This window comes from Wolbachia endosymbiont (group A) of Barypeithes pellucidus, from assembly GCF_964030885.1.
In the GTDB taxonomy this organism is placed as follows: Bacteria; Pseudomonadota; Alphaproteobacteria; order Rickettsiales; family Anaplasmataceae; genus Wolbachia.
Genome location: NZ_OZ034985.1, coordinates 576716 through 807401, shown reverse-complemented (window position 1 = coordinate 807401; position 230686 = coordinate 576716). Strand labels below are relative to the sequence as shown.

Below are 230686 nucleotides of genomic sequence, written 5' to 3'. Positions count from 1 at the left end.
TTAAATTACATCTTCCACTTTGCTTATCTTATAAGCTTTACCCATAGTTGAATTCAAAAAAACACCCTTAAAGTAAATTCCTTTCGCAGAAATAGGTTTATTATCTTTAATTACTTTAAGAAAGGCTTTTAAATTTTCTAGCAAGTCATCAATATCAAATTTAATATTTCCTAATTTACCATGAATAACACCATTTTTATCTGTTCTAAATTTTACCTGACCAGACTTAATGGTTTTAATAGCTTCTGCAATGTTAGAAGTCACAGTACCAAATTTAGGGTTAGGCATCAGCCCTTTAGCACCCAATACTTTTGCAATAGGAGTGATTTTTGCCATAAAATCAGGAGTAGTAATGCACCAATCAACATCTAATTTTCTACCTTTTTTTATTTCTTCAACTAAATCCTCTCCTCCTGCAATATCAGCACCAGCTTTTTCAGCTTCTAATAAATGTTTATCTTGAGCGAAAACAGCTACTTTAATATTTTTCCCGATACCTTTAGGCAAAACTACTGTACCACGCACCTGCTCTTCAGATTTACGTGAATCTACGCCTAAATTGACTGCAATATCAACTGATTCATTAAATTTTGCTGAAGCAGACTCAACAATCTTCTTCAAACACTGCTTAGGATTATCATTATATGTATTCATTTACCTAACCTTCCACAACTTCTATACCCATAGATTTTGCAGTGCCTACAACCATTTTCACTGCTGAATCTTCATTATCCACCTTCATATCAACCATCTTGCACTTTGCCACTTTAATTATAGCAGACACAGGTAATTTAGCCACTAATTCTTTACCAGGATTACCAGAACTTTTACTTAATTTAGCCTCCTGCTTAAGTAAATAAGCCACAGGCGGACCGCTGACAGTAAAATCATGAGAGCGATCATCCTTTATGGAAATTCGCACTGTTACTAAATCGCCTACTTTATAATTAGCGTTAGCAGTGCTAGTAACTTTATTAAAAGCTTCACAAAACTTAGGAACAGGTATACCACGTGGACCAAGTACTGAAGCAATTTTCGGTCCTGGAACTGCTTTCCCAGCTTCCATAAGTAAGTTAATCTTAGCAACTATAACACTCATAATTAATCCTCTATTTTCTCTACTTGAGCCAGATCAAGCTCTATTATTGTCGGCTTACCTAAAATTGATACTTCCACATTAATAATTTTTTTCTCATCGTTTACCATATTTACCTTACCAGTAAAATTTTGAAAAAGACCATCATTAATTTTCACTTTTTCACCTTTTTCATAACCATAACCTAACTTCTTTGTCTCTTGAGCATTATAAAGTGCATTACACATTGAGTGAATCTCATCGTCCAAAATCACCTTTGGAATATTACCATTTTTCAAAAACCCATAAACCTTAAGAGATTTTGGTATATTATTGATAAAATTCAATACTTCATCGCATAAATTCACGTATAAAAAGACATAACCAGGAAAGCATTTCCTTCGTGTAGCAATTTTCTTAGATTTCAACTCTACTTCACTTAGCTCTTCATATGGAATAAAAACTTCCTTAAAGTAATCATTAACACCCAATCTCATAGAATTTTCCAATATATGTTGGCGCACTTTCTCTTCATAATTGGAAGCAACTCTCAAGATATACCATTTATATCTATTAAATTCTTTACATTTTAAACTTATTTCATCATCTGAAATCATCTCAAAATCACCAGATTCGCCACTGCAGAATCCAGGCGTTTGATTCAAAATATTTTTGCTTTCATCACATAGATGCATATATACATACACTTCACATAACTCTTTTATATCAGACTTTGAATTACATACCGTTTGATAAGGAATAAACACTTCCTTAAAATAAACAGCATTACTTACCAATTCGCGTATATTTTGCTCATATCCATAATCAACTTTAATGATATACCATTTATATTCACATTCCATAAATAATTCCAAATAAAGCCTTAATTACGTAAAGAGACATAAAATCCACAAAACAGAAGAAAATCGAAAAGCATAATATAACAATCATTACAACAAATAGAGATGACAACACCTCCTGTTTCTTTACCCAAGCAATTCTTCGTATTTCTTGCTTTATATCACAGAAAAAAACACACAAACTTTTTAACATTTTCACCACAACATTAATGCAGGAGCGATAGGAATTGAACCTACAACCTCTGGTTTTGGAGACCAGCGCTCTACCAATTGAGCTACACTCCTATAACTCAAACTCTCACTCCAAAATTTCAGAAACAACACCAGAACCAACAGTTCTACCGCCTTCTCTTATCGCAAAACGCAATCCCTTATCCATTGCTATCGGTACTTGCAATCCTACTTCTACACTCACATTATCTCCTGGCATTACCATCTCCTTCCCATCTAGCAATTTTATGCTCCCAGTTACATCCGTTGTCCTTAAATAAAACTGTGGCTGGTAATTCGCAAAAAATGGTGTATGCCTTCCTCCTTCCTCTTTCTTTAATATATAAACCTCCGCCTTAAACTTTCTATGCGGCGTTATCGTCCCCGGTTTTGCTAATACTTGCCCTCTCTCCACTTCTTCTCTTTTTGTTCCTCTTAACAATATTCCTACATTGAGTCCTGCACTTCCCTTATCCAGCAACTTCTTAAACATTTCTACACCTGTGCATATCGTCTTTTGCGTCTCCTTCAGACCTATTATCTCTATCTCTTCTCCCGTCTTTATCTCTCCCTTCTCTATCCTTCCTGTTACCACCGTTCCTCGCCCCGATATCGAAAACACATCTTCGATTGGCAATAAAAATGGTAAATCCACAGGCCTTGGTGGAACCGCCACATATTCATCTAACTTTTCCATCAATTTGTCTATTGATTTCTTTCCATATTCGCCGCTGTCATCCTCCAGCGCCTTGAGTGCTGACCCAACTACCACAGGCACTTCATCCCCTGGAAATCCGTATTTACTCAGCAATTCCCTCACTTCCATTTCTACTAAATCTATCATATCAGCATCAGCAACATCAGCTTTATTTATATACACCACGATATATCCAACACCCACCTGCTTCGCCAGCAATATATGCTCTCTCGTTTGTGGCATTGGCCCATCAACCCCTGACACTACTAATATCGCTGCATCCATCTGCGCTGCACCTACTATCATGTTCTTTACATAGTCAGCATGTCCAGGACAATCAACGTGTGCATAATGCCTTTTTTCCGTCTGATACTCAACATGCGCTGTTGCTATCGTTATCCCCCTCTTCCTTTCTTCTGGCGCTTTATCTATCTGATCGTACGCTACAAAATTTCCATAATGCTTCGTTATCGCCGCTGTTAACGTTGTCTTCCCATGATCCACATGCCCTATTGTTCCCACATTTACATGCGGCTTGCCAAATGCTTCTACTACTGCTGTCATAATTATTACCCTTAATTATACTTTAACTTTAACTCATCAACCACATATTGTGGTACTTGTTCATAACAAGAAAAATGCATACTATACTGCGCTCTTCCCTGAGACATAGAACGCAAAACGTTGATATAACCAAACATATTTGCAAGAGGTACCGAAGCAGTAATTATTTTACTATTATTACCTAAATCCAGCATATCAGCAACATTCCCTCTTCTGCTATTTATATCACCCATAACATCACCCATATATTCTTCAGGAGTGATAATTTCAACTTTCATTATAGGTTCTAACATTTTGGGACCAGCTTTATTTGCCATTTCCTTAAAAGCACCCTTAGCAGCAAGTTCAAAAGCTAAAGGACTAGAATCAACCTCATGAAAAGCGCCATCAAGAAGAGTAGCCTTAAAATCAATCAACGGAAATCCCAAAATTATACCACCTTCTTTTATCAACTCCAAGCCATTTTCTACCCCAGGAATATACTCTTTTGGAATGGCACCACCTACAATCTTACTTTCAAATTGAAACCCAGAGCCAGGCTCAAGAGGTTCAAATTTTATTTTAACCTTAGCAAACTGACCAGCACCACCTGATTGTTTTTTATGAGTATAATCAATTTCAACAGATTTAGTGATGGTTTCACGATATGCAACCTGAGGAGCACCAACATTAGCTTCAACGTTAAACTCGCGTTTCATTCTATCAACAATAATTTCAAGGTGCAACTCACCCATACCTTTCAATATAGTCTGTCCACTCTCCGCATTTACTGACATTCTCAAAGAAGGATCTTCTGCAACCAACCTATTTAGAGCAACACCTAATTTTTCCTGATCTGAAGTGGTTTTAGGCTCTACAGCAATTTCAATAACGGGCTCAGGAAATTCCATACGCTCCAATAATATAGGAGAATCAACAGAACATAAAGTATCCCCAGTGGTTGTTTTCTTTAGCCCAACTAAAGCAACTATATCCCCAGCCCTAGCTTCAGTGATATCTTCACGGTTATTTGCATGCATAAGTAGCATTCTGCCAATCCCTTCAGTTTCGTTTTTTAATGCATTTAAAATAGTAGATTTAGATTTTAATTTGCCAGAATAAATACGAATAAACGTCAAGCTACCAACGAATTTATCTGTCATCACTTTAAATGCAAGAGCAACAAATTTCTCTTTTTCTGAAGGTTTGACCTCAATTTTCTTTTCTGAATCTTTAGGGTCAGTTCCAACAATTACATCAACATCAATAGGAGAAGGTAAAAAATCAACCACACCATCTAAAAGTGGTTGTACGCCTTTATTTTTAAAAGCTGATCCACATAATACAGGAACAAATTTTCCTTTAATGGTCCCATTTCTCACGCATTTTTTCAGTAAATCCACTGGCAGATCATTAGACTCAAAGTAAGTATTCATCGCTTCATCATCCATCTCAGCTGCAGCATCTAATAAAAGATTTCGACATTCTTGAGCCTTATCAAGCAAATCAGAAGGAATATCTTCATAAGAAAATTTAGCGCCCAACGTTTCTTCTTGCCATATAATGGCTTTCATAGAAATAAGGTCAATTATACCTTTGAAATCTTTCTCACTTCCTATTGGCAACTGAATGACTAAAGGTGCTGCACCAAGCTTCGTCTTTATCATATCAACACATCGATAAAAATTTGCCCCTATTCTATCCATCTTATTAACAAAGCAGATACGAGGAACGCTATATTTATCAGCTTGACGCCAAACTGTCTCAGATTGAGGCTCAACTCCAGCAACTCCATCAAATACAGCAACTGCGCCATCCAAAACCCTCAAAGATCTCTCAACTTCAATAGTAAAATCAACGTGACCAGGAGTGTCTATTATATTAATCCTATGATCATTCCAAAAACATGTTGTTGCAGCAGATGTGATTGTAATACCACGCTCTTTTTCCTGCTCCATCCAATCCATAGAAGCCGCACCATCATGCACTTCACCAATTCTATTCTGCTTGCCAGTATAAAATAAAATACGCTCTGTTGTGGTAGTCTTACCAGCATCTATGTGAGCCATTATCCCTATATTTCTGTATTTAGATATCCCAATTTCCATATCACAATTAATTAGCTAACATTAAAAACGAAGATGAGAAAATGCCTTATTAGCTTCAGCCATTTTATATTTTTCTTCGCACATCTTAAATGCACCACCGCGTTTATTATAAGCATCCAGTATTTCAGATTGCAGACAATCAACGGTGGTTTTTCCACTCTTTTTTCGAGCAGCAGAAGTTGCTTTAGCAATCCACCTTAACGCTAAAGCAACCGCTCTATCTTGTCGAACTTCAACAGGCACTTGATAAGTTGCACCACCAATGCGTCGAGAACGCACTTCTATAGAAGGAGTAACATTTCCTACCGCTGCTTCAAAAATTGATAACCCACCTTCACCTATTTTCTTTTCAGCTAAAGACAAAGCGTCATAGATAATCTTTTCTGCAGTAGATTTTTTACCACATTTCATGATTGTATTAATGAAACGCATCAGCAAAACACTGCCATAACGCGAATCAGGACTTATTTCTCTTTTTTTTGCTTTATTCCGACGAGCCATAAACTTTAACCAGATTTCTTTACACCATATTTTGAACGAGCTTTCTTTCGATTTTGTACACCACGCAGATCAAGGGCACCTCTTATTATGTGATAACGCACACCTGGCAAATCTTTAACCCGCCCACCACGTATCAAAACAACAGAGTGCTCTTGTAAATTATGACCTTCACCAGGTATATAAGCTGTCACTTCACCATACCCACTAATTTTTACTCTGGCTACCTTACGGAGCGCTGAATTAGGCTTTCTAGGGGTTGTAGTATACACTTTAGTGCAAACACCTCTCCTTTGAGGGTTGCTTTCTCCCAAAGCTGGTACCTTTTTCTTATGGATCAATCCTAATCTACCCTTACGTATTAATTGATTTATCGTAGGCATACGTTATAAACTCAAGCTCATTAAAATAACTAAGTTTTTAGTTATAAAATAATAAACCTCAATAGTCAATATAAAAATAAACATTACTACTCTAATAATTAAGCTCAACTGCTTCGAAAGCCATCAGTAGACTTCTTGCACTACCTCCCAAGCCACAATTGTCATTCAATAGAAACGAAAAAACTTACTTGACACCCTTCGCCAGTCCCCTTATCATTGTACTGAAGGTATTCAGTTATCTTCATCTGTGCAGATTAAACAGCAAAAAAACAACGTAGTTGGCGTCTTATTTTTAATTTTTTGCACTATGTGCACCTTATGTCTTCACAACATTTCTGGGTTTTTACCTACACAAGCTGAAACGCGCTTATAAGTCGTTTAAGACAGTATAGTACGCCAATTTGCAGGATTAGAGAGTGACAACTAGCTAACGCGGGGTTTCTTTTGCCTTTTTTTCTGCTTAGTAAATTTCTTAAACATTTGTAGCTAAGGTTAGTTGCATTTAAAAGCAGCTAAATTGCAGTATTTAAGACTTAAAAAACGCCAATACTGAAAATAGACAATGACCAGGGTTTCTTTTGCCTTTTTTTTCATTTGGTAAATTTCTTAAATATTTATGGCTAAACGACAATCGTCATCCCAGTGCCCAGACACTGGGATCCAGGAATTTTATTAAGTTGGTAAGCATAAAAGTAGCCGTTTTATGCTAAAGTACAACGTTTTGATGATTATGAAAAAGCTGGATTCCAGTGTCAAGTACTGGAATGACACCCTCTTGGATGGAAATCAGCGTCAGCTACTGGGATGACAGGGTAGCCTGACAACCGTCATCCCGCTGCTTGTTAGCGGGATCTAGAGATACCGCGGCGGTATGACGTAGAGCTCGCGTTAGCTACTTTCATGACACCATTTGCTGTCTTCAAAAATGAATGTTCTTACAATTGTGCGTCACGCGCTTTATTAAATATTTTACTTAAAAATCTAATTTCTTATTATACAAGAGATAGGCAATTCATTAATGATGAAAAATTACAAAAAGGGGCATAGAAAGCGCTTAAGAGAGAAAATTATTTTAGATAATGGACAATCATTACTTGATTATGAAGTTTTAGAGCACATTTTATATTCAGCATACAGTAGAATTGATGTAAAACCGATAGCAAAGAGTTTGATAGAAAATTTTGGCAGTTTGAATAAAGTTTTTAATGCTGACCTGGAAGCACTGCAAAACGTTGATGGTGTCAGCAATGCAGCGATATCTGCCATCTTTTGTGTAAAACAAGCCTTTGTTCGTTCTGCAAGAGAAGAAATAAAAGACCTGCCTATAATCGATAACTGGGAAAAATTGCTTGATTATTTAAGAATAAGTATAGGAAGCCTCAACAAGGAAAATTTTCGCGTCATCTATATGAATAAAAAGTATCGTCTAATAGCGGAAGACCTGCAAAACATTGGTACAGTAGATCAAACTCCTCTTTATGTCAGAGAGATCATCAAGCGCGCACTTTTGATTGGTTCAACGTCCATTGTAATATCTCACAATCATCCAAGCGGAGATACACAACCTTCAAATAGCGATATATCTCTCACTAGACAACTAGCAGAAGCTTGCCAAAGTTGTAAGTTAAAAACATGTTATAAAAGAAACAAGAGGGAAGATAACCCTACTCACTATAGGAATAGGGCTATCACGGGCGTGTGCGACCGAACAAAGATTGGTATTACAACCGTTCCTATCAAGGTACACTAGCCCATCTCTCGATACGTTTGAATAGTTGTATGGGACATATATATGCACCCGTTTACAATCTTAAATTAATAAAACTATCGAGGTTATCATGGTTACATCTTATCAAAATTTTATTGGCATTGACATCGGAAAATTCAAGAATGTTGTTGCGGTTCACAAACAGAAAAATGCTGTCGAATTTGACAATAATACTTCTGGTTGGCAACAATTGTTTCAAAAATTCTCAGATATCTTACCTAATTCTTTAGTGACTTTAGAAAACACAGGAAAATATGAGCTTGGTTTGTCGCATTTTCTTATTGACAAGAATATCACCGTACATCGAGCTAATACCCGCAAAGTAAAAAGTTTTATTTTATCTCACGGAACTTTAGCAAAATCCGATAAATCAGATGCAAGGGCTCTTGCTCAATATGGATTTGAACGCCATAGAACTCTCTCTCTATTTGTACCTACTTCTGAAAAACAATCAACCTTGGTTGCACTTTGTCAACGTCGTGATGGCATCACGCAAATGAGAACTCAGGAAAAATGTAGACTGGAAGCACCTGAAAACGACCATATAAGGGAAAGTTGTCAAAAAACTATTGAATTCTTTAATAGCCAAATAGATGAACTCAGTAATACTATACAAAAAATCATTGATGAAAGCCATGAGTTACAAGAACATCAAAAAATCCTTAAAACAGTTCCTGGAATAGGTAAAAAGTTATCACAAGATTTTCTGTGTTTAATACCAGAGCTTGGTTACTTAAACAGAAGAGAAGTAGCAAGTCTTGCCGGAGTTGCACCTCATCCTAGGGAAAGTGGTAAAGCTGTTGGTTATCGAAGGATTATAGGTGGTAGAAGTAATGTCCGTAAAAAGCTTTTTATAGCTGCCATGTCTGCTGCAAGGTCCAAATCTGTACTTGGTGCCTTTTATTCCAAGCTTGTTGAAAGTGGTAAGAAGAAAATGGTAGCTATAACAGCTCTAATGCGAAAAATTATAGTAATTGCTAATGCAAAACTTAAAGAAGCAATTAATTTGCATACTTAAAAATCCTCACAACGGTAACTGAAATTGGCTAATGAATATGTGCGTCCACACAGACTTAAAGCACATATTCATTAGCTAAGCAGAAATTGTTGTGGCAGTGTTTGATATAAAATTTTATTTCTATGACACACGGGTTTTTATTGCCTACATGATTGAACAAAGTTACAGAATTACACAAATAAAAAATTTTAAAAAAAACATAGTTGATAGGACACAGAAAAGATATTTATAAGTAAGTACATCATATAAACATTAAATATATTTTTACTCCTTCCTGATTCATTTTCTACCTTAGGTGGCTTCGCTCAGCTCAAAAAAAAAGCTCATTCTTTTTGCTACCCCTTATTGTGCCTGCCATTTAACTACTGTGTAGAGATTGCTCTCAAACATAATGTTCGTACGTTAGTATATCCTTCCTGTGACACCAATTGATATAATTCTACCACAAATTCAATTTTTTAGGAGGCACATATGAATTTCAACATCTTTCAAAGAAAAAAAAGCGCAGTATTTACTAAATATTCTGCTTTGCAACTAATGATGGAGCCAAGTTGGAGTAAGCGTGATTATGTAAGTTTTGCTGAGGAAGGGTACATAAAAAATGTTATTGCATTTCGAGCAATCAATATGATTGCAAGTGCTGCATCTTCGGTACCTTTTACTCTCTGCCAGCTTACTGACCAGGGGAAATCACAATTAAAAGTTCATCCATTACTGAAATTACTTTATTCTCCTAACCCAATGACATCAAAATCGGAATTTATTGAGGGGATTGTAACTTATCGGTTAGTTAACGGCAATTCTTATATATTGATGGTCGAGTCGCAGAACAATAGAAAACCACCAACGGAGCTTTATCTTCTGCGCCCCGATAGGGTTGAAATTGTTCCAGGGAGAAATAACGTTCCTTATAACTATCGTTATGCCATAAATAACAATAGTTATGACTTTAAAGTTGATAAACTAACTGGATGTTCAGCAGTGTTGCACCTAAAGACCTTTAACCCTTTGAATGATTGGTATGGGTTATCACCAATTGAAGCAGCCGCGTACAGTATAGATCAGCATAATCAGGCGGGTGCTTGGAATCAAGCGATGTTGCAAAATGGGGCAAGACCAAGTGGTGCAATAGTTGTGAAATCAGCGAAAGATGGAAGTGGTGGAAGTTTAAGTCAAGAGCAGTACCAACGCTTAAAAGAGCAAATAAATGATCATTATTCAGGTCCTGTCAATGCTGGAAGACCGATATTGCTTGAAGGAGGCTTGGAGTGGAAAGAAATGAGCTTATCGCCAAGGGATATGGATTTTATTGAGTCCAAACACAGTTCAGCCCGCGATATTGCCCTGGCTTTTGGTGTCCCGCCGCAGTTGCTTGGCATACCAGGTGATAACACTTATAGCAATTTAGTCGAAGCACGCTTATCCCTCTGGGAACAGACGGTTTTACCAACGCTAGAAAATATTATCTGTCACCTGAATTCTTGGCTGACACCAAGATTTGGCGAGGATCTGTGCTTGTCGTACGACAAAGATGCAATAGAAATTCTCATGGAAAAGAGGCAAAAGTTGTGGAAATACGTAGAAAACGCAAGCTTTATGACACTCAATGAAAAAAGGGAAGCATTTGGCTTGCCACCACTGCCAGGTGGTGATGAGTTAGGTTAAGTTTGATCCGTTCAGTTGTGCGGCTAAAAGACAACTTAAAAGAGTTTAAGTTTTTGCTTTGTACTTTGTAAAATATTAAAAAAATCAGCCAAATTACACCATATTTAGTCTATTTTATCCTATAGTTTTGGGTTTACCGAGGGTTCATCATTCTGCTACATGTTAGCGCCGCGGCGGTGTGACGTAGGGTTGCACTAGCTATAGCAACTTTGTCTGCGCAACCATTTTCTACCGCACCATTGAACAGATATGCTTGAAGATATCCGTTCAGATGAGTTTATTGTCTCCTAAACCGTACACGCCTAACAAGCTACCGCTAGAGCTTGTGAAAAATTCTCTATTTTTATTCCCTTTAATTTACTGGATAAGTTGTCTACAAACAAATCTGATTTAGTGCAGATCTGCTCTATTTTTTCAGGAGATAAAGAGGAATCTAATTGATTCGCTATACCAGACACTCCATTTAAAACTACTCCAGCACCATATGGTACATATGACACAGTATATATAGCACCTGACGTAAAATCTAGTAAGTTCTGAGAAGAAGTGGTAATTTTATACCCTACTGTGTTTTTATCTTCTCCTTTGCATTTTTTAAGCACTTTTGATGCACCATGAGGAATATAAGATATACCAGCTATACCATATGAAGCCCCATTTAAGGCGTATGATACAACTACCGTTGTTGCTGATAGCGCTTTAGCTCCATATTTTGCAGTATAAAGCAATGGCTTAAGGGCATAAGAGATAGTTTTACCTTGTGATTCAGATTCAAGCAACGAATTTAGTTCTTCTTGTGTTGCTGCACATTCAAAAAATTCTTCCTCATCAATTTCTGCAAGATCGATCTCTTCAAAACCCTCATCAATATCTACAGGAGCCACTGTTTCTTTTATAGGGCTAACTTCTACATCACTTCCAACAATACTTGGATTATTAGAACTTCTGCCAAAAAGATTCGAAAGCATGCTAAACATTTTTTTTACCTACAACTTAACGCTCATATCAATATATTAACCTAATATTAACCAGGTGTCAAGCACATATGACTCTTATAAACAGATGTTAGTAAATTAACTATTTTTCTTGCCAACCAGAGCGATGAAGATTTGGTCTACATCAAAACTCATCTTAGGACGCCAAATAGGGCCATCCAAATGCATATCGATATAGATTGGATTACTATAATTTGGTGGTATGAAAAAGAACCTGAATATAGAATTTAAAGTGAAGTTAGATAAGGTTAAATTAGAAGAGATCGACCCTGATGCTTGATCAATCCCGAATTGTAAACTAGTTGAACATATGCCACTCTTAATACTTGCTTTTCCGCTAATATTTTCAAAAAATGTTTTACCGTTATATATATCAATATAAGCAAGTGTGGAGATTTCAGACTTATTCTTACTGCTTAACAAATTAGTGATAAATGAATTAAAATCCACATTAGTAAATTCTATTCCCTGTGCTTGTAAATTTATATCTCCTGATAAGTTACTAGCCCAATCATGAAAACTTTTTCCTTGAGTTTTGATTTCACCATTTAAGCTTACCTGACCATTTACATTGTCAATTCCTATAACCTTACCAATCTTTTTAGTGTCCAAATTTACAATAGAAAATCTTGTATTCATTGAGTCTGATCTTAAATAACCCTGAAAAAACACTTGCCCGTGTTCTAATACGTAACTTACCTGCCTGATAGTGATAACGTTGTTTCTCATTACCACATCCAAATTAAAATCTTTCAAAACATTCTGCTTGGTTTTAAATTCTGCAGTATTGATTTGCACATTTGCATCAAAGCCTTCTTTGTCATCCAAAAAATCAAGCTGCTTTGTTGACCATTGAATTTGATCTATCTCATTTCTTGAATTTCTTTTTACCTCTACTAAATTTGGTGATTTAAAGATATTTCCATTAAATTTATTGCCCGTAAGGTTCACATCTAATAAAGGTTTGGCGTATTTTTGATTTACTAATATTTTTGCATTACCGGTAATATCGAAATCTTCTCCAGATAGTTTTATTTTATCTGCAACTAGCTTACCTTTTTCCATTTTCAGCAAAAAATCCAAATTTTTAATTTTCGTATCATTCAATGTAAGGTTATTAACACTGGCCTTTATATTTGCATCATACTGAAAATTTTTCAGCCGTTGCATTTTAGATAAACTACTAAATAATGAATGATCATATTTATCTGCATCAAGATTATGCATGCTAAATTCACCATTAATCACATTGTGTTTTTTTGTGTGGCTTACTCTAATTGATCCTTGCAAGGATTCCTTATTATTTAGCAGTCTAATGTCTGAGATAGATAATATTCTTGGTGCAAGGTGCAGTTTAGAACTTAGTGTAAATTGATTTTTCTGGTTTTCTTTCATCTTTATAGAAGGGAAAAAACATGAAATGAATGACCCAAAATCATTTCCTTCGACTAATAAATCGCCGTTGAATTCAGATAGGACATTATTGTTTGAGATCTCTCCTGATAAGTAAGATATATTATTGATTCCAGGAAATTTAAGAAGCGTATTAACTTTTACTTTGCCATCAGTGGATTTTAGTACAGCACGGAAATTGTCCAATATTTTGTTTTGATATTGAATGTTAGAAGCTTCCATATTAAAATTTAAGCTCAAGTTCTTTGGCACAACTGCTCTAAAACATTCCAGAAGATCCTTCATATTCATTGTTCTTTGTGAATCATTTTGTATGGAATCTAAATCAACTTTACTGAAGCTAATATTGAAATTAGTGTGATTGCCTTTTCTATCATTTTGTATTGTACCGCTGGCTTGCATGCTTTTGGAATCAATTTTTAAGTCAGTTGCCGTAAACTCACTTTCATTAAGACTTATATTGGATGATATCTTGATATTTTTGCTAGGAATAACACAAGAGAGAAAGCTAAGATTAATGATTTTTGCTAAATCACTCACAGAACCGGAACTGTTATTAATTGTTAATGTTAAATTACCCTGGAGTTCTTCTTGATTTCTATTACCTGTAAATAGCAAATTTACAAAATTTGATTCAACACTAATGTGTACATTCTTTTTTGTGATATCAACCTTTCCTGAAAAATCGTAATTATTATCACCTACCTTTACTTTACCGGAGAATTGCCTATTTTTTTTTACAGCAACCTCCTTTATGTTAACAATATCAGCGAAATCACTCTTAAAACTTACTTGGCTGTCTTTTATTACTATATCGACTGTGTTACCACTGGCTTTTGTATTTATAATATTAAGTAAATTTTCTTTGTTGCTTTTCATACCAAACAATGTGATTGACTTTGGTTGCAACGAAAATAAAAACAACGATAGGAGTGACGGTTTTACCTCAATTTTTCTTACACTAATTAAATCTGACAACTTTTGCTCTTTATTTTCGTTGTATTGTACGTATACATTATAAATAGTGAGCTTTGGGGTAATCAACGAAACTTTAATTTTTCCTCCAATATGCACTTTAGCATCATACGTCTTCTCCAACTCTTTTATAACATATCCCTTGTAGCCACTCCAATCCTTAAAAGTTGCAGCAACATGCATGAGAATTAATAGCAGCGAGATTGATAATATAGCATATAAAGAAAGTCTCATAATTTACACATGCTTAAAGTTTCCCTTAAATATTAAATAGAGAATACCAAAATAAACAATAACACTCAAAGCTATTAAAGTCGTTAAATAAACAATACGAGCCAACATTTTATCAAAAAATAATCCTGCCAACAAAGAATTAAAAATATAAAGGGCTATTGACATGACTACCGTTGCTACAAAAATTTTCATGACATTTAACAATAACGCTTGGCTAACCTTATACATTTTATTTATTGTTAAATAACTAATTAATAGAATAGAGTTTATCCAAGTGGAAACGGAAGTAGCAATAGCAATCCCCGTATGCTGATACTCGTTCATTAACAAAAGGTTTAGCACTACATTAATTCCAAGACACATTAGCGAAAATATGGTTGGTATTTTCAGATTGCCTTTAGCAAAAAATGTAGGTAGCAATACTTTATTTATAATAAATGCAGGTAAAGAAAGAGAAAATGCTATTAAAGTGGGAACAGTTTGCTGCACTGCATAATGATCAAACCGGCCGTAAGAAAAAAGCGTAAGTAAAATTATGTCGGGAATAATGATAAAGGCAGCAGTTGTTGGCATAATTAACATTAATCCTATGTTGAGAGCCTTGTTCTGTATTTTGACTATATTTTCAGTATTATCCACCTGTTTTGAAATTAAAGGAAGAAGCACTGTACCAATTGCAGTACCGATTATTCCCTGCGGTAGTTGATTTAGTCTATCGGCATAATATATATAGGACACCGCATTTGGTATAAAACTCGCCATGATTGTATCAATCCATAAGCTTATTTGAGTTACACAATTATTGATAATTGCAGGTACCACACGCTTAAAAAACAACCTTACTTCATTGCTTAATTCAAGGCTAAAAGAAAAAGCTGCCTTTAACTTGTATGCACTAAATAGTATCAAAAGTAGCTGGAAAATTCCTCCTATAAGGACAGCTATAGAAAGGTTATGAGCCGGTGTTTCAATGTAAGGTAAAAACAAACTGATGATTAAACAGAGATTCAAAACAATTGGTGCAATAGCTGTTGAAGCAAAATGCTGCTTTACTTGCAGCATTCCACCAATAAGTGATGCAATTGAAACAAAGATTATGTAGGGCATCGTAATTCTTGATAAAGTAACAGTAAGGGTAAACTTACTTTGGTCAAATCCAGGAGCAAAAATTTGAATCATATAAGGGGAGAAAGTTTGCATGATAAGGCAAAAAATTACTAAGATAATAAACGTAATGGATATTACACTACTTGCAAAATTAAATGCCTTTTTATTATCATATGATTCTGTCGAGTATAACGGTATGAATGAGGTAGTGAACGCTCCTTCTGCAAAAAATGCTCGAAATAGATTGGCAAAGCGAAACGAAGAAAAAAATATGTCTGCAAGAGAGTTTGCACCAATAACCGTAGCAATCAATACATCTCTTATTAACCCTGAGATCCTTGAAATAGCCGTAAAAAAACTAAATGTGAAAATACTTTTAAACATACCACTACTTCATTAGTGTCAATACGATTAACTATAATGGTAAAAGTATCAATGAAAATATTTATTGGCTAAACTTAAAACCCTCTGCAAAAGGAGAGTTAAATAATCAATTGACTATTTGCGCTCTTATGTTAGAAATTTTATATCTTGGCGGGCGTAGCTCAGTTGGTAGAGCGTCAGTTTGTGGTACTGAATGTCGCCAGTTCGATCCTGGTCGCTCGCCCCACTAAAATTTTCTGCTTTACAGAAATATGAACAAATGGTAATATTATTATTTAATTAAGGAGGTTGTATGGATGACGACACTAAAGGTTTTTTAATATTTTGTGGTGCAGCATCAGTAATAGGAGCACTCGCAGGTTTAGGATTAAGTTTTACAGCTTTGTCACCTTTGGTAGTAGGTGGAATTATTGCCGCTATTCCTGCAATATTACTCACTGCATATTTTATATGCGATAGTGTAAAAGAAGGAAAATTCTCCAAAGAAGCTCTTTTCTCCTTTGCTTGTATATGCGTTGCAAGCGTTGCAATTGGAGTTGGCCTTGCTGCAGCCGCAACTGCTATTTTTCCTGGTGCAATGCTTGGAATGGGCTCTGCAGCTTTAGCAGGTGCAACAATAGGAGTGATAGCACCGATAGCAGGGTTATTTGCAACCATGGCTATAATATTTGCTGCTGAAAAAGTGAATGAATATATTATATCACCTATAGTTGAGTGTTTTTCTTCAAAAGAGAAGGGGTACGAATCACTTTAAACCAATTAAGTAAGGTTTCTGCTTTCTGTTATTCTAGTGTGCAGCATATAGCTGTACGAACATTTGTTTGCAAAGGCAGTGTGTTAAGTGTTATAGCCGGTTTTGCCTCAAACACAAAGGGGTGTCATCCCAGTGCCCAGACACTGGGATCCAGAAATTTTATTAAGTTGGTAAGCATAAAAGTAGCCTTTTTATGTTAAAATGCAACGTTTTGATGATTATGAAAAGGCTGGATTCCAGTGGGCTTTGTTGCATAGCAACCGAAAAAATCTGGTAGCTACTGACAAAATTCATTATAAATAACCATTTAACTGTTGAAGAAAAAATATGCCACAGAAAATGAAAGTCAGTAACCAAAACGAATATAACAAATTCCTTGAAAAAAGGGGAAATATTTTTCATTACATCGATGAAGCTATCGAAAATTGGTATGAAAATAGTCCAAAAATGCAGGGCGGCAACTATATTTACAGTGATAAAGTCGTAATTTTGGTGCATATAATTGTCAATCTTTTTAGAATTGGTTTAAGACAAACGGTGGGGTTTATAAAAGGATATCTGCAACAAATAGGAAAAAATTTGGCAGTTATCAGCTATTCACAAGCATCAAGAAGGTTTAAAAAACTTAATATTAAGATAAATGATTGCAGGGTTGATAAAAGCAACATGGAAAATATTGAAATTATCATAGATAGCACAAGTATCAGCATTTACAGTAACACTCCTGGCCACAGTAAGGAAAACAGTGCAGATAGAAAGTACCGAAGCTACGAGCAAGTAAGAAAGTTACATGTTATGTTAAGTGTGAATAGTAAAAAAGCTATAGCTGCAAGATACAGTAATGGCGTCTACTCTGACCACTATGGAGCTTGCGATTTGCTTGAAGAAGTTAATTTTCAGCACAAAATAAAAGCATTATATGCAGATAGGGCATACGATAGGCACAAACTTTATAAATTGTGTAAGAAATACGATATAAAGACAAAAGTTCTACCAAAAAAGGATGCAGCAGAACATTCAAAAATAGATTATATGTCTGACAGAAATGCTGCTATTAGGTTAATAAAATTATATGGACAAGATGGTGTAAAAGAGTGGAAAAAGGAAGCGATTTATGGAAAGAGATCTTACATAGAAGGATTTTTCTCAAGGTTGAAGCAAGTATTTGGATTTAGCTTTAGGAATAAATCTGAAGTAAATCGTGAAAAAGAATTACTAATTAAGTGCTATTTGCTCAACAAATTCACTGATATTGGTATGGCTAAATTTGAAATCATTACATAAATTTGTCGTAAACCATCATTGCTTAAGGTGCTATGCAACAAAGCCCACTGGAATCCAGAAGACTTAATTTCAACCAAGTGACTGCATAATAAAGGCTAGATCCCAGTGTCAAGCACTGGGATGACAAAAAAAGGAGCACTGGAATGACACCTCTCTTGGGCTCTTTTAGCCACAAACATTAAGAAATTTACCAAATAAAAAAAAAGGCAAAAGAAACCCCGATTACTATCTATTTTCAGTATTGGCGTTTTTTAAGTCTTAAACACTGCAATTTAGCTGCTTTTAAATGCAACTCACCTTAGCTTAAATGTTTAAGAAATTTACTAAGCAGAAAAAAAGGCAAAGAAATCCCGTGGTAATTAGTGTTCACTCTCTAATCCTTCAAATTGGCGTACTATACTGTCTTAAACGCTTTATAAGCGCGTTTCGGCTTGTATAGGTAGGAACCTAAAAGTTTTATAAAGACATAAGGTGCACATAGTGCAAAAAATTAAAAATAAGACGCCAAGTACGTTGTTTTTTTTGCTGTTTAATCTGCACAGATGAAGATAACTGAATACCTCCAGTATCATGATAAGGGCGCTGGCGGAGTTTGTCAAGGAATCTTTTGCATTTAACCCGTTTCTATGGGTAAAACAATCTGAATCGTTCAACTAACATGAGTTTTGTTTTGACTTTTTGTGTTAATTTTGCAGAATATTAAGATTATCATTTAAATAAAATACATGATGAAAGAGGATTGGGAAGCGGTAATTGGGCTTGAGGTGCACGCTCAAGTTTCTTCTAATACGAAGCTATTTTCTAGCTCATCAACGGAATTTGGTGCTGAGCATAACACTCAAGTTTCTCTAGTTGATGCAGCAATGCCAGGTACACTGCCAATACTAAATTATTACTGCATAGAGCAAGCAATACGCACCGGTCTTGCACTTTCTGCAGAAATTAATAAGTGTTCTTACTTTGATCGGAAAAATTATTTTTATCCCGATTTACCGCAAGGTTACCAGATAACCCAGTTTTTTGAGCCAATAGTTAAAAATGGTAGAGTATTTATCAACGACAATGAAAAGGAAATAAGAATTGCGAGAATTCATTTAGAGCAAGACGCAGGAAAGAGCGTTCATGAGGAAAGCAAAACTTATGTGGATTTAAATCGTGCAGGAGTTGCTTTAATGGAAATTGTTTCAGAACCAGATCTCCGTTCATCTGCGGAAGCTGCAGAATGCATGAAAAAATTGAGGCAGATTTTGCGTTACATTGGTTCATGTGATGGTGATATGGAAAAGGGGTCACTTCGTTGTGATGCAAATGTTTCTGTCCGCCTAAAAGGCAGTAACACATTTGGCACTCGTTGTGAGATAAAAAATCTGAACTCGATACGTTATATTGTGCAAGCTATAGACTATGAAATACAAAGACAAATTGAAATTTTAGAAAGTGGGGAAGAAATAAGTCAAGATACCTTATTGTTTGACGTTGCTTCGGGAAAAACAAAAGTGATGCGAAACAAAGAGGATGCAAGCGACTATAGATACTTCCCTGAGCCTGATTTATTACCTGTTGAGGTAAGCCAGGAGAAGATTGATTTAATTCAATCATCTTTGCCCGAGTTGCCAGATCAAAAAAAGCTGCGATACATTGAAGAATTGGGTATCAACGAATACGATGCAAACGTCATTACTTCCGATAAGGCAATTGCTGATTACTTTGAGGAATTGATAAAAAAACATGATTCAAAGCTCGCGGTTACTTGGTTAACTGTAGAGCTTTTCGGTCGTTTGAATAAAGCAGGTATTGATATTGTGAGCTCTCCAATCAAAGCAAATGCCTTGTTGGAACTCTTAGATTTTATCGTTGATGGAACAATCTCTGCTAAACTTGGCAAACAAATTTTTGATATTATGTTTGAAACTGGCAAACCTGCATCTCTAATTATAGAAGAGCAAGACCTAAAGCAAATAACTGATAAAGGTCAAATAGCAGAAGTTATCGACAAAATCATCAATAACAACCAAGATAAAGTTCAAGAATACAAAAGCGGTAAAACAAGATTATACGGATTCTTTGTCGGCGAAGTCATGAAACTTACCAAGGGAAAAGCCAGCCCTGATATTGTGAATTCAATTTTAAATGAAAAATTAAGTAATTAGTCACATTTTTTTATTTACATAACAGCACATCTCGTAGATATTCTCAGATTTACGCTACGATATCTGTACATCAGAACATATAGGTTTATCACTTTTTTACCATTTATGGGTACTATTTATAAAATTATGTGAGGTTGAGGATGCCTGAAACTTATCCTAGGCTCTGTGGACAAAATTTTAGAGAAGCCATACAAGAGCCCCGACAAAATTTAGAAAACCCATAAAAACCTCAGCCGTTTTATCGAATCTGGAAAAAATACGCCTAAAGTTCTTAATTTTACCGAAAAAACACTCAATTAAATGACGCTCTTTATAAATGTGTTTATCGTAACCCCTCTGCACTTTTCGATTACGCTTCGGAGGAATAACTGCTGTACATCCCTTGCTTTCAAGACTCGTAACAAAAGCATTGCTGTCATAGCCTTTATCAGCCACTACAGTGGTATTATAGACACTTTCAGTTAATGTTGCTGCTTGTGTAATCTCATTTCTTTGACCAGGGGTCAGAGTAAATTTAAGTGGATTTCCAAGTGCATCGACAAGCGCATGTATTTTAGTTGTAAAGCCACCTTTGCTCCTCCCTAAAGCTTCTTGATCCTTGGAGTTTTTTGTATATCCAGATGAACATGGATGGGCTCGGATGATCGTACCGTCGATTATAGCAACTTCTAAATCAGGCTCTTGTTTAGTATATTCAAGCAATTTTTCCCAGACATCTCTTTCACACCATCTTTTAAATCGCTTATGTATACTCCTGTAATTACCATAAGTTTTTGGTAAAAGTCTCCATTGGCAACCACTTCGGACTATGTACCACACTGCCTCTATGAATATTCTTAAACGTTTTTCATCTTTGCTATGCATTCCTTTTACGCTTTTTATGAACTCTAAAATTTGTTTCCAATTTTCCTCTTTGATGTAATATTGCATATGGTAGTTTCTCCATTTTTTACCTATTAAGCTAAACTACCATCTTTTTCTCTCTTTTCATATTTTTTGTCCACAGAGCCTAAGTTATATTGTGAAATCAAAAAATACTGCCAATTCCCGTCCTGTGTAGCGGTATACAGATTGTAGTTGTATTAAACAAGAGCCTGATATTAGTTTTGACTACCTCAATTCTTCTGTCAGTTAATTCTTGTCTGTCAGATTAAATCTTGTCTTTTACACTTATCAACATATACACTAACCAACTACATTCAATAAATTTGTGTAAGATACCATTTTACATAAGATAGAATGGAAGCATTTTTCGATTTTAAATTACTAAAGCTTCAGTCAATCTCCTAGTCCTGTAGCTTTTGATATGGTCAGGATTAAAAGCCTTTTTTGATTTTAAAATACCAAAAACAATATGAAGCAACTTACGCATTGCAGCACCAACAATGGCCATATTATGCTTGCCTTTTTCTTTTAATCTCTTGCAAAAAGTCATAATAATAGGATTGTGATTTTTAGCTACTATAGCAGGAAAATACATGGCCTTACGTAGTGTTCGTGAACCTGATTTACTTAATCTGGGCTTGGCATATACAGATGAACCTGATGTTATATTTCGTGGTATAGTTCCAGCGTATGCTGCCAATTGTCTGGCATTTATAAAAGCCTTTGTGTCAGGAATTTCAGCTAAAATAGCTATTGCTGATTCCTCTCCTATTCCTGGAATAGTCAATAAGAGTTGAAAGTTTTCCAACAACTCTTTGTGCTGTTTTAATAGTTCACGTATGGAGTTTTTTATTGTTTCTATTGATTGTTCTATGTTCACTGCAAGGTTTTCCCAAGCATTTGCAACTTCTTCAGGCAGTCTCTCCTTCTTTTCTAAATGATTATTTACGAATGTTAATCCATCTTTTAACGCAACCGAGCAACGATAAAGATGTTTTAATTTTTTCATTTCAGGAGAAGGTGGTGTCCAACGAGTAGGTTCCTGTCTTTGGCAATAATCAGCAATAATTTCTGCATCGGTCTGATCATTCTTTTGTCTTACAAGCTTACTCCTCGCATAAGATTTAATACAATAAGGATTTACAACACTTACAAAATGTCCAGCATTGTGTAGAAATTCAGCCAAAGCTTCACTATAACAACCGGTAGCTTCCATACAAGCTTTCACTTGCTCTACGTTATGTTTTTGTAGAAAGCTCTGCAGACCTTGAAACCCATTATCATCGTTCTTAAAGCTTCTTTTCCTAGGCTCTGTGGACAAAAAATATGAAAAGAGAGAAAAAGATGGTAGTTTAGCTTAATAGGTAAAAAATGGAGAAACTACCATATGCAATATTACATCAAAGAGGAAAATTGGAAACAAATTTTAGAGTTCATAAAAAGCGTAAAAGGAATGCATAGCAAAGATGAAAAACGTTTAAGAATATTCATAGAGGCAGTGTGGTACATAGTCCGAAGTGGTTGCCAATGGAGACTTTTACCAAAAACTTATGGTAATTACAGGAGTATACATAAGCGATTTAAAAGATGGTGTGAAAGAGATGTCTGGGAAAAATTGCTTGAATATACTAAACAAGAGCCTGATTTAGAAGTTGCTATAATCGACGGTACGATCATCCGAGCCCATCCATGTTCATCTGGATATACAAAAAACTCCAAGGATCAAGAAGCTTTAGGGAGGAGCAAAGGTGGCTTTACAACTAAAATACATGCGCTTGTCGATGCACTTGGAAATCCACTTAAATTTACTCTGACCCCTGGTCAAAGAAATGAGATTACACAAGCAGCAACATTAACTGAAAGTGTCTATAATACCACTGTAGTGGCTGATAAAGGCTATGACAGCAATGCTTTTGTTACGAGTCTTGAAAGCAAGGGATGTACAGCAGTTATTCCTCCGAAGCGTAATCGAAAAGTGCAGAGGGGTTACGATAAACACATTTATAAAGAGCGTCATTTAATTGAGTGTTTTTTCGGTAAAATTAAGAACTTTAGGCGTATTTTTTCCAGATTCGATAAAACGGCTGAGGTTTTTATGGGTTTTCTAAATTTTGTCGGGGCTCTTGTATGGCTTCTCTAAAATTTTGTCCACAGAGCCTACGTAACTCATGATCGTTAATCTTTTTATATTCTCTTATTAGATTTAGTTCTTCATTTTTAAAGCAGGCTTTCTCATTTGATACAGGAATTAGGTCTATAATATCAACCGATAACACTTTTGCTATAGCATATAACTTTTCAATCGAAATTTTACGTATTCCTTTTTCATATTGCAGTATTACCTGATATGTTGTATCGATTTTTTTTGCTAAATCTTTTTGAGTATACCCCTTTGCTAATCTACGATTTTTTACTTCCTGTCCTATTACTTTGTAATCTAAAAAATTAGAGCATTTATTCTCTTTTTTCAAATTTTATACTCCATAACCAGAAGAGCTGTTATGTATACTTAATTGGGAGCCTTTTTGATAAACTGAACTCATCTCCTTTCAAACAATTTTTCTATATCACTTAGTTTCATTTCTATGTAAGTTGGTCTTCCGTGATCAGCATACGGTGTTTCCTCCATTTGTCTCATCAACTCATTCATCTCCTCCAACTTCATTTTCCTTCCAGCCATAATTGACCCATGACACGCAATGGTAGCTAACACTTTTTCTTCTATAGGTAGAGCATCTCCTATCTCCATTAATCTATCAACTATATTCATCACCATCTCTTTCACATTTATTGTTCCTAAAATTGCAGGTATTTCTTTCACCCTTACTTTATCTTCTGATTCTATTTCAATACCAAAACCCATTTCAAAGAGCCTATCTTTATACATTCCAACCATCTCCATTCCTGCTTGGTTTTTAATCTCAACTGTTTCAGGAAGAAGAAGTTTTTGTCTTTTTATGCTTGATTTTCGCTTTAAGCACTCGTATATCAATCTCTCATGAGCTGCGTGCTGATCTACTATAACTAATTTGCCTTTAGCCTCAGCAATAATGTAAGTATTGTAGAATTGACAGCGTGCATATCCTAGAGCTCTACCAAATCAATTTGCTCCCTTTCTAGAACCATCTTTCCCTTTTGGGGTGAAGATTCTCCATACTTAAAAGTTTCTGATAAGCTTTGCCTTCTTTCATCTGGTGCATTGAATTCTTTCATTAGACGATTTTCTAAAAGACTTGGCCTCTTTTCATAAAACTCTTTTTGATTTTTTTTCTCTTTACTATTAACCTGCTCTTGGCTATCAAACTCTTCAATACTTTGAGACTCAACATCACTTGCTGCGAACCTAGTCGATAATGCTTTTATTATCCCTCTTCTCACTATTTCATATATTAACCTTTTATTCTGAAATCTTACTTCTGATTTATTTGGATACATCTACTTGATCGCATGGTATCTCTAAGTGCAGCGCTGCAAAAGGATACCTCCCACTTAGTTGATACGCGTATCTAATTGCACCAATAAGTAGATTGTCTTTTATTGGCCTGTCATTAACAAACGTATAGATCTGAGTTGAATTGCCACGACTAGTAGTTGGTTTACAGATGTGTCCCGTAAGTTTGATGCCTTCTTCTTCCTCTTTAACTTCCAGCGAATTGCTCTGAAATTCTTCTTCTATTTTACATAACCTGTTAAAGAATGAAGTTTGTTTAGCATATTTTAAGAGCTTTTTATTACCGGAAGTGAGAGTAAACCCAATACTACAGTTAATCATTGCTAAGTTATTTACAATGTCAACAATGCTTTGTGTTTCTGCCCTTTCGGTTTTTAGAAACTTTAGTCTATTTGGTGTGGCAAAAAATAAGTCACGAACTTCAACCTTGCAACAAAGAACAAGCTCTCTTATTTTTTCCCCTCCCTCATATCTTATAGACCACGCTTCCTTTGCTCCACTTGCCTTAGATATTCTGCTTACTGCTGCAATTGAAGGCAAAGCTTCTCCCCTAAAACCAAGGTGCTTGATTTCTATTATCGCTTAATTTTGAAGTAGCGTGGCGCATAAACGCAAGTTCCAAATCTTCCTTTTCTATTCCATTTCCATCATCTGTCACAGTAATAAGATTACGCCACCACTTTCTATTTTGATCTCTATCTCTAGCATCTATTGCATTTTCTACTAATTCCTTTTGCTGGCCTCTCTATCACCTCTCCCGCTGCTATACGGTTTATGGTTTTTGTGTTTAAAAGAATTATTGCCATAATACCCCACCCAATCCATGAAACTTAGAGTTCCCTCTATTTTTTGGTGATTTCTTGACCTCACAATCTCTATATTTTAGCTTTTTAGATTCCTTTCTAGCAAGTCTATCTGCCTCCTCATTGTACATATTACCGTTGTGAGCTCTAACCCACTTCCAATTAATATCATGCTGCAAAGCAACTTCATCTAGTTCCTGCCATAATTCCCTTTTCTTCACTGGCTTTTTATCGGCTGTCTTCCAACCATTTACCTTCCATTTATTGATCCACTCTGTTATACCTTGCTTAATATACCGACTATCAGTGTGTAAAATAACTTTGCAAGAAACTTTCAACATCTTTAGCCCGTTAATCACAGTCTTTAACTCCATTTTGTTATTCGTTGTGTTTTCTTCACCTCCAGAGATACGTTTTTTGATAAAGACACTTTTATTTTCATACATCACCACGGCTGCCCATCCACCAGGCCCCGGATTTCCAGAACATGCTCCATCTGTATATATTGTAACCTTCTTTTTTTCGCCCATACTTACAGGATATAGATTCAACGTAAATTTGCTACCGAAATATGTTGATATTATTTTTTGAATATTTTAAAATGTAAGGTGTGAGAGATTGACAAACCTGTCCTCACGATGTTAGGTAAATCGTAATTGAGCTTTTAGGCTCGTATTTTTATTAGGAGGTTAATCTCTCACACTAAAAATAAATATTTTTAAGCTCTTCATAGCTCATCAATTCGTTTGCTGGGGTTTTAAGGTGTTTTATAAGGCAATTATAAAAAGATGATCAGAAAACTACATCTAAAGCCTAAAATGCTATTCTAAGATGATCTCTGACAGCCGTTTTTAACGCATTCAAAACTTAAAAAAATTGTAAGTCAAAAATATGATATAAAGAAAACAAGAGGGAAAGATAACCCTACTCACTATAGGAATAGGGCTATCACGGGCGTGTGCGACCGAAAAAAAATTGGTATTACAACCGCTTTTATCAAGGTACACTAGCCCTATCTCTCGATACGTTTGAATAGTTGTTTGGGACGTATATATGCACCCGTTTACAATCTAAAATTAACTGAAACTATCGAGGTTTATTATGGTTACATCTTATCAAAATTTTATTGGTATTGACATTGGAAAATTTAAAAATGTCGTTGCAATTCACAAACAGAAGAACACTGTCAAATTGGATAATGATCCTGCTGGTTGGCAACAATTATTTCAAGAGTTTTCAGATATTCTGCCTAATTCTTTAGTAACTTTAGAAAACACAGGAAAATATGAGCTTGGTTTATTACATTTTCTTGTTGACAAGAATATTGCAGTACATCGAGCTAATACTCGAAAAGTAAAAAGTTTTATCTTGTCCCACGGAACTTTAGCAAAGTCTGATAAATCAGATGCAATGGCTCTTGCTCAATATGGATGTGAACGCCATAGAACTCTCTCTCTATTTGCACCTGCGTCAAAAGAACAATCAACTCTAGCTGCGCTTTGTCAACGTCGTGACGACATTACGCAAATGAGAACTCAGGAAAAGTGTAGACTGGAAGCTCCTAAAAATGACCATATAAAGGAAAGTTGCCAGAAGACCATTGAATTTTTCAATAGTCAAATAAACGAACTCAATGACACTATACAAAAAATTATCGATGACAGCCATGAGCTACAACAACGTCAAAAAATCCTTAAAACAGTTCCTGGAATAGGCAAAAAGTTATCACAAGATTTTTTGTGTCTAATGCCAGAGCTTGGCTACTTAAGTAGAAAAGAAGTAGCAAGTCTTGCTGGAGTAGCACCTCATCCTAAGGAAAGTGGTAAGGCTGTTGGTTACCGAAGGATTATAGGTGGTAGGAGTAATGTTCGTTCAAAGCTCTTTACAGCAGCTATGTCTGTTACAAGATCCAAATCTGTACTTGGTGGCTTTTATTCTAAGCTTATTGAAAGTGGTAAGAAGAAGATGGTAGCTATAACAGCTCTAATGCGAAAAATTATAGTAATTGCTAATGCAAGACTTAAAGAAGCAATTAATTTGCATACTCTTACAACAGTAGCTGAAATTGGCTAATGAATATTGTGAATAAGTACGTTCACACAGACTTAAAGTACTTATTCACATATTCATTGAGGCAGTAGCTGTTTGATATAAAATTCTATTTCTATAACAAACGGGTTTTTATTGCCCACATGATTGAACAAAGTTAAAAAATTGCACAAATAAAAAATTTTAAAAAAAACATAGTTGATAAAAGACTTGAACATTTCTTCACAATTGTGTATAACTATTAATGCTTTTTAGGTACTCTTGCTATGGCTCTTTCGAAGTTTCTAGATCCTAAATTTGACCTGCCCTTCAAACGAGTGTTCGGCACTGAAAAAAATAAGAATATTCTTATCCACTTTTTAAATGACATCTTAGGGTTTACTGGTGTTAACACAATTCAAGATGTTAAGTTTCTTAGCACTATTATGGACCCTGAAATTGCTTCTGATAAACAGAGTATTGTTGATGTCCTCTGTAAGGATTCTTTCGGGAATAGATATATTGCGGAGATGCAGCTCGCTAGGGACAAGGGCTTTGAAAAACGCGCCCAACTCTATGCTGCTAAAGCTTACTCAAGACAATCTGGCAATTACATTGATTTTAAGAAAGTATTCTTTATTGCTATTTCTAATAGTACGCTATTTCCTCCAGAGGTTGAATACATTTCCACTCATAATATACGAGAGATAAAAACTAATGGCCATTATCTAAAGGATTTTCAATTCATCTTTATTGAGTTGCCGAAATTTACAAAAAACAAAGTAGAGCAACTAGAGAGCACAGTAGAAAGGTGGTGCTTCTTTTTCCGGTATGCAGAAAATACTACAGATGAAGACCTAAAAGATATTGCAGAGAAAGACCCAATAATAAAGCTAGCATATGATGAATTAGACAAATTTAGTTGGAATGAAAAGGATCTAGCAGCATACGAAGAGAGAGTTTTGAATGTACAGAAAGAAGAGGCTATTTTGGCTCAACGTCTTGATGATGCTTCTGCTAGAGGTAGACAAGAAGGCATCCAAATCGGCCATGAAAAAGGCAGGAAAGAAAGAGAAATCGAAGTTGCAAAGAACCTACTTAAAGCTGGTATCCCCATTGATGTTATTTCCCAGACAACTGGCCTCTCTCATTCTGAAATTTCACAACTCAAAGAAAAAACATAATTATTCACTTTAACATTTATGAAAACCTTCTCTAAGTTAGACATATCCCCTAATTAAGAATCTGGTGAACTGTCTAAAATGGCTATGAAGATTGCACATAGAATTATATAAATTACTATCATAACGTTACCCAAACTTCTATATCAAAGCTACGTGCTGTAAGTTCAATATGGAAAACACATTAATCACTTAGCATTTAATGTCTACTTCATCCATTTTAGTATTAAGACTATCAAACTTGCTACTGGTATACCTAATTATTTTGGCTACCCTCACTTTAAATTTTCCACTACTTGGCATATTATAGCTCCACCTCTTATATTATAACCTACCTATTGAGATTACCTCCAAGCTTGGTTACTCCTATCTCAGAAAGACAAGTTGATACTTTGTCCTTTGAATGGCTTTGAATAGAAGCATTACTTAAATAACTTTGAGGCTCTAAACTCATTTGCTGTTTTTTTGTACCATCAACTTCTAATCTACCATCTCTGTTGTGTAATATCTGCTCTATTGATTGATTTAGCAGATCCTTATTAAATTGAGCTATAAACTTTCCAAATTTCTTCGGACTTAATTTACCAGCTTCTTCACCAGGACATGCTTTCTCTACATACGATTTTAAAATCCCTGAAATTTCATTAAATTTACCACTCATGACTTTTTTAGTAATCTCTTTCTGCATTCCCATATAATCAATATTTAATCGATGCATTGATACACCACTTTTTAATCCAGCTTGCTCTACTACTTTCTCAAATCCCTTTGTAATATTCAATGCATAGCCCTGTGCTTCTAGTAGAGATATAGACTGATCTACTGTAGAAATATACTTTTGACCTGTAACCCTTCTAATCAATAAGTCAAATAAAGTTATTGTACCATTAAAGTCAACCTGTGATAGATAGTGATCTCCCATTTCTAATATTGTATTTCTACCCTTAGGCTTAAATTTAACAGGTGCTTGCCTTTCACACATTCGTTTTAGATTTGCATTTACATAATCAACGTTGTCTCGAAAGAAACCTACATTTTCTTGTCTTTCATCTGTACCGTCAGATGGTAGTGTTGTACCTGTGAAACTACTATTACTTATCGACGCTTTGGCAAATTGCCCATCAACTTGTGATACTGAACTTGCAGTCCCCTCAGATTTAGAACTCAATAATCTACCTACAGAGCTTTTCACCCAAGAAATACAATTATTTATCCATGAAGATGGTCTTGCCGCATTGCTTGTTGCTATTTCAGGTTGATTACTTAAATCTATAGCAAGAAGATTACGTGACAAGTGGCCATGATGATTATGATCTCCATGGTGATGACGGCGTCTGCGTTGCACAGGTTTTTCTCTTTCTTCCTTAACTTTTTTCAAATATTCTACAACATCAGAATGTTTCATATAATTAGCAATATCTAATGGTGTTCTATCATCATTAGTTTTAGCTTCGATACTAGCACCTCTCTCGAGAAGAAGTTTGCATATATCCAAATTATCTTTGTAAGCAGCATAGTGCAATGGTACCCAACCATCCTTGTTTTTAGCATTGATATTAGCACCTGTATCCAAAAGAAGTTCTACAGTGACTTTAGATTTATTACTGTTCTCAGCAGCTACATGTAAAGGTGTTTCATCATATGTATTTTTAGCCTCAACATCAGCGTTTCTCTCAAGAAGAAGTTTACATGCATCCAAATTATCCTTGTAAGCAGCATAGTGCAAAGGTGTCCAACCGCCCTTGTTTTTGGCTTCAATTCTAGCACCGTTATCTAGAAGGAGTCTAATTACTTCAGGTTTATTATTGTCCTTAACAGCTATGTGTAAAGGTGTTTCATCATTAATATCTTTAGCTTCAATATCTGCACCATTATCTATGAGAAATTTCAATATATCGAAATTATTCTTATAAATAGCATAGTATATAGATGTCCAACCACCCAGGTCTTTAGCCTCAATATCAGCACCTTCATCAAGAAGAAACTTAACTATGCCCAATCTATCTTCCTGAATAGCCCCGTGCAAAGGAGTATGATGATAAGCATCTCTACCTTTAACACTAACATATTTTCTATCAAAAAGAAGTTTAACCACATCTAACCTATTTTCTCTAATAGCTACATATAAAAGTGTCAATTCATAATTATCCCTAGTGTCAATATTTTCAATTTTCTTGACTAAGTCTTTTGCTATATCAATTTTAGACTGCACTATAGCATCAAACACCTGTTTTGTTAATAGAACTGCTTTTTCTTTATTAAATTTCACTATAACATCTTCTGAGTTACAAATAGAAACTATACATCTTGAATTAGACACTATTGTATCATTAAAAGCGAACATCATTTCTCTTGCAGGTTGATAATTACTCCAATTCTCCACTTTTGAAATGGTACTATTTCCATATGATATCACTAAACTATCATCAGCAACCTCCATATCAAAACCCAATATAGACTTATCTCTAAAATCAACCAAACCAATATCATTATTATTAATAGGCTGATTATGATAAATCTGTAACCCTTGTTCATCTGGTTTGTAATACCTGAAAGAACTAAAGTCATCAGCTCTTTCTCCAAATTCCTCTGGTTCCACAATCCTATTGTTCAGTTCTACAGATAAATCCCAGTTTTTATGAATAGAAGAATAGTAATCTGATATTGATAATGCCCCTCTATCTGATAACAATAGCAAATCATTATTTAGTTTCAAAAAGAGTACTTTATCTGAATCAAACGTGAAACAATTATGATGATTTAAAAGGTCAGTACCATTAACGCTAAATCTTCCATCTATTTCCAAACTATGAGAACAATAATCACGCTCTAGTTCCCCATCCTGAAGTTTGTAATATTCTTCTCCGTCAAATGTAACTGTAACATCTTTATAATCTGGTAGCAGAGTTACATTTAGGCCATTTTTGTTAATCTTTATTTCTCCTTTATCATTTTCTATAAATGGCATATCATTTAATGTACTATTTAATTGGCTAAAATCTAATATACCATTTGCTTGAGCAATCGTAATATTAGCGTTTCTGTTATCGAAAAGATAAAGATGACTTATATTACTTGGAGCTTCCCAGTAAAAATTATGGTGCTCCTTATCAGGGTAAAAAATATGATTACTAGAACTACCTATAGTACTATGATAATTAGTACTTGATAATTGTTTTGTAATATTAAAGTTTGAATTACCTATCTTTCGTAAATTATCTAATTCATCATCTAACACAATATCACTACTCAAGCTTTTTGTCACATGCAAGTTTGTTACTACGCTAGTCTTACTATCTACTTTTGTTGGAGTTACAAAAAAACCATCTACTGTTTTTATCGATGTTTGTTTATCTACACTTATAAAAGCTCCACTTTTATTATAGATGTTTGTTATATTATTAGCATGAGTTATATTACCTATGTCATTAAGCTTTATTGGCAATAACACTAAACCTTTTCCATGAATAGAATCACCAAAATAACTCTTTATTGTAGTAAAGTTCTTTGCCGTTATTACATCATTGCCACCTTTACCATCTACATAACCTGCATGAGAAACTTCTATATGATTAGCTTTATCACTGCCAATAATAGAATGTATATTTTCTGAATCTATAAAATTACCTTGTGTTACAACTATATTACTTTGTCCAATAGAAGATCCACCTAAATTACATACAAAATCATCCTTTGCTATGTAGAAGAAATTTATTCCTTCTCTATGAACATCACAATTACTTAATTGATTTGTAAAATAATACCTATTTTGTATATCACGCCCTTGGTTACTGGCTCCATAACTATCAAGTACTATATTCTTGCCATTAAAAATAACATCAATGGTATAATTAGAAGTCACATTTATAAAAGCATTGTTATTAGACATATAAAATAACATCTTTACAAGTCCAGAAGAATTATTTCTGTTGTATAAAACTACGTTATAGCAATTAGCCATATATTCTTGTAAAAACAATCTTTCTACTACTCTACTTACTACCATATTATCATACTTCGATCCGTAATTGCATAGTGGGAACCCTTTTATTTCTGCTAAGATTTCTCTGCTTATAGTTACATTAACATCATCTCCTTGAGGGCCACAAATAGTACCATAATTTCCAACTGTATTTGAAAGTATCCTGCTAACATGGTTGTAACCTCTCTTTACACTGAAAGGCGAGTATGAAACATTTGTTGTTAATCCAAAATCAAATTTATTATCAACTACTCTCGTTTTGGAAACACAAGTATATAGTGAACGATACATAGCATTATACATCTGTTCAGTATTTCTTTTTCTTCCTAATGTACCACCTTTAGCAAGATATTCTTCCTTTGTAACACGTATGGAAGGTAATGATATAGCTATTTTATCATAATTATTCTTAAATTGGTCCAAGATCTTTGATATATACTGTTTATATATCTCTTCTGCTTCTATATCGTTCTCTATATAATTAGGTATTTTCTTACCCAAGAAAAAATCCCAATAAAAGTCATGCTTTTCCTGATCTGTAAGCTTTATATGCTCTTCTAGTTTCTCTACCTCAAGCCCTGCTTCTACAAACTGTGATATGACAATAACAGCAACCGAAACAGCAGCACCAACCGGACCAGCAAATTCTCCTACTACTCCAGTTTCTAAACCTGCTACTGACATTGTTTCAGTAACAACCGCAGGTACATCTGCAGCTATAAAGATAGAGTTAGTCGCAATATTTAAGTCAGCAATCTTTATATCTGCAGGATCTGTCGCACTCTGACGAGCCTTTATCGACTCTGCTAACCCTAAAAACGCTGCAAAATTACCTATAGCACGCCCCATAACTGGAGCAAATCCCTTTAGCATCTGAGAATCAAGCTTCGTTCCTAACTCCAATATTTTTCCAGAGATTTTTTCACCAATCTTTGGCATTACCCAAAGGTTTAATGCATCGTAGCCTAATCCTTCTATATCTCCATTTGCTATATGCTTACCAACTAAGAATGCTGTAAAGGCAAGACCTGCACCTTCTGCTACTTTTCCTATTTTTTCTGCTACTCCGGATCTTCTCAAAATATTTTTCACTTCTTCTTTGTCCTCTATATTATCCTTCATTTCTTTCACAATATCCCTAATCTCTGGGTCTATTGAATCCAGATCTATGTCTTTAATCTTTGCTACAAATGCTTCTTCAACATTTTTGTCTATAATTTCACCTTCAGATATCTTCTGAGAAACCTTAAAAAGCTGGTCATAAAACTCAATATTCTTTACTCTTTCTGCTACCTTGTCAGCATTAAATAACTCTTTGATACGTTGTTCTTTTTCTTCCTCTGTAATCTTTTCTTCATCACGCGAGTCCACACATAGAATATTGCCAATTTCTCTTATCACTCTTTGAGGACAACCAGCATTGGTAGGATTGAATCTGAGTTCTACTTCTATTAAGACCTTTGAAGACGCACGTTCAAATCTTTCTACTTGATTTTTACTTAACTGACCTTGACTTATATGCAAAACTTGCAAATCCTTATTTACTTTTAAATATTCAATTATTTTATCTGCAACCTTGTCAGTTATTGAAACATCCCTAATATCCAGGACCTGAAGACTACTCTTCTTTAATGCCTCAAATAAAACATTTAGCGCTTGTTCTCGATCTACAGCAAATTCACTACCAGCAAGGCTAAGATACTGAATGCCAATATTGGAACCAAGGTATTCAGCAACAATATTAACAGATTCATCACTAAAGGCATAACCTCCAATATTTAAATGAGTTAGAACTTTGTTACGATCTTTTAAGGTTAAAAACAACTCTCCTATTCCCTCTAGTAACAGTACCTTTTCACGATCATAATTGGCAATATTTAAAAATCTTAGCACCGAATTATCTTGCAAAAACTCTGACAACTCTTGCATAGCACTTCCAGACATGTCATTACCGGAAATATCTAAATTTACAATAGTTTCTTTTCTCAGTGCTCCAAGAATTTCTTCAATAACAGCAGTACTCAAATCTATACTAGCTAAATTTAATGACTCCAAAACATCATTATCCTTTAAACTACTAGATATTGCCTCTAATGTTTTATAATCTATCTCATCTCCTATACTATTACCTGCTAAATCCAGCTCCTTAAGCACTTGTTCTTCTCTATTTTTCATACTAGAAAAGATCTCTCCTATCGCTTTCGCGTTAAGTTGATTACCTGCAAGGCTAAGCTCTCTAATGTTTAATTCACCAATTAAACTTTTCATTATATCTGCTATACTTTCGGCATTATCCTGATTGCACTCTAAAGAAATCCCTGAAATATCTAAAGTTTCAATATCTGTATTTCTTATTTTTAATACACTCACTAACTCTTTTAAACCTTCTACCTCTATAGGATTACCAGATAACCTCAAACTCTTAAGTTTATTAACTTGCTTCAAGAGTTTTGCTAATGATTTTATCCCTTCTTTAGTTATCCCCTTTCCTTCCGCATTGTAATTTCCAATGTCTAATTCCTCTATAAATAAGGTTTTTCCTTGATAGTCCTTTTGTGCTTTCTCCTCAATATCCTTTATTATGCAATCATTCATACCTGTGTTGGCTAAATTTAATGTAGTAAGTTTCTGTTGACTATACAAAAGGTCAACTATTGTCTTAACATCATCTTTATTAAAACCTGCGACAACTTTATTGGATGAACAATCTAAGCTTTTTATACTAGTATTCTTTTTTAAAGCTTGAAATATCTTACTAAGATCGTTAGATGTCATTTCAATGCCACTAATAACTAAGTTATCAATATTATTTGTTTCAATGAACCTAGCAAGTGACTCAATAGCTTCTGGTCCACCACCATTTGATCCTATGTTGTTTTCAGACAAATCTAGAAAAGAAATTTTATGGTTATTTTCTATTAAAGAATTTATTAAGCCGCTTGCCTGCACTGAGTTAAACTCATTGTAAGAAAGATCTATGGAGTTAATATTTTTAAGTTTACTTAAAAAGTTGGATAAAATTTTCACTTTAGAACCATCCAGACCCATTTCAGATAAATCTAAAGCGTCAACATTTTCTGGAATCCGATCTAAATAGCTCTGAAAATCATGACCGCTTTTAGAGAAAGTATTCGGAGAATCATCAACAAAATCTTTGTTCGAATCCTGTAACCGATCTCTTTTTATATCAGCCCAATTTGTAATAGTACCTCCAGAATGGACTTTAAACGATCTAAGTGCATTTAGTCCACGGTTAAAAAGTTTATGAAGAGCGGGTCTTTTCAATTTATCAATATTACCCTTTACTTTGGAACTATGTATAACATTAACTGGAAACAATTTATTGGTTATCTTGATTAAAGAATTGGAAGATTGAGCTTTATTATCAAACATAACTCCCATAATAAATACCTTATCGCCATCTGTAAGCGTCTTATAAGTGGTACCTTCTTTATATTCTTTTTCTATCTGATTATCTGCTTCTTTTAATAACCCAACAGCATCCTTACCTTCTCTCGGACCTTTAATCTCCATTCCTATAGTAATATATTCTTCAGCATTACTAGCTACTTCTGTAGACTGAATACCATGAACGACCATATCAATACGCTTTCCCCTTCCAGTTTGAAACTCTATTAATACTAACGCCCTGTTTTCTTGTAGTTCCCCTAGCTTTATATCACTATAGTAGTTAAATGCTCCATGTAGCACTGCCTGAAAGTGTGCTTCTCTTTTAATTAAAGACTTCAAAGGAAGTATTCCTTCCCCAATTTTCTCTAATAATCCTTTATAATTACCGAATGCTTTATTTAATTTATCAGAATCAGGTGCTGTTGATGAAGATTGAGGAATATGTTGAGACTCTAGCGTCTTATCGAATGTCTCCTTTAACTCGGCAGGATAAGGAATGTTTTCCCACTCTCCACCAAAAAAACTTTTTCCCTGCTTATACTCATTCAAGGAATTATATCTATTAACCTTCTCTACATCGAAAAAATCTGATTCTCTTTCCTTTTGTAAACTTATACATACCTCTGTTATTTTACCAACTGCTGGTAGGTTAATGGGTATTTTCTTCTCACTAAACCCTCCTTTTCCTCCCTCTCTAATGTGAAAACCAAACACCTCTTTATTCTGCCCTTGATTTCCTTTAGTCAGCATGAATGTTGTCACAGGCCTTTCAGTTAATTGTGCACCAGACCTTGTAGAAGAAGCAAGTGGGTACTCATTATATAAAAATACAGATTTCTCTAAATTAATTCTCTTGAACTCATTAGCAAGAAGGAGTTGCCCCAAGAGAAATCTACTAAAGTAATTACCTCCTTTCTCTGATGTACCGGGAAATGTATGATAAATACGTTCTAGTGGCTGTTTTATCTTTTCTGTTATATCATTAATTGTACTTTTTTCACCATTCCAACTTGAAGTTACTTCTAAAAGCTTCTGTATTGTAGGTGGAGCAGGTTTCCTTTCATGAAGTGGAGATATATACATTGAAAACTTTTCACTTTCAGTTGAATCCAAATTTAACCCTACACAAAGCACATTATCTGAAATGGTTAAAACACGCATTGTATTTGGCTGGAACCCTTTCGCATAATCCTTTGCTTGCTCTAATGCACTATCTGGTGTTGTACCAGCAGCTGTTCCTGCCTTTAATTCAATAATAATAGGAACAGCATTTAATGACCTATCCCTACCACGAGGCACTAGAACAATATCAGCGTAACCTCTTCCTGCAAATTGCTCTAAGTAAACCCTGAGATTATACCTATAGCGGAAATTCACTAAAGCTCCTGCTACAAATCCATGATGTGCTGCTTCTCTTGTTCCTTGAGCATAGGTAAGTGAATTCTCATATTCAGAGTGGATTCCACTAACTTTTTTAAGAATTTTTTCGGTAAACTCTTTTACTATTTTCACGTCAGAATTAGTCAACTCTGCTATATCACTTTCTGGACTATTCCATAACCCCTTTTTTATTTCCTTAAACTCATGTGTTGTAGAAGCATCATTGTCCAATTTATTACTTTCTACATTAACAGATATTCCTGCCATTTTCCCTTTGGCATCTTTTTCTTTAGCAATTTCTACCAATCTCACACCTAGCTTACCTTGATCTCTAGCTAGCCTCACAACATCATTCCTGGCAACTTTAGTATTGCCTAATATTTTATCTAGCTCACCGTAGCTAAACTTTTTCTTTGTGCTACCAGATTCTGCAATAACAAAGAGCCTTACTTTATCAGCAGCATCTTCTGGGCTTTTGATTTCTCCTTTTCTAATAACAGCTACTTTTAGAGTCTTTGAACTGTCAAAACTAAAATATATTTTCTCAATGTTCAGCTTTGCTGCAATTTCTGTGTCTATCAAAGTAGAAAAACTTCCTAAAAAGAAATGAGGAAAAAATCCTTCTTTACCTACTGAATGTAAATACGATGGAACCTGATCAACATAAGATTGAAACCTTGCTTGGAAAGATTCAAAATCACTCCCTTTTGGGGCTGAAGTACTTGGGCCAGCTTTTACTGACTCTCGAATTAGTAGCTCTATTAATTCAAAATCTTGCACTCCTTCATTATCAACTTCTCCTTGTTTTCGTTTAGGCATATAACCCTCCTTTTAGCCCCACATAAGATTGTTTACTAATCTCTACCTCAGTTAAATCACCACTTGGGCCAGGTATGTTTTTTTGATCAAGTTCTTCATCAGCAGACTTACAATACGCTGAAAACTTATTTAATGAAACATGATCTCCTTGCTCTAATATAGAATGTATATAATTTGCTTTTTTAGAAGACACAAACTCCCTGATTTGTCTAAGATTAGCCTTATCTAGCATTCCCCATACTGGCGCTATATAACCTTTTTCAACCAAATGCACCAAAAACCTCCCTTGAAAAACAGAGTTATTCATCATTTCTTCGTTCAATGTTGAAGTACGATGATTATCAAATCCTTCTTTTGTCCACATATACATAAAAACCTCCACACCCGCACCTAGATAATGCTCTGGACATTCCTTTGTCATGCACTTTAACCAAACACAGTAATTATTTTCCCGAATATCACTTGGTTTTAAACAATCAAATAACTCCTGAAATTTACAAAAGTTATATATGTCTATCATTATATTTAAAGAACCATAATAACCATTTCTCTCTAAATCTCTTTTCAAAAGCTCTGGATATTTATCAGGACTTATCTGACTTAAACAAAACTCAAACACATCAGGATAGCCATTATCATGTGCTACATGCACTGCAATTCTCATGAAAACTTCATCTTTCTCTCGAGCACTTAATTCACTTTCAGGCAATGATTCAATCTTATTCCAAAAGAATTCTACTGCTTCTACACGTCTTCTCCTCGAACTTATTGCTGCACGATGTAAACCAAAGACATAAGGATGCTGACCTTTTAGATCTAACTCTGAAATATACCCACTAATGAAATGTGACCAAAATTGCATCATTGCATCTGTACACCAACTTCCACTTACTGATTTGACTAACTTTTTTAATGCGTCTGAATCTCCGTCTTTTATTTTATCTTCCTGTTTAAAATGATCAAATAGAGTGATTATGTCTTCTTCTAGGCAACACCAACATGCAACTTGGTAACGATCAAAGTCATCTAGCGGATTACTTGTACCCTTCCAATTCTGTGGCTCTATCATCTTTCTAGCCACTACTCTTCTATTGAGTTTGATACCATGTATTGTATCGATTTTTTCCCAACATTCTTCATTTGATAATACATCTAAAAAGAATGGAAGTTTTTTTTTACCCCAACTATCAAATATTTCCAAAAATGCACCGCACCAATTTTTCAATTGAAGTTGTTTAGATTCTTTATAAGGATCATCATCTTTAATAATAGAGAAAACCGCTTTACTTAGCTCATCAAAATCCATAATTCTCACCTCCATAAAAAAAGCGTACAGAGCTATAATAATTTATAAACTCCATATCAATTTCAGCATTATACTCCACCTTTGTAACCTGTCAATCCTTATTTAGAAAATTTTTCAGACTTAGAGTAATTTGGGGCAAAAGGCTTTTAGCAGGCTCAATACATGACCTCTTGTTTATTTTAAATTTTATTTTTGTCATAAGCTTGTCTTAATTCTTACGCAAGCAAATTAATATTAATTTAGGAAAACATATTATTAAGATCTCAAGTAAAATAACCATTTCCAGTACCCAAACCAGCAACCGTGAGAGCTTTTTGTTTTGGGATGTGTTGGTCAACCACGTAATACATACGAACTTTTTTGTATGGTAATTTTGCTATACGCTAAAATCAGCTATATTAGCCTACTTTGTCCACATTTATATATGAACTCATTTGCTTAACTTTATCGCAAAAATTTAAAGTCTTTATTTTTACAAACACGTTTTCACGCAACTCGTTCTCACAAGAATATGTACTTTTTTTGTGTTTTTTAAAAAAGTAAATGATTAAATTTTTTGCTACGCTAATTTATAGTACGTTTCTATATTAATCAAGCTAAAGTGAGCTAAAGTAACTATTAGTAACTTTATATAAGGTACAAAAAACACATAAATATAGACTTTTTTAATTAAAGCATGTAATAATTAGATTATATTGTTTTTTAATATGAGGAGATTATATGTTACAATCGAAGTGGAAAGAAGCATTAAGTGCAGTAAATGCTGATAATGATTTAAATGAGAGTAATGTAATTGACAAAATAAAAGAGAAGTTAAAAGCAGCAGATCAAAGCGAATATGAAAGGTGGAAAAAGTTTGATTTTGACCTAGCGTATCTATTACACAAGGCTGTTAGAGGTAACTTTATAGAGATAGTGAGTGCTCTAATAGAAAAGGGAGCTAATGTTAATGCTATAGATACAGTGGAAAATACTCCTTTACTTGTAGCCGTTGAACGGGGCTATATAGAGATAGTGAATACTCTAATAGAAAAAGGGGCTGACGTTAATGTTGAAGGAGGATTTCATTCATCCACTCCATTATATTGTGCTATTGAAAGAAATAATGCAGAAATAGTAAAATCTCTAGTGGAGAAAGGGGCTGATGTTAATGCTGTAGATTTATTTTCTCAATGTACTCCATTACATTATGCTGCTAGACATGGTAGTGCAGAAATAGTAAAATTTCTAGTGGAGAAAGGGGCTGATGTTACTCGTGCTGTATCTGAAAGAACTCTTTGTACATATCGTCTAAGTCTGGACGTAGGAGAAGTTCTAGTTAGGCATATTTTAATAAAAAATCCTAGAATGAAAAAGCCAAACTCTGTAATAGAAAAACTGTCAGAATATTGGGACAGGTGTCTAGATGAAGTCAAGAGACTTGAAGAAGAGGAAAATAAACCACTATATGATTTTCTGAAAGCAAGCAATACTAATACATTAATTAGTATGTGGAAAAAAGATGAAAGTGTACGCGGTAAGTTTGATAACCAAGAAAGCTTACAAGAGCAATACCCAGAATATGCTCATACCTTGATTGACCAAGCCAACAAAGTGAAAAAAGAAATTTTCCTGCACAGCCACAAACCATTGATTGATGCTTTATCAACATATTACGAGTATGATCTTTAAAAAATGACATTTGACGACATGAAGAAATTCTTTGAAATGCACAGAGATAAAATTGTAGTAGAATTTGGAGGTATAGAAAAATCTCTTATTGAGTTTGTTGATTTTAAAGATATTAAAGAGATATACGTTCCTAAACTAGAGCTACAAGCATTGGCAGCGCGAATAATCCATGTAAATAGCAACCTTAAGCATCCAGATTCCGAGCAACATCAAGGATTGTATCGATCTCGGTTCTAGTAAGTCCAGTTTGTTTGGTTATTATACTAATTTGTGTGATTTATAGAGGTTAATATAACTGACTTGTCTGGAGTATTTAACTGTACAGTCAAATTAAAGAAAAGTAGTAGGAAGAAGGGAAGACCACCTTTTTCCTTCCTTTCATGTTTTTTGTCTGTAGTTGTTGCAACAATTTTACGCTTTTGTTTATACAAAACTATTTTTACGCAGCTTGTTCTCACAAATATACGTACTATTTTTATATTTTTGAAAAAAGCAAACAATTAGATCTTTTATGACGCTAATTAACTTATGTTTTTGCTAAAATATTTTATGGTATAGGTTCAACTATTTCTTTAATATTAATTTGGGTAAGTCTGCTCTAACTGAAACTTTGGTATCTTCTTCAACTGCGTGTAAAAAATAACTGATCAATCGGAAGTGGTAGTAATATGTCAGCTATTTTCGCCATAGTAGTCGAGTCTAGAATCGTTTTGAGCTTTTTTTCTTGATTTTTGCGAGTTAATTTGTTAGACTAGCATTATGTAAATTTTTTTATTGAAGTGATGAATATACAGAAATTAACGGAGTTTTCTGAATTGCATAAAAGCTTTATGCGGAACAGAAGGCCAAGTAAATTGGAAAAGCAATTGTTCGAGATGGGTGAAGAATTTAAAGCGGAACACCCTGAAATCAGATTGAATGAACGCAGTAATGTGATTGATAGAAGAACTTTTGCTGCACACGGTACCAATGCCTGGACGCTTTTTTCAGCATTTGCTTTTACAAATGGCCAATTACTACCAAAAAATGAAGCGAAAGTAAGGGGAATACCTATTGTTGCAGGTGAGTTAATACCAGAGAAACAGACAGCCAAGCTTAGTGGATACTCCTCCTCCCCCAATACAGTGAGTCAAAATAGTATATCAACTATCCACCTAAACAGTCGAGGATCGTATTTGCTTGATGCATTAAGTTATGCAGAAGATGCAACAAATTATCACAGTTGCAGTTATAATGATTTTCGTGAAAAATGGCTAAAAAAGTACTGTAAACAAGGTGTAGATACAAGTGTTATAAAGAAAGCTGATAAGCTTTTGGCAGATCAATTTATGAAAGATGCATATTGCAAATTATCTAGTATTCCGGTAGTAGCTTTGGGCGATAGAATCGGAGGAAATAGAATAAAATCGAGTATAGATAATGAATACGGATGTGAAAGATTTAACATTAGAGTTATTATAGTAAACGAAAAACACAAAGAGTATATCAGAAATTTGATTGATCAAATCAATCCAAAAATAGCTAGAAGTATAATGTATTGTACTTGCAAAGAGATTAATGATTTTGAAGAAGCAAGGAACCATGGTGGCATTATGTACATGATAGGTAACAAAGCAATATATAACTATAAAAACACATTTGTGTGTGATTTTGAACAGGCATATAAAAAATTAACTTTCGGGGTTTCTGATAAATTTAAACCACTACAGATAATAAAGAAAAACCTAACGAAAAAAATGATAGGAGGTAAACACATAGAAAATACTAGTACTATAACTTACTATCAAAATCTAGACTCAACTTCAGAAACAACAGTTGATGATATAGATTATAGTGTAGTATTTACTAAATCATCTCAATCAGGCGATCATGTACTTGATGAGCAGCTAATAGATTCAGTTAAAAGTGGAGATATAGAAAAGGTGAAGTCCTTGTTAGATGGGGGAGCAAATCCTAATGCTACAAGTTTCAATCGTGCTTTGTCTATAGAGCTCGGAGTATTGATTACAAAAGGCAATACTTTAGCTTTGGGGTATGCTATTTACTTTGGACATACAGAAATTGCTAAGTTGCTTATCAATAGAGGAGCATGTATTAATCGTTATAGTTGTTCTTCTGGTAAAAAATCGCACCTAGCTAATGCTGCTGGACATCTTCGCGCAGAGATAATTGAGCTACTTTTAAAGCAAGGAGCAGATGTTGATGTTCAGGATTCTCAAGGTGAGACGCCAATAAGTCTAGGATTTAGAAGTAACATCATCTGTTATCACAAGATCTTCAAGACCATCGACGTTCTCTTTACTTTTTTAGTTTACGGCAAAACTTTAACTGAAGATGATAGAAGCAAAAACAGTGAAGGTTATGATTTGCAAGATTGTTTAACAGCGTTCGAAAAGATCAAAGCAATGACTCATTTTGGTAAGCTAATAGAATCAAATAAAAATGGAGATACAAGCGTCATTTTTCAATATATAGGTAATGAAAACAATGCACAGGAACTGATTGAAGAGTTCCAAAACATTAAAAAAGATTATGGTTTTCAGAAAGGACTATCATTTATACCAAAACGCTTGTTGGGTTTTTTAGAATGTGTAATCTCAAAACGTGATACAGGTGTTGCTAAAAATGGGTACGATGATTTAGAGATAGGGGAAGAAGCGGCAAATACATTACTAGGTAAGTTGAAAGAGGTTGTTAAAAAAGATAATTCACAATCAGAAACAAATTCTGTACGGCTTTTTTCTACAAGTGAGCAAGCGCAGGATGCTAAGGGTGAAAATGTAATACGGCTTCCGAAAAAGGCAAAAACTAAACCCAGTAAAGCAATAAAAACTGCTGTTATTTGTGGTGTTATAGCTGCATTGACAGTCGGTGTTGGGTTTGGTATTGCCAATGTCGGGTTATCAACGTTAGTTATAGCTGGCATAGCTGCTGCACTGGTAGTTGGAATTGTTGCTTTTGGTATTACGTATGCGGTATCAAGACCTAGTGACAAGCTAAATGAAACCTACTCAAAGGCGGCATTTGCCCAACCAACTAGATCACCTTTGATAATAGATGGATTAGGGTTATAGGTAAATTAAAGCTTTTAAAAAAGTAATACAGTGAATATAATAAAATAAATGTATAAGTTGCACGTGAGAGTTTATGACTATTGACCATTACGGAGTATTAGCAATGAGTAAGGATGTTAATAAGGAAGCTATTTTCTATGGAGCAGTGGGAGCAACTTTCTGTTTATTCTGCTGAAGTGGCTCCATGCAGCTTTGCTGTAAAAACTTCAGCAGCTTTTGCACTCCTTTAAAGCATAATCCATCATATTCTTATAATAGTGATATTAAATATAGATGGTGGTTCTCAATTTTGTTGATCTATAGTAAAATCAGTTCAAACTCGCAGTTGTAAGAAATTTTTTCACCTACAGCTAATCGACGAAAGATTTCTCTAGAAAGGATAAATGAAGTATAAAATGGCTTTAAAAAAGGTAGAAAAATGTCAAAGTCATATAGTGAAGATTTGAGAGAACGTGCTTTGAAAGTAGTAGACAAAAAATGACTATGAGCAAGATGTTCAAAATTGATAGAAAAACAATATATTGATGAAGGAAAAGAAACAAGAAACATAAAACCATCTTCAGGCTATCAAAAGGCACATAGTCTTAAAATCAAAGATTTATTCTGAAACCATACTCAATTTTACTTGATGTAATCGTTATTTAGTGATACACTAATTAAATAGGTTTGAGGTGAATAAACATTATGTTAGGAAACACAATTATTGATGGCGGTGGTCAACAAGCTAATTTTGATTTATCAAGGAATAGTCTAGCCTTTATTTCTTGCTCTAGCCAGGATGATAAATCGCTAGGACAAGTAGTACAGTCTATTATTGGCAAAGTTGACTCTAATAAAATCGCAAAAATTAGCGAGTTCTTCTCAGGAAGAGATGGCAAAGAAGGTTGGTATGATAATATAGGAATACGCTTCTCATTATTTGATTTATGTTCTGAGAATGATGATAGCGGTAACAGCAGAAATAAGCCTATAGTTAAGGTTCAAGATGAAGGTTCAGCATTTTCTAATGAATTAAAAGAAATGTTTGAATTAATAAGTAAAAAAAATAGAGATGTACTCTACATTAGAAGGCGTCCTGTAGAACAAGGGCAACATGAAAATCACTGGGTTGTTTTCTACTTTTTTGTAGATCAGAATAAAAAAAATATATTATTTGTAGATGCTCAGAATCCAGCTATAGGTGAGAAAAATAGCTTTAGAGATTGTATTAATGACTTCTTAACCCAACAAGATTGTAATCTATATGTTTCAAACACTCAATTTCAAAAGGATGACTACTCGTGCGGTCTTATAGCATCTGAAATAGCAAGAATGCTCTGGAATGATCATGAAGGAGTAAAAAAAGTTTTATCTCAATATACACCAATAAATAGAGAAAAAGTTGAACTTGCCTCTCTAATGGGTAATAAGTTTGAACAGTTAACTAATCTTTGTTCAACAAAGGGATCTATTAATTACGGTAAGATAAATAAAGAGTTTAATGCTGCTAGCATCAGAACAGCACACTTTGCAACGGCATTGTATATTAGTCTAGAAAGATTGGTCGACATAAGTATCCAAGATATAAAGGAGTCGATTGAAAAAATTAGGTCATGTTTTATTAATAATCTCGATAATGTTGCTTCGTTTAATGAGCAAATAAAAAAAATATCTCAAGGAGAACGTGAAATGCCGAAAACTCAAAAACTTAAAAGTCCTCAAGAAACTACTACGGGTAGCTCTGATGTAAAAGCAAATCTCTATCCTGTTCAGCAGAAAGTAAGTGATGATATTCACACAACTGAAAGCTCAGAGCATGAAAACAATGATAGTCAAAAACAAAACGCTTCATCTTTAAGGCAGTTAGAAAATACTCTTCAAAATCAAGATCTTGAGAGTGAATCATTTCTAAAAGAAGAATTAAGACAAGAGGTGTTTGCACTCAAAGGCACGAATTTGACACTTCAAGCTCAACTTGCAAAAAGAGGAAAGCGTATTCAAGAGCTAGAGCAAGAGGTTGAAAACCTTAATTGCCAAGAAGCTCAGCTTAAGGAAGAAATAGATTCAGCTATAGCTCAAAAATTGGAACAAGAAGAAAGCTTTGAACAAGCACAACAGGAGATTAATAACTTAAATGATAAACTCGAAAGAGAGCTAAAACTACATCACGACACAGCTTATAAGGCTCTTGATCAAATGAGTAAATACAAAGCTCAGCTTATAAAAAGAGGAGAAGAACTGAGTGATTTAAGAAAGAGTGCTCAACAAATGGAGCAAGTGATTGAAGCTCTTGAAAGAGAGCTGAATGAAGCAGAGCAAAAAAATTTGAGCCAACAAAGAACCATCAGTGATCAGAGTAGAAAACATAGTAACTATGCTTCTGCTGCTTTTGTAATAGCTGGAGTGTTTGCTGTTGGTACAAGTTTAACAATACCTTATTTAGCAATATGTTTCACACTTGCTGTAGCTGCATCGATTTCTCTCATAGTAGGAGGTTGCTATTTATATAAAGCAAATACAGCACTTAGTGATGTTGGAATTGATCAAATAAATGATTTTAATCCTCCATCTGTGGAAGTTTAAAATAGCCAAAGTTGAAAAAGGATAGAGGTCAAGTTAGAGATTTTTCTAAAGATTGACATTTATGGTGGGAAGAGGCAACTTTCTCCACTTAGATGATGTTGTTGCCACGTTAAGTTTGACTTGTGTTATTTTTTTTGCTATTGGTTAATTTGCATAGGTTAAAGGTAAGTTAGGTGGCATTAAAAGGTACATCCAGTGTAATAGTTTAGACTCAATCTGACAAACCAGTTGTAATAACCTCTATGAATCACACATTTAATTTTTATGTTAATAACGTAGATAAAGAGGATTTTTCTTTCTGTGACTAAAATGAAGCTGACATTATCTACCTCTTCCTTGTCCTGGATTTAGCTTGTGAAACGCATGTTTGAAATCTTCCTCGCTAACCACCGTAACCTGCCTTTTTAAAATAGCATGCTTTCTTGCTTCATTTACTAATTGCTCTAACTTAGCTCCAGAATAGTCTTCTGTCTTTTCTGCAATACCTTTAAGTAGCCTCTTATCAATTTTTATATTTTTGGTATAAAGCTCCAATATCTTTTGTCTCGCTTCCACATTTGGATTAGGTATATGAACTATTTGACCTAAACGTCCAGGTCTAATAAGTGCTGGATCTATCTCATCAACTAGGTTAGTTGCACCAATTACTATTATGTCTTTTCTGCTCTTAAATCCATCTATTTCAGTTAGTAACTGTGTTAAGCTCTCTCGACAGTGGTAAGCTGAGTTATTAGCGGTACTTCTTTTCTGAGCAACTGCATCTATTTCATCTATAAAAATTATACAAGGAGAATATTTTCTTGCTACTTTAAAAAGCTCACGTACAACATGTGCACCATGACCAATATATACTCCAATGAGTTCCGGACCTGAGATACTTATAAAATTCATGTTTGATTCACCTGCAATTGCACGAGCGATAAGTGTTTTGCCATTTCCAGGAGGGCCATGTAATATATAATCTTTTTGTAAGTTAATACGTTCACTTCTCAACATTCTACGCACTTCTTCTGTCATTTTATTACAGCAAGTAACCTCCAACTCTTGTCTTAAGGAATCATCAATTATAACATCTTTAAGTGTTGTTTTATTATCTGAATTAGCTAATTCTATCTCTATAGGTAGCTCTACTTCCTTCATTTTACTAAGCACTTGATCATATATAAACCAAGCGATAAAAAAGAAAACAGTGAGTAATACATAAGGCATAGTTTCACTAACATAATTTGCAGCCAGCTCACATCCTTTACTGAGCAACATTGTATGCATATAGGCAAACAAAAGAGCAATAGAGACCATGATTGCTATGCATAGTAAACAGATAGCAATTCTTTTTAGTAATTCTGAAATTTCAATTTTTTTCATCTTGGTACCTTAATATCAAGTTTAAACTAAGAATAACTTTGTCTAGCCTATTTATTTTGACTTGATCTAAAGAATTAAGTACTTTACTAAGCTCTAGAAAAAATGTACTCTCACACTGCCCTGAATTTTACCACAAATTCATAAAAAAAACAAGATTTTGTTGTTAAGTCTATTTATAGTTAGCACCTTGTATATGATCAAGATACGTCTGGAGTAGTATACAGTATTATTAAGGTAGAGCTTAGTGTTTACATCTGTTGCCATATATTCTTTAGAGAAGGTTTAATAAATCACGCTCTGCAAATTATAGCCCTTTTTACAATAACCCGATAATAACATAATGCTACCCTCATTGCTTACAACAGCTATAAAGATGTTTTTATCCTCGTTCAGACTATTATAAGAAGGGCTTATATATGTTGACTTTTTGATACTTACAGAAATTTTTCCTCCGATCTACTATTAAAGTATGCAGCTAAAATTGGATACATTTTCTACCATTGTCGTATCTAGTCTGTTAAAATCTTCAATATTTATATTGATATCTTCGCATAATTAGGTGTCAGCTTTTGTAACATTGACTTACATCAATCTCAACACCTTTTAGCATGGCCCTTTGTAGCAGCTCCTTCTTGCACATACTCTTTCTGTTGCTTTTGTAATTAAGATGCTAAGCTGAAAACCTCTTTATCTGCTCACTCCAAAGCATCGGTATTTCTCTCAAATCCACTAACTTCAAGCTCCTTGGTTGTCTCCCATTTATTACATCTTCTTTAATTTTTGGTGCTAAATAATTCAGCCTTAAAATTTGTTGTATACGTCTTGTACCTATATTAACTTTAGCACTCAGTTCTTTTATACTCGCATATTTCCCTTCCTCTAGCTGCCGTTTCCACAGATGGGCTCTCACCACTGCTTTCAGTAGCGCATTGTTTGTTTTTCCTTCTGGTTCCACTACTGTGCATTTGTTTCCTTTCTTCTTCAAATTCATTGCTATAAATGTCTCCTCTGATTCAGAACATACTTCTACTCCTTCCTCTCTTACCCACACTACCTTTACTAATTTTTTCACCACTTCTTTCTGTTCTCTGAAACTTAAATTTTCCCATTTTTCTTTTTTTGCCCCTTTTTCCCAATTCTCATATAAGCATTCCGCTCTCTTCATTACTTCTTTTTCCACTTCTCCTGCTACTACGGTTCGATTTATTGATCCACAATCTTTTCCTCTTAAATGGTTATTGCATATATAATATCGATACCTTTTATTTTCTTTTTTTGAGTATGTCAGCGTCATGTTTACTTTGCAGCATCTGCATCTTATCATCCCCTTTAGCAGCGCTTCCTCATATTTTACTCCTCGATACGGCTGATTCTTTATCAATTCTTGTGCTTTTTGCCATTTTTCTTCTTCTATTATTGCTTCATGTTTTCCCTCATATTGCTTCTCATAATGCCGTATTTTTCCCATATATATCGGATTTGTTATTATCCTCCTTACCGTGGCCTTTTTAAAGATATCTGATTTTGCTTTCGTTCGGTACCCTTGGCTATTTAACTCTCTTGCTAATCCTGCCATTGACTTCAGCTCCATATACCTCTCAAATATATGCTTTATTACTTTTGCTTCTTTTTCATTTATTATTAATTCCTTCTCTTTTACATCATACCCTAGTGGCACATTCCCTCCCATCCATAGACCCTCTTCCTTCGATGTTGCTATTTTATTTTTTACTCTCTCTACTATCATTTCTCTTTCTAGCTGTGCCGCCCCTGATAGCACTGTTTGTACAAATTTTCCCATTGGTGTGTTGTTATCAAATATTTGCGTCACTGCTACAAAACTTATCCGGTGCCTTCTAAAAAATGACGTTACTTCTATGCAGTCCTTTGTTTCTCTTGATAACCTATCTAGCGTATACACTACCACACAGTCCACTTCTCCGGCTTTTACATCTTCAAATAATTCCTTTATCGCTGGTCTATTTAAATTACTTCCTGAATAGCCTCCATCATCGTACTTTTTTGCCAATGCTACCCACCCTTCTCGACTTTTTATGTATTTTTCACATGCTACCCTCTGCGCATCTAAACTATTAAACTTCTGCTCTAGCCCGTCCTCATTTGATTTTCTCGTATATATCGCACACCTCACCTCTTTTAGCATTTTCTCCCCCTCAACTTACCTTTTTATCACGCATCCCAAATAATAAAGGACCGTTGTAGCTCATTCCCATTATTTTTCCGGCTACCGCTGATAATGACGTATAAAACTCTTCTCGGTAGATTAAACCAGTATCTGTTACCATTACCGCATGCGTTTCCTCACCTCTTTCTAGTATCAACTCCGTTCCCTCCACTGGCAGTTTATCGCTACTTATCCTTTTTCCCTTCTCTAGTCGATCTGCCAGGTATTCTAGTCTTTTTGACCCTTTTTTCGACATTTCTCCATATTCTTTCTCCTGTATCCTATACGCCAATCTTGGTATCAAATATTTCTTTGAATATCTAGGTGCCTCTTCCCCAAATACCTTTTTCCATATTTTTTTCAGTTCTACCAACTTTTTTCCCTCTAATGATAAAACTTCCCTTTTTTCCATAATTACCTCTTTCTTAGCCATAGCCCTTCTAAATTTTCACAAGCTCTTCCTTTGCCACTATCACACCTGCTGCCGTACTTTCCGATACAACCCTTATTCTTTCTATAAACTCCCTCTGTTTATTTGCCATTTTTACGTTCTCTAACACTTCTTTTATCTCTTTATAATTTCTCGCATAATCCATTGGGGTTTTGCCATATTTATCCTTTTGCTCTATATTTGCTCCCGCTTTTACTAGTTCTTCTACTATTTTTACCTCACTGACCATGCATGCCAGGTGTAACGCGGCAAATTTGCTACTTCGTTCCACTGTGTTTACATCGGCTCCTGCTTTTATCAGCTCTTTTGTATTTTCTACACGTTGCCCCATCACTGCTAGGTGTAGTGGTCTATATTTCCCGGCATCTGCTGCATCTACATCTGCTCCCTTTTTGATTAATAACCTCACTTTTTTTGGATCTGGCATTCCCACCGCGTAATGTAGTATCGTCCTCCCTTTTGTGTCTTTTTTATTAATATTTTCTATTGAGTTATCTAATACCTCTTTCCATGACTTATTAAATTCTTCTCTTTCTTTCTTACTAAATTTTACCATAACGTTCCTCAGCTATTAATGTAATATAAAGTGGCTCCAATTTGACTCACTTCAGCGCTTAGCAAATCTTGTTTGTTTACTAGCTACTTTTTCACTTAGGGCTGTTTTAGCATAAAAAGCAAGTTTTTTTTTGCAAAATATACAAATTTTTTCCACATATTATATTAAGATATAAATCTATATCTTTAATTTATTAAAAAATAGCTCTTTTATTATCTCCTCAGTCTTTGCCATATATGCTAGATCTATTGGTGTATATCCTTTTTGGTCTCTCGCATTTACATCACCTCCCGCTTCTAATATTGCTCTCACGTTCCCTATTTCCCTCATAAATACCGCACTATGCAATGGCGTTCTTCCTATGTAGTTCCCAGTATTAACATTTGACCCCGCTTTTATTAACTCCCTTACTGTCTTTTCACAACTCATTAAGCTCGCACTATGTAATGCCGTATATCCTCCATCGTCTATAGCATTTACATTTGCTCCTCCTTCTATCAGTACTTTTACATTCTCTACCTTTCCATAAAATGCTGCTAGGTGTAATGGTCTGTCTCCGCTATTATTTTCTATATTTATTTCTGCTCCTTTTTCTATTAGTAACTTTATTACTTTTTCATCTGAAAGATGTGCTGCTAGATGCAACACCGTATCTCCATTTATGTCTTTTTCATCTATTTTTTTAAATGAATTCTCCTTTAATTTCTCCAGTCTTTTGTTTAAATTGAACAGCATATATACCTCACAAAATTCGCTTATTTAACGTCAGATAAACTTTTTATATTTACCTGCTACTATTTAAGTTATGTCTGTTTTAGTATAAAAAGGCAAGTCTTTTTTTTGTTTATTTCACACACTTTTACCGAATGTTAATGTAATATATGAAGATATAAATATAAGTATTTAGCGTATTAAACATATGACCTGTTTCTCTTCCCAACTTCTGTTCAAATGTCGATGTTCGTGCCACGTTAGTACACCTGGGTAAAACACTAAAATGTAATTTTCCGGTTCATGTATTGAATCCTTTTGCTCTGAATTTAAATCGCTTTCAAAATGAACATTGTGTTCTGCTAAACCAAATCTTATAACTTTCTGGTTGGTAAAATCTTCTACCTTGTAGTGGTGAGTAACGCTAAACCTTTCTAAAATTGGCTTGTATTTTAAATTCCACAGTTGTTCAGATAGTTTGCTACTTCCTAGTAAAAATTTACTTCCTTTTTCTTCCACACTACCAACTGGAAAACACGCGTTTATTTCTCCTAAGTTCCAGCTATCTGATAATACTATCTGCGCTTTAGCAAACTTAATTGCCGGTAATAAGCTCTGTGGTAGCGGATATAACGTTTTTAAATTATTCCACTGATGACTTCTTTCATAAATACCGTTATAATTCTTTGTGTGAGGCTCGGTTTCTCCAAGTATTGCTACATCCAAGCGATATATGTCATTGCTTAAAGCTCGTTCATAATGATCGCGTAGATAGTTTTCTATAATCCTAATAACTGGACCATGAGACCTGAAAAAATTTACTCTCCCAAATGATAACACTGGTCCATCTTTTTCGATCTTTGTACCAGAATAGTCTGATAATAAGCTGCCAAAAAAACTCTCATCTAAAATGAACCTGCCAATATTGTAGTGATCATTAAAAATCCTCATTAGCCGTGATCTTGCAGGTAATGATAGTTTTGCAAGCTCTACAACTGCATCGACGAAGAAGTCGTTTGGTACGTCTCTTATCCCTATCTGTAATTCAAAGAAATGTTTTCCTGGAGGTTCCTCAATAATTGTAATATCATCTATACTTGCCCATTTTAATGCTATTTTCAGTGCTTCTGGTGTGCCACGCAGTCTTTGAAATTTTATTCCTTCTTTTATCGCCTTTCCTTTGTCTTTTACCCAACGCAGAATCTCTTCTAGACCATATTCCTCTACTATCCATGGCAATATTTCATCTTTAGGATTAAACTTAAATCCCCTTATCCTGCTTGGATCAACTTTGTAATCGATAGCCTCTACTATGGCTCTTTCTTCTTTTGTGCTATTAGGTGGAAGTAACATTAGCTTTTGCCCATTAATTCGATTTCTAGCTTGCCTAAACAAACGCACTCATTCCCCAGTACCACAACATCCTCTCTTGGCTCGATTAATTCTACGTTTTCTACTCCTTCCATAAACAAATTAGCTATAATCCACGATCTTGTCACCTTCCATCCTAATCTTTTTGTTGATTCAAATTTTTCTATAAATCTCTTCTTCACTGTTTCAACAATATCTGGTCTTTTAATGCTAATTCTGCTGTGGATATTTATTTCAATAATATTGCAACCAACTACTGTTATCGTATCTGTCAATACCCTTATATCATCCCTGGTGACTCGCTTTCTTACAATATCAAGTAGTTCTTCAGACGCTATGCCATTTGTGGATAACTTTGTTGATAAAATCGAGATCTCCACACTTCCTGGCACTTTTGATTCAACCAGCGCATCCTTTACTCTACTATCTGCTGAGAGTGCTTGAAACCGATAATGCTCTTTACTTCCTCCTGTGCTCCATCCTATTATTTTTGCTTTGATTCTTTTCCTAAAACGTTCATCTTTTTCCCCGTTCTCTCTTTCCCTTTCGACTCCATAAAACTCAGCTAAATTATCAAGTTCTTCTCCACTTGCAAACTTCAGTAAGTTGCTCCTTGCTGCTTCGTTTATTCTTTCTCTGAGCAAAAGTTCTCGCCATGCTGCTACCTCTAAAATCTTTATTGCTGGATCACTTTCTACTAATGCCGTAAAACTTTCATCACGACTTACTAATTCTTCTTTCATCCGAGAAAAAATCTCCTCAAAGTTCAGTGGTTCGATAATAGTTGGCTGCTCCATCTTTATACCACAACCCCGTCAAAGCGAATATTTTTTCCACTTGGCAAGTACAATCCTTCTAGATCAATCGTTACTTTCCCTTCTTTTACTTCTGTGATTTTTACTTTTTCTAACTTAAATCTCTTTTCCCATTTTTCCAAAGCTTCCGCTGTTGCTGCGTAAATTTCTAGTGTAAAATCACGATTTACTGGCTTATCCACTAATTCAAACAATCTCGATCCATATTTCCTACGCATGATTCTGCTGCCTATCGGAGTGGTCAGTATATCAATTATTGATTGTTTCAGATGGTCTAAACCTTCCAGTTCCTTCCCACTAGTAGCACTCATACCACGCATCTTTTTTACCCTGCAAATACATTTTTGCTATCACCCATCACATGAAAACCACACGATACCAAGTCACCTGTTCTCGTTACCCCAATACCATTCACAAATACGCTGTTTGAACCTTGTGTTAGTTTCTCACCTAGAGTTAAGATATCTCCTTTTCGACAAACAGATCTACCATTTACAAATACGTTTTCACTTCCACTCATACAAACATGTGCTGATATTCCACTGCAATAATCTCCTACACAAACGATTGCTTTACCCATATGCTAGTTTAGATCTATTCTTTTTGCTTTGAGTTTTATTCCCTTTTTTGTCATTTCTATACTTGATTCCCCAACTTTTAGCGTTATTTTATCTACTACATCTATCTCTAAATGATGTTTATCTTTATCGTATGTAAACTTTGTTCCATCTTGAAATTTTACACTATTTATTTCCTTTTTATTCTCCGGAGGGGGATATTTCTCCTGATATATTGCAGGTAACACCACCCCTAATGACAACTCTCCAAATGGCGATAATACCATTACCTGCTCATCAATATCTGGGGAAAACCAACTTCTATCTTCTCCTGCTCTTGCCGTTACCCATGGAAGCCAATCGGTTATAAATTCTCCTATTTTTACCCGCACTCTTGCTTTTTCATAGTCTACTTCTTTAACTAGACCTATACGAATAATGTTCGCTAGCCTTCTATTTAGCTCTGCAATAGCAAAATTATGGTCCAACATACACTTTTCCTATCTCGATAGTATGTGGCGTAACTCCGCCTGAAAATATTGACTTGCCTACATGGACTTCATGCACCCATTCAACCATCCACACTAGATATGCATCTAATTCTGGTCTAAAATCATCTCCTCCTGCTGATATAAATTCACCTGCTGAAACATTTTCCACGTCCCAAGTATTTTTATTCACAACTCTTGCAACTTCTGTTGCTAATTCTCTCACAACTATCGAGATGATATGAATTGTTATTGCTTGGCTGGAAGCATGAGAAGATAATAACTTCTCAGAGTGGATAGGTGGCAGGTTGAAAGGATTCATGAGGCCCTATTTTGCTTTTATATGCAATAATGGGATTAGACCTCGTTATCGAGATTAACCGCCCCTGCCACCGAAAACCATCGTGCGGCCCATAAAATTTGGTGACCGCGTATAGGAGGTTGGACCAACCGGTAATATTCTACTCTGATATTTTGTAGTATTCAATAAGAGGGAAAATTTATGCGTTACATAGGTGTTGATTTACATACTAATAGCTTTACTGTTTGCTACTTAGAAACAGGAAAGCAAGAATGTATTCGCACATTTCACTTACAGGACTTGGACAATTTCGTTGAAGGTCTTAAATCAGAAGATGAAATAGCTTTCGAAGCTACAGGTAATAGCTGTTTCTTTTATGATGCAGTGTCATCTTACGTCAAGCGCGCAGTGATAATTGCACCCTGGCAATTTGAAGTTATTCGCCGCTCTGTAAAGAAGACAGACAGGCATGATGCAAGAGCTATTGCTTTCTTTTTAAGCAAGGATATGTTGCCTGAAGCGAGATGTAAAAGCAAACAATGCCAGCAGTTAGCTTCTCTTCTTCGAACAAGAGAGCAGTTAGTGAAATCACAAGTATCTCTAATCAATAAAATGCACGGTCTTTTTAATTATCATGGGATAAAAATTAAGAAGGAAACGCTGACAACTAAAGCTGGATTTGAACGCTCTATTCAAAAACACAATTGGGATTATATAGAAAAGATAGAGATTGAAGTAATTAGCTATCAACTGGAAGCTATTCGAGAAAACCTCAAGAAGCTTAAAGAAGAAATTACCGCTTTTGCTAAACAACTTCCTGGGTTTAATAATATTATCAGTATTAAAGGTATTGGTGCAATTTCTGCAGCAGTTTTTATCACAACAATTGGCGATATTAATGATTTTAGCAATCCTGAAAAGCTCACTGCTTATTTCGGAGTTGTACCATCAGTTTCTCAATCTAATCAGCAATGTACTATTGGAAGAATCACCAAATATGGGCCAAAAATGGCACGAACTTCTTTAGTACAGTGTACCTGGGTCGCTATACGATATAGTCCTTACCTGAAAAGTTTTTACGAGCATGTGAAAAAGAAGCGTGGTTCTGCTAAGGCTATTATTGCAACTGCTAGAAAATTTCTAACAACCATTTTCTATACACTGAAAAGGAACTGGATTTTTGAAGATTTTACAAAATTTGAATTTTTTATTGAACAATAATTGTAAGGGAAAATATGATACCTTGATTTTTGTAAGCCAAATGAATATGTGCTTTAAGTGTATGTAGACGCACATATTCATTAGCTGTATTAATTTAAAAAATATTAATTAAAAACTTAGTATTTTTGTTGTCAATGAAACAACTTTTGATCGAATAAGATGGTACAGTAATAAATAAAAAATTGCATTAGAGCTGAATTTTACATCAGAAAATGTTTTGAGTAATACAAAAAATCATTATTGACTTTTATGCAATTGAGAGCTACCGATTTCTGACAGACATTTTCTACACACTTTAAAGATAACCGGGTTTTTAAAGATTTTACAAAATATGAAATTTCTTATTGACAACAATCATAGGAGGAATCCTCGACTGTTCCATCAACTACTATTCTCGCTTCAAATCTTGCTCTCAGTGCTAATTCCTCTGTTCCCGGATCTTTCCCTGGCTCTAAACTCACAAGCTCTACAAACACTGCTGGGGCTATTATTTCCCTTCTTATCGCTCTATACACTTCACATGTCTGTATCGCTGGTATCTCTTCCTTTAACTTATTACAGATTGCTGTATGTAAATTACTCCAAAACATCTATCTGCTGCTGAAAATATTTCTCAAATACTCTTTCTACTTCATTATCAACTAACTCTTTCATTGTTTCCCGAGCATGGGTGTTTATTTTAATTTCATCTATTGGCAAAGACGTGGTATACCTTCTTCTGAATATTCCTATATGACCATTTTTCATTGTTGCTATAAATGCTCCTTCATACGTACGGCTTCCTACCTTTGCTCCCATCTTTGTCTGTTTTATACTCCCAAGTTTTGCTACTCCTATCCACTGCGAACTAAGCTTTATTATAGACCACAAACGCTTTCTATTTGCTTTATCCACACTTAACTTTTTTCTCATTGCTTTTTTTGGTATTTGTTTTTCTTCGCTAACTTGTTTGACAGTTTGCGATCTTACCCATAGTGCTGTTTTGTTTAATGCCCTCACCGTCGCTTTTTCCACTTTCGCTTTCTCTGCATCTATGCTTTGCATAACTTTTTCTATGCTACCGGTCACTTCGATGTTAATACGCATCTACACCCCTGACGCTTGAATTTTCCAGATCATCCCAGAGTTATCTCTGAGTGGCGGTGTGTGTACTCTGTATCTACAACTACCTATAGAAAAAGTATCTCCCACCATTGGCTTTAATACATCAAACACACTTACTTCTAAAGTCAAAATTTCTCCTACAAATTGTCCTTCACCAATCCCGTATAATTTATCTGGTTGTTGCTTTAATATCTGCACCAGGTATGACTTATCCTTTGACTCATACAACGCTTGCTGCCCTAAATGTGTAAAACAATCTGCAAATAATCTTTTTATTTTTTCTTGCATACTTTACCTTTATGCACTAATCTCTACATGCACGCTAAGAAGGGGCATACTGGTAGAGCAGTTTCATACTTTGTAGTTGCTCTACCAGTATTGTTATGCTGCAACGACTTTGATTAATATTCCTGGACGATGGCACATTGGTAAAGGATTTGACTGAGTATGTAAATCGGTCCCTCTATCAAATCTTCTTGGCTCTTGTTTTGCATACAATGGCTGACCAAGGGTATTCACCGTCTCATTAAAGTCCGCTGGCGCAAAGTAAGTAGTAAATGTGCTTGCTGTACCAAGTGGAAAACAGTGTCCTGTGTCTTTTTCTATAAATCTTCTCACATTTCCTTCAGGATCGGTTGCTTGCCCTCTGTACTCCTCAAATGTTATTCCACAAAACGTAAATCCTGACCTCATGTCGTTCCGGAGTGCTGCTCCTTCTTGCCATCTCTCGTATGCTTCTTTTACTTTGGCATGAGAAGTTAGTGCATCAAAAAACTCAGGACTTACCAGCGCATGAATCCCGGTCATATATTCACCACTTAAGTTGTCCTCAACATGCCTCAATACTTCCAGACACTTACGCTTGACATCTGTCGTTGCTGTTCCCAATGCGAAATTTACCACTTTTGGCGTAATTTCAAATTCGTTGTAAAGATTCAATAACTCACTGCCATCAGCATCCAGAATAATCCCTTTTAACGCCCCCATCCGCAAATGTTCTAATGTTATCGCGTGTTTATTCCTCATCAACTCCAGGTGATCTGTTACCACGTTGGCCAACGCTTTCAGTTCATTCTCTGACCCAAATGCCCTTATCCCTTGCACTTCCTCAGGTAACACTACATCATCATGGGGAATATGTGGTATCGTAAATGTTCTTATTTTTCGTTTTCCACGTTTTCCCACTGTTGCAGGCGCTCCCGGAACTTGCGTTGGTAATAAACTCAATACTCCGTTTTGCTCTTCTATCGTAATATGTCGGAATCTTACTGATCTACTTGGAAATAAATTTAAATTTTCGACGCGACCATAATTTATCGGCAATATGTTTATTGCTTTAGTCAATTCCGTCATACTAAATGCTGGATTTGTAAATGGATTTTGCATGTTTTTCCCCTTGTTTTCCCTATTAATTTAAGTTGAGTTGAAGTTTAGACACCTTTGCGGATGATGATACCCCGTGCGTCAAGTTGTTTTATTGCTGCAGCTTTCTGCTCTTCGGTGATATTTGCTGGCCACACCACTGCATGATCCGCTAGCATTGCTATACGTGTAATGATTACTGCTTTGGTGGTTTCCGTTGCGTTTACATCACTTGTTATCACACCTATCGCCGTTTGTGTGCCATCTGTGGCCGTTGCATTTATAATTTTAATTAGATCATCTTTATCACGACCAACAACCGTACCAAGCTTTAGGTTTTGCCCCTTTGCTACTGTTATTTGGTCTCTTGAATATAGATTAGACACTTCATATTTTAGAAGATCGCCTAAATTATTTCCTTCTGTTATACTTGTCATGTTTTTCTCCCTGTTTTAGTTTATTCCGCTGTCTTTATAACTGTTATATTCCGCGGCTTATAATTGTGGCGCGTTTTAACTACCGCCGCGTATGTTAGCGCTATATACGGCGGTTATAAGATAATCAGCTTTATTTTACCGCGGTGTTTAAAGTTGCTATACGTCGCGGTAAAAGATATACCACCTTATAGTTGGCTATTCTGGCGTGCTTTGACCACTTCCATCATCAAGTCTTCCGGTGAACTCTGTGGTATTGTGCTCAGTATCTCTGTCTTCTTCGTTCTCTCCGCCAGTATCGACATTAATATTTCTTGGGCTTGTTTTGCATTTACATTTTGTTCGATAAATTCTCCTATTTTCTCTGGCATCTTTGATAAATTACATAATCGTATTATCTCTAAAATTTCTCCACGACAGCTCTCGTACCCTAAACATCTTCCTTGCTCAATTAGATCATCAATATCTATTGCTTGTTCTTTTATCTCAGTTTTAGTCATATTATTTCTCCTATAATTATCTATAAATTCAGAAAACGTTGTGATTCCATCAGCAAGTCCAATCTCTATTGCTTTCTCACCAAAATATAGCCCTGCTTCCGTTGATTTGATTTTTTCCGTGGACAAATTTCTGTTTCTTGCTATGAGACGGGAAAGCATTTTATATAGGCGGTCTACTTCCTCTTGTAAGCTTTCCACACTTTCTGATGTTATTGGCTCATGCGGATTTAAATCGTTCTTTCGACTTCCAGCAAAAACAGTTGTATATTTTATCCCTTGCTTTTCATCAAATCCACTTTGATCTATATGACTTGCTATTACTCCTATGCTTCCTACTCCTGATGTTCTCGTTACCAATACTTCTTCAGCACTTGACGCTATCGCATACGCTGCAGAATATGCATCATCATTTGCTATCGCTATTATCCTCTTTTTTCCTCTTGCACTGTAGATAAAATCAGCAAGGTCAAATAAACCGTTTACTTCTCCTCCAGGGCTGTCTATATCCAAAATTATTGTTTCTACTTCTTCATCTATTAAAGCTTTTTCTATCTCTTCACGTATCTTCTCATATGATGTCATTCCTAAAATATCGTCAAAAACCTCTGACTTTTTCGTCAAGATTCCATTTATCGGTATTACTGCTATTTTTTCTACGTCGTTCTTTACAGAGTGTTTTATGTTTTTAAACGTAGGGTGTTTTGCTGCATGTAATGACAGTAATTCAAAACTTCTCGCCTCTATCATCATTGGCTTGCTCAGCAAAGTCATTTGTGTTGTCATATTACTTCGGTATTAGAATTTACATCAGAATCAAAACTTAAGCCCAATTCACTCGCACGCCTTTGATCTTCAGCAATTTCCTGGTCGATTTCTTCTACATCATAACCAAGTTCCGAAACCACCTCCGACCTGCTCTTAAACCCATTCCTTACTGCCATTTGCTGTGCTTGCTGGTCTTTTAGTGGATCTACGTAAGCACACCCTTGCGGTATCCATTTTACCTCTTCTTTTCCCCCTTTTTTTTCACCTATATCCAGTTCTCCAGATAGTATTGCTAATTCTAACCACCTATCCCATACTGGCCGGCAAAGCTGAAATACTACCACGTTATGCTGTAACATCGCGCACCTCCTACGAAACTCTATTAACCCAGCTCTTATTGATGAATAATTGACACCACTTAGATCTCCTGTTAGCTGCTCGTAAGTTATCCCTGTGCCTACTGCTATTGCCCTGAGTTGCTGTTTCATGAATGCTTCATAACTTCCCCCAACGTCTGATGGTTCCGAGAACTTAATATCTTCTCCGGGATCAAGTAATTGCATAGTCCCAGGTTCTAAGCCAGACAGCGCTACTCCATGTTCATTACTCTCTCCTTCTCCCATGATGTTCGCTTCAGGATCAAGTCTCGTAATAAATCCCGCAAACATCGCTGCTGTCTTTTTTCTGACTAATTCCGCATCATCGTATTGATCAAGTTCATAGAGCTTTAACAGTACACTGGACAACCATGGTACTCCTCGAATCTGCCCGGGTCTCAGTAGCCTATAGATATGTAAAACATCATTTGCTGGCACTCTCACTGATTCGCCAAACGAGCCTTCACCTGGATGTTCTCTAAATAGGTAATACGCTTCTCTTTGCCCAAGTCGGTTAAATTCAATCCCGTTTCTTATTACATTACCATTGGCAAGGGTTTGATTGCTCTTATTGTCTAAATGCTCTGATTCAAGTACTTGTAATTGCAACGGCACACAAAGACCATCTTCTCGTTTTCTTGTTCGGAGTCTTACAAAACATTCTCCTCCTTCTATCATGCTTCTACATACAAGAGCTTGTAATCCATAAAAATCACTTACTCCGCTACTGTCTGCTTCATCTGTCCATCTTAGCCATAACTCTTGCACTTTTTTCCGAAACTCTCCATCCTTTGCTTTTGACTGCGGCTTTATTCCTGTCCCAACGCAATTACTCACTATCGTATCGATTATGTTTGTCGCATAGGAGTTCTTTCTTACCATATCACGAGAGCGGCTACGTAGGTGCTCAAGGCTCTGAGAAAGCAAATTGTTTATACTTCCTGACTCTGGTTGAAAGTGCAATAATCTCCTTCCTGAGCCTGACGCATCCCATGCTGAACCTTTAGGCTTTGGTGGTTTGCGGAATAATTGTTTAAATGATTTCAATAACATTTAGCCTCTGATTGTTTTAATTATGCAGCAGGTTGTTGCACAAATTTATAGTTTAATATTGAGAAATTTCAGCAAGCTGCTGGAGAATTTGGTCATTGACTTTTTATAGTGCATTTACCTCTTAATAAATGGTACTTCTGTGTCCTATTTCTGTGATGATTACTGTGTTCTCTAATTTATCTACTTTATAAATAATCCGATAATCGCCTACTCTTAATCTTTTACTTCCTACTAATCTACCACTTAATGGTTTACCAAGATTAATTGGATCAATTGTAAGCCGCTCGTCTATAGCTCTTCTAATTCTTGATCTTATTGTTGGTGGTAAAGTAAGGAAATCTCTCAAGAACCTTTTCTGAATAGATAATATTGTATTTCACTCATCTTTAATTGTCTTTGCAGATAATATTTTATCCCAATCGACATCCTCACTTCTGACCGTCTTTGCATCTGGCACATCACGTTCTTTTATAATTTCAGCCATCTCTTTCTCTGCTTCAAATTCTTCTTTCACAAGACACACTAAAACTTCTGGTATAGTTTTATTCCATGCTTTTGCGACCTCTGTAAGATACTGAGCAAATTCACCCTCGAAACTTACATTAATATTGAGCTTTTTTTGACTTTGAGCCATATGATTAACCAGAAAACATCAACTATAGACTATAACATTTTTACACAATTTTGTCAATCCCCTTACTCGTTGAAATAACAATCTTTCTCTTTGGCTTCACACCTGCAACTTTCAGCTCAGATTTAATGCGTTGTCTTAAGCTCAAGAGGTCATTTATCTGCACTTCTCCGTACCGAACTACATGGTCACCATATGCAATTGAGACAACCCTTTCCCCGCTCTGTAGCTTCTTTATCGCTTCTTCTACTTGTGCTAAGTATTCTTCACTATACATTTTGCTCACTCAGCCACTTACTTTTTCTCACTCTTTTTGACTTTTTAGCTTTTTCACCTACTAAACTTTCCCATTTACTCTCTGGCCATCTATCTATTCCCAGTGCTATCGATGCTGCTCTTGCATAAACTCTGCAATCTAGTACTTCATTTCGGTCTCTTATCTTTTGCCATTCTTGTTTGGTATACCCTTTTACTACCTTGGTAATTAGTTGCTCTGCGGTTAGCTGCTTAAAATATTCAGGTGGATATTCGGGAAAATGACAATACCCAGGTAGCCCTTCTTTTAAAACATTAAGTAATTGGAAAAGCTCTGACTTTAATATCGATACCCCAACTGGCCACAGCTTTATTCCTCTTTTTAGTTTTTGTCCGCCAACTGTTACATCTACTCTACTTGGGCTGTTAAGTGGCACTAGCGCTTTGTTTGCCCCTTTCACTGCCATTACTCTTCCCTGACCTTGGTGACCTCTCACCCAGTTGTATACCTCTTGTGTTGCATACCCAGCATCTACCGCCATCATGCTTATCATGTATTCAAGACCATTTTCACCGATAAAATGATGATTCAAGAGCTCTGAAAGTTTTTCCCATACTTCTTCCCCTCCCGGATCTCCCTCAAATACCTGGTAGTCTATTGACCAACTTTCTCGGTTTCTTCCCCATGCTACAATCTCTGCCTCTAAACGATCTTTTTGTACATCAACCCCTGCCGTCAATATCACTTTGCCCCTCGGCACTGTACCAATCGGAAAAGATTCTCTTCGGTTAAATAATTGCTTCCAGTCTGGTACTTCTCCTTTATCTACCCAAGTTTCTCCCAGCGTTGTATTTATCCATACTTTTAATAATTGCTCATTATCCTTGCTATGCAGATAATCTTCCACTGCTTGTTTCCAGCTATACCAACCAACTGGGCTATACAAGCTCGATAAATGAAACCCTATTTTCCCCCCTTCTTTTGCTTCTTTTGCCCCTTTTTCACCTCCTTCCACTGTTGCTCTCCATTTTCCACGGGCTAGCATCTCTGTTTTTTGATGATTTTCTATTTTGCCGTTACATTCTATACACACATAGTGCGCTGTTGCTGGGTTCTTCTCTTTCCACTTTATCTGTGGCCATTTTAACACCTGATAGTAATTACAATGCGGACATGGGAGAAAGAAATATCGTTTGTCTGAACTCTCAAATTCCTTCTCTATTCTGCTTATTCCGTGAACTGTTGGTGTCGATACCAAAAAAATCTTTCGACGAGCAAAAGTATTAGTTCGGGCTATGCTGAGTAAAACCGGATCTCCTTCTCCTCCTGAATCTCCTGGATATGCATCTACTTCATCAAGAAAAAGATATTTTACCGGCATAGAGCGCAGACCCACTGGACTGTTTGCTCCAGTTACTACTACCGTTCCTCCCGGAAATTCCTTACTTTGTACAGTGTTGCCTGAATCTCTCGACCTTGGATCTTTTATTTTACTCCTTAAACATGATGTATCTTCAATGAGCGGCGCAAATCTTCCCTTTGACCAACGCTTTCCCATTTCTACTGTTGGTTGTACTACCAGCATAGGGCCTGGTGTTTGGTCGATTATATATCCTATCCAGTTATTCCCAGCTTCTGTTCCTCCTATCTGCGCTCCTTTCATGAATACCACTTTTTCAGCCGGTGAAGACGAAGATAGTGAATCCATTATTTCTCTGAGGTATGGCGTTCTCTCTGTTCTCCATTTTCCTGGCTCTGATGACGCTATCGTTGAAAGTTGACGATTCTTATCTGCCCACTCTGATACTTTAAGTGGTGAATCTGGCTTCAGCCCTATACAAAAGCTATTGCTATAAATCATAGTGTTATTTGCTGCTGAAATTTTGCTACTTTCACATCGGTCAGAATAGAACGTTTGCAGTAGACATCAGTTGCATCTTTAGCAAAACAACTTAGAATAATGACTGCAATTATTCCTGCATACGCTGTAGAAATAGAGATGCTTATAGCTATTGAGCCTATTATTATAAGGCGTCTACTAATTTTCTTTAATAATTTTAAATTATTTGAATATAAATTAACAGCAGTCATTAAAATGTATTTTTCGATAATTCTTCGAGGGCATTGGTAATCTCTTCTGTTAACGTCTCATGGATCTTCTCTGTGTCATTCATCGATGCCAGTAATGCTGATACTCTGTCTGGGATATTCAAAAGATTATTTCTCACTACTCTTGCCACGTTAAATGCTTCAGTCTTTACTTCTTCTACTGAGATAAGTTCACCAATTTCAGCTTTTGCCTTTGCCTCGAGCAGTTTTCCCCGCTCCATCTCATTTTTTATCCGCGTTTTTAGCAACATCGTGGAAAGTTTATTATTTCCCCTTTCTTCACCTTCTGGATTTTTTCTCCTCAGTGGTTGACTTGGATCTCGTATTGCTGCCACCGCTTCATTTGCTTGTTCTCGGTCAATCAAACCATCCTCCAGCTCAACTATTCCTTTTTTTACTAAATAACAGACGTATTGCTTTGAAACTCCTAGTTCTCTTGCCCATTCTGTCTGCGTGATTTTCCCTCTTTCCACCTTTCTTTCCCCTCTTTTTTTCCTTATTTCGCCCCTTACTGTCTTGATTCTTGAATTTGCGCAAAAGTTTTACCAGAACCGAAAAGGGTGGAATCTCTTCCCGTATACACCTGCCAACGCTTTATCGTTACATCTACGAAGGCGGAATCAAGTTCTATGGTTCTACAGATTCTTCCTGTCCTCTCACATGCAATTAATGTGCTCCCAGAACCACTAAATGGATCAAGAACTATGTCTCCTGGTCTACTGCTGTTTACTATCGCTCTCTCCATTAACTCCACTGGTTTCATCGTTGGATGCAGTGAGTTGTATGTTGGCTTATCGTAAAACCAGAGATCACTTTGATTGCGTCCTCCATGCCACTCACGCTTATTGCCGTTTTTCCAACCGTAGAGTATTGTTTCGTATTGTCTTTGATAATCAGATCTTCCTAGCGTAAAATGATTCTTTGCCCAGATGATGAATGTCGACCAACGACCACCTGCTTCTTCAAATACCTTTTGCAAGGTCGAAAGCTCAGATGATGATGCACAAATGTAAATTGCCCCTTTGGTGTATGCTAAAACGTGAGAACAAATGTCATAAAGGAACAATTCGTAATTTTCACCTTGATCATCGTTTAGTATTTTTTTGTCTTCTCTTTCCTGACTGTCACCATATGCTACGTTATACGGAGGGTCACACACGGTAATATCTGCCATTTTATCGTCTAATACCGCTTTAAACGATTCAACCAGACAACTATCACCACAGTAGATTCTATGCCCACCTAAAATCCATAGATCCCCTGGTTTTGACACTACTGACTTTTTATCAACCAATTCCACCCCCTCTTTTTCCCCTCTTTCTACCTCTTCTTTTCCATCAATGTCGTCGAGAAAGCGTTGAACTTTTTCTAGCTCAAATCCGGTCATTTTGAGGTCAAACTCTAAGTCTTCTAACTCTTGAATTTCCAATTTCAAAAGATCATCGTCCCACTTTGCCCAGTTAGCTGATTGATTTGCTAGTAACCGAAAAGCTTTGGTTTGGGCATCACTTAAGTTATCACTTAACACCACTGGAATACTCTCCATGCCCAGTTTTCTTGCTGCTTTGAGGCGTAAATGACCATCAACCACAGTTCCATCGCTTTTTGCAACTATCGGAATACGAAAACCAAATTCCCGAATTGAAGCACACATTCTGTTTACTACCTTGTCATTATCACGAGGATTGCGCTCATATTCGACAAGATTTTCAATAGGATAGTAGTGTATTGCTAAGTTCATATTCTTATTAAATTACTAGTGGAGATTCTTAACGACTTGTTAAAAAGTTAATAATTAAAATACGTCTGACGCTAGAGAGGGACCGGGCTTTTCGCCACCAAAGCAGCCTGGCTGGCGGGAAGGACCCACATTCTATGGGATGTTTAGCATATTAAAATCTTTACTAAAATTATTAACATAAAACATCAATGCCAAAGCATCTGCTTCATTATCGTCTTGAGGGAAAAAACCTTTGCCTTTCACAGCTTCAATAACTTCACCCTTACTTGCATTGCCCTTGCCAGTGATAAAACGTTTTATGGTCCCCACAGGTACACCTTTGTAAGGTATGTGATGCTCCTCACACCAAGCAGCTAAAACAGCAAAGAAACCACCATAACAATGCGCAGCATCAGTTCCAAGGTGTCTTCTTACTTCTTCAAAATACACTGCAGAAATGTCTTTCAAGGAATTAAGCCAATTATGAAAACTCAAAAAATGCATGCCACCTCCGCTGAAACGGCTACCATGAAAGTTTTCACTGCCACTTTGAATTACTCCATCTGTAAGAATTGCCCAACCTGTCTGTTTGCCGAGGTCTAGTGTTAGGATTGACATATTTTATTTTTTATATACTTATAGACCTTTAGTTTTTCTACTTATAAGGAGATTTCTTAATTAGAGTTTTCTTTCTATTTTCTTCTACCAATTTATCAAAGTCTGACTTGTATGATTTATCTTGTGTTTTTCTGAATTCTTTATATTCTTCTGCAGCTAAGGCAATTGCTACCTCATGAGAAACTTTACCGCAGTTCTTTAATATCTCTTGCTCATTAAATTTTAAAAATGCATCAAGCTTTTCCTTCCAATCTTTCATATACATTACCTTACCTCGAGCAGCTTGAAACTCTGCGTGGTCTATATACATATTCACTATCTTATTCAGTTGAGCAATTTCATTTCTATCTAAGTAGTTTCTTGCTATATGTGTATCAGAAAGAAAAATTTTCCTTTTAGGTGCTTCTCGCCAATTTGTTAGGCCCATATTTGGTTTATTTCTATTTGCTCTATTTGTTATAATTTCCGCTGCTGTATTCCCGGTAATGGCAAAATGTAGTTTATTTTGCACTATAGCAAAGAAATTTTTTGTTTCAATTGCACAACTTGAATAATCTGCTGAAGTTGCATAAATATCTGTAATTTTCTGGTAAGCCATACGCTCACTAGCTCGAATTTCTCTTATTTCTTCAACTAGCTCGTCAAAAAACCTGGCATCAAATTTTGTACCATTTTTAAACCTGTTACTATCTATTGCAAAGCCTTTAAAAATGTACTTCTTTAGTTTATCGGTTGCCCATGTACGAAAAGCTATGCCACTAACACGATAGCCTACTGATATAACAGCTTCTAAATTGTAGAACACTACATTACGTTTTACCTCTCTTTCTCCCTCTTTTTGAATTATCGAAAATTCTTCGGTAGTTGAACTTTTATCTAACTCTTTACTTAGATAAATATTCTTTAGGTGCAATGAAATATTATCACTTGAACAACCAAATAGCTCAGCTATATGTTTTTGTGTAAGCCACAGATTATCATTTTCAAACCTGACCTCTATATGTACCTTTCCATCTTCTGTCTCATAAAATAAGATTTCATTGTTATCTGGTTTCATACATCTTTTTAAATTGTTATCTGCTTTAAGTAGCAATTTTATTTGAAAGAGATTTCCATATTCTGTTCTGGGATTGCTTTTATCATAAAGTTTTAAGCTTATATAATATATATTCAGGATTTGAAAAATTTTTGTCCAAAAAATCTTCTTCATAAATAAACTTTTTAGAAAAAAACTTGGTTAAAAATCAGTAAACAACCATTGTATAACTATTGGTCAAGACTTTCAGATTTCTATCTTAATAATGTAAATACCATATTATGCTGCACGGTATTATTTAATCTTTTATGCAAATTTATCCAAACCGTAAATTCTGGGAAGATGATTTAGAAGTACCAGTTAACTACTTACTTGAGCGTTTTCACAATACAGAAGTGCGTCATTCCTGGATGAATTCACTTTCTGGTAGGCAGTTAAGTGTTATCTTTCAACACTGCTTTAAAGACAAACTAAATGGTCAACTCTTTGATGATGAACACTACGATAACACATCCATACAATATAAACGTAAAGTGATTGCTAAACATTTAGACTCTCTAGTTATTTATTATCTGATTAGCTGTTTTGACCGTGCAAAGCTTGAAGCTACTGTCAGTGAAATTGCAAGATCTGCATTGACTGAGGAACTCATGAAATCCTACCTTCTAAAAGGTAACAATAAATACGACAAAAAGTCTTTGTTATTTCTATTGTTTCATGTAGATCACAACCTTTTAAAGTCTGTCTATCACTTTGAAAAAATACAAAGAAAAGGTTCTGTATCATTTGCTCTACAAGAGACACCACGACAACCAAATGTTCCATTTAAAGACTTCATCTCTCAGGAAACCATAGTGCAGATATTGAAAGAAGACGACATTAAGAGAAATGACGGTTTTGAAAATCAATTACAAGGTTTCTTCTACCATCAAAATCGTTTATATGTATTAGTGCGTAGAGCTAGTGGTATAGATTTACTACTAAACTCAAACAAGGTTATTCATGGTCATAAGCCAGATTGGATGATTTTGGATTTTCTAGTTAATGGTACTCAAGTAGATCTTACTGCCAAAAATATTGATCAAGCTACAGAGATAGCAAATAGCATTGCAAGTCGTTATTTTAGCTCTGAATGTGTTTTTGTAAATGTGCAGGATAAAAACTTTGCAGAGCAAGTGTATAAATTCATTAAAGTTTGTGTTGATGGCTCTGATTCAAATATATTCACTTTTGAGTTAAAATTTCAGTCAAATCGTTTTAAATATAGCAACACTTGCATTACTTTAACCGTTATACCACATGATCCTATTGCATCTGAGCTTTATATTTTACACCCTTCTATTGGTGATATACTAAAATCTATTGAATTGATGAAGATAATATTTCAAGGCAAAAAGATAGGATTATTTTTTAAGCGAAGTGATGAGTACATAGCAATTTACTACTCTGAACATCCATTGAATAAAAAGGAAAGAGAAGATTTTAAAGCATATATGAAACAGTCTTATGGTCTTACAATCTTGCCAAGAGCAAATTTCTGACATTTTTAGTTCTGGTAGTTCCTGGGTTAATTCAAATCAAAATTATATCAAAGCAGCAAAGTATTTGTCAGATCTTGAATTAATTAAGATGCAAGAGAGGTCCTACATTATCTGCTCTCATAGACAAGATAAATTAGATTGGCCAAACGTAGTTGATCCATACTGTAACAATGAGATTTTCATTGATGAGAACTTTAACGAAGCATGCGATAATATAATTTGTGAAAATTGCAACCGTGATATTTTACCTAATACCTACAAGAAGCAAAGATTTCACCGCTTATCTGTATATTTAAACCCAGAGAAATTTATGAATTGGTTTGAAGGTCAGCTAAGTGATATAAATTTTATGTGGCAAAAAGTAGAAAGTGGAGTTTATCATGTTGGTGGACAAGGTAAGATTGTAAGTTTAATCATACTTGATTTTTGCACCAATCCAACATTCTTAACGATAGATAAGCTTAAAGCTAATCCAACTGTATTAATAATACTGAGAAAAAATCTATCAAACATACCTCTTGATTTGTTCATAGTAGAAATGATTGACCTTTTCTCTCAGCGCAAGACTTTACTTGAAGTATTTCAAGAAGCAGCACAAAGAGGAGTACCAGAGTTCATACCAAATACTTCAATGCAAATCTTACATACTGCGTACATTCCACTTAATCTAATTGAACCTCCTAAAGAGAAGGAATTACTAAAGTTGCAATTGGTAGAAGGCTCACTTTACGTAAATAATATAGAGATTCTAAATAAGAAAGCTGTAGCATGTATGAAAGTTTTTCGCATATTATTTGAACAATTTTTGCATGATTGTAAAAAAGAATTACCTCCTGAAAAACACACATTGCTTAGCATAACTCAAATAGAAAAACACCTACGTATTGAGCCAGAAGCAGATCCAGAACATCACATCAGAAAACCACTAAACACAATCCAAAGAACAATAAAAACCACCTTAGCTAAAAAGTTAGGACTAAACATCGAACGTAATGATGTGATTCAAACAGTTGGTTGGCCTGGATCATCGCGTAAAGATTATGGTTACCGTATTAACCCTTTTACTTTGGTTATAAAAGCAACTCGTTAAGTTTTAGAGATACTAAATAACCAAAGTTTTTCACTAAAAAACCAATTAAGAGCCATAAGTTACGTAAAATATCGACTATACAAATCCGTCATACATTAAAAAAGTTTCTTTACAACTAAAATAAAACGTGATAAAATCAACACAGGGTCTTTGTTCTAAGTTAAGACATGGTGTTAATCGGCTTTTAAGGGCTGTTATAAGCGTTCTTTAGGTCAAGGTGGTATAATTGTACCCTCGGGTCATAGAATCTTTTTAAAACGCTATTATAAATTGTTTTGTCTTTTGTAAGCATTTGTCTTTCACTTTTAGGTCCTTCATCTTTTTTTCAAGTTGTTCAAAATGCAATAGTAGGTTTTTCATATTTTTGTCTCTGTGTTGTATTTTTATTAGTATTTTCGTGACTACTTTTCCAAACTTCTTTCTTTTTGCTCAAAAGTTATTATGAACCATTACTATAGTTATTGTATTTTATATTAGTTTATTATTATATCATTTATTATTATTTATATATATATAATATATAAGATTCTCGGAAAGTGGAAATCAGCCACTGTAGTGGGTTTGAGTGTTACCAAATTAGCTAAATTTTTTGGAAATGGAAACGTAATATTTCTTATATTAGATGGCTAAAAATCAACGAATTTCAATAGTTTAAGTGTGAATATACTCTAATTTCCAAATCTTGATAAATTTTCCGGAAATCATGGAAATTTGGTAGTGTGGAATTTATTTTTTGTTCTTAAAACCTTACTTTCAGAGAGACAAAATGAACCCACAAAACTTTCATAAGTGAGCTTTAAGTATTTTTTAGAAGTTACCTATTTCAAACCTTCCTGCACCTAGCTTAAACTTACCTTCTCCTCTGGCAAAAGAACCAGTTTTGATATCAAGCCATTTATCCTCTTTTGAGTTTGCAGCCATACCTTTTACTATTTTTCTTTCGTTTAATAGTTCCTGTGCTAAACGTTCAAGTCTATGCCTACTAACACCATGAAATGCAGCTGGTAATCTATGCCGTTGTTGAAACACTCCTGGTCCACCTGTATGAGTAAACGGATGACCTTCTTCTGCTGACACTGCAATAGCTTGCATCAGTACCTTTTTTAAGTATTCATCAGATAATTTTCCAAGCTTAAATTCCTCAGATATATCCTCAAGCAAGCCAGTTGAGGAACGTAAGTAAGTTCTTATATTCCTATCTGTTGCTCCATTAGACTTAACTATAGCCCCTTGGTATACTGCATTATTAACTTTATTAACCTTTAATGTATTAAACACAGTATTCTGATGCTCTGTTGAAGCAGGCCATAATGCAAAAGAACACCTCACACCATCAACAAGTGCAGTTGTACCTCTTATTGCATCTCTTGCCTGTTCCACAGTCGTAATCGGTTCACTGCACTTAGGTTTTCTCATATGATGTGCTACAATTACAGCTGCTCCTGTTTCATTTGCTAAGCTTGCAAGTAACCCCATTGCGTAATATCCCATTTCTGGATCTGAGTTTATATTAGCATGGACAAATGATACTAGTGGATCAAATACTATTAGTTTTAGATCTTTTACTTTGTCTAATTGTCCACAGATGTCTTCGAATTTATCTGAAGTTTCAGGACATTTACCACGCATGTTGCTTTTTACTATAGAAAAGGGCTCTCCTGTATTTGGAATAGGTATAATAAATAATCGGTTTTGGTATTCTGCTCTCTTGCTACCAGGATCAAGACGATCAAGACGACGGTGTATCTCACCTGCATCATCTTCTGCTGAAAAAATCACAACTGATCCATGCTCTGTAACAAGGGAACCAAAACCACATATCTGATCTGTATCACTTGCAACCTTAAGTGCCAAGTCAAGGAGTAGCATACCCTTACCTGTATCTCCCATGGCAGCTACTATTGAGGTAACACCTAAAGGAAATAATCCTTCAACAAGAAATTTTTGTATTGGTACTCGACCTAAATAACGATTCACACTCCAATCTAAAATGTTAAGTGGCTGTTTTGTAGATCTTTCTAAACTTTTCATATTTGAAGTATTTGGAATGTCAGTAGCTGGGGTATCAATAGTAAGTAACGGAGTTGAAGCTAAAAATTCTTCAATGCTTATACCTTCCTGTACACAATCAGCGGCATCCCATTTCTCAGGCTTACCTCGAGGAATTTCAAGCACAGCAAGTGATGCAATTCCAATTTCTAAAAGCTTATTTCCAACATTTTTAGCATATTTTGCACCTGCTTCATCATTATCTGGCCAAATAATAATATGCTTGCCCTTCAGTTGTGACCAATCAGTCTTTTTAACATCTGCGTTTGCTCCAGACATTATTGTTGTTGCTGTAATACCTTGTTTTATCAGTGCTTCTGCACATTTTTCCCCTTCAACTAGAATAACTTTGTCAGATTTTAAAATGCCTGGAATATTGTACAAAGGTCTGATTTCTGGTGCAGTAAAAGTAGATTTTTTCACATCGAAAGGACGATATTCTTTTCCTTCGGGAAGATCATAACGGTTGACTATGACAATAACTTGATTGTTTTCATCATAGTAGTTCCAACTGCATGTTAAAAATTGTTCTAGATATTCGATACTTTTATATTTCTTAGTATGTTTTTTTCCAAGCCATTCAGCTATAGAAGCCATTACTTCAGGAAACTCTGTTCTGACACTTCTTCCATGTACTGCTGCCCAAAGATCGATGATATCACCACCTTCATCTTTTTCGAAATCCTTCCAAAGTCCGGCTTTACTACCAGTTAATTCTACTACCATACTTTTGCCTCTATTACCTTGTACATCACCCACATAAAACTTATCACCACGAAAAGTTCCCCTTGGTAATAGGTATGAAAGACAAGATCTGATATTTAGTAAAAGTTGATCTTTTAACTGTTCTTTCTCCTCTAATTGCTTATAATGTCCATTCTTTAGTGGAGCTGCAGTATTAAAATCACAATAGATATCCATAAAATCCTCTAAATATATTTTAAATTTAATTAATTGAAACTAAGCAGTAGCTATAGTCTTCCAACATCCGTTAGCTCTGCTAATGAATTTTGCTGGTATAGGTCTTCTATTTCCAAGTTCATATACTACCTGTAGGATATTTTCACGTCTACTCGGTTGAAACATTACTATACCAGATGTATAGAGGCTCCTTAATGCATGAGCTCTAACCAAAGCTTGAAATGGGTTTTTTTCCAGCGTAGCTGTGGATACTTTTTTAGTGTGATGGGTCATGATTATTCCAATGCCGATAGAGCGTAATTTTTCAATCCCACTCCGTAAAAGAGAAAGTGGCATCAGATGCGTCGTAAGAGAGTCTATTGCAATAAGATCAATCATCTTTGTACCAAAGTCTTTCACGATGATGTCTTTGATCCTCTCCACTCCTTCATCATTCAACGTTATCTTGATTTCTGAAGTAATAACCAGGTTTTCTTTTACCAAACTCATAAGCTCTTGATTTATCTTAAGTTCCTGCACGCGCCTTCTCATGCCGTTATATCCCATTTCGTCCTGTAGATAGAGTATCCTAAGCGGTCTTGTAGGTGTCATCTTGAGAAATGATACTCCTGCTGCCATATGTGCTAATAGAGAAAGTAAAAAGCTACTTTTTCCAACCTTTGGAGTACCACCTATAACTATAGTATTTCCCAAAGTAAATGATAAAGGTATAATAAGGTATTTGGGTTATAATGGCGTATAGTGTGGATTTAAGAGAAAAGGCAATATCGATGATAGGAAAAGGGAAGAAGAAGGTTGAGGTGGCAGAGCTTCTGGAGATAGGAATAGCAACTTTGTACCGCTGGTTAAAAAAGAAAGCTGCTGGTGAAAGCCTCAAGCCATCTAAAAACGGCAGCTTTATTCGAAAAATAGACCCAAAAATACTCGAAGAATATGTTACAAAGAATCCAGATCATACTCTGGCAGAGATGAAACAAAATCTTGGATTTGGAATAAATTCAATTTGGTATAGACTAAAACAGCTAAAAATTACTTTAAAAAAAAGTCACACTATATCAAGAGCGCAATCAAGAAGATAGGCAGCAGTTTATTGATAAAATCTCAAAAATAGACCATTCCAGCATCTTATATATAGATGAAGCAGGAGTTGATAATAAATTATACCGAGAATATGGACGTGCTCCAAGAGGAAAGAAAATTTATGCAGATATTCCAGGGAGAACTCGAGAGAGAATCAGTATAGTAGCCGGGTGGATTGGAATGAGATTTATTGCACCAATGACTTTCAAAGGTGGGTGTGACAAAGAGGTATTCAATATATGGTTGGAGAAGATGTTATTACCTAAATTGCCACTTGGCACAACCATAGTTATGGATAATGCTACATTTCATAAGACCACTAAAACAAAATCATTAATAGAGTCTTTTGGCTGTCATGTGCTGTATCTTCCAACATATTCACCAGATTTGAATCCCATAGAACACTGTTGGCATACCATCAAAAGCCGCCTCAGACCTCTAATGTATAAATGTACAGACTTACAACTTTTGGTTGGTAATACCATAATGGAAATTTATCATTCATTTTAGAAAATACTATAAAAGCCCACCTGGTGTTAGAATTCTTGGTCCTATGACATCTTTCGGCATTGGTGATTTATCATTCAGGTACTGTCCTACAGAGAATGCTGTTTTTGTATTTCGCTGTTTTTGTAACTTCTCAGCACACCATTGTTTGGCATTTTGGGTAGCATCTATAGTACCCTCAACTAAAGTCCAAAGACTGAGTATGTCCCCTTTCTTTTCCATGTAAAGGTCATGCCAATTTCCTACTTTCTCTCCTTTTATTTCAATTATTATCTTATTCCCACCTAAATTCCCCATATAGAACTTGTCTTGATGAAATTCCCCATCAGGAAGTAAGTAAGATACACATTCCTTAATATTATCAATTAAAAATTCTTTTATTTCTTTTTGAGATGAAAAATCCATAAAATCTCCCTTTTTTCCAATAATTTTACTCAACATATTTTTTAAACGTTCAGAGTCCAAGTTAGCGAGCTCGCAAACAGTTCTAAAAGATTCTATGCTGTGGATCCATGAATAAGCTTCTTCTCTAAGCTCTCTATTCTTTCCTGTTACATCCAAAATAGCCTGTTCAATAACAGCAACCCACAGCTTCTCTTCATCGTACTTCAAAACGGAACCCAGTCAGATTTAACGTCGTTACTTTGTTCAGGAGTAATAGCTGTAGCAATTCTATTCCTGTCTCCATATCTACTATCGGTCTCAACGCCAACTTTTGCGGTAAATTCTAGGCCATTTAAATCAGCAATGGAGCTAAGTTTACGAGCAAGTGTTGCTTTTTCTGAAGTGTCATTTTGATGAATATTGCGAGCAGACTCCAAAATATTTCTAATCATAGCACGACCCATTTCTCCCCAGACATCTTCTCTTTCAACGTTTGCTTTGCCGCTTTTTATCCCAATTGCTTGATAAATCTTTTGCCTTGCATATGGCCCTTCAATGATGGTAAATTCTGCGTTTAAATAGATACTACCAGTAGTGGGACTTTTGGTGAACCAACATTCATAACCTCCAGGCTTAATGGCCATTTGGACTTTTATTGTTGTACCTTTAGGTATTAAATTACTTTGCGACTTTGCAGTGTTAAAATCAGTTAAATTCTGTAACATAAATACTCCCATAATAAAGTTGAAAAAGAATCAGTTGTTCCATTGATTTATAAGTTGCCAACTACCATTTATCTTATCGACAAGCTTACTTGGCACACGTTCACCATTACGTAACTCAAATACTATTTGGCGGACAGTGCTTCCTTCATCTTGACTGAACATCACCATTCCAGTAGTGTAGAATCCCCTTAAAGACCCAGCACCGCTTAAACCCTGAAATGGATCCTCTTCCAGCATTTTCTTAGGTAATTTTTTTGTATGATGGGTCAGGATTATTCCAGAGTCTGGATTAATGACATTTCGGAACCTTTCAAGTGTTTTTTGCAAGAAAAATAGCATAGCACTGTTATCGTTTTCATTACCTAAATTGAAGATGTTTCGTAGAGGATCTATGGCTATAACATCAGGCTTAAAGCATTTGTTGTCCAAAGAGTGTTTTATTTCATCTATCTCTTCACTACTGAATGATAATTGTACCCTCGGTGTGATCATGAAATTGTTTGCACCAATATCCAAAAGCTCTTTATCAAGTTTTAACTCTTGTAGACGCTCTTTCACGTATCCCTGGTCAATTTCAGTCTGCAGGCAAAGAACTTTCATAGGCTTACTTGGAGTCATGCCAAGAAACGAAACACCAGCAGCCATGTGCATTAACCACGAAATTAGAAAATCACTTTTGCCGATTTTAGGTGGACCACCAAATACCAATAAACCTCTTGGAGTTAGTATCCTTGGATATATAATATCTTCCGGTATGGGTGATTGATCATTTAGATATTCCTTTACACTGAAAAAAGGGATTTTTTGACTAACGGTGAAAAAATTTTGTTCCATATTATTCTCCAATTTTTAATTAGGCAGCAGTAGCAAAAGCCTTAGCTTTAATTTTCGCGAGTAATTTTCCCAAATGCGGTTCTTCAACCATATTCAGGCATCCACTTCGATCCTTAGCAGGGTATCCCCAAGAATTAATAGTCTGACAGACAAATGAACGTACTTCTGTACCATCATCTTTCTTGATCCCAACCATGCTGATTACTTCATCAACAATTCCAGGAATTTCACTGGCAGTTTTAGCCCCTTCACATTGAGGTAGCCAAGTTGGACGATTGAAGTCATCTAAATATTGACCTAAAGTACCAACGGTAATGATATCTTTATTTGGAATGTGCTGAAACTGATTGAGCCAGGCCATCATCTCTTGCGCAAGTATTCCGTAAGCAGCTCTCATGTCTTGCTTTCCACTTCTCTCAGAAAAAGCTTCCGGTTGCATTTTTGCCCATAAGAGACAAAGACGTGATGCTACAGTGATGCTATCAATGAAAATACATCGATATTTAGAAAACTCTTCATTGTATTTACTTGATACGTGCTCATAGTGTCTTTGGCTATACGCTTGATCAGATTTTAGTGCAGGGTTCGGACCACCAATTAGGCAGGCAATATCCCGAGCTTGACTCCAAGTGCGAACACTAATGGAATCTCCCTGCCAATCTTGAACAGCAAGCAGACCTGCTTCAAAGTCAAGACAAAGTGTTGGTTCACTTATAGTCTTTAAGAGGCTGGTTTTACCAATACCGTAAGGACCAAAGATTACTACTTTTATGCCTGTAGTTGTTTTCAGTCTTTCATTATTGTTTAAAATTTTAAAAGTCATTTATTCACCTCAATGGTATATGTTATATATTCAGGAAAGGTAAAATTTATGTTCAATTTTTCTTTTTGCCCTTGTAGTAGATGGAAGAGAGTTTTATACGTATTTTTCTTACCATAGTATTTAAAGTAGTTCTTGATATGTTGTTCATCTTAGCAACTTCATATAAGTTAAAGTGCTTGAGTTGCTCGCATATCTTTTGCATCTTTCTTGGTAGCGTTGAAATCATGTAATCTACATCAGTACGTTTCGCTACTTCATCTTCAAATAGTTCTGTTTTCTCAATATTGATGTAGTTATTAATATTGCGTTTTATACATAGTTGTTTCTCTAATAAGTTGTTGGCACGACGTTCAGTTAATCTTGCTATAAAAGTGTTAAAGCTACCTTTACTTTCGTCATATCTATCAAGATAAGTCCAAACTTCACAAAAAAGTTCTTGCTCAAGATCTTCGTGAGTTTCATGAGCAAAGCATTCAAAAAGTTTTAATCTCTTAGCTTGATACCGTATATTTTGAACAACTATAGGGTCAACACCAGGATAACGATTTTTTAGTTTCATAACTTTTCCCTAAAACAATTAATGCTTTAAGGATGAGAACTTATAGGTACACTTTGTAGGACAGGAGCAAAAATAAATAATACAGATGCGATTTTTAACCTATTGATATTCTGTTGTTTTTTTTCGAGAATAATACAGATCTGATTTAAAATAATATTACAATGAAAAATTAGGTATTTTTTTTGGACAAAAATTTTCCAAATCCTGAATATATATTATATAAGCCTTTCAAACTCATCACAGGTGTCAATTCTTACACAATCAGGAAGAGCAGCAATAGCAGCAAGTATAAAAGAGCAACCGATACATCTTGCTTGGGGGAGTGGTGATGGAAATTGGGGAAGTAGCCATAGAGTCGAAAAAATTTCTTTCACCGATGATGGCGAAATAAAGCTTAATTACCATCCCGTCAAAGATGTGAAGGTTGTTACAGGACAGATAACTTATCAGCCGAGTACAGACTATACAGTTGATAGCAATACTGGGGTTATTCAGCACACAGAAAACAGCTCTATTGTAGAGAATAGTGCAGTTACCATAGAGTATACTCAAGATACACCACCAGAACTCATTACTTCTACAACATTACTCAAGGAAGTTGGACGTCGTGTTGTTGATGAGATACTCTTCTGTGTTGGTGATGAGGATGGAGAACTTTTGACTCCGACAGGCAGGTTTAAACCCTCTAATGTACCAACCGATAACTTGTACCTTAAGTTTACTTTCGATTTCACGGACGCAGCAAATCAAGTGATAAGAGAACTCGGGGTTATGGTTGGTACAAAAGTGAAAAAAGAATTACCGCCTGGACAGAGATATTTTGAACTACAAGATATAGAAGACCCGGGGATTTTGTTAGTTTTAGAACACACGGTACCACTTATTAGATCTGCAGCAACCCGTGAAACCTTTGCCTTTGTCGTTACATTTTAAAAAGATGACCTTAAATAGCTATTATAATCGCTCTGACAAAGAATACGAAAAAAGTTTATTCCTAGCAGGAAGAGGTTTGCAGTCAGCAGAATTAAATGAGATTCAAGACTATGCTCTTTTGAGGCTCAAAGGCATAGGAGATGCGATATTTCGTGATGGTGATGTTATAACAGGAAGCAATTGTATCATAGATGGGGAAAAAGTTACACTTGAAGGAGGAAAAATCTATCTTCGTGGAGCAGTTAGAAAAGTCGAAAAAGAAGAATTTATTATTCCACTTAATACTACAGTTCGCATCGGTGTTTATTATGTAGAATCTACCATCACAGAACTTGAGGACGAAAATCTTCGTGATCCTGCAGTTGGTACGCGTAATTATCAAGAAGTAGGGGCAGCAAGGCTTAAAGTTTCCACCATTTGGGGTTATCAAGCAGAGAGTGTTACTGTTAACTCCGCAAATGGGGAATTCTATCCAATTTATAACATTGAAAACGGAGTTCTTGTTCAGTATTCACCGCCACCACAAGCAAACATAGTAACCACAGCACTTGCCCGTTATGACAAGGAGGCAAATGGTTCCTACGTTGTAAATGGCTTAGAAGTAATGTTTTTACAGAGAGACGGAGAAGGCAAACAAGTATTTGTGGTTAATGGTGGTAAAGCTCGTGTTGATGGCTACGAAATTGAATTATCCCACGGTATCCGTGTTTATTTTGATGAAGATCCAGACATAAAAACAGTTAAATCAGAATTTCACACCTTTCAGGCAAATAGCCAAAGAGTAATGGAGCTTAAAGTTCATGATTTTCCGGTTAGTGAGATAAAAAGGATAGATATAACTGTTCAGAAAACTATTACCATGACGCATGGTTCATACTCTGGAGTTGTTGATCCGATATCTGACTCTGCAGTTCAGGAGATTATTCAAGTTAAGCAAGGTGATGTAATTTATGAAAATAGTACAGATTACAAGCTTAGTGGAGGAAATGTTGATTGGTCATTGGCAGGAAAAGAACCAGCACCAGGAAGTAGTTACCTGATAACCTACCGCTTTCGCACTCATGTAAGCCCTGAAGATGTGGATGAACAAGGGTGTAAAATAAGAGGAGCAGTGGATGGCAGTTTAGTTTCAGTTGATTACACTTGGAAAATGCCCCGCTTTGATTTAATCACTCTAGATGCAAAAGGGGTGGTAAGAAGAATAAAGGGAATTGCTCATCCATGGCGACCATCAATGCCTAAAGCACCCGCTGGACAATTGCTGCTTTGCTATATTCATCAGACGTGGAAAAAAGGGGAAGAGGGGAAAATAAAGATAGTGAATAATGCTATCCACGCTGTACCGATGAACGAATTGGAAGCAATGAAAAAAGGAATAAATGATCTTTATGCATTAGTTGCCGAAGAACGTCTGCGTAATGATGCAAATTCAAGAGAGCCTACCACTAAAAAAGGAGTATTTGTTGATCCGTTCTTTGATGATGATATGCGTGATCAGGGAATAAGACAGTCTGCAGCAATTGTAAATAGGGAACTAATTTTGCCGATAGACGTGGAAATTATTGATGTTGAGAGAGGCAAAGAACCATATCTTTTGCCGTATGAACTTGAGCCGGTATTGGAACAGCTTTTACAGACTAAAAGTGAAAGGATCAATCCATATCAGGCATTTGATCCAGTACCGGCAAAAGTTACCATGAACAAAAACATCGATCACTGGACCGAGATAAAGACCAATTGGTCAAGTCCAGTGACAAGAGAATTTAATACTAGAGAAACAACAGAGCTATTGTCAAGTAATTCATATGAAGCTGAATTTATGAGAGAAGCAGTACAAAGTTTTGAAATTGAAGGTTTTGAGCCAAGTGAGAAGCTTAAAGAGATAAAATTTGACGGAATAATTATTCAACCTACAGCGTAGAAAAGATGTTAACAGCTAATAATCAAGGGCAAGTAAGTGGAAAAATAAAAATCCCAGCAAATATTCCAGCCGGTACTAAATTAGTGCAATTTTATGGGGATAAGGGAAGTTATGGAGAAGCAACGTATACTGGTAAAAAAACTATTACCATAGAAGAGCGAAGAAGAGTTTTTTCCAGCAAACGTGTTGATCCTTTAGCGCAAACATTTACCTTGGATGAGAGTAGGCATATAGGAGGTATAGACTTATGGTTTACAAATAGCGGCAAAAGACGTGTTGTTGTGCAGATTCGGGAAACAACAGTTGGAGTGCCCTCGCAAACAGTTATCGCTGAAAATTCCATCGAGCCAACCAAGATCAATACCAATGGCACAGCAACACGTATAACTTGGTCACCTGTGTTTTGTCATGGAGGGCAAGAGTATGCAATAGTTTTACTTACCGATGACGGGGAAAATGCGGTCAAAGTAGCAGAACTTGGCAAATACGATGCAGTAAACAGCCGTTGGGTAACCAGTCAACCTTATCAAGTAGGGGTATTACTCTCATCAAGCAATGCAAGTACGTGGACACCGCATCAAAATTTAGACCTAACTTTTAGGCTTTTAGCAGCAAAATTTACCGAAAGTTCTCACGTTATAGATCTTGGCAAAGTTACTGTAAATAATACATCAGACTTAATCGCTCTAACCAACGTAGAAAAAGTGGGTTTTGATACTAATGTAGAATTTATCTTAACAGATGAGAAAGGAGAAGAAAATTTTCTATCTGATAATTTGCCATTAGCACTGCGCGCAAGAATAAGTGGGGAATTAACGGTAAAAGTAGCGCTCAAAGGATCGGGGGAAAAAAGTCCAGTTCTCTACCCTGGGTTACAGCTAGTTATGGGGAATATTTCAGCGTCCGGAGATTATGTCACGAGGAGCATTACAGCAGGATCCAACACTAAGATAACAATTACCTATGATGCATTGATACCTGGTACTGCAGATGTTAAAGCATATGTGCAGAAAAGCGTGGAAGGGGAATGGCAATTAGTAGATTTAACAGCGGGAAAACCAATCGGAGAAAATTGGGTAGAGAGAGTCCACGTGCTGACGAACTTTAATGCAAATGAGACGAGGGTAAAATTAGTCTTGAGTGGAACGGTTGTCTATCGACCAAAGGTAAAAAACTTACGAGTTATTATAACATAAAAAAATGCCAGATGATGAAACTAAACGTGGATATCCTTTACCACATCCAGAGAATATTGCTGCTCAAGATGTAGTACGTATTCGCAGAGCCATAGAAAAAATAGATGAAGATATGAGTGAAAGAGATAACAATCTTAAAAAAGCATTTGAACGACTGAATTTTGAAACTTTTTTGAATTTTTGGGGATGAAAGAAGCAATCGATGCATTGCATCAAAGAATTAAAGATTTAGCAGCAAACAGCACACCAGAGCAGCTTGCATATCTTGCTAAGTCATTGGAATTGATAATAGATAAAAAAGCAATCTCCAATATTGTGCAGATGACCACAATAAAAGAAATAATCGATGCACTACAAAAAAGACTTAAGGATTTAGCAGCAAATAGTACACCAGATCAACTAGCATATCTTGCTAAAGCATTGGAATCAATAGTCGACAAAAGTGCAGTGTCTGAAATTGTATACATGACAGATGAAAAGTTGAAAGAACTTCTAAACGCTGCAAGATCACATTTGAATGACATAAATACCAATAAGGAAAATTCAATATCGGCGATAACTGGAGCAAAGACAGAGTCTGTAAATGAGATCAATACGCTAAAAACTAAAACCTTGGATACTTTAAAAGCGTCATCAGATTCATATGTATCGCTACTTGACACAAGAAAAGATGCGAATATTGCGGCAATAAACAGTATTAGCAACAATCATAAAGATGGTCTTAAAGGTTTAGTAGAAGATTTTCGTGCTATTAATAATGTACCACCTGGCTCATCAATTATAGGAGAAATAGAAACTCGAGATAATCAACTAAAAACATCCCTTATAAATGAGGTAAAAACTCGAGATGATCAATTAAAAACGTCTCTTACAAATGAGGTAAAAACTCGAGATGATCAACTAAAAGTGTCGCTTACAAACGAAATAAGAAAGCGCAATATGGTTGAACCAGGGTCATTACCTTTCTTGTTTGGTGTGCTCAGTAGAAAAAATAATTACTATGGTGACGGAGCTTTCACAACTGAATTAGGTCAATGGAGCAGCGATATAACAAAAACCGACTACATGTTACAACTACTTGCGGGTAGTCATACATACGATACAAGTTACGTTAGTTTTTATCGGCCAAGACAATTGAGTTTTATAGAGGAAAACAAAGGTACATTTATTTACGGAGAGTCATATACAAGCAGTGACTCCGTGAGTCGTGATCAGATATATTACTACCCGTATGCTGCACTTGGAGTAATGTTTGTAAAAAACACCACAAGTAGGGATATAACAAGAACATTAAACTTTGTTGGTACATCTTTTTGGAGTTCAGGATACGAAGGAGCAGGAGCATTTGTGGGAACACCTGATAATACCAATAAATCGAGGATTTCAAAAATAACATGGAAAAATGTTTACCAATACACGAGTTCGAGTAGCAGATTTGCTGCATCTGGTAATGTAGAAATTCCAGCAGGAAAAACAGTTGCAGTGTTACTGTATACATCATCTTATCTAGATAGCAGAGGAAAAGTTAGTGAAGGTATGCTTTCAGGTAATGTATATATCTATGGTCAATTTATACAGTGGGGGATTTATAACATACGTAACAATTTTCTAACCACAGGACTTGAGATCGATGTAGAGAGGACACTAAGAGCGTGGCAATGTCCAGGATTAGATGCGACGTATAAAATTTGGCAGTAAATCAAAATTAGGGGAAAAATTGTGACTATTTACATTCGCTTTGAAAATAACAAACAAGTAGAAACAACAACGCTTGAAAGCAAGCCAACTGGGAATGATTGGTATGAAGCACCAAAGAATTTCAATTGGCAAAAGAGTTATCGTTTAATAGAAGGAGGAAAAATTGTTGAAAGGAGTAAAGAGGATATTGAGTTGGAATTATTGGAAAATGCGAAATTTTCTGCACTTGATAGTGTGCGTTTTTATTTTAATGACTGTACTCACAAATACGCAGGAGCTTCTCATCAGAAGTCTAAGTCGTATGAGATACAAGCGAAAGCCGCAGAGAACATTCTAGCAGCACCAGAATCTATAGACGAAAAAGATGCAGAAATCATAGAACCTTTAGCAAAAGTCCGTGATATCCCGGTTATTGAAATGGCAAGAATAATTCAGGAAAAAGCAAAAAGAGCGAAAAAAGCAATAATCAAATGTGAAGAGCTTGAAGATTTAGCCAAGAAGAAAATCAAGGAAATCAAAGATAAAGAAGAGTTGCAGAATTGTCTCAACGATTTTAAGCAAAAAATGCAAAAGGTTTTAGAAAGCTAAAAAAGAAACCTTTTCTCTATCCACTTTCTGAAATTCAACATTACAAGGAGAAAAATGACAGAACAGTTTTTACATGGGGTAAATGTTATAGAGGTTACCTCTGGATCAAGAACAGTACGCACAGCTAAATCATCAGTGATAGGTGTAATTGGTACTGCGCCTGATGCTGACGGGCAAAAGTTTCCACTCAATAGTCCAGTATTAATAGCAGGAAGCTTAAAAGAGGCAGCAAAACTTGGAAAAAGAGGAACTCTGCCTTCTGCAGTGAATGGAATATTTTCCCAGGTTGGTGCAACAGTAGTAGTGATTAGAGTTGAGGACAGTGATGAGGAAAGCAATGTAATTGGAGGAGTTGATGAAGAAACTGGGGAATATCAAGGGATTCAAGCATTCTTAAGCAGTGAAAGTATAGTCCATGTTGCCCCAAGAATACTAATTGCCCCTCAGTTTACTCATCAATTGCCTGGAGATGCTGGAAACCCAGTGGTTAGCGCTTTAATTCCTATAGCAGAAAAGCTAAGAGCAATAATAGTAGCAGATGGGCCAAATACCAATGATGAAGAAGCAATAAGATGGAGAAAAAGTGTAGGCAGTAGCAGAGTTTACGTAGTTGATCCATGGGTTAAAGTTTTTGAAGGGGAGGAAAAACCGCCAAGTCCATTTGTTGCTGGTTTAATAGCAAAAATAGATAGTGAACAAGGATTTTGGCATTCGCCTTCAAATCAAGAGATAAATGGTATTGTTGGGACAAGCAGAGCTATTGATTTTACCTTAGGTGATACAAGTTGTAGAGCAAACCACTTAAATGAAAATGAAGTAACAACGATAATCCACCAAAATGGCTACAAGCTCTGGGGAAACAGAACGTGTTCAGATGATCCAAAATGGGCTTTTTTGTCAGTAAGGCGTACTGCAGATCTAATCAATGATAGTCTACTTCGGGCTCATCTATGGGCAGTTGATCGAAATATCACCAAAACTTATATAGATGATGTGATTGAGGGGGTGAATTCTTATCTTGCCCATTTAAAAGCACAGGGGCAATTATCAGCGGAAAATGTTATGCAACTCCAGAGCTCAATACACCGGCAAATATTGCAAACGGCAAAGTGTATTTTGACTTTGAGTTTACACCACCATATCCAGCAGAACAGATTACTTTCCGTTCGCATCTCGTGAATAGCGAAATATTGTAAATTTTACAAAGGGGAAAAGATGTTACCAAAGATTTTAAAGAATTTCAATGTATTCGTTGATGGTAGAGGTTATGCAGGAAAAATAGATGAAGTAACCTTGCCAAAACTTACCATAAAAACAGAAGAATACCGAGCAGGAGGAATGGATATTCCAATAAGCATTGACATGGGAATGGAAAAACTTGAAGCAGATTTCACTTTTTCTGAATACGATACAGAGCTCTTTAGGCTTTTTGGCCTCATAGATGGGAATTCGGTTTCTCTGACGCTAAGAGGCGGATTACAAGGCAGTGGAAGTAATGATATTGAAGGAGTAATTATCAACCTTAGGGGAATATTCAGAGAATTTGATTTTGGCAGTTGGAAACCGGCTGAAAAAGCAACGCTGAAGTGTACCGTAGCTGCGCATTATTACAAACTTACTATCGGTGCTAGAGAACTTATCGAAATCGATGCTGAGAATATGATTCGCAAGGTTAATGGTGTTGATCAAATGGCCTTGCTACAAACGATTTTAGGAATCTGATGTAGTTTACATATTTTTTTATTGAAAAATTCAGAGAAATGTTGTATAATTATCGTGGTATATTTTGGTAAAACATATGGCAGATTCAAGAATTAGTATAACTTTTGATCCAAAAATTTCACATAATCTTATTAAATTAGCTGAAATCACCAAAGAATCCGTTCAAGAACTAGCAAAAAGGTTAGTTGTAGAAGGAATCGAGTGTGAGATAGATGAGATTGCAGTTGCTGACATTGTTAAGGAATGTACTGCTCCAGGTGCAGAAACAATCGATTATGAGGACTTCAAACGGGGGTAGAGTATCTACAAAATTGAGCTTTCAAAGAGGTACATTAAAGACTTTCCAGCTTTACCGGAAGAAATAAAATCTAACATTGAAGAAGCTATAGAAAAGGAGCTTAAGATTAACCCCAACAAAGCTGGTAAACCGTTACGTGGTAAATTACTAGGGTTTAGAAGGTTAAGTTTCGATAAATATCGTCTTATCTATCATGTGAATACTTCAAAACGCAAAGTACTTATCATCACAATAGGACATAGAGATAACATTTACAAGCAGACAGGATTGTTAAATCTACGATCAAAACTTTAAATATATTTTTTATTGAAAAAACTTAGAAAAAGGGACTTCAATAAAACACAAAGCTATAGACCATAATCATAATAAAAAAATTAGTTATGTAAAAGCCACGAAGACTTTTATTTAATTAACTTTTAGGGGGAAACATGACAACAGTAAAACTTGATAATCCAATAACAGTTGATGGTATTTCTATCTCAGAGCTTACCATTAGACGTCCAAAAGTGAGAGATTATCTAGCTATTGAGAGACTTAATGGTAGTGATCTAAGTAAGGAAGTAACTTTGACTACCAATTTGACATCAGTTGCAAAAGAAGCAATTGAAGAGTTAGATATTGCTGATTATGTGAAAATTCAAGAGGTATTAAAGGATTTTTTTTCACCGATTATCCAAAAAACTTGAGATTAGAAATACTAGTGCTTGGCTCTATCATAGGTGGTGGAGTTGAGCACATTCTTGATATGGAGATTAGTGAGTTTATTTTATGGAGCAAATTAGCTAGGGAGTTCAAATGTCAGTATTATCGATAAAAATAGGTGCAGTACTTGATGGCAGTTTTAATACTGTAATAAAGGGCAGTAGTAGTCAACTCTCTAATCTTGGTGAGAATATAAGAAAGCTTGATTCATCTTTAAAATCAGTATCAAAGTTTAAGCAATTGGGTAGTGATGTTTTAACTAGCAGGAGATCATGGAAGGGCTTTGAAGATCAAGTAAAATCTTTAGCTAAACAAATGAAAGCGGTAGAGAAACCAAGCAAAACTTTAAAAGCTGAGTTTGATAAAGCTAAGTTTTCTGCAACAAAAGCAAAAGAAGCATATTTGAAAAAGAGAGATGCTTTACATTCATTTAATGAAGAAGTAAGAAAAAGTGGAAGAAATATTAAGTCATTAGTAAGTGATCAATATAAACTTGGTTCTTCTATTGAAGTGCTAAAAGGTAAGTATGGTAAGCTTGGGTCTGCAATACGTAGTCACCAAAGTTTTTTAGCAAGCAAAGCACATTTTAAGTCACAAATTATAGAGACTATTGGGCTAGGGCTAACGCTTGCAGCGCCAATTAAAGTTGCTGTTGATTTTGAATCGGCTATGGCTGATGTAAAGAAAGTAGTAAGGTTTGATAGTAAAAAAGATGAAGCTAATAAATTTGCTCAAGAGCTCAAAAAGTTGTCTCGTGAAATACCCTTGTCAGCTGCAGAATTAGCACAAATAGCTGCAAGTGGTGGTCAACTTGGTATTGAAAAAGAGGATCTTCTGGAATTTACAACAATAGTTGCTAAAATGACCACAGCGTTTGATATGTCGGCAGAAGAAGCTGGTAATGCTATTGCAAAAATATCCAATGTATATGGAATTAAAGTTGATGGTATGGAAAATGTAGGTAACATAATAAACCATCTTTCAGATAATACTGCTGCTAAAGCAAAAGAAATGGTTCTTACACTGAATAGAATTGGCGGTAATGCTAAACAATTTGGTTTAGAAATTGATCAAGCAAGTAGCTTAGCAAGTGCGTTCATAAGTTTAGGTAAACAACCTGAAAAAGCAGCAACTGCTATAAATAACTTTCTTAGTAAACTACAGACCGCAAGAGAGCAAAGTCCCGAATTTCACGATGCATTAGATGAGATGGGAACAAGTATAGAAGAGCTAGAACAAACTATTAAAAAAAATCCTCAAGAGGCAATATTGCAATTCCTTGAAACCTTAAAAAAAATAAATGATCAAGAGCGAGCTGGTATTCTTATGAATCTATTTGGTGCTGGGTTTCAAGATGACATTGCTCTTTTAGTAGGAAGCTTAGACATTTACAAGAAAGCTATTGAACATTTAGCTGATAAAGAAAAATATAACGCTTCAATGCAGGACGAATTTAACAATCGGGCAAATACTACAGCTAATAAATTACAATTACTTAAAAATGCAGTATTTGAAGCTGGTATGAATCTAGGGTCAGTAATGTTGCCTACTTTAAATTATGTAGCTGGAAGTTTGAAAGCAATAACAGAGCGTATAGCTTCTTTTGCAGAAAAATATCCAACTTTAACTACGGCAATCATGAGTACTTTAGCAGCTTTGATAAGTTTGAAAGTCTTAGTAGTGGGATTAGGCTATGGAATTACTTTATTAGGAAGTACAATTTTTGGTCTTAAAGCAACAATACTGACAACATTTTCATCTTTATCAAGTATAGTTTTTCCTGCAGTAATAACAGGGCTAAGAGCAATAACACTCGCTGTAATGACTAACCCAATTGGACTTTTAATAGCGAGTCTTGTTGCTGGTGCAGTTTATGTTCTAACTAACTGGCAAAAAGTGAAAGACTTTTTCTCTAGCTTTTGGAAATCACTCATTGAACCTATAGGAAAAGCTTTTTCATGGATGGGAAATACAGTTAGTAGCATATTTGCTGAGAATAGCCCGATTAGAAAATTTGAAAATAATGGAAATTTTGTTAATAAGCTTTCTAAAAATAGCATTTTCAGTAACGGAAACCCATTGACAAGTAATAGTGCTATTAAACAATTTTCAGAAAATAGTAAAGGCAATTTTGAGAGTTTTAAAGTTAAAGGTGTTATAGAAGAAAAAAGAGCTATAGAACAAGAAGAAGTTAAGAAAGCATTCAAGAAAAGTAGATGTGAAAATAGCGAATCGAAAGTATATAACCAAGCATTCTATCAAACGTTTAATATCAACATTAAATCTGAAGATGTGCGCAGTGTTGCTGATGCAGTAATAGAACGATTTAGAGAACAAGCACGTGGGGCACTTTTTGATATAGTTGAAGAGTTACATTGATGTTGCTTGGAAAATGTAAGCTTGAACCAATAAGCCTAAGATACAGTAAAGAAAAAAGGTGGTATACAATTGAATGTATTGAAAAAACGTTGCTACAAAACATTGGCTCAGGAATTGAATGTATTGATCTGACAGGAGTGATTTATCCACGTTATCAGAGTAATGGCTTAGAACAGCTAAAAAATATACGTGATACTCAAGTTCTAGTTGATAATTCAGGAAATGTGCTTGGAAATTTTGTCATTACTAATGTAGAAGAAAAACAGATATTATTTTTTCCTGATGGAAAACCAAGAAAAATTGAGTTTATTTTGAAGTTAAAAAGTTACAATAAATGATTTATTATTACACCAAAGAAAACGAAATGTTAGATTTGATTTGCTGGAAACATTATGGATACAGTAGTGGAGCAGTGGAGGAAATATTGCTTGAAAATCCAGGCCTTGCAAAATACGGAAGCTTTTTGCCCGCTGGATTAAAAATTAAGCTTCCTAAAATTCAGAGAATATTGAAAGAATCTGTTATAAATATTTTAGATGAATGACACCAGATTTTGATATAGTAGCAAAAAATAACCCAGTAACAGAGGTTTTAAAAAAGAGTTTAATATCACTACGTGTCACTGATGGATCAGGTACTACAAGTGACGAAGCTGAGATATGTATTAATTATAGCTCTAGCGCTTTAGAACTTAAGGGTAATTTACAGGTTTTTCTAGGATATAAAGAAACAGGTTTATTACCTATGGGGGTATATAAGGCAAATCAAATTACAATACAAAGTCCACCACAAACTTTAAGAATAAAATGTGACGCTGCAAGTTTAAGAGGATCATTAAAGGAAAGGAAATCAAAGGAATGGAAAGACATTACCTTGGGAGATTTGATTAAAGAAATAGCACAAGAACATGGGTATGAAGGTAAAGTCGCTGAAAGATTTGAAAATATATTTATACCACATACCATTCAAGCAGAAGAAAGCGACATGAGTTTTTTGGAAGGATTAGGCAAAAAATATGATGCACTAGTAAAACCAGCAGGAGGATATATAATTTTTATTCCGAAGGGAGAAGCAAGATCAGCGACTGGAAAGATGTTAGGTACAACAGTATTGACACCTAAAGATATTATAAATTGGGAGGTAAATTTTAATGTGCGTAACAAATATGGATCTGTTATTGCAAAATGGCACAGTTATGAAAAGGGAGAAACTATAGAAGAGAAAGTGGGAAATGAGGGTCCAAGTTATACCCTGCAAACGCTTTACTCTACCGCAGAATCAGCAATTAGTGCAGCAGCAGCCAAGTTAAAACAACTAAAACGTAGTACATCAAATTTAAATGTAACTGTTCCTGGTAATCCAGAATTATTTGCAGAAGCTAAGATCAGCCTTTCAGGATTTTGTCAGGAAATTGAAGGTGAATGGGTAATTAGCAAGGCAGAACATATTCTAAATAATAGAGGATATCAAACTATAGTAGAGGCAACAGTGAGCAAAGCTGTTTAAGTGAAACTTAAGCAAATGGTCATTTAATTCTAAAAAAATGTTAGACATGAACAAAATAAGTAAGAACATAAAGAATAAGATAAATTTTCTATGGCTGATGATAACAGTTATATGTGTTGTCGTTACATGTTGTTATACAAAGAGTAAAGCTGTGAGTAATTATAAAACAGTACTACAAATTGCTTCTGAAAATTGTAACTTAGAGGTTGTAAAATTTTTGGTAGAAAATCTATTAGATGTTAATGTGCAGGTTCCTAAATTAACAGCATTACATTATGCTTCAGAGGTAGATTGTTTAGAAGTCGTGAAGTTTCTAGTACAAAAAGGAGCTGATGTAAGTGCTTCTGACGGATACGAGCGATGGACACCGCTGCATTATGCTGCAGATCAAGGACGTTTGGAAATTGTTAAATTTTTATTAGACAAAGGAGCAGATCCTAGTGCTGTAGCTAAAGATGGAAGAACACCTAGAAGCATGGCTGTAATATCAGAAGAACGTAATAAAGATAAAAACAAGCAATACAGAGAAGTAATAAAACTACTTTCCAATGCAGAAGGCTCGCTCAAAAATAGCAAATAATATCAAAGATATATTGGAGTCATAAGGATCTGCAGAAGAGTAATACGAATTCAAATAGTGACTACCACAGCAAAATATAGAAACTGAACATATTTCTTTTTTACCAGTAATTTGCAGTTATTTTACAACCAGTACAAAATATGCTAAACCAAAAAATCCCAATTACAGTAATTATTACCATATTAATCCAAACCGTAGCATTGATATGGTGGTTATCCAAGTTAGACTCAAGGGTACAATTTCACGATAAACTTATTGAATATGGTTTAATGGAAAAAGTGTTAGTACTTGAGGAAAGGGTAAAAAATCTTTCTGAAGAATTAGATGAGTTTAAATTGCAGGTTTTAAGCGGAAAAATTAAATCTTAATACCTTTACCTAAACTTACAATGATTAAATACATTTTATCCGTTGATGGAGGTGGTATTAGAGGCATCATACCAGCCATTATTCTAGCAGAAATAGAGCAAAGGACAAGGAAACCGATAGCTGAAATCTTTGATCTTATGGCAGGGACCTCAACCGGTGGAATTGTTATAGCAGGATTATGTAAAAAAGATAAACAAGGAAACCCTCAATATTCAGCCAATGATTTAGTCGAGCTTTACCAAAAATACGGGTCATATATTTTTAAATCTTCATTTTTGAGAAGATCAATATTTTCTTGGCTTAATTGCGCACAATACCCACATAAAAATATTGAATTTGTACTGGATAAATATTTTGGTGATGATACTTTACAAAACACCTTAAATAATGTACTGATTGCAAGTTACGATGTTCACAATAATTGCCCTTTCTTTTTTAAGAGCTGGAGAGAAGATAGAAATTTTATCAAATTGAAAGATGCATTACGAGCTACAACTGCAGCACCTACTTACTTTGCACCTAAATATTTAAAAGTCAACCAAAAGGAAATGGTATTAGTGGATGGAGGGGTTTTTGCCAATAATCCTGCGGCTTGCGCATATGCAAGTGGTAAGAGGTTATTTCCAAATGATGATATTGTATTGTTATCGATAGGTACTGGAAGAACAGATAGAAGCATAGCTAATTCAAGGAGATTTGGAAAAATAGGATGGATCAAGCCACTACTACATGTGATGTTTGCTTCAAGTTTAGATGCAGTAAATTATCAGTTGGATCAAGTTATAGGTGATAAATATATACGAATACAATCGCAATTAAAAATAGCATCACCTGACATGGATAATATTACATCAAAAAATATCAAATCTCTTCAGCAAGAAGCAAAGGCAATGATAGAGGAAAATCAAAAAGTAGTCGATAAATTCTGTGATGTTTTATCTTGATACGTAGAAATGCCAAAAAAATTCTGCAGAGCTAAATAAGGGTTTAGAATAGATAATATATTAACTACTTTTACTTATATCTTAAACACAATTCAATTTTCACACTCATCAACAGTTAGGCCACTTGCTCGCAAAATAACATCAGTAGAAACACCCGCCTTCACTAGATTTTTTGCAACCCTGATTTTCTCTGCTTTTTTAACTTTTTCCTTGCCACTTTTCATATCTTCAGATAGAGATTTGACTAATGCATCTAATGATTCTTGTTCTCTGTACTCATCCATTAAACTCAATAGCTTTTTGCTTTCTCTTGTTTTAGGTAGCAGAACTTTAATATTCACTGATAATCCTTCTGCTATTTGATATAATTTATCAAATGATATGGCAGTGTATCCTATTTCATACTCGTGTATTTCCTTGAGTGTTACACCAACTTTATCCGCCAAATCTTTTTGAGTGTATCTCCTTATCAATCTCCATTTTCTTATTCTTTGTCCTATTCTGTAATATATAGAATCAGTGCAGATTTCTCTCTCTGTACTATCATACTCGTAAATAGATAAACCCGTTGCCTGGGAAATTATGTCAACTGACACTCCTTCTTTAACTAGATTTTTTGCTACTTCTAATCTTGCCTCCTCTTGATTGATTTTCTCGCTAATATGAACAAACCTGATTAATGAAGGTACTATTTTGCCTAACTTTTGATTCTCATATATTTTTGTTAGATAGAGTATTTCTTCGTCTTCATCTTCATACTCTCTTACTGTTATTGGTTTAGGTAATAGATCTACAACATTAACTGACAGTACTCTTGCTATTACATATAGTACTTCAATCGTAATAGGAATATACCCATTTTCATAATTGGTTACTTCTTTATATGCTAATCCGATTTTACTTGCTAACTCTGCTTGAGTACACCTTTGCATTAATCTACAATCTTCTATTTTTTGCCCTATTTTATAACTTATAGAACTAATATCTCTTACAGAAACAAACATATATACCTTACTTAGAAATAAATTTTCATGCAATTTGATCAGCGGATAAACCAACTATTTGCAAAATAATATCAATAGAAATTCCCCCTTTTACTAAATCCTTTGCAACTTTAATCCTTTCTATCTCTCTCACTTTCTCCTCACAAATACGTATTCCCTCAAACAGAGATTTTATTAGTGCATTACGTAGTTCTTGGCTCTCAATTTCTTTGTATTCTTTAATCAAATCAGGTAGCTCATTTTTCACTTTACTCCCTTCCTCTATTAGTAGATCCGTAATATTAATCGATAATGCTTCTGCCATTTCATATAATTTATCAAGTGGAACAGCAGTCCTTCCTTGCTCATAGTTACTTATTTCATCACGTGTTGTAGTCATTTTCTCTGCTAAATCCTTTTGAGTGCACTCTCTTACCAGTCTCCATTCCTTTATCTTTTTCCCTATTTTGTAGTAGATAGAACCTATTTTTTCTTCAACACATTCATCAGCAGAGAGACCAATTGCTTGTGAAACAATATCAACAGAAACTCCTGCTTTAACCAGACCCTTTGCAATTTTTATTTTCTCTGCTTTTTTACTACTTTTCTCACTAATTTGAACAAACTTGGTTAGTAAACAAAATATCTTACGTAACTCTTGATCATTAATCTTTTTATATTCTCTTACTAGATCTAATATTTCCTCTCCCTTATCTTCAAAACAGATTTTTTCATTTGATACAGGAATGAGATCCGTAATACTGATTGATAGTGCCTCAGCTATAGCATATAACCTTTCAATTGGAACTCTACGATTCCCTTTCTCATATTGCAGTATTACCCAATACTTTACACCAATTTTCTCAGCTAAATCCTTCTGAGTATACCCTCGCTCTAACCTCCAACTTTTCAATTTTTGCCCTACTTCATAGTCTAGACTTTTTTCCACGCAAAAAACCATATATATAATATTTTCTACTATAGCTCAAAGGCTCCAGTAAACTCTGGAACCTTAAAATAAATGAATTAAAGTTCCCTAAAGGTTTCTTTACTACCTCCAAATACCCTATTTACCCATGAAGACAATACTTCATCATTGCTAATCTCTTTTATAGCATACTTTTCACTCCATATGCCACATCTAGTGAAACTACCTCTCTCTACTGCTTCTTTAAGTTTTACTCCCCCAAAGAGGCAATTTTTTCCTATTTCTTCGCCTCTTTTTTGTAACTCAGCCCACATTTCCTTGTTTTCTACTCTGACTTGTACTTGATCATATTTTTTTACATCGTGGTACAATATAACATTTAGCTTACCAATGCTTGTAGGAAATTCTAATACAAAAGAGCCTCCATCTGATACATCAACGTAATTTCTTGCACCTCCCTTCTCGCTTTTAACCTCAACTGCATCATTACCAATTTTTAAAATATTACTTCCTAACTTTCTGTTTGTTTCCAGTATTTTGGCTACCTCTACCTTACTATCATCAGAAAATTCTATATACGATGTTGTATTGTCTATCTCGATATCTATTAATTCTCCTTCTTGAACAGCACTTTCGCCAGCCTTCTCTAGTTCTTCTAGCTGCCTATCTATCTGTGGCTGAACTTCTGGCTGTAGCTCATTATAGATTTCACCTATCAGTTTATTCTGTAGTAGAGTATCATGAAACTCTGCACCACTTAGCATTAGTTTACGTATTAGCTTTTTTCGATCACTTTTTTCTAATCTGTGAAAGTGTGTACCCAATACTACATACTCTGCAATACTCCATTCGCCATCATTACATGCATTTAGCCTTGCTCCAGATGCTAATACTTGGTCTATATTTTTGTGTAATTCATTTACGCTTTTTGCCTCTACTATCGCACTCTTAAACCAGCTCAACTTTTCACTTTCACCTCTACTTGGCTTTATTTTTTGCAAGGCAGAGGTAAATGGATTTTTATCTTCTTGATCACTTATAGGTTTTGTGCCATATATATAATCAAGTCCCTTTCCGTAGTTGATTTGAATGTTTCTGCTAGGGGAAGTCTCCCGGTTTATCTCCTTCTGGTTATTAGTTTTACTCACAAATTTAGACTGCTCTATATCAACGCTTTCAAGAGCACCAAATATTTTCTTGTGATTAACATTAGTCTTTTTATTCTGATCTTTACTCGTCATATAACCCCCATATTAAAAATACTTTCTAAATATACAAATCTTAATTTATACATTCTATTACTCATTATAAATTATAGTGAGTAGATTTGCAAATACTTTCTGCTATAACAATCCGTTTTCTCTAAAGCTAAAATAGCCTGCACTTGTGATAATAATGTGATCAAACAATCTAACACTTACAGTACTACACGCTGCTGCTAAGCTCTTCGTTACTGCTTGATCCTCTTCTGACGGCTCTAAGCTCCCACCTGGATGGTTGTGTGACATTATTATTGATGTTGCATTTTTTATTAATGCCTTTCTTGTAATCTCCTTTATGTATACTGGTGCTTTTTCCATTTCACCAATATAGGATTCTTCTCCAATTAGTTGGCGTCTTCTATTCAAATACAATATTTTTACACATTCCCTTTCTGAGTGACCTATACTTACATTTAAGTACTCTACTAGCCCTTGCAAGTCCATTATTGGCTCACTCTTAAGCTTTTCTCTCAGTACCCTTTCTAGTGTTTCCTTAACGCACATAATCATTGCTACTGCAGAATCAGTTACTCCTTCTATAACTTTCAGGTCGTCCATTTCTCGGCCTAAAATCCTTCCTACTCCTGTATAGGTATTCACCAGATTTTTAGCAATTTCTTGAGCTTGCGGCCTTTCATGTACTGCACTTAAAAATGTTTCCATTATTTCACGATCAAGTAGTGCTTTACCTTTGCTTTCTAATATTCTGAATTCTATTTCTTCTCTACGATCTCTACTACTTTTCTTATTATTCATAAAAATTACCCTTCACTAATAACAAAATGTTTTTATATATTTACTGCTGTTTTTTTGTCAGCATTGGCATAGAGCCATAGCTTTTGAGTGAAGTCAAATCAATTTTTAAATCTTTTTTGCTTATTTTTTCATCAAAAAGTAAAGATATTAATAGATACTGATTTTTTTATTTTAAACTTGTTGAATTTCGTCCAAAGAGATGTCTACTATTTTTAAAATAATATTGATAGAAATCCCTTCTTTAACTAAATTCTTTGCAATTTTCATCTTTTCTACTTTCTTCACCTTCTCTTTGCAAACTTGTATGCTTTCAAACAGAGATTTTATTAGTACATGACGTAGTTCTTGGCTTTCAATCTTTTTGTATTCTTTTATTAAATCAGGTACCACTTTATCATCTGCATCTTCTGTTAGCTCAAGTAGGTCCATAATATTAATCGATAATGCCTTTGCTATCTCATATACTTTATCAAGTGGAACAGCAACCCTTCCTTGCTCATAGTTACTTATTTCGTCACGTGTTGTACTCATTTTTTCTGCTAAATCCTTCTGAGTATATTCCCGCACTAGTCTCCATTCTTTTATCTTTTTTCCTATTTTGTAGTATATAGAACCTGTTTTTTCTTCAACACATTCATCAGCAGACAAACCAATTATTTTTGAAACAGTATCAACAGAAACTCCTGCTTTAACCAGACCTTTTGCAATTTTTATTCTCTCTGTTTTTTTACTACTTTTCTCACTAACTTGAACAAATTTGGTTAGTAAACAAAACATTCTACGTAACTCCTGATCATTAATCTTTTTATATTCTCTTACTAGATTTAATATCTCCTCTCCCTTATCTTCAAAACAGATTTTTTCATTTGATACAGGAATAAGATCCGTAATATTAATTGATAACACCTTTGCTATAGCACACAACTTTTCAATCGAAATTTTTCGTGTTCCTTTTTCATATTGTAGTACTATTTGATACGTTACACCGATTTTTTTTGCTAAATCTTTTTGAGTATATCCTCGCTTTAATCTCCAGCTCCTTACTTTTTGTGCTATTTTGTACCTTATTGAGATATTTGCCATAAATATTATACAGGTTAATACTACCAAATAAAGATATACAAAAGGGATACTTCTTTCTATGTTTGAATTTTAGTTGAATATTTCTTCACAATTGTGTATAATTATTAATGCTTTTTATCTTACTTTCTCATGGCTCTTTCTAAGTTTCTCGATCCAAAAAATGATATATCGTTCAAGCGCATCTTTGGCACTGAAAAAAATAAAGATATCCTTATTCACTTTCTTAATGATATTCTCGGCTTTGCTGGAAAAAACGCAATACAGGATATAGAGTTTTTAAGTACTATTCAAGACCCTGATATTGCTTCTAAAAAACAAAGCATTGTTGATGTTCTTTGTAGAGATGAAAATGGGCTGCAAGTCATAGTTGAAATGCAGGTCGCTAAAACTAAGGGCTTTGAAAAACGTGCACAATACTATGCTGCTAAAGCTTACTCAAGACAGTCTGATAAAGGTGATCAATACCATGACCTTAAGGAAATTATCTTTATTGCTATAGCAGATTGTATTTTATTCCCTGATAAGTCTGAGTACAAATCAAAGCATACTATTCGCGATGAAGATACTAATGAACATGATCTAAAAGATTTTTACTTTATATTTATTGAGTTGCCTAAATTTCCAAAAACCAAAGAAGATCAGCTTTCAAGTATAGTTGAAAAATGGGTCTACTTCTTTAGATATGCAGACGAAACTAGTGAAGAAGAGCTAGAGAGAATAATAGGAAGTGATCTAATAATTAAAAGAGCATATGAAGAACTAAATAGGTTCAACTGGTCAGAAAAAGAATTTATTGCCTATGAACAAGAAATTAAGCGTATTCTTGATGAAAAGGCTATCCTTGCTCAAAAACTCGATGATGCTACTCACAAAGGTAGACAAGAAGGTAGACAAGAAGGCATCAAAATTGGCAAAGAAAAAGGTAGAGCTGAAGGCATTAAAATTGGTGAAGAGAAGGGTGAAAAGCAAGCTAAAATAGCAGTTGCAAAGAATCTACTCAAAGCGGGGGTTTCTATCGATGTCATAGTTCAAACTACTGGTCTTACTGCTGATGAAGTTAAAGGCCTACTATCTCTAGATGCTTAGATGAATATCTTTGTATTAGACGAAAATCCTATAACTGCAGCACAAATGTTATGCGATAAGCACATAGTGAAAATGCCCTTAGAAACTGCTCAATTACTTAGTAGTGTTTTTTCAATTGCATTAAAAGCGCAAAATCCTTTGGTTAGCATTATAGACCAGAGTGTGGAAGTTCCATATAAACTTACTCACAAAAACCATCCTTGTTCTTTATGGGCTAGACAATCAAAAGGAAACTTTAACTGGTTGATAAAGCACGGAAAAGAATTGTGTATAGAGTATAGCTTGCGATACAAAAGGACTCATAAATCCGAAAAAGTCATAGATTGGTGTGATAACAACAAGGATTTGCTAATTTTTCAATCAGCTGATATACAAGCTTTTACACAAGCGTTACCTGATCGATATAAACGTAGTAATCCGATAGAAACCTATAGAGAATATTATCTAAAAGAAAAGATGAGGTTTGCTAAGTGGGAAAAAGGTAGAGAAGCACAAGATTGGTTACTAGACAGAATACTATAGTCTGATCAGTCATGAATAAAGAAGCTATCCAAATCGGCCATCAAAAAGGTAAAATTGAAGGTAAAATTGAAGTTGCAAAAAATTCACTTAAGGCTGGTGTCTCTATTGATGTTATAGCTCAAATTACCGGCCTTTCTGTAGACGAAATTAAACAACTTCGGGAGTAAATGGCATTTTGTAGTTGTTTGTCCACTGTCGTATTATTTAAATAGCTTCTAGGTTTATTATCAACAATGTCGTTAGGTTGATATCCACTATTAACTACTTGCTGCTCATCACACATCTTTTCAATATTGCCTTTTAAATTACTCAGAAACTTCTCATTTTTCGGACAAACTTCTTTTGCAACTGAATATAAAGTATTTGGTATTTGAGAGTACCTCTCGTTCCTTACGTGGCCTGCTACATCTAGATACACTTTAAAAAAGTCAAAACCTTTCACTGATACACCAGATTGTTTAGCTGTTTTTTCAAGTGTCTTTTTGAATTCTTCTACAATATTCAGTGTGTTAGCCAGAGCTTCTTCAGGGGTAATGGAACAAAACTTAGGAAGAGGATATTTTTTATCTAGGAAGCTTTGTAATAAGAAAAATCCTAAAGCAACATTGTTACTTATACAAACTTCACTGCTAAATTGGCTAGTATATTGGTCACCTGGATTTCTTACTGTATCAGAATGATCTGAGCCGTTTTCTGGAATCTCAGGTAATTCAACTTTTAAAGGAGAATATACAAACCGAGAAATATCTTTAATGGCATCTACAATAGTATTAGCAACAATATTCATCCATGAAGATGGTCTTGTACCACTACTTGCTACTACTTCGGATTGATTACTTAAATCTATAGCAAGAGGTTTTCTTGACATATGATGACGAGTATGATCTCCATGGTGATGACGGCGTTTGCGTTGAACAGTTTTGTCTCTTTCTTCTTTGATTTTCTCTAAATATTTTACAACATCATTATGTTTTTTCCAAGAAACAAGATCCAACGGTGTTTTATCATCCTTGTCTTTAACCTCAAAATCAGCACCTTCTTCTATAAGGTATTTTACTACATCTAAATGACCATTTCTAGCAGCATAGTGTAGAGGAGTCCTACTAGTGTTATCCTTAGCATTAATGTCAGCAACTTCCTTTATAAGATACTCTACTCCGGGTAAGCAACCTTCAAATGCAGCCCAGTGTAGAGAAGTCCTTCCATTACTACTCTTAGTATTAATATAAGCACCCCGTTTGATACATTCTTTAACTTTATCAAGGTCTCCGCTTTTTGCAGCATTCAATAATTCTTTATCTAGATCTAATTGTGCTTGCCTTAAAACTTCTTCTATATCTTTGTAACCACTTTGAATAGCCAATTCTAAAGGTATATCACCATCCATGTCTCTAGCCTCAATGTTAGCGTGCTTATCAAGAAGAAATTTTACTATATCCAATCTGTTCATCCTAACAGCAAGATGTAAAGGTTTGTTATTATAGTCGTCTTGAGACTCAATATTAGCACCTTTATCAATAAGAAATTTAACCGTATCCAAATTACCCTCTCGAACAGCAAAATGTAAAGGTGTTCCCTGATACGTTATTTCATTATTAAATTTAGCACCCTTACTAACGAGAAGTTCTACTGCATTCCATTTACTTTCTCGAGCAGCAAAAAGTATAGGTGTCCAACCATTCCTATCTAGAAGCTCAATCCTAGCACATCTACTAAGAAGAAGCTGAATCATACCTAAGTTACCTTCTTGAGCAGCATAGTGTAAAGGCGTAGAACCATACATATCTTGAGCATTAATATTAGCACCATAATAAAGAACAAGACTCACTACATTCAATTTTCCTGATTGAGTAGCGAAAAAAATTGGTGTATAACCAAAATTGTCTTGAGCTTCAATATTAGCATTATAATCATCACAAAGAAGGTTTATTTTGCTCAGATCACCTGCTTTGGCAGCAAGATGTAAGGGTGTTCTACCAAGTTTGTCTTGAACCTCAATGTTATTACTATTTGGGATTTCTAAAGACGTAGAATTTTCTTGTAAGTTACTTATCAAATCTGAATTATGTATTTTACCAAGGTAGTTTATTACATTAGAATAACCACCACAAGAAGCATAATATAGAGGCGCCCAGCCACCATGATCTTTAATATTAACATCAATTTTTTCTTCGTCTATAAAATATTTTACTATATCTAGTTTACCATTGTAAGCAGCATAGTGAAGGGGAATTCTACCACTATTATCTTTAATTTTTAAACTACTTTTTTCACCTACCACAAGATATTTTACTACATTTAGCTCGCCCCCATAAGCAGCACAATGCATAAGAGTTTGGCCATCGCTATACTTAGCACTTAAGCTAGCTCCTTGACTTACAAGATCTTCAACTTTGCTAAGATTTCCATATTGTGCTGCAATCAATAATTCTTTATCTAATTGCACTTGTTTTAAATACTCTACAATATTATTGTGTTTTTGATCAGTAGCAATATCCAGCAATGTTTTACCGCCTTTGTCTTGAGTGTAAACGTCAGCCCCCTTATCTACGAGGTACCTTACTAAATCCAAGTGACCATTCCGAGAGGCACAGTACAGGGGCGTCCGACCATACCTATCAGCATTATCAATGTCTACTCCCTTGCTGAGAAAAAATTCTATGATGTTCTTGTTATTGTTTTCAGCGGCAATGTGTATAGGTTTTCTGCCAAAAATGTTCTCAGCGTTAATATCAGCATCCTTTTCTATTAAAAAGTTAGCAACTTCTAAGTAGCCTCTCCATGCAGCAAAATGTAGCGGTGTCCAACCATTTTTATCAGTATCATTAATATCAACACATTTGCTAATAAGGTACTTTAGTATATCCAAATTACCACTATAAGAAGCATCACATATAGAGGGACCACAACGATGATCTTTACCCTCTAAACTAACGCCATTTTCAACAAGGTATTTAAATATACCAAAGTGACCTTTTAATACAGCATTGCGTGCAGGAGTATTACCATCTCTGTCTTCAGTATTAACATTAGCTCCTTGATTAACAAGGCCTGTTACTTCACTAATATTGCCAACTTTTGTTACATTCAACAATGCATGATCTAATTGTGCTTGCCTTGAAACCTTTACTATATCTAAACTAGAACCAGCATCTGCATTTCTCGCTTTTCTTACATTAGACCCACAATCTTCAATTATCCACATCCCTTGCAGAACCTGACCTCCTGGAATCCAAGTAAATACTCTACGCCTATCATTGTCATATTTAGCATAATTAGCAGCATATAAATACTCATTATGCTTAACATTCCTTATATTACATTTATCACCGTTAGGCTCAATCTTCCATACATCTTGCGTAACTTGTCCCCCTGGAATCCAAGTAAATACCATTCGTCTATCATTATCATAATTAAAATAATTACTAGCAGCATATAAATGTTCATTAAACTCAACATTTACTATACGAAAGCTATCATCATCAGGATGAATCTTCCACACACTTTGTTTATCATTTTTCCCAGGAACCCAAGTAAACGCTCTCCTCCTTTCTGTGTCATAATTAAAACAATCAACAGCAGCATATAAATATTCACCCTGATAAACATTCTTAATACATACTTTTGAAGCAAATATTGCATTCCTTACTGATTTTGGTAATCTATTTTCTAGCTTTTCAAGGCTAGATCTTTTTTCTAAAGGAACTTTAGGATAATCCTTCATCTCCATTGCTTCTTTAATGTAAGAAGCTAACTTAAATATTGCATTATCATTTAGATCACCACTCTTTTGCATTGCATCAAATACAGCTATGTAACCTGAAATCAACTGACCAATATCACCATGATTATGCACACAGCTTAATATTTTTTTCGTATCTACTCTTCCATATGCATCATCTACAACTTCTTTAATTATATTATCAAATAAGTTTTTATCAAAATTATAAATTCTATTAGTAAGTTCAGTGGTCAAAGCACTACAATTACTCGATATATTATCATCCAGCTTTCTCTTTGCTTTACTTTTTATTGAATATCTTAACTCTTCTATAAAAGACTTTGCCCACTTTTTTACATTAGATGAAGCATCTACTTGATTTATAATTTCCTTCCTTACACTCTCAATCTTTCCCATCATCTTATCTGGGTCATTACTTTCAGACTCGATATCAACACTCTTATTAAGGAAGAATTTGACCATATCTAGATTACCATTGCAAGCAGCTACACGTAGAGGTGTTCTACCATTATTATCTTCAGCAATAATATTAGCACCATTATCAACAAGAAACTTAGCTATATTTAGCTTACCTTCTTGAGCAGCCCAGTGTAAAGAATTACAACCATGAATATCTTTGTCTTTAACATTAACGGATCCTCTATTAAAAAGAAGTTTAACCACATCTAATCTACCTTCTTGAATAGCCACATATAAAGGTGTTAATTCGTGCTTATTTTCGGTATTAACACTTCCAATTCTTCTGATTAAGTCTTCAGCTTCACTGATGTTATTTTGTACTATAGCATTAAACATCTGATTTTTTAATACAACCACTTTTTCTTTATTAAGGTCCCCTATAATATCTTCTGAGTTACAAGTAGAAATTATACATTTCGAGTTAGAGAGTATTGTATCATTAAAAGCAAACATCATTTCTCTTGCAGGTTGATAATTACTCCAATTCTCCACTTTTGAAATGGTACTATTTCCATATGATATCACTAAACTATCATCAGCAACCTCCATATCAAAACCCAATATAGACTTATCTCTAAAATCAACCAACCCAACATCATTATTGTCAATAGGTTGATTATGATAAATCTGTAATCCTTGTTCATCTGGCTGATAGTATCTGAAAGAGTTAGGATCCATCTCTACATGTTCAAGCTTTAAATTTGTACTGTCAATTTTATAAAGCTTATTGTTCATTTGTAATACAATTTGCTGATGCTCTGGACTTTGAAAATAATCAACTAAACCAACGGATAAAGACCATTTAGTACCTTCACTACCAAGTACTGTAATATCTTTTATCTCTAAGCTATCCTCTGTAAGGTCGGAGATTGATTGGTTATAACATTCATTTATATAACTCCTTTTACCTTCTTGTATGCTTATACTATCAACATCTGTTACATTCAATTCAGCAAAATCAATAATATTGTAAGGTATGTTCTGATAAGGCACTGCTTTGCTTTTTATTTTTAAATTAAGTCTTATGGGGAATAACGAGATTTCGTGGTTTAATGTATCTGGTAGTTTGATAATATACTGATGTTGTCCTTCTCCCCCTTCTACTGTGACGTCTTGATAGTAATTACATAGTGTCATATAGTGATCATAATCATAGCTCCTTCCATTATTACGGTATTTCTGATAACTACTTGTAACGTCAGAATTATTATAGCTAAAATCAACAATTACCTGATCTGAATACATACCTGCAATTATCACTTTTTCACTAGGTATTCCCATGTAATTTTTGGTAACTTCTATTTGAGATATTGGTATGTCCAAATTACTCTTACTAGCAATATCTTTTGCAACTTGATAAGTATTAGTCAATTCTTGATCTAGAATACTTGCTTGTATAAATGCTTTTAACTTTTTTGCACTATTTTGTATTACCTCTCTACTAATATCACTTCCTGAACTTTTCAGCTTTTGATATCTAATATCTTCTATTGTATCAGACAAAGACTTATCTTGTATTGCAACAGACTCTGTTATTCCCTGGCAATTTACTTGAATTACTAGATTTTTAAAATCATCGATTGTAATACTTGAAACAATACTTTGTGTATCATTAGCTAAAAGATCTAAGCTATAGCTGTCTTTTCCTGTATCTTTACTTACTCCCCACTGTGTGATATTATTAACTTGAACCCTTATTACATCAATATTTCCTTTTATTTTTCCTGTACTGCCTAAATCACCTACTATCCTAGCATTATCACTCTCTTCATTAACGACAAATATTGTTTGCTTTAATCCCCTGTGATGTAAGTTCTCTTTGTTGACTACTCTAACTTCATAATCTTTATCTGTACAGTTAAATAAATTTTGCTGTACTTCCGCATTTTTTGCATTAATTAATCTTGTCCTACAGTGGGTAAAAATATTTTGTTTGATATCAGAGTTTGACACATAGTTATACGTATTAACTAATTTTATATTACTACTACCATAATATATTACTCCTTCATGCAAATTTATAACAACATTATTAGCTTTAACATTCATTACCAGAGTATTTTCTTTTCCTACTCCACCTTCGAGGGTACCAGACATAGAATTATTAATAATAAAAATAGTTTCATTGTTTTTAGAGCCAATATAATGTATATTACTACCCTCTGGAATATGCATTACTGCTGGATAATTTGCGGCTGCTGTTAATGTTTTAGGCCCTGAAATATACAGTACCGAGTCTTTAGGGTATGTTCCATTTTTTATAAGGGAAGAATCTTTCCTTTTTGGATTAGTAAAAATAAAAGGTTTACCTGAGAGAGTAAAGGTCTCTTGACAATTCCTATGGATTTTGTTGATATTGCATGGAAAAGATCCACCACCCTTTTCATTAATTATTTTACTGCACTGAGATTTTTGTGTCGGTTTTCTTAATGGTGCATCTATAATTCTTAAACCAAGATTTTCGTACTCATATTTTGTTAGATGAGGAATATGTTTTGCATCTGTATTAACAACATAAACCTTCTTTTTATCTATATCTTGATCACATTTAGGATTGTTTTTTATGTTACAGATAAACCTTTCCCAACCTTCATTCATAACCAAAGTATAAGATCTCATAAGTAGTGTTTTAGAGATATCGAGGGAAGATAAATCTTTCTCCGCATTAGAAGCTGTGTTAACATTACTAAAAGAGATGTTATTGTATTTTTCTTCTAACTCACACGTCTGATGACAGAACCCTGAGAACGCTGGACCCGGTTGACATATACGATCTGCATCTCTAATTATCTCACTATATTTTTCTTCAATAGAGATTACATATTGTACAATTGCAGCTATATTATAATTATCATCTAACAATTTAATAGCTACTTCTTTTACATGGTTTAAATAACCTTTTACTCTAATTATATCCCCATATTCCTTTTCTACATCTCTCCCTGTAAAAAACTTGATCACCTTTGCAAAAAAGACTTCTGCCTGCTCATTACCAGGTAGTAGAGGCACTTGTTCTGCTATTGCTTTGGTATATTCCATTCTTTCATGAATTTCCACACCAATTGTTATCAATACATCAGCAGCCATAGTAACTACTGCTACCCTTCCTAAAACTTTGCCTACAGCAGATAACCCTCTTAAAATCTTAGTAGTAGCACTTATACTTTTTATCGTAAAACTAACTCCTGCACTTATAGGCCTTATACTCATGCTTGCTAGTTTTATACCACTACTAGCTGTCCAATAATAATTTAATGGATGATTATTACCTTGAGCTATTTCATTTACACTATATCCAAATTGATAAGCGATAGTCGCAAATGTAATACTTTGAACTACAGGATTATCGATAATCTTAACAAAAGCTTGGCGTACAGGTTGTGGTATTTTGTTAATCAATCTTCCTACTTTACTATTAGGAGAAATACTTACACTCGTCCTAACATCATCCATAGCATCTAGTATACCATTGATACCAAATACTTGCTTTAAAGCATCATTATTATGTCGTCCAAATGTTGCTGTATCACCTATACTATCAAGCAAGTCATATATAGCCATTAGGGAGAAAAACTTTCCACCTTTTGCCCCTTTTATTTTTGCTGAGTCAAACTTATCATGATCAAATGCAATTCCTTTCCCATTAAGACTGCTTTCCACATTACTAATATAATCTGCAAAAACTTTTCCACCAAGATCATCAAAATGACTTTTAAACCTATCGAAAGTATCTTCTCTAACTCCTTTTGCTAATAAGCTCTGTTTAATTTCCTCTACAATATTATTGTAATCTTGATTAGTTACAACATCCTGAACATCACCTATGTCTTCAATGTATTTTTTATTCTCTAACAACTGCTTATCATTTGATAGTTGACGTAATTTATCAAAGACTACTTCTTTTCCATCTTTAAATATACTATCTAATTTTATTCTATAATCATCAATTTTTAAATAATATTCACTACCTTGCTCTTTAATTTCTTCTATTATAGCATACTCTTTATCGCTGCTTACTTTTAACTTTATCTCAAGATTTTCCTTATCCAGTATATAATTTTCTATACTCTTAATATTTGTAGCGTTATCTATTATTAATTCTTTATCATTACCGTTATTGTCTTTGAATTTTATATTTACTTTACCACTATCAATACTCACTTGAGGAGAATCTATAGTTATAATTTTTGTGTCATAAGCTTCAATACCAAACAACTCTTTAATAAGTTTTTCCTTTTCTTTCTCTGTAATCTTTTCTTCATCACGTGAATCTATACAGACCATACCTGTACTGCGCTGTTTCCTTCCTTTAGAACATTGCTGCTGACTAATACTAAAGATAGAACTATGAACTACCTTAACAGGAGTAAACGCATCTTTGCTCATTAAGATAAGGGAATCTGCATTATTCGCACCTTTATCAAATACAACACCTATAAAATCTACTTTTTTCCCATCTGTCAGCGTCTTATAAGTTACACCTTTCTTATACTCATCGGCTATTTGTTTGTTTGCTTCATCTTTTAACGCATCAGCTGTCTTGCCTTCCCTTGGTCCTTTAAGCTCTAACCCTACTGGATCGTATTCTTTAGCACTGCTAGCTTGATCTGCAAATTTGATACCATGAATCAGCATATCAATACGTTTTCCTCTGCCTGTTTGAAACTCAGTTAATACTAATGCCCTGTTTTCTTGTAGTTCTCCTAGCTTTATATCACTATAGTGGCTAAATGCTCCGTGAGATATAGCTTGAGTATGCGCTTCCTTTTCTATTAGAACCTTAAAAGGTAGCACTGTCTCACCTAATTTTCCAAATAACTCCTTATACTTGCCTATTGATTGAGATTGATCTTGTGAAGAAGCAAGCTGAGACTCTAGTACTGCATCAAATTTTTCCTTTAACTCGGCAGGATAAGGAATGTTTTTCCATTCTCCATTAAAAGATTCTTTTCCCCCTTTATACTCATTCAAAGAATTATATCTATCAATCTTTTTTATATCAAAAAAATCTGATTTTCTTTCCTCTTGTAAACTTATACATACTTCTGTTATTTTACCAACTTTTGGTAGATTAATAGGTATCTTTTTCTCACTAAACTCTCCTTTTCCTCCTTCTCTAATATGAAAAATAAACACCTCTTTATCCTGTCCTTGATTTCCTTTAGTCAGCATAAATGTTGTCACAGGCCTTTCAGTTGATTGTGTACCAGATCTTGTAGAAGAAGCAAGTGGGTACTCATTATATAAAAATACGGATTTCTCTAAATCAATATCTACAAACTTATCAGCAAGAAGAAGTTGCCCTAATAGAAATCTACTAAAGTAATTACCCCCTTTCTCTGGCGTACCAGGAAATGTGTGATAAATACGTTCTAGTGGCTGTTTTATCTTTTCTGTTATATCAGTAATTGCCTCTTCTCTTCCATTCCAATCGGAAGCTTCTTTCAAAAGTGCCTGCATTGTAGGTAGAGCAATTTCTCTGTCTTCACGAGGCGATATATGCATTGAAAACTTTTCACCTTCAGTTGAATCCAAATTTAACCCTACACATAACACATTATCTGAAACGGTTAAAACACGCATTGTGTTTGGCTGAAAACCTTTTGCATAATCCTTTGCTTGCTCTAATGCACTACCTAGTGTTGTACCAGCAGCTGTTCCTGCTTTTAATTCAATAATAATTGGGACAGCATTCAATGATCTTTCCTTACCACGAGGCACTAGAACAATATCAGCGTAACCTCTTCCTGCAAATTGCTCTAAGTAAACCCTAAGATTATGTCTATAGCGAAAATTCACTAAAGCTCCTGCTACAAATCCATGATGTGCTGCTTCTCTTGTCCCTTGAGCATAGGTAAGTGAATTCCCATATTCAGAGTGAATTCTACTGACTTTTTTAAAAATTTCTTCAACAGATTCCTTTACTTTTCCTGCATTCGAATTAGTCAGCTTTGCTATATCATTTTCTGGATTACTCCATAACCCCTTTTTTATTTCCTTAAACTCATGTGTTGTAGAAGCATCATTGTCCAATTTATTACTTTCTACATTAACAGATATTCCTGCCATTTTCCCTTTGGCATCTTTTTCTTTAGCAATTTCTACCAATCTCACACCTAGCTTACCTTGATCTCTAGCTAGCCTCACAACATCATTCCTGGCAACTTTAGTATTGCCTAATATTTTATCTAGCTCACCGTAGCTAAACTTTTTCTTTGTGCTACCAGATTCTGCAATAACAAAGAGCCTTACTTTATCAGCAGCATCTTCTGGGCTTTTGATTTCTCCTTTTCTAATAACAGCTACTTTTAGAGTCTTTGAACTGTCAAAACTAAAATATATTTTCTCAATGTTCAGCTTTGCTGCAATTTCTGTGTCTATCAAAGTAGAAAAACTTCCTAAAAAGAAATGAGGAAAAAATCCTTCTTTACCTACTGAATGTAAATACGATGGAACCTGATCAACATAAGATTGAAACCTTGCTTGGAAAGATTCAAAATCACTCCCTTTTGGGGCTGAAGTACTTGGGCCAGCTTTTACTGACTCTCGAATTAGTAGCTCTATTAATTCAAAATCTTGCACTCCTTGATTATCTACTTCTCCTTGTTTTCTTTTAGGCATATAACCCTCCTTCTAGACATATAATATTTTTAATGATCACCTAACCCCACATAAGATTGTTTACTAAGCTCTACCTCAGCTAAATCACCACTTGGACCAGGTATGTTTTTTTGATCGAGTTCTTTATCAGCAGACTTACCATACGCTAAAAACTTATTTAATGAAACATGATCTCCTCGCTCTAATACAGAACGTATATAATTTGCTTTTTCAGAAGACATGAACTCTTCGATTTGTCTAGGATTAGCCTTATCTAGCATTCCCCATACTGGCTTCATAAAACCTCCTTCGACCAAAGGCACCAAAAATCTCCCTTGAAAAACAGAGTTATTCATCATTTCTTTATTCAATGTCAAAGTACGATGATCAACAAAACCCTCTCTTGTCCATACATGTATAAAAATTCCCATAGCTGTACTTAAATAATACTCTGGACATTCCTTTACCATTAATTTTAACCAGAGATAGTAATCATCTTCTGGAACATTGCATGGCTTCAAAAAATCAAATAACTTCTGAAATTGATCAAAATTAGATATTTCTAGCATTCTGTATAAAGAGGCATATTCAGTATTTTTCTTTAAATCTCTTTTCAAAAGCTCTGGATATTTATTATGACTTATCTGACTTAAACAAAATTCAAACACATCAGGATAGCCACTATCACCTGCTGCATGCACTGCAATTCTCATGAAAACTTCATCCTTTTCCTGAGCACTTAACTCACTTTCAGGTAATGAATTAACCTTATCCCAAAAGAACTCTACCGCTTCTACACGTCTTCTCCTCGAACTTATTGCTGCACGGTGTAAACCAAAGACATAAGGATGCTGGTCTTTCAGATCTAGCTCTGAAATGTATCCACTAATGAAATGTGACCAAAATTGCATCATTGCATCTGTACACCAACTTCCACTTATTCTTTTTGCTAGCTTTTTTAATGCGTCTGGGTCACCATCTTTTACTTTATGCTTCTGTTTAAAATGTTCAAATAGAGAAATTATATCCTCTTCTAAGCAACACCAACACGCGATTTGGTAAAGATAAAAGTCCTCTAGTGGATTACTTATACCATTACAACTTTTTGGTTCTATCATCTTTTTAGCCACTACTCTTCTATTGAGTTTGATACCATGTATTGTATCGGTTTTTTCCCAACATTCTTCATTTGATAATATATCAAGAAAAAAGGGAAGATTCCCGGTATTGATAGTCTCCAAATATCCCCGCCCCCAATTTTTTATTTGAAGTTGTTTAGATTCTTTATAAGGATCGTCATCCTTAATAATAGAAAAGGCTAACTTGGTTAGGTCATCTAAGTCCATAATTCTCACCTCCATAAAAAACATACAGAGCTATAATAATTTATAAACCCTATATCAGTTTCAACATCATACTACACCTTTATAACCTGTCAATCACTATTTAAGAAAAATTTTCTAACCCAAAGTAGTTTGAGGCAAAAGGCTTTTAGCAGGCTCAATACATGACCTCTTGTTTATTTTAAATTTTGTTTCGTCATGAGCTTGTCTTAATTATTCTTCCGCAAATAAATCAATATTAATTTAACAAAATATATTATTAAGATCTCAAGCAAAATAACTATTTCTAGCACTCAAAATCAGCTAATGAGAGAAGAGTTTGTTTTGGGATGCGTTGATCTACCGCCTGTTCTGTGCGAACTTTTTTATATAGCAACTTTACTATACTCTAAAATCAGCCATATTAGCCCACTTCATCCACATCTACATACGAACTAATTTGTTTAGTTTTGTTGTAAAAATTTCACACCTTTATTTTCACAACCCTATTTTTATGCGGCTTGTTCTCACAAAGGTAGGTACTTTTTTGCGATTTTGGGAAAAGTAAATGATTAAATTTTTTGTGATGCTAAAGGAACCCATGTTTTCTACATTAATGTAAATATTTCTCATGCTCTCAACCAGCAGCAATTTTACTATTATTTAAGCACTAACATAATAACATTAGATAATGGTGTTGGGTACACACAAATGGGTGTTAGAATGAACTATGCAAAAGTTACTAAACGTATTGCAGCGTATTTAGTTGACCAAACAATATTTTTAGTCTGCTGTTCATTCTTTTTTTTATTAATTTCATTTATATTACCAGAAGAATCTCTTACTAACTTTTTTAATTATGTCTTTCCTGATACTGACATTGATACAGAACTCATATCAAAACGATATGAAATATTAGAAGACTCAGGTACATTACTAGCAAGTTTAGTATATATAGCATTAGAAGTATTAATGATAATAAGACTTGGTTGGACTCCAGGAAAATTGCTATTTGGTATATACATAAAGGATGCAAACACACTGAAAAACATTGCTTTTATGCAAGTAGTAATAAGAAGCACTTTCAAGACGTTTTTGTTTGTATTTCTCGATACTTATGAGTGGTTTTTAATTTCACCAGTATTGATCCTAATGCTTATACCTATAATATTTGATCAACGTAAACAGCTTTTCTACGATAAAATTGCAAAAACAGTAGTAATGGATTATAGATCTGAAGAATGCTACCCAAGATTAAACTGTGTATATGTGGGAATAACTAGACGCGCTGTAGCATATATTATTGATCATTTCATTATTAAGGGGACTCTTTTAGTCTTTGTTTTTTTTCTTGCAGAAATGACTTTTTTACCCTTTAAACTATTGATCATGTGTTTACGTATTTTGCTATCAATTCTTTTAGAAGTATTAATGGTAAAAAGATTTGGTGGTACTCCAGGACAATTGTTGTGCCGTATTCGTATAAAAGATGCAGATACAATTGAAAATGTCACTCTAACACAAGCAATAATCCGGTGTGTTTCGTTTAAAGTGATTTGCTCATCCATATTCATTATGAAAAGATTTTCTGTTACGTTTGCTTCTGAATGGTGGTTTGATCCTTTACCAGACTTAATCCTTATGACCGTAATACTAATTTTCATGTGTGCAATATCTGATCAACGTAAACAGTTTTTTCATGATAAAATTGCAAAGACAGTAGCTGTAAATTATTGTAAATCTTCAAGCTGATTTCTTTTTCAGTTATGGGTTTATGCTTACTTTTTCTCTACTCAATTTCTAATCTGCATAAAATTTATTAAAGAAACTATTGACACTAAAAATGTCTGTGTTACAAGTAAGCTGTGTTTAGTATTTACATAAAGTGTTTACGATCATTTTGTTTGATGGTGAGGGTAATTTTTAGTTATAATTAAGGGGGTGAAATGCACATGGATCAACAACAATCAAGTAATAGTACAATTAATAGAGTTATCCAGCTACTACAGTCTAGTGTTTTAAAGCAAAAAAATCTTAGCGATAAAGTTAGTGATGCAGAGGTAAGTAGGCTAATAGATGATACAGTAAAACTTAGTCGTTCAAAGCGAAGCAAGAAAGGTAGGAAAGGTTCAAATAAACAGCATGTGCGGAATAAGTGGAATACGAAGAAGAATAGAGAGAAAGCTCGGGAAATAGTAGGTGAGGCTGTAGACTATTTTGATGGTTATGAAGACCAACTTATTTACAACAGAACGTCACAAGGGGCTATTACTCGAGGTAGCCAAACAGCGATGTCTCTAGAACAGCTTAACTTAGAGCTAATTAACTCTGTAAAACAATCTAATCTTAACAAGGTTAAAGAGTACATTAATGAAGGAGCAGATATAAGTACTAAAGATAATCATGGTAAAACACCTTTACATATAGCTGCTAAGAGAGGTCTTTTAGATATAGCAAAGTTTTTATTGGATAAAGGAGCTGATATTGATGCTCAAGAAAATAAATTTGGTCGAGCACCTTTGCATTTAGCTGCTGCAAAAGGTCACTTAGATATAGTAAAATATCTTATAGAAAAAGGTGCTGATGTTGATGTTTATCAAGGTGGATGGAGTTATAGCACTGCGCTTCACTTGGCTGCTCGGAAAGGTCATTTAGATATAGTAAAATACCTTATAGAGAAGGGTGCTAACCCAAAAGCTACTGATGGTGGTGGCAAAACTCCTCTGCAAAGGGCTACTCAGAAAGGTCATTCAGATATAGTTGAATACCTCAAGGGGAAAGTGCCACGAATCACAGAGAGACAACAAGTTGCAACAGAAGTACCACACACTACAGAAGGGCAACATACTACGGAAGGACAGCAGGTTACAGAAGTACCACAGGTTACAGAGAGGCAGCAGGCTACAGATGGACAACGAGCTACAGAAGTACCTCAGGTCACAGAGAGACAACAGACTACGGGAAGACAGCAAGTTACAACAGAAATTTCGCAAACTACAGAGAAACAGCAAGTTACAACAGAAGCGCCACAGACTACGGAAGAACAGCAAGTTACAGAGGATTATAGCAATACATCTTTACACTTAGCTGCTGAGCAAGGTAATTTAAATGCAGTAAAATATTTTGTAGAAAAAGGGGCTGATGTTAATGTTAAAGGAGAAGATGAAAATACGCCTTTGCATTTATCTGCTAAGGAAGGTTGGATAGGCATAGTAGAATACCTTATAGGTAATGGTGCTGATGTTAAAGGAGAAGATGAAAGTACACCTCTGTACCTAGCCATTCAAGAAGATAGACTAGATGTAGTAGAGCTTCTTCTAAATAGAGGAGCTGATCCCAATATCGAGGGAAGATATCTAGGAACACCATTGCATTTAGCTACTAAATGGGGAGAGTTAGATATGGTAAAGCTTCTTCTGGACAAAGGTGCTAATGTAAACATTTATGAAAGGTATGGTGGCACACCTTTACATTCAGCTATTGACAAAGGAAGATTAGATGTAGCAGAACTTCTCTTGGATAGAGGGGCTAATATTAATGCTGAAGGTTATTATGGTGAGACACCTTTGTATACAGCTATTGAAAAAGAGAAATTAAATTTAGCAAATTTCCTGATAGATAAAGGTGCCGATGTTAATATTAAAGGAAGGTATGGTAATGCGCTTTTAAGATTAGCTTTCAACAAAAATGGATTTGATATAGCAGAATTTCTTATAGGTAAAGGTGCTGATGTCAATGTTAAAGGAGAGGATGATAATACGCTTTTGCACTTTGTTATCAAGGAAGATAAATTAGATATAGCAAGATTTTTGGTAGATAAAGGTGCTGATATCAATGCCAAAAATAAGAATGGTGAAACACCACTACATTATGCTATTGAAAAAAATAATTTAGATATAGTGAAATACCTTGTAGGAAAAGAGGCTAATGTTAATGTGAAGGCTGATTATGATTTATCACCCTTGCACTATGCTATTAAAGAGAATAATTTAGATATGGTGAAGTGCCTAGTAAGTAATGGTGCTAATGTCAATCTTCAAGATAAAGGTGGAGATACCCCTCTACACGTAGCTACTACCAGAGGTAGTGTAGATATAGTAAAATACCTCATAGATAACGGTGCTGATATTAATATAGTAAACAATAAAAACATTATGCCTTTACATATTGCTCTTAAGTATATTAGGTCTAGTACATTTCTTCGGTCACGTTATGATAGTGAACAATACGGTAGTAGAGAGAATTACTCAGATATAGCAAAATACCTAATTAACAAAGGTACTGATGTTAATGCTAAAGGTACCGATGATAAAACTCCTCTTCACTTAGCTACTGATGCAGGTGAGTTGGATATAGTAAAATTTCTAGTGGATAAAGGTGCTGATATTAATGCTAAAGATGAAGATGGTAGAATGCCTATTCATATAGCTGTTAAAGATGCTTATAGAATAGGCTTAGATATGGTAAAATTTTTCCTGGATAAAGGTATAGACGTTAATATAAAAGATAATAATAACTACACTCTTTTACGACTTGCTTCAATTGTAGAAAGTGTAGAACAACAAAATCTCATTAAATTTCTTGTAGAAAAAGGAGCTGGTGTAAATCCTGAAGAAAATAATGGTTGGTCACCATTGTACTGGGCTGCTAAAGTTGGCAGGTTAGACATTTTAGAGCTTATAATTAGTAAAGGTGCCAATGTGGATTATGTAGGTAAAGATGGCGGCAAGCTTTTATATATGGCTGCTGCAGGAGGTCACTTAGACATGGTAAAGTTTTTGTTAGATAAAGGTGCCTACATTGATGCTAAAGTAGAAAACAACGTTATTATATTTGGTGTTATAAAGACACGGGAAGACACACCTTTACATGCAGCTACTGTAGCAGCTATTGAAAAAGGAAAATTAGACGTAGTAAGGCTTCTCTTAGATAGAGGGGCTAATGTCAATGCTAAGGACAGTTTAAAAGGTCACACACCTTTGCACTTGGCTGCTTATTATGGTAATTCAGATTTGATAAAACTTTTTATAGAAAAAGAGGCTAATATTAATGCTAAAAATTATAGTAGCCAAACACCATTAGATGTTGCAAAAAGTAGAGGCAATTCGCAAATTGTTGAACTTCTTTCATCTTATCAGTACAGAAATCGTAATCGCCGCGATATAGTATCAAGCAACTCATGGACAAACAATAGTATTGTCAATTGGGTTAAAGGTCTAATATCGTCTACAGGATCTCCAGCTTTACTTACTTCTAGAGAACACAATAGTACTACTGTTACTGCTGTACCGAAAATAAACACTACTGTAGTAAATAACACATTAATATTAGGTATCCTTGCTACTAGTATGTTTAATAAAACACAATATAAGCAACCAATTCATGAAAGTCTTTTATCACCAAGAGATCAGCTTATGAGGAATATAGATGACTCAAGTAGACTTTTGGAGGAATCTCTACAAAAAGCCAAAGAAGAGGGATGGGGTAGTCCTAGTACTGATGTGGATGAAGTGAAAATTAGTGGTAATAAAACTGGAATGTGGAAATGAATGGAGGTTTCTCTAGCTTGATGTTTATTCTTTTTAAGATTGTGTTGAGCTAAAAGAAAACTACAGGCTGATCTATTTTTTCGATCTTTATACTTGGCCTTAGCGTATTATACAGCTCAGTATGCTAATACAACCCATTTTGCCGTATAAAAGGTTACAGCGTCGCTATCAAAACATGGCTAAGCGGGAGAAGGAATGTTTGGCTCTTACACAATAATTTTGGAGCTCTGGTGTCATTTCGTATATAAGTTAAGATTATCACTATTTTCATTATATAATTAAGCCTTTAGCACTGATTTCCCTCAATTTTTGAAGTATTGGTTTTCTGGCACATACTCTTTTTCATCTCCTGTTACTTTTGTAAATTAAGATGACAGTACGTAGAATTTCTCCATCTGCTCGCTCCACAACATCGGTATTTCTCTAAAATCAACTAATTTCAAATCTCTTGGCTGCCTCCCATTTACTATATCTTCTTTAATTTTTGGTGCTAAATAATTTAATCTTAAAATTTGCTGTATACGTCTTGTACCTATATTAATTTTAACGCTCAGCTCTTTTATATTTGCGTATTTTCCTTCCTCTAGTTGCCGTTTCCACAGGTGGGCTCTTACCACTGCTTTCAGTAGCGCATTATTTGTTTTTCCTTCTGGCTCAATTACTGTACATTTCTTTCCCTTCTTCTTTATTGGTATAAATTCTATCTTATCCTCTGAACTCACTTCTATTCCATCTTCCTTAACCATTACTCCCTTTATTAACTTTTTCACTACTTCTTTCTGTTTTCCAAAACTTAAATTTCTCCACTCTTCCGCTTTTTCTTCCCATTTTTCATATAGCTTCTCTGTCTTCCTCATCACTTCTTTTTCCACTTCTCCAGCAACTATTGTTCGATTTACTGATTCACAATTCTTTCCCCTTAAATGATTGTTGCATACGTAATATCGATATCTCTTATTCTCTTTTTTTGAGTATGTCAGCGTCATATTTACATCACAGCTCTTACATTTAATTATTCCCTTTAGCAGCGCTTCCTCGTATTTCGCCTTTCTATATGGCTGATTCTTTATCAATTCTTGTGCTTTTTGCCATTTTTCCTCTTTTATTATTGCTTCATGCTTTCCCTCATACTGTTTGTCATAATGTCTTATCTTTCCCACATATATTGGATTTGTTATTATTCTTCTCACCGTTGCTTTTTTAAAGATATCTGATTTTGTTCTATAACCTTCTCTATTTAACTCCCTTGCCAATTCTGCCATTGACTTCAGCTTCAAATATCTCTCAAATATATACCTTACCACCTTTGCTTCTTTTTCATTTATTATTAATTCTTTATCTTTTACATCATACCCAAACGGCACAGTTCCACCCATCCATAAACCTTGTTCTTTTGATGTTGCTATTTTATTTTTTACTCTCTCTACTATCATCTCTCTTTCTAACTGTGCTGCTCCTGATAACACTGTTTGTACAAACTTTCCCATTGGCGTATTATTATCAAATATCTGCGTTACTGCTACAAAGTTTACTCTATGCCTTCTAAAAAATGATGTTACTTCGATGCTGTCTTTTGTTTCCCTTGATAATCTATCTAGCGTATATACTACTACACAATCTACTTCTCCTTTTTTTACATCTTCAAATAATTCCTTTATTGCTGGTCTTTCTAAATTCTTTCCTGAGAAACCTCCATCGTCGTACCTTTTGGCCAATGCTACCCAGCCTTCTTTGCTCTTTATGTACTTCTCACATGCTACTCGTTGCGCATCTAAACTGTTAAACTTCTGCTCTAGACCGTCTTCATTTGACTTTCTCGTATATATTCCACATCTTATCCCTTTACACATTTTCCCTTCCCTTTTGATCACGCAAACCAAATAGGAGCGGCCCATTGTAACTCATTCCCATTATTTTTCCGGCTACTGCTGATAATGATGTGAAAAATTCTTCTCTGTAGATTAAACCCTTATCTGTTACCATTACTGCGTGAGTCTCTTCCCCTCTCTCTAATATTAGCTCTGTTCCCTCTACTGGCAGTTTATCGCTACTTATTCTTTTTCCCTTCTCTAGCCGATCTGCCAGATACTCTAGTCTTTTTGTCCCCTTTCTTGACATTTCTCCATACGCTTTTTCCTGCATTCTATAAGCTAATCTCGGTATCAGATATTTCTTTGAGTATCTAGGCGCTTCTTCTCCATATACCTTCTTCCATATTTTTCTCAGCTCACCCAAAGGTTTTCTCTCTAAATTCATTACTTTCTTTTCTATTTCTTCCTCCATATTTTTAGCCTTTCATAAATAACTTTTCAATTCTGTCTATTTCTTTCTTCAATACTTCAGTTACTTCTTTACTGGTTTTCGCATAATCCATCGCTGTCATTCCAAATTTATCCGCTTGCTCTATTTCTCCTCCAGCTTTTACCAGCTCCTCCACTATTTCTTTTTCACCTACCATGCACGCAAGGTGTAGAGGTATGCATTTATTTCCATATTCCTCAGCATTTACGTCTGCTCCTGATTTTATCAATTCCCTCACGATTTCTAGACGTTTCTCCGTTACCGCTAGGTGCAGTGCTGTGTATCCTTTCACATCTGCTGCATTCACATTCGCTCCTTTTTCGACTAACAACTCCACTGTTTTTACCTCTACTGCACAATGTAGAGCTGTTCTTCCTTTTTCGTCTCTTTCATAAATATTTTTAAACGAGTTCTCTAATAGTGACTCCTCTTTTTTACCCAGCTTTACGTTCGGTAGAAGCTGTAGCTTTACTCCTCTCGTTTGAGTTTTATTACTACAACTCCCCCTAAAGAACCGTGCTTGCAGATTTCCCGCACACGGCTCATCAATATTAGTTTTCACAGTCGTCCCTCTTATGCATATAAAGAAAAATGTATTTTTGGCTTTGGTAATGGATTTACTTCTACGTAGTGTACAAACTGTTCCCAGGTCATACTCTTTTTCTGACTACGCCGATTTATCCATTTAAATGCTAGCTTTCTTACTGATGTGTAAAATTGTTTCAAACACCAATAATTTCCGCTAATACCAAAGTAGTTATAGTGTCCTGTTAATTTAGCCTTCAGTACTTGCCACCAATCTTTAAGTCGAATACTTCCGCGGACTATTTTCAACCACTCCTTGATTTCTTTTAGTTTTCTGGCTAGATTTAACTTTGAGGTTTTATGTCCCATTATTAATCTACCACGACGACTTTTTGCACCATAGTGCGTAAACCCCAGAAAATTGAAACTTTCCGTCCTTCGTTTCTCTCTTATCGCTTGTTGCCACTCCCTCTTGCCAAACTTTACTACTCTGGTCTTGTTTTCAGATACTTCCAACCCAAATTTATTTAGCCTTTGTTTCAGTAATTCCAGAAATTCTTCCGCGTCTACCTTACTTTCGCAACAAACCACAAAATCGTCGCAAAACCTTATTAGTTGTATATATCCTCTGGATCTTGGTTTAAATTTCTTTTCTATCCATAAATCCAACACATAATGTAAGTATATATTTGCTAATACAGGACTTACTATACCACCTTGGGGTGTACCTTGTTTTGTTGCTTCATAATTTCCAGCTTCGACTATCCCTGCCTTGAGAAACCGCTTTACTAACCACAGCAAATTTGGGTCAGTTATTCGTTCCCTTAGACATCTCATTAGCCATTTATGCTGTATATTATCGTAGAACTTCTTGATATCCACTTCTACAATGTAGTTTATTGGCTTGTACATAACTGCTTTATCTAGTGCATTTACCGCTTGATGACAGTTTCTTCCAGGTCGAAATCCATATGAGCTGTCCAGAAAGTTTGCCTCGTAAATATTTTCTAATATCTTCTTCAGCATAATCTGTACTAATTTATCCTCGGTCGATGGTATTCCGAGTCCGCGTTTCTCTTTACTTCCAGCTTTCGGTATATATACCCTCTTTACTGGTTGTGGTTGATATTGCTTCCTCTTCATACTTTCTACTAGCACTTCGAGTTTCTCATTCAGATTTTCTCCGTATGATTCCACTGTTATCTGGTCTACTCCACAAGCCTTGTTACGCTTCAGTTCTTTATAACATCTCGCAAGATTCTCTGTATTTATCAGATGGACTAACGATGTGAATTTTAGTCGCTTATCTTGCTTTGCTCTTACTGCTATCTGGTTTAGTTTATTTTGCATGTTATTCCAACCTCCGTTGTATTGGCCTAGCAATCCCTATTCCAGTTACTATATTGCTGATCGCTTCCCCTTGTACGTGGCTTTCCCACATTCTGAGTACTATCAATCAGTCCGACTTCCCCTGCATCTTCCGCTAGTTCTTGCCTTTGTTGACTTGTTCCAGCGTACCTTTGTAGGAATGCATAGGATCTCCCAAGTTCACTTGAAGTCCATTTCAATACATGGCACGGTCTCAGATCCCGATAGAGTGAGTGATAACTTGCCTTTACGTTATCCTTCATGCTGTCTTCCATGGCCATGAAAATGTCGACCTCTATGTCTTCAGGTATTTCGGAACTCAATCCCTTCACTTTCGTTGTACCCTGCATTGTCCATCCCACTAGCTCTATTACACTCGTTACCTCATGCAACATAGTGGTCTGTTCCAAACTGTTGGCTAGACTTTGTTTGTGTTGGATTTTCACCAACTGTTCTCCAAGCACTTCTTGGCGCACCTTGGAATACCTCACAAAATTAGCTTTTCTAGCGCCAGACAAATTTCTTATATTTACCTGCTGCTATTCAAGTCATGTCCTTTTTAGCATGAGAAAGCAAGTCTTTTTCTTTTTATTTCATACATTTTTACCTATTATTAATATAATATATGAGTATCTAAATATAAGTATTTAACTTATTAGAGATATTATTCGACTATCTTTCCAACTTCTGTGCAAATGTCGATGTTCGTGCCACTTCAGTACTCCCGGGTAAAATACTAAAATGTAATTTTCTAATTCGTGTATTGAGTCTTTTTGCTCTGAATCATTTTTATAGTAAACATTGTGTTCTGCTATAACGTATCCTACTATTTTCTGGTCAATGAAATTCTTTGTTTGATAAAAATGAGTGACGCTAAACCTTTCTAAAATTTGCTCGTATTTTAAGTTCCATAGTTGTTCAGATAGTTTACTACTTCCCAATACAAATTTATTCCCTCTTTCCTCCACGCTACTAACTGGAAAGCACTCATTTATTTCTCCTAAGTTCCAACTGTCCGATAATACTATCTGCGCTTTAGCAAATTTAATCGATGGTAATAAGCTTTGAGTTAGAGGATACAGGGCTTTTAAGTTATACCACTGATGACTTCTTTCATAAATGCCTTTGTAATCCTTTGTGTGAGGCTCTGTTTCCCCAAGCACTGCTACATTCAACCGATATATGTCATTACTAAATGCTTGTTCATAATGCTCTCTTAAATAGTTGTCTACAATCTCTACTAACGGACCTCTAGAACTGAAAAAATTTATTCTTCCAAACGATAACACTGGCCCATCTTTTTCAACTTTTCTACCTGAATAATCCGATAACAAGCTTCCAAAAAAGCTTTCATCTAAAATAAACCTATCAATGTTGTAGTGGTCATTGAAAATCCTCATTAGCCTTGATCTTGCTGGTAATGATAGTTTTGCAAGCTCTACAACCGCATCTACAAAAAAGTTATTTGGAACATCCCTTATCCCTATCTGCAGTTCAAAAAAATGTTTACCAGGTGGTTCTTCGATAATTGTAATATCTTCTATATTCGCCCACTTTAGTGCTATTTTGAGTGAGGCAGGTGTTCCACGTAGTCTTTGAAATTTTACTCCTTCTACTATCGCTCTTCTTTTATCTTTTACCCAGCGCAGTATCTCTTCTAAACCATATTCTTCTATTATCCACGGCAATGTTTCTTCTTTCAGGTTGAACTTAAACCCTCTGATACATCTTGGATCAACCTTATAATCTGTTGCATCAACCAGTGCTTGCTCTTGCTTTGTTGCATTTGGTGGCAATAACATTACTCAACCTTTAACTTTCTTAATGCAGCGCACTCATTTCCTAGTACTACAACGTCCTCTTTTGGCTCGATTAATTCCACATTTTCTACACCATCTACAAATAAATTCGCTATTATCCAAGATCTTGTCACACTCCACCCTAATCTTTTTGCTAATTCAAACCTCTCAATAAACTGCTTCTTGATTTCCTCCTTTGATATTATAGGACTTATACTCATTCTGCTGTGAATATCTATTTCCATAATATTGCACCTATCACTGTTACTGTATCTGTTAAAACTCTTATATCATCTCTAGTAACCTGCTTTTTTACAATTTCTAGTAGCTCTTCTGACACTATGCCAGTTGTGGATAATTGTGTTGATAAGATTGAAATTTGTACTTTCCCTGGTATAGGTGATTCCACTAGTGCATCTTTTACTCTACTATCTGCTGACAGTGCATAATACCTATAATACTCCTTGCTCCCACATGTGCTCCAGCCTTTTATTTTTGCTTTTACCCTCTTTCTAAATCGTTCGTCCTCTTCTTCTTTTTCTCTCTCTACTCCATAAAATTCAGCTAAATTATCAAGATCTTCTCCCGTTGCAAATTTTAGTAAATTGCTCTTTACAGCTTCATTTATTCTTTCTCTAAGCAAAAGTTCTCGCCATGCTGCTACCTCCAGAACTTTCATTGCTGGATCCGATTCTACTAATCCTGAAAAGGTTTCATCTCTACGGACCAATTCTTCCTTCATTCTCGAAAAGATTTCTTCATAACTCAGCTTTTCAATAATATTAGGTGTCTGCATTTCTAAACAACTATTCCTCTAATATCTATGAATTTGCCTTCTGGAAGATAAATACCTTGAAGTACAAGAATCACTTTTCCTTCTTTTACTTCTGTAATTTTTACTTTTTCTAACTTAAATCTCTTCTCAAATTTCCCCAGTGCTTCTGCTGTTGCTGCATAGATTTCCATAGTTAAATCTCTACTGATTGGTTTATCCACTAATTCAAATAGCCTAGACCCATAATCTCTCCTCATTATTCTAATGTTTACTGGAGTGGTCAGTATATCAATTATCGATTGCTTTAAGTGCTCTATTCCTTCTAACGCTTTTCCTGTTTTAGCATCCATACCCTTCATTTCTATTTTGCAAAAACGCTTTCACTGCCTTTTATTACTTTAAAACCACATGAAACTATATCTCCTACTCTTCCTACACTAAGACCATTTGCAAACACTGTTTTTGATCCTTGAATCATTACTTTTCCTTCACTAAAACTGTCTCCTTGTCTACATATTGACTTACCGTTTACAAAAACATTGTTACTCCCACTAATGCAGAAATGCGGTGTTACTTCTCCACAATAGTCTCCTACTCGTACAACCGATTTATTCATTTTATTAAGGTTTATTTTATCTGCCTTCAATTTTATTCCACTTTTTGTCATTTCTATGCTCGATTCCCCAGCTTTCAGTGTTATTTTGTCTACTACTTCAATCTCTAAATGATGTTTTTCCTTATCATATAACAATCTTGTTCCATCTTGAAACTTCACACTATTTATTTCTTTTTTATTCTCTGGTGCATGGTATTTTTCCTGATATATTCCTTCTAACACCACTCCTAATGATAGTTCACCAAGAGGAGAAAATACCATAACCTGTTCATCGATATCTGGCGGAGACCAATCTCTATCTTTTCCTGCTTTACTCGTTATCCACGGTAAATAATCTGTTAAAAATTCTCCTATTTTCACTCTTACTTTTGCTTTTTCATAATCTATTTCTTTTACAACTCCTATACGAATAACGTTTGCTAGCTTCCTATTCAGCTCTGAAATCGCAAAACTATGATCCAACATTTATATTTCCTACGTTTATGGTATGTGGCTTAATTTTTCCTTCTTCCCAAATAGATCGACCTACGTGTATTGTATGCACCCATTCGACCATCCACACTAAATATGCATCGAGCTCTGGCCTAAATCCATCAGGTTCTGCAGAGAGAAATTCACCTGGTGAAATGTTCATACTAAAAGTGCTTTTATTCACAACTTTTGCAACCTCAGCAGCTAATGTTCTGACAATAATAGGGGCATTTTCTATTGTGCTATCAATCACAATTCGTGCTTCAAATCTTGCTTTCAGCGCTAATTCCTCTGTTCCAGGATCTTTTCCCGATTCTAAACTCACAAGCTCTACAAATAACGCTGGCGCTAATAATTCTTTTCTTATTGCTGGATAAATTTCACATGTCTGTATAGCCGGTATTTCTTCCTTCAGTGTGCTGCAAATTGCTTGATGTAAATCTTTCCAGAACTTTGTCATGCATATAATTTAACTCATGTAATGTATAAAATATTTTTCAAATACCTTTTCAACTTCATAATTAACAAGATTCCCTATTATCCTTGAAGCCTCTGGTTTCAGTGACAATTTAACTTCCTTTATTGGCAATGCTGCCCTTCCTTCACGTTTAAACATACCGCTATTTCCTTTTGGCATAACTGCTGCAAATCCTCCTATAAACTCATGCTTTCCTACTTTCGATCCTCTTCTTGTTTTTTGTATTTTGCCAATTGTCGATGCTCTAATGTCATAGAGATTTGCTCTAATCAACACGTCTAATCTGCTAGTTTTCGCCTTAAAAATTCTTAATCTCTTTCTTATCAAACTTAATTTTACCTTCTTTTCCTCACTGATTTCCTTAGCTGCTTGCGCTTTTAACCATAGTGCCGTTTTGTTTAACGCTTTTATAGCTGCCAGTTTTATTTTCTGCTCTTTTCTTTCAATATTGGAGATTATTTCATTAATATTGTTACTAATTTTAATATCAAACACTTTCTATTGCCTCAATTTTCCATATTTCACTCGAAGAATCTTTTAACGGTGGTTCAAAAATCTTGTAGAACCTTTTTTCAATCTTGATATAATCGCCTATGCTAAAGGAAGTAACGTCCTGATCACGTATTTCTATAGAAGCAATTTGCTGAGTTAATGCTCCATCTGCACCTAAAGAGTACGTAGTGTCAGGACGTTTAATTAGCACTTTTATTTTACGAATACCCTCCTTATTTTTATTACAGTATGTGGCTTCCACTCCTAAATGCTCAAAACAATCTTCTAATAATCTCCCTATATTCATCAACTAGAACTAATTTTTACCAAAACGGCCGGGCGGTGGCACATTGGCAGAGGATTTGACTGTGTATGTAAATCTGTTCCTCTATCAAATCTTCTTGGCTCTTGTTTTGCATATAGTGGCTGTCCAAGGGTATTTACTGTCTCATTAAAGTCTGCTGGTGCAAAATATGTTGTAAATGTGCTCGCTGTTCCTAGTGGAAAACAGTGACCTGTATCTCTTTCTATAAATCTTCTCACGGTTCCTTCAGGATCAGTTGCTTGTCCTCTATATTCCTCAAATGTTATTCCACAGAACGTAAATCCTGACCTCATATCATTTCTTAGCGCTGCTCCTTCTTGCCATCTCTCATATGCTTCTTTCACTTTAGTATGTGAAGTTAATGCATCAAAAAACTCAGAGCTTACCAAGGCATGAATCCCGGTCATATATTCACCACTTAGGTTATCTTCTATATGCCGCAATACTTCCAGACACTTACGTTTTACATCTGTTGTTGCTGTTCCCAGTGCAAAATTTACTACTTTAGGTGTAATTTCAAATTCGTTATACAGATTTAATAACTCTGACCCATCAGCATCAAGAATGATTCCCTTCAGCGCACCCATCCGCAAATGTTCCAACGTTATTGCGTGTTTGTTTCTCATTGATTGCAAATGATCAGTTATTACATCTGCAAGCGCTTTAAGTTCACTTTCTGATCCAAATGCCCTTATTCCTTGTACTTCCTCTGGTAATACTACATCATCATGCGGAATATGTGGAATCGTAAACGTTCTTACCTTTCTTTTTCCTCTTTTTCCCACTGTTGCTGGTGCTCCGGGGACTTGCGTTGGTAGTAGACTTAAAACTCCATTATTTTCTTCTATGGTAATATGTCTAAATCTTACTGACCTACTTGGAAATAAATTTAAATTTTCAACTCGTCCATAATTTATCGGCAATATATTCATCGCATTTGTTAGTGCCGTCATGCTAAATGCTGTATTTGTAAATGGATTTTGCATTCTTTTTCCCCCTTATTAATTTAAGTTACACTCCCTTGCGGACAATGATCCCTCGTCCTTCAAGTTGCTTTATTGCTGCAGTTTTCTGCTCTTCAGTGATATTTGCTGGCCATACAACTGCATGATCGGCTAGTATTGCACCACGAGCAATAATTACTCCTTTATTTGCGTTTACATCACTTATTACCACTCCTATCGCTGTTTGTGTACCATCTGTTGCAGTTGGATTTAAAGCTTTAATTAAATCATCTTTAGTATCATAACCAACTACTGTACCAAGCTTTAGGTTCTGCCCTTTTGCTACCGTTATTTGATCTCTTGAATATAGACTTGATGCCTCATACTTTAATAAGTCACCTAGATTATTTTGTTCGGTTATAGTACTCATTTTGCTTTTCTCCCTTTGTTATATATTTTAAATGCCTGATTGTGCACGACTTTTCGCCACCTGCATCATCAACTCTTCTCCTGAATTCTGTGGTATTGCACTCAGTATCTCTGTCTTCTTCGTTCTCTCTGCAAGTAATTCCATTAAAACTTCCCGTGCTTGCTCAACACTTACGCTTTGCTCAATAAATTCTCCTACCTTTTCTGGCATCTTTGATATATTACATAATCTTATTATCTCTAAGATTTCTCTACGACAGTTCTCGTAGCCTTCCTCAATAGTTGTCATACTAATACTCCTATGATTGTTGATAAATTCAAAAAATGTTGTAACTCCATCTGCAAGACCTATTTCTACTGCTTTCTCGCCAAAATGTAGCCCTGCTTCCATTGATTTGATTGCTTCTATAGAAAGATTTCGATTGCGTGCTATTAGCTCAATCAGCATTCCATACAAACGATTCACTTCGCTTTTCAGGTTTTCTAAACTTTCAGAAGTTATTGGCTCATGTGGATTTAAATCATTTTTTCTACTTCCTGCAAATACTGTCGTATATTTTATTCCCTGTTTTTCATCAAACCCACTTTGATCTATATGACTTGCTATTACTCCTATACTTCCTACCCCTGAAGTTCTGCTCACAAATACCTTTTCAGCGCTAGAGGCTATAGCGTACGCAGCAGAATATGCATCATCATTTGCTATTGCAATAATTCTCTTTTTTGTTCTTGATTCATAAATAAAATCAGCTAGGTCAAAGACACCGTTTACTTCCCCTCCTGGACTGTCTATGTCAAGTAGAATCGTCTCTATGCTTTTATCTTCTAAAGCGCTCTCTATCTCTTCATGAATATTTTCATACGAAGTCATGTCTAAAATATGATCAAAAGCTTCTGTTTTTTTAGTCAAAACTCCATAAATACGTATTATTGCTATTCCTTTTGGGTTTATATGAAAATACTTTGAGTTCTTAAAGATAGGTTGTTTGCTGTTATATAATGATAGTAGTTCAAAGCTTCTTCTCTCTACCATTATTGGCTTATTTATCCACATCACCTTCCTTCCCTTTTATGGTTAACGTCAGAATCGAAACAAAGTCCAAAAGAATTAGCACGCTTTTGATCTTCTGCTATTTCTTGGTCAATTTCTTCAACATCGTAACCCATTTCTGATACTATAGTATTTTCTAAAATGAATGATAAATTTCCATTATGGTATTACCAACCAAAAGTTGTAAGTCTGTACATTTATACATTAGAGGTCTGAGGCGGCTTTTGATGGTATGCCAACAGTGTTCTATGGGATTCAAATCTGGTGAATATGTTGGAAGATACAGCACATGACAGCCAAAAGACTCTATTAATGATTTTGTTTTAGTGGTCTTATGAAATGTAGCATTATCCATAACTATGGTTGTGCCAAGTGGCAATTTAGGTAATAACATCTTCTCCAACCATATATTGAATACCTCTTTGTCACACCCACCTTTGAAAGTCATTGGTGCAATAAATCTCATTCCAATCCACCCGGCTACTATACTGATTCTCTCTCGAGTTCTCCCTGGAATATCTGCATAAATTTTCTTTCCTCTTGGAGCACGTCCATATTCTCGGTATAATTTATTATCAACTCCTGCTTCATCTATATATAAGATGCTGGAATGGTCTATTTTTGAGATTTTATCAATAAACTGCTGCCTATCTTCTTGATTGCGCTCTTGATATAGTGTGACTTTTTTTTAAAGTAATTTTTAGCTGTTTTAGTCTATACCAAATTGAATTTATTCCAAATCCAAGATTTTGTTTCATCTCTGCCAGAGTATGATCTGGATTCTTTGTAACATATTCTTCGAGTATTTTTGGGTCTATTTTTCGAATAAAGCTGCCGTTTTTAGATGGCTTGAGGCTTTCACCAGCAGCTTTCTTTTTTAACCAGCGGTACAAAGTTGCTATTCCTATCTCCAGAAGCTCTGCCACCTCAACCTTCTTCTTCCCTTTTCCTATCATCGATATTGCCTTTTCTCTTAAATCCACACTATACGCCATTATAACCCAAATACCTTATTATACCTTTATCATTTACTTTGGGAAATACTATACTTCCGATCGACTCTTAAATCCATTTCTTACCGCCATTTGCTGTGCTTGCTGATCTTTTAGCGGATCCACCCAATCAAATCCCTGTGGTATCCATTTTACATCTTTAAATATTTGATTATTTGTTGTAGAAAGCTCTCCAGATAAAGTGGCAAGTTCTAGCCATCTATTCCAAATAGGTCTACAAAACTGGAACACTATCACGTTATGCTGTAACATTGCGCACCTTCTGCGAAACTCTATCAGCCCTGCTCGAATGGATGAATAATTAACACCTTCCTGTTAGTTGCTCATATGTTATCCCTGTGCCAATTGCTATTGCCCTCAGTTGCTGTCTCATGAATGCTTCATAACTTCCTCCAACATCTGATGGCTCTGAAAATTTTATGTCTTCTCCTGGGTCTAAAAGCTGCATTGTTCCAGGTTCCAGGCCAGATAGTGCTACCCCTTGCTCATTACTTTCACCTTCTCCTAAAATATTTGCTTCTGGATCAAGTCTCGTAATAAACCCTGCAAACATCGCTGCTGTCTTTTTTCTCACTAATTCTGCATCATCGTATTGATCAAGTTCATAAAGCTTTAGCAGTATGTTCGAAAGCCAAGGCTCCCCTCTAATTTGCCCAGGTCTTAGTGGCCTATAGATATGTAAAACATCATTTGCTGGTACTCTCACTGATTCTCCAAATGTACTTTCACCAGGGTGTTCTTTAAATAGGTAATATGCTTCTCTTTGCCCAAGTCTATTGAACTCAATTCCGTTTCTTATTACATTACCATTGGCTAGTGTTTGATTGCTCTTATTGTCCAAATGCTCTGATTCCAATACTTGAAGTTGCAATGGTACAGAAAATCCATCTTCGAGTTTACGATGTCGGAGGCGTACAAAACACTCTCCACCTTCTATCATGCTCCTACATACCAGAGCTTGTAATCCATAAAAATCACTTACTCCGTTACTGTCTGCTTCATCTGTCCATTTTAGCCATAATTCTTGCACCTTCTTTCGAAATTCTCCATCCCTTGCTTTTGATTGCGGTTTTATTCCTGTTCCAATAGAGTTACTTACTATTGTATCAATAATATTTGCTGCATATGGATTTTTTCTCACCATATCACGTGATCTACTACGTAAAGTTTCAAGGTTTTGAGACAGCAAATTGTTTATACTTCCTAACTCTGGTTGAAAGTGAAAAAATCTTCTTCCTGAACCTGCTGCATCCCAGGCTGAGCTTTTTGATTTTGGCTTACTAAATAGTTGTTTGAATGATTTGAGTAACATTTAGATTGTTAACTACGCAACAGATTGTTGCACTATTTGTAACTACAGTGAACTGCTAGAAAATCCAGTCAATAAGCTATCAACACCTGTTATTTATTCAAGCAGTTCCTATACAAGCACATCTCTATTTAATTTTTACCAGAAGTACACTTAAATTTAAGATAGACTCCTTTCTTCTATATTAGGTTGCACAGTGGCGTTTTCTAAATTCATAAAAGGTTGTCTCTCCTGTTGACCAAGAGTGAGCTCTCTTAAACAACTCATGATCTGTGATACTTGCAACATAGTAAAAACTCCTATTCCAAATATACCTGTTAAATACCTAGACATTGAAAACTCTTCATCATTATAATTTCCAGATGTATAGACTAGGTAGAGCGAACCTGCAAATAGGGCAGAATGAGCCAAATTACGAATTGTTTCTTTTACTATTCGACCATTTGAATCTCTCTGTACCTCTTCAAGAATTTGTAATGCTCGTTCTGAAGCACTTAAAAATTCTTCTCGACTATAGGGGACGTTTCGTACCAGCCCTAGCTCCTCTGATGTTTTTCCTCCAATATTTCTAATAGCATCTTCTAGCTCTTTTAATGCTCTATTACCTATTCTTGGCCTTTCACTTATTTTTGGATTACTACCTTGGCTGTCAGCAATAATCACATAATCTAAAGCTGTAAGCCGCTGATCACCAAAAACAATGATATCGTTAATATGATCTTTTACCTCATTGACAATCTCTAGTGCTCTTTTAACACTAGCTCTATCATTTTCCGTAGGAATCAACGCAATTTTTCCAACTAGTTCTTCTTGTAATTCTTTAATATTCATGTAACTCCTATAGTTATAAAATTTCTACTATATAGTATTACATTTTTAATTAATTTTGTCAATTCCCTTACTCGTTGAAAAAACAATCTTTCTCTTCGGTTTCATTCCAACAATCTTTAGCTCAGCTTTAATACGTTGTCTTAAGTTTAGTAAATCATTTATCTGAACTTCAGCATATCTCACAACATGATCACCATATGCAATTGATACCACTCTTTCTCCACTTTGTAGCTTCTTTATTGCTTGTTCAACTTGAGACAAATACTCTTCGTTATACATTTTCCAACCACTTACTCTGTCTCACTTTTTTAGGTTTTTTACTTTCCATTTTTCCGCTTAAGCTATTCCATTTACTCTCTGGCCATCTGTCTACTCCCAGTGCTATCGATGCTGCTCTTGCGTAAATCCGGCAATCCAGCACTTCGTTTCTTTCTCTTACCTTTTGCCACTCTTGTTTGGTATATCCTTTTACTACCTTGCTGACTAATTGCTCTGCCGTTAGCTGCTTAAAATATTCAGGTGCATATTCGGGAAAATGACAATATCCTGCTGGCACTTTCTCTTCTTCTTTTAAAATATTAAGTAGTTGAAAAAGCTCTGACTTTAATATCGATACTCCTACTGGCCATAGCTTTATTCCTCTCTTTAGCTTTTGACCACCAACTGTTATATCTACTCTACTTGGGCTGCTAAGTGGTACTAACGCTTTGTTTATACCTTTGACTGCCATTACTCTTCCAGAGCACTGATGACCTCTTACCCAGTTGTATACTTCCTGCGTTGCATAACCTGCATCAACTGCCATCATACTTATCATATATTCAAGCCCATTTTCACCGATAAAATGATGATTAAGTAATTCTGAAAGCTTTCCCCATACTTCTATTCTTCCAGTATCACCTTCAAATACTCGGTAGTCTATTGACCAACTTTCGCGGCTTCTTCCCCATGCTACAACTTCTACTTCTAAGCGATCTTTTTGTACATCTACTCCTGCAGTAAGTACCACTTCTCTCCTAGGTACTGTGCCAATCTGAAAAAATTCTCTTCTGTTAAATAATTGCTTCCAGTCTGGTACTTCTCCTTTATCTACCCAGGTTTCTCCAAGCGTAGTATTTATCCAAACCTTCAGTAATTGTTCACTCTCTTTTGCATGGAGAAAATCCTCTACTGCTTGAGTCCAGCTATACCAGCCAACTGGACTATAAAGACTTGAAAGATGAAATCCTTTTTTCTCACCTTTTATTGGATTGGTAGGTCTCCATTCTCCACGCTCAAGCATCTCTGTCTTTTGATGATTTTCTATCTTTTTACCACATTCTATACATATATAGTGTGCTGTATTTGGATTTTTATCTTCCCATTTTATTTGTGACCATTTTAATATTTGGTAATAATTACAATACGGACATGGTACAAAAAAATATCTCTTATCTGTTGCTTCAAATTCTTTCTCAATTCTGCTTATTCCATGAATTGTTGGTGTTGACACTAAAAAAATCTTTCGCCGTGCAAATGTATTAGTTCGAGCAATACTAAGCAGTACTGGATCTCCTTCACCTCCTGAATCTCCTGGATAAGCATCTATTTCATCAAGAAAGAGGTATTTTACTGGCATGGACCTGAGACCCACACTACTGTTTGCTCCGGTTATTACTACTATTCCACCTGGAAATTCCTTACTTTGTACAGTATTTCCTGAATCTCTTGACCTTGGGTCTTTTACTTTACTTTTTAAACATGGTGTACTCTCTATTAACGGCGCAAATCTTCCTTTTGACCAACGTTTTCCCATTTCAACTGTTGGCTGTACTACCAGCATTGGACCTGGTGTTTGATCGATGATATAGCCTATCCAATTGTTACCAGCTTCTGTTCCTCCAATCTGCGCTCCTTTCATGAATACTATTTTCTCTGCAGTTGAAGACGGAGATAGTGAATCCATGATTTCTTTAAGGTATGGCGTTCTCTCTGTTCTCCATTTTCCTGGTTCTGATGCTGCAGTTGCTGCTAAAACTCGATACTCATTCGCCCACTCTGATACTTTAAGTTGCGGGTCTGGTCTTAAACCTTCAGAAAAAGATGTTGCGTATATCATTGCCTGCATCTACTCATAACTGGTTCTATCTCAACATCATTAACAGTAGAACTACACTCTTCCAATTCCATAAACATCTTTTTCTGAAATTCGTTTTCTATATATCTTTTGCTCATCTCACTTATCATTATTGCTATAACAAGCGCAAATACCCCTGTTATTGTTGCAAAAATGATTGCACTGCTTATTGCTGTTACCGTTAAACCTATATATGCTGCCATTGCTACTGCGCTAACTGTAATACAGATAATATTATTATGTTTTTTCGTCCTTTTATCTGCTATTTCTCTCTGTGCTGTATATTTATTATGAAGGGTTGGAAAATTAACAACGGTATCTTTGCAGAGCAATGACCCATTTTTTTCAGTAAACAAAACTTTAAATAACTCTAAATTGTTTGATTTGATTGCTAAATGTAAAACAGGTGTATAATTTGCTCCTTTTTTCAGCAATAACTTTACTACATGTAAATGCCCTTTTTCTGCAGCAAGGTAAATCGGTGACAGACCTTTATTATTTAAAATATCAATATCAATTTCTTCTTTTAAGATAGACTCTACAAGCTCAATTTCTCCTTTTTGTGCAGCTAAATGTAGTAGACTATTCTTTTCAGAACCGTATTTATTACTCATCAAAGCCTTCTTTATCTCAGGTTTAGCGTAATCAAATGGTGTCTTGCCGCTATCGTCTTTTACCAGAGGGTCTATATCTTCTCGCGTTAGTAAAACTTCTATTGTTTTAAGTCTTTCAGCGTAATGTAGTGGTGTTCTATTTTCGTAGTCTTGCAAATTGACTTGAGCATCAGGCTCCTTTATTAAGCATTTCAGAATATCAAGACATAAATCTCTTTCATCGTAATTAGTATTACTTACAGCTATATGCACAGGTGACAATTTCATTGAGTTTTGTCCCATGCGTGCACTATTTACATCTGCTCCTAGCTTTAGCAGCAACTTTACTATCTCCAACTTTTTGTTATTAACTGCATAGTGCATTGGTGTCTGATTTCGTGCATCAAAGACATCTATTTCAGCGTTTCCTTCTCTTATCAAAATCTTTACAACTTCTGCATGTCCTATTCCTGCTGCTAGATGTAATGGCGTATGGTGCAAAGCATTTCGTACATTAACGTTAATACCTTTTCTGATCAAATATCTAACTGCATTAACTTCATCTATCGATGTTCTGCCATCATTATCTTCTACAAAAGGATTGATATTCTTTTTCGTGAGTAATAAATCTACCATGCTTAATTCATCAAATTCTATAGCGCAATGTAGTGGTGTTTTTCCATTTAATCCTCTAACATTAACATCTAATCCAGGTTGATTGATGAGGCACTTTATTAACTCCAAACTTAGGTTATCAGCCATTTTATATTCAAAATCTTTTTATATTTGAAATTTAGTGTTAGATAATTCTTGGAGTGAGCTTGTAATCTCTTCAGTGAGCGTCTTATGAATCTTTTCAGTGTCACTCAGTGATGCAAGCAGTGCTGAAACTCTATTTGGAATATTAAGCAAATTATTACGTACAACTCTTGCTACATTAAATGCATCGCGCTTTACTTCCTCTACTGCTACAAGTTCACCAATCTCAGCCTTAGCTTTGGCCTCAAGCAGTTTACCACGTTCCATTTCATTTTTTATTCTAGTTTTCAGCAACATCGTGGAAAGATTACTTGTGCTTTCATTCTCTGAATTGTTTTTCCTCCTCAGCGGCTGACTTGGATCTCTTATTGCTGCTACTGCTTCATTTGCTTGTTCTCGGTCGATCAAACTATCCTCCAACTCAACTATTCCTTTCTTTACTAAGTAACAGACGTATTGCTTTGAAAATCCTTGTTCTCTTGCCCATTCTGTTTGCGTTATCTTTTCCACTTTTTTCTTACTGTTTTTCTTCTTGAATCTCTGAAAAGGTTTTGCCAGTACCAGAAAGAATTGCTTCCCGGCCTGTGTACACTTGCCAACGTTTTATCGTTACATCTACAAATTTTGAATCTAGCTCTATTGTTCTGCAGATTCTTCCTGTTCTCTCACACGCAATCAGTGTACTTCCAGAGCCGCTAAATGGATCAAGTACTATGTCTCCTGGTCTACTGCTGTTTACTATTGCTCTCTCCATTAGCTCTACTGGCTTCATTGTTGGGTGTAGTGTATTGTGTGTTGGCTTATCATAAAACCAGAGGTCACTTTGATTTCTACCACCATGCCACTCACGTTTATTGCCACTTTTCCACCCATAGAGCATTGCTTCGTATTGTCTTTGATAATCAGATCTTCCTAGCGTAAAGTGATTCTTTGCCCAAATGATAAATGTTGACCATTTTCCCCCTGCTTCCTCAAATACTTTTTGCAACGTTGAAAACTCTGATGATGATATGCAGATGTAAATTGCACCTTTCGTATATGCTAAAATATGAGTGCAAATATCATAGAGAAAAAGTTCGTACTTTTCACCTTGATTATCGTTTAATATCTTTTTATCTTGACTGTTACCATAATCAACGTTATATGGAGGATCACATACGGTAATATCTGCCATTTTATCATCTAACAGCGCTTTATATGATTCAACTACAGAGCTATCACCACAATAGATTCGATGATCACCTAAAATCCATAAATCCCCTGGTTTTGTTATTTCTACCCTTTTTTCATCACCAACCAAGTCAGAAAAATCTTCTTCTTCTCTATCTAAATCATCAAGAAAGTTTTGAACCTTTTCCAATTCAAATCCTGTCATTTTTAAGTCAAACTGCAAATCTTCTAATTCTTGAATTTCCACCTTCAAAAGATCATCATCCCACTTTGCCCAGTTAGCTGATTGATTAGCAAGTAGTCGAAAAGCTTTAGTTTGTGGTTCATTTAGATTATCACTTAAAACTACGGGAATGCTCTCCATACCAAGTTTTCTTGCTGCTTTCAGTCTTAAATGACCATCAACCACAGTACCATCACTTTTTGCAACTATTGGAATACGAAAGCCAAATTCTCGAATAGAAGCACACATTCTGTTGACCACATCGTCATTTTTACGAAGATTACGCTCATATTCAACTAGATTTCGAATAGGATAGTAGTGGATTGCTAAATTCATATAATTACTATGTTTAAATCCTTAATAATTAAAAAGTTAATATTTAAAATATCTCTGACGCTAAAGAAGGCCTGGGGTCAGCACCACTAAATCCGCTAGTATGGCCGAAAGGACCCACTTTTTATGGATTTCTCAGCTTATTAATATCTTTACCAAAGTCCATAACATAGAACATCAAAGCTAAAGCATCTGCTTGATTATCATCTCTAGGTGAAAAACTTTTTTCACGTATCGCTTCAATAACTTCACTCTTACTTGCATTACCTTTGCCTGTTATAAAGCGTTTTATAGTTTTAACATTAACACCTTTGTATGGCACATGATGTTCTTCACACCAAGCAGAAAGGTGTGCTAAAACCCTCCATAGATATGTGCAGCACCAGTTCCTAGGTGTCTTCTCACCTCCTCAAAGTACACTGCAGAAATGTCTTTCAAAGAATTAAGCCAATTACGAAAATTCAAGAACACCTCCGCTAAAACGGCTACCATGAAAACTTTTGCTTCCACTTTCAATTACTCCATCTGTTAGAATTGCCCAGCCCGTTTGTTTGCCGAGATCTAGTGTTAGGATTGACATTATTTAAAATTACAAGTAGCACTAAATATTGTTTGGTTCCTGCAAAGTACACCAGCAATTCATAGGTTTTTGTAGTCCAACAATGAGAATTATGTGCTACTGCAGAAAGTTGTTTTCTTGTTATATATATTCACCAAAATTACGAAAACTGTTCAATTTTTTTTATTTGCAAAGTACAAAAATCGTGTTAGACTTATATACAGGTTTATTCTATAGTAGTAAGGTTACTGATAATGCCATTTAATTAAGTTTTAAAGGGTGTTATATGCGTTCTTTGGTGCAGTACTGTTGTATAAAAACCCATAAAGTCACATCTAGCTTTAAAACGAAGTTTTTATCTCATCTAAAAAAATATAAATTCTTAAGCTTACCAAATTTCCTTTCTACTAAATGTCTGTTTGTTAGTGGTAGGATTGACATTTTCTTGAAGCTCTCGTACTTAAAGCGCATCTACCTCGTTGAAACAATGCCCTTTTATTATATATATACCGGATTTCTTACTACTTTTTCCGGGATTTTCTAAAAAAAAGTTAAAATAATTTTAAGACAGCTAAGGAATTAAAGAGCTTTGAAGACCAGCTATATCTTTTACAGCAGCTTCTTTGCTATTTGAGTTGAGAGGAGATTACACGAGCTTTTGATTTAAAACCCCTATCTAGATAACGCTATAATAGCCCTCTAAAACGTTTTTAAGAATGGTGCTACAATGGAGACAATTGAAATGGGCTATGTAAAACTTTATTTTTTAATTTCAAGGGGGGTGAAAAATTGTGTGCGCCAAGAAGTGCGTAAGGAACAGTTGGTGAAAATCCAACACGGGTAAAGCTTAGCCAGCAACCTGGAACAAACCATTATGCTGCGTAAGGTAACGAGCGTAGTAAAGCTAATGGAATGGACAACATAGGGTGCAACGAAAGTGAAGGTATTGAGTCCCGTAATTCACGCGTCATGGGGGCCGATACTTTACATTTGGTGGAAGGCAACATGGGTAATAACGCTAAGGAAAGATATTACTCACCCCATCGGGATCGAAGGCCGCGTCATGTGTTGAGATGGACCTTACGTGAACTTGGGAGATCCTTTGTATTCCTGTAAGGGTACTCTGGAACAAGTCAATAAAGGCAAGGACTGGAGGAAGATGCAAAGGAAGTCGGACTAACTGATAGTACTCGGAGTGTGGGAAAGCCACATACAAGGGGAAGCGGTTAGCAATATAGTGACTGGTATAGGGATTGCTATACCAATACAACAGAGATTGGAGGAGTATGCAAGGAAAACTAAACCAGATAGCAGTAAGGGCTAAGCAAGATAAGCGAGTAAAATTTACATCGCTAGTTCATTTGATTAATGAAGAGAATCTTGCAGAGTGTTACAAGGAACTAAAACGCAACAAGGCTTGCGGTATAGATCGTGTGACAGTGGAAGCTTATGGAGAAAATCTAGAAGAGAAACTTAGAACGCTAGTGGATAGTATGAAGAGAAAGCAATACCGACCGCAACCAGTGAAAAGGGTATACATACCCAAAATTGGAAGCAAGGAAAAACGCGGTCTCGGAATACCATCAACAGAAGAAAAGTTGGTACAGGTAATGCTAAAGAAGATATTAGAAAATATTTATGAAGCAAACTTTATGGACAGCGCCGGACAGATAAAACCTGTCAAACCAAAAAGAAACTTCCTAGCTGAGTGTATGGCAAGTTTTATGTATAATTTTGTAGAGAAGAGCTTTTTGCAGTTATAGCCGAACTGTGCAATGGTGCCTTAAGTGCCCGTAGGACAGCGTGGCTTTGGAGGAACGGTCGAACCACTGATGGAGCCTTTTGGGCTACCTCGATTAGAAGAATGTATAACTCAACCGTCCCAAGCTTAAGCACTTCTCAATTATGGATTATTATATAATGGAGATTAAAAATGGCAAAGTTCAAAAGTAAATTAGAGATAACGAATCCTAATGCAGCAGGAATCGATGTTGGCTCGGCTGTACATTATGTATGTGTACCCGAAGGAAGCGATGAACAACGTATACAAAAATTTAGCTGCTTTACGGAAGATCTCTACAACATAGCAAAATGGTTGAAAAAATGTAAAGTTAATACAGTAGCCATGGAGTCAACAGGAGTGTACTGGATTCCTTTGTTTCAAGTACTTGAATCACACGGATTTGAAGTAAAACTGGTAAACGCAAAACATGTTAAAAATGTACCTGGGAGAAAATCAGATGTGCAAGATTGTCAATGGATTCAACAACTACACAGTTACGGGTTACTCCAAGGGTCATTTAGGCCAGATGATCAAATGTGTGTATTGCGTAGTTATGTTCGGCAACGTAAAAATTTAATTGAAAATGCTTCTACACATACTTTGCGTATGCAAAAAGCGCTAACACAAATGAATATTCAACTACATAAAGTTATAAGCGATACAACTGGTGTAACTGGAATGCAAATTATTAAAGCAATAATAGATGGTGAGAATAATCCTGAAAAATTGGCTGAACTAAGAGATGGACGAATAAAAAGTGATAAATCTGTTATTGCAAAAGCATTAGCAGGAAACTATAGAAAAGAACACCTATTTACATTAAAGCAAGAATTTGAGCTATATAATATTTATCAGGAAAAAGTAGCAGAATGTGACAGGAGCATTGAAGAATATTATAAAACATTTGAGACAAAGTCTGATGAGAGTAAAAAGTTAGGTGAAGAGAAAAATAAGCACAGAAAAAGTAAACCAAACTTTGCTTTGCATGAAGAATTATATCGAGTAACTGGTATAGATTTTACCAAAATTCCTGGATTGGATATACTAACTGTACAAACTATCATTTCGGAAGTTGGTATTAACTATAATAAATGGCGATCAGAAAAGCATTTTACTTCGTGGTTGGGGCTAAGCCCTGCTAATAAAATTACAGGGGAAAAAGTGTTTAGCACAAGAACACGTAAAGTCATTAATCGTGCCGCGAATGCATTTCGAATGGCTGCTCACTGTGTATCAAGAAGCAATAGCGGAATAGGTGCATATTGTAGAAGGTTAAAAAAACGACTAGGTGCACCAAAAGCGATTACTGCTACGGCAAGGAAATTAGCATGTATCTTTTATAGTATGTTGAAGTATGGACAAGAATATGTAGAAAGAGGAATAGATTATTATGAAACACGTTACAAAGAGAAAGTTGTAAAAAATTTAATCAAAAAGGCACAGGAATTCGGTTATATCTTAGTTCAACAGGAATAACTAATGGGAAGTTTCTTAGAAGCTCGTATGGATTTCGACCAGGAAGAAATTGTCATCAGGCGATAAACGCTCTAGATAAAGCAGTTATGCACAAACCAATTAACTATATTGTAGAAGTGGATATCAAGAAGTTCTTTGATAATGTTCAACATAAATGGCTAATGAATTGTCTAAGGGAACGAATAGCTGACCCAAATTTATTGTGGTTAATAAAACGATTTCTAAAGGCAGGAATAGTCGAAGTTGGATGTTATAAAGCAATCGATCAAGGCACACCACAAGGTGGTATAGTAAGCCCTGTATTAGCTAATATATACTTACACTATGTGCTGGACTTATGGTTTGAAAAGAAATTTAAGCCAAAAGCCAGAGGATATATACAGCTAATAAGGTTTTGCGACGATTTTGTAGTTGGCTGCGAGAGGGAAGAAGACGCAAAAGAATTTCTAGAATTACTGAAACAAAGACTAAGTAAATTTGGATTGGAAATAGCTGAAAATAAAACAAAAATAGTAAAGTTTGGTAAGAAAGAATGGTATCAAGCAGAAAGAGAGAAACGTAGGACGGCTAGCTTCAACTTTCTAGGATTTACACATTATTGTGGAAAAAGTCGTAATGGTAAACTTATGATGAAGCAGAAAACTTCAAAAATAAGCCTAGCCAGAAAGATTAAAGAAATCAAAGAGTGGTTGAAGATGGTACGAAGTCGTATCTGTCTCAAAGATTGGTGGCAGAAACTTAAAGACAAACTAACAGGACACTATAGCTACTTCGGAGTTAGCGGAAATTATCGGTGTTTGATTCAATTCAATCGACTGGCAACAAAGTTAGCATTTAAGTGGATAAACCGACGTAGTCAAAAGAAAAGTATCGATTGGGAACAATTTATACACTATTTAAAAGTAAATCCATTACCAAAACCAAAGGTATATGTTTCTTTATACACAGGAGCACTAGTGTGAACGCTGTATTGTGGAGCCGTGTGCGGGAAATCCGCAAGCACGGTTCTTTTGGGGAGACTATGGTTATGAGACCAAATCGCTGATTTCAAGGTCATAAGTCTCTACCAGACCCCCACCCTTTAGAAAGCCCTATATCTCTGCTTTTCATCTACCAATAATATAGTGGAAATATAAATCTTTGTCTCTGCCATACACGATAAAATTAGAGACGTAAATAAATAAATTTGTCTCCACTTCAAGCGGTTTTTGTAGCTTCTGTTTCTTCTTTTATAGCAACAACTCCAAACTTTTTTCTTTATCTTCACCTACAATTTGTTTATAGAGATTATCTAAAATATTTCCTTAAGAGTTTTAAATAAAAGTCGTTATATTTCAATAAGACCTCTAAAATAACCAGCTCTTGTTATATATTCACCTAAATTACAAAAGCTGTTCACTTTTTTGAAAAAATATTTTACAATAAATAAAAAACATGATAGAATGAAATGGGGTTTTTTGTGGCAAGTAAAAGTTTAAGGTAAGAAATAATTTAAAAATGGCTCTTAATCGAGTTTTAAGCTACCTTACATGAGTAACTTAGGTCTTGGTGGTATAATTGTACCCTGAAGTCGTAGAATCGTTTTAAAACCGCATTAAAGGTTATTTGTTGTATTTATGAATATTTTAAGACTTTTTCTTGTGGCATTTCCGGGTCCTTTAACTTCTTTTTTTCACTCCCTTGGCATTACTTTAATTCTAGTTGACCTTGCTAATTCATTATATATTTTCATATTGTTTATTATTATTTCCTATATTATTAATATATATATGTATAGTATTATTTACATATTATAATAATATATAAGATTTTCAGAAAATGGAAAGCTAGCTACTGTAGCGGATTTTAGGGCGATCTGATTCATTAAGTCTTTTGGAAGTGGAAAAATAACGTCTTATAGATATTGAATGGATAAAAATACAGAATTTCAATAGTTTAGGTGTATTGTATTTTTGTTGCCTTATTTTGAAATTTTGCCGGAAATCACGGAAACTATAAAACCCAGATCGGCTTAAAGTTTACTTCTTAAATGCTTTTTGGTAGCTCTCTATGACCCCTTTTAAGACGCAATTATGGACCATCTTTATCGAATCACTTTATATTTTTATTATAGGTTGTAGTAAGAGGGAAACGAACAGAGATATTGTATACAACTTTCTTCTATGTATCAATTGACTGGCTCTGCGTCTAAAAATTTGTCACTTAAAGCAGAAGGTGCTATATATGCAGTACATGGCTAAGGAAGTATATGAACAACAAATCACTAGATTATAATGAAATTTTGTTCTACGAAACAGACGACGGAAAGGTATGTATTGAAGTTAGATTTGAAAATGAAAATCTATGGCTTACTCAGAAACATATGGCAGAGTTATTTGACTGTTCAATTGATAATATTTCATTGCACTTAAAGAACATTTATCTATGTAAAGAACTAGACAAAAATTCAACTACCGAGGAATCCTCGATAGTTCAAAAAGAGGGAGAAAGAGAGGTAAAACGTGATGTAATTTTCTACAATTTAGAGGCTGTGATATCAGTTGGTTATCGTGTTAATTCAGAGCGTGGTGCTGCTTTTCGTACATGGGCAACTGATAAACTAAAGAAGTATATTTTCAAAGGTTTTGTGATTGATAGCAATAGATTTAAAAATGGCTCTAAATTTGACACTCGATTTTTTGATGAGTTACTTGAAGAAATTAGAGAAATTCGTGCAAGTGAGCGTGTGGCTTATCAGAAAATCACAGACATTTATGCAACTTCAGTAGACTATGCAAGCTGTTCAACCGAAACGAAAAATTTCTTTGCTGTAGTGCAGAATAAATTGCATTTTGCTATTACTGGAAATACAGCAGCAGAAATTATTGCAAACAGAGTGGATGGAAGTAAACCTAATATGGGCTTAACAAATTGGCGTAAGGCACCTAAGGGAAAAATCTTTCTTTCTGACACGCAAGTAGCAAAAAACTATTTAGATAAAAATGAAATTGCTCAGCTAAACAGGATAGTAAATATGTATATAGATTATGCAGAGTTTCAAGCTGCCAGAGGTAAAATAATGTATATGAAGGATTGGAAAGAGAAACTTGATGCATTTTTAAAATTTAATGAGCAAGATATATTGCAGAGTTATGGCAAAGTCTCTCATGAAGTAGCAATTACCTTAGCTACAAAAGAATATGAGATATTTAGAAAAACACAGGACAAGTCATACAAGTCAGATTTTGATAAATTGATAGAAGAAAAGAAAAGTCTTGATCAAAAAAGTGTAAAAGCTTAGGGCTAAATCTCATAAAAGTAAAGAAATCAGGAAGAGGTAAAAATTATAGAATCGCTTTATATTGTTTCTTCTGAGCATTTATCTTTCGTTTCTTTTGCCAGATAGCTTGAAAGAGGTGTATATGAGCTGAAAAATATCAAGTGAGTTTTCTAAATAAGACCCATACAAATTTTTTCTTTACAATGAATAAAAATGACGTTAAACTTATGCATAAGTTTATTTGCACCAATGGAATCATTAAGAATGCCTCATAATCGAGTTTTAAGCTACCTTACATGAGTAACTTAGGTCTTGGTGGTAAATTGACCCTGAAGTTGTAGAATCGTTTTAAAACCGCGCTAATTGTATCTTTCATTAAATATAAATATCTTAATAATATTTTGTGGCAGCCTTTCTGGACTTCTTTCTTTTTGCTGTTTAAGTTATTGTACTTTATTTGCATTTTACTATTATTTTATATTATCTATTATTATTTATTACTATTATATATATAATATATAAGGGTTTTAGGAACGTAGAATCCGCTATACTGGCTGACTTCGGACACATAATAACTAGGAACACTTTTAGGAATAGAGGGCAAAAGGTTAGGATTCAAGCGATCTTTAGCTTCCTAGTTTCTCATTACTTATTTAGTAACCAAGGAATCAGGAATATAATTCAACCATTTGATGTCTTGTTTCTTACCCCTTCTTAATTGAAATCATAGCTTATAATAGGGTTGTGATTTTTGGCTCCGAAGTTAGTATTTTTGATTGAGTAGATGATAGATTGAATAGAGAAAATAGGGCAACTCTAAAATATTTAAAGAGCCACCCATAAAGAAAGACTTATAAGTTTTGTCTACAGCTAAGATCTTCAGCCCCAGGAGTGAATTGCCCTACACCACGAGCAAATGGTCCTGTTATAACGTCAAGCCATTTATCTTCTTTTGCACCTGTAGACATTCCTTTAACTAACTGCTTTGCTTGTAAAAGTTCCTGAACTATACGCTCTAGTCGATCCCTTCCCATGCTGTGAAAAACTTCAGGTAGTCTATGCCGTTGCTTATATACTCCTGTGCTTCCTGTGTGAGTAAATGGGTGTCCTGCAACAGCAGATCGTGTAATTGCATCAGTAAGACATATTTTAAGGTCTTTTTCACTAGCATTTTTAACTGTTAGTTGTATTGTTATATCTTCTAGTAGCCCTGTTTCCTGATTTCTTAGGTAAGTTCTTACAGTGCGATCAGCTAAACCATTGGCTTTCACAACTGCCCCATGAAACAAAGCATTCTGTCTTGGTGTTTCTCCTACTGCCTTAAAGATTTCTAGCTTAGCTGTATTTTCTATTGGCCAAAAAGCGTATGAGCATCTAACACCATTAACAAGAGCAGAGGTACCTCTAATTGCATCGCGTGCTTGTTCAGCAGTTAATATCGGTTTTTCTCCTTTTGGCTTTCTCATGTGATGAGCAGTAATTATCGAAGCTCCAGTACTACATGCTAAATCAGATAATACGCACATTAGATAATCCCCTACAGCTGGATCAGCATTTATATCTGCATGGATAAATGAAGCAAGTGGATCAAATACTATCAATTTCAGATCTTTAATTTCCTCGAGCTGTTTCATTACGGATTCGAATTCAGGAGAAACTTCGACGATTTTACCACGAACATTTCTGAGTATTGTAAGTGATCCTCTGACGTTTGGCAGTGGTACAATAAATAATTTATCTTTATGTTTTAACCTTTCACACTTAGGGTCGAGTCGTTCTAAGCGGCGGTGTATCTCACTTGCATCATCTTCTGCTGAAAAAATCACTACTGATCCATGTTCAGTAACAAGTGAACCAAAGCCACACATCTGATCCTTATCACTTGCAACCTTAAGCGCTAGGTCAAGAAGAAGCATACCTTTGCCTGTATCTCCCATTGCTGCTATTATTGAAGTAACACCTAAAGGAAATAGACCTTCAACAAGAAACTTTTGCTCTGGTACCGGACCTACAAAGCGCTCTGCACTCCAATCTAAAATGTTAAGTGGCTGTTTTGTGGATCTTTCTAAACTTTTCATATTTGAAGTATCAGTAGCTGGAGTATCAATAGTAAGTAACGGAGTTGAAGCTAAAAACTCTTTGACATCTATACCTTCCTCTACACAATCAGCAGCATCCCATTTCTCAGGTTTACCTTGCGGAATCTCAAGAACAGCAAGTGATGCAACTCCGATCTCTAAAAGCTTTTTTTAGCTTTTTTTGCGTATTTATTACCTGCTTCATCATTATCTGGCCAAATAATAATATTTTTACCTTTAAGGGGTGACCAGTCTGTTTTATCAACATCTGCGTTTGCTCCAGACATTGTTGTTGTAGCTGCAATCCCTTGTTCTATCAAGCTTTCTGCACATTTTTCTCCTTCAACCAGAATAACTTTATCAGATTTTAAGATTTCTGGAATGTTGTAGAGTGGCCTTATTTCTGGTGCAGCAAACTTAGATCGTTTTACATCAAAAGGCTTGTATACTTTTTTCTTTCCAGGAGGATCAGAACGATAAACTTTTACAATGATCTGGCCATTTTCATCATAATAATTCCAACTGTGGGTAATAAATTTCTCGAAAGCCTTTGCGCATTTTTTGCCATATCCAAGCCATTCACTTATAGAAGCCATCACTTCACAAAAGTCTCTCTTTGTATCTTTTCCCTGTGCACTTGCCCAAATATCAAGAACATCACCTTTCTGCCCAGTTGCAAAATCCTGCCAGAGTCCGGCTTTTCCACCAGTTAATGCTACTCTGAGGCTTTGTCCTTTGTTACCATGCACATCACCTATTCGGAATTCATCTCCATGAAAAGTTCCCCTTGGGAATAAATAAGAAAGGCATGATCTTATGTTTAATAATAAGTGTCTTTTAATTTCTTCTACATCAAATTGCTCTAATGGTTCTAAATGTGAGACAGTATTGTTAAAATCATAATATTCATCATTTAAAGTATTTTTTTGTTTGACATCAGTTAAAAAATCTTGTACCATAAATTGAAACTCCTTTTAAGATTAAGCGTTTGAAAGGTTTTCGAGTAAGGCTGTTTTGATTGGGGTCTTACTCTCTTCTTATGAAGTAAAAACTGCAATAGGAGGTTCTCTTGGCAAGGCTATATTAAGAAATAAAGGAAGTCAGTTTAGGTTTATAGTGAAAAGTGAAATTTAAGGTTTTAGTATCTTCTTTCTTTTAAGAAAAAATGCTCTACTATAACTCTACTACATTTTACTCACTATGTCAACCTCTTAGTTTTTATTTTGTTGATATATTGCATACTACTAATATGTAAGGAATTTTGGCTAAGCCTTCCCATATACGCAGGCATAGTTTAATTTAAGGTGGAATTATAAGCGAATAGAAAACCCTCTACTATATATATACCGGGTTTCTTATGACTTTTTCTGAAAAAATTAAAAACTTTTTTCTTTGGAGGAGTTTGGCCTGATATGCTACCTATTAATGATTTAATGATAATCTTTTCAAGCCATCTGTAAAAATGAAAAGTTTCTGAAAACGGCAATTACTTTTTGATTCACGAATAGAATTATTAAAGATGCCTTTTATTCAAATTTTAAAGGGCATTACAGGTGCTAAGGGGGTACAGTGGAGTGGTAACAATCGCTTTAAAACGTAATTACAGGCTTTTTGCCTACCAATGAGACATAAAACACAAAATTTTGTCTCCGCTATATATGATGAAATTGGAGACGTACATTTTGATCTTTGTCTGTATTTTGAACTATTGAGCGGTAGTTATCTGGTTCTTTACATTAAATAATTCAGCTATATTATAGTGCATTTTTTATATTAACTAAATCTCTTAATTGATCGTTGTTAAATTCTGTAATCCAACTCTCGCCACTACTTATAGTTAGGTTTGCTAATTCCTTCTTGCTTTGAATCATCTCATCAATACGCTCTTCAAATGTACCTGTTGAAAGCAGTCTGTGTACCATAACATTACGCTCTTGTCCAATACGATAAGCTCGATCTGTTGCTTGTGCTTCCACTGCCGGATTCCACCATAAATCGTAATGTATTACATGGTTTGCCGCTGTTAAATTAAGCCCTGTTCCTCCAGCTTTTAAAGATACTATAAGAATATTGGCTTGGAATAAGTTTTGAAAATCATTAATCATTGTATCACGTGCTTTTCGAGAAAGTCCACCATGTAAAAATGGCACCTTTGATTTAAATCTTTCTTCAAGTAACTTAGATATAATTTTACCCATTTCAGTATATTGAGTAAATATTAATGATTTTTCTGCAAGATCACTAATCACAGTCAATACTTCTTCTAGCATCTGCATTTTACCGGATTGTTCAATACTCGCATGCTTTTTCTTGCCGTACTGTGATGGATGGTTACAAATTTGCTTTAAAGCATTGATAAGTTTAAAGATTAATCCCTTACGTTCAATTCCTTCACTTCTTTCTATCTTTTCCATAGTTGTATTAACGACTTCTTGGTAAAGTGCTGTTTGCTCTGGAGTCAAAGAACAATAACGATTATTTTCAATTTTATCTGGTAGATCCTGAATAATGCTTTTATCACTTTTTACCCTACGTAGCATAAAGGGGTGGGTAACTTTCATGAACCTCTCTAGACAAGCTTTGTCTCTCGCTTTTTCAATCGGTGTTGCAAAGCGTGTTCTAAACTGCGCAGAAGTACCTAGATATGATTTGTTGATAAAGTCAAAAATGCTCCAATACTCAAGCAGCCTATTCTCAACAGGTGTGCCACTCATAGCTATTCTATGTCTTGTTTCAATAGTTTTAATTGCCTTGGTTTGTTCGGTATTAGGATTTTTTATATTTTGTGCTTCATCAATCACGAGCAAAAACCAGCGAATTTTATTAAGTTCTTTTTTATCACGACGTGCAAGACCATAGGATGTTAGAGCTACATCATAATCACTTGCCAATTCTCGATTTTGTCCGTGATAGACGAAAAGCTTTAATTCTGGCGCAAAACGTTCTACTTCTCGTTGCCAATTACTTAAGATGCTTGTGGGAGCTACTACCAAGACTCTGTCCCGATCCAAAAACCCTGTATTTTTGCAATATAGAATAGCTGCTATAACCTGTAATGTTTTACCAAGACCCATATCATCAGCAATTATACTACCAAACCCACTTTCTATGTTCTGTACAAGCCAACTAAATCCACGCTCTTGATATGGACGTAGCTGTGCAGTTAGATTACTTGGTACATCAACAGATGCATAAGTGTTGAACTTATCAAATAAGTTTTTAATTTGCTGGTCAAGTACTACTTTAGCTTCATCTAACTCACCTGCTAAAGCGGCTTGCATCAGCTCTACTTGATTTAAGTGTTCGGGTAACTTATCAAGTTTCTTCAGTAGAGCTTCTACCTCCTTATCATCCAAAAGCACATACTGATCGACTATTCGCACAAGCCCTCGGGAATCTTTTAGCAATTTTTTAAATTCTGTAACGCTTAATTTTTTATCTCCTATTGCTACTTTCCAATCAAATTTTAATAAATTTTCCAGCGTTAAAAAACTTTCTCGATCTTCTTTTATTTTATCCTTGGTAGACAAATTAAGACTTAATTGTGGTTTGAAGATTTTTTGTAAAGATTTTGGCAAAATAACTACGATACCAATTGCTCTTAATACAGGCAAGATATGCAAAAACAATGGTGCAAAATCATCTAAATTAAATGATAATGTGCTATTATCGTCAATCGATTTTTCCAATTCAGGTATGTATTCAGACAAGAGTGCAAGGTCAGATAAAATACTAAGTTTTATGTTTTGATTAGAAAGTGCTTTTTCTAGCTTTATGAATGACTTTTCATCATCTAGGGATGCCTGTATATCAAGCTCAAATTTTTCATGGTGATCTTTTATCGTTAAATAGAGTTTGTAAGGTTTATCTGCTAAATAAAGACGTGAAAGCCAGAGATTAATTGCTTGCGGTATTTCTTTGTTACTAAATTTAGTAAACTTGTATGGATTTCCAGTAAAGAATAATTCAAAGATATATTTATCTCTATACTTATCCAGTGATACAGGAAAGTTATCTTCTATATACCCTAAAAGGATAAGAGAGATAGCAACATTTACTTGTTCCTCTGGTTCCACAGCGATTTCTTGATATTTAATCAATAGAGGCGGACAAATAGATGACATCTTGCTATGAATTTCCTTAACTGACGCATTAAACAACGCCGGAATCCACCTAATTATCACTTCTCCTTCTTTGTTTTGTAATATTTGTGGTATTAGCGCTGACTTTTCCATCAGCATATGTGCAAACTGTGAAATCATATGCATGAAGCGAAGTTCAGGATTAAGCCTGTGAAGTAACGAATTAGGAATGTCGTTTAAAAATCGCGCTATATCTTTCAATACATTTCTACTTAGCATAAATAAATTAGTTGTACCACTGCTCACTTGAGTAAGGTAATGCTGATCATTAATGAATAGTTGAAATGTTTGCCAATTCTCAATATTTCCCCATCTTTCAATAAATAGCTCCTCTTCTGATAGTTCCTTCTTAGAAGCTGGATAGTACACTAATTTTCCTGCAGGATACTTTTGCCAGTGCTTATAAGCTATCTGTAAAATATTATGGAAGTTTTTTTCAAAAAAAAGTGGATTATCTGTTAAAATACTACTGATACAATCAAAAAGGTTAGGAATAGTTGATAAATCAATATCATTTAAATTTGCTTGGTTATGTATTCTAATTTTAGAACATGCCTTAAATATATCATCTATCTTTAAAATGTTTTGAGCATTTTCTAATTTTCCATTCCCAAAATCATCGATAAGTGCTGACAAATTACAATTATGAATATTAAAAATCATGAAGGGGTTTTTATCAATTTCTGCAGCAATAAGATAAATTACAGCAGCAATGTGTTTACAAGGCATAGCCCAATCAGGACAGTTGCAATTTGCATTCATCTCTTCCCAATTTGAAGGAAACAATTTAATCCCAAGATCATTAAGCTTATCAAACAAGCTGGTTGGTAATTGCCTATTTATTAATTTAGATAGTATAGAAGGTGAAGTTTCAATTATTTGGCGAATAGTATGTTGTTCTGATGAACTTAATTCATTAAGTATAATTTCGACTTTATATGGGTGAGCACGAATTTTATATGCTGAGCTATGAACTTTAGCTGTAACTATGTGACCATTAATTTTAATACCAAAAGCTCGACCAGTATTAGCACAAGTTCTGCCACGTGGAAGACGGTTATCATAATCAATTCTATTGAAGCACTGAAGCCATTTCTCTCCCCACCATGTTCTTCCATAGATAGTCATTTTTTAAAATCGTATATTTCAATATAAATAAATTGAATATTAACCTTATAGATAATTTTTTTTAAACCCACCTTAGAAAAACTATAGTGTTTCTTCAGAGCAAGCTACCAATTTTAGAACGGTTTAACATCAATTACTACTATAAAACGCCAACAGAAATAAGTTAAAATAAGCATTTGTTTGTTGCTATAGATCAAATTTACTTATGTTGAGCTGCATAAAAGTGCAACCAAGACTATACAAAAAGACTTAAAACTCTCAAAACCTTATGAATTTATATGTAACCAGTGCTCCTAATTTATTTACAATTCATCACTCTCTGGGACCATACACCATAAATTGGGGTTAAAAGGTTTGCTTGGCAAAATTAATGTTTAGTGCTATACTTAATTAGTTATTAATAGAGGATTAAAATATGGTTATTCGAGCTGATTCCCTGGATTCAAGTTGGGTTGATGTAAGCGGAGAAATAATTGGAACTGAAGATCGTCACCATTCTAGAGATTCAGGCATTGAAGATCAACCTGACCAAGACTCTACAACTACATTAGAATTTAAGCTGACACAATCTTTGCTTGATCAGGTAAAAGCTGATAAAAATGATCCCAGTGTAAATTCTGGTAAACAAGCGTATAAAGATCTTCCTAGAATGAGTTTTGTAATCAATGGTCAAGCTATAGATAAGGAATTTGTGAGCCAACAGTGCAATACGCATAGTGAAGGAGTTAAAGATGACAATTACCGCCAAACTGCAAAGCAAGTCTTCACAGAAATGTTCAAGCATGCTAAAGCAGAAGTTCCAAACGATCACATACTGGAAGAATTAATTACTAGTTGTAATCAAGCAGGGTATGAGTTTGCGATGTATGGTCAAATTCAGCCTATACTTGCTCAGTATAATTTAACACCAACAATTCCTGAAAAAACAATGGGCATTCATTGCAATAGTGCAAATTCTGTAAGTGTTGAGTATAGTGAGGTTATAGTTGTAAAAAATCCAGATTCAGAACAATTGGAAGAATATAAATGTGATAGTAAGCTAAGGTTCACGCTTAAGTCTCAAGATGGTAAAGTAGAGTATGAAAATGGCAAAGTAACATTTACCGTTCCTCAAGAATTAAATAACTACAAAACTGATGGTAAAAGTTTATTAGGTGATATTAAGGAATGTTTTGAAGATGTTGATAACCGAACTATTGAGGATTTAACCGATAACATTGGTGATGAACGTCAGTTTAATGAGGAACCTAATGGAGATGATTCAAATCTAGAACAAGATGAATTTGAAATAACTGATATTCAAGAAGAGCAAGGGCCAAGTGTTTTAGGATCAAATAGAACTGAAATTGCAGGATTTAGCCAAGAGAAGTTATTAGAGATCATCAATTTTGTTAAGGTAGGCTATTATGTTGGTGATTATAATCTTAATAATAAAAAGTTTTCTGAGTTAGAGGAAAGATCTTATAGAGTTCCAGCTAAACTTAAGGAAGAAGGTTATAAAATAATTCAATTCTATAATATGCGTGATAATGAACAACCATATCGACATGCTGGTTATGTTTTTATAAAAGATAAGGGAATAACTATAGTTTACCGCGGTAGTCGTAATTGGTTTGACTACATGAAAGATGCTGAAGTGATTTTGACTAGTTCAGGTGAGCTTTTGCCTGAAGGTGGAAAAATCCATTCAGGTTTTTACTCTTTATTTAAAGATTCTTGGGAAAGTGTTTACAAGATATTAAAAGGATATGCTAATGATCAACAGTTAGAAATTAAAGATTTTAAAATTAACCTTACAGGTCATAGTATGGGAGGTGCTATTGCCACCATAGCTGCTCTATGTTTAAGTGTAAGAGAGGGTGCAGAAGATTTGCATGTTGCAACTTTTGCTTCTCCAAGGGTTTTCGATTCTGCTGCTGCTGAGGTTTATGAAGAGCGCCTTGGAAAGAAAACTATTAGAGTAGTTAATCAATCAGATTTCATACCTTCATTACCACTTGGTTCTATGGGTTATAAACACGTGGGTGAACAATTAAGAATAAGTAGTAGTTCTTCACTTTATGCTCATCCATTGGACGTGCATCGCAATCTTATTGCAAATCTTAAACCTGACCAATTTAAGTCTGATAATAGTGTATCTATATACTATTATCTTTCTTACCTTGTTACAGTATTGTATAATGTATCCACTGTACCAAGTTACCTCATTCCAAATACCCATTCAAATGGTGATGAGCAATATTTTAAACAAGTAAAGAACAAACATAAAGATGCTTCACTTTCTGAAATGATGAAATATTCTGGATCTAGTAATGAACAGAAAGTAGTAATTTATGAGGATTCTGAACCTGGTGAAGACGGGTTTATAATCTTTCACACACTTGATAACTTGTTAGCCATGATGCTATCTTTACCTAGACATGGAAGAGGTGAAGGGTTAAAAGTTAACGTTCCTGATATTGCTTTTTTTGTTAACAATAATTATTATCTCAGTGGAAACACTATTAGTCTGAGGCTATTGAAAACCTTAGTTGATAACTATCCAGGATAGCTTGGCACTTATGAAGAAAAAGAGTAATAAACTTAATGGAGGTTCTTCTTCTACCGCAGCTATCTCAACGTTAACAATAGCTGAAGTTTCTTCAACAAATTCATCTTTAGGTGATCATAGCAATAATAATGTACAAATCGCAGTGCAGAGTGATGAGAATCAGCAAATGAATTCTGAAAAAGCTGGTAGCAGTAACACTCCAGGAATTCCTGAACAAATACTTGTACCAAGTAATGAAAAAGAGCTTGTAGCAAGTACAGGTTACGGTATGGGAGATGTCATTACCAAAACAGGAAATGCAGGAGATTTGCGTGTTGCAACTTTGGGTGCTCAACAGGTTGTTCCTCGTGGAGGGACTGTTAGTACTATTGAAGCATTAAAGAATTTGCCTAACAACAGAACAATTAAAATTTTTCTCCTTAATGGTCAGAGTGTTGCTCAAATTTTTAAAAAGTCTGATCGAGAGGTCGAATTTTCTTTCTCTAATGGTAATACCTATGAACTTAATTTGCATTTGATCAATGAAGAAAGTCTAAAAGTGCTATTTAATAAAGAAAATTCAGTTCTAGCTAATGCTATTAATGATTTTTCTACTGTTAAAATGCCAATTTTAGAACAAAAAAGTGGTAAGAATGAACAAGCTCCTATTCAATTAGCTGGACATGTAATACGAGAGGATTCCATACAAGTAGTACAGCCGAAAAGTTTAGTAAATATTAGGGATAATAATGTTCAACTTGTAAACGAAAGTGATCAACCAATTCAGAATGATAATGTAGTAGCTTCTATTAGTAGCGATGATAATCGTAGTGATTCAAGTAAAATTCAGTTAGATGAATCACGAACTGGTAGCGATCAAGTATCCAATCAATCTACCGGACATATAACAAAAATGGATAATGAGCAAGCTCCTCTCAGTGAGGGTAATTCTAAGCTTGAAAGTGATCAACAAGATCCACAACCAGAAGTTTTACCTATAGTGCTCAATGGCAATCCTAATAATATAGCTGTTACAAATGAAAATGTTAAAACGCCAATTCTAGAACAAAAAAGTGATACCAAAACCAACAACAAGCAGTCTACGAATCCAAACAATGTAGGTGTTACTGCACCATCTGTTCAACCAGCTCCACCTAAAAGTGTAGATAAGAATAGTGGTAAAGAAGATACACAATCAAAATCAACAGGGGTACATTTAGTAGCTAGTAAAAACCCTAAACGAGTAAATAATGCTCAAGGTAACAGCAAACAACCTAGTTACAACCCTGCTCCACAAAATGCAAAAAGTAAGTTGCCTGTGATAGCTGCTTCTATGTTAGCAATAACTGGAGTTGCTACAGGGATAGCTATTGCAGTTTACTTGGAAATGCTAATGGTAGGAATAGCAGTTGGAGCTTGTTGTCTGGTTGCTGCTGCAATCATATACTATTGTAATAAACCTTTAAATTCACTTGAAGGAAGTAGTGTTGATAAATTTACAGATGGGGCTTATTACACAACGGTAAATTAAGGAATAAATATTATAGTTTACCATTTAATAATTTATTATCATTATGTTAATTATCATAAAATAAGAACCAAAGCCTGATTTAAAATGCGTACTCGATAAATACTTCTGCGAAAGTACTATTGCTGATGTTTCAAGTAATCTACTGCTTACCAGTTATGATATACACAACAACTGTCCATTTTTCCTTAAAAGTTGGAGAGAAAACAGGAATTTCATCAAGTTAAAAGATGCACTCAGAGCAACAATAGCAGCACCAACTTATTTCTCCCCTAAATACTTAAAAATCAATCAAGAGGAAAGAATGTTGATAGATGGCGGGGTGTTTGCCAATAATCCTGCGGCTTGCGCATATGCGAGTGGTAAGAGGTTATTTCCTAATGATGATATTGTACTGTTATCGATAGGTACTGGAAGAACAGATAGAAGCATAGAGTATGTTAATTCAAGAAGATTTGGAAAAATAGGCTGGATAAAACCACTATAGTATTTCCCAAAGTAAATGATAAAGGTATAATAAGGTATTTGGGTTATAATGGCGTATAGTGTGGATTTAAGAGAAAAGGCAATATCGATGATAGGAAAAGGGAAGAAGAAGGTTGAGGTGGCAGAGCTTCTGGAGATAGGAATAGCAACTTTGTACCGCTGGTTAAAAAAGAAAGCTGCTGGTGAAAGCCTCAAGCCATCTAAAAACGGCAGCTTTATTCGAAAAATAGACCCAAAAATACTCGAAGAATATGTTACAAAGAATCCAGATCATACTCTGGCAGAGATGAAACAAAATCTTGGATTTGGAATAAATTCAATTTGGTATAGACTAAAACAGCTAAAAATTACTTTAAAAAAAAGTCACACTATATCAAGAGCGCAATCAAGAAGATAGGCAGCAGTTTATTGATAAAATCTCAAAAATAGACCATTCCAGCATCTTATATATAGATGAAGCAGGAGTTGATAATAAATTATACCGAGAATATGGACGTGCTCCAAGAGGAAAGAAAATTTATGCAGATATTCCAGGGAGAACTCGAGAGAGAATCAGTATAGTAGCCGGGTGGATTGGAATGAGATTTATTGCACCAATGACTTTCAAAGGTGGGTGTGACAAAGAGGTATTCAATATATGGTTGGAGAAGATGTTATTACCTAAATTGCCACTTGGCACAACCATAGTTATGGATAATGCTACATTTCATAAGACCACTAAAACAAAATCATTAATAGAGTCTTTTGGCTGTCATGTGCTGTATCTTCCAACATATTCACCAGATTTGAATCCCATAGAACACTGTTGGCATACCATCAAAAGCCGCCTCAGACCTCTAATGTATAAATGTACAGACTTACAACTTTTGGTTGGTAATACCATAATGGAAATTTATCATTCATTTTAGAAAATACTATAGTAGATGAATATAAAGACCATGGATGGATATTTAGTTTTAAATACAAAGGCACCACTTATAACGTAAGATGCAAGGACTTTTCAGAAGAAGAAAAATTTCAATTTATCAAAGACATTAAGAACTCTCATGAATCGCTCGTTAGTGAATGTGATGGATTGGGGAATGAGAATACAACTTTATTGATTTACGTTGATGAAAATAAGGAGATAAGTCGAATGTATTTTCAAAACTCCGACAAAAATATATTCAAACAGCTAGATAAGACATTTATAAGCAGAAGTAACCCTGAAGAAGAGGTGGAAAAATCAAATGAAGTAGAACAAAGTAATGTAGAAGAAGAAAAAAGTAACCAGCAAGACACTCAGCAACCCAGTAATTTCTTATCCAATATTTTTTCAACAATTAAATCCATTATTGATTCTATCTCATCACTCTTTTCATGGTTATTTGAGTCTAAAGAGGAAAATCGGGAGTGTTAAATAAACTGTGTCAAACCGAAAAAAAGTAATAAATTGATATAAAAAAATGGAGGTTTGACAATGAGTCAGAAAGTAGTAAACAGAACTACCGGTTTGGTAGATTATAAAGAATTAGAAACAAATATCCTGTCGTCTATACGAGAAGGAAGACCGTTGACAGGAAGAGATGGAGCATTAACACCGTTTATAAAAAAGTTGCTGGAGGTAAGCCTGGAAGGTGAAATAGAAAACCACTTGTCGGCTAAAAGCGAAGAGAATAATCGAAGAAATGGGAGAAATGCAAAAACTTTACGTACAAGTGCAGAGCTATTAACACCAAGAGATAGAGAAGGAAGTTTCGAACCACAAATAGTCAAAAAAAGGCAAACAAACTTACATCCAGAGCTTGAAACGAAGATTTTGAGCACATTTGCCAGTGGTATGGGCTATAGAGATATAGTGTCACATGTTGAGGAAATTTATGATCACAAAATATCGGCGGCAGAGATATCAAGTATTACTGACAAATTGCTACCAGTAATCAACGAATGGCGTAGTCGCCCGCTGCAGTCTGTATATCCGATAGTTTTCATGGATGGCATGTTTTTTAAAGTCAAAGAGGACGGGCATTGCGTAAGTAAATGCATGTATAACATATTAGGCATAGATCAAAATGGCAAAAAAGAAGTATTAGGTTTTTATTTGGCTGAAAGTGAAGGAGCTAACTTCTGGTTGGGAGTGCTAAATGACCTCAAAGAAAGAGGAGATACCGTCTCGCCAGTCAACAAGAAAATTACAAAAATTGAATCTAAATTGCCTAAGTTATATTGTGAAATCAAAAAATACTGCCAATTCCCGTCCTGTGTAGCGGTATACAGATTGTAGTTGTATTAAACAAGAGCCTGATATTAGTTTTGACTACCTCAATTCTTCTGTCAGTTAATTCTTGTCTGTCAGATTAAATCTTGTCTTTTACACTTATCAACATATACACTAACCAACTACATTCAATAAATTTGTGTAAGATACCATTTTACATAAGATAGAATGGAAGCATTTTTCGATTTTAAATTACTAAAGCTTCAGTCAATCTCCTAGTCCTGTAGCTTTTGATATGGTCAGGATTAAAAGCCTTTTTTGATTTTAAAATACCAAAAACAATATGAAGCAACTTACGCATTGCAGCACCAACAATGGCCATATTATGCTTGCCTTTTTCTTTTAATCTCTTGCAAAAAGTCATAATAATAGGATTGTGATTTTTAGCTACTATAGCAGGAAAATACATGGCCTTACGTAGTGTTCGTGAACCTGATTTACTTAATCTGGGCTTGGCATATACAGATGAACCTGATGTTATATTTCGTGGTATAGTTCCAGCGTATGCTGCCAATTGTCTGGCATTTATAAAAGCCTTTGTGTCAGGAATTTCAGCTAAAATAGCTATTGCTGATTCCTCTCCTATTCCTGGAATAGTCAATAAGAGTTGAAAGTTTTCCAACAACTCTTTGTGCTGTTTTAATAGTTCACGTATGGAGTTTTTTATTGTTTCTATTGATTGTTCTATGTTCACTGCAAGGTTTTCCCAAGCATTTGCAACTTCTTCAGGCAGTCTCTCCTTCTTTTCTAAATGATTATTTACGAATGTTAATCCATCTTTTAACGCAACCGAGCAACGATAAAGATGTTTTAATTTTTTCATTTCAGGAGAAGGTGGTGTCCAACGAGTAGGTTCCTGTCTTTGGCAATAATCAGCAATAATTTCTGCATCGGTCTGATCATTCTTTTGTCTTACAAGCTTACTCCTCGCATAAGATTTAATACAATAAGGATTTACAACACTTACAAAATGTCCAGCATTGTGTAGAAATTCAGCCAAAGCTTCACTATAACAACCGGTAGCTTCCATACAAGCTTTCACTTGCTCTACGTTATGTTTTTGTAGAAAGCTCTGCAGACCTTGAAACCCATTATCATCGTTCTTAAAGCTTCTTTTCCTAGTTTCACGTTTTCCTTTTTTACTTATAAATGAGAGAAAAACATCAAAGCGATCTTTTGATACATCTATTCCCAGAAAGTTGTTGATCATATATAACCCCATACGTTACTATTTAAAATGAAAAGTAAGGCTAACCTTGTGAATACAGAATTAGAACCATTTAGGTTTTTCTACGATACCGTCCAGCCTATACTTTTGAGAAGGGAATTCTTATCTCCTCTACAGATTTTATATCTAAGAAGAAGCACAGAGTTCCTCCCTTCTCCACCTAATGCTTAAGCTTAAAACATTAGATGCTTTTGACAAGATACAAGTAGAAGATATCCTTATTGCCTGCGTTGATGGGCTAAAAAGCTTTCCTGCAGCTATAAACAGTGTCTTTCCTAATGCGGAAGTGCAGATGTGTATAGTGCATCAGATACGCAACTCACTGAAGTATGTGGCCAGTAAAGATGCGAAGAGTTTTTTGAGCGATTTAAAGAAGGTATATCAAGCTTCAAGCAAGGAAATTGCCGAGAATTATCTGTTGGAATTGGATGAAAAATGGGGCACAAAGTACCCTATGGTTATAAAATCTTGGCAGAATAATTGGGAAAACTTGTCTGGTTATTTTAAGTATTCTGGTCCAGTTAGGAGGATAATCTACACCACCAATCCCATAGAGGGGCTACATAGGCAAATTAGGAAATTCACTAAGACCAAAGGCTCATTTACCAGCATAAATGCCTTGTATAAGCAGGTATATTGTGCTATAAAGAAGGCAGAGGAAAAGTGGACGATGCCTGTACATGATTGGGCATTAACTATCTCTCAACTTGATGTTTTCTTTCCTGGCAGATTGAAAATTGAGTCGAACTAAAAATGCGGTTTGACACAGTTTATTTAACACTCCCTATCTCTGTAGCCCATACCACTGGCAAATGTGCTCAAAATCTTCGTTTCAAGCTCTGGATGTAAGTTTGTTTGCCTTTTTTTGACTATTTGTGGTTCGAAACTTCCTTCTCTATCTCTTGGTGTTAATAGCTCTGCACTTGTACGTAAAGTTTTTGCATTTCTCCCATTTCTTCGATTATTCTCTTCGCTTTTAGCCGACAAGTGGTTTTCTATTTCACCTTCCAGGCTTACCTCCAGCAACTTTTTTATAAACGGTGTTAATGCTCCATCTCTTCCTGTCAACGGTCTTCCTTCTCGTATAGACGACAGGATATTTGTTTCTAATTCTTTATAATCTACCAAACCGGTAGTTCTGTTTACTACTTTCTGACTCATTGTCAAACCTCCATTTTTTTATATCAATTTATTACTTTTTTTTCGGTTTGACACAGTTTATTTAACACTCCCTAGGAAAAACATTCCTCTATTCAAATCTTTTCGTCATGCTGTTGATTCTGCTTTCCTATAATACGTTCGGACTATTATGAGATATGCTATAACTTTAAAATCATAGAAAATACTGTCGTAAAAGGAAGTTTTCTTGTTCGTGTGAAACTCAACACAATGGATTCTCTGAAAAGCTTTCGAGTATATTATATTTTTAATTTGTAGAATAAGATTTTTTCCTTTCTGCATGTTTCGTCTAAAAAGGACACATTTTAAACTTTTTTATAGAAACAACAGCGTTTTTTTTCACTCTTTAGATAATTTAATGAGAAAAAATTTAGAGAGAAATTTTACACACTATCGCTTATATTTTTCCTTAAGTTGACGCCATTGCGTGAACGGTTACGTTTTAACAGAGTAGCTTCTCAATGAAGAGATTCTGAGGAAAAGTGTATGAATATCTGCTTTAACAATAAAACGGGTTTGGTGTTATTCCAGTACTCCTCTCTTATAATTCACGTGTTTAAGAATGACTTCTGCTAAACCTTTACTAATTCCATGTACGTTTTGAATTTCAACCAGAGAAGCTTTGCTTATATTTTTCACTGAACCAAAATAAGACATCAACGCTTTTTTTCTTTTGTTGCCAATGCCGGGTATTTTGCTTAATTGTGAAACTATAAACTGTTTATCGCGTTTTTTTCTATGTGAAGTTATCGCAAAGCGGTGGGCTTCATTACGCAGCGATTGTAAGTAAAGCATGACTTTGCTGTCATTTGCCAGACTGAATTCTTCCCTGCCCAGCATATAAAATCTTTCATTTCCTGCGTTACGATCAGGACCTTTTGCCATACAAGCAAAAGGAACGTTTATATTCAATACTTCCAGTACATTCTGTACTATGGAAACATGTCCTGGTCCACCATCAATCAGTAAAAAATCAGGTATTATGCCTTTTATATTGCCGGAGAAACGTCTGGTTAGCACTTCCCTCATCATTTTATAGTCATCGCCTGAAAATTTTTCCTTTATAGTAAATTTTCTGTACTCACTTTTTAAAAAACCCTCCTGCCCTGCAACAACCATTACACCAATTTGTTGGTTTCCAAATATATGGCTATTGTCATAAACCTCAATACGCTTTGGAATGTTTGGTAACAAGAAGATTTTGCTAAGCTCTTCAAGCTTTTCTAGGTTATTTCTATAATCGATAAGCTTCTGCTCTAAGCTATGCTGAGAGTTATCATAAACAAATTTCAATAAATCACGCTCTTTTTTATTCTTTGCATGCAGAACTTTTACTGGCTTTTGAGCAACCTTATATAGTGCTTGTTCTATAATTTCCTTATCCACAATAGAATCTGGAACGTAAATTTGTATTGGAGGTATGTTAGCTGAATTATAAAAATTGACCAAAAAGGTGGATAAAATTTCATCATTTGAGTGATCACCACAGTTCTCGGCAAAGTAAGGAGTGCTGCCGTAGTTGTCTTTATTTCTGAACGATAACACACTAATACATGCTAGATCCTCTTCACGTACAATACTGAAGAAATCTGCATCTTTTTCAAAAGAAAAATCCGTGTGCTGCATTTGAATTTGCTCAAGAAACTTTACCCGATCTCTATATATAGCAGCAAGCTCATAGTTTTCTTCACTGCTGCACTTTCTCATTGTGAAAAGTAACTGTTCTTTCACTTCCTTATTTCTTCCAAGCAATGTATTTCGTGCCTGTTTTACTGATTGGCAGTAGTCGTCTTTTGTGATTTTGTTTATGCATGGTGCTGAGCAGCGCTTAATTTGATACTCAATACATGGTCTTTTTGTTGAGGAAAAGTATTGATCTGAACATACTCTCAAGAGAAAAGCTCTTTGCAATGATAATATAGTTTGCTTAACAGCAGCGACAGATGTAAAGGGACCATAATAATGAAACTCATTCTTCTTAAATTTGCCTCTATATTTTGCTATTCTTGGATAATCGTGCTTGGAAATTGTTATATAAGGATAAGATTTTCCATCCTTAAGCACAATATTATAAGGTGGCTTCAACGATTTTATTAACTGTGCTTCAAGAAGCAGTGCTTCGATTTCATTCTCAGTGATGAATATTTCAACCTTAATAACCTGTGAGAGCATAACTCTAATTCGTTCAGAAAGGTTTTCGAATTGAAGGTAGTCGGATAACCTCGACTTCAAGTTTTTTGCTTTACCAATGTATAAAATCTTATTCTTATCTCCAACCATCTTATACACGCCACAGGACTGTGGAGATGATTTGATTTGTTCTTTATATTGCCTGAGCATTTATCCATTGCTTAACCTGTATGAGGTTAAAATCTGCTACTAAATGAAAGACGGAAACTACATTTTCAAGCAAAGATAATCTGTTTCTTCTCAGCTTATCAGAATCACAGTTAATCTTTACACTGTCCATAAACTGATTGATAAACGGAGCAAAACCAGCAAGTTCATCAAGCGCTGCATTAAAGTGGTTATTTTTTATTGCTTGTTTTATGTTTTTACAAGCAGTTATAGCACAATTTGATAGCGCAATTTCTTCATTTTCAATCAAAAATCTCTTACCGTAAGATGCACTATAAGTAGTGCCATCACTTTTCCTTACTTTGCTCATCATGTTACTGACTCTTTTGTAAGTGCTTAGAATCTGTTCACCTTCTGGCGTACTAAGATAACGATCCAATATAACAGTTTGCTTTTCTGCTGTCAGCAGATCATTAATATCGATTTTATATAGTATTGAATCTACGACATCTTGCCTTATATCTCTATTTTTTAAAATAACCTTGAATCTTTCTAAGCAGAATCTAAATACTAGTTCTGAAATTTGTTTTCTATTTGGCTTATCAACTGACGTTGTATTTTTATTAAATAGAAGCCTTGAATATAAAGATACTGACTTGTCTATCATTAGCCTAATTGGAATATGCAAATTATTTTCAAGTATTGTCCTAATTATACCAATTGTCATTCTCCGCAAACCAAACTGATCATACGAACCAGAGATTTTCTCACCTGCTGCAATTAAACCAACTAAGCTATCCACTTTGTCAGCAATTGACACAGCAATTGCTGAAGGGGATTTAGGACATTCCTGCTCTGGCCCGATTGGCTTATAGTGTTCAGTTATAGCTTCCACTATTTCTTTATCTTCGTGAAAATAAGAAGCATAATATCCACCCATTACTCCTTGTAATTCTGGAAACTCTCTTACTATCGATGTTGCCAAATCAGCTTTTGCCAAATATGCAGCACGTTCAACTTTTATCAGCGAAGCATGTGGAATAAATATAGCTATATACTTTGACAGAGCCGTAATACGCTTTACCTTTTCCCCCACACTGCCAAGTGAAGCATGAAATAATATCGAACCTAATTTTTTGACATAATAATCTAGATTTTCCTTTTTATCTTGAGATATTAAAAATTGGGCATCAGCAAGACGTGCTTCTAATATTCTTTCGTGCCCTTTAACAACTTTATCATTGTTGACATTAACAACAGTAACAAAATATGAAATTCTTGGCCCATCACTCAAAGCAAGGTATTTTTGTTGTGTATTAATTATACTAAGTATTACTTCTTTTGGTAATCCGAATGATTTTTCCTGACTCACTTTACCAAATAGTACAATTGGCCATTCTATAAGCCCTGTCAATTCATTTAGTAAATAATCATTTTTCTCAAGTTGTAAATTCTGCTCTTTTGTGAATTTATTAATCTGATCTAGTATAAATTGCTTTCTTTTGTCCATTTGGAGAATTACACTGTTTTTTTCTAGCAATTCACAATAGTCTTTAGGTGCTTTAACAGTTAACGCTGTACCACTTGAGAGAAATCGATGGCCATATGTTGTGTTAGATGCTGTGATCCCTGCAAAAGACACAGGTATTATTTCATCATTTAAAATGCATAAAATGTTTTTAATTGGCCTAACCCACCTTTCTTTTCCTTCGCCCCATCTCATACTTTTTGGCCAAGAGAAATTTTTTAATATTTCTCCTAGTTGATTTTTAAGAAACTCTTGAATGTTAAATGAGCAGCTTTCTCTTTTAATGAAGTAAAAATCCTCATTATTTACTTTTCGAACGAGCAAATCTTCTTCATTTTTCTGATATTTTCTTAAAAAACCTTCGATAGCACTTTTTGGTGCGTTAATGTTTGGTCCCTTAACTTCGTTATTGGAATCCTTTAGCTCCAAAGCATTTATGTTGTCGACAAATAGGGTAATGCGACGTGCCGTTACAAAAACCTCTATAGATGCAAATCTTAAATTGTTTTTATTAAAAGCACTGGTAATATAACTCTTAACTTGAACTGCAGCTGAATTCTGCATTCTCGGTGGTATTTCTTCTGAAAGGCACTCAAATAATAACTGCAACGACATACGCTATTTACTCATGTACAATTCACAACATTTTTTTGTCAGCTCTCTAACTCTACCAATATGCGCTGTACGTTCATTTACACCAAGCACACCTCTTGCATCAAGCAGATTAAGTAGGTGACTAGTTTTAATACATTGGTCATAAGCTGCCATTGGTAGCTCCTTTTCAATAAGGAACTTACACAATTTTTCCGTATCTTCGAATTGCTGCTGTACCACTTTAGTATCATAATAATCTAACGCTAGATAAGAAAATTCATATTCTCTTTGTTTAAAAATATCTCCGTAAGTTACACCATTATCGTTCCAAATTATATCGTAAACATTATCTACACCTTGTATGCACATTGCTAAACGTTCCAACCCATATGCCACCTCACCAGGAATCATCTTGCAGTCAATCCCTCCAACTTGCTGTATATAAGTAAGCTGTGTTACTTCCATTCCATTGCATGTAACTTCCCATCCAAGTCCTGATGCACCAACACTTGGATTTTCCCAATCATCTTCAACAAACTTAATATCATATTTTTCTGTAGATATGCCAAGAGCTTTTAAGCTATCTAAATAGACGTCTTGTAAATTATTACCAGACGGTTTTATTATAACTTGGTATTGATGATGTTGATACAAGCGATTAGGGTTATCGCCATAGCGACCATCTGCTGGCCTAATTACTGGTTGTAGATATGCAATTTTTGTCGGTTTTGTATCAATTGCAGACATAATTGTTGCAGGATGTAATGTGCCAGCACCAACTTCAGATGTGTATGAGTGAAGTATAACACATCCTTCACTAGCCCAAAAATCTTGTAACTTTTTTATTATACTTTGTAAGTTCACACAAATTGCACACTTTTTATACTAAATATATAAATAAATAAGTACTATTCAATATTTATTTTTTTTGCAGCACTATGTAAATAATCACCTAAAACTGCTGAACTTTCCCTCACATACTGAATTATGCTTTTATTTAGGACAATTGCATCATGCATAGTTAAATCGCAGAATATAAATGCTGTTAAATACAGTAAAATCACCGCATAAAATGTGTGAAAAATCCCCTCAAATGTAATTGACATTGCATTATTATAGCTGAGCTGTATTGAACTTATTGGCCATGGTTTTATCACTTCTACGACATTAAAAAATACGTAAGGTATCATAAGAAAAAAGAAAAAGTGCATAAAATCATTAAACCAAAATGGGCATTGAAATATCTGCTTACATATACTCCCATAGAGTTTACTTACAGCATAATAAATTGACATTATTGCTGGCATTGAAAGTGCTACAGTCAGTACTTGCCCTGACGCTATTTGTATTACTATGTCTTCACCACTGTTTGCTGAAGGATCCTGAGCATGAAAAATAAATATTCCAATTAATTGCATTACTAACATAACTATTGCCAATTTTGTAAAAACAGCAGCTACAACTATTCCTGAATTTGGCATTTTATATAGTAAATATTCGCCTCCATATGTAAAAATCAATATAACATCGACAATAAATAATATTAAAAAAGAAGACCAATAGTTCTGCCAACCTGGTAAATATCCTATTCCCAAAAAAGAGCTTACTGTTTTGGCAGGAAAAACCTTGCCCAGCATCTTTCCCAAAAATTCAAAAAAAATCCCCATGCCCTAAGTAACACTTGGCTTATATTATTTATAATACTGTATTGTAACGGACTTATCAATAGACTTCTTGCATAGAAAAAAGGCAAATAGTTATTATAGCTCTAAGTTTACCGACAACCGTTCCTCCCTGTCATCCGAGTAGCCTTCTCTTGTATGGTCCCAGAGTGTGATGGTGTGGGTCTATTATAAATATCAAGCAAATAAAAAAAAGGCAAAAGAAACCCCGGTCACTGTTTATTTTCAGTATTGGCGTTTTTTTAAGTCTTAAACACTGCAATTTAGCTGCTTTTAAGTGCAACTAACCTTAGCTTTAATATTTAAGAAATTTACTAAGCAGAAAAAAAGGCAAAAGATATCCCGTGTTAGCTAGTTGTCACTCTCTAATCCTGCAAATCGGCGTTCTATACTGCCTTAAACGCTTTGTAAGCGCGTTTCAGCTTATATGGGTAAAAACCCAGAAATGTTGTGAAGACATAAGGTGCACATAGTGCAAAAAATTAAAAATAAGACGCCAATCACGTAATACTGTTGTCGTTTAATCTGCACAGATTGAAGATAATAAAATACCTTCAGTTTCATGATAAGGGGGCTGACGGAGTTTGTCAAGTAGGTTTTGCATTTTCATGCTACTTGGATTTTTCTAAATCATAATGTTTGCACAGACGTGCCTTTTAGCCACACTGCTAAACGGATACCAAATTTTTTGCAACATCAAGTGCAGCATAAGTGAATATTGCACTTGCACCCGCACGTTTAAAACCAATCAAAGACTCATAAATCACCTTGTCATAATCTAGCCAGCCATTATTTGCAGCAGCTTTTATCATTGCGTACTCACCGCTTACTTGGTAAGCAAAAATCGGAAAATTAAACTTATCACTTGCTGTTTTGATAATATCTAAATATGGCATACCTGGTTTAATCATAATAAAATCTGCACCTTCATTTATATCCATTTCAATTTCGCACATTGCTTCGCGCGCATTTTTATAATCCATTTGATAACCACTTTTGTCTATAGAATGTGATAGCCCACATGAACCAACGACTTGCCTGAATGGAGCATAGAAGCTAGAGCAGTATTTCACCGCATAAGATAATATTAATACGTCTTGAAAGTTGTTATCATCTAATGATTTTCTGATTCTTCCTATTCTACCATCCATCATGTCAGAAGGAGCAACTATATCACATCCTGCCTTCGCTAAAGCAAGTGCTTGCTTACACAGTACTGATATAGTTTCATCGTTTTCTACATCCACCTGATTATCTTTTAAAATGCCGTCATGGCCATGAATAGTGTATGGATCCAGTGCAACATCTGCAATAACACCAATTTCCGGTACCTTTAATTTTACAGCACAAATTGCTTTGCAGATTAAATTGTCAGAATTATACGCTTCCTCAGCGTTTTCAGATTTTAGTTTACTACCAACTACAGGAAAAATTGCAACAGCATTAATTCCTAAATCTTTAGCTTCCTTAACTATGGACACTAATCCATCTATTGAATAACACTTTACGCCTGGTAAGCCAGAAATTGGTTCAGTTGTTTCTTCTCTGTTATGAACAAACAGAGGAAGAACCAGATCATTTACTGATAAACTATTTTCACTTGTTAAATTGCGAACCCATTTGCTCGAGCGCCTGCGCCTTAACCGTGTGTTTGGAAAATTAAACATTGGATCCAGGCAAATTCCCAGTAAAGAGCAACACCCCTGAAATGAGTATCACCCAAAGCACCGATATTGGTAAAAACACTTTCCAACCAAGGCGCATTAGTTGATCATATCGATAGCGAGGTATTGTTGCTCTAATCCAAATAAATACGAACAAAAGTATAACTATCTTCAAAACGAACCAAATTAAACCTGGAATTTTATAGAGCAAGCTTAATTCTAACGGAGGATACCACCCTCCTAGAAAGAATATCGTCATCATAGCACTTGCTAGAATCATATTTGCATATTCTCCAAGAAAAAAGAGGGCAAAAGGCATGGATGAATATTCAACGTTATATCCAGAGACAAGCTCTGCTTCAGCTTCTGGTAAATCAAATGGGTGACGATTAGTTTCTGCAAGCAAAGAAATAAAAAATATTATTCCTATAGGCATTAGTAGTAAATCAACCCAAAATGGCATATTATGTTTTGCCACTACCATTTCTCCAAGATTTAATGTTCCAGTGGTAATAACGACTGTAGCAACTATTAAGCCTATTGAAACTTCATATGAAATCATCTGAGCAGCCGACCGTATAGCGCCAAGAAATGCATAATTAGAATTGCTTGACCAGCCTGCAATAATTACGCCGTATACTCCCAGCGACGATATAGCTAGCACATAAAGCACTCCAACATTAATATTTGCTATAACCTTAGGAATAACTACTTGCTGGCCATTTTCTACAATTACTTCAGCACCAAACGGTATAACTGCCCAGGCAATTAATGCCAAAATAAAGGTAAGCATTGGAGCCATAATGAACAGTATAGTGCTCGCTCTAAATGGTATTATCGGCTCTTTAATTATCAATTTGATAGCATCTGCGAACGGCTGCAATAACCCAAATGGTCCGACTACACTTGGGCCGTGCCTTAGTTGAATTGCAGCAATAACCTTACGCTCAAAGTATACCAAGTATGCAACTGAAAGTAGTAGCGGTACTAAAACAAATAAAATATTAACTAGCGTGTTCATAAAAAGCCTTAGTACAATCCGCCATTATTTTTGAAGCGCGACTTATTGAATCCGTCATATAAAAATTACACTCCTTTAAAGTAAAAGGTGTATTACTTAAGCTTATTTCACCGCTGCTGATTGGAATCCATTTATTTTTTATCACTTGATCAGCATTTCTAAACTGTGGACCGATAGTATCTAATTTTTTTCTCACGTCAAATAAACTATCATATGGTAAGGAGAGATCCAAATATTGCGAGAGATTTTTAATAATTAACCAATCCTCCTTTGCTTCACCTGGAGGAAATACAGCTAAATTTGTTCTTTGCGCTCGACCTTCAGTGTTTACATAAGTTGCATATTTTTCTGTATATGCAGCACCAGGCAAGATAACATCTGCTACATGTGCACTTTTATCACCATGATGACCTTGATAAATTACAAATGTATTTTCTAATTTTGATGTATCAATTTCATCTGCACCAAGAAGATAAACCACTTCTATTTCACCACTTTCTGCATGTTCCAATATTTGATTAATATCCCTTTCGCCTTTTTTAGAAGCAAACCCAATATCTAGCCCACCAACTCTTGCTGCAGCTTTATGCAGCACATTAAAGCCATTCCAGTCGTCTCTGACCATGTTAAATTTTTCTGCAATTTTGCCAGCTAGAACTAGAACTGATTCAGAATCGTCTCTTATCAACGCATCTTGACCGATAATCAGCATAGGGTTTTGAGCAGCTACCAGCAGCTCACAGAACTTATGATTTCCATTTGCTATTTCACTCAAAATATCAGGATTATCGCCCAATTTCTCAACATGATATAAATATTCAATGTTAGGACCAACACTTGCAACGGGAAAGTTGCCCTGTAAATATCTCTTTCTCAATCTTACGTTAATGATCGGTGCTTCTATCCTTGGATTTGTATTTATAAGCAGACATAAATCTGCATTTTCTATACCTTCAATAGTGGTATTGAACACATATGACCCACGATTACTTGGTATAAGCTTTGCACCATCTTGCCTGCAGTCTATATTTCCCGAGCCGAGCTTCTGCATCACTTCTTTGAGTAGAAGCATAGACTCACAATCTGCTAAATCACCTGCAATTGCAGCTATTTTATTTGATTTTGTATTCTTTAATTTTTTTGCAGCAATAGTCAATGCTTCATTCCAATCAACTGGGGCTAATTTACCATCTTTTTTTACATAAGGTCGATCAAGACGCTGAACTTTTAGTCCATCATAGGCAAAGCGGGTTTTATCTGATATCCATTCTTCATTTACCTCTTCGCTCAGTCTTGGTAATATTCGCATAACTTCCAGGCCACGATAATCAACTCTAATGCTACTTCCCACAGCATCTAGCACATCTATAGTCTCACAATGTGATAGCTCCCATGGACGCGCTGTAAAGGAGTAAGGCTTTGAAGTTAAAGCCCCTACCGGGCAGAGATCTATGATATTTCCAGATAATTCAGAACTAATATGCCTTTTTATGTAAGTGCTAATCTCTACATTTTCTCCCCTTCCGATTCCTCCAAGTTCATTTGTACCTGCAACATCAGACAAAAATCTAACACACCGAGTGCAATGAATGCATCGATTCATCGCAGTCTCAATCAGTGGTCCGAAGTGTTTTTTTTGCACAGCCCTCTTATGCTCATCAAGTCTGCTGTTTCCTTTCCCATAAGCCATCGTGATATCTTGCAAATCGCATTCACCACCTTGATCGCAAATTGGGCAATCAAGCGGGTGGTTAATTAGCAAAAACTCAAGCACACCTTCACGTGCTTTTTTAACCTTAGGGGTATCAGTGTGAATAACCATCCCTTCTGCAACTGGCATTGCACAAGAGGCTACTGGTTTTGGAGGTCCACCCTCCACTTCAACCAAACACATTCTGCAGTTACCAGCAATTGCTAAACGCTCATGATAACAAAAACGTGGAATTTCAACGCCCACAATTTCACAAGCTTGAATTATAGTGAGCCCATGCTCTACTTCACATTCCTTAGAATTAATAGTAACTTTAACCACAACTATTGTACAGCTTCCCACTTTATAGGATTGCCGCTTACCTCATCTTCAACCAAATTGCCGTTGTCATATTGAGCAGACATATAATTCATGCGCGAGTCACGATCTATATATCTAACAGGTTTTACCGGTTTATCTTTATACATTTTTTGCTCGGCTTTCTTACGCTGAGTAGGGTTATTTTTACTAGCTGTCTTTGCTTTCCCACCTACTGCCATATAAACTCCTAAAAACTTTTCACTCTATTTTAACACTTAAGTATATAGCGTCAATATTTAATAACTTTAAAATTTCAATAGATCTCTTATTATAATCATTGTTTAAATAAAAAGTTACTCCTTGATATCATTCCAGTGCTTGACCAGAAAAAAAGAAATATGTATCAGCTACTTTCATTTACTGCGCCTCGAAAATAAATGTTCATGTAGCTGTGAGTCAAGCCATAAATCCAGTATAAAGACCTTTAATCATTGGCTTCGTAGTACTTTTCAACCAACTTATTAAGTAACCTTACACCAAAACCTACTGCTCCTCTTGGACAAATGTCAGTACCTTTTTCGTGCCAAGCAGTGCCTGCGATATCTAAATGTGCCCAGCAAGTTTCATTCACAAAACGCTGTAAAAACTGTGCAGCCATTATGCTATCTCCACCAGAGCCTGCAGGAGCGATGTTTTGAACATCAGCAATCGGTGAATCAATAATTTTGTCATAAGTTTCATTCATAGGAAAACGCCATAACTTCTCACTTACTTCATTTCCTGCATCAATCAGACGGTTTGCTAATTCATCATTATTTGAAAAAAGACCAGCATATTCGTTATTTCCAAGTGCAACCACTATAGCACCAGTTAAAGTTGCAAGATCAATCATAAATTTTGGTGAGAATCTGTCTTGCGTATACCATAAAGCATCTGCAAGTATGAGCCTTCCTTCTGCATCGGTGTTCAACACTTCTATTGTCTGTCCAGACATTGAAGTTACTACATCACTCGGTCTTTGAGCATTACCACCCACTGCATTTTCTGCAAGTGCGACCACGCCGATTGCATTTACTTTTGCTTTTCGTCCTGCTAAAGCATGCATCACCCCAACCACAGTAGCAGAGCCTGCCATGTCATATTTCATTGACTCCATACCACGTGAAGGTTTGAGTGATACTCCACCAGTGTCAAACGTTATACCTTTACCAACAAAAGCTATTGGCTTTTGTTCTTTAGCAGCCCCATTCCATTTTATCACTACTAATTTTGGTTCTTTACTACTTCCTTGTGCAACTCCAAGCAAGGCTCCCATTTTTTTCTCTTCCATCTGCTTTTTATCAAGCACTTCGATTTCAAGGCCAAGCTTAGTAAGTTCTTTTTTTATATGATCAGCATAGGATTCTGGATATAGAATGTTAGGAGGCTCTGTTATAAAAGAGCGCGCAAGGAATATACTCTCACCTTCTTGCCTTAAGTGCTTAAATGATCTTTCAGCATTACTTAACTGCTCATCTTTTACTAATACGGTAATTTCCTCTACCTCTGTAATTTTCTCATCCTTTTTAGTTTTATACTTATCAAACTTAAAACTACGCAGAAACGCACCATATGCAACATTTGCTGCACTACCTTCGATTAAAATCGCTGCTTTCTTAATTTTTAATCTACTTAGCTCACAATATATTTTACCACCAATATTTAATTCTTTATTTTCATTCCATTCATCCTTCTTACCAAGTCCAACAACTATGACATTTTTTTCTTCTGGCAAAGTAGTAGAGAAAAATTCACCAAAACTTCCATTGAAATCGCTAAATTGCTTTATATTATCTATGATCTGTTTTCTTTGCAAAACTCCGCCATCATTTACGGTTTCGTTGTCCTCAAATAAACCCGTTACTATTGTTTTAAAATCGGGCGAAATTTTAGAAATTGTTATTTTCATTGCTGGCATCTCCGTTGCAAATAATTGTAAACTGTACATAAAACATAGCAAAAACATCAGTAAGATATTTTTCATATATACCTAAGTACAATAACACTCAAGTTTACTATGGACTCCCTTACATGCAAGGGTTTTTTATCTTTTATTAGAGAACTTATTATATCCGCCCAAGGTAATGTTAAACGTATAGGTTTTTATGATTTGATCATTGTAAGTAAATGGTGCTATGAGAAGGCTTGCAAGCCCATTACTAACAAAATCTCCAAGAATAGGATCAGCACAATTATCGCAATTATGGTCAGTAAAAAACATTTGCGTTGTGAATTCCGGAAAATCTGGATGTTGAACTAGAAAGTTGATGTGTGGAGCTCTATCACTAATTTTACCAGGTGCTATCGTAATAAAATTATAATAGCCAAGATTATTCACTACAAACCTTCCTGATCCAGCAAAATTCGGATCGAGTTGATTATCCTCTATATTCTTATTGTAATGGTTCATGCCGCGTGAATTTGCGTGCCATATAGAAACTACAGCATTTTGTATTGGTAAACAGTTTATATCAGTAATTCTACCCACTATGTGTATTAATTCTCCCGTTGCACTATTTGGAGAACCAGGTTTTCTTCTTAAATTGTTTGAAGAGTTAAAATTTTTTGGCCTTGCATCAAGATCATAAATCTCTGGAGTTTCAATGCAGTTAAGCAAAACAGGATCAGCTGCAAATAGCGGCAAACTGAATACCGTTTGTACTAAAAACGCTAATAAGATATTTTTCACATTCATTTCATTCACAATAGACTTCTTGCATAACCATATAACAAACTTTTATTGGGAATAGAAACAAAAAACTTACTTGACACCCTTCGCCAGTCCCCTTATCATTGTACTGAAGGTATTCAGTTATCTTCATCTGTGCACCTTATGTCTTCACAACATTTCTGGGTTTTTACCTACACAAGCTGAAACGCGCTTATAAGTCGTTTAAGACAGTATAGAACGCCGATTTGCAGGATTAGAGAGTGACAACTAGCTAACACGGGATTTCTTTTGCCTTTTTTTCTGCTTAGTAAATTTCTTAAACATTTAAACAAAGGTGAGTTGCATTTAAAAGCAGCTAAATTGCAGTGTTTAAGACTTAAAAAACGCCAATACTGAAAATAGACAATGACCAGGGCTTCTTTTGCCTTTTTTTTATTTGGTAAATTTCTTAATGTTTATAACTAAAAGAGCCCAAGAGAGGTGTCATTCCAGTGCCCCTGTGATGTCATTCCAGTGCTTGACACTGGAATGGCTTTGTTGCATCGCTAGCTATGATGGATTAAAGATAAAAAAGATAGAGAATATCAGTAGCTTATTATTCTGGTATTTATAACAAGAACGGTCAGTGAATACCTAAATTTGAGTAAAAGAAATTTCACTACCACTCACTAATCCGGCTAAAATTCAAGAATTTCAATGCTTTAGCTATTTTCAATAGAATTAAATTTATTAATATAAATAATAAATTACTATTCTTAAATTTGATCAGATTGATTGCAAAAAAACAAGATTTTCAATAGGTTGCTTATAATCCTAACTATAGTTAGCCTTTCATAAGTAGCGATGCAACAAAGCCATCCCAGTGTCTGGGCACTGGGATGACACCCCACTGGTGGGAATTGCTCCCAAACTACAACGTTCGTACAGTTGTGTGTGTCTTCCCATGGAGATTGCTCTCAAAATTATAATGCTCATGCAGTTGCGTGCTCGATTAATTTACTGCGCAACAGAAGAATCTATAATTCAGTTTACGTATTTTCTTATTTCAGCCAAAATCTTATCAGATTGACTTTCGTCTGAATTTAAATCAGCTGCAAAGTGTGTAACATATTTTCCTCCAGGGCCAATAAGATATATTATCGAAGAATGGTTGATTTCTTCTTCTCCACCAACTTTGCTAGCGTATACTTTATACTTTGCAATTACTTCGTCTATTTTTTCTCTTTGACCAGTTAACATTTGTATTCTATGGTCAAATTGCTGCTGAAATTCTTTAAGTCTTTCCGTGCTATCACGCTCAGGATCAACTGTGATAAAAAATGTTTGTAGCTTGTTGTTAGTTTTCTCATCTAACTTTGCAAGTGTTTCTGAAATTATCCCAAGGTTCATAGGGCAAATTCTTTTGCATGAGGAAAACCCAAAGAAAATCATCATGTATTTATCTTTAAAATCACTACTGCGTAAGATCTGTCCGTCCTGATTAATTAAAGAAAAATCTCCGCCCATCTTAACTTCTGCGTTGTGAATCGCTACTGGGGCAAATATGCCTTTTTTGGTGAAATAACAATAACCTAAAAAAACAACTGCTAATGCTACTAGCATATTAGATAACAATCTTATAAACCTTACCATTAGGGTGCTCTCAGTAAAACTAAATTGTATCTTTATTAGTTGACCTATTCAATATATTTATTCCAAAGTGTATTGTTAATTTTGTCTAACAGTTTCTTATGTTCATCAATTTCTTCACTATTTGGTGAATGTTCTCTGGGAGTTAGATTACGCACTTTATGCTGAACGAATGTAGAGTTACTGTCCTGATTGCGTTCATTATCAAACAGAAAGGTTTGTAACCCTCCTGTAAGTTCAACATATACCTTTGCAAGCAATTGAGCATCAACTAGTGCTCCGTGCAATTCTCTATTCTCTAGCGATATATCAAAACGCTTACATAATGCATTCAAAGAAGCAGGTGATCCTGCGAATTTTTTCCTCGCAAGAGGTAATGTATCTAGCACTCTATCTGAGGAAATTAACCCAGCATTCAGCTTGCTTAATTCCATGTTAAGGAACTTAACATCGAATTCAGCGTTGTGAATTACCAAAATATCATTAGATATAAAGTCAAGAAATTCAAGTGCAACATCTGAGAATAATGGTTTATCTTCTAAAAATTCTTCACTAATACCGTGAATCTTAAACGAATGATAAGGTATATCTCTTTCTGGGTTAAGGTATCGATGGAATACTTTACCTGTTGGAATGCGGTTAATTAATTCCACACACCCTATTTCGATAATTCGATGACCAGATTTAGTGTCAAGACCTGTCGTTTCAGTGTCAAGTACTATTTCGCGTAGCTTGCTTTCCATGGTTAACTCTAAATAAAACTAATCTTACTTGTCATTTGTCTTATCGTTACTTGTCTTTATTATAGTGAATAGAAACAAGCAACCAGCTTGGGTCTGATGAATTAACATTTTTTTTGAATTGCCATACATCCTCAACTTTATTAATGGTGGATGTACTACCTGATATGATATCCCCTTCATTGTTCTTAACGAAGTTAATTTGCTCTGAAAGGAAATATACTGCAATAAACACTGTGTTTTTTACTAGCTTTATTTCTAAAATCTTTTGTGAAACGATAGAAACAATTATAGACTCGTGCACCTCTTTACGATGTTTAATCTTCTCTGCAAAATTATCATATAAGTCTTTATCGAGAAGTGGTTTTAACTGAGACAAATTTCCTTGATTGAAATACTTTATTATTAATTCAAAAGCTATGCTTGAACCTTCTATAAAGTGGGAAATAGAAAAATCTTTGTTTTTTTTTAATATTTGTTCATAAGTAACTTTTATTGAATTTTTATCATTGCTATCAATGTAATCCTCAATGTTTTCTACTACATCTTCTTTACTTCGACTTACATCCAATACATTAGTTAGCTTTTTTAGGTTGAGATTGGCTGACCTTCCTAAAGAATTATACAAACGTGAAAAAATGAACGCCGCTAATAAAGCATATATTACAAGCTCTACCATAGTAACTCAACTCCTTGGCATATAAAGTATCCGAACATTATTAATTATCAATGAAAATATGTTTTTCATATCAACTTATAATCAGGTTTGCTATTCATTTGTAAATGGATATATTATATAAGAAAGTATTAAATATCTCAACTTAATTAAAGGAGACGTAAGAAATGCCACAACAAAAAATGAGAATTCACGGTCAATATGTTAAAGATCTATCATTTGAGAATCCGAATTCGCCATTCCTTTCTTCTAGTAAAGCTCCAGATATTAATGTAATGGTTAATATCAATTCAGCAAAATTAGAAGGAATGGAAAACAAAGAAGGAGTAAATGAAGAAAAATCTTTCCATGAAGTTACTTTGCATATAGAAGTCAGAGCAACGATAAAAGATGCAGATATAAAAGATGGCGTAGCTTTCATTTGTGAGACGAAATATTGTGGCATTTTTTCAATAGAAAATTTAAAAGAGTTGAGTGAGGAAGAGGTAAGACAAGCTTTGTTTATTGGCGGACCTACTTTTCTTTTCCCTTTTGCAAGAGAAATAATTGCAAGAGTTACAAGTAGTGGTGGATTTCCCCCACTGATGCTGGATCCTATAGATTTCGAAACTATGTACGAGCAGCAAAGTCAACAACAAAAAAGTAACGGTAGTAATTCCAATTTTAACTAATATAGTGTGATAGGATGAACAATTCTTTAAATGCAAAAACGACTTTAAACATTGACGGGAAGTCATACAACTATTTTAGCCTAAGTAGTGCTAGTGAATTTTTAGGAATAGATGTGACTAAATTGCCTTGCTCACTTAAGGTTCTGCTTGAAAATTTATTGCGCAATGAAGATGGAGTAAACGTAAAGCTAGATGACATAAGAGCACTAGCAGACTGCGTTAATAAACACACTAATCACGAAATTAGCTATAAACCAGCAAGGGTGTTGATGCAAGATTTTACAGGGGTTCCTGCTGTTGTTGATCTAGCTTCAATGCGGGACTATGTTAAGAAAAATGGAGGAAACCCAAGCAATATAAATCCGTCTGTACCGGTTGATCTTGTGATTGACCATTCTGTTCAAGTAGATAGTTATGGAAGTGTTTCCGCATTCAGTAAGAATGTTGAGTTAGAAGTAAAAAGAAATTTGGAGAGATATCAATTTTTAAAGTGGGGGGAATCGTCCTTCACAAATTTTAGAGTAGTACCACCAGGTACTGGAATTTGCCACCAAGTGAATCTTGAATATTTAGCGCAAGTTGTGTGTAATAATGATGGAGTCATATATCCTGACACTTTAGTTGGTACTGACAGCCATACTACAATGGTTAACGGGTTATCAGTCCTTGGTTGGGGTGTTGGAGGCATAGAAGCTGAGTCTGTAATGCTTGGTCAACCAATTAGTATGGTGATTCCAGAAGTAGTTGGATTTAAATTAATTGGCAGACTGCCGGAAGGAGTAACTGCGACTGATTTAGTGCTGACGGTTACCAATATCCTAAGAACGAAAGGTGTTGTTGGTAAATTTGTAGAGTTTTATGGTGATGGTTTAGATTATTTATCTTTGGCAGATAGAGCCACTATAGCAAACATGGCCCCAGAGTATGGTGCAACTTGTGGATTTTTTCCAATTGATCAGAAAACGCTAGATTATTTAAACTTGACCGGAAGGCCAAAAGAGCTGATTAAATTAGTTGAGGCTTATGCGAAAGAGCAAGGACTGTGGCGTAGCAGTGACGAGTTAGCGTTTTTTGACACACTAGAGCTTGATTTATCAAGCGTGAAGCCAGTAATGGCTGGTCCCAAAAGACCACAAGATAAGGTTTTTCTTTCACAAGTGGCAGAGTCTTTTTCTAAATCATTTTCAGTTAATGAGTCAAAGGAAAGCGATAAACTCCAAGATGGAAGTGTAGTTATTGCAGCAATAACAAGCTGCACTAACACCTCAAATCCAAGTGTGATGATTGCTGCAGGTCTTGTAGCTCGTAATGCAATTAAACTTGGATTAAAATCAAAGCCTTGGGTTAAAACTTCTCTTGCTCCAGGGTCACAAGTTGTAACAGAATATTTAGAAAAGTCTGGATTGCAGGTAGATCTGAATGCTTTGGGCTTTAATTTAGTTGGATATGGTTGCACAACTTGCATTGGAAATTCTGGTCCACTAAATAGTGATATAGAAGATGATATTAAAAATAAAAACCTAACTGTTGCTGCAGTTTTGTCTGGCAATCGTAACTTTGAAGGAAGAATTCATCCGTTAGTCAAAGCTAATTACTTGGCATCTCCGCCACTTGTTGTTGCATATGCACTTGCAGGCACTGTACGAATTGACCTGACAAAAGATTCAATATGCAAAGATAAGAATGGAAATGATGTCTATCTCAAAGATATATGGCCAACAAACAATGAAATCGAAGATTGTGTTAAAAGTGTGGTAACACGTGAGATGTTCATACAAAAGTATAAGGATGTTTTTTCTGGTGATGAACATTGGCGAAAGATAAAGTGTGAAAAAAGTGAAATCTATAATTGGGATGCAAACAGCACTTACATACAAAATCCGCCTTATTTTGATAATTTATCACCTAAAAATAATAAAATCGATATAAAAGGTGCACAAATATTGGCAATGTTTGGCGATAGCATAACCACTGATCACATTTCCCCTGCTGGAAATATTGCCTCAAGTAGTCCTGCAGGTATATATTTAAAAAATCTTGGAATTGAGCCACAGGACTTTAATTCGTATGGGTCTCGTCGTGGTAACCACAATGTAATGATGCGTGGGACTTTTGCTAACATTAGAATAAAAAATGAAATGGTAAGCATCGAAGGCGGCTATACAAAATATATTCCTTCTCAAGAAACTATGTCGATTTTTGATGCAGCAATGCGCTACAAGGAAACTCTCATCATTGTGGCAGGAAAGGAGTATGGCACAGGTTCAAGTAGGGATTGGGCAGCAAAGGGTACTTTATTGTTGGGGATTAAAGTTGTAATTGCAGAAAGCTTTGAGCGTATACATAGGTCCAACTTGGTCGGCATGGGTGTTCTTCCACTTATATTCCAAAATGGAATAACCAGAAAGATATTTGATGGTAGCGAGGTAATAAGCATAAAAGGTGAAATAGTGCCAGGTGGAAATCTAGAATGTATCATCAAAGGAAAGGATAATTCTGAACAATCAATTCAACTCAAATGCTGTGTACAAACCGCAACTGAGATTAAATACTTAATGCATGGCGGAGTGTTAAGCTACATACTTGCACAATCCTTTTAAAGTTATTGCATGGACTTCTTCTAGCCAGCCCTGATCCCTTTTTAAATAATGATTTGTTCTATGCAAAGTTATGATATAATTTTACCTTACATATGGTAACAGAGTGTTTTGCAGATAATTATATATGATTAGTCCTATACAAGAACCTAACGAGTTGAGAAAACGTTTACAAGGGTTTTATCGTACTGATGAGAAAAGTTATGTACGCCGCCTTGTAGAAAAAACAGAGCTTTCGGCTGATTCAAAAAATAGAATTTATAATATAGCAAAACAAGTTATTGAAAAGATTAAAGGCAACAAATTAGATGTCATAGATTCTTTCATGCAGCAATACTCGCTTTCCAATGACGAAGGAATAGCGCTTATGTGTCTTGCTGAGTCACTACTTAGAATACCAGATGATTATACAATAGACGAGCTAATCAAAGATAAAATTGCCAATCAAGAATGGAGTAAATATTTAGGACATTCTTCCTCATTGTTTGTCAATGCTTCCACACGGAGTTTAATGATAGGAAGTAGTATATTGAGAGATAATGAAGGCGATTCGAAGTTCTATTACGCAATTTCTAAATTACTTAAAAATTTAGGAGAGCCGATTATTCGCAAAGCAGTAAAACAAGCAATGTCTATGCTTGGTAATCATTTTGTTGTTGGAGAAACCATAGAAGAAGCTTTAAGATATGCAAAACTAGATGACAATAGTAAGTTTTTATACTCTTTTGATATGCTTGGTGAAGCTGCTCACACAGCTGAGGATGCGGAAGAGTATTTTAATTCATATATGCATTCAATAAAAGCTATAGGTGAATGGCTTTGTTGCATAGCAACCGAAAAAATCTGGTAGCTACTGACAAAATTCATTATAAATAACCATTTAACTGTTGAAGAAAAAATATGCCACAGAAAATGAAAGTCAGTAACCAAAACGAATATAACAAATTCCTTGAAAAAAGGGGAAATATTTTTCGTTACATCGATGAAGCTATCGAAAATTGGTATGAAAATAGTCCAAAAATGCAGGGCGGCAACTATATTTACAGTGATAAAGTCGTAATTTTGGTGCATATAATTGTCAATCTTTTTAGAATTGGTTTAAGACAAACGGTGGGGTTTATAAAAGGATATCTGCAACAAATAGGAAAAAATTTGGCAGTTATCAGCTATTCACAAGCATCAAGAAGGTTTAAAAAACTTAATATTAAGATAAATGATTGCAGGGTTGATAAAAGCAACATGGAAAATATTGAAATTATCATAGATAGCACAAGTATCAGCATTTACAGTAACACTCCTGGCCACAGTAAGGAAAACAGTGCAGATAGAAAGTACCGAAGCTACGAGCAAGTAAGAAAGTTACATGTTATGTTAAGTGTGAATAGTAAAAAAGCTATAGCTGCAAGATACAGTAATGGCGTCTACTCTGACCACTATGGAGCTTGCGATTTGCTTGAAGAAGTTAATTTTCAGCACAAAATAAAAGCATTATATGCAGATAGGGCATACGATAGGCACAAACTTTATAAATTGTGTAAGAAATACGATATAAAGACAAAAGTTCTACCAAAAAAGGATGCAGCAGAACATTCAAAAATAGATTATATGTCTGACAGAAATGCTGCTATTAGGTTAATAAAATTATATGGACAAGATGGTGTAAAAGAGTGGAAAAAGGAAGCGATTTATGGAAAGAGATCTTACATAGAAGGATTTTTCTCAAGGTTGAAGCAAGTATTTGGATTTAGCTTTAGGAATAAATCTGAAGTAAATCGTGAAAAAGAATTACTAATTAAGTGCTATTTGCTCAACAAATTCACTGATATTGGTATGGCTAAATTTGAAATCATTACATAAATTTGTCGTAAACCATCACTGCTTAAGGTGCTATGCAACAAAGCCCACTGGGATCCAGCTTTTTCATAATCATCAAAACGTTGTACTTTAGCATAAAACGGCTACTTTTATGCTTACCAACTTAATAAAATTCCTGGATCCCAGTGTCTGGGCACTGGGATGACGGTTGTCGTTTAGCCATAAATATTTAAGAAATTTACCAAACAAAAAAAAAGGCAAAAGAAGCCCTAGTCATTGTCTACTTTCAGTATTGGCGTTTTTTAAGTCTTAAACACTGCAATTTAGCTGCTTTTAAATGCAACTCACCTTTGTTTAAATGTTTAAGAAATTTACTAAGCAGAAAAAAAGGCAAAAGAAACCCCGTGGTAATTAGTGTTCACTCCCTAATCCTGCAAATTGGCGTACTATACTGTCTTAAACGACTTATAAGCGCGTTTCAGCTTATATAGGTAAAAACCCAGAAATGTTGTGAAGACATAAGGTGCACATAGTGCAAAAAATTAAAAATAAGACGCCAACTACGTTGTTTTCTTGCTGTTTAATCTGCACAGATGAAGATAACTGAATACCTTCAGTTTCATGATAAAGGGGCTGGCAGAGTTTGTCAAGTGGTTTCTATTGAATATATACAGTGGAATGATAAAATTCACACACACATTTTACTACGTGATCAGCGCTGATATTAAAATGCTCATAAAGTGTTTTATAAGGTGCTGATTCTCCAAAGCTTTTCATGCCAATAAATATACCGTTTGAACCTATATATTTATGCCAACCCATTTCACTTCCGGCTTCAATTGCAACTTTAATGCTGTCATTATTTAATATCGCCGCTTTATATTCATCACTTTGCTCGTCAAAAAGCCTCCAGCATGGCATAGAAACAACCCTTGCACCTATACCTTTTTCCTGCAATTTCTCCCTTGCTTCAACTGCAATTTCAACTTCAGATCCGGTAGCAAATATTGTCACTTTTAATTCTTTTGAACATTCACACAAAATATATGCACCAAACTTCGATAGATTAGCAGATTGATCGATATCAGAATGCATGTAATTGACATTTTGCCTTGAGAGCGCAAACAGTGCAGGTGATTCTTTTTTTTCGAGTGCAATGCTAACGCACTCTAGAGTTTCAATTGCATCTGCTGGCCTAAAAACATATAGATTTGGTATAGCGCGTAAAGAAGCTAAATGCTCTATTGGTTGGTGAGTTGGGCCATCTTCTCCCACTCCCATTGAGTCATGAGTCATCACATACATAACCTGCTGTTTCATCAGAGCTGAAAGACGTATAGCAGGACGACAATAGTCAGAAAACACTAAAAAAGTGCCGCTATAAGGAAGAATCGCGCCGTGAAGTGCCATACCATTCATACATGCTGCCATAGCGTGTTCTCTCACTCCATAGTGGACATAAGAACCACTATAATTATTACTATCTATTACCTGCATGTGCTTATATTTAGTGCAATTTGACCCAGTAAGATCAGCAGAACCGCCGATTAATTCTGGCATATGTTGTGTTAAAAGTTCCATTACCATGCCGAAAGAAGATCGAGTAGCTTCGTTTGGCATTGTCTCGTGTATTTGTTTCTTCAAGTTAGCCAAAACACTATCGATATTGTCTGGTAGACGTTTATCTAACCGTCTTTGAAGTTCTTTATTTTCTCTGGTCAAGCACTGGAATGATATCGTGTAGTTTTGTTTTGCTCTCTCAACAGTTTTCTTCCAGGCATTTTTCACATCTTCTGGCACATGAAATGGTTCGTAATTCCAGTTTAATTTCTCTCTCATCTGTTTGATGTCTTCCTCCGAAAAAGCACCACTGTGAGCAGAGGATGTGCCAGCACGGCTTGAAAATTTTCCGATAATGGTTTTGCAGCAGATCATTGTAGGTTTATCAGATTTTTTTGCTTGCTCTATTGCAAGGGATATGGCATCAAAATCATGGCCATCAATTTTGTCAACATTCCATCCATACGCTAAGAAGCGTTTCTCTACATCATCAGAGCAGGAAAGGCAAGTAGTGCCATCTATAGAAATATCATTGTCATCGAAAAGGGCTATTAATTTATTCAATTTAAGATGCCCAGCAAGTGATGCTGCTTCATGGCTTATTCCTTCCATAAGACAGCCATCCCCTAGCATTACGTAAGTGTAGTGATTGATTCTGAATTGCTTTTTAAGGATTGATTCAGCAAGTGCCATGCCAACAGCAGCGGCAAACCCCTGACCGAGCGGGCCTGTTGTTGCTTCTACCCCGGAAGTCAAGCCAAACTCTGGATGACCTGGGGTCTTGGATCCCATTTGCCTGAAGTTTTTTAGCTCATCTATGCTAATATAACCTGTCAAATATAATATTGAGTATAGTAACATTGATCCATGACCGTTTGATAAAACAAAGCGATCTCTATTGAACCATTTAGAATCATCAGGATTATGATTCAGGTATTTAGCAAACAAAACAGTTGCAACATCTGCCATGCCAAGTGGCATACCTGGGTGTCCAGAGTTTGCTTTTTGTACTGCATCAATTGATAAAAAACGGATGGCGTTTGCCATAGATTCCAAAGGTAGATGATTCATAGAAAAACTAAAAATGAAGTATAAAAGATTATACCAGCAAAAACAAGTTGACACTAAGTGCTAAAATCCTTAATAATCTAGAGTTGAATCGTGAGAGTTTTTATATGACAACTGTTATCACTAGAAAGTATAGGATTAGCCGTAGACTTGGTGTAAATTTATGGGGTAGAGCTAAAGACCCAGTAAACAAAAGGAAATACCCTCCTGGTCAACATGGTATTCTTGGATTCAAGAAGTTATCCGACTTTGGTAAGCAGTTTGCTGCGCATAAGAAATTTAAGTTTTACTATGCGATTTCAAGTAAGCAGCTCAGACATACATTTTTAGATGCTTATAACAGAAAGGGTTATACGGCTGATAATTTTATCGGTATCTTAGAATCGAGGTTAAGTTCTGTTTTATACCACTCTAGTCTTGTGCCAACAATTTATGCAGCGAAGCAGCTCATATCTCATAAGCACGTTACAGTTAATGATAAGGTGGTTAACATATCAAGTTATCGAGTGAAACCAGGTGATATAATAAAAATAAGAGAAAGGGCAGCAAAAATCCCTGTAGTAGTAGAGGCTGAACAAAAACAAGAGCGCAAGGCTCCGGATTATTTGGAGACAGATAGTAAAGAGCATTCAGTGAAATATTTGAGGTCGCCTCAATATTCTGAGGTTCCTTATTCAGCGGACATGGAAGTCAATTTAGTAGTAGAGTTTTACTCTAGATAGGTAAAAAAAGCCCGTGTGGCGGAATCGGTAGACGCAGCGGACTTAAAATCCGTGGGTTTTTCGACCTTGGGAGTTCAAGTCTCCCCATGGGCACCAATTTAACTTAGCAGATAAATACAAAAAAGTATGAAATGGCTTGATATAGAAGATATTGTAGAAGCTCTGGAGGAAAAATTTCCAGATGAGAATATAATTAGTATCAGATTCACTGAGCTTAAAAAAAGGTCTTGAGTTTAGAGGAATTTGATGATGATGAAAAACGCTGTAACGAGAAAATACTCGAAGCCATTCAAGCAGCTTGGATTGAGGAAAGATCAGCAATAAACCATCCACAAATATAGTTTCTATTGCAATTTGCATATTGATTATGCTATTTTTTGGATCTAGCCTGGCAAGTTAATAATAATTTAACTAATTACGATTAAAACAGCTATAAGGTTAATTATGAGGCAAAGATGACAGCACAAAAATTTTTGAATGGAACGTGATTACAACTTACTTGACAAGTGCTGCGTTGAGATAAATTTTACATAAAAATACTGCTTTTTACGGTGTGAGGCCAGAGGGTAGAGTCTTCGTAAAGCAGTTAGAAGGTTGTCATCCCAGTGTCAGCTACACAACTGTACGAACATTTGTTTTTGTTAAACACAACAAATGGTGTCATGCCAGTGCTTGACACTGGCATCCAGCTTTTGATCGAAAATGTTGTATAGTGCACAATCAATTTTTCTGGATCCCAGTGTCTGAGCACACAACTGTACGAACGTTGTAGTTTGGGCCACCAGTGGGGTGTCATCCCAGTGCCCAGACACTGGGATCCAGCTTCTATGCAACTTAATTAAAAACGTTTATTTTAGCGTAAGACAACTACCTTTAGCTCATCAGCTCAGTTATAAGCAAAATTTCTGGATTCCAGTGTCAAGCACTGGAATGACACCATTTGCTGTGCAATTTACCTTCAAAAATGAATGTTCGTACAGCTATGTGTCTGAGCACTGGGATGACATCCTCCCTGGTGGACTCAAATTACAATGTTCGTGCAGTACGCACTGGAATGACAGGGCTTTAAGAAATCCAATGTAGTGGTAAACCTTACTTATTTAGTTATACTAGAAAAAAACAGAAAAATGCTCAAACGTAGCGGTCCAAAAAAATTAAAGTCTATAATTGAAAATTACGCATTAAAATGCATGAAAAATAAAATTAGCAAAAATGAAATACGTCTGATTTTAAACTGGCGAAATATAGTAGGGAAAGAAATAGCAGAGTGTACAAAACCAAAAAAGATCTCATATGCACAGAATATAAATTCGGGTGTATTGCATCTGGTAGTAACAAATGGCAGTAAAGCATTAGAAATTCAGCATATGATTTCTCTTATAATAGAAAAAATTACGATATTTTTTGGCTACAAAGCAGTATATGGTATAAAAATTAAGCAAGAGAGTATTGACTATTTGACTATATAAGGTAATCTAAGTACATAGAATAATTTGGTATATTGAAGTGAGTAGAGTTTGTGAATTAACAAATAGAAAAAAATCTTTTGGTAATAAGGTATCACATTCGAATCGTAAAACAAAGCGTACCTTTCTTTTAAATTTACATAAGGTTACGTTGACAAGTGATATATTGAATAAAAAGTTTAGATTTCGTGTGGCAACAAGAACTTTGAGAACTATAGATTACAAAGGTGATTTAGATGCTTTTTTGCTCAACACAAGAACGATTAAACTAAGTGAGAAAGCGCAGAAGATAAAAAGAAGGTTGAAAAAAGTTTTAGTAAAGCAAGAGGTAGAGTTAGCCGTTTCAGATGCATAGCAAACCTCAATGGCTCAGAGCAAAAGCTCCGACCGGTGAAGTATTCAATGAAACTTTAAACATCGTTAAACTGCATAACTTACATACGGTATGTGAAGAAGCTGCATGTCCAAATATTGGTGAATGTTGGAATAAACGTCATGCTACTGTGATGATTCTTGGTTCTGTTTGCACTCGTGCTTGTGCATTTTGCAACGTTGCAACTGGCATTCCTGATAAACTAGACCCTCATGAGCCAGAAAATTTAGCAAAAGCGATAAAAAAGTTAAACTTAAAACATGTTGTCATTACCTCTGTTGATCGTGATGATTTGCCAGATGGTGGCGCAAATCAGTTTATAAAGTGCATAGAAGAAATTAGAAAGATAACTTCAGAAACAACAATAGAGATTTTAACTCCTGATTTTTTAAATAAGAAAGGAGCATTTGAAGCAATTGCTGTTGCATCACCTGATGTCTATAACCACAATATTGAAACAGTGCCGAGATTGTATGCAAAAATAAGACCACGAGCTCGCTATTTTCATTCACTATATTTACTGAAGATGGTAAAGCAGATTAATCCTAAAGTTTTCACAAAGTCAGGGCTTATGGTTGGTCTTGGAGAAAAAAAAGAGGAAATACTTCAGGTTATGAACGATTTGCGCAGTGCTGAAGTTGATTTTATTACAATTGGTCAATATCTACAACCAACTCCAAAACATGCAAAACTTGATAGGTATGTTACCCCAGAAGAGTTTGAGCATTATAAATACATTGCTTACTCCAAAGGTTTCTTAGTGGTTGCATCAAGCCCACTAACTCGGTCATCATACCACGCTGAAGAAGATTTTAACAGGCTCAAGGCCTGTCGTTAATATTTATGTTAATTCAAATTAATTTTTACTAATTATAAAGGAGTTGAGCGACTTTACGTAATGTCTACTATAAAAATCGAGAAGAAATCACAATTAGTTAAAGAGGTATTCGATTCCGTGGCAAGTCGCTACGACACCATGAATGATATAATGAGCCTTGGAATGCACAGATTATGGAAAGATAAAATGGTAAATAGTGTGCATTTTACAAAAAACTCTAAGGTTTTAGATGTTGCTGGAGGAACTGGAGATATAGCAATAAGAATAGTAAGAAAAGAGCCAAGTGCTAAGGTTACAGTATGCGATATAAATCAGAATATGCTAAGCAGAGGACGTGATAAAGCTATAAATTCAAACCAAATTAATTTTGATTGGGTATGTGCGAACGCAGAAAGTTTACCATTTGAAGACTCCGAATTTGATTATTGCACAATAGCTTTTGGCATTCGAAATGTTTCTGACCGCAAGAAGGCTTTAAATGAGACGCACAGGGTATTAAAACCACATGGAAAATTTATCTGCTTAGAATTTGCCCCTATGCACTATCAAAATGAGATATTTACCAAACTTTATGACTTATATTCATTTAAAGTAATTCCTAAAATTGGCAGCATAGTTGCTCAAGACGAGAGTTCTTATGAATATTTAGTGAAGAGCATCAGAGAATTTCCAACTCAGGCTGATTTTAAAATGGAAATTGAAGAGGTAGGCTTTAAGAATGTTGAGTTTCATAATATGAGCTATGGAATAGTGGCATTACACATTGGAACAAAATGAATATTAAACTCTGGTATAGAACCCTAGATTATTATCTCATCCTTCCAGTGTTTTTTTTGCTCACTATAAGTTTCATTCTTGTTTATTCAGCGAGCCCTGTAATTGCGCAGCGTCTTTCTCTACCACAGGATTATTTTATACGGCGCCATACAATTTATATAGTTCTATCACTGATTACCTTAGTAACATTTTCTTTTCTCAACACAAGAACTATACTTAACCTCTCATTCGCAGGTTTCATTTTATTTACTATTCTAGTGGCAGCTGCGATAATACTTAGTATAGAGGTAAAAGGTGCGAAACGATGGTTACATATTGTCAAAATTTCAGTTCAACCATCTGAGTTCGTAAGGCCATTTTTTTCTGTTGTTATAGCTAGTATCTTGGCCAGCGGAATGAAGTTTAAAATGCACATATCAATCATAATATTTCTGTTAGTTTTTGTGTTGTTACTTTTGCAACCTGATTTCAGTATGTCCATGCTTTTAACATATTCTTTTATTGGTCAAATGTTTATTGCATGTATACCATTTTTATACTTTCTATGCATAATAGGAATGGCCACAACTGGAACTACAATAGCTTACTTATGCCTCCCACATATAAAGCAAAGGATTTACAATTTTGTCTTTTTTACGCAGCGCGATAACTTTCAAGTCACAAAATCATTAGAAGCATTCAAAAGAGGTCAATTAACTGGAGTTGGACCTGGTGAAGGTAGCGTAAAAGCCTCTCTTCCTGATTGTCATACAGATTTTGTATTTTCTGTTTTAGCAGAAGAATTTGGTTTGATTACGTGCTTAGCCACATTGATGTTATTTGGTATCATTTCCGCCCGCTTGCTTTACGCTGCATATAGGGAAAATGAACTACTTAATCTGTTGGTGATTCTTGGTATCTCAATTCAATTCATCACACAATTCATAATAAACATAGGGGTAACATTGAGTGTTTTTCCCACCACCGGCATAACCCTGCCACTACTTAGTTATGGTGGCTCTTCTCTTTTATCTTCGAGCATTGCACTTGGCATAATGCTGTCTTTCAGTAGAAATCAAGCTATCGCATTAAAGTTTCGTGAGCGTGTTATGCTTGGAAGGTATATGGACTAAACTTGTACCGCTCACAACTGTACGAACGTTGCGATATAGGGGTCAAGAATGATGTCATCCCAGTGCCTCTATGATGTCATGAAAGTAGCTGACACTGGAATCCAGCAGATCAAGCTTTCCGCTCATCCCCAGTTATGCCTTGTTCTTCTTCCACTTCATCTATTTTAGTACTAGGCTTTAACATCATATATGTGATACCACCAACTGCTAGTGCCGCCACCGTAACTGCAACAACTGCTATTACTATAGGTATTAACTCAATTGTTCCGGTTGCAAAAAGTGCTACTGCTGCTGCAATGCCTAATACTGCGACTGCACCACTGGCGAAAAGACCTTTTTTAATTGCTGATGTAGGTTGTTTTTTTCTGTTTCTTCCAGGAGGGGTGTTGTATCCTTATTATCATCCTTATCTTGCGTTAAATCGTTTTTTTCTTCGTTTAGTTTTTTTAGCTGTTCTTCTTCTTCTTCCAGAAGCTTCTTTATATCATCAGTTCTAGCTAAATCTCTTGGAGTTTTTCCAGAATTATTCTTTAATAAAAGATCTGCTCCATTTTGTATTAGAGCATTTACTGTGCCTATAACCATATTGAGCAGCATTATGTAGAGGAGACTTTTAAAATTATCTTCTGCATTAACATCTGCTCTTTTTGCTATTAGAACTTTTACTGTATCTATATGACCATTTCTAGCAGCATTAAGTAGAGGAGTACTTTTAAAATAATCTTTTGCATTAACATTTGCTCCGTTTTGTATTAGAGCATTTACTACATCTGCATGACCATTTTTAGCAGCTAAATGCAATAACGTAAATCGATCATATGCTATTAGTGTATCATCTTTAATTTCAAACAGGTAATTTACATCAAAACCAACTTCTTCCCATTTCTTATATTCTTCTGGATATTTCTTTAATTCCTCTTTTATTTTGTCAATTACGTTGTCTTTACTTCGATCTTCTTTCTCATTAACTGCGCTTAATATTTTTTTCCACTCTTCATGTTTTATTACCATAGCTCTACCTACAAATTCAATAATACTTTAACTATTACACATAAAGTAAAAAAGTCAACTCATCTCTTCCAAAGGCTCTATATTAAAGATGGAAAGTCCAGAAGCAATGACGTGCGCTAAGGCTTGTACGAGTTGCAGCGGTGAGGTCTTTCTTATATTTTTAATTGTGTAATCTTCTGTGTTTGTAAATGTTTTTTCTATGCCCCACTGCAGTAATAAGTACTTTACGTTCTGAATGATTTATGATGTAAATTATACGGTAGTTGCTAACCCTTATCCTATATTGCCCTCTAAAGCTATGACATAAAGGCTTTCCTAGATTAAAAGGATCAACTGTAAGGCGTTTCTTTATGGCCTCCTGAACCATTAATTTAATCTTTGCCGGAAGAGCTGGAATTTCTTTTTCAATAACATTTTTTAAGAATTTTATAGTGTAAGTTTTATTTCCAGATGTTTTCATCATCCTCTACTTCTTCTTCACCTTCAGAGAGGCGATCGTCAGCTATTTCGGATAGCTCTACATCTTCTTCGAACTCTTCTTCCACTAAATCTACTAAAACTTCAGGGATAGTTTTATTTTGAATCTCTGCCATTTCTGTAAGATACTGAGCCAATTTACTGTCAAAACTTACATTAACATTGAGCTTTTTTTGACTGTGAGCCATATATTAACCAGAAAATACTACTATAAACTATAACATTTTTACTTAATTTTGTCAATTCCTCTATTCGTTGAAAAAACAATCTTGCACAAAAAAAGTCAACTCATCTCTTCCAAAGGCTCTATATTAAAGATGGAAAGTCCAGAAGCGATGACGTGCGCTAAGGCTTGTACGAGAAACATTCTTGCAGCGGTGAGGTTTAAGTTGTCTTCCAGTATGAACCGCATGTTTAAATCACTCTTGCCATACCCCCATAAAACGTGAAACGCTTCTGCAACTTCAAGTAAGTAGAAAGTAATTCTGTGTGGCTCATAAAGCCTTGCTGCAATTTTTACCACATCTGGCCACTTTGCTAAGGTTTTTATGAGGAAGAGCTCCCCATCGGTCTTTAAAAGTGAAGGATCTGCTGTTGGGAGCTCTTTTGGAGCATTACGCATTAACGAATGAGCACGAGCATGCGCATATTGCACGTAAAAAATAGGATTGTCTTTTGACTGTTCTTTAACTTTAGCAAAATCAAAGTCCAAGACCATATCATTCTTGCGTGTTAGCATTATAAAATGAGTTATGTCCCTGCCAACTTCTTCCACTACATCTCTTGCTGTGAGGAAGTTTCCTGATCTTTTGGACATCTTAACAGGTTTGCCATTCTCAAAAAAATTCACAATATTATGCAGTTTTACCTCTATTTTTGCTTGATTATCACTCAGCGCAGAGACGACTGCTTTGAGCCTTTTGACATAACCGCCGTGGTCACTACCAACCTCTAAGATCATATTGTTAAAACCACGTGATATCTTATCAAAATGGTAAGCGATATCCGAGGCAAAATAAGTCCAACTGCCGTCCTCTTTCTTCAATGCGCGGTCAACGTCATCACCAAATTTTGTAGAGCGAAATAACAGTTCTTTTCTGGAAGTCCAATTTTCGCTTTCTTTGCCTTTTGGTTTCTCCAAGTACCCTTCATACACTAGACCCTTGTCAGACAATATCTTTATACTCTCTTCAATTTTGCCACTTCTTTGTAGCTCATACTCTGAAGTAAAAACATCATGACTTACTCCAAGTAAGTTCATGTCTTCCTTTATGAGTTCTAAGATAGAACTTAAAGTATAGTCTCTAATTATCTGATTATCTTGCTTTTTTAGAAGCTCCTTGCCATATTTTTTAGCCAGCTCCTCCCCTATCGGTTTTAAATATTCACCTGGGTATAAACCTTTTTCTATACTGATTTTTTTTCCCAGAGCTTCTTTGTACCGCAGATATACTGACTTTATTAGTGTATCTATCTGCGCTCCAGCATCGTTAATATAGTATTCCTTAGTAACTTTATAACCAACTTTTTTCAATAAATTTGCCAGAACGTCACCAAATACTGCCCCTCTTGCATGACCAATATGCAGTGGACCAGTTGGATTTGCAGATACAAACTCAACATTGATGGCCTGATTGTTCCCTATATCTAGGGTGCCAAACTCTGTTTTCAGCTCATTTATTTGTTTTAGAATCCCATGCCATACTTCTATTTTTAAGTGCATGTTGATGAAACCAGGGCCCGCTATTTCCACTTTTGCAACTTCATCAAAAAGTTCAAACTCTTTAGCTAAAACCTCTGCAATCTCAACTGGATCCTTCTTTTCATGCTTTGCAAGCACCATAGCAACATTTGTATAGATATCACCATGTGCTCTATTGCTTGGAGGCTCTACAATAAAATTTGCCGCACTTGTATTTATGACACCCCTTTGCTTCAACTCATTTAATTTGCTGGAAATTAGAGAGGAAACCTGCTTGAAAATGTTCATTAACTAAAAAGCTATAAGACTTGTAGCAGTATAGCGAATAAGTGGGGCTAGTTGAAGAGTTATCTGATGTAATCTATAGCTAAAGTGACTTAGGTTTACCGACAATTTGAAGAACTGTCATTCCGCTACTCGTTAGCGGCCGCGGTGGTATGACGTGTTGCTCCGTGTCAGCTACTTGGATGACACCTATAGCCCTGTCATTCCAACGCGTAACGCTGGAATGACAAAGAAGAATGGGCTATTGGTTTTTCATATGGTTATGCAAGATCTTGATTCCCTTATATAAAAAACGCTGGTACTACATCCTGAAAATCCCAAATTGTTTCTTTGCAAACTTCACAATCTCCTTTTTCTTCTGCACAACTAGTTATTCTTTTATCACTATCAAAAAATTCTTTGCATTCATCAAGTGTTTTATCACTTATTGTCCCATCTTTTTTTACAAGTTTATGCGTTTTCTTGTCAGCAATAATCAGTGGTTGATTTTGAGAAAGCACTACCGCTGGCTTATTTTTGTCGATGCTTCCACCTTTGTAATATACTTTTGCGCTTACTACATAAGCCTCATCATCAAAAATATGATTTTTACAATTCTCATACCAATCACCTTCAACATCTTGCCGTATATCATAAGATTCTTTGCAAAGATCACCCGGAGGAATAGTAACGCACCATGCATTCATATCTCCCCTAGGCTCTGTGGACAAAATTTTAGAGAAGCCATACAAGAGCCCCGACAAAATTTAGAAAACCCATAAAAACCTCAGCCGTTTTATCGAATCTGGAAAAAATACGCCTAAAGTTCTTAATTTTACCGAAAAACACTCAATTAAATGACGCTCTTTATAAATGTGTTTATCGTAACCCCTCTGCACTTTTCGATTACGCTTCGGAGGAATAACTGCTGTACATCCCTTGCTTTCAAGACTCGTAACAAAAGCATTGCTGTCATAGCCTTTATCAGCCACTACAGTGGTATTATAGACACTTTCAGTTAATGTTGCTGCTTGTGTAATCTCATTTCTTTGACCAGGGGTCAGAGTAAATTTAAGTGGATTTCCAAGTGCATCGACAAGCGCATGTATTTTAGTTGTAAAGCCACCTTTGCTCCTCCCTAAAGCTTCTTGATCCTTGGAGTTTTTTGTATATCCAGATGAACATGGATGGGCTCGGATGATCGTACCGTCGATTATAGCAACTTCTAAATCAGGCTCTTGTTTAGTATATTCAAGCAATTTTTCCCAGACATCTCTTCCACACCATCTTTTAAATCGCTTATGTATACTCCTGTAATTACCATAAGTTTTTGGTAAAAGTCTCCATTGGCAACCACTTCGGACTATGTACCACACTGCCTCTATGAATATTCTTAAACGTTTTTCATCTTTGCTATGCATTCCTTTTACGCTTTTTATGAACTCTAAAATTTGTTTCCAATTTTCCTCTTTGATGTAATATTGCATATGGTAGTTTCTCCATTTTTTACCTATTAAGCTAAACTACCATCTTTTTCTCTCTTTTCATATTTTTTGTCCACAGAGCCTAGATCTTTTGCTACTTTCGAAATTGTTTCTCCTCTTTCTTTAAAAAGTTTTACAGCTTCTTCTTTCAACTCTGCTGTATATTCTCTTCCATTTGACATATTCTACCTCTCTATAAAAACATTTTTTTATTATAAAAACGTACCAACTTTCTCTCCACTTTTTCTGGGTAAGGTCACTTTAGCTATAGCAGTTAACTTTTACAGCGTTTCAAGGTATAGTTTTTATAATAAAGTGTTCGAATATACATGAAAACCATTTTAGCTGTTGAAACAAGCTGCGATGAAACTGCAGTAGCGATTGTAAATAGTGACAAGCAAGTCCTTGCTCACGAAATTCTCTCCCAAGCAGAACACAAAAAACGCGGTGGGGTGATCCCTGAAATAGCCTCACGTGCTCATATGGAGCATTTAAGTGGTCTAATAAAAAGCGCCGTGGAAAAATCTAACCTTAACTTTTGCGATCTTGATGCAATTGCAGCAACATCAGGACCAGGACTCATAGGTGGATTAATAGTTGGTACAGTGATGGCTAAAGCAATTGCGCATGTAGCACAAAAACCGTTCATTGCAGTGAATCACTTAGAAGCGCATGCATTGGTTATTAGGTTACTGCATGAGGTAAAATTTCCATTTTTAGTCCTACTAATATCAGGTGGTCACTGTCAATTTTTAATTGCACAGGATGTAGGTAAATATATTAAACTCGGGGAGACACTTGATGACTCGTTAGGAGAAGCATTTGATAAAGTTGCTAAGATGCTGGGTTTAAGCTATCCCGGAGGGCCATTAATTGAAAAGTTAGCTAAAAAAGGCAATGGTGCAAGATTTAAACTGCCAAGGGCGATGATAAAACGTTCTGGATGTAACTTTTCGTTTTCTGGAATCAAGACAGCAGTAAAAAACTTAGTGCAGAAACTCGAAATGAGCGAGCAAGATGTGTGTGATGTGTGTGCTTCGTTTCAAGAGTGTATTAGTGACATACTGCTGGACAGGGTTAGTAATGCGATTATTATGGCCGAATCTTTAAATATCAAAATCAATGACTTTGTGATTACCGGCGGAGTTGCAGCAAATAATTTTTTGAGAGAAAAACTGAAAGAACACATAAACTTAAACATATTTTTCCCCCCTAATAATCTATGTACAGACAATGCAGTAATGGTTGGATGGGCAGGAATTGAAAGGTTACAGAAGAATTATATAGATTCTCTCAATTTTGCACCAAGACCTAAGTGGGAGTTAGAAAGTTATTAAAAACTCTCAATTCTGAATTATAGCTAAAGTGACTTAGGTTTACCGACGATTTGAAAAACGACAAATTCGTCATTCCGCTACTCGTTAGCGGAATCTATGCCGAGATACCGCGAATGAATCGCGGTATGACGTAGGGAAAACCTTAGCTATAGGCAATGAAGGAAATATTAACTATACTTCTTTTTACCATTGTTTATATTTCCTATTTACATATATTAATATTTTATTCACTTAAAGTAAGCTAACTGCCGTTATTAATATTTTTGTAATAAAAATTGTATATGGTGCATGTAATTAAATTAAGAGGAAGATTGTGGAAATTACGCCATCAATAAAAAAAGAATTGAAGCAAAGTACTCTATATATTTGCCTAGAAAAATGCAAAAGTGCATTTTGGTTTATCTTTTGGTTTAGTGCGGGAATCAATTTATTAATGTTATTTCTACCACTTTATACCTCTCAAGTGCTTGATCGGGTGATATCGAGCGAAAGTGTATCAACACTAACTATGCTGACAATTATCACTTTATCTGCATTTGCATGTTCTGCAATGCTTGAAACTTGTCGATATTTAGCCATGGCAAAAATAGGTGATTGGATCGATAAAACTGCAACACCAGATCTGATAGTAAGGTCAATCAGGCTAACGTCAGTGCAGAGCTCAACTTCAAGTGGTGAAGCAATACGAGATCTCGGAGTGATAAAAAATTTCATTACAGGAAATGGTATATTCTCACTGTTTGATACTCCATGGTCGTTAATTTACCTTGTTGTGATTTTCATGATACATACCTCCACGGGGTTTATAGCTATTACTGGAATTATTATATTAGTCTCTATGGCAATATGGAATGAACTTGCCACTAAACGAATATTACAAGAAACCAACGAAGAAACTATACGGAATATCAATGCTATAGATGTTGCAACAAGAAATGCAGAGGTGGTTGAAGCTATGGGCATGTCAGAATTCATAGTCTCTGATTGGTGTAAACGAAATGATCAGAATCGAGCAATGCAAATTAAAGCACAAAATCGCTCTAATGTAATTACTGGAATCACTAAGTTTTTGCGCTCAACTCTGCAAATATCAGTAATTGGAACAGGTGCATTACTTGCAATCACAGCTCATAAGACTGCTGGTAGCATCATCGCTGCTTCAATTTTAATGGGTAGAGTATTAGCACCATTTGACGCTGCGGTTCATACTTGGAAGTTTTTAAATCAGGCTAGAATGTCATATGGAAGGCTACAAAGACTTATATTAACATCGCCAAAAAGAGAGCAAACGATGGCTCTACCAGAACCTGAAGGAAAATTGGAATTTGATAGAGTATTTTTTACTCCCTATGGAAGCAATAAGCCGACAGTAAAAGGAATATCATTCATTATAGATCCTGGAGATGTAGTTGGTGTTATTGGTGCAAGTGCTTCTGGTAAATCCACTATCGCAAAATTAACTGTTGGTGTATGGAAGCCAATATCTGGTGTAGTCAGACTAGATGGCGCTGATGTATATACTTGGAATCGAGAAAATTTTGGTAATTATGTTGGCTACTTACCTCAGGATATTGAGTTATTTAACACTAGTGTCAAAGCTAATATTGCTCGCATGAGGCCAGATCCAAATCCTGAAGAAATAATCAAAGCAGCAAAAATTGCAGGAATACATGAACTAATACTAAGCTTACCAAATGGATATGATACAACAATAGGAGGTCCTGGAGGAGTAACGCTCTCTGGCGGCCAAAAACAGCTTCTTGGACTTGCCAGAGCTTTTTATGGTCACACAAAACTTTTAGTACTTGATGAACCAAACGCTAACTTAGATAGCAATGGAGAGGCATGCTTAATTAATGCAATTGGCATTGCAAGAAAACAAAATACTACTACTGTTATCATCACTCACAAGCTACCGTTATTGTCCGTAGTTGATAAGGTGATCCTCATGTCAGATGGTGTCATTTACGCTATGGGACCAAAAGATGAGATTTTGAGCAAATTAGTTGCTCCATCATCAAATACCACAGAAGATGAGCGCTCTTCAGCAAATGGTTAGTTTACTTACACTAAATTCTGTATCTGAAATAACAACTGTTTCAGTATTACTAGAAATGTTTACCATTAGAAATAATATTACAAGAATAGTAAATAGATTAATAACTCCTATTAATTAAAGTTAATCGGCAGATAGTGTATATTTCTAATTAATTTAATTTATTACTTAAGTAACTTAATATTAATATTAATTTTATAAAAAAATTATAATATAAATAATGTTGCTGCGAAAATTTATAACAATATTTCCCTCTAACGTTTAATGAATTTCAATAAATTGCCTTTTTAATTCTAGATAAGTATATGCTTTGTTAATATGTTTAGTTCAAAATCCAAAAGTAAGTTTATGCTTTCTATTGGAGAAGAAGGCATAATGTTACTATATTTTAAAAATAATACTTTAAATAAAAGGTATTTTGTTAAGGGCAAAAACGATAAAGCAGTTTCCGATTTAATTTCATGTCTTTCATCAGACAAAAAAGCACCTTTATACCTGGTGCTTAATCATGCAGATCAAAATTACTCGCTACAGTTTATTACAAGGGCAAACAAGATTAGTGCCTATCTATCAGCAAAAACAAAGATGGAGCATTTTTCTCGCAATAATGACATAAGTTCAGTTTTTTTGATTGAGAAGCCAAACAAATTCAATCAAAACTGGTGCTATCTTCTTGTTTCATCAAAAGCAAAGCATTTAGTAGAATATTGGTTGAATGTGTTTATTGAGATAGGCTCCAATTTTAAGGGAATATTAATGTTTCCTATAGAAATAAGTAATATAACAAAAAAGATTCTACATAAAGATCCTAATAATTGGAAAATTATAGTTGCTGCAACTAAAACGGGAGGCTATAGACAAGTGGTTCTTAAAGAGAATAAAATGGTATTTACGCGTTTAACATCATTTACTAATGATAATTTACCAGGAATTATTGCTGGTGGAATATATCAGGAAGTGCAAGATACTATTCGATCCTTAACTAAGTTTGGGTTTGAAAAAAATAACCCTATCGACCTTTGCATCATAGTGTCAGAAGATATTAAAGCTAGTTTATCAGTCATAAATTTTTCAGAGAACAGTGTGAACATATTAACTCCATATGAGTTAGGCAAACTATTAGGAGCAGAACTAGCTATAAGTGAAAAAGATAACTTTTGCGATACCATAATTTTGTTTCATAGCTTTAAGAATAAGCCAACAGCTATTTTTAATACAAAGGAAACTAAAGAATTTTATCTATTCAATTACCTTTATTTAAACTCTCCTCGAATTTTTCTATACTTCGCTTTGGTTTTAGTTGTAATTAACGCCCTTTGTTTGTTAAATTTGTATTCAAATTTTAATGTCGCTGATAATTTATCCGCAAAGCAGAGCACCTTAAATAACCAACTAACAAAACTTAGCCAAAGCTATAATGTAAAAAAAATAGATGAAATTTACGATTTCATTAATATCAATAATATTTTATCAAAAATAGAATACTCTCCTCTTACACAAGTTAAGTATGTAGAGAAGTTAAAAGTATCAGGTATAGAACTTCGATCATTTGAATGGAATTATAATGAGGCAAAAAGTTATATTACCACAACTTTAAGGTTTAATTTTCAATCCGGTAAAAATATTTCTCATCAATACGAGAAACTACGAAAAAATTTAAATGATAATTTTCGTACCTATGACATTAGTATTTCTAGCTTACTTGCTGCTAAAGGGCAAAATCTATCTATTGATGTTGAAATAGGAGAGGCAATGTAGATTAATGACTATCTCTCAATTAAAAAGAAAAGCTACAATTCAGTTTATATCGTATTTGTTATTATCTGTTGGATTAATAGGATTATTAACATATGTTATTATCTATAACGAAAAGGTTTATAATAAAAACCAAATTGCGATTGATAAAACACGTTTTATTAATTTACAGATTACTGGAATTCAAAAAAAGGAAGTTGTTCTAAATAAAAACCTAGATTTATGGAAAAAAATTTCTTCTTCAAATTTACACAGTAGCAGATACATTGCAAATTTAAATTTCGAGCTTAGCAAGTTATATAAAAAGTACTATATATTAGAACCTGAAATATCAATTTCTATACCCGAAGAAGTTGAGCTCCACAACAAAAGTGAACGCACAAAAGTAATAAAAAGTGAAGTGGCCCTAAATTTAAGCTCAATCAGCGATAAGCATATTTTTTTATTTCTACAGTCTATTCCAAATCTGCCTGGTTATGTTATGATCAAATCTCTTATTTTAAACAAGCAGAGAAATATTGATGCTGCAACTATGAATCAGATTTTGAATGGTAATATGATAGAGATAGTGAGAGCTAATATAGTCTTTGATTGGTATACTATATTAAGTAGATAAGATAATGAATATAAAGCTGTTTTTTATTTTTACGCTACTCATTTCCAATGTTAATGCATATTGCAGTTGTGAAGATATCATAGAAAGCATAGAAATTTGTAAGGAGTATTCTTGCCGACAATATATTGGCAATGAAGATTTTATTGAGCATAAAATATTAGGATTAAATAGTGGAAATTTATGCGTATATATAGAAAAACAAGGTAATGATGAAATGGTTTGTCATCATTCTCAGTATGGAATGATGATAGAAAAAAGATATTTTGAAAGTATTCTTAAAGTTGGCAATCAAGAAATCGATGATTTTATTGATATAGCAAATTTGCGTGCAAAAGAGTGTTTCTTTATTAACAATCAAAAACTAAGCTATACAGATCGGGACGATATAATAAGAGAAGCAGTGGAAAGTGACTTTGACGTTTTGTCACAATATAGTAACGTAAAAAGCATTTTTTTTGATGAAGAGCCAGTTAATAAAATGGTCAATGAAATGGAAAAGTTCAATTTACGGTCTTCAAGAGCTGCAAAAGAGGAGGTATCAGATAATTTTAACTGTAAGGTAGTGAGTTTAGACTCAATTTTATATCTTTCTCCCGATACATGGAAAATATGGGTAAATGGAAAGCTGTTTATAAATACTAAGGATTTAAAAGTGCACTCAGTCACTGAAAATTATGTAACTTTTGTATGGACCGTGGATCAAAAAGCAATAAAAAAGCATGCGAATGATTCTCAAAATGTATATCTTGGACATGGGAGTATTATGTTTACGCTTTATCCAAAACAAAAATTTGACTTGGATAGCTTATCTATTAAATAATTTAGTATATAGCCAAAGTGACTTAGGTTTACCGACAATTTGAAAAACCGTCATCCCGCTGCTTGTTAGCTGATGAGATACCGCGAATGAATCGCGGTATGACGGTCCGCTACGTGTTAGCGGGATCTAGAGATACCGCGGGTCTATACATGCGCTTGTAGCTCAGTTGGATAGAGCGTTGCCCTCCGGAGGCAAAGGCCGTGGGTTCGAATCCCTCCAAGCGCACTTTTAATTAAATTTGACAATAGTACTTTCATATAAGATAATAAAGGGATTTATTTAGAGCATAATTATGTCTGGTGGTACCATAAACAAAGTCATACTAGTTGGTAATTTAGGAAAAGATCCTGAAATTAGGACTACACAAAATGGAAAAGAGATGGCAAGTTTTTCAATAGCCACGTCTGAAAGTTGGACTGACAAACTTTCCGGTATGCGCTCTGAAAAGACAGAATGGCATAATATCGTAATTTTTAGTGAAGGATTAGTAAAAATCGTCAAAGATTTTGCACGCAAAGGCAGTAAAGTTTATGTTGAAGGTTCTTTAAGAACTAGAAAATGGACTGACCAAAACGGTAGTGAAAGATACACAACAGAGGTGGTTCTATATAATTTTAATAGTGCTCTTACTCTCTTGGATTCGCGACCAAATTCCGATTACAAGCCGAGTGAATACAAGCAAAATGAAACAGAACAAAAAAATAAGCACGAAAGTTTTGACAACGATATAAAAGATGAACTAATCGACGATGAAATACCATTTTAACAATTTAAATTGAAATCTACATTTTTATGGACTGCTTGTGTTACTCCTTTTAATTGCAATGGAGATAGCATAGATTATAGCAGTTTGCAGCGTTTACTGACAATGCAAGTTAAAGCTGAAAATGGTGTAGTGTTGCTGGGTAGCACAGGTGAAAGCCTATCGCTTTCTGATTCTGAAAAGCGTACATTAGTTGAATTTGTATGTGAGCTAAAATTAAATACGAAAATTATAATTGGCGTACCAGGGGTGAGTCTATATCAGACTCTTGAATGGCTTGATTTTTGCAAGGGTATGCCTATTCACGGCTATCTAATGACAACTCCCATTTATGCAAAGCCCGGAATTATGGGGCAGACTGTATGGTTTGAAAAGCTACTTGAAAAAGCACATGTGCCAGCTATGCTTTATAATATTCCATCAAGAGCAGGAGTGAGTCTTCACGCTGAAACTGTACGCAACTTATCCAGCCACGAAAAATTTTGGGCTATCAAAGATTCAAGTGGCACCGTTGATACTTTAGCTCAGTATAAGAAAGTTGCTCCAAATATTGAGGTCTTTTGCGGAGATGATAATATGATATCCGATACGGCCGCTTATGGTGCGGCTGGTCTGGTTTCCGTTGCTTCCAATGTTTGGCCACATGTAGCACATGAATATGTTAAGCAATGCCTACTGTCATTCCAGCACGTAACTAGAAAAAAAACAACTTCTCAAATGACAGGAAATGACATAAAAAGTTCAACAGATATCTGGCAACAAGCTTGCAAAGCTCTATTTATTGCCAGCAACCCAATACCCACTAAAGCACTTTTGCATGATATTGGTCTTATAGAACATCAAACTGTCCGCCTACCACTCAGCACAGAAGACTTGCCTTCTGTTGAAACACTAAGGCAAGCTAATGCTTGGATGGGAGGAATTGGCTAATTAGTAGGAGTAGGAACACGACCTGCACTAGCACCATCAACTTTCACACTGCTGTCAACCAAGCTATCTGGTTGGTTACTTTCTTCTGGAAAAAAGCACTCAATTGCTTTGTCAATCAATAAGCCTAAAGGATAAAGAGCAATATGAGCTGCTATTAGAGTTAGAGGTTGTCCGGAAACTAGTAAATTCAAGCATATTCCCTCTTTAACATAACCCTACTCATAGCTAGGTATATGAAATTCTCAGTGGATGTTGTGAATACTCCTTCGATAGCCTTCTATTCCTATTAACCCAAGCAAAAGTCCTTTCTACAACCCATCTTCTTGGCTGTACTTTAAACCCTTGTTCTCTTGTTGGTAGTAGCTCAGGTGGCGTATCTTTGTGCACCCAAAATCTACATGGAGGCCTTTTAACAATTTCAATATCTATGTCATATTCTTCCTTTATGTGATTCTTTAAATTTCTTCCTTGGTATCCCATGTCAGCCCACATTTTTTTAACTTTAGTATATTTTGTTCTCATATTGTTTAATGCTATTTTAATACCATCTCTATCATTTTCGTTAGCAGCGCCTACGTAACAACCTAGTATAAAACCCTAAGTGTCTGTAATTATATGCCTTTTTCTACCCTTTACTTTTTTACTTCCATCATAGCCTTTGATCCCCCTTTTTCTGTAGTCTTTACAGATTACTATACAGGCACTCGGCTGCTCATTCCTTCCTATTTTTCTTCTACTATATTTTGTAATTTCATAATTCATTTTCTCAAAAATTCCCTGCTTCTTCCATTGCCTGAACTGCTCATACACAGTCTTCCATAGCGGAAAATCATTTGGTAAATACCGCCATTGACACCCTGTACGCAATACATAGAAAATTGCTTCTAATATTTCTCTTTTGCTATACTTTGGCGGCCCTCCTCCTTTCTTGTATGATACTCTGAAGTGTTTTTCTATTCTTGCCCATTCCCTTTCGCTTAGATCTGTTGGATACTTTTTTCTCATCTTTACCCCGTACTAAAATTTCAGATATTATAGCCTTTTACTAGTTTCCGGACAACCTCTTAAGTCTTTTAAGCGAAACGTTTGAATATACTCCGATTTTCCTTCTTGCAAGTAACAAACAGTAAAACTATTGGTATAATGCCTATGTGACGCATATTTTTCCTCCAATTGCACATTTCAATATATCAGAGTACTGGTTGGTCCAAACTCCTATACGAGGTCATCACATTTTGTGAGCATCACCGGTGGCAGAATCTGAGTAACGAGGTCTTCTTTCATATACTTTATACAAGAACACTCAGAAAAAGTGCCAACCTGCCACCTATCCACTCTGAGAAGTGATTATCTTCTCTTGCTTCCAACCAAGCAATACCTAATTCATACCTTCTGGGTAAGGTCACAGAATTTTTTACTGGAAATCTTAATTTTGTTTTAGCAATAAATCAACTTGAGGTCATAATATCTTGACATTTATTTAATGTTGCTATATAATAGCTATGTATATTTTGTGTACTATAGCAATAAAATTACCTTGTAATAGGTGTATTGGACCCGAGGGCAGTACTCGGCGCCTCCACCATGTTTTTTAATTTATATGGGGGCGAATAAGGATCGACATGCATAGTAAAGATGGTAGCTTTGCTCGGTTAGACACCACCGCTAAGAGTTCATAATTTAAATGCAAACGATAATTTTGCTGCTGAAGACGATGTTGCAATAGCTGCTTAATTTAAGCACTATAACTTCATTGCTATAAGCACGGTTTAGGGAACGCCGGGTAACAGAAGTTCCCCCAAAATTTACGTATGTAAAAGTTGTATGGAACAAACAGATTACAAAAAATTGCTTAATTCTGCTAAGTTTCAAGTTATCAAAAAGACTTCAGATGTTATGTCAGGTAATGGTTTTATCCCTCACTTAGAAATATTATTTTTCACATATTTTAATGGTGTGACCATGCCAGATCGTTTGAAAAAGTCATACCCTACTCAAATGCTTATTATATTACAGCATCAATTCTATGATTTAAAAGTTTCTGAGGATAAATTTAGCGTCAGTTTGAGTTTTCAAGGAAGACAAGAGCGAATTACTATACCGTTTTTTGCTATTAGTGAGTTTCGTGATAAAATTTCAGGAGATGTTCTAATATTTGACAAAATCAGTATCGATTCTGATAAAGAATACAAAAATGAAAAATGTACTGGAAAATTATCAAACGGTAGTATTATATCCATAGATCAACTGCGTGATAAATAGTTACTCATAAGAGGCTTAAAAGTCTTTTCTCTCGCTTTGACAAAACCTCTGAAGTTTTTATGGGCTTTTTAAATTTCGTGTAGGCTCTCATTTGGCTTCTCTAAAATTTTGTCCACAGAGGCTAGCGAATAGTCTATTTTAGTCAACCACTTCAAAGGTTCTTCTTTGAACGTTTCTACTACATCTTTTAAAGAAAAAGAAACTGGCTGAACACTCTGCAAATACCCTTCAGGCTTGCTCGACTCTATTGTTATATATCACCAAAAAAAGAGCTCTCAAATCTATATCAAAATGGCCATAGAGGAATTCATACCATCTTTGTTTCATTCTATAGCTAAACTGACTTAGATTTACCGACAATTTAAAAAACGACAAATTCGTCATTCCGCTACTATAGTATTTCCCAAAACAAATGATAAAGGTATAATATGGAATTAATGAAATATGAGGTAAGTAATGGCATACAGTGTAGACTTAAGGGAGAAAGCTATCTCTTTGGTGGAAAGAGGGAAGTCAAAATCTGAAGTAGCAGATCTTCTAGAAATAGGAATTGCAACCTTGTACAGATGGCTGAAAAAGAAAGGAAACGGTGAGAGCCTGGAGGCAGGAAAGAATGGAAGTTTTATTCGAAAAATAGATCCAGAAGTACTCAAAGAATATGTCAAAAAACACCCAGCTAGCAGAAATGAAACAAAATCTAGGATTTGGAATAAATTCAATTTGGTATAGGTTAAAACAGCTAAAAATAACCTTAAAAAAAAGTCACAGAACGTAGTCAAGAAGATAGGCAGCGCTTTACCGATAAAATCTCAAAAATAGACCACTCTAGCATTTTATATATAGATGAAGCAGGAGTTGATAATAGATTATACCGAGAATATGGACGAGCTCCAAAAGGAGAAAAAATATATGCTCTGGAAAAAAGCGAGAGAGAGTAAGTATAATAGGCGGATGAGAAGTTCATTGCACCAATAACTTTCACGGGAGAAAGAAGTATTTAATGCGTGAGATATTACTGCCACAGTTAAAGCGTGGTACAACTATAGTTATGGATAATGCTACATTTCATAAGACTCCTAAAACAAAGTCATTAATAGAGTCTTTTGGCTGTCATTTGTTGTACCTTCCAGCATATTTACCAGATTTGAATCCTATAGAACACTATTGGCATACCATCAAAAGTCGCCTCAGACCTCTAATGCACCACTATACAGACTTGCAGCTTTTAGTTGGTAATACCATAATGGAAATTTATCATTCATTTTAGAAACTACTATAGTTAGCGGAATCTATGCCGAGATACCGCGGCGGTATGACGTAGAGCTGTACTAGCTATAGAAAATTTCTATGGTCAAACCTTCAGTTAGAAAAAACAAAAAAGGATGTTACTCAACGAGTAACATCCTTTTAGAGAAAGTAAGTAGTTTTATTTATTTCGTTTTCACACTTGCAGGATGATGAACGCTATTTTCACCTACTTTCGTAGAAGGCTGTCCCACCAGTTTATTCAGATAACCTGTCTTTTTTAAGTCAGCTTGGGTTTTTGCCTTGCCATCTTCGTTAGTAAACATTGTGTGTGTTGGAGAGGAAGTTGGTGAATTGAATCCACTATCAGAACCATTACGATTACTCAAAGAACTCTGTGTAGATTCAGTTTTAGCACTTGAACTAAATTCTTCTAAGTTTTTCTCCATTGCTGCCCCAATTCCATCATTTAAAGAGTTCAGAGAGGGAATTCCAGGCACCTTTGGTGGATCAACTGGAGTAAGCTTAGAAGAACTACCACCTAAGCTACTAGATGAACTGCTTCTTCTAAGACGATTAGGATCTACTGTTACAAAGTCCTGAGAATCTGAATCAGAGACAGTAACAGTACTTTCAGTTCCTATAGAATTTAGTGAATTGCTCCTTGGTGGCTTCGGTGGAGCAACGTAAAAAGTGCTCTCCCCTACTCGTCTAGATGACGTGTCTGGTTCAGAAAGATCTTGATATTTAACTTCAGTAGTCTGTTCTGATTTCTTGCCATCCTTGAACAACGATGACAACTTGTTTCTAAGTGAAGAAGTTGTTTCTACTTCTTTATGCTCCGCAGGATTTAACAATTCCGCTTCGCTGCTAGCAGTACTTTCAGTTCTTACAGAGTCTAGTGAACTGCTTTTTGACAAGCTGCTAGTTGATTGTGTAGAGTCTTTTCTTCCCAGTGAAAAGACTGGCGAGAATGAAGAAGACTTGCTAGCTTTTCTTTCTTCTGCGTCTTTTGCGTTGTTACGCCCCACAGATTGATAAAATTCGTATTCTCTTTTACATTCTCCAATAATCCTCTTAATTTTATCGTGATGTTCAGAGAAAATTTCATAAAGACTGTTATTATCTGATAATAAATTTTGCAACTTCTTAGCGTCCAATTTATTGACAAAATCTACTTGCTGTTTCAACCGGTTGATCAACTGGTCCTTTTTGACACTTTGTTGACCATCAACAGAATAAGCTTTCTCTAATATTTTTTCTCCCAACTTAGAAAATATTTCCTTAGTTAAAGCAGAGTTATTCACGGCTTTGTCTTCAAGAACTTCCTTAATAAACATCTCCTTTACACTATTGAAATTCCTTGTTTTTTCTTCTGTTTTCAAAACAACAGTTTGACCTTCGTTACCTATTGAATATGGGATGGCATCCAAACTAGACATGCTCGCACCACCATTACTCATCTTTCTCCCAAATTTTTGAACGCCATCCCCCATTGCTCTTAATGCAGAACTAGTTCCCTCTCTTGTTGCCTGTCCCACAGAACTTACAGCTTCTTTTACTGAATAATAACCTTCTCTTGCTTTTTCTGCAGTATATACTGACGCGTCCTTAACTTTCCCAGCAGTATATTTCGCCCCATCAACTGTCTTTTCAGCTGACCATTTGAGCCCTTTGAATGTGTATTCAACTGCTTTATAAGCAAAAAATAGAGTTAGGGCAACTATTGCACCTGTTGCAGCAACCGGTAAAGCAACTGCCACAAATGGAAGTAATGCACCAACCATCACACCTACTGCACCTACTGCAATCATTTGCTCTTTTGCAGACCAATTAGAGAAATTTTTTATATCTTTTAGTTTATCCTGCACAGTTTCCATGAAAGGAGAATTTTTTTTAACAGGACTTGAATTTGTTTGTTCACTGGCTAACATTTTAAACCTCACTATTAATTAAATATATTCATATTGTACACCCTCGATTCTTAAGTTAGTGTTAATTTGACTGTTAATGTTCATTTGTCTTTGAATAATTCTGCTTGACATGTTTTTCGGAAGCGTAGAAAATTAGGTCAAGAAGCCGGAGTATTTATGAGGTGCATAAAAAGGGCACTCATCTTTTTGGCTGTTATAACTTTAATAATAATAGCTTTACTATTTAGGTATAATTCCCATTTTCACGAAGACGTAGTGCACTTAAAGAGTGACAACAAAGAATTCAAAAAAAAGCCAGAAAATTCTATAGAGTCGACCATACTACATAGAGAAAAGGAAGTGTACGATCATGTTTTCCATCCTGATGATTAATTTGTAAATAAAATAGCAATTTATGTTTGCATTTTCTTATTAAAGAAGTAATATTAGCGTATTAATTATAGAATCAATCATTATGTTTGATGAGAATAATCCTTGGAATCTGGGAAAGAAACCGGTAGGGAACAAAACTCCTAATAATGAAGATATTTTAAGTAAAGCTGTATCTGATGTAAGATTCTTTCTTAATGGATTAACCAGAAACAGGGGCAAAAAACCTTATTTCATCATTTTCATTATTTTACTGTTCTATGCTTGCACTGGCTTTTATATTGTCCATCCTAGTGAGGAAAGTATAGAACTTACCTTTGGTAAATATTCTAATACAGAAACACCTGGTTTGCGTTATCACTTCCCCTACCCTATTGGCAAGGTTTTTAAAGTGAATGTTAAGGAAGTAAATCGTGAAGAAATTGGGGTAAGTAATTCTTATGGGCGAGACACAGATCGCGGTGAAGGTGTGATGCTAACTGGAGATGAAAATATAGTCAACGTTAACTTCGAGGTTCAGTGGCGCGTTAGAGATGCTAAGGACTATTTATTCAAAGTGCGGGATTACAAACCCGGTTTCAGTGTTAAAAATGCTGCTGAAAGTGCCATGAGAGAAATAATAGGTAAAAACACGATCTCTTTTGCACTTGGTCAAGGCAGACCAGAAATTTCTAGAGATACTAGAATTCTATTGCAGCAGATTCTTGATGGATACCAAATGGGCATAGAGATTTTATCTGTTCAAATGAAAAAAATTGATCCACCAGAAAAAGTAATCAGTTCGTTTAGAGATGTACAAAGTGCTCGTGCAGACAAAGAGCGTACTATAAACGAAGCATATGCTTATAATAACGATATTATACCTCGAGCAAAGGGTGAAGCGATAAAGATAAAATTAGATGCAGAGGCATATGAGAATGAAGTAATAAATGAAGCAAAAGGTAATGCAAATCGCTTTTTATCTCTTTATGAGGAATATAGACAGAATCCTTCTCTCGTTAAGAATCGTATTTATCTTGAAACTATGGAAAATATTTTCAGTAAGGTAGACAAAGTTGTTGTAACTGATGATCTGAAAGGTATGTTTTCTTATTTACCTCTTACAAATTTAGGGAAATAACCATGAGTAGTAATATTAAAATTGTTTTTGTTTCTGTATTTGTTGTTTTATTGATTGTTTTATTTAATTCAATATTTGTTGTGCAAGAAACAAAGCAAGCGATAGTTATACAACTCGGTAAAGTTGTAAGAGATGTTAGGGAAAGTGGCTTATATTTTAAGTTACCATTCATAAACAGTGTAGAGTTTCTTGATAAAAGAGTTTTAGATTTAAGTCCTGATAAGATCCCAAGGGAAGTGATAACAGCGGATCAAAAACGTATTATAGTAGATGCGTATGCAAAATATAAAATAACAAATCCTGTTACTTTTTACCAGGCTGTGAGGAATGAATCAGGGCTGGTTAGAAGATTGTATCCGGTTATAGAAGCACACATAAGAGAAAATATAGGCAGATTTTCGTTGATTAGTTTGTTGAACGAAAAAAGATCAGAGGTTATGCAATTGATTCAGCGTGGAGTTTATTCTGAAGCTGAAAAATTTGGCATAGAAATAATAGACGTAAGAATTAAGAGAGCAGATTTACCAGAAGAAAATAGTTCTGCAATATTTCGCCGTATGCAAACTGAAAGGGAAAAAGAAGCAAAAGAAATTAGAGCAGAAGGAGAGCAAGCTGGGCAGGAAGTTAGATCAAAAGCTGATAAATTAAAAAGGGAAATTATCTCCAGTGCAGTAAAAGAATCATATGAAATAAGGGGCCGTGGTTATGCTGAAGCAACTAGAATTTATAATGAGGCATTTAAGGTTGATGAAGAGTTTTTTAACTTTTATCGCTCTATGAGCGCTTACAGTAAATCATTTGCCGAAAATAATACTAAATTTGTACTTTCACCAAACAATAACTTTTTAGATATTTTAAACAAAGGATGGAAATAATTTATGAAAAGTAAGGCATTTATTTTATCTATATTTGCATATTTTCTAATTGCGTTTTCTTCATACGCTAATATGTTTGATTGGAATGCAAAAAAGGTCGTTGATGCTAGCACTACTGCATGTAACTGTAATCAAGGACTTGCCGATTTAGTGGAAGAACTCATTCCTGCGGTTGTAAATATTTCAAGCGAACAAATAATCAAACAAGAAAGTAACAATAGAACTAAAATCCCTTTTATGCCAAGAAATAATTTCTTTGATGATTTTAGAGAATTTTTTGAGCATTTTGATCAGTTTTTTATGGATAGGGGCCCTAGTGTTAACAGAGAGGTGGTGTTGCTTGGTTCTGGGTTTATTATAGATAAAGGTGGAACTATAGTAACCAATTATCACGTTATTAAAAACGCCCAAGATATCACAGTTACTATGAACGATAATACTTATTTCAAAGCAGAAGTTTTAGGCTATGATGCAAGAACTGATCTTGCTGTGCTTAAGGTTCATTCTAATAAAGATCTTCCTTTTGTTGCATTTGGTAATTCTGATACAGCAAGGGTTGGCGATACAGTTATTGCAATAGGTAACCCATTTGGTTTGGGTAGCTCTGTAAGCACAGGAATTATATCTGCAAGGTCCAGAGACATTAGTATCGGCACTATGAATGAATTTATTCAAACTGATGCTGCAATTAATAGAGGCAACTCTGGAGGGCCATTATTTGATTTAAATGGAAAAGTTATAGGCATTAACACCGCTATCTATTCCCCATCTGAGTCTGGCGGTAACGTGGGTATAGGCTTTGCTATACCATCTAATTTAGCTATGTCAATTATTGACACATTAAAAAGTGGCAAAAAAATAAAACATGGTTGGCTTGGTGTGCAAGTTCAGCCTATAACGAAAGAATTTGCTGAGTCTTTGGGTTTAAAAGATACAAAAGGTGCACTGGTTGCAAGTATAGTAAAGGATAGCCCTGCAGAAAAAGGTGGAATTAAGGTGGGTGACATATTATTAGAATTTGATGATAAAAAAATTGATAGAATGACACAACTGCCTCAAATGGTTTCAAGAACTGAACCTGGAAAAAAAGTACAAATTAAGTTACTTAGAAAGGGCAAAGAGGTCAATATTAAGGTTGTGATTGAAGAATCTGCAAATGATGGTCAAGGTAATAATCAAGAAGAAAATAAATCAACATCCGATTACATAACTGGTTTAACTGTTTCAAACCTGCCAAAAGAATCAAAAGAAAGTAATCCTACAAAAGGTGTGATAGTTATTAATGTAGATAGTAACAGTAATGCCACGCTGCGTGGTATTAAAAAAGGAGACATTATTACCCAATTAGATGGAACCGATATAGAAAATACTAATGATTTTCAAAAACAAGTTGATTCAGCAGTAAAGAAAAACGGTAAAGATTCAATAATGTTGCTCATTTACCGCAATGGAAATCAGTTTTTTACTTCAATAAAGTTAAAGAAATAGCTGGCTTGCAGATTATTCTGTAAGGCAACATTTTGCGTTACTTCCTGTCACCCCAGTGCTCAACACTGGGATCTATCTTCTTTTTTTCTAGATTCCAGCTGGCTTTGTTGCATCGCTAGCTATGATGGATTAAAGATAAAAAAGATAGAGAATATCAGTAGCTTATTATTCTGGTATTTATAACAAGAACGGTCAGTGAATACCTAAATTTGAGTAAAAGAAATTTCACTACCACTCACTAATCCGGCTAAAATTCAAGAATTTCAATGCTTTAGCTATTTTCAATAGAATTAAATTTATTAATGTAAATAATAAATTACTATTCTTAAATTTGATCAGATTGATTGCAAAAAAACAAGATTTTCTATAGGTTGCTTATAATCCTAACTATAGTTAGCCTTTCATAAGTAGCGATGCAACAAAGCCATTCCAGCTTCACGCGCTGGAATGACCCCGAAGGGTGAGCGTGGTTATGCAAGAAGTTCTCTGAATTTGTATAGCCAGAAAAATCTTCATAAAATTTACTTCTTCTAAACTCTTCAACTTTCTTCTCATCATTTAGTGAACCATGTTTAGCAAAATATTCATCTGTCCTTTGAATATATAAACGAATCAACTCAGGAAAAGTGTAACCAACTTCATTGTAAGATTTTAAACATGTAATTGGCAATTTGTGTACATCTTTATCAGCTTTTTTAGGATCAATACATTCATCATTCCTTCTTAATATTGTATGTTGCTTGAAAAATTCTTCATATTCCTCAAAATCTTCAAAGATTTCTTTTTTTTGGTAATCTTTCCCTCTACCGTTTTGCTCTATTCTTTCTATTTTTGTCGCAAGCTGCGCTGGTTGTTTAATCGTCTTGTCTCCCTCTCGATTGAAGTACATCATGTAAGGAGTAATTGCATTGATAATTTTGTGTGTTTTCCAATGGCAACCAAAAATCTTTAGTACTAATTTGATTATCGGAGCAAGAAAAATTTTTAATTTCGCTATGAACCAAAAATAATAAAGAGACGCTTGTTTGAGTGAACTAGCAGCATTGCTAACGATACATCTCAAATGTATATCCTTATCTTTAAAATTTTTATGAACCTCTGCAGTTACATGTCCACCCAGGCAGTCTCCGAACAATATGATATCATCTGGTTTTATACCTTTTTCCAATAAGTTAGTTACAACTGCTATACCAGATTTAACTCTATTGCTACGTATCAATGAGCTGTTTCTACTTAAGCCAAGTCCATGATAATTAAAGAGATGGACAGTAATACCTTGATCTGTAGCCCAATCCCAGTTTTGGGTATAATCTTTGCTAGATTTTAACGCTCTATTCCCGCCAATAAAATATATTAGATGTTTTTCACTTTGATTATTGTTTTGATCTATATTTTTACCAGGAAGCGTTATTGTCTGGATTTTTATCCCATTTCGAGTTTTTATGAACTCTTCCTTAGTGTTTATTCTTTCCGTTGCTGTCATACCTTAATTCTCACTACATCAATTTCATAATACATAAAATCTTTAAAAGAGTCAATCCTCATGAATAAAATCAACTTTTTAAAATTCATTGAACTGTGCTTTCAAACGGTGGTGCCGGGATGTGAGTATAATGATTATCAGTACATAAAAGTCATAGAAGACAGGCTGAAAGCAGCGAATGCTGGCGAAGTAAGGCGCATAATATTCAATATGCCTCCGCATTCAATGAAGTCCATATGTGTAAGTGTTACGTGGCCCGCATGGATACTGGGAAATCAGCCAACTGCAAGAATAATAGTTGCAAGTTATTCTCGGCTGCTCAGCGAAAAGCACTCGCTTGACACCAGGTGCATAATGCAATCTGATTGGTATAAAGAGCTGTTTCCAGAGGTAAAATTATCCAAAGACCAGAACACTAAATATAAATTCCAAACAGTGCAGAGAGGATTTAGAATCGCAACATCAGTTGGAGGGACGTTAACCGGTGAAGGTGGAGATTTCATCATCGTGGATGATCCGCTTAACCCTGCTCAAGCTTTGAGTGAAACGTTTAGAAAGCGTGCCACAAACTGGTTCGATCAGACTTTGGTAACGAGGCTCAACGATAGAAAAAAAGGAGTAATTGTGCTTGTTATGCACAGGCTGCACCTGGAAGACTTAACTGGGCACCTCTTATCCAAGCAAAAAAACATATGGCATCACATTTGTTTGCCAATGATTTCTGAAAAAGTGGAGATAATCGACTCAATTACGACACAAGAAAAAGGTTTATACTCAAGAGAAGAGAATGAGTTATTATATCCCCTGGAGGGAGGAAGAGAAGAAGTTGAGATGATAAAAGTTGAACTCGGGAGTTACGCTTTTGCTGCTCAATATCAACAAAACCCCCTGCCGCTTTCAAGCGGTATAATTAAACAAGAGTGGCTAAAGCGCTATAAAAATTTCCCTGATAATCCCTCACATGTAACGCAAAGCTGGGACACTGCAGTTTCAACAAACGATTCCAGCGACTTTAGCGTCTGCACCACCTGGGCAAAAATAGATAATAAATTCTATTTACTTGATGTATATCGAGCAAAGCTTGAGTATCCAAAGCTTAAAGAGCAAGTTCTGTCACTATAGTATTTTCTAAAATGAATGATAAATTTCCATTATGGTATTACCAACCAAAAGTTGTAAGTCTGTACATTTATACATTAGAGGTCTGAGGCGGCTTTTGATGGTATGCCAACAGTGTTCTATGGGATTCAAATCTGGTGAATATGTTGGAAGATACAGCACATGACAGCCAAAAGACTCTATTAATGATTTTGTTTTAGTGGTCTTATGAAATGTAGCATTATCCATAACTATGGTTGTGCCAAGTGGCAATTTAGGTAATAACATCTTCTCCAACCATATATTGAATACCTCTTTGTCACACCCACCTTTGAAAGTCATTGGTGCAATAAATCTCATTCCAATCCACCCGGCTACTATACTGATTCTCTCTCGAGTTCTCCCTGGAATATCTGCATAAATTTTCTTTCCTCTTGGAGCACGTCCATATTCTCGGTATAATTTATTATCAACTCCTGCTTCATCTATATATAAGATGCTGGAATGGTCTATTTTTGAGATTTTATCAATAAACTGCTGCCTATCTTCTTGATTGCGCTCTTGATATAGTGTGACTTTTTTTTAAAGTAATTTTTAGCTGTTTTAGTCTATACCAAATTGAATTTATTCCAAATCCAAGATTTTGTTTCATCTCTGCCAGAGTATGATCTGGATTCTTTGTAACATATTCTTCGAGTATTTTTGGGTCTATTTTTCGAATAAAGCTGCCGTTTTTAGATGGCTTGAGGCTTTCACCAGCAGCTTTCTTTTTTAACCAGCGGTACAAAGTTGCTATTCCTATCTCCAGAAGCTCTGCCACCTCAACCTTCTTCTTCCCTTTTCCTATCATCGATATTGCCTTTTCTCTTAAATCCACACTATACGCCATTATAACCCAAATACCTTATTATACCTTTATCATTTACTTTGGGAAATACTATAGCTGCAAGATGGGCACCACATGCAATTTTGATCGAAGCAAAAACAAGTGGTCAGCAATTAACACAAGAGCTAAAGGCAAATAGCGATCTACCGATTATCGAAATAGTGCCACACAATGACAAACTCACTCGATTTTATCAAATTGTTCCGACTATAGAGTCTGGCAGGGGTTTTCTGCCACAGCAAGCGGTATGGCTCAATGATTTTGAGTATGAGATTTTAATGTTCCCAGAAGCCCGTTATGATGATCAGGTGGACAGTACAGTACAATATTTACAATGGACAAGAAAAACCACCGACAGCATCCCCAGGGTCAGGGGCTTTGGCCCCAACCCTAATAAAACGCTTAGGTGGCTGAGAGCAGTGGATTAGATCAATTGCTTCTAAATTTTTTTATGGGGAGAGTGCTGCTCGGCCTTAGTAGCATCCAGTTTTGTGGATATTCTCAAATTTTCCACACTTAATTCTAGAGTACGTTTTGGCGATCCTCCTCTAGTATTCTCACAATCCATAGACTCATAACCACTTGTTGTTGCCTCAGCTTTAGAGCTTACGTTTTCAGCATCAGTTACGAACCCGGAAGAATAACCGCTGTCTTTATTATCTTCGAGCTTCCCCTTTTTAGCTACTGATGTACCTTTAGTACACTGTTGCTCTTTCAAAGGCAACTTTGTTTCCCAATCGTTAAAAGTACGGTCAAGGCAGTATCCACCTTTGTCTTTTATAATTGGAATATCTTCTAATGCGTTTTCATCGGGATAACAGGCTGTAGCTGCTTCGCGATGTTTTATCCTATTGTAATATCCTCCTTCTCTTTCTATTCCTTTCTTCACCTTGAGATCTACCAATCTGTCCTTTTTAGATTTCACTGCCTCTTTGATAATGTTAATGTCGATCTTTTCTATTTTCACTTCTTCCTCATACCCATAAATAAAAAGTTTTTCTAAGTTAAATAAGGCACCACGACTTATATTAGCAACAACTGTTGTTTCTTGGTTTTTCTCACAATTAGAAAGAAATTTAAATGGAAACTCATCTAGATCATAGGCTTCTTTCTTATCTTTACAATACTCTTCTTTCGTCTTATCTCTTACCTCCTGTAAATATTCTTTTACATTAACACTATCAGGAATTAAACTAGCAATCTTCCCATTTTTTACAATAAAGTTAGTATCAGGAAGGTCGAAATTATTATTACTGTAGTTAAACGCATAAAGCAATTCTTTAAACAAGTTTTTTTCTTCCTCGGTAAGAGGTTTATTAGAAGACTTACGCTTTTCCAATGATGTACCCCTAAACCGTCGTAATTGCTCTTTGAACAACAAGTTTACTTCACAAGTGTCACGACTACGGTCAAGCACGTATTCACCTCCTTCAAATGCAATTGGAATTATTTTCATTGCCCCTTCATCAGGAAAACAACCCTTACATGCTTCTTCAAGAGAATCGCCCTTAGATAGCTGGTAATCTACCCATTCGTCCTTTTCACGTTTCTCTACCTTTTTAACGGCACTAATGTCAATAGCATCTACGTTTTTCCCAAACTTCTGACTAAAAAGGATTTTTAAGTTAGATAAAGCACCACTACTTATATTAGCAACAACTGTTTTTCCTTGTTTTTCTTCACAATTAAGTTTAAATGGAAACTCATCCAGATCGTAAAGTTCTCTTGCTTTTTCCTCAGTTTCACAATACTTTTCTATTATAGAAGCTTTTACCTCCTGTAAATATTTCTCTCTATCAACATTATCATGGAGTAAACTAACAATTTTCCCATCTTTTGCAAAAAAGTTAGTATAAACACCATCAAGAGTATAATTCATTAAGTTCAATGTATAAAGCAATGCTTTAGACAACTTTTCTTCTTCCTTTTCCTTAGTAACTTGCTGTTTTTCTTCCATGCTACAAATGTTCTCCGTATCTTCTGGAGGATCTGCAAAAATCCCAAGATTTGAGGATATTGGATCATTCCTTGTCGTAAGAGAAGAAGTCGATGGTGGCAAACACCAAGAACTACTCCCTGTTGGCATATTTTCACCAGCGCCTCTCGATGATGAAGGTTCACTCTGTGACCATAACAAGGGTCCTGGGATACTACCACTAGCTGCTGCAGCACCTAGATTTCCCCCTGATTTAGATGGCCATGAAACACCATAACTAACTGCAATAGAATTCAGCTGCGGCAATGGCGGAAATCCTTTACTCGTTCCAGCTAAATTTACATGATTGTGCAGTAGCAGACCTTCTTTTTCCGTTTCTGATCCTTGCTCTGACCCTCACCTGGGAGAATCCTCTAATGCTCCATCCTGACTCCGCGTGGGAAACCCCTGTGCCCGTGATTGCTCAACCGATGATCTTGGGCCACCACTTGTAGAAGGTGCAACAGAATCCTTAGGTTTCGGAGGTGAATTACTATCATAACCACTATCTCTGTTTCTTTGGTTGGGCGGTGTTCTTAGTCCACTCGGTCCTGCATGTGTAGGAGAATTGAGTGGCGACTGTGCAGGCGACAATGCTTGCAAACGAAGCTCAGGGTCAATGGACAGTTCATGGTCTTTGTTGATTACAGAGTTTTCCATGATTTTATTCAGCACACAATAAGAAATCTCTTGATTAGCAAAATCTATTCCGTATATTCCTCTCCTGCCAAATACTGGTAGGTGTTGTGGTGAAGTACAACCTTCAATATCACGTAATATGTTAATATCAAATATATTATTAATATTATTCACCTCTTTCCTAGTTAAAACCCTATCAACGTTACCGTCTTTTGCAATAGGCACTAGAATTGAGTTTTCATGATTCCCTAAATAGGAAGAACGAAGTACAGAGTCAACTGGTATGCCCACCCTACGAATAAAATCAATTATTGAAAATTTTAGACCCTCAACAACTTCATCTTCGGCACTTGGGATCTCAAAATCACGACATATCAAAGATGCTTTGTCTTTTACTATGTTCTTAATAAACTCAACATTATCAAAAATGCTTTTTTCTATGTATACACGATTATCAATTATTTCCAAGTAGTCCATTGGAACATTTCCGTATCTTGCAATTTTCGATGACAATAAATTAATAAAGCGTACTTTTAGTTTCCAATCATTAAAACGCATACAATATAGATAAGATTTTCTGTCAAAGCTTACATAGCCGGTATTTTCTTCTGCATATCCAATACCAAACTCGTGTCCTATATTCACCTTTATATCTTTTGCAAGTACATGGGCTAGGCAACATTTTAAATTAAAAACTACATCTTTATCTATTGGCACCGAAAACTTATACCTTCCTTTACTATCTTTATTCAATTGTTTTTTACTAAATTTAAAAGGAAAAAAACTTATATTAAAAGACATACTAGCACTACTCTCATCTTCACAAAATTCCTCTACTATTTTTTCCTTCATATCGTTCAAATACTTCATACATTGATCAGCACCCATACTTTTATCAAATGAGATAACAATATGATCTTCCTTATGAAAATTTCGATGTAAATTTTGTACGGTAAGATTAGTCATGACAATATCATTTTTACAAAGATTAATATTAAAGGCCCTTACTAATTCTTGATTTATTTCGCTTACATTAGGCATAACACCCCCTATTTAAATTACCATAAACTTGCTGTTACTTACCACTTTTGCCACTACCTTGACCACTAGATTGATTTTGCTTCCTCCTCTCTTCCTCACGCTTAATTCTCTCTCTAAAATCATCTATTCTCTTTGGGTCTACTTTACTTAGATCAATTTTTCCTCCTCCCGGTGGATCATTCTCACCATATCTTCGTTTTTCAGAACCTGAACCTTTATTACCATGCATATTGCCCCCAGTAAAAATATTATGTAATTAATATACTAAAAATAAAATTAAGTGCAAGCACTTTTTTATATTTTTTTTCAAAAAATTTTATTCACTCTTTTTCATAAAATTCAGTTTTCTAGATTCCAGCGTCACGCGCTGGAATGACACCTGTATTTCTCTTTGCCATCAATCCCTACTCTTTAATGTCATACCAGTACCTCTTTTTCTTGTCATCCCAGTGCCCAGACACTGGGATCCAGTGTTCTTTATCACATAAGTAGCTAACACTAGCTATCTCGATGGTGTATTACCATTCCCTCTTGCTGCACGTTCATTCAATACATCAGTAACTTTTGATCTAGGATCTTCTTGAACACTACTTGCAGAACTACGCTGATCAGCACTAGCATTAGACTTATCAGTAGTTCCTGATGGAACTTGAAAATGATCAATTGGATAATTGTGTGTAGGAGGTTTATTTCGTGCTTGTCTTCTTGCATCCCTTTTACTAGCTTTAAACTGTTTACTTTTTTTTGGTTGATTTGTCTTTTCTGCAGGCTGCTCCGCAGGTTTCGGTGGACACACCTCTTTCTTCGGTTCATGCTTCGCTTTTTTCTCTTCGTTCACTTTTTCTGGTTTTTGTGAATTTTCATGAGATTTTCTTTCAAGCCCAGTAAGACGCAATAGATGTTTCAAAGGATCTGACACAATTTCAAGCTCTGGTTTGCTCAGAGGGATTGGCCTTACAAATCCGGGTGAAACTTCAAAAAGGGAAACTGGCACTTTAGGTTTTTCTCTTTCATCCACTTTTATTTCTACGTCTTTACGAACTTCTTTAATTGCTTCTTCCTTTAATGATGTTTTTTCTGCTTTTTTATCTTCTTTTTCTGTAGATGCCTCTACCGCAGCCGCCAACTCAACTCCAAACATCTCTGCGAACATTGTAACAATCCATCCGACAACGGCCAGCTGTAACTTGAGTTTCAGATCTTGCAATGCAGTTAACCTTTCTAACGCCCTTGCAAACTCTTCTTCTGATAACTCACCACTGCCTAATTTCTCCTGCAATTCTTTTATCTCTTTGTCCAACCTCTGATTGAAACTTAAATCGCGTGCAAAAATCTTCTTGATTAACCCCTTAAGCTTATCACGCAAAAACTTAATTATCGAAAGAAGCCAATTTTTTTCTTTCTTCTCCTTAAGCATTTGGTAGATTTTCGGATCATCTACATTTACTTCAAAAAGGTTGAAGAGAGGTTCAAAGAAACTCCAAAAATCTCCGAGTGGTTTTTCACAATTGAAGTAACCCTCATCATCATCTTTGATACGTAGCTCTGCTTGAGATGATATTTCATCGATACAACTAGAGGCCTGACGCTCACACTCGAGCCTTCTAAGTAAATCTTGTCTGGAAAGCTCCTCTACGGCTGCTTTTAGTTCATTTAACTTCTGCTCCGCAGAGAAATCTTGCTCCCTGATTTTTCCTTGGAAGATTGAGCTACCGTTTTTATTATTATCTGAAAAATTTTTCATTGTTTTTGTCCCTTCAATAAAATTACTGCCTTTGTTCTTACCTAGAAAGCTTTCTACCATTTTTACTCCCTTCATAAAACTTAATAATTTAATTTTACAGCACTAAACATTTAAGAACTATTAATGTAAAGATGTCAATAAGATTATTTATATCTTTACACTATATATAGTATATCATACGCCATTTAACCTTTCAATAATATTCTTGCTGCTTTTTCAAGCTCTAGCATGCGCTTCCCTTAAATTGGTTCTTATTAGTGTTCACTTTTGCCTCTACCACCACTTTTTCTTGTAAAGTATTTGTTTATTATACTCTCTGGCATAACATTGTGCAACATACTGTATTCAGAGTGTATTGAACGAGCCTGAAAGGCTGATAAACGAGTATCAACAAAGACTGTCAGAAAGCAAAGATAAAGCTACATTAGATATATCTTAGCCACTTAAGTAGGGTTGGGCCCGACCCTGAAAGCACTGGTGTTAATTTTTTGACCCATTGTAAATACTGTACTATCCACTGTGGCGAGTTTCTGGGAACATTAAAACTCATACTTAAAGCCATACCGCTTGGTGCGGCAAAACAACCCTGCCAAATCGGAACAATTTTGAGTGAGCTTATTATTGTGTGGCACTATTCCAATAATCACTATCTGCCTTTAACACTTGTGTCAATTTGCTGCGAACAAGCTTGCGTAAAATCAGTAAATGGAACATCCTTAGTGGTCTCGATTGACTCTGTAGGTACATTACCATTTTTCTTAAAACCTTTATCTTTTGTAGCTTCCAGAACATTTTTTCCTCCCAAAAGACAGTTTTTCCCTAAACTTTTCTTCTCAGCTTTTAACTTGTTAAGCCTTGCTTCGCTCTCATCATCAATTTCTACTTCTATTTTATTACCACCTTCCTTACTAGGACTTAGATAAATATTAATCTCTCCTACCTCAGTGGTAAAAGACATTTTAATGCTACCTTTTAAGACATCTGTGCAATTTCTTTTTCCATCTTTTGTACCTTCAACTCTCACTATACTTTCCCCAATTTGAAGTATGCCGACTTTTAATTTTAACTCTTTAGCTTTCTCATTGTTTAAGATTTTCACAGGTTCAATAATACTATCTTGTGAATATTTCACATAAAAATATCTATTATCTATTTCTGCTTTAAAGTCATACTCATGAGTTTGCTTACTTTTGTTTACAATACCTTCATATGCTATACTTATTAGCTCTTCTTTCCTATCCTTACATTGCTTATTGAGATCATCTAAATAATCAAAGTCATAATGTTTATTTGTAAGCTCGGTATCACCGGAGAGAAATTCTTGTCCCATTCCACCTTTTAACAACAAATTACTTGTGATCCTTTTTATGATGATGTCTGAAGCTTTATATTCGTCGCCATCACTTTCATCGGTATAATCATGTGTATTAAGCATTGCAGTTGAAGAACGTGGATTCACACGAAGCTGAGCAATAACTTCTTCCATTTCTTTAAATATTAAACTTGTTACAGTTTCTTTATCACCTTTTTCATTACCATTACTCCAACTTGAATTTAATCTTAGTCCTTCCTTCAAGTACTCATCTACTATTTTCTCAATACTTTCTAGAATATTTTCTTCAGATTCTTGTTTATTTTGTGCTGTTATACCTCTTATCTTCTCACAAAACTTATCAATTAGCTCCTGTTCATCTGTAGTTAATGGTATTTCTAGCTTCGCTAACAGTGAGTCTTCTAGAAAAAGATAATCACTTGAACTACAGCTCGAATCCTCGTCTTCTGGGTCACAATCACTCGGTTCAGTAGAAATTATCTGATTATCGTCACCGGAGCTATACCCTGTATCATCACGAAGTGCCTGATCATCATTGTGCTTTTTAGGGTAATTACTAGAGTTATTTGTCAAATTCCCTTTATCTTTAGTAGGAACTGTTTGATTATCGTCACCGGAGCCATAACCTTCATCTGTCGCATTCCCTTCATTTTTACGAAAATTATCTGAACCATAGCTCCAATTCTTAATAGCTTGAAGGCAATTATGTTCAGTAACATATTCAAATGGAGTCTTTCCATCTTGATCTTGCATATTTTTATCAGCTCCTTTTTTTAAAAGAAGCTCTATAGCTTGAAGGCAGTTATTTTTAGCAGCATAATGTAACAGAGTTCTTTTATCTTGGTTCCGTGTATTTGGATCAGCTCCTGCTTCTAGAAGAGACTTTATATGGTAAGCATAATTATTTAATAGATTGCTATTGCTTGCTAACTCATTTAAAATGTCCCGTAATTTTTCATCTAAGTAATATGACAGAGTTTTTCCATTTTGGTTCTGTATATTTGGATCAGCTCCTGCTCCTAGAAGAAGCATTATATGTTGGATATTATTGGGAGGATCTAATAGATTGCTATTGCTTGCTAACTGACCTAAAATGTTACGTAATTCTTCATTTGATTCCTTGTTTGGTACCCCACCATGCATATTCTATAACCATTACTCACTAATTCTTCAGTGATTACTGTAATATATAGATAAGTCAATAAAAAAATACACCTTTCCTTCTTCAGTTCTAAAATATTGTCAAAAGGCTCAAAAAGATGAGTTAAAGTAAGAAGGAGAATAGCAGGTTGTTTACACTTTCATGCTATGCCCATAGCATCATATATTACTTAACCTTACAATAATTTTTTTATTCTTGCTGCTTCTTCAAACTCTAAATTTTCAGCATGCTCTATCATTTGCTTTCTAAAATCATCCTTATTAGTATTTACTTTTGGTTCTGCTATTGCCCTCTCCTGTAAGGTGTTTGATATAGGTTTTATTATAGTCTTTGGGACAATATTGTGCAATATATTATGTTCTTCTTGTTTTTTTCTTCTTCTTTCGGTCTCTCTTAATGCACGATCTAAAGAACCAGTGATTTTATCTGCATATAAAATTACTCTACCTTCAGCATTACGTGCAGCACGACCGATCGTTTGAATTAATGAAGTTGCCGATCGCAAAAATCCTTCTTTATCAGCATCCAAAATTGCAACCAACCCACACTCTGGAATATCAAGACCTTCCCTCAGTAAGTTAACACCTACTAGAACATCGATTTCTTCAGATCTTAATTTACATATAATTTCTATTCTCTCCAGCGCACCAATATCAGAATGCAAATAACTCACTCTCATATTCAATTCACTCATATATTCAGCCAAATTTTCAGCCATTTCTTTCGTCAATGTAGTGATCAAAACACAAAATCCCTTCCCTATTGTCACTTGTGCCTCATGAATTACATCATCAATTTGACTCTCTATTGGTTTCACAATGCAGATTGGGTCTGTAAGCCCTGTTGGACGGATAACTTGCTCTATAAATACATTATTGGTCTTTGCCAACTCATACTTTCCGGGAGTGGCTGAAATGTAAATAGTCTGCGGCCTAACTTCCTCCCATTCTTCAAATTTTAATGGACGATTATCAAAAGCGGAAGGGAGCCTGAAGCCATAGTCAATCAATTTCTTTTTACGCGCCTCATTACCACTGTACATCGCACCAACCTGAGGAACGGTGACATGACTCTCATCAACAAATAAAATTACGTCTTTGGGTAAATATTCAAACAAAGTAGGCGGTGGATCCCCAGCTTCCATTCCATAGAGATAACGCGAATAATTTTCAATACCTTTACATATTCCTGTTGTTCTCATCATTTCGATATCAAAATTAGTGCGTTGCTCGAGGCGCTTTGCTTCAATAATCTTGTTTTGCGAGTAGTAATAATCCAAGCGTTCATGCAGCTCTTTTTTGATTAGCTGAGCTGCCTGCAACAAGGTCTCACGTGATGTAATGTGATAGCTATTTGGAAAAATGGTGATTTTATCTATGCGTTTGATAACATTGCCGGTCATAGCATCAATTTCAAAAATTTCTTCTACTTCATCGCCAAATAACGATAAACGCCAAGCTTTACTTTCATAATGGGAAGGAAATATATCAACAATATCGCCGCGCACTCTAAAATATCCTCTCTCAAACCTGGCATCAGAGCGCTTGTATTGGAGATCAGTTAAGTTGCTCAGGAAATCATTAATACGAATTTCATTTCCAACACTAAGCGTTATGGTCATGCTGAGGTAGCTTTCAGGCGAGCCAAGACCGTATATACAGGAAACACTGGCAACTACGATCGTATCCCTGCGCTCCAAAAGGGAGCAAACGGCAGAACAACGCAGCATGTCAATTCTTTCGTTGATTGCGGAGTCTTTTTCGATATAAGTATCAGTTTGTGGCAAATAGGCTTCGGGCTGGTAGTAATCATAATAAGAAATGAAGTATCCAACAGCATTATTGGGAAACAATCCCTTCATTTCCTCATAAAGCTGTGCTGCTAAAGTTTTATTGTGTGCCATAATTAATGCAGGCCTATTTGTTCTTGCAATAACATTTGCCATAGTAAAAGTTTTCCCAGAACCAGTAACCCCAAGCAAAACCTGATCTCTTTTATTGCTATTTAGCCCTGCAATTAAGCCATCGATTGCTTGTGGTTGATCTCCATCTGGTTGAAAATGTGTAGTGATTTGAAATTCCATGAGTTCTACCTACTATGTTTTCATAATGTGTTTATTATTGTATAATACACTTGCTAGTGTAAATAAGGTATGAAAGTGAATGTAAATAGATGTAAGAAATTCTATTTTTTCCTTTTATAGAGTTTGCTCCAAACTTTATTGTTAGTTAATACAAAAAACACTGTTAAAATTATAAAATACGCCACTACTTTTAATCCAAGTTTATGCCTGCGCTCTAATTCTGGCTCTCCTGCCCATTGTAAAAAATTTACCACGTCATATGCCATATTTTCAACTGTGGCTTGTCTTGCACCATCATATTCCACCATTCCTTCAGAAAGTGGTGGCGCCATAGCTAATCTGCCTGTTGGAAAATACGAATTAAAATATAAATCATTTTCATCGTGTTCGCCGTTTTGATAGCCTGTTAACAGTGAATAGACATAATTTGCACCATCATGCCTTGCTTTAATAATTAACGATAAGTCTGGTGGAACAGCACCATTATTGCTTGCTGCAGCTGCTTCTTTTGAATCAAAAGGCGCAATAAAATAGTCTGAAGGTACTCCAGGTCTGTCAAACATTTCACCCATATCATTTGGGCCATCTTTAACTTGGTAAGAAGCCGCAATCTGTTTTACATCTTCTTCAGAAAAACCGATGTCTTGCAAATTACGAAATGCTACTCTATTCATTGAATGACAAGCAGCACAGACTTCCTTATATACCTTGTAGCCACGTTGAATTGATTCTCTATCGAAAGACCCAGTAATTCCATCACATTTCCAGTCCATTTTTTTATTTGGTGATGGTTTAAAATCTTCTGCATACACAAAATTAGTAAGGAATAATGCACAAAACACAGCCAATATATTTTTAACCAGCATTATTTCATCTCCGGCACAGAATCACTTAAGGTTTTTGGTGGTTCTTCTGGCTTTTCATATTTACTAAGCAGTGGTAAAATTATTACAAAGTATGCAAAATAATAAAGAGTGGATAGCCTACTCATAGTGATGTAAGGCTCTTTCACCTCTTGTCCTCCAAGCCAGGCAAGAAGTGCAAAATTTATTGCAAAAACCCAAAAAAATTTCTTGAATACCGGGCGGTAAGCACCACTTTTAACTTTTGATCTATCAAGCCAAGGTAACAGAAACCAAACTAAAATAGATGCAAACATAGTAAGCACACCAGTAAGTTTATCTGGAATTGAACGTAGCATTGCATAAAAAGGTAAAAAATACCACTCTGGCACTATATGTACCGGAGTTACCATAGAGTCAGCTTCTATATAATTGTCTGGATGCCCAAGATAATTGGGAGCATAAAAAACAAATGTAAACAAAGCTACAAAAAACAGACCAAAAGTTATGCAATCCTTGACTATATAATAAGGATAGAGAGGAATGGTATCCTTATCTGATTTTACCTCCACTCCACTTGGGTTACCAGAGCCAAACCTATGCAGAGCTATCACATGAAGCATAGCTAAAGCAATAATAACAAAAGGCAGAAGATAATGCAGAGCGAAAAAACGGTTAAGTGTTGGGTTATCCACTGAAAAACCACCCCATAACCATATAACTATTTTATTGCCAATTAAAGGTATAGCAGAAAATAAGTTGGTTATAACTGTTGCACCCCAGAAACTCATTTGCCCCCAAGGCAATACATATCCCATAAAGGCAGTTGCCATCATTGCAAAAAATATAAATATACCAACAAACCACACCATCTCCCGTGGCTTCTTGTAAGATCCGTAATATAACCCACGCATTATATGAACATAGACTACCATAAAGAAGAGCGATGCCCCGACAGCATGAGTGTAGCGTATCAGCCATCCATAGTTCACGTCACGCATTATACGCTCCACGCTATTAAACGCATAATCAACATGCGGAGTGTAGTGCATAGCAAGAAATATACCTGTTATTATTTGTAAAATTAGCGCTATACCAGCCAAAGAGCCAAAATTCCAAGCATAATTTAAGTTTTTTGGCACTTGGTAAGAAGCAGTGTGCCTTAGAAAAGAAAATATAGGCAGTCTATATTCTATCCACCCTAATATGCCTTTTTCTTCTTTTATTGTTTCTTTTTTGTTATCTTCCTGCATAACTTAAAGTTTTTTGAATATTGCTATCTTTAACTCATTTTATTGTAGCAGCTTATCCTCTACGCACAATAAAAAGTTTAAAGTAATACTAATTACTACTTCTTCAGCAACCTATCACGTGCTGCGTTTAATTTTTGCGCAAAATATTCCGAGCCTCCTTTATCTGGATGAACTAACTTCATTAAATTTTGATATGCTTTATTGATTTCATTTTGACTGGCCTCAGGATTCAGCCCCAGTATCTTTAATGCTTCATCTTTGGACATGTTATCACCGGTGTAATTTTCAGTACAACTTCTACTGCTATTAAATTCGTTCAAAAACTTACTCAATATAGAGTTCATCATGAAACTTACGTTATTTTTTTTTGTCAGGAAGAGAAAAAATACAAAAACACTAGGCAGAATAAATGTAATCACTATGAATATCAGAAAAAGGAAAAAGATGAATGACATGTATATTTTTTTATCATTTTATGATTAAATAGTAACAATTATAATCGTCATGGTAAATAACATGTTCATTCAGATTGAAGAAACACCTAATCCAAACACACTGAAATTTCTTCTTGGATTTGCAATTCTAAACGAAGGAGAAACGGCTGATTTTTCAAATGCAGATGAAATAAAAAACTCCAAGTTAGCAGCAAATCTTTTTCAAATAGAACATGTGGTAAGAGTGTTTTTTGGCCATGATTTTATTTCAGTGACAAAATCTGGTGGGATTAATTGGGATATATTAAAAGTGGAAATTTTAACTACAATTATGGATCACTTTACTTCAGGTGGAAAAGCACTAGATAAAGAAGGAGTGAATGATAATAACATACCAGATGAGGAATTTTTTGATGAAAGTGATATAGAAATTGTAAATAGAATAAAAGAATTGATGGAAAGTTACATCAAACCTGCAGTTGCTCAAGATGGTGGCGATATCAAATTTCGTGGCTATAAAGATGGAATAGTTTATGTTGAGTTACAAGGAGCTTGCTCTGGATGCCCAAGTGCTGCAATTACCCTCAAGCAAGGAGTGCAGAATATGCTGAGCTACCACATACCAGAGGTTGCAGGTATAGAGACCACGCTATGACTAATCAAACGGTTAGAGGAACAAAAGATCTCCTGTTTGATGAATGGTACAAGTTTAAACACATAGAGCAAATAGCAAGCAGAATCTCAAGTCTATATGGCTTTTTGCCTGCTCAAACTCCGATATTTGAATATACGGAAGTTT

The 230686-nt window shown here is 35.2% G+C and carries 192 protein-coding genes, 4 tRNA genes, 1 other RNA gene and 21 pseudogenes (1 of these 218 only partly in view); 88 read left to right on the top strand and 130 right to left on the bottom strand.

Annotation, left to right across the window (positions count from 1 at the left end; genetic code table 11):
• The 9 genes from rplA to rpsL form a co-directional block, all read right to left on the bottom strand.
• The gene (gene rplA / locus ACQH1X_RS04155) at positions 1-654 is read right to left on the bottom strand and encodes a 50S ribosomal protein L1 (protein ID WP_425385773.1); all 654 of its coding nucleotides are present in this window, start codon (positions 652-654) and stop codon (positions 1-3) included.
• A 4-nt stretch (positions 655-658) separates the two neighbouring features.
• Positions 659-1099, bottom strand: coding sequence for a 50S ribosomal protein L11 (locus ACQH1X_RS04150; protein WP_425385772.1), 441 nt, complete (start codon positions 1097-1099; stop codon positions 659-661).
• Positions 1100-1101: 2 nt separating this feature from the next.
• Positions 1102-1938, bottom strand: a complete 837-nt coding sequence (gene nusG / locus ACQH1X_RS04145) for a transcription termination/antitermination protein NusG (RefSeq protein WP_425386665.1) — start codon at positions 1936-1938, stop codon at positions 1102-1104.
• A complete protein-coding gene (secE, locus tag ACQH1X_RS04140; RefSeq protein WP_250295527.1) occupies positions 1928-2128 on the bottom strand; it encodes a preprotein translocase subunit SecE in 201 nt (66 codons plus the stop codon). Before secE ends, nusG begins: the two co-directional genes overlap by 11 nt.
• 19 nt (positions 2129-2147) lie before the next feature.
• Positions 2148-2220, bottom strand: a tRNA-Trp gene (locus ACQH1X_RS04135).
• A 13-nt stretch (positions 2221-2233) separates the two neighbouring features.
• Positions 2234-3406, bottom strand: a complete 1173-nt coding sequence (gene tuf / locus ACQH1X_RS04130; RefSeq protein ID WP_425385771.1) for an elongation factor Tu — start codon at positions 3404-3406, stop codon at positions 2234-2236.
• An 11-nt stretch (positions 3407-3417) separates the two neighbouring features.
• Positions 3418-5493 (bottom strand): elongation factor G, encoded by a 2076-nt coding sequence (gene fusA / locus ACQH1X_RS04125; RefSeq protein ID WP_425385770.1) that lies wholly within the window; start codon positions 5491-5493, stop codon positions 3418-3420.
• Between the two features lie 21 nt (positions 5494-5514).
• A complete protein-coding gene (gene rpsG / locus ACQH1X_RS04120; RefSeq protein WP_425385769.1) occupies positions 5515-5994 on the bottom strand; it encodes a 30S ribosomal protein S7 in 480 nt (159 codons plus the stop codon).
• A 5-nt stretch (positions 5995-5999) separates the two neighbouring features.
• Positions 6000-6374 carry a 30S ribosomal protein S12 gene (gene rpsL / locus ACQH1X_RS04115; RefSeq protein ID WP_425385768.1) on the bottom strand — a complete coding sequence of 125 codons (375 nt, stop codon included), beginning with the start codon at positions 6372-6374 and terminating at the stop codon, positions 6000-6002.
• A gap of 1021 nt (positions 6375-7395) precedes the next feature.
• Between rpsL and ACQH1X_RS04110 the strand changes: the two genes are divergently transcribed.
• The 3 genes from ACQH1X_RS04110 to ACQH1X_RS04100 all read left to right on the top strand — a co-directional run bounded on the left by ACQH1X_RS04110 (position 7396) and on the right by ACQH1X_RS04100 (position 10825).
• Positions 7396-8124 carry a JAB domain-containing protein gene (locus ACQH1X_RS04110; protein ID WP_425385767.1) on the top strand — a complete coding sequence of 243 codons (729 nt, stop codon included), beginning with the start codon at positions 7396-7398 and terminating at the stop codon, positions 8122-8124.
• 88 nt (positions 8125-8212) lie between these two features.
• The gene (locus ACQH1X_RS04105; RefSeq protein ID WP_425385766.1) at positions 8213-9160 is read left to right on the top strand and encodes an IS110 family transposase; all 948 of its coding nucleotides are present in this window, start codon (positions 8213-8215) and stop codon (positions 9158-9160) included.
• A 471-nt stretch (positions 9161-9631) separates the two neighbouring features.
• The gene (locus ACQH1X_RS04100) at positions 9632-10825 is read left to right on the top strand and encodes a phage portal protein (protein ID WP_425385765.1); all 1194 of its coding nucleotides are present in this window, start codon (positions 9632-9634) and stop codon (positions 10823-10825) included.
• Positions 10826-11127: 302 nt separating this feature from the next.
• On the opposite strand, the gene ACQH1X_RS04095 is transcribed toward ACQH1X_RS04100, so the two are convergent.
• The 3 genes from ACQH1X_RS04095 to murJ all read right to left on the bottom strand — a co-directional run bounded on the left by ACQH1X_RS04095 (position 11128) and on the right by murJ (position 15933).
• Positions 11128-11802 carry a hypothetical protein gene (locus ACQH1X_RS04095; protein ID WP_425385764.1) on the bottom strand — a complete coding sequence of 225 codons (675 nt, stop codon included), beginning with the start codon at positions 11800-11802 and terminating at the stop codon, positions 11128-11130.
• Positions 11803-11898: 96 nt separating this feature from the next.
• Positions 11899-14442 (bottom strand): AsmA-like C-terminal region-containing protein, encoded by a 2544-nt coding sequence (locus ACQH1X_RS04090; RefSeq protein WP_425385763.1) that lies wholly within the window; start codon positions 14440-14442, stop codon positions 11899-11901.
• Between the two features lie 3 nt (positions 14443-14445).
• Positions 14446-15933: a murein biosynthesis integral membrane protein MurJ gene (gene murJ / locus ACQH1X_RS04085; protein ID WP_425385762.1), complete on the bottom strand. Its 1488-nt coding sequence runs from the start codon at positions 15931-15933 to the stop codon at positions 14446-14448.
• Positions 15934-16083: 150 nt separating this feature from the next.
• On the opposite strand from murJ, the gene ACQH1X_RS04080 reads away from it, so the two are divergent.
• The 4 genes from ACQH1X_RS04080 to gatB all read left to right on the top strand — a co-directional run bounded on the left by ACQH1X_RS04080 (position 16084) and on the right by gatB (position 20121).
• Positions 16084-16159, top strand: a tRNA-His gene (locus tag ACQH1X_RS04080).
• Between the two features lie 66 nt (positions 16160-16225).
• Positions 16226-16687, top strand: a complete 462-nt coding sequence (locus ACQH1X_RS04075; protein ID WP_425385761.1) for a hypothetical protein — start codon at positions 16226-16228, stop codon at positions 16685-16687.
• 327 nt (positions 16688-17014) lie between these two features.
• A complete protein-coding gene (locus ACQH1X_RS04070; protein ID WP_425385760.1) occupies positions 17015-17971 on the top strand; it encodes an IS5 family transposase in 957 nt (318 codons plus the stop codon).
• 725 nt (positions 17972-18696) lie between these two features.
• The gene (gatB, locus tag ACQH1X_RS04065) at positions 18697-20121 is read left to right on the top strand and encodes an Asp-tRNA(Asn)/Glu-tRNA(Gln) amidotransferase subunit GatB (protein WP_425385759.1); all 1425 of its coding nucleotides are present in this window, start codon (positions 18697-18699) and stop codon (positions 20119-20121) included.
• A 177-nt stretch (positions 20122-20298) separates the two neighbouring features.
• Here the strand turns inward: gatB and ACQH1X_RS04060 are convergent, their stop codons facing one another.
• Entirely contained in the window at positions 20299-21051 is a 753-nt protein-coding gene (locus tag ACQH1X_RS04060) for an IS5 family transposase (protein ID WP_425385758.1), read from the bottom strand.
• Between the two features lie 328 nt (positions 21052-21379).
• Positions 21380-22318 (bottom strand): annotated as a pseudogene (locus tag ACQH1X_RS04055) (IS110 family transposase); the annotation flags it as partial.
• 75 nt (positions 22319-22393) lie between these two features.
• Here ACQH1X_RS04055 and ACQH1X_RS04050 point away from each other — a divergent pair.
• Positions 22394-23146, top strand: coding sequence for an IS5 family transposase (locus ACQH1X_RS04050; protein WP_425385758.1), 753 nt, complete (start codon positions 22394-22396; stop codon positions 23144-23146).
• 13 nt (positions 23147-23159) lie between these two features.
• On the opposite strand, the pseudogene ACQH1X_RS04045 reads toward ACQH1X_RS04050, so the two are convergent.
• From ACQH1X_RS04045 to rnhA, 6 genes and pseudogenes are all read right to left on the bottom strand, one after another.
• A pseudogene (locus tag ACQH1X_RS04045) lies at positions 23160-23477 on the bottom strand (helix-turn-helix domain-containing protein); the annotation flags it as partial.
• A 68-nt stretch (positions 23478-23545) separates the two neighbouring features.
• Entirely contained in the window at positions 23546-24028 is a 483-nt protein-coding gene (locus ACQH1X_RS04040; protein ID WP_425386664.1) for a hypothetical protein, read from the bottom strand.
• Between the two features lie 62 nt (positions 24029-24090).
• Complete coding sequence (locus ACQH1X_RS04035) at positions 24091-24441, bottom strand: hypothetical protein (RefSeq protein WP_425385757.1); 351 nt, start codon at positions 24439-24441, stop codon at positions 24091-24093.
• Positions 24428-24997: a hypothetical protein gene (locus ACQH1X_RS04030; protein WP_425385756.1), complete on the bottom strand. Its 570-nt coding sequence runs from the start codon at positions 24995-24997 to the stop codon at positions 24428-24430. Before ACQH1X_RS04030 ends, ACQH1X_RS04035 begins: the two co-directional genes overlap by 14 nt.
• Positions 24998-25007: 10 nt before the next feature.
• Entirely contained in the window at positions 25008-25169 is a 162-nt protein-coding gene (locus ACQH1X_RS04025; RefSeq protein ID WP_425386663.1) for a hypothetical protein, read from the bottom strand.
• Between the two features lie 186 nt (positions 25170-25355).
• A pseudogene (rnhA, locus tag ACQH1X_RS04020) lies at positions 25356-25790 on the bottom strand (ribonuclease HI); the annotation flags it as partial.
• 571 nt (positions 25791-26361) lie between these two features.
• Between rnhA and ACQH1X_RS04015 the strand changes: the two are divergent.
• Both ACQH1X_RS04015 and ACQH1X_RS04010 read left to right on the top strand, forming a co-directional pair.
• Positions 26362-27333, top strand: a complete 972-nt coding sequence (locus tag ACQH1X_RS04015) for an IS110 family transposase (RefSeq protein ID WP_425385755.1) — start codon at positions 26362-26364, stop codon at positions 27331-27333.
• Between the two features lie 242 nt (positions 27334-27575).
• Positions 27576-28472 carry an Rpn family recombination-promoting nuclease/putative transposase gene (locus tag ACQH1X_RS04010; protein WP_425385754.1) on the top strand — a complete coding sequence of 299 codons (897 nt, stop codon included), beginning with the start codon at positions 27576-27578 and terminating at the stop codon, positions 28470-28472.
• Positions 28473-28800: 328 nt separating this feature from the next.
• On the opposite strand, the gene ACQH1X_RS04005 is transcribed toward ACQH1X_RS04010, so the two are convergent.
• Both ACQH1X_RS04005 and ACQH1X_RS04000 read right to left on the bottom strand, forming a co-directional pair.
• On the bottom strand, positions 28801-38061 hold the full coding sequence (locus tag ACQH1X_RS04005; RefSeq protein ID WP_425386625.1) for an ankyrin repeat domain-containing protein: 9261 nt from the start codon (positions 38059-38061) through the stop codon (positions 28801-28803).
• A complete protein-coding gene (locus tag ACQH1X_RS04000; RefSeq protein WP_425386624.1) occupies positions 38054-39367 on the bottom strand; it encodes a hypothetical protein in 1314 nt (437 codons plus the stop codon). Before ACQH1X_RS04000 ends, ACQH1X_RS04005 begins: the two co-directional genes overlap by 8 nt.
• 720 nt (positions 39368-40087) lie before the next feature.
• Here ACQH1X_RS04000 and ACQH1X_RS03995 point away from each other — a divergent pair.
• The 4 genes from ACQH1X_RS03995 (at position 40088) to ACQH1X_RS03980 (ending at position 46674) form a co-directional block, all read left to right on the top strand.
• Positions 40088-41038, top strand: coding sequence for an ankyrin repeat domain-containing protein (locus ACQH1X_RS03995; protein WP_425386623.1), 951 nt, complete (start codon positions 40088-40090; stop codon positions 41036-41038).
• 3 nt (positions 41039-41041) lie between these two features.
• The gene (locus tag ACQH1X_RS03990; RefSeq protein ID WP_425386622.1) at positions 41042-41275 is read left to right on the top strand and encodes a hypothetical protein; all 234 of its coding nucleotides are present in this window, start codon (positions 41042-41044) and stop codon (positions 41273-41275) included.
• A 638-nt stretch (positions 41276-41913) separates the two neighbouring features.
• A complete protein-coding gene (locus ACQH1X_RS03985) occupies positions 41914-44112 on the top strand; it encodes an ankyrin repeat domain-containing protein (RefSeq protein ID WP_425386621.1) in 2199 nt (732 codons plus the stop codon).
• 684 nt (positions 44113-44796) lie between these two features.
• Positions 44797-46674: a TomO hydrophobic C-terminal domain-containing protein gene (locus ACQH1X_RS03980; protein WP_425386620.1), complete on the top strand. Its 1878-nt coding sequence runs from the start codon at positions 44797-44799 to the stop codon at positions 46672-46674.
• Between the two features lie 321 nt (positions 46675-46995).
• On the opposite strand, the gene ACQH1X_RS03975 is transcribed toward ACQH1X_RS03980, so the two are convergent.
• The 11 genes and pseudogenes from ACQH1X_RS03975 to ACQH1X_RS03925 form a co-directional block, all read right to left on the bottom strand.
• On the bottom strand, positions 46996-48039 hold the full coding sequence (locus ACQH1X_RS03975; RefSeq protein ID WP_425386619.1) for an ATP-binding protein: 1044 nt from the start codon (positions 48037-48039) through the stop codon (positions 46996-46998).
• Positions 48040-48709: 670 nt separating this feature from the next.
• Complete coding sequence (locus tag ACQH1X_RS03970) at positions 48710-50203, bottom strand: recombinase family protein (protein WP_425386618.1); 1494 nt, start codon at positions 50201-50203, stop codon at positions 48710-48712.
• 10 nt (positions 50204-50213) lie between these two features.
• Positions 50214-50657, bottom strand: coding sequence for a DUF2924 domain-containing protein (locus ACQH1X_RS03965; protein ID WP_425386617.1), 444 nt, complete (start codon positions 50655-50657; stop codon positions 50214-50216).
• A 7-nt stretch (positions 50658-50664) separates the two neighbouring features.
• Positions 50665-51231: an ankyrin repeat domain-containing protein gene (locus ACQH1X_RS03960; RefSeq protein WP_425386616.1), complete on the bottom strand. Its 567-nt coding sequence runs from the start codon at positions 51229-51231 to the stop codon at positions 50665-50667.
• A gap of 177 nt (positions 51232-51408) precedes the next feature.
• Positions 51409-51966: an ankyrin repeat domain-containing protein gene (locus ACQH1X_RS03955; RefSeq protein WP_425386615.1), complete on the bottom strand. Its 558-nt coding sequence runs from the start codon at positions 51964-51966 to the stop codon at positions 51409-51411.
• A 168-nt stretch (positions 51967-52134) separates the two neighbouring features.
• Complete coding sequence (locus ACQH1X_RS03950; RefSeq protein ID WP_425386614.1) at positions 52135-53295, bottom strand: phage tail protein; 1161 nt, start codon at positions 53293-53295, stop codon at positions 52135-52137.
• Complete coding sequence (locus tag ACQH1X_RS03945; protein WP_425386613.1) at positions 53295-54110, bottom strand: baseplate assembly protein; 816 nt, start codon at positions 54108-54110, stop codon at positions 53295-53297. Before ACQH1X_RS03945 ends, ACQH1X_RS03950 begins: the two co-directional genes overlap by 1 nt.
• Positions 54111-54112: 2 nt before the next feature.
• The gene (locus ACQH1X_RS03940; RefSeq protein WP_341814689.1) at positions 54113-54448 is read right to left on the bottom strand and encodes a GPW/gp25 family protein; all 336 of its coding nucleotides are present in this window, start codon (positions 54446-54448) and stop codon (positions 54113-54115) included.
• A gap of 5 nt (positions 54449-54453) precedes the next feature.
• Positions 54454-54708, bottom strand: a complete 255-nt coding sequence (locus ACQH1X_RS03935; protein ID WP_425386612.1) for a PAAR domain-containing protein — start codon at positions 54706-54708, stop codon at positions 54454-54456.
• A gap of 3 nt (positions 54709-54711) precedes the next feature.
• Positions 54712-55176 carry a phage baseplate assembly protein V gene (locus ACQH1X_RS03930; protein ID WP_425386611.1) on the bottom strand — a complete coding sequence of 155 codons (465 nt, stop codon included), beginning with the start codon at positions 55174-55176 and terminating at the stop codon, positions 54712-54714.
• Positions 55163-55423, bottom strand: a pseudogene (locus ACQH1X_RS03925) (hypothetical protein); the annotation flags it as partial. The gene ACQH1X_RS03930 and the pseudogene ACQH1X_RS03925, both read right to left, overlap by 14 nt.
• A 252-nt stretch (positions 55424-55675) precedes the next feature.
• On the opposite strand from ACQH1X_RS03925, the gene ACQH1X_RS03920 reads away from it, so the two are divergent.
• A complete protein-coding gene (locus ACQH1X_RS03920; RefSeq protein WP_425386610.1) occupies positions 55676-56695 on the top strand; it encodes an IS110 family transposase in 1020 nt (339 codons plus the stop codon).
• Between the two features lie 359 nt (positions 56696-57054).
• Here the strand turns inward: ACQH1X_RS03920 and ACQH1X_RS03915 are convergent.
• The 16 genes and pseudogenes from ACQH1X_RS03915 to rhuM form a co-directional block, all read right to left on the bottom strand.
• Positions 57055-57285 (bottom strand): annotated as a pseudogene (locus ACQH1X_RS03915) (hypothetical protein); the annotation flags it as partial.
• Positions 57272-57781, bottom strand: coding sequence for a phage tail protein (locus tag ACQH1X_RS03910; RefSeq protein WP_425386609.1), 510 nt, complete (start codon positions 57779-57781; stop codon positions 57272-57274). The pseudogene ACQH1X_RS03915 and the gene ACQH1X_RS03910, both read right to left, overlap by 14 nt.
• On the bottom strand, positions 57782-58087 hold the full coding sequence (locus ACQH1X_RS03905) for a head-tail joining protein (RefSeq protein WP_425386608.1): 306 nt from the start codon (positions 58085-58087) through the stop codon (positions 57782-57784).
• Positions 58088-58180: 93 nt separating this feature from the next.
• Positions 58181-59185 (bottom strand): major capsid protein, encoded by a 1005-nt coding sequence (locus ACQH1X_RS03900; RefSeq protein WP_425386607.1) that lies wholly within the window; start codon positions 59183-59185, stop codon positions 58181-58183.
• A gap of 44 nt (positions 59186-59229) precedes the next feature.
• Positions 59230-59598 carry a head decoration protein gene (locus tag ACQH1X_RS03895; protein WP_425386606.1) on the bottom strand — a complete coding sequence of 123 codons (369 nt, stop codon included), beginning with the start codon at positions 59596-59598 and terminating at the stop codon, positions 59230-59232.
• A 185-nt stretch (positions 59599-59783) separates the two neighbouring features.
• Positions 59784-60878, bottom strand: coding sequence for a S49 family peptidase (locus ACQH1X_RS03890; protein WP_425386605.1), 1095 nt, complete (start codon positions 60876-60878; stop codon positions 59784-59786).
• Positions 60875-62290: a phage portal protein gene (locus ACQH1X_RS03885; protein WP_425386604.1), complete on the bottom strand. Its 1416-nt coding sequence runs from the start codon at positions 62288-62290 to the stop codon at positions 60875-60877. The genes ACQH1X_RS03890 and ACQH1X_RS03885 overlap by 4 nt, the downstream gene beginning before the upstream one ends.
• Positions 62291-62411: 121 nt before the next feature.
• Entirely contained in the window at positions 62412-62636 is a 225-nt protein-coding gene (locus tag ACQH1X_RS03880) for a type II toxin-antitoxin system RelE family toxin (protein WP_425386603.1), read from the bottom strand.
• A 30-nt stretch (positions 62637-62666) separates the two neighbouring features.
• Positions 62667-62924 carry a hypothetical protein gene (locus ACQH1X_RS03875; RefSeq protein ID WP_264688165.1) on the bottom strand — a complete coding sequence of 86 codons (258 nt, stop codon included), beginning with the start codon at positions 62922-62924 and terminating at the stop codon, positions 62667-62669.
• Positions 62925-62964: 40 nt separating this feature from the next.
• On the bottom strand, positions 62965-63198 hold the full coding sequence (locus ACQH1X_RS03870) for a hypothetical protein (RefSeq protein WP_425386662.1): 234 nt from the start codon (positions 63196-63198) through the stop codon (positions 62965-62967).
• The gene (locus tag ACQH1X_RS03865; RefSeq protein ID WP_425386602.1) at positions 63191-65038 is read right to left on the bottom strand and encodes a phage terminase large subunit family protein; all 1848 of its coding nucleotides are present in this window, start codon (positions 65036-65038) and stop codon (positions 63191-63193) included. Before ACQH1X_RS03865 ends, ACQH1X_RS03870 begins: the two co-directional genes overlap by 8 nt.
• Positions 65035-65268 carry a hypothetical protein gene (locus tag ACQH1X_RS03860; protein ID WP_265026482.1) on the bottom strand — a complete coding sequence of 78 codons (234 nt, stop codon included), beginning with the start codon at positions 65266-65268 and terminating at the stop codon, positions 65035-65037. The genes ACQH1X_RS03865 and ACQH1X_RS03860 overlap by 4 nt, the downstream gene beginning before the upstream one ends.
• Positions 65268-65759 (bottom strand): helix-turn-helix domain-containing protein, encoded by a 492-nt coding sequence (locus ACQH1X_RS03855; protein ID WP_341814678.1) that lies wholly within the window; start codon positions 65757-65759, stop codon positions 65268-65270. The genes ACQH1X_RS03860 and ACQH1X_RS03855 overlap by 1 nt, the downstream gene beginning before the upstream one ends.
• Positions 65760-65794: 35 nt before the next feature.
• The gene (locus tag ACQH1X_RS03850; protein WP_425386601.1) at positions 65795-67027 is read right to left on the bottom strand and encodes a DNA modification methylase; all 1233 of its coding nucleotides are present in this window, start codon (positions 67025-67027) and stop codon (positions 65795-65797) included.
• Positions 67028-67159: 132 nt separating this feature from the next.
• Positions 67160-67624 (bottom strand): crossover junction endodeoxyribonuclease RuvC, encoded by a 465-nt coding sequence (locus tag ACQH1X_RS03845; protein WP_425386600.1) that lies wholly within the window; start codon positions 67622-67624, stop codon positions 67160-67162.
• Between the two features lie 37 nt (positions 67625-67661).
• Entirely contained in the window at positions 67662-68834 is a 1173-nt protein-coding gene (gene rhuM, locus ACQH1X_RS03840; protein ID WP_425386599.1) for a RhuM family protein, read from the bottom strand.
• A gap of 134 nt (positions 68835-68968) precedes the next feature.
• Between rhuM and ACQH1X_RS03835 the strand changes: the two genes are divergently transcribed.
• Together ACQH1X_RS03835 and ACQH1X_RS03830 are read left to right on the top strand one after the other, a co-directional pair.
• Positions 68969-70201, top strand: a complete 1233-nt coding sequence (locus ACQH1X_RS03835) for a hypothetical protein (protein WP_425386598.1) — start codon at positions 68969-68971, stop codon at positions 70199-70201.
• Positions 70167-71291 carry a hypothetical protein gene (locus tag ACQH1X_RS03830; protein WP_425386597.1) on the top strand — a complete coding sequence of 375 codons (1125 nt, stop codon included), beginning with the start codon at positions 70167-70169 and terminating at the stop codon, positions 71289-71291. The genes ACQH1X_RS03835 and ACQH1X_RS03830 overlap by 35 nt, the downstream gene beginning before the upstream one ends.
• An 807-nt stretch (positions 71292-72098) precedes the next feature.
• Here ACQH1X_RS03830 and ACQH1X_RS03825 read toward each other — a convergent pair.
• Both ACQH1X_RS03825 and ACQH1X_RS03820 read right to left on the bottom strand, forming a co-directional pair.
• Positions 72099-74261 carry an AAA family ATPase gene (locus tag ACQH1X_RS03825; RefSeq protein ID WP_425386596.1) on the bottom strand — a complete coding sequence of 721 codons (2163 nt, stop codon included), beginning with the start codon at positions 74259-74261 and terminating at the stop codon, positions 72099-72101.
• A gap of 39 nt (positions 74262-74300) precedes the next feature.
• The gene (locus ACQH1X_RS03820) at positions 74301-74954 is read right to left on the bottom strand and encodes an AAA family ATPase (protein ID WP_425386595.1); all 654 of its coding nucleotides are present in this window, start codon (positions 74952-74954) and stop codon (positions 74301-74303) included.
• Between the two features lie 38 nt (positions 74955-74992).
• Between ACQH1X_RS03820 and ACQH1X_RS03815 the strand changes: the two genes are divergently transcribed.
• Positions 74993-75340, top strand: coding sequence for an IS630 transposase-related protein (locus ACQH1X_RS03815; protein ID WP_425385784.1), 348 nt, complete (start codon positions 74993-74995; stop codon positions 75338-75340).
• Positions 75341-75350: 10 nt separating this feature from the next.
• On the top strand, positions 75351-75851 hold the full coding sequence (locus ACQH1X_RS03810; RefSeq protein WP_306794344.1) for an IS630 family transposase: 501 nt from the start codon (positions 75351-75353) through the stop codon (positions 75849-75851).
• Positions 75852-75857: 6 nt separating this feature from the next.
• Here the strand turns inward: ACQH1X_RS03810 and ACQH1X_RS03805 are convergent, their stop codons facing one another.
• The 5 genes from ACQH1X_RS03805 to ACQH1X_RS03785 are packed head-to-tail and all read right to left on the bottom strand — an operon-like array spanning position 75858 to position 79173.
• On the bottom strand, positions 75858-76460 hold the full coding sequence (locus ACQH1X_RS03805; RefSeq protein WP_425386594.1) for a hypothetical protein: 603 nt from the start codon (positions 76458-76460) through the stop codon (positions 75858-75860).
• Positions 76457-76957, bottom strand: coding sequence for a hypothetical protein (locus ACQH1X_RS03800; protein ID WP_425386593.1), 501 nt, complete (start codon positions 76955-76957; stop codon positions 76457-76459). Before ACQH1X_RS03800 ends, ACQH1X_RS03805 begins: the two co-directional genes overlap by 4 nt.
• 30 nt (positions 76958-76987) lie before the next feature.
• Positions 76988-77791, bottom strand: a complete 804-nt coding sequence (locus ACQH1X_RS03795) for an AAA family ATPase (RefSeq protein ID WP_425386592.1) — start codon at positions 77789-77791, stop codon at positions 76988-76990.
• A gap of 19 nt (positions 77792-77810) precedes the next feature.
• Positions 77811-78614, bottom strand: coding sequence for an ATP-binding protein (locus ACQH1X_RS03790; protein ID WP_425386591.1), 804 nt, complete (start codon positions 78612-78614; stop codon positions 77811-77813).
• Positions 78615-78666: 52 nt separating this feature from the next.
• Positions 78667-79173, bottom strand: coding sequence for a sigma-70 family RNA polymerase sigma factor (locus ACQH1X_RS03785; protein ID WP_425386590.1), 507 nt, complete (start codon positions 79171-79173; stop codon positions 78667-78669).
• A 243-nt stretch (positions 79174-79416) separates the two neighbouring features.
• On the opposite strand from ACQH1X_RS03785, the gene ACQH1X_RS03780 reads away from it, so the two are divergent.
• From ACQH1X_RS03780 to ACQH1X_RS03695, 18 genes and pseudogenes are all read left to right on the top strand, one after another.
• Positions 79417-80106, top strand: a complete 690-nt coding sequence (locus tag ACQH1X_RS03780; RefSeq protein WP_425386589.1) for a hypothetical protein — start codon at positions 79417-79419, stop codon at positions 80104-80106.
• Between the two features lie 4 nt (positions 80107-80110).
• Entirely contained in the window at positions 80111-82027 is a 1917-nt protein-coding gene (locus ACQH1X_RS03775) for a DUF4815 domain-containing protein (protein ID WP_425386661.1), read from the top strand.
• Between the two features lie 5 nt (positions 82028-82032).
• On the top strand, positions 82033-83223 hold the full coding sequence (locus ACQH1X_RS03770; RefSeq protein ID WP_425386588.1) for a hypothetical protein: 1191 nt from the start codon (positions 82033-82035) through the stop codon (positions 83221-83223).
• A 4-nt stretch (positions 83224-83227) separates the two neighbouring features.
• Positions 83228-83413, top strand: coding sequence for a hypothetical protein (locus tag ACQH1X_RS03765; RefSeq protein ID WP_341814800.1), 186 nt, complete (start codon positions 83228-83230; stop codon positions 83411-83413).
• On the top strand, positions 83410-84921 hold the full coding sequence (locus ACQH1X_RS03760; RefSeq protein ID WP_425386587.1) for a hypothetical protein: 1512 nt from the start codon (positions 83410-83412) through the stop codon (positions 84919-84921). The genes ACQH1X_RS03765 and ACQH1X_RS03760 overlap by 4 nt, the downstream gene beginning before the upstream one ends.
• A gap of 21 nt (positions 84922-84942) precedes the next feature.
• On the top strand, positions 84943-85509 hold the full coding sequence (locus tag ACQH1X_RS03755) for a hypothetical protein (protein WP_425386586.1): 567 nt from the start codon (positions 84943-84945) through the stop codon (positions 85507-85509).
• Between the two features lie 54 nt (positions 85510-85563).
• Positions 85564-86705: pseudogene (locus ACQH1X_RS03750) on the top strand (phage tail sheath subtilisin-like domain-containing protein).
• Between the two features lie 19 nt (positions 86706-86724).
• Positions 86725-87231, top strand: a complete 507-nt coding sequence (locus tag ACQH1X_RS03745; protein ID WP_425386585.1) for a phage major tail tube protein — start codon at positions 86725-86727, stop codon at positions 87229-87231.
• Between the two features lie 76 nt (positions 87232-87307).
• A complete protein-coding gene (locus ACQH1X_RS03740; RefSeq protein WP_096617466.1) occupies positions 87308-87529 on the top strand; it encodes a hypothetical protein in 222 nt (73 codons plus the stop codon).
• Between the two features lie 3 nt (positions 87530-87532).
• Positions 87533-87823: a type II toxin-antitoxin system RelE family toxin gene (locus ACQH1X_RS03735; RefSeq protein ID WP_353273675.1), complete on the top strand. Its 291-nt coding sequence runs from the start codon at positions 87533-87535 to the stop codon at positions 87821-87823.
• A gap of 134 nt (positions 87824-87957) precedes the next feature.
• Positions 87958-88215, top strand: coding sequence for a phage tail assembly protein (locus ACQH1X_RS03730; protein ID WP_425386584.1), 258 nt, complete (start codon positions 87958-87960; stop codon positions 88213-88215).
• 109 nt (positions 88216-88324) lie between these two features.
• Positions 88325-90610, top strand: a complete 2286-nt coding sequence (locus ACQH1X_RS03725) for a phage tail tape measure protein (RefSeq protein ID WP_425386583.1) — start codon at positions 88325-88327, stop codon at positions 90608-90610.
• Positions 90610-90948, top strand: a complete 339-nt coding sequence (locus ACQH1X_RS03720; RefSeq protein ID WP_237350123.1) for a phage tail protein — start codon at positions 90610-90612, stop codon at positions 90946-90948. Before ACQH1X_RS03725 ends, ACQH1X_RS03720 begins: the two co-directional genes overlap by 1 nt.
• Positions 90949-90974: 26 nt before the next feature.
• Positions 90975-91154 (top strand): tail protein X, encoded by a 180-nt coding sequence (locus ACQH1X_RS03715; RefSeq protein WP_406833372.1) that lies wholly within the window; start codon positions 90975-90977, stop codon positions 91152-91154.
• Positions 91151-92116 (top strand): phage late control D family protein, encoded by a 966-nt coding sequence (locus ACQH1X_RS03710; RefSeq protein ID WP_425386582.1) that lies wholly within the window; start codon positions 91151-91153, stop codon positions 92114-92116. Before ACQH1X_RS03715 ends, ACQH1X_RS03710 begins: the two co-directional genes overlap by 4 nt.
• Before the next feature lie 46 nt (positions 92117-92162).
• Positions 92163-92696: an ankyrin repeat domain-containing protein gene (locus tag ACQH1X_RS03705; RefSeq protein WP_143689677.1), complete on the top strand. Its 534-nt coding sequence runs from the start codon at positions 92163-92165 to the stop codon at positions 92694-92696.
• 140 nt (positions 92697-92836) lie between these two features.
• Positions 92837-93064: a hypothetical protein gene (locus ACQH1X_RS03700; RefSeq protein ID WP_425386581.1), complete on the top strand. Its 228-nt coding sequence runs from the start codon at positions 92837-92839 to the stop codon at positions 93062-93064.
• Between the two features lie 20 nt (positions 93065-93084).
• Entirely contained in the window at positions 93085-94008 is a 924-nt protein-coding gene (locus ACQH1X_RS03695; RefSeq protein ID WP_425386580.1) for a patatin-like phospholipase family protein, read from the top strand.
• 92 nt (positions 94009-94100) lie between these two features.
• Here ACQH1X_RS03695 and wmk (ACQH1X_RS03690) read toward each other — a convergent pair whose 3' ends face one another.
• From wmk (ACQH1X_RS03690) to wmk (ACQH1X_RS03670), 5 genes are all read right to left on the bottom strand, one after another.
• The gene (gene wmk / locus ACQH1X_RS03690) at positions 94101-95012 is read right to left on the bottom strand and encodes a WO male-killing family protein Wmk (protein ID WP_425386579.1); all 912 of its coding nucleotides are present in this window, start codon (positions 95010-95012) and stop codon (positions 94101-94103) included.
• A 25-nt stretch (positions 95013-95037) separates the two neighbouring features.
• Positions 95038-95952, bottom strand: a complete 915-nt coding sequence (wmk, locus tag ACQH1X_RS03685) for a WO male-killing family protein Wmk (protein WP_353288932.1) — start codon at positions 95950-95952, stop codon at positions 95038-95040.
• A gap of 65 nt (positions 95953-96017) precedes the next feature.
• Positions 96018-97160 (bottom strand): hypothetical protein, encoded by a 1143-nt coding sequence (locus tag ACQH1X_RS03680; RefSeq protein WP_425386578.1) that lies wholly within the window; start codon positions 97158-97160, stop codon positions 96018-96020.
• Between the two features lie 102 nt (positions 97161-97262).
• Positions 97263-97937 (bottom strand): JAB domain-containing protein, encoded by a 675-nt coding sequence (locus tag ACQH1X_RS03675; protein WP_425386577.1) that lies wholly within the window; start codon positions 97935-97937, stop codon positions 97263-97265.
• A 171-nt stretch (positions 97938-98108) separates the two neighbouring features.
• A complete protein-coding gene (gene wmk, locus ACQH1X_RS03670) occupies positions 98109-99020 on the bottom strand; it encodes a WO male-killing family protein Wmk (RefSeq protein WP_425386576.1) in 912 nt (303 codons plus the stop codon).
• A 129-nt stretch (positions 99021-99149) separates the two neighbouring features.
• On the opposite strand from wmk (ACQH1X_RS03670), the gene ACQH1X_RS03665 reads away from it, so the two are divergent.
• From ACQH1X_RS03665 to ACQH1X_RS03655, 3 genes and pseudogenes are all read left to right on the top strand, one after another.
• Entirely contained in the window at positions 99150-100106 is a 957-nt protein-coding gene (locus ACQH1X_RS03665) for an Rpn family recombination-promoting nuclease/putative transposase (protein WP_425386575.1), read from the top strand.
• The gene (locus tag ACQH1X_RS03660) at positions 100107-100628 is read left to right on the top strand and encodes a pyrimidine dimer DNA glycosylase/endonuclease V (protein WP_425386574.1); all 522 of its coding nucleotides are present in this window, start codon (positions 100107-100109) and stop codon (positions 100626-100628) included. It begins immediately after the preceding gene.
• 17 nt (positions 100629-100645) lie between these two features.
• Positions 100646-100795 (top strand): annotated as a pseudogene (locus ACQH1X_RS03655) (Rpn family recombination-promoting nuclease/putative transposase); the annotation flags it as partial.
• On the opposite strand, the gene ACQH1X_RS03650 reads toward ACQH1X_RS03655, so the two are convergent.
• Positions 100747-111450 carry an ankyrin repeat domain-containing protein gene (locus ACQH1X_RS03650; protein WP_425386573.1) on the bottom strand — a complete coding sequence of 3568 codons (10704 nt, stop codon included), beginning with the start codon at positions 111448-111450 and terminating at the stop codon, positions 100747-100749. The pseudogene ACQH1X_RS03655 and the gene ACQH1X_RS03650 overlap by 49 nt on opposite strands.
• A gap of 29 nt (positions 111451-111479) precedes the next feature.
• Entirely contained in the window at positions 111480-112775 is a 1296-nt protein-coding gene (locus tag ACQH1X_RS03645) for a hypothetical protein (RefSeq protein WP_425386572.1), read from the bottom strand.
• A 699-nt stretch (positions 112776-113474) separates the two neighbouring features.
• Between ACQH1X_RS03645 and ACQH1X_RS03640 the strand changes: the two genes are divergently transcribed.
• Positions 113475-114503 carry an RDD family protein gene (locus tag ACQH1X_RS03640; protein ID WP_425386571.1) on the top strand — a complete coding sequence of 343 codons (1029 nt, stop codon included), beginning with the start codon at positions 113475-113477 and terminating at the stop codon, positions 114501-114503.
• Positions 114504-114703: 200 nt separating this feature from the next.
• Positions 114704-118300, top strand: a complete 3597-nt coding sequence (locus ACQH1X_RS03635; RefSeq protein ID WP_425386570.1) for an ankyrin repeat domain-containing protein — start codon at positions 114704-114706, stop codon at positions 118298-118300.
• A gap of 365 nt (positions 118301-118665) precedes the next feature.
• On the opposite strand, the gene ACQH1X_RS03630 is transcribed toward ACQH1X_RS03635, so the two are convergent.
• The 25 genes and pseudogenes from ACQH1X_RS03630 to ACQH1X_RS03510 all read right to left on the bottom strand — a co-directional run bounded on the left by ACQH1X_RS03630 (position 118666) and on the right by ACQH1X_RS03510 (position 138801).
• Positions 118666-120150: a recombinase family protein gene (locus ACQH1X_RS03630; RefSeq protein WP_425386569.1), complete on the bottom strand. Its 1485-nt coding sequence runs from the start codon at positions 120148-120150 to the stop codon at positions 118666-118668.
• Entirely contained in the window at positions 120143-120583 is a 441-nt protein-coding gene (locus ACQH1X_RS03625; RefSeq protein ID WP_425386568.1) for a DUF2924 domain-containing protein, read from the bottom strand. Before ACQH1X_RS03625 ends, ACQH1X_RS03630 begins: the two co-directional genes overlap by 8 nt.
• A 4-nt stretch (positions 120584-120587) precedes the next feature.
• Complete coding sequence (locus ACQH1X_RS03620) at positions 120588-121043, bottom strand: ankyrin repeat domain-containing protein (protein ID WP_425386660.1); 456 nt, start codon at positions 121041-121043, stop codon at positions 120588-120590.
• Between the two features lie 131 nt (positions 121044-121174).
• Positions 121175-122476, bottom strand: coding sequence for a group II intron reverse transcriptase/maturase (gene ltrA, locus ACQH1X_RS03615; RefSeq protein WP_425385808.1), 1302 nt, complete (start codon positions 122474-122476; stop codon positions 121175-121177).
• A 26-nt stretch (positions 122477-122502) separates the two neighbouring features.
• A complete protein-coding gene (locus tag ACQH1X_RS03610) occupies positions 122503-122889 on the bottom strand; it encodes a hypothetical protein (RefSeq protein ID WP_246433168.1) in 387 nt (128 codons plus the stop codon).
• Between the two features lie 252 nt (positions 122890-123141).
• Positions 123142-124296, bottom strand: coding sequence for a phage tail protein (locus tag ACQH1X_RS03605; RefSeq protein ID WP_425386567.1), 1155 nt, complete (start codon positions 124294-124296; stop codon positions 123142-123144).
• Positions 124296-125089, bottom strand: a pseudogene (locus tag ACQH1X_RS03600) (baseplate assembly protein). The gene ACQH1X_RS03605 and the pseudogene ACQH1X_RS03600 overlap by 1 nt, the downstream one beginning before the upstream one ends.
• Positions 125090-125091: 2 nt before the next feature.
• On the bottom strand, positions 125092-125427 hold the full coding sequence (locus ACQH1X_RS03595; protein WP_425386566.1) for a GPW/gp25 family protein: 336 nt from the start codon (positions 125425-125427) through the stop codon (positions 125092-125094).
• Between the two features lie 2 nt (positions 125428-125429).
• Positions 125430-126149: a phage baseplate assembly protein V gene (locus ACQH1X_RS03590; RefSeq protein ID WP_425386565.1), complete on the bottom strand. Its 720-nt coding sequence runs from the start codon at positions 126147-126149 to the stop codon at positions 125430-125432.
• The gene (locus tag ACQH1X_RS03585; RefSeq protein WP_425386564.1) at positions 126136-126615 is read right to left on the bottom strand and encodes a hypothetical protein; all 480 of its coding nucleotides are present in this window, start codon (positions 126613-126615) and stop codon (positions 126136-126138) included. The genes ACQH1X_RS03590 and ACQH1X_RS03585 overlap by 14 nt, the downstream gene beginning before the upstream one ends.
• Positions 126616-126624: 9 nt before the next feature.
• Positions 126625-127128 carry a phage tail protein gene (locus ACQH1X_RS03580; protein ID WP_425386563.1) on the bottom strand — a complete coding sequence of 168 codons (504 nt, stop codon included), beginning with the start codon at positions 127126-127128 and terminating at the stop codon, positions 126625-126627.
• The gene (locus ACQH1X_RS03575; RefSeq protein WP_425386562.1) at positions 127121-127432 is read right to left on the bottom strand and encodes a head-tail joining protein; all 312 of its coding nucleotides are present in this window, start codon (positions 127430-127432) and stop codon (positions 127121-127123) included. Before ACQH1X_RS03575 ends, ACQH1X_RS03580 begins: the two co-directional genes overlap by 8 nt.
• Positions 127432-128436, bottom strand: coding sequence for a major capsid protein (locus ACQH1X_RS03570; RefSeq protein ID WP_425386561.1), 1005 nt, complete (start codon positions 128434-128436; stop codon positions 127432-127434). The genes ACQH1X_RS03575 and ACQH1X_RS03570 overlap by 1 nt, the downstream gene beginning before the upstream one ends.
• 25 nt (positions 128437-128461) lie before the next feature.
• Entirely contained in the window at positions 128462-128824 is a 363-nt protein-coding gene (locus tag ACQH1X_RS03565; RefSeq protein WP_425386560.1) for a head decoration protein, read from the bottom strand.
• A gap of 27 nt (positions 128825-128851) precedes the next feature.
• A complete protein-coding gene (locus ACQH1X_RS03560; protein WP_425386559.1) occupies positions 128852-129877 on the bottom strand; it encodes a S49 family peptidase in 1026 nt (341 codons plus the stop codon).
• Between the two features lie 133 nt (positions 129878-130010).
• Complete coding sequence (locus ACQH1X_RS03555; RefSeq protein ID WP_252154099.1) at positions 130011-130493, bottom strand: IS630 family transposase; 483 nt, start codon at positions 130491-130493, stop codon at positions 130011-130013.
• 28 nt (positions 130494-130521) lie between these two features.
• Complete coding sequence (locus ACQH1X_RS03550) at positions 130522-130869, bottom strand: IS630 transposase-related protein (RefSeq protein WP_425385784.1); 348 nt, start codon at positions 130867-130869, stop codon at positions 130522-130524.
• Between the two features lie 51 nt (positions 130870-130920).
• A pseudogene (locus ACQH1X_RS03545) lies at positions 130921-132199 on the bottom strand (phage portal protein); the annotation flags it as partial.
• A gap of 156 nt (positions 132200-132355) precedes the next feature.
• Entirely contained in the window at positions 132356-133027 is a 672-nt protein-coding gene (locus ACQH1X_RS03540) for a hypothetical protein (protein ID WP_226079802.1), read from the bottom strand.
• Positions 133028-133072: 45 nt separating this feature from the next.
• A complete protein-coding gene (locus ACQH1X_RS03535; RefSeq protein WP_425386558.1) occupies positions 133073-133306 on the bottom strand; it encodes a hypothetical protein in 234 nt (77 codons plus the stop codon).
• The gene (locus tag ACQH1X_RS03530) at positions 133299-135125 is read right to left on the bottom strand and encodes a phage terminase large subunit family protein (RefSeq protein WP_425386557.1); all 1827 of its coding nucleotides are present in this window, start codon (positions 135123-135125) and stop codon (positions 133299-133301) included. Before ACQH1X_RS03530 ends, ACQH1X_RS03535 begins: the two co-directional genes overlap by 8 nt.
• Positions 135122-136498 (bottom strand): ankyrin repeat domain-containing protein, encoded by a 1377-nt coding sequence (locus tag ACQH1X_RS03525; protein WP_425386556.1) that lies wholly within the window; start codon positions 136496-136498, stop codon positions 135122-135124. The genes ACQH1X_RS03530 and ACQH1X_RS03525 overlap by 4 nt, the downstream gene beginning before the upstream one ends.
• Before the next feature lie 18 nt (positions 136499-136516).
• Positions 136517-137005 (bottom strand): hypothetical protein, encoded by a 489-nt coding sequence (locus ACQH1X_RS03520; protein WP_425386555.1) that lies wholly within the window; start codon positions 137003-137005, stop codon positions 136517-136519.
• A 7-nt stretch (positions 137006-137012) separates the two neighbouring features.
• A complete protein-coding gene (locus ACQH1X_RS03515) occupies positions 137013-138224 on the bottom strand; it encodes a DNA modification methylase (RefSeq protein WP_425386554.1) in 1212 nt (403 codons plus the stop codon).
• A 121-nt stretch (positions 138225-138345) separates the two neighbouring features.
• Positions 138346-138801: pseudogene (locus ACQH1X_RS03510) on the bottom strand (crossover junction endodeoxyribonuclease RuvC).
• Between the two features lie 891 nt (positions 138802-139692).
• Between ACQH1X_RS03510 and ACQH1X_RS03505 the strand changes: the two are divergent.
• The 5 genes from ACQH1X_RS03505 to ACQH1X_RS03485 all read left to right on the top strand — a co-directional run bounded on the left by ACQH1X_RS03505 (position 139693) and on the right by ACQH1X_RS03485 (position 145319).
• A complete protein-coding gene (locus ACQH1X_RS03505; protein ID WP_425386553.1) occupies positions 139693-139896 on the top strand; it encodes a hypothetical protein in 204 nt (67 codons plus the stop codon).
• A gap of 170 nt (positions 139897-140066) precedes the next feature.
• Positions 140067-140543: a hypothetical protein gene (locus tag ACQH1X_RS03500; RefSeq protein ID WP_425386552.1), complete on the top strand. Its 477-nt coding sequence runs from the start codon at positions 140067-140069 to the stop codon at positions 140541-140543.
• A 170-nt stretch (positions 140544-140713) separates the two neighbouring features.
• A complete protein-coding gene (locus ACQH1X_RS03495) occupies positions 140714-142039 on the top strand; it encodes an IS110 family transposase (RefSeq protein WP_309165749.1) in 1326 nt (441 codons plus the stop codon).
• Positions 142009-143001 carry a reverse transcriptase domain-containing protein gene (locus ACQH1X_RS03490; RefSeq protein ID WP_425386659.1) on the top strand — a complete coding sequence of 331 codons (993 nt, stop codon included), beginning with the start codon at positions 142009-142011 and terminating at the stop codon, positions 142999-143001. The genes ACQH1X_RS03495 and ACQH1X_RS03490 overlap by 31 nt, the downstream gene beginning before the upstream one ends.
• 1286 nt (positions 143002-144287) lie before the next feature.
• A complete protein-coding gene (locus ACQH1X_RS03485; RefSeq protein WP_353283598.1) occupies positions 144288-145319 on the top strand; it encodes a virulence RhuM family protein in 1032 nt (343 codons plus the stop codon).
• A gap of 830 nt (positions 145320-146149) precedes the next feature.
• On the opposite strand, the pseudogene ACQH1X_RS03480 reads toward ACQH1X_RS03485, so the two are convergent.
• Positions 146150-148335 (bottom strand): annotated as a pseudogene (locus tag ACQH1X_RS03480) (AAA family ATPase).
• A gap of 795 nt (positions 148336-149130) precedes the next feature.
• Positions 149131-152646, bottom strand: coding sequence for an SNF2-related protein (locus tag ACQH1X_RS03475; RefSeq protein WP_425386551.1), 3516 nt, complete (start codon positions 152644-152646; stop codon positions 149131-149133).
• 415 nt (positions 152647-153061) lie between these two features.
• Here ACQH1X_RS03475 and ACQH1X_RS03470 point away from each other — a divergent pair, with 415 nt between their 5' ends.
• The 7 genes and pseudogenes from ACQH1X_RS03470 to ACQH1X_RS03440 form a co-directional block, all read left to right on the top strand.
• On the top strand, positions 153062-155197 hold the full coding sequence (locus ACQH1X_RS03470) for a lipase family protein (RefSeq protein ID WP_425386550.1): 2136 nt from the start codon (positions 153062-153064) through the stop codon (positions 155195-155197).
• Between the two features lie 10 nt (positions 155198-155207).
• Positions 155208-156707: a TomO hydrophobic C-terminal domain-containing protein gene (locus ACQH1X_RS03465; protein WP_425386658.1), complete on the top strand. Its 1500-nt coding sequence runs from the start codon at positions 155208-155210 to the stop codon at positions 156705-156707.
• Positions 156708-156798: 91 nt separating this feature from the next.
• Positions 156799-157188 (top strand): annotated as a pseudogene (locus ACQH1X_RS03460) (patatin-like phospholipase family protein); the annotation flags it as partial.
• A gap of 51 nt (positions 157189-157239) precedes the next feature.
• Positions 157240-157587, top strand: coding sequence for an IS630 transposase-related protein (locus tag ACQH1X_RS03455; protein WP_425385784.1), 348 nt, complete (start codon positions 157240-157242; stop codon positions 157585-157587).
• Between the two features lie 10 nt (positions 157588-157597).
• On the top strand, positions 157598-158098 hold the full coding sequence (locus ACQH1X_RS03450; RefSeq protein ID WP_306794344.1) for an IS630 family transposase: 501 nt from the start codon (positions 157598-157600) through the stop codon (positions 158096-158098).
• A gap of 167 nt (positions 158099-158265) precedes the next feature.
• Positions 158266-158589 carry a hypothetical protein gene (locus ACQH1X_RS03445; RefSeq protein ID WP_425386549.1) on the top strand — a complete coding sequence of 108 codons (324 nt, stop codon included), beginning with the start codon at positions 158266-158268 and terminating at the stop codon, positions 158587-158589.
• A gap of 60 nt (positions 158590-158649) precedes the next feature.
• Positions 158650-159333: pseudogene (locus ACQH1X_RS03440) on the top strand (IS256-like element ISWpi15 family transposase); the annotation flags it as partial.
• A 301-nt stretch (positions 159334-159634) separates the two neighbouring features.
• Here the strand turns inward: ACQH1X_RS03440 and ACQH1X_RS03435 are convergent.
• Entirely contained in the window at positions 159635-160657 is a 1023-nt protein-coding gene (locus ACQH1X_RS03435) for an IS110 family transposase (protein ID WP_425385829.1), read from the bottom strand.
• Between the two features lie 223 nt (positions 160658-160880).
• Between ACQH1X_RS03435 and ACQH1X_RS03430 the strand changes: the two are divergent.
• Positions 160881-161426 (top strand): annotated as a pseudogene (locus ACQH1X_RS03430) (IS256-like element ISWpi15 family transposase); the annotation flags it as partial.
• Positions 161427-161461: 35 nt separating this feature from the next.
• On the opposite strand, the pseudogene ACQH1X_RS03425 reads toward ACQH1X_RS03430, so the two are convergent.
• The 15 genes and pseudogenes from ACQH1X_RS03425 to ACQH1X_RS03355 form a co-directional block, all read right to left on the bottom strand.
• A pseudogene (locus ACQH1X_RS03425) lies at positions 161462-161836 on the bottom strand (transposase); the annotation flags it as partial.
• A 161-nt stretch (positions 161837-161997) separates the two neighbouring features.
• Positions 161998-162136 (bottom strand): annotated as a pseudogene (locus tag ACQH1X_RS03420) (IS4-like element ISWosp8 family transposase); the annotation flags it as partial.
• 240 nt (positions 162137-162376) lie between these two features.
• Entirely contained in the window at positions 162377-164194 is a 1818-nt protein-coding gene (uvrC, locus tag ACQH1X_RS03415) for an excinuclease ABC subunit UvrC (protein WP_425386548.1), read from the bottom strand.
• Complete coding sequence (glyS, locus tag ACQH1X_RS03410; RefSeq protein WP_425386547.1) at positions 164178-166295, bottom strand: glycine--tRNA ligase subunit beta; 2118 nt, start codon at positions 166293-166295, stop codon at positions 164178-164180. Before glyS ends, uvrC begins: the two co-directional genes overlap by 17 nt.
• Before the next feature lie 3 nt (positions 166296-166298).
• Positions 166299-167138: a glycine--tRNA ligase subunit alpha gene (locus ACQH1X_RS03405; RefSeq protein ID WP_419247415.1), complete on the bottom strand. Its 840-nt coding sequence runs from the start codon at positions 167136-167138 to the stop codon at positions 166299-166301.
• A 44-nt stretch (positions 167139-167182) separates the two neighbouring features.
• Positions 167183-167941, bottom strand: coding sequence for a phosphatidylglycerophosphatase (locus ACQH1X_RS03400; RefSeq protein ID WP_425386546.1), 759 nt, complete (start codon positions 167939-167941; stop codon positions 167183-167185).
• 683 nt (positions 167942-168624) lie between these two features.
• Positions 168625-169623, bottom strand: coding sequence for a porphobilinogen synthase (gene hemB / locus ACQH1X_RS03395; protein ID WP_425386545.1), 999 nt, complete (start codon positions 169621-169623; stop codon positions 168625-168627).
• Complete coding sequence (gene nuoH / locus ACQH1X_RS03390) at positions 169616-170641, bottom strand: NADH-quinone oxidoreductase subunit NuoH (protein WP_425386544.1); 1026 nt, start codon at positions 170639-170641, stop codon at positions 169616-169618. The genes hemB and nuoH overlap by 8 nt, the downstream gene beginning before the upstream one ends.
• The gene (gene nuoG, locus ACQH1X_RS03385) at positions 170625-172673 is read right to left on the bottom strand and encodes an NADH-quinone oxidoreductase subunit NuoG (RefSeq protein ID WP_425386543.1); all 2049 of its coding nucleotides are present in this window, start codon (positions 172671-172673) and stop codon (positions 170625-170627) included. The genes nuoH and nuoG overlap by 17 nt, the downstream gene beginning before the upstream one ends.
• Positions 172674-172675: 2 nt before the next feature.
• A complete protein-coding gene (locus ACQH1X_RS03380) occupies positions 172676-172891 on the bottom strand; it encodes a hypothetical protein (RefSeq protein ID WP_265025693.1) in 216 nt (71 codons plus the stop codon).
• Between the two features lie 245 nt (positions 172892-173136).
• A complete protein-coding gene (locus ACQH1X_RS03375; protein ID WP_425386657.1) occupies positions 173137-174639 on the bottom strand; it encodes a leucyl aminopeptidase in 1503 nt (500 codons plus the stop codon).
• Positions 174640-174735: 96 nt separating this feature from the next.
• Positions 174736-175386, bottom strand: a complete 651-nt coding sequence (locus tag ACQH1X_RS03370; protein ID WP_425386656.1) for a protocatechuate 3,4-dioxygenase — start codon at positions 175384-175386, stop codon at positions 174736-174738.
• A gap of 999 nt (positions 175387-176385) precedes the next feature.
• Positions 176386-176994, bottom strand: a complete 609-nt coding sequence (locus tag ACQH1X_RS03365; RefSeq protein ID WP_425386542.1) for an SCO family protein — start codon at positions 176992-176994, stop codon at positions 176386-176388.
• Positions 176995-177038: 44 nt separating this feature from the next.
• The gene (gene dnaQ / locus ACQH1X_RS03360; RefSeq protein ID WP_425386541.1) at positions 177039-177734 is read right to left on the bottom strand and encodes a DNA polymerase III subunit epsilon; all 696 of its coding nucleotides are present in this window, start codon (positions 177732-177734) and stop codon (positions 177039-177041) included.
• A gap of 46 nt (positions 177735-177780) precedes the next feature.
• Complete coding sequence (locus ACQH1X_RS03355) at positions 177781-178410, bottom strand: Tim44/TimA family putative adaptor protein (RefSeq protein WP_425386540.1); 630 nt, start codon at positions 178408-178410, stop codon at positions 177781-177783.
• A 164-nt stretch (positions 178411-178574) separates the two neighbouring features.
• Between ACQH1X_RS03355 and secB the strand changes: the two genes are divergently transcribed.
• The 4 genes and pseudogenes from secB (at position 178575) to ACQH1X_RS03335 (ending at position 183532) form a co-directional block, all read left to right on the top strand.
• Positions 178575-179078, top strand: a complete 504-nt coding sequence (secB, locus tag ACQH1X_RS03350) for a protein-export chaperone SecB (protein WP_265035423.1) — start codon at positions 178575-178577, stop codon at positions 179076-179078.
• Positions 179079-179092: 14 nt separating this feature from the next.
• A complete protein-coding gene (gene acnA, locus ACQH1X_RS03345) occupies positions 179093-181678 on the top strand; it encodes an aconitate hydratase AcnA (RefSeq protein WP_425386539.1) in 2586 nt (861 codons plus the stop codon).
• A gap of 124 nt (positions 181679-181802) precedes the next feature.
• Positions 181803-182489, top strand: a pseudogene (locus ACQH1X_RS03340) (bifunctional proline dehydrogenase/L-glutamate gamma-semialdehyde dehydrogenase); the annotation flags it as partial.
• Between the two features lie 86 nt (positions 182490-182575).
• Complete coding sequence (locus ACQH1X_RS03335) at positions 182576-183532, top strand: IS5 family transposase (protein WP_264735368.1); 957 nt, start codon at positions 182576-182578, stop codon at positions 183530-183532.
• Between the two features lie 615 nt (positions 183533-184147).
• On the opposite strand, the gene tkt is transcribed toward ACQH1X_RS03335, so the two are convergent.
• Complete coding sequence (tkt, locus tag ACQH1X_RS03330; RefSeq protein WP_425386538.1) at positions 184148-186121, bottom strand: transketolase; 1974 nt, start codon at positions 186119-186121, stop codon at positions 184148-184150.
• A 104-nt stretch (positions 186122-186225) separates the two neighbouring features.
• Between tkt and rpsD the strand changes: the two genes are divergently transcribed.
• From rpsD to ACQH1X_RS03290, 8 genes and pseudogenes are all read left to right on the top strand, one after another.
• Positions 186226-186840 carry a 30S ribosomal protein S4 gene (rpsD, locus tag ACQH1X_RS03325; RefSeq protein ID WP_425386537.1) on the top strand — a complete coding sequence of 205 codons (615 nt, stop codon included), beginning with the start codon at positions 186226-186228 and terminating at the stop codon, positions 186838-186840.
• A gap of 9 nt (positions 186841-186849) precedes the next feature.
• A tRNA-Leu gene (locus ACQH1X_RS03320) sits at positions 186850-186936 on the top strand.
• A 30-nt stretch (positions 186937-186966) separates the two neighbouring features.
• Positions 186967-187181 (top strand): annotated as a pseudogene (iscX, locus tag ACQH1X_RS03315) (Fe-S cluster assembly protein IscX).
• Positions 187182-187967: 786 nt separating this feature from the next.
• Entirely contained in the window at positions 187968-188309 is a 342-nt protein-coding gene (locus ACQH1X_RS03310; RefSeq protein ID WP_010082513.1) for a DUF721 domain-containing protein, read from the top strand.
• Positions 188310-188346: 37 nt separating this feature from the next.
• Positions 188347-188661 (top strand): 50S ribosomal protein L28, encoded by a 315-nt coding sequence (rpmB, locus tag ACQH1X_RS03305; RefSeq protein WP_006279619.1) that lies wholly within the window; start codon positions 188347-188349, stop codon positions 188659-188661.
• Positions 188654-189517, top strand: a complete 864-nt coding sequence (lipA, locus tag ACQH1X_RS03300; RefSeq protein ID WP_425386536.1) for a lipoyl synthase — start codon at positions 188654-188656, stop codon at positions 189515-189517. The genes rpmB and lipA overlap by 8 nt, the downstream gene beginning before the upstream one ends.
• A gap of 60 nt (positions 189518-189577) precedes the next feature.
• Entirely contained in the window at positions 189578-190294 is a 717-nt protein-coding gene (gene ubiE / locus ACQH1X_RS03295; protein ID WP_425386535.1) for a bifunctional demethylmenaquinone methyltransferase/2-methoxy-6-polyprenyl-1,4-benzoquinol methylase UbiE, read from the top strand.
• Entirely contained in the window at positions 190291-191406 is a 1116-nt protein-coding gene (locus tag ACQH1X_RS03290) for an FtsW/RodA/SpoVE family cell cycle protein (protein ID WP_425386534.1), read from the top strand. The genes ubiE and ACQH1X_RS03290 overlap by 4 nt, the downstream gene beginning before the upstream one ends.
• A gap of 300 nt (positions 191407-191706) precedes the next feature.
• On the opposite strand, the gene ACQH1X_RS03285 is transcribed toward ACQH1X_RS03290, so the two are convergent.
• From ACQH1X_RS03285 to ACQH1X_RS03255, 7 genes and pseudogenes are all read right to left on the bottom strand, one after another.
• Positions 191707-192417 (bottom strand): ankyrin repeat domain-containing protein, encoded by a 711-nt coding sequence (locus ACQH1X_RS03285; RefSeq protein WP_425386533.1) that lies wholly within the window; start codon positions 192415-192417, stop codon positions 191707-191709.
• Between the two features lie 160 nt (positions 192418-192577).
• Positions 192578-192877, bottom strand: a complete 300-nt coding sequence (locus tag ACQH1X_RS03280; protein ID WP_250295924.1) for a type II toxin-antitoxin system RelE family toxin — start codon at positions 192875-192877, stop codon at positions 192578-192580.
• Positions 192858-193082, bottom strand: coding sequence for a hypothetical protein (locus tag ACQH1X_RS03275; RefSeq protein WP_174132978.1), 225 nt, complete (start codon positions 193080-193082; stop codon positions 192858-192860). Before ACQH1X_RS03275 ends, ACQH1X_RS03280 begins: the two co-directional genes overlap by 20 nt.
• 95 nt (positions 193083-193177) lie before the next feature.
• Positions 193178-194884 (bottom strand): arginine--tRNA ligase, encoded by a 1707-nt coding sequence (argS, locus tag ACQH1X_RS03270; protein WP_425386532.1) that lies wholly within the window; start codon positions 194882-194884, stop codon positions 193178-193180.
• A 278-nt stretch (positions 194885-195162) separates the two neighbouring features.
• Complete coding sequence (locus tag ACQH1X_RS03265) at positions 195163-195567, bottom strand: hypothetical protein (RefSeq protein ID WP_425386531.1); 405 nt, start codon at positions 195565-195567, stop codon at positions 195163-195165.
• 28 nt (positions 195568-195595) lie between these two features.
• Positions 195596-196347, bottom strand: a pseudogene (locus ACQH1X_RS03260) (IS5 family transposase).
• 26 nt (positions 196348-196373) lie between these two features.
• Positions 196374-196526, bottom strand: coding sequence for a transposase (locus ACQH1X_RS03255; RefSeq protein WP_425386339.1), 153 nt, complete (start codon positions 196524-196526; stop codon positions 196374-196376).
• 147 nt (positions 196527-196673) lie between these two features.
• On the opposite strand from ACQH1X_RS03255, the gene tsaD reads away from it, so the two are divergent.
• The 8 genes from tsaD (at position 196674) to dapA (ending at position 204621) form a co-directional block, all read left to right on the top strand.
• Entirely contained in the window at positions 196674-197681 is a 1008-nt protein-coding gene (tsaD, locus tag ACQH1X_RS03250; RefSeq protein WP_425386530.1) for a tRNA (adenosine(37)-N6)-threonylcarbamoyltransferase complex transferase subunit TsaD, read from the top strand.
• 313 nt (positions 197682-197994) lie between these two features.
• Complete coding sequence (locus ACQH1X_RS03245; protein ID WP_425386529.1) at positions 197995-199740, top strand: type I secretion system permease/ATPase; 1746 nt, start codon at positions 197995-197997, stop codon at positions 199738-199740.
• Positions 199741-200055: 315 nt separating this feature from the next.
• Positions 200056-201495, top strand: a complete 1440-nt coding sequence (locus ACQH1X_RS03240; protein ID WP_425386528.1) for a hypothetical protein — start codon at positions 200056-200058, stop codon at positions 201493-201495.
• Positions 201496-201499: 4 nt separating this feature from the next.
• Positions 201500-202108: a hypothetical protein gene (locus ACQH1X_RS03235; protein ID WP_425386527.1), complete on the top strand. Its 609-nt coding sequence runs from the start codon at positions 201500-201502 to the stop codon at positions 202106-202108.
• A 4-nt stretch (positions 202109-202112) separates the two neighbouring features.
• The gene (locus ACQH1X_RS03230) at positions 202113-202928 is read left to right on the top strand and encodes a hypothetical protein (protein WP_425386526.1); all 816 of its coding nucleotides are present in this window, start codon (positions 202113-202115) and stop codon (positions 202926-202928) included.
• A gap of 151 nt (positions 202929-203079) precedes the next feature.
• Positions 203080-203153, top strand: a tRNA-Arg gene (locus tag ACQH1X_RS03225).
• 67 nt (positions 203154-203220) lie between these two features.
• On the top strand, positions 203221-203694 hold the full coding sequence (gene ssb, locus ACQH1X_RS03220; RefSeq protein WP_096616007.1) for a single-stranded DNA-binding protein: 474 nt from the start codon (positions 203221-203223) through the stop codon (positions 203692-203694).
• 9 nt (positions 203695-203703) lie between these two features.
• Positions 203704-204621 carry a 4-hydroxy-tetrahydrodipicolinate synthase gene (gene dapA / locus ACQH1X_RS03215; protein WP_425386525.1) on the top strand — a complete coding sequence of 306 codons (918 nt, stop codon included), beginning with the start codon at positions 203704-203706 and terminating at the stop codon, positions 204619-204621.
• Here dapA and ACQH1X_RS03210 read toward each other — a convergent pair.
• Genes ACQH1X_RS03210 through ACQH1X_RS03200 form a run of 3 tightly spaced genes read right to left on the bottom strand, consistent with a single transcriptional unit; the run spans position 204618 to position 205626 of the window.
• Positions 204618-204812, bottom strand: coding sequence for a hypothetical protein (locus tag ACQH1X_RS03210; protein ID WP_425386524.1), 195 nt, complete (start codon positions 204810-204812; stop codon positions 204618-204620). The two genes, dapA and ACQH1X_RS03210, sit on opposite strands and share 4 nt — an antisense overlap.
• A gap of 34 nt (positions 204813-204846) precedes the next feature.
• The gene (locus ACQH1X_RS03205; protein WP_425386655.1) at positions 204847-205158 is read right to left on the bottom strand and encodes a transposase; all 312 of its coding nucleotides are present in this window, start codon (positions 205156-205158) and stop codon (positions 204847-204849) included.
• A gap of 60 nt (positions 205159-205218) precedes the next feature.
• A complete protein-coding gene (locus ACQH1X_RS03200) occupies positions 205219-205626 on the bottom strand; it encodes an IS5 family transposase (protein ID WP_425386416.1) in 408 nt (135 codons plus the stop codon).
• A 460-nt stretch (positions 205627-206086) separates the two neighbouring features.
• On the opposite strand from ACQH1X_RS03200, the gene ssrA reads away from it, so the two are divergent.
• From ssrA to ACQH1X_RS03175, 5 genes are all read left to right on the top strand, one after another.
• Positions 206087-206422: a transfer-messenger RNA gene (ssrA, locus tag ACQH1X_RS03195) on the top strand.
• A 23-nt stretch (positions 206423-206445) separates the two neighbouring features.
• Complete coding sequence (locus ACQH1X_RS03190; RefSeq protein ID WP_425386523.1) at positions 206446-206883, top strand: ClpXP protease specificity-enhancing factor SspB; 438 nt, start codon at positions 206446-206448, stop codon at positions 206881-206883.
• A 456-nt stretch (positions 206884-207339) separates the two neighbouring features.
• Positions 207340-207612 carry a transposase gene (locus ACQH1X_RS03185; protein ID WP_265025750.1) on the top strand — a complete coding sequence of 91 codons (273 nt, stop codon included), beginning with the start codon at positions 207340-207342 and terminating at the stop codon, positions 207610-207612.
• A 114-nt stretch (positions 207613-207726) separates the two neighbouring features.
• Positions 207727-207858 carry a hypothetical protein gene (locus tag ACQH1X_RS03180; protein ID WP_425386277.1) on the top strand — a complete coding sequence of 44 codons (132 nt, stop codon included), beginning with the start codon at positions 207727-207729 and terminating at the stop codon, positions 207856-207858.
• 25 nt (positions 207859-207883) lie between these two features.
• The gene (locus ACQH1X_RS03175) at positions 207884-208150 is read left to right on the top strand and encodes a transposase (RefSeq protein ID WP_425386522.1); all 267 of its coding nucleotides are present in this window, start codon (positions 207884-207886) and stop codon (positions 208148-208150) included.
• 163 nt (positions 208151-208313) lie between these two features.
• Here the strand turns inward: ACQH1X_RS03175 and ACQH1X_RS03170 are convergent, their stop codons facing one another.
• On the bottom strand, positions 208314-210062 hold the full coding sequence (locus ACQH1X_RS03170) for an actin-bundling T4SS effector WalE1 family protein (RefSeq protein WP_425386521.1): 1749 nt from the start codon (positions 210060-210062) through the stop codon (positions 208314-208316).
• Positions 210063-210248: 186 nt separating this feature from the next.
• Here ACQH1X_RS03170 and ACQH1X_RS03165 point away from each other — a divergent pair, with 186 nt between their 5' ends.
• From ACQH1X_RS03165 to ACQH1X_RS03150, 4 genes are all read left to right on the top strand, one after another.
• On the top strand, positions 210249-210434 hold the full coding sequence (locus ACQH1X_RS03165) for a hypothetical protein (protein WP_264329162.1): 186 nt from the start codon (positions 210249-210251) through the stop codon (positions 210432-210434).
• An 82-nt stretch (positions 210435-210516) separates the two neighbouring features.
• A complete protein-coding gene (hflK, locus tag ACQH1X_RS03160; protein ID WP_264687825.1) occupies positions 210517-211551 on the top strand; it encodes an FtsH protease activity modulator HflK in 1035 nt (344 codons plus the stop codon).
• Positions 211552-211553: 2 nt separating this feature from the next.
• A complete protein-coding gene (hflC, locus tag ACQH1X_RS03155; RefSeq protein ID WP_010962867.1) occupies positions 211554-212426 on the top strand; it encodes a protease modulator HflC in 873 nt (290 codons plus the stop codon).
• A 3-nt stretch (positions 212427-212429) separates the two neighbouring features.
• A complete protein-coding gene (locus tag ACQH1X_RS03150) occupies positions 212430-213914 on the top strand; it encodes a DegQ family serine endoprotease (protein WP_425386520.1) in 1485 nt (494 codons plus the stop codon).
• A 364-nt stretch (positions 213915-214278) separates the two neighbouring features.
• On the opposite strand, the gene ACQH1X_RS03145 is transcribed toward ACQH1X_RS03150, so the two are convergent.
• Positions 214279-215397: an alpha/beta hydrolase family protein gene (locus ACQH1X_RS03145; protein ID WP_425386519.1), complete on the bottom strand. Its 1119-nt coding sequence runs from the start codon at positions 215395-215397 to the stop codon at positions 214279-214281.
• A 60-nt stretch (positions 215398-215457) separates the two neighbouring features.
• Here ACQH1X_RS03145 and ACQH1X_RS03140 point away from each other — a divergent pair.
• Positions 215458-216516, top strand: a pseudogene (locus ACQH1X_RS03140) (phage terminase large subunit); the annotation flags it as partial.
• A 9-nt stretch (positions 216517-216525) separates the two neighbouring features.
• Here ACQH1X_RS03140 and ACQH1X_RS03135 read toward each other — a convergent pair.
• Together ACQH1X_RS03135 and ACQH1X_RS03130 are read right to left on the bottom strand one after the other, a co-directional pair.
• Positions 216526-217008: an IS630 family transposase gene (locus ACQH1X_RS03135; protein WP_252154099.1), complete on the bottom strand. Its 483-nt coding sequence runs from the start codon at positions 217006-217008 to the stop codon at positions 216526-216528.
• Positions 217009-217036: 28 nt separating this feature from the next.
• The gene (locus tag ACQH1X_RS03130; RefSeq protein ID WP_425385784.1) at positions 217037-217384 is read right to left on the bottom strand and encodes an IS630 transposase-related protein; all 348 of its coding nucleotides are present in this window, start codon (positions 217382-217384) and stop codon (positions 217037-217039) included.
• 47 nt (positions 217385-217431) lie between these two features.
• On the opposite strand from ACQH1X_RS03130, the pseudogene terL reads away from it, so the two are divergent.
• Positions 217432-217809 (top strand): annotated as a pseudogene (terL, locus tag ACQH1X_RS03125) (phage terminase large subunit); the annotation flags it as partial.
• An 11-nt stretch (positions 217810-217820) separates the two neighbouring features.
• On the opposite strand, the gene ACQH1X_RS03120 reads toward terL, so the two are convergent.
• The 9 genes from ACQH1X_RS03120 to ACQH1X_RS03080 form a co-directional block, all read right to left on the bottom strand.
• On the bottom strand, positions 217821-219623 hold the full coding sequence (locus ACQH1X_RS03120) for a hypothetical protein (protein ID WP_425386518.1): 1803 nt from the start codon (positions 219621-219623) through the stop codon (positions 217821-217823).
• A gap of 90 nt (positions 219624-219713) precedes the next feature.
• The gene (locus ACQH1X_RS03115; protein ID WP_425386517.1) at positions 219714-221036 is read right to left on the bottom strand and encodes a hypothetical protein; all 1323 of its coding nucleotides are present in this window, start codon (positions 221034-221036) and stop codon (positions 219714-219716) included.
• A gap of 34 nt (positions 221037-221070) precedes the next feature.
• A complete protein-coding gene (locus ACQH1X_RS03110; RefSeq protein ID WP_265027120.1) occupies positions 221071-221265 on the bottom strand; it encodes a hypothetical protein in 195 nt (64 codons plus the stop codon).
• Positions 221266-221538: 273 nt separating this feature from the next.
• Complete coding sequence (locus tag ACQH1X_RS03105; RefSeq protein ID WP_425386654.1) at positions 221539-222840, bottom strand: hypothetical protein; 1302 nt, start codon at positions 222838-222840, stop codon at positions 221539-221541.
• A 586-nt stretch (positions 222841-223426) separates the two neighbouring features.
• Positions 223427-225256, bottom strand: coding sequence for an ankyrin repeat domain-containing protein (locus ACQH1X_RS03100; protein ID WP_425386516.1), 1830 nt, complete (start codon positions 225254-225256; stop codon positions 223427-223429).
• A gap of 194 nt (positions 225257-225450) precedes the next feature.
• On the bottom strand, positions 225451-227358 hold the full coding sequence (gene uvrB, locus ACQH1X_RS03095) for an excinuclease ABC subunit UvrB (protein ID WP_425386515.1): 1908 nt from the start codon (positions 227356-227358) through the stop codon (positions 225451-225453).
• A 101-nt stretch (positions 227359-227459) separates the two neighbouring features.
• Positions 227460-228224, bottom strand: a complete 765-nt coding sequence (locus ACQH1X_RS03090) for a cytochrome c1 (protein WP_265035121.1) — start codon at positions 228222-228224, stop codon at positions 227460-227462.
• Positions 228224-229453 carry a cytochrome b gene (locus ACQH1X_RS03085; protein WP_425386514.1) on the bottom strand — a complete coding sequence of 410 codons (1230 nt, stop codon included), beginning with the start codon at positions 229451-229453 and terminating at the stop codon, positions 228224-228226. Before ACQH1X_RS03085 ends, ACQH1X_RS03090 begins: the two co-directional genes overlap by 1 nt.
• Before the next feature lie 95 nt (positions 229454-229548).
• Positions 229549-229797, bottom strand: a complete 249-nt coding sequence (locus tag ACQH1X_RS03080) for a J domain-containing protein (protein ID WP_265035117.1) — start codon at positions 229795-229797, stop codon at positions 229549-229551.
• Positions 229798-229969: 172 nt separating this feature from the next.
• On the opposite strand from ACQH1X_RS03080, the gene ACQH1X_RS03075 reads away from it, so the two are divergent.
• Complete coding sequence (locus tag ACQH1X_RS03075) at positions 229970-230542, top strand: NifU family protein (RefSeq protein WP_425386653.1); 573 nt, start codon at positions 229970-229972, stop codon at positions 230540-230542.
• Positions 230539-230686: the 5' end (the start) of a histidine--tRNA ligase gene (gene hisS, locus ACQH1X_RS03070; RefSeq protein WP_341818581.1), read on the top strand. It continues 1076 nt past the right edge of the window; only the first 148 of its 1224 coding nucleotides appear in the window; its start codon is at positions 230539-230541; its stop codon lies off the right edge, out of view. Before ACQH1X_RS03075 ends, hisS begins: the two co-directional genes overlap by 4 nt.

Coding starts and splice junctions, on each gene's coding strand:
- uvrB (WP_425386515.1), bottom strand. CDS start 227,358: ATGGAATTTCAAATCACTACACATTTTCAACCAGATGGAGATCAACCA.
- ACQH1X_RS04010 (WP_425385754.1), top strand. CDS start 27,576: ATGGCTCTTTCGAAGTTTCTAGATCCTAAATTTGACCTGCCCTTCAAA.
- ACQH1X_RS03675 (WP_425386577.1), bottom strand. CDS start 97,937: ATGAATAATAAGAAAAGTAGTAGAGATCGTAGAGAAGAAATAGAATTC.
- ACQH1X_RS03500 (WP_425386552.1), top strand. CDS start 140,067: ATGCAAGGAAAACTAAACCAGATAGCAGTAAGGGCTAAGCAAGATAAG.
- ACQH1X_RS03945 (WP_425386613.1), bottom strand. CDS start 54,110: ATGGAGCAGCCAACTATTATCGAACCACTGAACTTTGAGGAGATTTTT.
- ACQH1X_RS03475 (WP_425386551.1), bottom strand. CDS start 152,646: ATGACTATCTATGGAAGAACATGGTGGGGAGAGAAATGGCTTCAGTGC.
- nusG (WP_425386665.1), bottom strand. CDS start 1,938: ATGGAATGTGAATATAAATGGTATATCATTAAAGTTGATTATGGATAT.
- ACQH1X_RS03730 (WP_425386584.1), top strand. CDS start 87,958: ATGACAACAGTAAAACTTGATAATCCAATAACAGTTGATGGTATTTCT.
- ACQH1X_RS03110 (WP_265027120.1), bottom strand. CDS start 221,265: ATGCATGGTAATAAAGGTTCAGGTTCTGAAAAACGAAGATATGGTGAG.
- ACQH1X_RS03800 (WP_425386593.1), bottom strand. CDS start 76,957: ATGTTACAGAATTTAACTGATTTTAACACTGCAAAGTCGCAAAGTAAT.
- ACQH1X_RS03965 (WP_425386617.1), bottom strand. CDS start 50,657: ATGGCTAAGAAAGAGGTAATTATGGAAAAAAGGGAAGTTTTATCATTA.
- argS (WP_425386532.1), bottom strand. CDS start 194,884: ATGAACATTTTCAAGCAGGTTTCCTCTCTAATTTCCAGCAAATTAAAT.
- ACQH1X_RS03910 (WP_425386609.1), bottom strand. CDS start 57,781: ATGCGTATTAACATCGAAGTGACCGGTAGCATAGAAAAAGTTATGCAA.
- ACQH1X_RS03540 (WP_226079802.1), bottom strand. CDS start 133,027: ATGAATATTAAAGAATTACAAGAAGAACTAGTTGGAAAAATTGCGTTG.
- ACQH1X_RS03775 (WP_425386661.1), top strand. CDS start 80,111: ATGACCTTAAATAGCTATTATAATCGCTCTGACAAAGAATACGAAAAA.
- gatB (WP_425385759.1), top strand. CDS start 18,697: ATGATGAAAGAGGATTGGGAAGCGGTAATTGGGCTTGAGGTGCACGCT.
- ACQH1X_RS03665 (WP_425386575.1), top strand. CDS start 99,150: ATGGCTCTTTCTAAGTTTCTCGATCCAAAAAATGATATATCGTTCAAG.
- ACQH1X_RS03815 (WP_425385784.1), top strand. CDS start 74,993: ATGGCGTATAGTGTGGATTTAAGAGAAAAGGCAATATCGATGATAGGA.
- ACQH1X_RS03980 (WP_425386620.1), top strand. CDS start 44,797: ATGTTAGGAAACACAATTATTGATGGCGGTGGTCAACAAGCTAATTTT.
- ACQH1X_RS03310 (WP_010082513.1), top strand. CDS start 187,968: ATGCTCAAACGTAGCGGTCCAAAAAAATTAAAGTCTATAATTGAAAAT.
- ACQH1X_RS04075 (WP_425385761.1), top strand. CDS start 16,226: ATGGATGACGACACTAAAGGTTTTTTAATATTTTGTGGTGCAGCATCA.
- ACQH1X_RS03825 (WP_425386596.1), bottom strand. CDS start 74,261: ATGGATATCTATTGTGATTTTAATACTGCAGCTCCACTAAAGAATGGA.
- ACQH1X_RS03130 (WP_425385784.1), bottom strand. CDS start 217,384: ATGGCGTATAGTGTGGATTTAAGAGAAAAGGCAATATCGATGATAGGA.
- ACQH1X_RS03550 (WP_425385784.1), bottom strand. CDS start 130,869: ATGGCGTATAGTGTGGATTTAAGAGAAAAGGCAATATCGATGATAGGA.
- ACQH1X_RS03790 (WP_425386591.1), bottom strand. CDS start 78,614: ATGACTTTTAAAATTTTAAACAATAATGAAAGACTGAAAACAACTACA.
- ACQH1X_RS03680 (WP_425386578.1), bottom strand. CDS start 97,160: ATGACGAGTAAAGATCAGAATAAAAAGACTAATGTTAATCACAAGAAA.
- ACQH1X_RS03265 (WP_425386531.1), bottom strand. CDS start 195,567: ATGAATGCATGGTGCGTTACTATTCCTCCGGGTGATCTTTGCAAAGAA.
- secB (WP_265035423.1), top strand. CDS start 178,575: ATGCCACAACAAAAAATGAGAATTCACGGTCAATATGTTAAAGATCTA.
- ACQH1X_RS03950 (WP_425386614.1), bottom strand. CDS start 53,295: ATGTTACTTCCACCTAATAGCACAAAAGAAGAAAGAGCCATAGTAGAG.
- ACQH1X_RS04005 (WP_425386625.1), bottom strand. CDS start 38,061: ATGCCTAAACGAAAACAAGGAGAAGTTGATAATGAAGGAGTGCAAGAT.
- ACQH1X_RS03875 (WP_264688165.1), bottom strand. CDS start 62,924: ATGGCTCAAAGTCAAAAAAAGCTCAATATTAATGTAAGTTTCGAGGGT.
- ACQH1X_RS03650 (WP_425386573.1), bottom strand. CDS start 111,450: ATGCCTAAAAGAAAACAAGGAGAAGTAGATAATCAAGGAGTGCAAGAT.
- ACQH1X_RS03785 (WP_425386590.1), bottom strand. CDS start 79,173: ATGAAACTAAAAAATCGTTATCCTGGTGTTGACCCTATAGTTGTTCAA.
- rpsD (WP_425386537.1), top strand. CDS start 186,226: ATGACAACTGTTATCACTAGAAAGTATAGGATTAGCCGTAGACTTGGT.
- ACQH1X_RS03625 (WP_425386568.1), bottom strand. CDS start 120,583: ATGGAGGAAGAAATAGAAAAGAAAGTAATGAATTTAGAGAGAAAACCT.
- ACQH1X_RS03435 (WP_425385829.1), bottom strand. CDS start 160,657: ATGATCAACAACTTTCTGGGAATAGATGTATCAAAAGATCGCTTTGAT.
- ACQH1X_RS03930 (WP_425386611.1), bottom strand. CDS start 55,176: ATGTTGGACCATAATTTTGCTATTGCAGAGCTAAATAGAAGGCTAGCG.
- ACQH1X_RS03720 (WP_237350123.1), top strand. CDS start 90,610: ATGTTGCTTGGAAAATGTAAGCTTGAACCAATAAGCCTAAGATACAGT.
- wmk (WP_425386579.1), bottom strand. CDS start 95,012: ATGTTTGTTTCTGTAAGAGATATTAGTTCTATAAGTTATAAAATAGGG.
- ltrA (WP_425385808.1), bottom strand. CDS start 122,476: ATGCAAAATAAACTAAACCAGATAGCAGTAAGAGCAAAGCAAGATAAG.
- ACQH1X_RS03575 (WP_425386562.1), bottom strand. CDS start 127,432: ATGAATATAGGGAGATTATTAGAAGATTGTTTTGAGCATTTAGGAGTG.
- ACQH1X_RS03985 (WP_425386621.1), top strand. CDS start 41,914: ATGGGTGAAGAATTTAAAGCGGAACACCCTGAAATCAGATTGAATGAA.
- ACQH1X_RS03400 (WP_425386546.1), bottom strand. CDS start 167,941: ATGGGGATTTTTTTTGAATTTTTGGGAAAGATGCTGGGCAAGGTTTTT.
- ACQH1X_RS03175 (WP_425386522.1), top strand. CDS start 207,884: ATGCGTGAGATATTACTGCCACAGTTAAAGCGTGGTACAACTATAGTT.
- ACQH1X_RS03885 (WP_425386604.1), bottom strand. CDS start 62,290: ATGTTATTGAAATCATTTAAACAATTATTCCGCAAACCACCAAAGCCT.
- ACQH1X_RS03280 (WP_250295924.1), bottom strand. CDS start 192,877: ATGAAAACATCTGGAAATAAAACTTACACTATAAAATTCTTAAAAAAT.
- ACQH1X_RS03115 (WP_425386517.1), bottom strand. CDS start 221,036: ATGCCTAATGTAAGCGAAATAAATCAAGAATTAGTAAGGGCCTTTAAT.
- ACQH1X_RS03150 (WP_425386520.1), top strand. CDS start 212,430: ATGAAAAGTAAGGCATTTATTTTATCTATATTTGCATATTTTCTAATT.
- ACQH1X_RS03995 (WP_425386623.1), top strand. CDS start 40,088: ATGTTACAATCGAAGTGGAAAGAAGCATTAAGTGCAGTAAATGCTGAT.
- ACQH1X_RS03585 (WP_425386564.1), bottom strand. CDS start 126,615: ATGACAAAGTTCTGGAAAGATTTACATCAAGCAATTTGCAGCACACTG.
- ACQH1X_RS03235 (WP_425386527.1), top strand. CDS start 201,500: ATGACTATCTCTCAATTAAAAAGAAAAGCTACAATTCAGTTTATATCG.
- ACQH1X_RS04050 (WP_425385758.1), top strand. CDS start 22,394: ATGCAATATTACATCAAAGAGGAAAATTGGAAACAAATTTTAGAGTTC.
- ACQH1X_RS03970 (WP_425386618.1), bottom strand. CDS start 50,203: ATGCTAAAAGAGGTGAGGTGTGCGATATATACGAGAAAATCAAATGAG.
- ACQH1X_RS04060 (WP_425385758.1), bottom strand. CDS start 21,051: ATGCAATATTACATCAAAGAGGAAAATTGGAAACAAATTTTAGAGTTC.
- ACQH1X_RS03935 (WP_425386612.1), bottom strand. CDS start 54,708: ATGGGTAAAGCAATCGTTTGTGTAGGAGATTATTGCAGTGGAATATCA.
- ACQH1X_RS03470 (WP_425386550.1), top strand. CDS start 153,062: ATGGTTATTCGAGCTGATTCCCTGGATTCAAGTTGGGTTGATGTAAGC.
- hflK (WP_264687825.1), top strand. CDS start 210,517: ATGTTTGATGAGAATAATCCTTGGAATCTGGGAAAGAAACCGGTAGGG.
- ACQH1X_RS03590 (WP_425386565.1), bottom strand. CDS start 126,149: ATGTTGGATCATAGTTTTGCGATTTCAGAGCTGAATAGGAAGCTAGCA.
- ACQH1X_RS03570 (WP_425386561.1), bottom strand. CDS start 128,436: ATGCAAAATCCATTTACAAATACAGCATTTAGCATGACGGCACTAACA.
- ACQH1X_RS03645 (WP_425386572.1), bottom strand. CDS start 112,775: ATGGACTTAGATGACCTAACCAAGTTAGCCTTTTCTATTATTAAGGAT.
- ACQH1X_RS03495 (WP_309165749.1), top strand. CDS start 140,714: ATGGCAAAGTTCAAAAGTAAATTAGAGATAACGAATCCTAATGCAGCA.
- ACQH1X_RS03830 (WP_425386597.1), top strand. CDS start 70,167: ATGGTCTTACAATCTTGCCAAGAGCAAATTTCTGACATTTTTAGTTCT.
- ACQH1X_RS03515 (WP_425386554.1), bottom strand. CDS start 138,224: ATGAATTTAGCAATCCACTACTATCCTATTCGAAATCTAGTTGAATAT.
- rplA (WP_425385773.1), bottom strand. CDS start 654: ATGAATACATATAATGATAATCCTAAGCAGTGTTTGAAGAAGATTGTT.
- ACQH1X_RS03845 (WP_425386600.1), bottom strand. CDS start 67,624: ATGTCAATCCTAACACTAGACCTCGGCAAACAGACAGGTTGGGCAATT.
- ACQH1X_RS03185 (WP_265025750.1), top strand. CDS start 207,340: ATGGCATACAGTGTAGACTTAAGGGAGAAAGCTATCTCTTTGGTGGAA.
- ACQH1X_RS03710 (WP_425386582.1), top strand. CDS start 91,151: ATGACACCAGATTTTGATATAGTAGCAAAAAATAACCCAGTAACAGAG.
- ACQH1X_RS04035 (WP_425385757.1), bottom strand. CDS start 24,441: ATGTATCCAAATAAATCAGAAGTAAGATTTCAGAATAAAAGGTTAATA.
- ACQH1X_RS03465 (WP_425386658.1), top strand. CDS start 155,208: ATGAAGAAAAAGAGTAATAAACTTAATGGAGGTTCTTCTTCTACCGCA.
- ssb (WP_096616007.1), top strand. CDS start 203,221: ATGTCTGGTGGTACCATAAACAAAGTCATACTAGTTGGTAATTTAGGA.
- tuf (WP_425385771.1), bottom strand. CDS start 3,406: ATGACAGCAGTAGTAGAAGCATTTGGCAAGCCGCATGTAAATGTGGGA.
- ACQH1X_RS03850 (WP_425386601.1), bottom strand. CDS start 67,027: ATGAACTTAGCAATACACTACTATCCTATTGAAAATCTTGTCGAATAT.
- ACQH1X_RS03740 (WP_096617466.1), top strand. CDS start 87,308: ATGGCAGATTCAAGAATTAGTATAACTTTTGATCCAAAAATTTCACAT.
- ACQH1X_RS03955 (WP_425386615.1), bottom strand. CDS start 51,966: ATGCTGTTCAATTTAAACAAAAGACTGGAGAAATTAAAGGAGAATTCA.
- ACQH1X_RS03920 (WP_425386610.1), top strand. CDS start 55,676: ATGCGTTACATAGGTGTTGATTTACATACTAATAGCTTTACTGTTTGC.
- ACQH1X_RS03085 (WP_425386514.1), bottom strand. CDS start 229,453: ATGCAGGAAGATAACAAAAAAGAAACAATAAAAGAAGAAAAAGGCATA.
- hemB (WP_425386545.1), bottom strand. CDS start 169,623: ATGTTTAATTTTCCAAACACACGGTTAAGGCGCAGGCGCTCGAGCAAA.
- ACQH1X_RS04015 (WP_425385755.1), top strand. CDS start 26,362: ATGGTTACATCTTATCAAAATTTTATTGGTATTGACATTGGAAAATTT.
- ACQH1X_RS03760 (WP_425386587.1), top strand. CDS start 83,410: ATGAAAGAAGCAATCGATGCATTGCATCAAAGAATTAAAGATTTAGCA.
- ACQH1X_RS03700 (WP_425386581.1), top strand. CDS start 92,837: ATGCTAAACCAAAAAATCCCAATTACAGTAATTATTACCATATTAATC.
- ACQH1X_RS03505 (WP_425386553.1), top strand. CDS start 139,693: ATGGACAACATAGGGTGCAACGAAAGTGAAGGTATTGAGTCCCGTAAT.
- ACQH1X_RS03715 (WP_406833372.1), top strand. CDS start 90,975: ATGTTAGATTTGATTTGCTGGAAACATTATGGATACAGTAGTGGAGCA.
- ACQH1X_RS03990 (WP_425386622.1), top strand. CDS start 41,042: ATGACATTTGACGACATGAAGAAATTCTTTGAAATGCACAGAGATAAA.
- ACQH1X_RS04100 (WP_425385765.1), top strand. CDS start 9,632: ATGAATTTCAACATCTTTCAAAGAAAAAAAAGCGCAGTATTTACTAAA.
- rpsG (WP_425385769.1), bottom strand. CDS start 5,994: ATGGCTCGTCGGAATAAAGCAAAAAAAAGAGAAATAAGTCCTGATTCG.
- dnaQ (WP_425386541.1), bottom strand. CDS start 177,734: ATGGAAAGCAAGCTACGCGAAATAGTACTTGACACTGAAACGACAGGT.
- ACQH1X_RS03660 (WP_425386574.1), top strand. CDS start 100,107: ATGAATATCTTTGTATTAGACGAAAATCCTATAACTGCAGCACAAATG.
- ACQH1X_RS03255 (WP_425386339.1), bottom strand. CDS start 196,526: ATGTCAAATGGAAGAGAATATACAGCAGAGTTGAAAGAAGAAGCTGTA.
- nuoH (WP_425386544.1), bottom strand. CDS start 170,641: ATGAACACGCTAGTTAATATTTTATTTGTTTTAGTACCGCTACTACTT.
- fusA (WP_425385770.1), bottom strand. CDS start 5,493: ATGGAAATTGGGATATCTAAATACAGAAATATAGGGATAATGGCTCAC.
- ACQH1X_RS03960 (WP_425386616.1), bottom strand. CDS start 51,231: ATGGTAAAATTTAGTAAGAAAGAAAGAGAAGAATTTAATAAGTCATGG.
- ACQH1X_RS03745 (WP_425386585.1), top strand. CDS start 86,725: ATGTTACCAAAGATTTTAAAGAATTTCAATGTATTCGTTGATGGTAGA.
- ACQH1X_RS04110 (WP_425385767.1), top strand. CDS start 7,396: ATGAAAAATTACAAAAAGGGGCATAGAAAGCGCTTAAGAGAGAAAATT.
- ACQH1X_RS03975 (WP_425386619.1), bottom strand. CDS start 48,039: ATGAAAAAAATTGAAATTTCAGAATTACTAAAAAGAATTGCTATCTGT.
- ACQH1X_RS03100 (WP_425386516.1), bottom strand. CDS start 225,256: ATGCATGGTGGGGTACCAAACAAGGAATCAAATGAAGAATTACGTAAC.
- ACQH1X_RS03375 (WP_425386657.1), bottom strand. CDS start 174,639: ATGTACAGTTTACAATTATTTGCAACGGAGATGCCAGCAATGAAAATA.
- ACQH1X_RS03630 (WP_425386569.1), bottom strand. CDS start 120,150: ATGTGTAAAGGGATAAGATGTGGAATATATACGAGAAAGTCAAATGAA.
- ACQH1X_RS03605 (WP_425386567.1), bottom strand. CDS start 124,296: ATGTTATTGCCACCAAATGCAACAAAGCAAGAGCAAGCACTGGTTGAT.
- ACQH1X_RS03455 (WP_425385784.1), top strand. CDS start 157,240: ATGGCGTATAGTGTGGATTTAAGAGAAAAGGCAATATCGATGATAGGA.
- ACQH1X_RS03865 (WP_425386602.1), bottom strand. CDS start 65,038: ATGATTTATAGCAATAGCTTTTGTATAGGGCTGAAGCCAGATTCACCA.
- ACQH1X_RS03705 (WP_143689677.1), top strand. CDS start 92,163: ATGAACAAAATAAGTAAGAACATAAAGAATAAGATAAATTTTCTATGG.
- ACQH1X_RS03190 (WP_425386523.1), top strand. CDS start 206,446: ATGGAACAAACAGATTACAAAAAATTGCTTAATTCTGCTAAGTTTCAA.
- ACQH1X_RS03765 (WP_341814800.1), top strand. CDS start 83,228: ATGCCAGATGATGAAACTAAACGTGGATATCCTTTACCACATCCAGAG.
- wmk (WP_353288932.1), bottom strand. CDS start 95,952: ATGGTTTTTTGCGTGGAAAAAAGTCTAGACTATGAAGTAGGGCAAAAA.
- ACQH1X_RS03080 (WP_265035117.1), bottom strand. CDS start 229,797: ATGAACTCTATATTGAGTAAGTTTTTGAACGAATTTAATAGCAGTAGA.
- ACQH1X_RS03075 (WP_425386653.1), top strand. CDS start 229,970: ATGTTCATTCAGATTGAAGAAACACCTAATCCAAACACACTGAAATTT.
- ACQH1X_RS03335 (WP_264735368.1), top strand. CDS start 182,576: ATGCCACAGAAAATGAAAGTCAGTAACCAAAACGAATATAACAAATTC.
- acnA (WP_425386539.1), top strand. CDS start 179,093: ATGAACAATTCTTTAAATGCAAAAACGACTTTAAACATTGACGGGAAG.
- ACQH1X_RS04000 (WP_425386624.1), bottom strand. CDS start 39,367: ATGGATTTTGATGAGCTAAGTAAAGCGGTTTTCTCTATTATTAAAGAT.
- ACQH1X_RS03940 (WP_341814689.1), bottom strand. CDS start 54,448: ATGCGTGGTATGAGTGCTACTAGTGGGAAGGAACTGGAAGGTTTAGAC.
- ACQH1X_RS03370 (WP_425386656.1), bottom strand. CDS start 175,386: ATGAATGTGAAAAATATCTTATTAGCGTTTTTAGTACAAACGGTATTC.
- ACQH1X_RS03355 (WP_425386540.1), bottom strand. CDS start 178,410: ATGGTAGAGCTTGTAATATATGCTTTATTAGCGGCGTTCATTTTTTCA.
- ACQH1X_RS03180 (WP_425386277.1), top strand. CDS start 207,727: ATGAAGCAGGAGTTGATAATAGATTATACCGAGAATATGGACGAGCTC.
- ACQH1X_RS04105 (WP_425385766.1), top strand. CDS start 8,213: ATGGTTACATCTTATCAAAATTTTATTGGCATTGACATCGGAAAATTC.
- wmk (WP_425386576.1), bottom strand. CDS start 99,020: ATGGCAAATATCTCAATAAGGTACAAAATAGCACAAAAAGTAAGGAGC.
- ACQH1X_RS03485 (WP_353283598.1), top strand. CDS start 144,288: ATGAACAACAAATCACTAGATTATAATGAAATTTTGTTCTACGAAACA.
- secE (WP_250295527.1), bottom strand. CDS start 2,128: ATGTTAAAAAGTTTGTGTGTTTTTTTCTGTGATATAAAGCAAGAAATA.
- ACQH1X_RS04150 (WP_425385772.1), bottom strand. CDS start 1,099: ATGAGTGTTATAGTTGCTAAGATTAACTTACTTATGGAAGCTGGGAAA.
- ACQH1X_RS03725 (WP_425386583.1), top strand. CDS start 88,325: ATGTCAGTATTATCGATAAAAATAGGTGCAGTACTTGATGGCAGTTTT.
- ACQH1X_RS03560 (WP_425386559.1), bottom strand. CDS start 129,877: ATGTGGATAAATAAGCCAATAATGGTAGAGAGAAGAAGCTTTGAACTA.
- ACQH1X_RS03200 (WP_425386416.1), bottom strand. CDS start 205,626: ATGAGAAAAAAGTATCCAACAGATCTAAGCGAAAGGGAATGGGCAAGA.
- ACQH1X_RS03525 (WP_425386556.1), bottom strand. CDS start 136,498: ATGGCTGATAACCTAAGTTTGGAGTTAATAAAGTGCCTCATCAATCAA.
- rpsL (WP_425385768.1), bottom strand. CDS start 6,374: ATGCCTACGATAAATCAATTAATACGTAAGGGTAGATTAGGATTGATC.
- ACQH1X_RS03275 (WP_174132978.1), bottom strand. CDS start 193,082: ATGGCTCACAGTCAAAAAAAGCTCAATGTTAATGTAAGTTTTGACAGT.
- ACQH1X_RS03285 (WP_425386533.1), bottom strand. CDS start 192,417: ATGGTAATAAAACATGAAGAGTGGAAAAAAATATTAAGCGCAGTTAAT.
- ACQH1X_RS03905 (WP_425386608.1), bottom strand. CDS start 58,087: ATGCAAGAAAAAATAAAAAGATTATTTGCAGATTGTTTTACACATTTA.
- lipA (WP_425386536.1), top strand. CDS start 188,654: ATGCATAGCAAACCTCAATGGCTCAGAGCAAAAGCTCCGACCGGTGAA.
- ACQH1X_RS04095 (WP_425385764.1), bottom strand. CDS start 11,802: ATGTTTAGCATGCTTTCGAATCTTTTTGGCAGAAGTTCTAATAATCCA.
- ACQH1X_RS03595 (WP_425386566.1), bottom strand. CDS start 125,427: ATGAAGGGTATGGATGCTAAAACAGGAAAAGCGTTAGAAGGAATAGAG.
- ACQH1X_RS03610 (WP_246433168.1), bottom strand. CDS start 122,889: ATGTTGCATGAGGTAACGAGTGTAATAGAGCTAGTGGGATGGACAATG.
- ACQH1X_RS03145 (WP_425386519.1), bottom strand. CDS start 215,397: ATGACAGCAACGGAAAGAATAAACACTAAGGAAGAGTTCATAAAAACT.
- murJ (WP_425385762.1), bottom strand. CDS start 15,933: ATGTTTAAAAGTATTTTCACATTTAGTTTTTTTACGGCTATTTCAAGG.
- ubiE (WP_425386535.1), top strand. CDS start 189,578: ATGTCTACTATAAAAATCGAGAAGAAATCACAATTAGTTAAAGAGGTA.
- rhuM (WP_425386599.1), bottom strand. CDS start 68,834: ATGAAGAAGATTTTTTGGACAAAAATTTTTCAAATCCTGAATATATAT.
- ACQH1X_RS03695 (WP_425386580.1), top strand. CDS start 93,085: ATGATTAAATACATTTTATCCGTTGATGGAGGTGGTATTAGAGGCATC.
- ACQH1X_RS03090 (WP_265035121.1), bottom strand. CDS start 228,224: ATGCTGGTTAAAAATATATTGGCTGTGTTTTGTGCATTATTCCTTACT.
- uvrC (WP_425386548.1), bottom strand. CDS start 164,194: ATGCTCAGGCAATATAAAGAACAAATCAAATCATCTCCACAGTCCTGT.
- ACQH1X_RS04090 (WP_425385763.1), bottom strand. CDS start 14,442: ATGAGACTTTCTTTATATGCTATATTATCAATCTCGCTGCTATTAATT.
- ACQH1X_RS03240 (WP_425386528.1), top strand. CDS start 200,056: ATGTTTAGTTCAAAATCCAAAAGTAAGTTTATGCTTTCTATTGGAGAA.
- ACQH1X_RS03170 (WP_425386521.1), bottom strand. CDS start 210,062: ATGTTAGCCAGTGAACAAACAAATTCAAGTCCTGTTAAAAAAAATTCT.
- ACQH1X_RS03860 (WP_265026482.1), bottom strand. CDS start 65,268: ATGACTGCTGTTAATTTATATTCAAATAATTTAAAATTATTAAAGAAA.
- glyS (WP_425386547.1), bottom strand. CDS start 166,295: ATGTCGTTGCAGTTATTATTTGAGTGCCTTTCAGAAGAAATACCACCG.
- ACQH1X_RS03290 (WP_425386534.1), top strand. CDS start 190,291: ATGAATATTAAACTCTGGTATAGAACCCTAGATTATTATCTCATCCTT.
- ACQH1X_RS03535 (WP_425386558.1), bottom strand. CDS start 133,306: ATGTATAACGAAGAGTATTTGTCTCAAGTTGAACAAGCAATAAAGAAG.
- ACQH1X_RS04070 (WP_425385760.1), top strand. CDS start 17,015: ATGCCACAGAAAATGAAAGTCAGTAACCAAAACGAATATAACAAATTC.
- ACQH1X_RS03365 (WP_425386542.1), bottom strand. CDS start 176,994: ATGGTAAGGTTTATAAGATTGTTATCTAATATGCTAGTAGCATTAGCA.
- ACQH1X_RS03890 (WP_425386605.1), bottom strand. CDS start 60,878: ATGACAACACAAATGACTTTGCTGAGCAAGCCAATGATGATAGAGGCG.
- ACQH1X_RS03835 (WP_425386598.1), top strand. CDS start 68,969: ATGCAAATTTATCCAAACCGTAAATTCTGGGAAGATGATTTAGAAGTA.
- ACQH1X_RS03895 (WP_425386606.1), bottom strand. CDS start 59,598: ATGACAAGTATAACAGAAGGAAATAATTTAGGCGATCTTCTAAAATAT.
- ACQH1X_RS03230 (WP_425386526.1), top strand. CDS start 202,113: ATGAATATAAAGCTGTTTTTTATTTTTACGCTACTCATTTCCAATGTT.
- ACQH1X_RS03900 (WP_425386607.1), bottom strand. CDS start 59,185: ATGCAAAATCCATTTACAAATCCAGCATTTAGTATGACGGAATTGACT.
- ACQH1X_RS03635 (WP_425386570.1), top strand. CDS start 114,704: ATGGATCAACAACAATCAAGTAATAGTACAATTAATAGAGTTATCCAG.
- tkt (WP_425386538.1), bottom strand. CDS start 186,121: ATGAATCATCTACCTTTGGAATCTATGGCAAACGCCATCCGTTTTTTA.
- ACQH1X_RS03380 (WP_265025693.1), bottom strand. CDS start 172,891: ATGGCAGTAGGTGGGAAAGCAAAGACAGCTAGTAAAAATAACCCTACT.
- hflC (WP_010962867.1), top strand. CDS start 211,554: ATGAGTAGTAATATTAAAATTGTTTTTGTTTCTGTATTTGTTGTTTTA.
- ACQH1X_RS03530 (WP_425386557.1), bottom strand. CDS start 135,125: ATGATATACGCAACATCTTTTTCTGAAGGTTTAAGACCAGACCCGCAA.
- ACQH1X_RS03870 (WP_425386662.1), bottom strand. CDS start 63,198: ATGTATAGTGAAGAATACTTAGCACAAGTAGAAGAAGCGATAAAGAAG.
- ACQH1X_RS03770 (WP_425386588.1), top strand. CDS start 82,033: ATGTTAACAGCTAATAATCAAGGGCAAGTAAGTGGAAAAATAAAAATC.
- ACQH1X_RS03565 (WP_425386560.1), bottom strand. CDS start 128,824: ATGAGTACTATAACCGAACAAAATAATCTAGGTGACTTATTAAAGTAT.
- ACQH1X_RS03105 (WP_425386654.1), bottom strand. CDS start 222,840: ATGGTAGAAAGCTTTCTAGGTAAGAACAAAGGCAGTAATTTTATTGAA.
- ACQH1X_RS03640 (WP_425386571.1), top strand. CDS start 113,475: ATGAACTATGCAAAAGTTACTAAACGTATTGCAGCGTATTTAGTTGAC.
- ACQH1X_RS03795 (WP_425386592.1), bottom strand. CDS start 77,791: ATGGAACAAAATTTTTTCACCGTTAGTCAAAAAATCCCTTTTTTCAGT.
- tsaD (WP_425386530.1), top strand. CDS start 196,674: ATGAAAACCATTTTAGCTGTTGAAACAAGCTGCGATGAAACTGCAGTA.